At 47.5% G+C, this 162,049-nt stretch carries 130 protein-coding genes; 80 read left to right on the top strand and 50 right to left on the bottom strand.

The features are described from left to right. The first annotated feature begins 13 nt into the window (after positions 1–13). Together GK108_RS19165 and GK108_RS19170 are read left to right on the top strand one after the other, a co-directional pair. Positions 14–1,627, top strand: coding sequence for an McrB family protein (locus GK108_RS19165; protein ID WP_163952047.1), 1,614 nt, complete (start codon positions 14–16; stop codon positions 1,625–1,627). 85 nt (positions 1,628–1,712) lie between these two features. Further along, a complete protein-coding gene (locus tag GK108_RS19170; RefSeq protein WP_163952049.1) occupies positions 1,713–2,759 on the top strand; it encodes a galactitol-1-phosphate 5-dehydrogenase in 1,047 nt (348 codons plus the stop codon). Positions 2,760–2,833: 74 nt separating this feature from the next. Here GK108_RS19170 and GK108_RS19175 read toward each other — a convergent pair whose 3' ends face one another. Together GK108_RS19175 and GK108_RS19180 are read right to left on the bottom strand one after the other, a co-directional pair. Next, entirely contained in the window at positions 2,834–3,241 is a 408-nt protein-coding gene (locus GK108_RS19175; protein WP_163952052.1) for a hypothetical protein, read from the bottom strand. A 9-nt stretch (positions 3,242–3,250) separates the two neighbouring features. Beyond that, positions 3,251–3,670: a hypothetical protein gene (locus GK108_RS19180; protein ID WP_163952054.1), complete on the bottom strand. Its 420-nt coding sequence runs from the start codon at positions 3,668–3,670 to the stop codon at positions 3,251–3,253. 445 nt (positions 3,671–4,115) lie between these two features. Between GK108_RS19180 and GK108_RS19185 the strand changes: the two genes are divergently transcribed. Genes GK108_RS19185 through GK108_RS19195 form a run of 3 tightly spaced genes read left to right on the top strand, consistent with a single transcriptional unit; the run spans position 4,116 to position 5,829 of the window. Further along, entirely contained in the window at positions 4,116–4,331 is a 216-nt protein-coding gene (locus GK108_RS19185; RefSeq protein ID WP_163952056.1) for a hypothetical protein, read from the top strand. Positions 4,332–4,333: 2 nt separating this feature from the next. Beyond that, the gene (locus tag GK108_RS19190) at positions 4,334–4,741 is read left to right on the top strand and encodes a PIN domain-containing protein (protein ID WP_163952058.1); all 408 of its coding nucleotides are present in this window, start codon (positions 4,334–4,336) and stop codon (positions 4,739–4,741) included. Between the two features lie 11 nt (positions 4,742–4,752). Continuing rightward, on the top strand, positions 4,753–5,829 hold the full coding sequence (locus tag GK108_RS19195; protein WP_163952060.1) for a Gfo/Idh/MocA family protein: 1,077 nt from the start codon (positions 4,753–4,755) through the stop codon (positions 5,827–5,829). A 64-nt stretch (positions 5,830–5,893) separates the two neighbouring features. Here GK108_RS19195 and GK108_RS19200 read toward each other — a convergent pair whose 3' ends face one another. Together GK108_RS19200 and GK108_RS19205 are read right to left on the bottom strand one after the other, a co-directional pair. Further along, positions 5,894–7,198: a RagB/SusD family nutrient uptake outer membrane protein gene (locus tag GK108_RS19200; RefSeq protein WP_163952062.1), complete on the bottom strand. Its 1,305-nt coding sequence runs from the start codon at positions 7,196–7,198 to the stop codon at positions 5,894–5,896. A 73-nt stretch (positions 7,199–7,271) separates the two neighbouring features. Beyond that, on the bottom strand, positions 7,272–10,466 hold the full coding sequence (locus GK108_RS19205) for a SusC/RagA family TonB-linked outer membrane protein (RefSeq protein ID WP_246224997.1): 3,195 nt from the start codon (positions 10,464–10,466) through the stop codon (positions 7,272–7,274). A 255-nt stretch (positions 10,467–10,721) separates the two neighbouring features. Here GK108_RS19205 and GK108_RS19210 point away from each other — a divergent pair, with 255 nt between their 5' ends. The 14 genes from GK108_RS19210 to GK108_RS19275 all read left to right on the top strand — a co-directional run bounded on the left by GK108_RS19210 (position 10,722) and on the right by GK108_RS19275 (position 33,915). Then, a complete protein-coding gene (locus GK108_RS19210; RefSeq protein WP_163952064.1) occupies positions 10,722–12,947 on the top strand; it encodes a S9 family peptidase in 2,226 nt (741 codons plus the stop codon). Between the two features lie 218 nt (positions 12,948–13,165). Continuing rightward, positions 13,166–14,191 (top strand): lipid A deacylase LpxR family protein, encoded by a 1,026-nt coding sequence (locus GK108_RS19215; protein ID WP_163952066.1) that lies wholly within the window; start codon positions 13,166–13,168, stop codon positions 14,189–14,191. 381 nt (positions 14,192–14,572) lie between these two features. Then, entirely contained in the window at positions 14,573–17,767 is a 3,195-nt protein-coding gene (locus tag GK108_RS19220) for a SusC/RagA family TonB-linked outer membrane protein (protein ID WP_163952068.1), read from the top strand. Positions 17,768–17,785: 18 nt separating this feature from the next. Further along, the gene (locus GK108_RS19225) at positions 17,786–19,270 is read left to right on the top strand and encodes a RagB/SusD family nutrient uptake outer membrane protein (protein ID WP_163952070.1); all 1,485 of its coding nucleotides are present in this window, start codon (positions 17,786–17,788) and stop codon (positions 19,268–19,270) included. Positions 19,271–19,503: 233 nt separating this feature from the next. Further along, positions 19,504–19,881 carry a hypothetical protein gene (locus GK108_RS19230; protein ID WP_163952072.1) on the top strand — a complete coding sequence of 126 codons (378 nt, stop codon included), beginning with the start codon at positions 19,504–19,506 and terminating at the stop codon, positions 19,879–19,881. Between the two features lie 33 nt (positions 19,882–19,914). Then, a complete protein-coding gene (locus tag GK108_RS19235; protein ID WP_246224999.1) occupies positions 19,915–20,925 on the top strand; it encodes a tetratricopeptide repeat protein in 1,011 nt (336 codons plus the stop codon). A 154-nt stretch (positions 20,926–21,079) separates the two neighbouring features. Beyond that, positions 21,080–23,563 carry a zinc-dependent metalloprotease gene (locus GK108_RS19240; RefSeq protein WP_163952074.1) on the top strand — a complete coding sequence of 828 codons (2,484 nt, stop codon included), beginning with the start codon at positions 21,080–21,082 and terminating at the stop codon, positions 23,561–23,563. A gap of 370 nt (positions 23,564–23,933) precedes the next feature. Continuing rightward, complete coding sequence (locus GK108_RS19245; protein ID WP_163952076.1) at positions 23,934–25,154, top strand: PepSY-associated TM helix domain-containing protein; 1,221 nt, start codon at positions 23,934–23,936, stop codon at positions 25,152–25,154. Further along, positions 25,154–25,513, top strand: coding sequence for a hypothetical protein (locus GK108_RS19250; RefSeq protein WP_163952078.1), 360 nt, complete (start codon positions 25,154–25,156; stop codon positions 25,511–25,513). Before GK108_RS19245 ends, GK108_RS19250 begins: the two co-directional genes overlap by 1 nt. A gap of 255 nt (positions 25,514–25,768) precedes the next feature. Further along, on the top strand, positions 25,769–26,404 hold the full coding sequence (locus GK108_RS19255) for a TetR/AcrR family transcriptional regulator (RefSeq protein WP_163952080.1): 636 nt from the start codon (positions 25,769–25,771) through the stop codon (positions 26,402–26,404). 44 nt (positions 26,405–26,448) lie between these two features. Then, complete coding sequence (locus GK108_RS19260; protein ID WP_163952082.1) at positions 26,449–27,816, top strand: TolC family protein; 1,368 nt, start codon at positions 26,449–26,451, stop codon at positions 27,814–27,816. Positions 27,817–27,825: 9 nt separating this feature from the next. Beyond that, complete coding sequence (locus tag GK108_RS19265; RefSeq protein WP_163952084.1) at positions 27,826–28,932, top strand: efflux RND transporter periplasmic adaptor subunit; 1,107 nt, start codon at positions 27,826–27,828, stop codon at positions 28,930–28,932. Positions 28,933–29,068: 136 nt separating this feature from the next. Beyond that, on the top strand, positions 29,069–32,209 hold the full coding sequence (locus tag GK108_RS19270) for an efflux RND transporter permease subunit (RefSeq protein WP_163952086.1): 3,141 nt from the start codon (positions 29,069–29,071) through the stop codon (positions 32,207–32,209). A gap of 284 nt (positions 32,210–32,493) precedes the next feature. Continuing rightward, positions 32,494–33,915, top strand: a complete 1,422-nt coding sequence (locus GK108_RS19275; RefSeq protein ID WP_212592840.1) for a hypothetical protein — start codon at positions 32,494–32,496, stop codon at positions 33,913–33,915. A 57-nt stretch (positions 33,916–33,972) separates the two neighbouring features. Here GK108_RS19275 and GK108_RS19280 read toward each other — a convergent pair whose 3' ends face one another. Continuing rightward, entirely contained in the window at positions 33,973–34,416 is a 444-nt protein-coding gene (locus GK108_RS19280) for a DUF2846 domain-containing protein (RefSeq protein WP_163952088.1), read from the bottom strand. A gap of 166 nt (positions 34,417–34,582) precedes the next feature. Then, positions 34,583–35,524 carry a malate dehydrogenase gene (gene mdh, locus GK108_RS19285; protein ID WP_163952090.1) on the bottom strand — a complete coding sequence of 314 codons (942 nt, stop codon included), beginning with the start codon at positions 35,522–35,524 and terminating at the stop codon, positions 34,583–34,585. Positions 35,525–35,787: 263 nt separating this feature from the next. Between mdh and GK108_RS19290 the strand changes: the two genes are divergently transcribed. The 6 genes from GK108_RS19290 to GK108_RS19315 all read left to right on the top strand — a co-directional run bounded on the left by GK108_RS19290 (position 35,788) and on the right by GK108_RS19315 (position 41,493). After that, positions 35,788–36,246 carry a YkvA family protein gene (locus tag GK108_RS19290; RefSeq protein WP_163952092.1) on the top strand — a complete coding sequence of 153 codons (459 nt, stop codon included), beginning with the start codon at positions 35,788–35,790 and terminating at the stop codon, positions 36,244–36,246. Positions 36,247–36,403: 157 nt separating this feature from the next. Continuing rightward, positions 36,404–36,607, top strand: coding sequence for a Sec-independent protein translocase subunit TatA/TatB (locus GK108_RS19295; protein ID WP_163952094.1), 204 nt, complete (start codon positions 36,404–36,406; stop codon positions 36,605–36,607). 164 nt (positions 36,608–36,771) lie between these two features. Next, complete coding sequence (gene gatA / locus GK108_RS19300; RefSeq protein WP_163952096.1) at positions 36,772–38,211, top strand: Asp-tRNA(Asn)/Glu-tRNA(Gln) amidotransferase subunit GatA; 1,440 nt, start codon at positions 36,772–36,774, stop codon at positions 38,209–38,211. A 115-nt stretch (positions 38,212–38,326) separates the two neighbouring features. Beyond that, complete coding sequence (locus tag GK108_RS19305) at positions 38,327–39,922, top strand: lytic transglycosylase domain-containing protein (protein ID WP_163952098.1); 1,596 nt, start codon at positions 38,327–38,329, stop codon at positions 39,920–39,922. Positions 39,923–40,022: 100 nt separating this feature from the next. After that, positions 40,023–40,841 carry an alpha/beta hydrolase gene (locus GK108_RS19310; RefSeq protein ID WP_163952100.1) on the top strand — a complete coding sequence of 273 codons (819 nt, stop codon included), beginning with the start codon at positions 40,023–40,025 and terminating at the stop codon, positions 40,839–40,841. 259 nt (positions 40,842–41,100) lie between these two features. Beyond that, positions 41,101–41,493 (top strand): barstar family protein, encoded by a 393-nt coding sequence (locus GK108_RS19315; protein WP_163952102.1) that lies wholly within the window; start codon positions 41,101–41,103, stop codon positions 41,491–41,493. 120 nt (positions 41,494–41,613) lie between these two features. Here the strand turns inward: GK108_RS19315 and GK108_RS19320 are convergent, their stop codons facing one another. From GK108_RS19320 to GK108_RS19330, 3 genes are all read right to left on the bottom strand, one after another. Next, positions 41,614–43,395 carry an ABC transporter ATP-binding protein gene (locus GK108_RS19320; protein ID WP_163952104.1) on the bottom strand — a complete coding sequence of 594 codons (1,782 nt, stop codon included), beginning with the start codon at positions 43,393–43,395 and terminating at the stop codon, positions 41,614–41,616. Between the two features lie 136 nt (positions 43,396–43,531). Beyond that, positions 43,532–44,215, bottom strand: coding sequence for a hypothetical protein (locus GK108_RS19325; RefSeq protein ID WP_163952106.1), 684 nt, complete (start codon positions 44,213–44,215; stop codon positions 43,532–43,534). Positions 44,216–44,357: 142 nt separating this feature from the next. After that, positions 44,358–45,314 carry a hypothetical protein gene (locus tag GK108_RS19330; protein ID WP_163952108.1) on the bottom strand — a complete coding sequence of 319 codons (957 nt, stop codon included), beginning with the start codon at positions 45,312–45,314 and terminating at the stop codon, positions 44,358–44,360. A 349-nt stretch (positions 45,315–45,663) separates the two neighbouring features. Here GK108_RS19330 and nusB point away from each other — a divergent pair, with 349 nt between their 5' ends. From nusB to GK108_RS19365, 7 genes are all read left to right on the top strand, one after another. Next, entirely contained in the window at positions 45,664–46,800 is a 1,137-nt protein-coding gene (gene nusB, locus GK108_RS19335) for a transcription antitermination factor NusB (protein ID WP_163952110.1), read from the top strand. An 87-nt stretch (positions 46,801–46,887) separates the two neighbouring features. Further along, positions 46,888–47,190 carry a YtxH domain-containing protein gene (locus GK108_RS19340; protein WP_163952112.1) on the top strand — a complete coding sequence of 101 codons (303 nt, stop codon included), beginning with the start codon at positions 46,888–46,890 and terminating at the stop codon, positions 47,188–47,190. A 100-nt stretch (positions 47,191–47,290) separates the two neighbouring features. Further along, positions 47,291–47,743, top strand: coding sequence for a DUF1573 domain-containing protein (locus tag GK108_RS19345; protein ID WP_163952114.1), 453 nt, complete (start codon positions 47,291–47,293; stop codon positions 47,741–47,743). A 12-nt stretch (positions 47,744–47,755) separates the two neighbouring features. After that, positions 47,756–48,082, top strand: a complete 327-nt coding sequence (gene yajC, locus GK108_RS19350; protein WP_163952116.1) for a preprotein translocase subunit YajC — start codon at positions 47,756–47,758, stop codon at positions 48,080–48,082. Between the two features lie 45 nt (positions 48,083–48,127). Further along, on the top strand, positions 48,128–48,841 hold the full coding sequence (locus GK108_RS19355; RefSeq protein WP_163952118.1) for a YbbR-like domain-containing protein: 714 nt from the start codon (positions 48,128–48,130) through the stop codon (positions 48,839–48,841). Between the two features lie 9 nt (positions 48,842–48,850). Further along, complete coding sequence (gene coaE, locus GK108_RS19360; RefSeq protein WP_163952120.1) at positions 48,851–49,483, top strand: dephospho-CoA kinase; 633 nt, start codon at positions 48,851–48,853, stop codon at positions 49,481–49,483. Between the two features lie 401 nt (positions 49,484–49,884). Further along, on the top strand, positions 49,885–51,267 hold the full coding sequence (locus GK108_RS19365) for an OmpA family protein (protein ID WP_212592842.1): 1,383 nt from the start codon (positions 49,885–49,887) through the stop codon (positions 51,265–51,267). 92 nt (positions 51,268–51,359) lie between these two features. Here GK108_RS19365 and GK108_RS19370 read toward each other — a convergent pair whose 3' ends face one another. Further along, on the bottom strand, positions 51,360–52,256 hold the full coding sequence (locus tag GK108_RS19370) for a nucleotidyltransferase family protein (RefSeq protein ID WP_163952122.1): 897 nt from the start codon (positions 52,254–52,256) through the stop codon (positions 51,360–51,362). A gap of 266 nt (positions 52,257–52,522) precedes the next feature. On the opposite strand from GK108_RS19370, the gene GK108_RS19375 reads away from it, so the two are divergent. From GK108_RS19375 to GK108_RS19415, 9 genes are all read left to right on the top strand, one after another. Continuing rightward, positions 52,523–53,692 (top strand): homogentisate 1,2-dioxygenase, encoded by a 1,170-nt coding sequence (locus GK108_RS19375; RefSeq protein ID WP_163952124.1) that lies wholly within the window; start codon positions 52,523–52,525, stop codon positions 53,690–53,692. A gap of 39 nt (positions 53,693–53,731) precedes the next feature. Next, positions 53,732–54,868 carry a 4-hydroxyphenylpyruvate dioxygenase gene (hppD, locus tag GK108_RS19380; protein ID WP_163952126.1) on the top strand — a complete coding sequence of 379 codons (1,137 nt, stop codon included), beginning with the start codon at positions 53,732–53,734 and terminating at the stop codon, positions 54,866–54,868. Positions 54,869–54,982: 114 nt separating this feature from the next. Further along, on the top strand, positions 54,983–55,708 hold the full coding sequence (gene phhA, locus GK108_RS19385; protein ID WP_163952128.1) for a phenylalanine 4-monooxygenase: 726 nt from the start codon (positions 54,983–54,985) through the stop codon (positions 55,706–55,708). 102 nt (positions 55,709–55,810) lie between these two features. After that, on the top strand, positions 55,811–56,248 hold the full coding sequence (locus GK108_RS19390; protein WP_163952130.1) for a MarR family winged helix-turn-helix transcriptional regulator: 438 nt from the start codon (positions 55,811–55,813) through the stop codon (positions 56,246–56,248). Positions 56,249–56,266: 18 nt separating this feature from the next. Then, positions 56,267–57,475, top strand: coding sequence for a fumarylacetoacetase (gene fahA, locus GK108_RS19395; RefSeq protein ID WP_163952132.1), 1,209 nt, complete (start codon positions 56,267–56,269; stop codon positions 57,473–57,475). 30 nt (positions 57,476–57,505) lie between these two features. Next, complete coding sequence (locus tag GK108_RS19400; RefSeq protein WP_163952134.1) at positions 57,506–57,988, top strand: hypothetical protein; 483 nt, start codon at positions 57,506–57,508, stop codon at positions 57,986–57,988. Then, positions 57,985–58,644 (top strand): hypothetical protein, encoded by a 660-nt coding sequence (locus GK108_RS19405; protein WP_163952136.1) that lies wholly within the window; start codon positions 57,985–57,987, stop codon positions 58,642–58,644. The genes GK108_RS19400 and GK108_RS19405 overlap by 4 nt, the downstream gene beginning before the upstream one ends. Then, positions 58,637–59,548, top strand: a complete 912-nt coding sequence (locus GK108_RS19410) for a flavin reductase family protein (protein WP_163952137.1) — start codon at positions 58,637–58,639, stop codon at positions 59,546–59,548. The genes GK108_RS19405 and GK108_RS19410 overlap by 8 nt, the downstream gene beginning before the upstream one ends. 69 nt (positions 59,549–59,617) lie before the next feature. Next, positions 59,618–60,202, top strand: a complete 585-nt coding sequence (locus tag GK108_RS19415; protein WP_163952140.1) for a DUF4142 domain-containing protein — start codon at positions 59,618–59,620, stop codon at positions 60,200–60,202. A gap of 162 nt (positions 60,203–60,364) precedes the next feature. On the opposite strand, the gene ggt is transcribed toward GK108_RS19415, so the two are convergent. Then, positions 60,365–62,167: a gamma-glutamyltransferase gene (gene ggt / locus GK108_RS19420; protein WP_163952142.1), complete on the bottom strand. Its 1,803-nt coding sequence runs from the start codon at positions 62,165–62,167 to the stop codon at positions 60,365–60,367. A gap of 248 nt (positions 62,168–62,415) precedes the next feature. On the opposite strand from ggt, the gene GK108_RS19425 reads away from it, so the two are divergent. The 5 genes from GK108_RS19425 to GK108_RS19445 all read left to right on the top strand — a co-directional run bounded on the left by GK108_RS19425 (position 62,416) and on the right by GK108_RS19445 (position 69,939). Then, positions 62,416–63,657: an ABC transporter permease gene (locus tag GK108_RS19425; protein WP_163952144.1), complete on the top strand. Its 1,242-nt coding sequence runs from the start codon at positions 62,416–62,418 to the stop codon at positions 63,655–63,657. Positions 63,658–63,799: 142 nt separating this feature from the next. Continuing rightward, positions 63,800–64,279, top strand: a complete 480-nt coding sequence (locus GK108_RS19430) for a hypothetical protein (protein WP_163952146.1) — start codon at positions 63,800–63,802, stop codon at positions 64,277–64,279. Positions 64,280–64,436: 157 nt separating this feature from the next. Next, positions 64,437–67,421, top strand: coding sequence for a patatin-like phospholipase family protein (locus GK108_RS19435; RefSeq protein WP_163952148.1), 2,985 nt, complete (start codon positions 64,437–64,439; stop codon positions 67,419–67,421). Positions 67,422–67,555: 134 nt separating this feature from the next. Further along, on the top strand, positions 67,556–68,650 hold the full coding sequence (gene recA / locus GK108_RS19440) for a recombinase RecA (protein WP_163952150.1): 1,095 nt from the start codon (positions 67,556–67,558) through the stop codon (positions 68,648–68,650). 86 nt (positions 68,651–68,736) lie between these two features. Next, positions 68,737–69,939, top strand: a complete 1,203-nt coding sequence (locus tag GK108_RS19445) for a DUF3667 domain-containing protein (RefSeq protein WP_163952152.1) — start codon at positions 68,737–68,739, stop codon at positions 69,937–69,939. A 60-nt stretch (positions 69,940–69,999) separates the two neighbouring features. On the opposite strand, the gene GK108_RS19450 is transcribed toward GK108_RS19445, so the two are convergent. From GK108_RS19450 to uvrA, 4 genes are all read right to left on the bottom strand, one after another. Next, the gene (locus GK108_RS19450) at positions 70,000–71,280 is read right to left on the bottom strand and encodes a citrate synthase (RefSeq protein ID WP_163952154.1); all 1,281 of its coding nucleotides are present in this window, start codon (positions 71,278–71,280) and stop codon (positions 70,000–70,002) included. Between the two features lie 177 nt (positions 71,281–71,457). Next, positions 71,458–72,705 (bottom strand): metal-dependent hydrolase family protein, encoded by a 1,248-nt coding sequence (locus tag GK108_RS19455; RefSeq protein ID WP_163952156.1) that lies wholly within the window; start codon positions 72,703–72,705, stop codon positions 71,458–71,460. Positions 72,706–72,788: 83 nt separating this feature from the next. After that, positions 72,789–73,184, bottom strand: a complete 396-nt coding sequence (locus tag GK108_RS19460) for a hypothetical protein (RefSeq protein WP_163952158.1) — start codon at positions 73,182–73,184, stop codon at positions 72,789–72,791. Between the two features lie 46 nt (positions 73,185–73,230). Then, positions 73,231–76,110 (bottom strand): excinuclease ABC subunit UvrA, encoded by a 2,880-nt coding sequence (gene uvrA, locus GK108_RS19465; protein ID WP_394366283.1) that lies wholly within the window; start codon positions 76,108–76,110, stop codon positions 73,231–73,233. Between the two features lie 177 nt (positions 76,111–76,287). Between uvrA and GK108_RS31325 the strand changes: the two genes are divergently transcribed. Both GK108_RS31325 and GK108_RS31405 read left to right on the top strand, forming a co-directional pair. After that, positions 76,288–76,449 carry a very short patch repair endonuclease gene (locus GK108_RS31325; RefSeq protein WP_246225002.1) on the top strand — a complete coding sequence of 54 codons (162 nt, stop codon included), beginning with the start codon at positions 76,288–76,290 and terminating at the stop codon, positions 76,447–76,449. Next, positions 76,391–76,549, top strand: a complete 159-nt coding sequence (locus GK108_RS31405) for a hypothetical protein (protein WP_262887443.1) — start codon at positions 76,391–76,393, stop codon at positions 76,547–76,549. Before GK108_RS31325 ends, GK108_RS31405 begins: the two co-directional genes overlap by 59 nt. Positions 76,550–76,759: 210 nt before the next feature. Here the strand turns inward: GK108_RS31405 and GK108_RS19475 are convergent, their stop codons facing one another. Further along, positions 76,760–77,614 (bottom strand): CPBP family intramembrane glutamic endopeptidase, encoded by an 855-nt coding sequence (locus GK108_RS19475; protein WP_163952161.1) that lies wholly within the window; start codon positions 77,612–77,614, stop codon positions 76,760–76,762. A gap of 550 nt (positions 77,615–78,164) precedes the next feature. Here GK108_RS19475 and GK108_RS19480 point away from each other — a divergent pair. Both GK108_RS19480 and GK108_RS19485 read left to right on the top strand, forming a co-directional pair. Next, complete coding sequence (locus tag GK108_RS19480; RefSeq protein WP_163952304.1) at positions 78,165–78,746, top strand: Crp/Fnr family transcriptional regulator; 582 nt, start codon at positions 78,165–78,167, stop codon at positions 78,744–78,746. An 84-nt stretch (positions 78,747–78,830) separates the two neighbouring features. Further along, a complete protein-coding gene (locus GK108_RS19485) occupies positions 78,831–79,454 on the top strand; it encodes a hypothetical protein (protein ID WP_163952163.1) in 624 nt (207 codons plus the stop codon). 82 nt (positions 79,455–79,536) lie between these two features. Here the strand turns inward: GK108_RS19485 and GK108_RS19490 are convergent, their stop codons facing one another. The 5 genes from GK108_RS19490 to GK108_RS19510 all read right to left on the bottom strand — a co-directional run bounded on the left by GK108_RS19490 (position 79,537) and on the right by GK108_RS19510 (position 84,537). Further along, on the bottom strand, positions 79,537–79,875 hold the full coding sequence (locus GK108_RS19490; RefSeq protein ID WP_163952165.1) for a hypothetical protein: 339 nt from the start codon (positions 79,873–79,875) through the stop codon (positions 79,537–79,539). A gap of 74 nt (positions 79,876–79,949) precedes the next feature. Then, a complete protein-coding gene (locus GK108_RS19495; protein ID WP_163952167.1) occupies positions 79,950–80,237 on the bottom strand; it encodes a transposase in 288 nt (95 codons plus the stop codon). A gap of 487 nt (positions 80,238–80,724) precedes the next feature. Continuing rightward, positions 80,725–82,326, bottom strand: coding sequence for a S8 family peptidase (locus tag GK108_RS19500; protein ID WP_163952169.1), 1,602 nt, complete (start codon positions 82,324–82,326; stop codon positions 80,725–80,727). Positions 82,327–82,456: 130 nt separating this feature from the next. Further along, a complete protein-coding gene (locus tag GK108_RS19505; RefSeq protein ID WP_163952171.1) occupies positions 82,457–83,377 on the bottom strand; it encodes a sugar phosphate isomerase/epimerase family protein in 921 nt (306 codons plus the stop codon). Between the two features lie 38 nt (positions 83,378–83,415). Further along, complete coding sequence (locus GK108_RS19510; protein ID WP_246225004.1) at positions 83,416–84,537, bottom strand: DUF3500 domain-containing protein; 1,122 nt, start codon at positions 84,535–84,537, stop codon at positions 83,416–83,418. Positions 84,538–84,739: 202 nt separating this feature from the next. Between GK108_RS19510 and GK108_RS19515 the strand changes: the two genes are divergently transcribed. Continuing rightward, on the top strand, positions 84,740–85,849 hold the full coding sequence (locus tag GK108_RS19515; RefSeq protein WP_212592843.1) for an LBF_2804 family protein: 1,110 nt from the start codon (positions 84,740–84,742) through the stop codon (positions 85,847–85,849). Positions 85,850–85,851: 2 nt separating this feature from the next. Here GK108_RS19515 and gldE read toward each other — a convergent pair whose 3' ends face one another. From gldE to mutY, 3 genes are all read right to left on the bottom strand, one after another. Next, positions 85,852–87,210, bottom strand: coding sequence for a gliding motility-associated protein GldE (gene gldE, locus GK108_RS19520; protein WP_163952173.1), 1,359 nt, complete (start codon positions 87,208–87,210; stop codon positions 85,852–85,854). 38 nt (positions 87,211–87,248) lie between these two features. Continuing rightward, positions 87,249–87,791 carry a single-stranded DNA-binding protein gene (locus tag GK108_RS19525; protein ID WP_163952175.1) on the bottom strand — a complete coding sequence of 181 codons (543 nt, stop codon included), beginning with the start codon at positions 87,789–87,791 and terminating at the stop codon, positions 87,249–87,251. A 70-nt stretch (positions 87,792–87,861) separates the two neighbouring features. After that, entirely contained in the window at positions 87,862–88,950 is a 1,089-nt protein-coding gene (gene mutY / locus GK108_RS19530) for an A/G-specific adenine glycosylase (RefSeq protein WP_163952178.1), read from the bottom strand. A gap of 141 nt (positions 88,951–89,091) precedes the next feature. On the opposite strand from mutY, the gene GK108_RS19535 reads away from it, so the two are divergent. From GK108_RS19535 to GK108_RS19545, 3 genes are all read left to right on the top strand, one after another. After that, positions 89,092–89,394, top strand: coding sequence for an HU family DNA-binding protein (locus GK108_RS19535; protein ID WP_163952180.1), 303 nt, complete (start codon positions 89,092–89,094; stop codon positions 89,392–89,394). Positions 89,395–89,454: 60 nt separating this feature from the next. After that, a complete protein-coding gene (locus tag GK108_RS19540; RefSeq protein ID WP_163952310.1) occupies positions 89,455–90,312 on the top strand; it encodes a tetratricopeptide repeat protein in 858 nt (285 codons plus the stop codon). Between the two features lie 377 nt (positions 90,313–90,689). Next, on the top strand, positions 90,690–92,252 hold the full coding sequence (locus GK108_RS19545) for an Rne/Rng family ribonuclease (protein ID WP_317166549.1): 1,563 nt from the start codon (positions 90,690–90,692) through the stop codon (positions 92,250–92,252). An 87-nt stretch (positions 92,253–92,339) separates the two neighbouring features. On the opposite strand, the gene GK108_RS19550 is transcribed toward GK108_RS19545, so the two are convergent. Together GK108_RS19550 and GK108_RS31100 are read right to left on the bottom strand one after the other, a co-directional pair. Then, positions 92,340–93,455, bottom strand: coding sequence for a lysophospholipid acyltransferase family protein (locus tag GK108_RS19550; protein WP_163952182.1), 1,116 nt, complete (start codon positions 93,453–93,455; stop codon positions 92,340–92,342). Positions 93,456–93,466: 11 nt separating this feature from the next. Further along, positions 93,467–93,631 carry a hypothetical protein gene (locus GK108_RS31100; protein ID WP_170305409.1) on the bottom strand — a complete coding sequence of 55 codons (165 nt, stop codon included), beginning with the start codon at positions 93,629–93,631 and terminating at the stop codon, positions 93,467–93,469. 150 nt (positions 93,632–93,781) lie between these two features. Here GK108_RS31100 and GK108_RS19555 point away from each other — a divergent pair, with 150 nt between their 5' ends. Further along, the gene (locus GK108_RS19555) at positions 93,782–94,816 is read left to right on the top strand and encodes a LytTR family DNA-binding domain-containing protein (RefSeq protein ID WP_163952184.1); all 1,035 of its coding nucleotides are present in this window, start codon (positions 93,782–93,784) and stop codon (positions 94,814–94,816) included. A gap of 4 nt (positions 94,817–94,820) precedes the next feature. Here GK108_RS19555 and GK108_RS19560 read toward each other — a convergent pair whose 3' ends face one another. Further along, on the bottom strand, positions 94,821–95,516 hold the full coding sequence (locus GK108_RS19560) for a LuxR C-terminal-related transcriptional regulator (RefSeq protein ID WP_163952186.1): 696 nt from the start codon (positions 95,514–95,516) through the stop codon (positions 94,821–94,823). 51 nt (positions 95,517–95,567) lie between these two features. On the opposite strand from GK108_RS19560, the gene GK108_RS31410 reads away from it, so the two are divergent. Then, positions 95,568–95,693 carry a hypothetical protein gene (locus GK108_RS31410; protein ID WP_262887440.1) on the top strand — a complete coding sequence of 42 codons (126 nt, stop codon included), beginning with the start codon at positions 95,568–95,570 and terminating at the stop codon, positions 95,691–95,693. Positions 95,694–95,740: 47 nt separating this feature from the next. Further along, positions 95,741–96,124, top strand: a complete 384-nt coding sequence (locus GK108_RS19565) for a hypothetical protein (RefSeq protein ID WP_163952188.1) — start codon at positions 95,741–95,743, stop codon at positions 96,122–96,124. A gap of 169 nt (positions 96,125–96,293) precedes the next feature. Here GK108_RS19565 and dnaG read toward each other — a convergent pair whose 3' ends face one another. Beyond that, complete coding sequence (dnaG, locus tag GK108_RS19570) at positions 96,294–98,327, bottom strand: DNA primase (RefSeq protein ID WP_163952190.1); 2,034 nt, start codon at positions 98,325–98,327, stop codon at positions 96,294–96,296. Positions 98,328–98,498: 171 nt separating this feature from the next. Between dnaG and GK108_RS19575 the strand changes: the two genes are divergently transcribed. Beyond that, complete coding sequence (locus tag GK108_RS19575; RefSeq protein WP_163952192.1) at positions 98,499–99,905, top strand: vanadium-dependent haloperoxidase; 1,407 nt, start codon at positions 98,499–98,501, stop codon at positions 99,903–99,905. A 37-nt stretch (positions 99,906–99,942) separates the two neighbouring features. Here the strand turns inward: GK108_RS19575 and GK108_RS19580 are convergent, their stop codons facing one another. From GK108_RS19580 to GK108_RS19590, 3 genes are all read right to left on the bottom strand, one after another. Beyond that, positions 99,943–100,179, bottom strand: a complete 237-nt coding sequence (locus tag GK108_RS19580) for a hypothetical protein (RefSeq protein ID WP_163952194.1) — start codon at positions 100,177–100,179, stop codon at positions 99,943–99,945. A gap of 83 nt (positions 100,180–100,262) precedes the next feature. Further along, a complete protein-coding gene (locus tag GK108_RS19585; RefSeq protein ID WP_163952197.1) occupies positions 100,263–102,329 on the bottom strand; it encodes a carboxy terminal-processing peptidase in 2,067 nt (688 codons plus the stop codon). A gap of 93 nt (positions 102,330–102,422) precedes the next feature. Then, complete coding sequence (locus GK108_RS19590; protein ID WP_262887441.1) at positions 102,423–103,193, bottom strand: FKBP-type peptidyl-prolyl cis-trans isomerase; 771 nt, start codon at positions 103,191–103,193, stop codon at positions 102,423–102,425. A gap of 383 nt (positions 103,194–103,576) precedes the next feature. On the opposite strand from GK108_RS19590, the gene atpA reads away from it, so the two are divergent. The 5 genes from atpA (at position 103,577) to GK108_RS19615 (ending at position 108,026) form a co-directional block, all read left to right on the top strand. Beyond that, positions 103,577–105,151 (top strand): F0F1 ATP synthase subunit alpha, encoded by a 1,575-nt coding sequence (atpA, locus tag GK108_RS19595; protein WP_163952199.1) that lies wholly within the window; start codon positions 103,577–103,579, stop codon positions 105,149–105,151. A gap of 99 nt (positions 105,152–105,250) precedes the next feature. Beyond that, positions 105,251–106,135 (top strand): ATP synthase F1 subunit gamma, encoded by an 885-nt coding sequence (atpG, locus tag GK108_RS19600; RefSeq protein ID WP_163952201.1) that lies wholly within the window; start codon positions 105,251–105,253, stop codon positions 106,133–106,135. Positions 106,136–106,540: 405 nt separating this feature from the next. Next, a complete protein-coding gene (locus tag GK108_RS19605) occupies positions 106,541–107,110 on the top strand; it encodes a DUF4136 domain-containing protein (RefSeq protein ID WP_163952203.1) in 570 nt (189 codons plus the stop codon). 101 nt (positions 107,111–107,211) lie between these two features. Next, positions 107,212–107,496 (top strand): hypothetical protein, encoded by a 285-nt coding sequence (locus tag GK108_RS19610; RefSeq protein WP_163952205.1) that lies wholly within the window; start codon positions 107,212–107,214, stop codon positions 107,494–107,496. A gap of 185 nt (positions 107,497–107,681) precedes the next feature. After that, on the top strand, positions 107,682–108,026 hold the full coding sequence (locus tag GK108_RS19615; RefSeq protein ID WP_163952207.1) for a DUF6686 family protein: 345 nt from the start codon (positions 107,682–107,684) through the stop codon (positions 108,024–108,026). A gap of 283 nt (positions 108,027–108,309) precedes the next feature. Here GK108_RS19615 and GK108_RS19620 read toward each other — a convergent pair whose 3' ends face one another. The 3 genes from GK108_RS19620 to GK108_RS19630 all read right to left on the bottom strand — a co-directional run bounded on the left by GK108_RS19620 (position 108,310) and on the right by GK108_RS19630 (position 110,749). Further along, complete coding sequence (locus GK108_RS19620; RefSeq protein ID WP_163952209.1) at positions 108,310–108,843, bottom strand: ferritin; 534 nt, start codon at positions 108,841–108,843, stop codon at positions 108,310–108,312. Positions 108,844–108,971: 128 nt separating this feature from the next. Further along, positions 108,972–109,328, bottom strand: a complete 357-nt coding sequence (locus GK108_RS19625) for a hypothetical protein (protein WP_163952211.1) — start codon at positions 109,326–109,328, stop codon at positions 108,972–108,974. 74 nt (positions 109,329–109,402) lie between these two features. Next, positions 109,403–110,749 (bottom strand): peptidoglycan DD-metalloendopeptidase family protein, encoded by a 1,347-nt coding sequence (locus GK108_RS19630; protein WP_163952213.1) that lies wholly within the window; start codon positions 110,747–110,749, stop codon positions 109,403–109,405. A gap of 177 nt (positions 110,750–110,926) precedes the next feature. Between GK108_RS19630 and GK108_RS19635 the strand changes: the two genes are divergently transcribed. After that, positions 110,927–111,877, top strand: a complete 951-nt coding sequence (locus GK108_RS19635) for a homoserine kinase (RefSeq protein WP_163952215.1) — start codon at positions 110,927–110,929, stop codon at positions 111,875–111,877. Here the strand turns inward: GK108_RS19635 and GK108_RS19640 are convergent, their stop codons facing one another. Continuing rightward, positions 111,878–113,194: a lytic transglycosylase domain-containing protein gene (locus GK108_RS19640; RefSeq protein WP_163952217.1), complete on the bottom strand. Its 1,317-nt coding sequence runs from the start codon at positions 113,192–113,194 to the stop codon at positions 111,878–111,880. 795 nt (positions 113,195–113,989) lie between these two features. On the opposite strand from GK108_RS19640, the gene GK108_RS19645 reads away from it, so the two are divergent. From GK108_RS19645 to GK108_RS19665, 5 genes are all read left to right on the top strand, one after another. Further along, on the top strand, positions 113,990–114,391 hold the full coding sequence (locus GK108_RS19645) for a DUF1206 domain-containing protein (protein WP_163952219.1): 402 nt from the start codon (positions 113,990–113,992) through the stop codon (positions 114,389–114,391). Between the two features lie 111 nt (positions 114,392–114,502). Next, positions 114,503–116,851 (top strand): beta-N-acetylhexosaminidase, encoded by a 2,349-nt coding sequence (locus tag GK108_RS19650; RefSeq protein ID WP_163952221.1) that lies wholly within the window; start codon positions 114,503–114,505, stop codon positions 116,849–116,851. Positions 116,852–116,969: 118 nt separating this feature from the next. Next, positions 116,970–117,734, top strand: coding sequence for a LytR/AlgR family response regulator transcription factor (locus GK108_RS19655; RefSeq protein ID WP_163952223.1), 765 nt, complete (start codon positions 116,970–116,972; stop codon positions 117,732–117,734). 1 nt (position 117,735) lies between these two features. After that, entirely contained in the window at positions 117,736–118,794 is a 1,059-nt protein-coding gene (locus tag GK108_RS19660) for a sensor histidine kinase (protein ID WP_163952225.1), read from the top strand. A 148-nt stretch (positions 118,795–118,942) separates the two neighbouring features. Next, positions 118,943–120,418, top strand: a complete 1,476-nt coding sequence (locus tag GK108_RS19665; RefSeq protein WP_163952227.1) for an APC family permease — start codon at positions 118,943–118,945, stop codon at positions 120,416–120,418. Positions 120,419–120,500: 82 nt separating this feature from the next. Here the strand turns inward: GK108_RS19665 and GK108_RS19670 are convergent, their stop codons facing one another. From GK108_RS19670 to GK108_RS19685, 4 genes are all read right to left on the bottom strand, one after another. Continuing rightward, positions 120,501–122,036, bottom strand: coding sequence for a RagB/SusD family nutrient uptake outer membrane protein (locus GK108_RS19670; RefSeq protein WP_163952229.1), 1,536 nt, complete (start codon positions 122,034–122,036; stop codon positions 120,501–120,503). Positions 122,037–122,057: 21 nt separating this feature from the next. Next, on the bottom strand, positions 122,058–125,399 hold the full coding sequence (locus GK108_RS19675; protein WP_163952231.1) for a SusC/RagA family TonB-linked outer membrane protein: 3,342 nt from the start codon (positions 125,397–125,399) through the stop codon (positions 122,058–122,060). 46 nt (positions 125,400–125,445) lie between these two features. Continuing rightward, positions 125,446–126,315, bottom strand: coding sequence for a hypothetical protein (locus tag GK108_RS19680; RefSeq protein WP_163952233.1), 870 nt, complete (start codon positions 126,313–126,315; stop codon positions 125,446–125,448). Positions 126,316–126,572: 257 nt separating this feature from the next. Further along, positions 126,573–127,610, bottom strand: a complete 1,038-nt coding sequence (locus tag GK108_RS19685) for a LacI family DNA-binding transcriptional regulator (protein ID WP_163952235.1) — start codon at positions 127,608–127,610, stop codon at positions 126,573–126,575. 276 nt (positions 127,611–127,886) lie between these two features. On the opposite strand from GK108_RS19685, the gene GK108_RS19690 reads away from it, so the two are divergent. From GK108_RS19690 to GK108_RS19720, 7 genes are all read left to right on the top strand, one after another. Further along, the gene (locus tag GK108_RS19690) at positions 127,887–130,916 is read left to right on the top strand and encodes a SusC/RagA family TonB-linked outer membrane protein (RefSeq protein WP_163952238.1); all 3,030 of its coding nucleotides are present in this window, start codon (positions 127,887–127,889) and stop codon (positions 130,914–130,916) included. A 100-nt stretch (positions 130,917–131,016) separates the two neighbouring features. Next, a complete protein-coding gene (locus GK108_RS19695) occupies positions 131,017–132,492 on the top strand; it encodes a RagB/SusD family nutrient uptake outer membrane protein (RefSeq protein ID WP_163952240.1) in 1,476 nt (491 codons plus the stop codon). A 93-nt stretch (positions 132,493–132,585) separates the two neighbouring features. Continuing rightward, positions 132,586–133,707 carry a hypothetical protein gene (locus GK108_RS19700; RefSeq protein ID WP_212592845.1) on the top strand — a complete coding sequence of 374 codons (1,122 nt, stop codon included), beginning with the start codon at positions 132,586–132,588 and terminating at the stop codon, positions 133,705–133,707. Between the two features lie 125 nt (positions 133,708–133,832). Next, entirely contained in the window at positions 133,833–135,641 is a 1,809-nt protein-coding gene (locus tag GK108_RS19705) for an FAD-dependent oxidoreductase (RefSeq protein WP_163952242.1), read from the top strand. Positions 135,642–135,747: 106 nt separating this feature from the next. After that, positions 135,748–136,749, top strand: coding sequence for an FAD:protein FMN transferase (locus GK108_RS19710; protein WP_317166551.1), 1,002 nt, complete (start codon positions 135,748–135,750; stop codon positions 136,747–136,749). 40 nt (positions 136,750–136,789) lie between these two features. Further along, the gene (locus GK108_RS19715) at positions 136,790–139,312 is read left to right on the top strand and encodes a glycerophosphoryl diester phosphodiesterase (RefSeq protein ID WP_163952246.1); all 2,523 of its coding nucleotides are present in this window, start codon (positions 136,790–136,792) and stop codon (positions 139,310–139,312) included. A 42-nt stretch (positions 139,313–139,354) separates the two neighbouring features. Beyond that, positions 139,355–141,088: a sodium:solute symporter family protein gene (locus tag GK108_RS19720; RefSeq protein WP_163952248.1), complete on the top strand. Its 1,734-nt coding sequence runs from the start codon at positions 139,355–139,357 to the stop codon at positions 141,086–141,088. Here GK108_RS19720 and GK108_RS19725 read toward each other — a convergent pair. Both GK108_RS19725 and GK108_RS19730 read right to left on the bottom strand, forming a co-directional pair. Next, on the bottom strand, positions 141,044–141,451 hold the full coding sequence (locus GK108_RS19725) for a PIN domain-containing protein (protein ID WP_163952251.1): 408 nt from the start codon (positions 141,449–141,451) through the stop codon (positions 141,044–141,046). The two genes, GK108_RS19720 and GK108_RS19725, sit on opposite strands and share 45 nt — an antisense overlap. Positions 141,452–141,453: 2 nt before the next feature. Beyond that, positions 141,454–141,681: a hypothetical protein gene (locus GK108_RS19730; RefSeq protein ID WP_163952253.1), complete on the bottom strand. Its 228-nt coding sequence runs from the start codon at positions 141,679–141,681 to the stop codon at positions 141,454–141,456. Positions 141,682–141,728: 47 nt separating this feature from the next. Between GK108_RS19730 and GK108_RS19735 the strand changes: the two genes are divergently transcribed. From GK108_RS19735 to GK108_RS19745, 3 genes are all read left to right on the top strand, one after another. Next, positions 141,729–144,521, top strand: a complete 2,793-nt coding sequence (locus tag GK108_RS19735; protein WP_163952255.1) for a sugar-binding domain-containing protein — start codon at positions 141,729–141,731, stop codon at positions 144,519–144,521. Continuing rightward, positions 144,496–146,808 carry an FAD-dependent oxidoreductase gene (locus GK108_RS19740; RefSeq protein ID WP_163952257.1) on the top strand — a complete coding sequence of 771 codons (2,313 nt, stop codon included), beginning with the start codon at positions 144,496–144,498 and terminating at the stop codon, positions 146,806–146,808. The genes GK108_RS19735 and GK108_RS19740 overlap by 26 nt, the downstream gene beginning before the upstream one ends. Before the next feature lie 176 nt (positions 146,809–146,984). Then, positions 146,985–148,226, top strand: a complete 1,242-nt coding sequence (locus GK108_RS19745) for a hypothetical protein (protein ID WP_163952259.1) — start codon at positions 146,985–146,987, stop codon at positions 148,224–148,226. Positions 148,227–148,247: 21 nt separating this feature from the next. Here GK108_RS19745 and GK108_RS19750 read toward each other — a convergent pair whose 3' ends face one another. The 9 genes from GK108_RS19750 to GK108_RS19790 form a co-directional block, all read right to left on the bottom strand. Next, the gene (locus tag GK108_RS19750; RefSeq protein ID WP_163952261.1) at positions 148,248–149,051 is read right to left on the bottom strand and encodes an SDR family NAD(P)-dependent oxidoreductase; all 804 of its coding nucleotides are present in this window, start codon (positions 149,049–149,051) and stop codon (positions 148,248–148,250) included. Positions 149,052–149,158: 107 nt separating this feature from the next. Further along, positions 149,159–149,992, bottom strand: a complete 834-nt coding sequence (locus tag GK108_RS19755) for a ThuA domain-containing protein (protein WP_163952263.1) — start codon at positions 149,990–149,992, stop codon at positions 149,159–149,161. Positions 149,993–150,024: 32 nt separating this feature from the next. Continuing rightward, positions 150,025–151,185, bottom strand: coding sequence for a Gfo/Idh/MocA family protein (locus GK108_RS19760; protein ID WP_163952265.1), 1,161 nt, complete (start codon positions 151,183–151,185; stop codon positions 150,025–150,027). 90 nt (positions 151,186–151,275) lie between these two features. Beyond that, the gene (locus GK108_RS19765; protein ID WP_163952268.1) at positions 151,276–152,676 is read right to left on the bottom strand and encodes a putative oxidoreductase C-terminal domain-containing protein; all 1,401 of its coding nucleotides are present in this window, start codon (positions 152,674–152,676) and stop codon (positions 151,276–151,278) included. Between the two features lie 183 nt (positions 152,677–152,859). Further along, on the bottom strand, positions 152,860–154,278 hold the full coding sequence (locus GK108_RS19770; protein ID WP_163952270.1) for a Gfo/Idh/MocA family protein: 1,419 nt from the start codon (positions 154,276–154,278) through the stop codon (positions 152,860–152,862). 175 nt (positions 154,279–154,453) lie between these two features. Further along, positions 154,454–156,562 (bottom strand): alpha-glucuronidase family glycosyl hydrolase, encoded by a 2,109-nt coding sequence (locus GK108_RS19775; protein WP_163952272.1) that lies wholly within the window; start codon positions 156,560–156,562, stop codon positions 154,454–154,456. A 76-nt stretch (positions 156,563–156,638) separates the two neighbouring features. After that, the gene (gene uxuA / locus GK108_RS19780; RefSeq protein ID WP_163952273.1) at positions 156,639–157,856 is read right to left on the bottom strand and encodes a mannonate dehydratase; all 1,218 of its coding nucleotides are present in this window, start codon (positions 157,854–157,856) and stop codon (positions 156,639–156,641) included. Between the two features lie 172 nt (positions 157,857–158,028). Further along, positions 158,029–159,306 carry a mandelate racemase/muconate lactonizing enzyme family protein gene (locus GK108_RS19785; protein WP_163952276.1) on the bottom strand — a complete coding sequence of 426 codons (1,278 nt, stop codon included), beginning with the start codon at positions 159,304–159,306 and terminating at the stop codon, positions 158,029–158,031. Between the two features lie 25 nt (positions 159,307–159,331). After that, positions 159,332–160,276, bottom strand: coding sequence for an RraA family protein (locus GK108_RS19790; protein WP_163952278.1), 945 nt, complete (start codon positions 160,274–160,276; stop codon positions 159,332–159,334). 436 nt (positions 160,277–160,712) lie between these two features. Between GK108_RS19790 and GK108_RS19795 the strand changes: the two genes are divergently transcribed. Continuing rightward, positions 160,713–161,741, top strand: a complete 1,029-nt coding sequence (locus tag GK108_RS19795) for a LacI family DNA-binding transcriptional regulator (RefSeq protein WP_163952280.1) — start codon at positions 160,713–160,715, stop codon at positions 161,739–161,741. Positions 161,742–162,049: the final 308 nt, after the last annotated feature.

Below are 162,049 nucleotides of genomic sequence, written 5' to 3' on the forward strand. Positions count from 1 at the left end.
TCGTTGTACCATAGTGTTAACTGAAACGTATCAGCAACCCTTACTAGACAGTATCCGCGTTATCGACCATCCCGAAGCGGTTCGGCGTTTTTTCGGCCTGCTTAAAGAATTGATCGATATCGTTAATCTTCCCAACGGCGATGCCCGATTGGTCTTCTCGCCCAGTCGGCGGGAGAAGGGCGTTATCTCGGCTGATATAAATTTTTTTCAGGCGTTACGTATTCAAAGGCCTCCACACCGGCGCACCGGGCGGGGCGAGGTAGAATATCACCTCACCGTCAAGAAATCCTGTCAGGAACGGCTGGCCAGTATTGAAGAACTGGTTTTTGAGCCAATTACCGAGAAATCTGATTATGTAGCCGTTATTATTGGTCAATCGAATGCGCATCTGTTAACGCACATAACGCTACGTAGCTGCTGGGAAGACTGTCTTCTGGAATTGGTTGAAAGCAACAAACGTGGTCCGCATTCGGCCCGCCATAATTCGGATGTGTACCGAGCCGCCGAAGACGAAGCGCTGCTCAGTGATTTAATTCGCCTGGCCGACGACCCAACTCTGGCCGAGCGCGGCCAAAACGGAACAACCGTTGAAGAACCGGAAGCCGACTATGAAACCGAGTCAGCGTCGGCGCAACAGCCTCACAACCTGATCCTGTTTGGCCCGCCGGGTACTGGCAAAACATTTGCGCTGCAACCGTATCTACAGGACGGGAACGCCAGTCTGATTACCTTCCATCCATCGTATAGTTATGAAGAATTTGTGGAAGGTATTCGTCCCGAGGTATTGGGCAATCAGATTACGTACCGCATTCGGAAGGGCATTTTTCACAAAGCCTGTATGTCGGCCATACAACTGGCGGGCTACGGCACGTTGGCCGACTGCCTGAACGATACGCCCGAGAACCGCCATCGACGTCTTCGGAAAGCCCCCGCCCATTATTTGCTGATCGATGAGGTTAACCGCGCCAACGTAGCCAGCGTGTTCGGTGATTTAATAACCCTCCTTGAAGCCGACAAACGACTGGGTGCCGAAAACGAATTGTGGCTTACTCTCCCCTATTCGCAGGAGCGGTTTGGCGTCCCCATGAATCTCTTTGTGGTTGGCACCATGAACACAACCGACCGGTCGATTGCGCTGCTCGACATCGCGCTGCGTCGACGGTTCTCGTTCCGGGAGATGGTGCCAGATCCAGGCGTATTGCCCATCATCGATGGCATCGATTTACCACAATTGCTACGAACCATCAACGAACGTATCGAATATTTGCTCGATCGTGATCATCAGATTGGGCACGCTTACTTAACGAACGTAACGAATCAGGCCGATTTGTGCGATACATTCCGGGATCGTATCATCCCGCTTTTGCAGGAATATTTTTTCAACGACTGGTCGAAAATCCAGCTGGTTTTAGGCGATAATCCGTCCTGGGGAAAAGACCCAGAGCAACGACTGATCTGGGTCAGAAAAAAGTATACCGCATCCGCAACGACCCGACTCTTTGGCGAAATTCCGGAGTCGGTAGACGAGATCGTTACGTATGAAATCAATCCACATCTGCACCGTAGCGAATACGATCAGTTGCCGGTAGAAACGTTTATCAGAATTTATCAGAAACCAACTTTGTAGCCTGGACGTCCACGTCCGGGTGTAAATAAAAACAACTACGACCCTTAATACGCCCGGACGTGGATGGCCAGGCTACCCTAACAACATGAAAGCACTCGTTTTAACGGAATACAATCATTTTGATTTACAGGATCTACCCAAACCAACCATCCGCCCCAACGAAGTACTGGTTCGGGTGCAGGCAGTGGGCATTTGCGGCTCCGATGTTCACGGTATGGACGGCAGCAGCGGCCGACGCATTCCGCCCATTGTAATGGGCCACGAAGCGTCGGGCATTATCGCCGAAGTAGGCACTGACGTAAAAGACTGGTCGACCGGCGACCGTGTTACGTTCGACTCGACGGTGTACGCCCTCGATGACTGGTATAGCCGCCGGGGCATGTACAATCTCAGCGATGGTCGCGAAGTCGTTGGCGTTTCTACCCCAGATTTTAAACGGCAAGGCGCTTTTGCCGAATACGTCGCCGTTCCTCAGCATATTCTGTATGCCATTCCCGACAACGTATCGTTTACCCAGGCCGCGCTGGTCGAACCCGTAGCCGTAGCCCTGCACGCTGTAAGCCTGACGCCCATTCAGGTCAACAATTCGGCCGTCGTAGTCGGAGCCGGTATGATTGGACTGTTCGTTATCCAGGCTCTAAAACTGGCTGGCTGCACGACCATCATTGCTATCGATCTGGAAAACGATCGGCTGGCGTTGGCGCAGACGCTCGGAGCAACCCATATCATCAACGCCGGAACACCCGATCAGCAAGGCAGAGACGTAGCGAAACAGGTGCAGGACCTGACTCACGGACGTGGGGCCGACGTATCGTTCGAAGTAGTTGGTGCTGGCCCAACCGTGAAAACTGCGATTGAGTGCGTACGCAAGGGTGCGACCGTAACGCTGGTTGGTAACCTGGCTCCAACCGTAGAGATTCCATTGCAGGCTGTAGTTACCCGTCAGTTACGCTTGCAGGGTTCCTGCGCGATCAACGGCGAATATGAAGCTTCCCTGGACCTGATTTCATCCGGTCGTATCAACGTAGAAGCCATTTTAAGTGCCGAAGTCCCACTCGCAGAAGGCGCCGACTGGTTCAACCGGCTCTACAACAAAGAGAAAGGGCTGATCAAAGTGGTTTTAAAACCGTAAAGATTGTCTCAGACAGCATCTTGCTGTCTGTTGTGATATCCATAACTCAGACAGCAAGATGCTGTCTGAGACAATTAATTAGCCGGAGTATACTGCATTACCCGTTCTCCACTTTGCAGTTCTAACAGGTTATTCCGCAAAATCCTGATTGTGGCCTTTGAATTATCAACACAACTTACACTCGGACACGAGGGGTATTCGCCATACACAAGCATTAACCCATCCCGAATAAACCGGCTTCCCGAGCAACAGGGCGTCGGAGTTTCGACGCCGTTTCTACGATAAACGAGCGATCCATCTGCTTTATATTCCGTATCGTAATAAGCATCTGTGTCGTACGACACCCATGTAGATTCCTGAGCGTTGCGCACCCGATTCAAATTCCAGCGCTTATAGAGTTGTTCTTTGGGGCCAATAGAACCGTCGCCCTGACAGGCACTGACCATCACTAAACCCAGCAACATAGCGATCCAGCTTTTCATAAACGTACGTTAAGGTTCAGGAACAAATTCAAGTACGGTCTTATTACCCGATAAGACCAACGACGTATCAGTTAAGGTAGTAATATGCCAGTCAACACCTGCCTGCAGCTGCGATCCGGCACAGTCGATCAATGCGCAAACGGGATCTGATGTATCCCATATAAATCGGATGATCGTCCCATTCCCCTCAAAACGAACAGGTGCACAGCAACTTTTAGGGTCCTGCTCTTTAACGAATTTACCATCTCTCGGAAACGTCACCTTTTCGGGATACATATCCGTGGTCACCTGCCAGTCATACAGCTTTCGGGCAAGACGCCAGGTCCGATACAACTGGTCTGATTCCGGCAACGATATATCCTGACCAGGCTTATGGCAGGCAATGATCTGCGATAAAAACAAAGCAGACAGTAAAACGATACGTATCATTAGTAGCAAAAGTATCTGGTTTCTGATCGAACAGGGGGTACTTATATACGCCCACTAACCATATTTGAGCGGTTTTACTATTGATCCAGTTTTAGGCTACTCCGTTGGAATACATGGATTTTCAGCAGCAAAATGGTAACAGATAACGGTCAGGGCGCTACCTATCTGACCTAGAACGCCAACCAACCCGACACCATTACGGATGGGCGCGTTTATCAACGCTATCAGTTGCTGTACTCCCTAAAACCACCTATCCGAATTGGCGTAGGGTTGAAAACTAAACGTAGCGGAAGGCTTCGATGTACGGGTAGGGTTGACTGGTAAAAGGTTAATCAAACAACGATAAATCAAGAAATGTTTTAGTGCCCCCTACACGAATCATTCCTTCAAACGCTACGCGTCTTCTTTAATTTTTCCGTACCTTAGACACATAAACGCTTATTTTATGAGTGCTATCAACATACAGAATCAACCGGATCGCTACGTAATCAGCATTGATAAAAAAGCCGTGAGCAAGGAGTTTATGCTCGATTTGCTGGAACGGTTGCAGCTTGAACAACTGGCACAAAAACTGGATATCGATGAATCTATCCTAGCATTAGGCGAAGAAATCAATGCCAATTGGTGGCAGCAAAATAAGCATCGTTTCATTAAGGAATAGCTATGAATAATGTCGTTATTGATCACAACATTTTATTCTCAGCTATCTACACAAAGTCCTCTCACACGCGACAGCAATTACTGAATAGCCCCTTTAACTTCTATACGCCCAACTACCTGATTGTTGAATTATTTAAACATAGGCAACGAATCGTCGAGAAATCGAAAGCGACTGAACTAGAAGTGCTGAGTTATCTGAATCAGGTCATCCAAAAAGTTCATTTTTTCAACGAAGAACTAATAAGCCTTGAAAACTTTTTCACGGCTTACCATCTTTGCAAGGATATAGACGAAAATGATACGGCTTATATCGCTTTAACCCTTGAACTCAACGGAGAGTTGTGGACACGCGACGAGGTCTTGAAAACAGGACTACGTTCACGCGGCTTCGATCAATTCTTCGGTGAATAATCACTCGTATAATGCCTGACCCTATTCGTATTGCCGTTATCGGCCCCGGCAAAGTAGCTCACCTGCACGCGAAAGCCGTTCTCCAAACACCAGACACCGAGTTGGTCGCCGTTTATGGCCGGACCTACCAGAAAGCCGAAGACTTTGCCAATCAGTATGGCATCCAGGCGTATAGCGACATTTATGATATGGTTAACCGCGAAAACGTTGACCTCTGTCTGGTTTGTACAACACACCCAGCCCACCGGGAACCAACCATTGCGGCTCTGGATGCCGGTTCGCATGTGCTGGTCGAAAAGCCCCTGGCCTCGTCGCTCGAAGACTGCGACGCCATGATCGAAGCGGCTAAACGGAACGGTCGCTATTTGGGTACGATCAGTCAACGGCGATTTTACGAACCAAGCCAGCGAATTCGTCGGGCTATCGACGAGGGTAAAATTGGAAAGCCCGTTCTAGGTACCATCCAAATGCTGGGCTGGCGCGATGAAGCGTATTATAAAAGCGATGCCTGGCGCGGTACGTGGGATCAGGAAGGCGGTGGTGTACTGGTGAATCAGTCGCCCCACCAGCTGGACCTGCTGCTCTGGTATATGGGCGAGATTGACGAAGTATATGGCGTCTGGCGTAATTTGAACCACCCATACATTGACGTAGACGATACGGCACTGGCCATTATCAAATTCAAAAATGGCGCACTGGGCAATGTCATCGTGAGTAATTCGCAGAAGCCGGGCATTTTTGGTAAGGTTCATGTCCACGGTGAAAATGGTGCTTCGGTGGGCGTACAAACCGACGGTGGAGCCCTGTTCATTGCGGGTATGTCGAGTATTACGGACCCGCCAGTCAATGATCTCTGGACCGTACCGGGTGAGGAAAATCAGTTAGCAAAATTTGTAGAAGTAGACACTGAATTTTTTAAGACTATCGACGCTACGGTTTATTATTTCGGCTTACAAATTGCCGAGTTCCGCGATGCCATTCGGGAAAACCGCCCGCCTGTTGTTACGGGCGAAGATGGACGTAACGTAGTCGCCTTGTTCCAGGCCATCTACGAATCGACCCGAACCGGAATGCCGGTTAAACTATAAAAATCGAGAGCCCGATTGATTTCAATCGGGCTCTCGATTTTATTAATCAACTCTAAAATAAAAATTAGGCAGGATCGGTAGCGGGCGTACTCGTGTTATTCTCACGCTCAATACGCGGATACGGATAATAATTACGTGTCCGCTCCGAACCGGCCGCTCCTGGGCCAGGCCGCCCAAATCGGCGGCTATCTTCCAGACGGAGGCCGCTGTAAGCCAGCTCAATATTCCGATTCCGTAGTATTTCGACCAGAACAGCATCAGCCGTTTGCGCACCGCTATAGGCTGGCAACGCAGCGCCAACGCCAAACGCATCAGTTGTGGCTGTTTTGGTCAGCACTTTATTCAGTGCTGTGATAGCGCCTGGTATGTCGCCTTTACGAGCCGATGCTTCCGCCTGAATCAGCAGCATTTCGCCAGGTAAATAGACAGGGATCGGGGTGTTGTTCGCCGTATAAAAACCTGTACCCAGGTTGGCTCTTGGGTTGGCTGTCTGCGTGTAAAAAGCAATCCGCTTATCGTCAGCCGACGGAGCCAGTGCACCCGTTAAGCCAAGAGCCGTATTGGTTGGCGCTACGACGTTAACATTGCTGAACGCGTAGAAAAACATCGGATTCCGCGACGTATCATCAAAATTAAATACCGACTTTTTGGTCAGGTCAACCTTAGCAGCGGCAGCCAATGCTTTGTCGTTATCACCAGCCATGAGTGCATAACGAGCAATTAGCGCCTGCAACGTATTGGTAATATCGACACCGGGAACAATTTTACCCGTAAAGTTAGCCGAGACCGGATTGGCGGCTACCGCCGTAGCCGCCGACTCCAGCGACGTAATGGCTTCTTTCAGCAATTGAGCCCGCTCAATAAAAGGCGAGTTTGTGCCCGTTACAATTGGAGCCGACTGAAAAAATTGAGCCAGCGTTCCAAGGGCCAACGCTCTGAAAATTGAGCCATAGGCCACTATACCACTCTTCGTCCCCGCGTCGGTCGTTACGTTGTTTACACTAGCCAGCACCAAGTCGGCGTTGGAACGTAGCAGCTGAGCCTGTGTCCAGATGGTACGTACAACACCATTCGTATTCGATACGTTACCCTGGCCCTGCTGCAAGGCAAACTCTTCGCCATTGCCCTGATTAAGCACAATCATTTCGTTGGTCGTGAGGCCACTCGCCGAAACAGCAGCCCCCAACAGCGAACCGCCACCACCTACCGAATAACGGTACTGAAGGCTGTTACAAACCGTGATAAGTCCGTCGGCCGAGCTAACCACCTGCGGCTGGCTGGCTGTACCGGGGTTCAGATATTCCTGTGTACAGGCATTTTGCAAGACCAGCAAACCTGCCATAACAGACGTTATAATTAGTTTTTTCATGAATAGTTCCGTCTAAAATCGATCGTCGTCAGCCAAATCTTCAGATTGATTTGACTGCTACTACCGATTGTTTTTAGAATGTTGCCGAAAGTTTTACCTGATACGTGCGCGGAATTGGTACGTTACCGAAATCAAGGCCACGTAGCAGATCATTCGTACCACCCGCGTTGGTTTCCGGATCGAAGCCGGTGTATTTATCCCACGAATAGAGGTTCCGGCCAACCAGCGCTACGTTGATATTGCTGACATTTTTGATTAACTTAGGCAGCGTATAGCTCAATGCTACTTCGCGCAGTTTGGTATAAGAACCACTTTCTACCCGCCATTCTTCGGTGTTGTAGATCGCGAAAATATAGCCCCGTGGAATTTCACCTTTCAGTTCTTTCTCTACGTAGTCGCCCATACCTACCCCCTGCCGGGTCCGGCGGTCAGCGTTAAATACATCCACGCCCTGAACCATGTCGAGCAAGACGTGCAACGTAAGCGCTTTGTAATTCAGATTGGTCGTAAACGAGCCGGTCCATTTTGGGTTCGGATTAGCAATCACGATGTTCGCTGTTGGAAAACGAGTATCGGGCTGGCCTTCTGCCGTGCGTGCTGGCGTAAACTCCGTTGAACCCGTCGCCTGCGACGAAGCCCGTTCTGATTGTGGGAATCCTGCTGGCGTTAACAGCAACGTACCATCTGGATTACGGGCATAACCCGTGCCGTAATAAACGCTGGCTGGTTGTCCCTGAAGCAGATATGGCGCGCCAGCGGGTGATGAAATAGCGATGGCTGGACTGCCCAACGATAATACTTTGTTGCGGTTGCTATTGAAAATGGCCGTTACGTCCCAGGAGAAATTTTTGGTTTTTACCGGCACCAGATCAAGTACCATTTCAACCCCTTTGTTTTCCATCGTACCGACGTTGTTCACAATGCTCGTTCCACCCGACGATGGAGCCAGCGCCCGGTTTACTACCAGATCTTTAATCTGCTGGTTGTAGACCGTTACGCCCAGACCAATCCGGTTGTTAACAAACGACAGATCGACACCACCTTCAACCTCAGCCATACGCTCCGGACGTACCAGCGGGTTAGCCAGCTGAGCACCCGGCAGCAATGTATTCTTACCCAGATACGCCACCGGCGTGAACTGGTAAAAACGGCTATAAGACCCTACGCCCGACAGGTTACCCGCTTCGCCGTAGCTCAACCGAAGTTTCAGGCTGTTAAGCGCCTTACTGAACGACGCATCCTTCCAGAAACTCAGGTCAGACACCACAAACGAACCACTGACTTTTGGGTAAAACTGGTTGGTTACCGAAGGCGAGAATTTAGAGGACTGGTCGCGACGGACAGCTGCCGTTATGAACGCCAGATTATTATATCCAATCGTTGCCTGGGCAAAATAACCACTCAGGTTGAACCTATCCAGACTGTAGTTGGCCTGAACGGTTGTGCTGGCAGCACCACCCACGGTTTCGATAAATGGCGACAGGTTCTGCCCCTGCGCAATGGAATAATCGGACCGGAAAAACTGGTAACTATAACCGGCAATGGCATTCAGCTTGAATCGCTCCGACAACTGACGTTCGTAGCTCACGTTCAGGTCGGTATTGATTTGAAAAACCGTGTTATTACCCGTTGCCGAATAACCTTGTGGGTACAGGTTAGCACCCAATGATGCCTGAGCCGCATACGGATACGGGCGGATATAGTTTTGCCCAACCTGTCCGTACGTATCAACCCCAAGAATATAGTCTACGCTTAAGCCTTTCAACGGAGTCAGATTCAATTGAACATCGCTGACGGTACGGTTCACCGACTGCGTAAAACGCATATCTTCAATGGTCGATAGTGGGTTCACCCGCGGACCTTCTACTGCCTGCAAGTTACCCGACGCATCGCGCTTGGTGATGTCGTAGATGTTATTCAGGATCGTAACCGAGTTCATCGGGCTATAGAATACGTTTCCGTTGGCTTTCTCATTGGAGAAGCTGTTCGCGTAGGTCAATCCCGCCGACAGTTTAGCCCAGTTGGTCAGCCGCTGGTCGAGACGAGCGCGGAAGTTATAGCGCGTGAAATCGGTGCCTTTAATAATCCCTTCGTTTTTCAGATAACCAAACGATACGTAGTACTGCGTATTATCACGGCCTCCCGACACCGAAATCGAATTATCGGTGCCGTAACCCGTCCGAAAAATCTGATCAAAATAATTGTAGCGCGGTACGTTATCCACTACGTTCGAGAGCAGATAGTTCGTTGTACCATCGCGACGTATTTCCAGAAACGTAGTGGCCGGGTTCAGTGCAATGGCTGCCTGCTGAGCCGATCCCGGTGCAAAGGTCTGAATCGGAAAAAGACGCTGCTGCGCATTCCCGAACGTTTTGTTGTACATATTAACCGGTACACTTTTCCGAAGCTCGTTGATGTTGAACGACGTCGAGAACGAAATCTTCGGCGCTCCGGTGGCCCCGCGCTTGGTCGTAATAATAACCACACCATTAGCTGCCCGCGAACCATACTGCGCAGCCGCAGCGGCCCCATTCAGTACGCTTAACGTAGCAATGTCGTTCGGGCTGATGTCGGCCAGACGGTTCGTGCCGGGCTGAGCCGAAGCAATCTGGTCAGCTACGGCTAGCTGCGATACGTTGGCGCTCTGGTTACTGACAATAACGCCATCGATAACGTAGAGCGGGTCCGACGAACCCGACAGCGATTTAATACCCCGTAACCGAATCGAAATTGATCCCGACGGATCGCCCGAGTTCTGAACGATCTGCGCCCCCGGCACTTTCCCCTGCAACGAGTTAATCAGACCCGCCGAGCCACTTTGTTGTAAATCGGCCGCCTTGATGGTACTGATGGCATTTCCCAACGAACGACGTTCTGCCTGCTGGCCTGGACTGGTTACAACAACCTCATCCAGATTGGCGATATCCTCTTTCAGCATTACGTTGGTGGTGATCGTTTCCGCATTACCCAGCGTAATGGTTTCTTTAGCCGGACTATAGCCTACCGACGAAAAATTCAATACGTAAGAGCCAGGGCTAAGGCTGGTCGAGAAGGAGTAATTCCCGTTCGCATCCGTTGCGGTACCGGTTGTTGTTCCCACAACCTGGATGGTTACGCCCGGAATGCTCTGCCCATTTCCATCTTTCACGCTTCCCTTAAGCGTGAATTGCTTGCTTTGTGCCAGAGCTGTTGTACAAAGCAGGCATGTAAGCCATAGCATGCAGACTTGCCGAATGCCATGACCAACCATTGTGTACCTGTCAGTCATAGGTGAGTAGTCGTTTACGTGATAAAAAATCAGTTGTTGAAGGGTGAAATATAGTTATAAAATAGTCGACATAACTACCATTCATCCAAATTACAAAAAAAGCGGCTCAAGCGATCAAAAAGCGCGTTTTACGAATGTTGTACCGTTTACGAAGCCACCTGTTTGATCTTACTCAAATCCAATTCGCCTATGTTTTCAAAAGTCTTTTTTCAGTAGCTTTGACCGTTTCAGATAACTGATCTTGATAAACAACACATGATCACACATACTAGAATCAGCTGGCTCGTTGGCCTGGCCGTTATCCTGACCTGGCCGGCGCTGGGTCAGTCGCCGACCAAACAGCGTTATGCCAATCTTCAGCAGGCCTTACAGGCTGGCCGCCAACTTAATGGCGCTACCGGCCCACGTAGCGTAAACTGGATCGAAGGCGGTACTAAATTTTCGTTTATAGACGGCGACAATGTAATTAAAACGCTATCGCCCAAAGACCAAAAGGAAGCCGTTGTGTTCGATGGTAGCCAACTGACATTTCCGGGCACCAGCAAAGCGTTTACGTATGGCTCGTTTCAGTGGTCGAAAGATTCCCGAAACATTCTGTTCCAGAGCAATTTTCGCCCTGTTTACCGGCGCTCCGGCATATCGGACTACTACGTCTACAGCGTGGCCGATAAAAGTTTGAAACTGGTTGCTAAAGATGCACAAACGGCTGAACTCGCGCCGGATGGGCAAAAAGTAGGCTACGAGCGGGGTGGTAACCTGTTCGTATTTGACTTTGCTACGCAAAAAGAAACCCAACTGACCAACGATGCCGCTCCTGCCTTTTATAATGGCCGGTTTGGTTGGGCATACGAAGAAGAATTTGGGCTGGCACAGGCCTGGGAATGGTCGCCCGATAGCAAATTCATTGCCTTCTGGCAATCTGACGAACGTAACGTTCCTATGTATAAACTGACCGACTATAAAGGATTCGATGAGAAATACGATTCACTACCTTATCCGCGCGTTGGCGATCAAAACCCAACGGTACGTATTGGTGTCATCGAACTGACTACTACGTCGAAACAATGGATGAAAGTTGATCTGGCCGATGGCTACATTCCCCGGATTTACTGGACTACCCAGGAAGGGCAGCTGGCCGTTATGCATTTGAATAGGAAGCAAAATCAGATGCGGCTGTTTATGACGAATGCCCGTACTGGCGAAGCCCGGCAAATTCTGGAAGAAAAGAACAATACATGGATCGACATTTTTGATTTTTTCGCCGGTATCAATCATTTGCTTTATTTCCCGGCTGGTGTTCAGGAGTTTTACAGGGTTTCGGACCGGGATGGTTATTCGCATCTGTATCGGTACGACTATACCGGCAAACTACTCAACGCCGTCACGAACGGAAAATGGGAAGTAACCTACGTTCACCACATTGACCCGAAAGGAAAGAAGGTTTATTTCACCTCCACGGAAGTGTCACCCACGGAACGACACCTTTTTGTAGCCGACCTGGACGGCAAAAACAAACGCCGACTGACTACGGTAGCCGGACGGCACACGGTTAATTTCTCACCCAATGGCCTGTACTTCATTGACCGGTATTCGAATCTACAAACACCAACACAGGTTGAATTACGCGATACGAAAGGTCAGTTACTGAAAGCCCTGGAGACGAACAAAGCCGTTGCGGACTACGTAGCCAGTCATGCTTACGCGCCTAAAGAAATAACCGCGTTCACTACGTCGGATGGGCAGCGGATCGATATTTCGATCATCAAACCAGTTGATTTCGATCCTGCTAAAAAGTATCCGGTCGTACTGGATGTTTACGGTGGACCGGGTTCTCAGTCCGTTTATAACGAATTTGCCGTAACGAGCTGGCATCAATGGCTTGCCCAGACTGGCTACGTTGTGGTTGGTGTAAATAACCGAGGCAGCGGTGGCTACGGTCGCGATTTCGAGAAAGTTGTTTATGAAAAACTAGGGAAGTTTGAGAGTCTGGATTTTGCCGAAACAGCAACCTATCTGGCTAAACAGTCATGGGTTGATGGAAACCGCATAGCGATACGTGGGCATAGTTACGGTGGCTATATGAGCAGCTACACCATGCTGACACATCCGGGCGTGTTTAAGGTTTCGCTGGTGGGCGCTCCTGTAACCGACTGGCGTTTGTATGATTCTATCTACACCGAACGCTACATGGGATTGTTGCCAGAAAATGACGAGAAATATAAAGTCAGCGCGGTTTCACCCTACGCGAAAAACCTGGCCGGAAAGATGTTTATTGCTCACTCGACCATGGATGAGAATGTGCATGTACGGAATACGTTTCAGCTTGTGAACGCACTGGAGGATGCAGGCAAAGATGCTGACCTGCGAATCTATCCGCCTGGTGCGCACGGTGTTGCCTACAGCGCCGGAACACAGCTCTTACTTTATCAGCAATATACTACGTACCTGGAGACCCATTTGAAAGGAGCAAGCCTCGATTAAACCTCACCCCCTGCCCCCTCTCCTTTTGAAGGAGAGGGGAACGTCGCACTTGCATTAGCCCCTCTCCCGTTTTGGGAGAGGGGTTGGGGTGAGGGAAACATCACCGCCCGGAAGCCATCACACTTACTATACCAATTTAAAATAATAACAACAACAAAACAATTTAAATCTATATTTGGTAACTATAAACAAAGTTATCTAACTAAATCAATACGCTTGTGCCAACCCTTCCACGGAGAGTATGGTGGATGTTTATGGTCTTGCAGGCTACCAATGGGTTAGCTCAATCAGTAACTCCCACTGATAGTCTGCCCTCTGGCAGCTTTTTACAACTAGCGTGGGACAACGACGCTTTTCAGCTCCGGGCCAAAAATACGTCGGACCGATACTATACGAATGGTATTCATATAAAGCATATCAGCAATTATTGGCGACGATGGCCCACCCGCTACGCTCTCCTGAAAATAGCTCCCAAAGACGACCGGACTTACACATACCAGTATGATTTTGGTGTTGGTCAGGAAATTTACACGCCCCGTAACCTGACAGTTCGTAACCGCCCGCTTTATCCAAACGACCATCCTTATGCCGGGTATCTATACGTATCGTGGGGACTTGTCACGACTGATCCGATTGGCGGACGTAAGCTAACGTCGAGGCTGAGTTTGGGCGTTATAGGTCCTATGAGTGGAGCCGCTGAAGTCCAGCAAGCCTTTCACCTGGCCGAAAACTTTAAAGAACCGATGGGATGGGGTACGCAAATGCCCAACGATCCGGCTATCAGCTACTTTGTAGGTTACGAGACACGACTTTTTCCCAAGTTTTCTCCCATTGTCGATATTATTGGTCGTGTTGATGCCAATATCGGTATGCTGAGTAACTATGCTACAATGGGTACATTGATCCGATTTGGTCGGTTTAATGATTATTTCCTGAACGCAACGGGTTTATACACCGCTCCCGGCACTCATCGGTTCCAGTTTTATGCTACGTTAGGTACCTCGTTTCGCGCGCTGCTGGATAACTCCATTCTGCAGGGCGGCTGGTTCAATGGCGGTGAGAACTACTATGCTCTCCCAGCTGTGGAGCTAAAGCACTTCCTTGGTCTTATTGACTTTGGGGGGGTAATCGCGTACAAAAATGCCCAGTTGTCGTTTACTCAATCGCTACAAACCGTTCAGTTCAAAAGTGGTCTGGACCATCAGTGGGGACGTATCAGCTTCTTATTTCGCTGCGGTCGTTAATTCTATCCTACACAGATATACATTTTCCTAGAACACATAACAAGAGGCTACTCTATAAATGAACAGAGTAATTAGGTTGCCCCCGACAGTATCCTACTGTCGGGGGCAACCTAATTAGTTAATACACATAAGCGCTAAATAAATTGCTTTTGCCTGGATTTTCGGAATTATTATAACATACATAACCAACTACTTAGAATTTTTACCATATCAATAAAAAGCTATTATCTATACACAAAAAACCAATAATTGCATTATTATCCACACAAAATACTATGTAGTAATAATTTTTTAGAATAAAATATTGCCATGTAGGATAATATACTATTTTCGAGGCTTGTATTAAAACAGAATTAAAAACTTCTACTCGTATTACACTTCATGAGAAAACTTTTACTGGGCAGTTGGCTATTAACTGTCTTTTTCTGCCTGCCGGTGCTAGCACAGGATGTAACAGTAACCGGCCGTGTTACGTCGTCAGAAGACGGAACGCCTTTACCCGGAGTAAGTGTACAGCTTAAGGGAACAACCCGAGGATCTACCACTGATGCCGAGGGGAATTATCGGTTAAGTGCTCCGTCCACCGGCCGATTGGTATTCAGCTACATTGGATTTTCTTCGCAGGAAGTTGCCATTGGCAATCAGACAACGATTCAGGTAGCACTGGCACCGGATGCCGCCAATCTGGACGAAGTTATTGTTACTACGTTTGGTACGGCCAAACGAGCATCCTTCACGGGATCAGCGGGCACGCTTTCCAGCAATCAACTCTCAACCCGCGTTACGAGTAACATAGCCCAGGCGCTATCAGGCGCTATTTCGGGTGTGCAGACAAATGCTGGTCTGGGCCAACCGGGTTCTGCTCCGGAAATTCGTATTCGTGGCTTTGGGTCGATTTCTTCCGGAAATGATCCACTCTATGTTGTTGATGGTATCCCTTATTCAGGAAATATTGCCAACATTAGCCCGAACGATATTGAAAGCATATCCGTCCTCAAAGATGCTTCATCCACGGCCTTGTATGGCTCAAGAGCTGCTAATGGTGTGGTAGTAGTGACGACGAAAAGAGGTCAGAAAGACCGTAGCTCGATCAATGTCCGTTATACAAAAGGAGTTAGCACCCGGGGCGTACCAGAATACGACCGTGTAGGCGTCGATCAGTATTATCCGCTGATGTGGGAAATTTACCGGAACAGTGTTGCCTATCGCTCTACTAACCCGGTTGCGTTGGCAACAGCGAATCAGCAGGCAACGGACCAATTAATTAGCTTGGTGGGTTATAACGTATATAACGTACCGAACAATCAGGTCGTTGATGTAAACGGGCAAATGAATCCAAATGCACAGTTGATTTTTTCGCCTGATGACCTGAACTGGGAAAAACCGATTATGCGTCAGGGCAACCGCGACGAATTGAACGTAAGCTTCTCAGGTGGTCAGAACAAGAGCGACTACTTCCTATCGTTGTCGTATCTGAACGACAAAAGCTACCTGATTCGCTCTGATTTTGAACGCATTACGGGCCGTCTAAACATTAACTCGCAAATGAAATCCTGGCTTCGGACAGGCGCTAATATTTCAACAACGCTATCAAAATCGAATCAGGCCGATGCCGGTGGCACGGGAGGTAGTACGACATTCGTTAACCCATTCTTTTTCTCCCGGAATATTGGTCCGATTTATCCAGTATATGCATATGACCCGGCTAACCCAGGACAGTTTTTGACCTTACCGAATGGCGACAGACGGTGGGATTTTGGCAACTTAACCTCATTAGGTTTACCCGCTCGCCCTCAATACGGCGGCCGTCATTCTGTAGCTGAGACAGTACTCAATCAGAATTACTTACGTCGGAATGTGCTAAGCGCACGGGGGTATGCAGAATTGTCATTCCTGCAGGATTTCAAATTTACGGCCAACATTGGTACCGATATCACCAACATGAATCGGTATACGTTTGGAAACCCACAAGTTGGTGATGGCGCACCGGCTGGCCGTGCTACTCACGAATTCCAGAACATTTCCAGCTACAACCTTAACCAGTTATTAAACTACAACAAGTCGTTTGGTAAGCATAGTCTGGATGTTCTGCTAGGCCATGAAAACTACCAGATAAACGACAATAACCTGGAAGGTTCGCGGTCGCAGTTGATTCTGGAGGGGAATTACGAACTGGTCAATTTCACCACTACAACCAATCTATCGTCTGTCCTGAACACACGACGGGTTGAAGGCTATTTCTCCCGAGTTAATTACGACTACGATCAGAAGTATTTTCTATCGGCTTCTATCCGCCGGGATGGTTCGAGTAAATTCTACCGCGATACGCGCTGGGGTAATTTCTATTCGGTGAGTGGTGCATGGCGTATCGATCAGGAAGAATTCCTGAAGTCGATTCCTTCAATTAATGCCCTGAAACTACGGGCTTCGTATGGCCAGACAGGTAACGATGGTGGCGGTAATACGGGCCAGGATGCTCAGGATAATACGATCAGCTACTACGCCTGGCAACCACTTTATGGTTTGGGCTGGAACAATGCATCGGAAGCCGGTATTTTGCAGACGAGCCTGGGCAACCGCAATCTGGCCTGGGAATCGAGTAACGCTTTTGATGCAGCGCTTGAGTTTAGTTTGTTTCAAGGACGCGTATCCGGTACTGTCGAATATTTTGATCGTCGCTCATCAAATCTGATCTTCGCCGTACCCTTACCGCTATCAGCTGGGATTTCAACCGTTACACGGAATATCGGTACGATGTATAACCGGGGTTTTGAGGTTGAATTGGGCGTTGAGCCAGTTCGTACCAAAGATTTTGTATGGCACATTGATTTGAATGCAACCAAAATCAAGAACCGGATCACCAAAATGCCCGATGAAAACCCTGAAATCATCGACGGCACCAAGAAATTGTCGGTTGGGCACTCGATCTACGATAACTGGCTTCGTGAGTATAAAGGCATCAATCCAAATACAGGCGAAGTTGAGTACCGGGCCGCCAGCTACGTAGCGGCAAACTCACGCATAACAGAGTCGGGCGATACGTTAACGAACAGCATCAACAATGCCCGTTACCACTACAATGGCTCATCTATCCCTGCTCTGACGGGTGGCGTAACCAATCGATTTACGTGGAAAGGAATCACGTTATCAGCGCTATTCGTTTATCAGTTAGGCGGCAAAACCTACGATGGCGCTTATGCGGGTCTGATGAGTGCAGGTGGCTATGGTAGTGCGAAGCATATAGACATTCTGAGAAGATGGCAAAAGCCAGGCGACATTACCGATGTCCCTCGGATGGATGCTGGACGTACTACCGATTTTGATGCTCAATCGGACCGTTGGTTGATTGATGCCAGCTATCTGAACCTTCGTAACATCACACTTTCTTACCAACTGCCCAGTACGATTGCCCGTAAGGCATTCCTGGAAAATGCGCAGATCTACATCAGTGGCGAGAATATGCTGATCCTGTCGCGCCGGAAAGGCATGAACGTTCAGCAGCAATTCAATGGCGTAACCAGCAATGCATTCAGTCCAGCCAAGAGCCTGGTACTAGGCGTTTCCTTTACACTTTAAGCTTCAGACAGACGACTCATGAAAAAAAGATATTTGACGTTGGTAATGGCACTTGGCCTCCTTACTACGACGTCGTGTGAAAAAGAATTTTTAGAGACTTCCCCAACCGGCAGTATCGACGCCGGATCGGCCTACGCTACAACGGCTAATGCTACGGCTGCCATAAACGGTATTTACCGAGCTATGGTGGTGCGTTATTTGAGTTCACAGGGGCATTTTGGTCATCCAGCCATGATGATTATTCTGGATCTATTGGGCGAGGACGTAGTGATTTCCAATACGTCGAACACCTGGCACCTTCCAGAAATCCGCTGGCTAGCTCACCGCAACGATACGTCTGCTGGCGATCAATTAGCTTATGAGTTATACTATCGTCTAATTGGGAATGCGAATATTGCCATCGCCAGTATTGACAACGCAGCAGGACCTGAAGCTGACAAAAACCGACTCAAGGGCGAAGCATTAGGCCTGCGGGCTTTCTCGTACTTCAATCTGGTTCAGCTATATGGCAAACGTTACAATGGGGCTGCTAAACCAAATACTCAGCCAGGTGTGCCACTGGTATTAACACCAACTACCGACGGCTTGCCTCGGGCAACAGTTGAAGAGATATATACGCAGATCAACGCCGATCTGGCTCAGGCGGCTACGCTCCTGACCTCTACCCGTAGTTATAAATCACACATTAACCTGGAGGTAATCAAAGGCTTTCAGGCTCGGGTTGCCTTGACTCAACAAAACTGGGCCGATGCAGCCAAGTTAGCGGCTGAAGCCCGGAAAGGCTATTCGCCAATGAGCGCTACTCAATACCAGGACGGTTTCTCAGACATCAGCAATCCTGAGTGGATCTGGGGATTCGATCACCTGGAAGATCAGTCGGAGTTTTTCGGCGCTTTTCACTCCTATATGTCCAGTAACTTTAACTCGACGAATATTCGTGTTTCGCCAAAGGTCATTAACAGTGCCCTCTACGATAAAATCCCTACTACGGATGTGCGGTCGAAAATGTGGGTTAAAACGCCAACAGCAACCAACTCGATTGTACCAACCGGGGGTGTTCGGGCACCCTACCTGAATCAGAAATTCCGGTTACCCGGTACACCATCCACTAGTACAATGGGCGATATTCCGTATATGCGCGCAGCTGAAATGTACCTGATTGAAGCCGAAGCACAGGCTCGGCTTGGAAACAATGCAGAAGCCAGCACTGCCTTATTTAACCTGATTACCACCCGCGATCCGGCTTATGTTAAATCAACCAAAACAGGCACAGACCTGATCGATGAGATTTTATTCCACCGGCGTGTTGAGCTATGGGGCGAAGGTTTCCGATTTACCGATTTGAAACGTATGAATGCACCACTAAATCGGAATGGGTCTACTAATATCCAAAGTTCTGTAGTTGTACTTTTCGACATGCCGGCGGGTGATAAGCAGTGGGAGTTTTTGATTCCACGACGTGAATTAAACGCCAACAAAGCGATTGAACAAAATCCGCTTTAGTAGCGTATCCTGATTTCTCCACTTAAAAAAGGCTCGGGTCAATTATGCACTTTTCATAATTGACCCGAGCCTTTTTTAAGTTATACCCTGTAAAAAGAAACCTCTTTTTCAGGAACATAGCCTTCCCGACGACCATTACTTACCTTATAGTAAATATTGGAGACTAATTGCATTCTGATACGTCTACTAAGCTGTAGATATTGTATCTATGAATGTACTACCTGTCTTTTACTATGAAATACCTAGCTCTACCGTTAAAAGCCGCTCAAAAAAAGAACGATCAGTCACCAGAAGCACTACACTCCTACGACGTAGCAATAGCGAACTGGGAAAAGGCCATATCAGATTTTGCCAGTCTGAATACAAGAATAGATACGTTTCTGATTCAGAATACCTATTCCAGTGTTCAGTCGCTGGAACGCAAAACAGAATTGCTTTCCCTAAAGGATACTATGGCTAGACTCCTGCAACACTTATTCGAAGATTTGGGTAACAACCTTGACTGCGTAAGTATTGAGCAGTTTGATGAGCATACGACTCGCATATCCCAAAACAGTCAAGTCATATCAAGCCAGTTACTGCAAATGGGCTTGCAAATAATAACAGACTGATCATACTGAATACTGTTTACCGCTAGCGTCGGAATGCGGGAAAACGTCCCTCTCCATCCATTGTTGATCTGGTGGCCTATGCCGTTCCCTGATCTTTTAGCGAATAGCGCCAACCGTTCTGAACGTAGCTGGTTACCTTTGTACAGCGATTTAACGTGTTCGCGTCAGAAGAAGTCAATGGAAATAATCGTAACAGCGGCCATTATTGGGTATATTATTTACCTACGCTACTATGCCGATTTGCGCAGTAATTCAGAACAGGATGTTGAAAAACTACAGGCAGGTATAAAACTGTATCAACAGGAACAGTTTACGGATGCTCTGGCTTTTTTCAACCAATACCTTCTTAAAGAGCCTAAATCGAGTGTCGCCTATCTCTATCAGGCTCGCTGTTACCGGGCTCTGGGCAACGTAGCAGCGGCCCTTACAGCCCTAAAAACCGGTGAGAGCTACGACGACTCAGTGGCAGATTTGCACCTGGAAATGGGACAGATCCTGTACGAACAGCAAGATTATAAAGGTGCATTTCTTGAGTTCGATAAAGCCGTTTTTCATTCAAAGGGCACCGAAGCCGAACCTTATCGATGGCGGGCAATGACCCGACAACAGCTTCAGCAGCCTGCCGAAGCGCAACAGGACGAGGAACGAGCCAATACACTTCGGGAAACAGCCATAGCTACCAACTCCTCCCTACAGCCAGAACAGCGTTCGTTTCTGGATCGTCAGTTTTTAAGACACGTTCTGTTAATTTTAATCAACAGCGCGATTTTACTCCTTGTCATCAAAAAAGCGACCGTTATTCACCTACCTTATTTGCTGGCAGCCGTAGCAGCCGCTGTTATTGGCTTTCTTGAGCCCAGAAAAGGCTGGCTGCTGGCGATTATACAAACCGCAACCATTTGGATTGGCTACACATTTTTCACAGACGCCCCACAAACCAGCGGTGCCCGCGACCTGGAATTATTCGGACTGTATGGAGCCATTATTCTGACATTTATTGGCAGCTTTATTGGCGGGGTACTAAAACGACAGCTAATTCGCTAGAACGCTACGTTTATACCGTAGCGCAAATTCTCCTTATTTTATAGAGCTATTCCATAATTTATCAGACAATTATTGCGAGGTCTGACACTTTTTCAAGTTTTGGCTATAAGCGATTTGGGTGTAACTTGAGCGGTGAATTACAACCTCGCTTACAATGAACTACCGATTACTAGCACTTCTTTGCTTACTGACAACAACCGTTTCCCAGCTTTTCGCCCAAGGAGGACAAGGCTCCGGAGGGGCCATCCCCACCATTAGTACGTTCACGACCGGTATGGAAAAACATCCGGGTTATATGACTTTCTACTGGGATGCGAAAAAAGGAAAAATCTGGCTCGAAATTGACAAATTCGACACCGAATTGCTGTACTACCCAACACTCGCTCAGGGCGTTGGCTCTAACGACATTGGCCTGGACCGTGGCCGTTTAGGCCAGGAACATATTGTAAAATTCCAGCGTAGTGGCCCAAAAGTGCTCCTCATTGAACCCAACTATTCGTATCGCGCTATCAGCAACGATCCGCTCGAACGCCGGGCTGTTGAGGAGTCTTTTGCCAAATCGGTCCATGCAGGCTTCGATATCACTGCTGAAGAAGGAGGCAGAGTGTTGGTCGACCTGACCCCTTTCCTAATGCAGGATGCCGTAGGAGCGGTGCAGGCTATTACCCGGACTCGCCAGGGTACGTTCCGCTTTGACCCAAATCGCAGTGCCATGTATCTGCCAAGAACGAAAGCGTTCCCGCAAAACACCGAATTTGAAACCATCATTACGTTAACGGGAGATAACCCTGGCGCTTATCTGCGCGAAGTTGTTCCAACGCCTTCCATTGTAACGGTTCATCAACACCATTCCTTTGTTCAGCTTCCTGAGCCGGGTTATAAGCCACGCGCTTTTGATCCACGTATCGGCTACGGCGGCATCGAATACTTTGATTACGCTACGCCCGTTAGTCAGCCGATTATGAAACGGTATATTTCGCGGCATCGGCTGGAGAAAAAAGACCCTTCGGCCAAAGTTAGTGAAGCGGTTAAGCCTATTGTTTACTACGTTGATCCGGGTACGCCCGAACCCATCCGTTCAGCACTGGTAGAAGGTACTGCCTGGTGGAATCAGGCTTTCGAAGCGGCCGGTTTTAAAGATGCTTTCCAGGTAAAACTGCTTCCAGCCGATGCTGACCCGATGGATGTTCGTTACAATCTGGTGCAGTGGGTTCACCGGTCAACGCGGGGCTGGTCGTATGGGGGAAGTATTTCAGACCCACGTACTGGCGAAATTATCAAAGGAAAAGTAACCTTAGGTTCGCTACGTGTCCGTCAGGATTATCTCATCGCTCAGGGTTTGGTTGGTGATTATGCCGGTGCACTGGCCCCCAATGCCGATCCGATGATGCAAATGTCTATCGAGCGTCTACGGCAGCTGGCCGCCCACGAAGTAGGTCATACGCTGGGTTTACCGCACAACTATATTGCCAGCACCCACAACCGGGCATCGGTTATGGATTACCCAACCATGGTCGCCAAGATCAAAGGGGCAAGCATCGATATTTCGGATGCCTACGCTAAAGGAATCGGTGAATATGACAAATGGAGCATTCGTTACGGTTACGAACAGTTTGCGAAGGATGCTAATGAAAAACAGTCACTGGACAATATTGTCAATGATATGCACAAAGCCGGTTTGACCTTCCTGACCGACAAAGACGCCCGGCCCGAAGGCTCTGTTCATCCGGCTACCCACTTATGGGACAATGGCGCTAACGCCGTCGATGAATTAAAACGCGTGTCCGATGTTCGGAAGCTGGTTTTGTCTAATTTCTCGGAAAAGAAAATTCCAGTAGGCACACCAATGGCCACACTCGAAGAAGTACTCGTTCCGATGTATATGTTTCACCGCTACCAGGTGGAAGCAGCCGCTAAAGTCGTTGGTGGACAGGCGTATACCAACGCCCTCCGGGGCGACGGTCAGCCTGTTGTATCAACGGTTCCGGTTGCCGAACAAAAACGGGCTTTAGATGCCCTGGTCGCAACGATTGACCCGGCTTTTCTGGCTGTACCGAAATCAGTACTGGCGCTGATTCCTCCTCATCCTTTCCGCTACGATCCTAACCCTCGGGAAGTATTCAAACGCAGAACTGGTTTATCGTTCGACCCAATGGCGGCTCCCGAAGCAGCCGCCGGCATGACGTTGCAAATGCTGTTCAACCCCGAACGAACCAGCCGACTGGTAGCGCAATCGGCGATCGATCCGGGTCAGTTAAGTCTTGAAGCAATGCTCGATCAATTGCTTGCTGTTACGTGGTACAAGGCCGATCCGTCGGATAGCTATCAGGCCGAAATAAAGCGTCTGACTGATAAATTGCTGCTTCAGAAATTGATCGATTTGGCGAATAATCAGGAAGCTACTGCCCAGGTTCGGGCCATAGCGGGGCTAAAGTTAAGCCAGTTGAAAGGAAAACTGAATGCATCGAACGCAAACCCTAAAGTGGCTGCTCATCACTTTTTCGCTCTGGATCAACTACGCCGGGCCGAAGGCAACGTAGCGGATGTGAAACCAACCAATCCACAAACTCCTCCTGATGGCATGCCGATCGATACCGGTCAGGAATGGTTAGCTCCTGCCTGCGACTGGCACCCCTAAACAGCGTGTTGAGTGCGTTATAAAAAAGCGTATCGAGAGCCCTCGATACGCTTTTTGCATTCGGTCCGTTCTATTTGCTAAAATTTATAGGCATTACGTTATCACGCAGATTATGCTCAATTCCTGGAACAAAGCAACGGTAAAAAAATCAGGAATGAAAATTATTTTTAATTATTCTAAATATATTTAAAGTGGCCTATATATTTGCTTTTCTTTATATGATTGCCCTGTGATGGCAGCCTTATCAGCGTATGAAAAGCCATAATTCTGGCTGTGTGGACTTACTCACTATAAAGCCCCTGCTCTCGCTGTGGCCTTGCCATGAGCAGATGGCGTATTAGAGCCAAACGCACTATCGACCAGTCCAGTAATGATGAAAGCAGAATCTGTACGGAAAAAGAAAAACTGGGCCAGCCACCAGAAGACATGGTATGGCAAATGGCACGTCTGGCTGGGTTTACTGGCCGGAACCATCATTTTCATTGTCAGTCTGACAGGTACTATCCTGGTTTATCGCGATGAAATTGATCAGGCCCTTAATCCGGAACTATTCCATGCACCTGCCCAGGAGAAAAAACTCTCGTTTCAGCAAATTACGGAGCAGATCAAACGCGATCATCCCGGCTGGAAACTAGAGTTCTTGTTCCGGGCCGAAGGTGAAAACAGCGAAAACCTTCCCTATCGGGCTCACCTGGAAGTAAAAGCAGACGAAGACGAAAAAGAGGTATTCATCAATCCGTATACGGGTAAAGTTACCGGATCGCGTATTCACGAGTCAGCCTTCATCGACGTAGTGCTGGCCATTCATCGAACGCTCCTCATTCCGGCTGTCGGCCGATATATTGTTGGAACGGCGGCTCTTATTTTAGTCATTTTAACAATCAGCGGGTTAAGGCTCTGGATTCCCAGACAATGGAAATACGTCAAATCCCGACTAACCATCAAACGTAATGCCAGCTTATTGCGCCAGAATTACGATCTACATCAGGTTCTCGGGCTGTATTCATCGCCTATGATCCTGCTGATTGCGCTAACGGGAGTGGTTATTACGTTCCTCACCATTATTGCCCCCGTGATGTTTCTGGTGAGTTTTGAAAAGCCTAAATCACTGGCCCAAATCCTCAATAACAAGTCGGTTTACGTGAAAGGTGCTAAACCAATCAGTATTGATTCGGCTATTGCTATTGCCCAGCGAGCTTTTCCACCCAGGAGTGAAATTCGTGGACTCGTGTTTCCCGATGGTCAGAAAGGTGCTTATGCTGTGTATGGGCTTGGACCATACGTAACGAAAACGGGCGACAATAACTTCGTGTACATTGACCAGTATTCGGGAAAAGTTAATTTCAATACGTCGGTCGATTTGCCGAATACGGGAAAAATGTATCTGAACTGGGTAACCCCGATCCACTACGGTACGTTCGGTGGCAACGTAACGCGTGTCGTTGCCTTTATTACGTCGCTAGTCCCGTCCATCCTGTTCGTTACAGGTATCCTAATCTGGTGGCCCCGCTGGAAAGGCAGAGCCAGGGGAAAATCTCGTAAAGCCAATACTGTTTCTGGTGCTGAAGTGCCGATAAAAATCCATTCATAATGGCTCCTGAACTATTTTCTAGTCCACAACCGCTTTTGCCCTGGTTTGCTGTTCAGATAAAAGCGGGGATACGTTACGCCCTCTATTTTCTGGGAATCGGATTTATGATGGGCGCTATTTATGGGGCATTTGGCGGCCTTGTGTTTCAGCCTGCCCTCTTCGCCAGTAGCCTGATTGGTATTTTCTGCCTGATGAACTTTCCGATTTCAATACTAGCTATGCTGGTGAATCTCGTATTGGCCCTATTCAGGAAAAGTAGCCGCCCCGTTTACCGATATGCTGGCCTATCGCTAGGCTTTGCGCTGGTTTATCTCCTTTATTTCTACGCACTTCATCTGGCTCATATCAACATCTTCTAAGCTTCTGAGCAGCACTTTTGTGAGGGTTTCCCAACGCACTACTGGTTATTAATATCAACATGAAACTCGCCGTTTTTCAATAAAACCAAAAAAGTATTTTTTATAACTTTTTCAACAATGGCAACTATCTTCCTTATCAGTTAGTTGCCATTTATCCGTTAAAAATGACCGTTAGTAAAAAATATAAAGATTAGCAGGATTTAACAAAACAAATAAAATCTACCTTTGTTAGATAATTTGAAAGCTGTTAGATAAATGAGCGTAATTGATCGTCGGAGCCGGCAAAAAGCAGAGATACGCCAACGTATTCTGGACGCGGCCCGGCAGATAGCCCGCGACAAAGACTGGAATGCCGTAACGATACGTAGCATAGCGGAAGCGATTGACTACACACCACCGATTGTATACGAGCATTTTAAAAATAAAGAAGACGTATTGCTGACGATTGTTAAGGAAGGGCATGAAGAAAATCGGAAGGTATTCGACGAGATTCTGGCGATGGATTTAAACCCGGAAGAGAAAATTGTTCAGCTATCGATGCTCCAGTGGACATTTGCCCACGAACGGCCTGAAATATATCGGTTGATGCACAATCCTGAACGTGTTGAACAGCAACGGGAAATTGTTCGGGAAAGTATGGAAGAAGCCAAACAGAAAATTGAGAGCCTCTTTCGTGACATCTCTCCCAATGCAGACAACATAAGCGAACTGATTTTCAACTGGTTCTGCCTGATGCAGGGCTACATAAATCTCATTACCAGTATCCGGCCCGACCAGGGAGCCAGGCTGATCGAACGAGTTCATGATCCCAAAATGGTCGCTCTCTTTAAGCAACCTCAGGAATTGTTTGAACGAGCCATCCGTCGATTCGTACGCGGCTTAAAAACTTAGTACTCACTTCACTAGATTCCGATTTCTCAAGCAACATGAAACGCATGAAGCAGACTATACTGACGGCATTGATGCTCAGTCTGTTAGTCAACTGGTCTAAAGCTCAGACTCCTACTACGCCGGCGGGCGGGTATACCCTGGCTCAATGTGTAGAATACGCGCGGGTGAACAATCCTAACATCAAGATTGCCCGCGTTAACGAACAAATATCAGAGTCGCAAACGCAACAGGTGATTGGTCGAAATCTTCCACAAGTTTCGGTGTCAGGCTCCGTGCTGGACAACGTTAAAATTCCGGTTCAGTTGTTGCCAGGTGAACTAGCTGGACAGCCATCCGGTACGTTTATACCGATTCAATTCGGTACGCAGTATAACACGACCTTAACCGGGCGCGTTGATCAGAAACTCTTTGATCCTTCGTTCGGACTGGCGCTGAAAGCGGCCAAAATTCAAACGCAGGTACAGGCACAGGCTACCCTTCAGGCCGAACAGACGCAGGCTTATAACATTGCTACGGCTTATTATCAGACGCTGGTTATTGATCTGCAAAGACGGTTAACGATCCGCGATCTGACCTCGTCCGATACGTTATTGCAGCAGGAGAAAGTTCGACTGCAAAACGGTACAACCCGGGAAATTGACTTTGGCCGAATTCAACTCAATCGCAACAATTTACAATCGCAGCTGGAGCAAATAGCCCGTAATTACGAACAGGCCATCAATCGGCTGAAATTTCAGATGGGTATGCCGCTCAGCGAAACGCTCACCATTCAGCCGCTGGAAGTCGAAAAAGAATTGCACGTCAACGAATTACCTGACGTCACGAATCGTTTTTTTGAGAACCGGCCTGACTTTAAACAGTTGGTGCTCAACACTCAGCTACAGGACCTGAACCGTCAGTCGAATAACCGAGGCTACTATCCATCAATCGGATTTTATGGAACTTATGCCACGAATGCCCAGCGCCGACAGTTTAATTTCTTCGATGGCGGACTGCCCTGGTTTAAAAGCTCAACACTCGGCTTAACGCTCTCCTGGACACCGTTTGATGGCAATCAGCGTCGCTATCGGGATCGCGAAAACCGGCTGAACCTGGAAACGCTACGTCTCCAGCAGATTCTGGCTCGCGAGTCGGCCCAGCTGAACGTAAACAACGCGCAGGTAAGCTATCAGAATCTGGTAACCGACATTCAGCGGGAGCGCGACAATATTGATCTGGCCCGCAAGATTTTGACCGTTACCGAACTCGAATACAAAGAAGGAATTGCTACGTCGGTAACACTGATCGACTCGAAAGATGCGCTGACCACGGCACAAAACAACCTGGCCAACAAACTGATTAATTTATATCAGGCCCGATTAGATTACGAAAACGCACAAGGCACTATTCTTCAGTACGTTACTCAAAAATAAACAGTTACCATGAAACGAATTATAATTATTGGAGCGGTAGCTGCCCTGGTTGCGCTGATTGCCTTCCGATTAATGAATAACAAAGAAAAAATCGAAGCCGCCAAAACGTCGACGGCGCAGTTTCAGACCGTACCGGTTGTGGAAGTACAGCCCGTTACGTACGAACGTCTCGACCAGAAGCTTTCGGTTTTAGGAACCGTTGAAGCACAAAACGAAGGCAATATTATTGCCGAAACTCGCGGTAAGCTTCAGAACTTCAAACTGGTGCTGGGCACTTTCGTTAAGAAAGGCCAGCAGGTTGGCTACATTCAGGACGATGTGCAAGGCATTGTCGTTGAAAACAATCAGACGACTGTTGAAAATGCCAAGCGTGAAATGGAACGGTATGAGCGCCTGCTGAAAGGTGGAGCCGTTACGCAGGAAGCGTATCAGAAATACAAAGATCAATACAACACGGCCCTCTTAAACGCCAAACAACAGCAACGTGTTCTGGGCAATGGCGCTGTGGTTGCTCCCATTAGTGGTTATGTGTACGATAAAAAGGTTGAAAATGGCGAATACGTAGCGGTTGGAGCCGTCCTGGCGTCGGTGATTAACCTACAGGAATTAAAACTGGTGGTTAACGTACCCGAACAGGCCGTTTATCAGCTAAAAACTGGCGACAAAGCCAACATCACAGCCCAGGCGTTTCCGGGTGTTACGTTCACGGGTACGGTTCACTACATCAGTCCCAAAGGCGACGACCTGCACAATTATCCCGTTGAAATTTACCTGAACAACAACAGCAAAAACCAGCTGAAAGCCGGTACGCTGGCCAATGCAAGCTTTACCTTCCGCAACGGGATCGATGGATTGTTCATTCCTCGCCGGGCGCTGATTGGCGGTGCTGATAGTGCGAGTGTATACGTATTGGAAAACAATGATACGGTCCGTTTACGCCGGGTTCAGCTAGGCTATGACACCGGCGATTTGTATCAGGTACTTAGTGGCTTGAAGCAGGGCGAACCAATCGTCGTGAACGGGCAGCTCAACGTAAGCAATGGCGCAAAGGTTTCTGTTAGCGGCAGCAAGCAGACTCAGCCCAAAACAGACACATCAGTGGCCGTAAAACAATAGAAAGTTTACAGTTTATAGTTTTCGGTTTATGGTTTATAGTGGCTGACGCATCAGCAATTATTTTGTAGTAGGCACTATAAACCATAAACTGAAAACCATAAACTATAAACTATAAAACTGAAAACTTTATAGTAATATGTCAGTAACAGAGATTGCCATAAAACGCCCTACGCTGGTTGTCGTGGCCTTTACTGTCCTGGGTATTTTGGGCTTCATTTCGTATAAAAGCCTCAATTATACGCTGCTACCTAAGTTTGATGCGTCGGTGGTGACAATCATCACTACGTATCCGGGAGCGGCTGCCGGTGAGGTCGAAAACTCGGTCACTCGTAAGATCGAAGATGCGGTATCGTCCATCGAAAACCTGAAAAACATCAGCTCAACCAGTCAGGAAGGGGCTTCAACGATCCAGATCGAACTCAACGCCAATGCCGACCCGAACCAGGCGCTGGAAGATGCCCAGCGAAAGGTAAACGCCATTCTGTCGCAATTGCCCGACGAAGTAGAATCGCCCACGCTGCTCAAATTCTCAACCGACGACGTACCGGTGATTCGGATGGGTGTACGAGCCAATCTGGAACCCACCAAACTCTACGATCTGGTCGATGATCAGATCCGTACGCAACTTACGAAAGTGAACGGCGTCGGTCAGGTAACCCTAACGGGTGGCCGTGAGCGGGAAATACGTATCGGCATCGATCCGAACAAAATAAAGCTGTATAATCTATCGCTGGGCCAGATAACCCAGGCTGTTAATTCGGCTAACCTCGATTATCCAACCGGACGAATCGAAACCGATCAGGCACAGTATGCGATCCGGCTGGCGGGTAAGTTCACGAACATCAATCAAATTCGGAATACGGCGATCAAAACCTCGCCTAATGGCACCAAAATTTTACTAAGCGACGTAGCGAACGTAACGGATGGCGTAGCGGATGCCAAAACGATTAACCGGATCAATGGCCGTGAGTCGATTGGTATCACGATACAGAAACAGACGGATGCCAACGCGGTAGAAATCAGCCAGCAGGTACGCGGTATTCTGGGCGGTATTGAAAAACAATACGCTGATATTGGGCTAAAATTTGAAGTTACGAGCGATTCATCGACCTATACGCTGGCATCCGCTGAAGGAGTAATTTTCGACCTTGAGTTTGCGGTTGTGCTGGTAGCCCTGGTGATGCTTCTGTTCCTTCACAGCCTTCGGAACGCCTTTATTGTGATGGTGTCGGTGCCAGCGTCGATCATTTCGGTTTTTGTACCGATGTATCTGCTGGGCTTTACGCTCAACCTGATGACCCTGATGGCGCTATCGCTGGTTGTTGGTATTCTGGTCGATGACTCGATTGTGGTCCTCGAAAATATCTACCGTCACCTCGAAATGGGGAAAGACCGGCGTACGGCTTCGCTTGACGGACGTAACGAAATTGGCTTCACCGCCGTTGCCATCACGATGGTCGACGTTGTGGTGTTCCTGCCTCTGGTATTCGTTCAGGGCCTGATTGCCAACATTATCCGCGAGTTTGCGCTGGTGGTTGTGTTCTCGACACTGATGTCGCTTATTGTTTCGTTTACCATCACTCCGCTACTGGCATCTCGTTTTGCCAAAGAAACGGACCTGAATGGGCCTGGCCTGGGCAAACGGTTTCTGGCCTGGTTTGAAGGTCAGTTCGATTCACTGAAACATGGATACGCTAACTTACTGAGCTGGAGTCTACGCCATAAACGCTGGGTCTATATTACGGCTATCGTATTGTTTGTAGCGTCGATTGGATTGGTGACCGGTGGCTTTATCGGTACTACGTTCTTCCCGCAAAGTGACCAGGGCGAATTCGTGGTTCAGATCGAAGGTGAGCCGTTCAATAGTCTGGCCGAAACCAACCGGATTTGCCAGAAAATTGAGAAGCAGCTTATGCAGAACAAGCTGGTCACGAAAGTAAACAGCAACGTTGGCTACTCAAGCTCAGCCTCGGGTGGAGGACTTGGGTCAACGCCGTATCACAAGGCTGAAATTACGGTAACGATCATTCCTAAAAACGAACGTAGCATTACGGTCGATCAGTTTGCCGCACAGGCCAAAGCCGAAATCATGAAGACACCCGGCCTGAACGTCAAATCAGCACCCGTGGGCATTACGGGTGGGGCCAACGCTACACCGATTCAGATTCTGCTACAGGGTAATTCTCAACAGGATTTAGAACAGGCGGCAGCTATTGTGAAGCAGGTTATCAAATCCGTAAGCGGAACAGCCGACGTAGAGCTAGGAGTTGATGACCCCAAGCCAGAACTGAAAGTAAATCTCGACCGTCGAAAAATGGCTCAGTTTGGGGTTTCAGTTGCTAACGTTGGTGCTACGTTACAGACGGCATTTTCGGGTAATACCGACAGTAAATACCGAATTGGTAGCCGCGACTACGATATCCGTGTCGAACTGGACCGATTTAATCGGCAGAGTAAAAATGACGTAGGCGACCTGACAGTGCCGGATGCGCAGGGCAAACTGGTTGAAATTCGTCAGATCGCTGATTTGCAATTAAGCACGGGTGCTACGCAGTTAACTCGTTACAATCGCGTTGGCTCGTTGTTCGTTAACTCGAACGTTATTGGCCGCCCTACGGGTACGGTCGGCGCGGAGATCGACAACATTCTGAAAACCAAGCAACTTCCAGGTGGCGTTACGTATAAACTCAAAGGTGATCTGGAACGCCAATCGGATGCATTTGGTAGCCTGGGCATAGCTCTTGGTCTGGCAGTTATGTTCGTTTACCTGTTGATGGTAGCGTTGTATAACTCCTATTTCCGTCCTTTTGTGGTCTTGTTCTCGATCCCGATGGCCGTTATTGGTGCTTTCCTCGCACTGGCCCTGGCCGAGCAGTCGATTTCGTTCTTCGTTATGCTGGGTATGGTTATGCTGATCGGTCTGGTAGCGAAAAACGCTATTCTGCTGGTCGACTTTGCTAATGCTCAGAAAGAAGAAGGAAAAGGCACGGTCGATGCACTGGTTGAGGCCGGTCGTGAGCGGATTCGTCCTATTTTGATGACCACCATTGCTATGACGATCGGTTTGCTTCCGATGGCCCTGGCGACGGGCGACGGTTCAGAATCAAAAAACGGGCTGGCCTGGGTGCTCATCGGCGGGCTGATCAGTTCTCTTCTGCTAACACTGGTTCTGGTTCCGACGGTCTATCTGACCTTCGAAAATATTTTCAATGGCGTGAGCCGACTATGGAACCGAGTTACGGGCAAAAAAGACAAGTCCGTACCGGCGAAGGTTTAGTTCTTCTTTTTGACAGGATTAACAGGGTTTACAAGATTGGCTGGATGTAAAAATCCTGTTAAGCCTGTCAAAAAAGAATTTGTCTTTAACCAAAAGCCACTCATTACTGCAATGAGTGGCTTCTCTTTTCCTGGCCCTTCTCGTAAAGATAAAGTAGACTGACACGTAGCATAGGTAGTACAAACGAGCCGCTTTCTGTACATTTACTACCTTATACTTGTCTCTAAACGCTACGTTTGCTGGTAATCTTCTCCATCCCCTAAACCTGACTCTTTTTAAAGTAGATGACTATACTTGCTAAATCTGTATGGCTGAGCGCCCTGTTGATGATCGGTCATTTTGCGGTTGCTCAATCATCCATTAGGACCTCGTCCGATACGCTGGGCACTCCGCCAACGGCAGCTTCAGCAAAACCAGACGTAGACAAAAATGAACTTCGGTATAATCTGAATACATCAGGTTCGCACTTTTTTAAAGTCACTTTCTTAAATCAGACCTGGCTCCGTTTTAATCAGAGCAATCCCGGAACCACTGTCATTCAGGAGCCAAAAGATAATACGTTCGACATTGGCCTGCGTCGTACTCGAATGCAGTTGTTTGGCCAGATTAGCGACCGGGTATTTCTATACATTCAGTTTGGCTTAAATAACTTCAATTATCTAAACGGAGGCTTTAATCCAACTGCTTCGTCGAACCGCAAGATACAGGCCTTCTTCCACGATGCTGTTGGTGAGTATTTAGTTTTTAAGAACAAAAATTACCTGAATATTGGGGGTGGCCTAACCATCGTTAACGGGTTGTCTCGCTTCAGCGCACCCAGCGTAGCAACCATTATGAGCCTGGACGTGCCGGTATTTGCCCAGGCCACCGTCGACCAAACCGATGAGTTTTCGCGCAAGTTGAGCTTATATGCCCGTGGCCAGATTGGTCACCTCGATTATCGGGTTGCCTTAACCGACCCGTTCCCTATTCAGACAAGCGGTACGGCTTTACCTACCTATGGCCCCAACGCCATTTATGCACTCAAAGGGCATCATAAGCAGTTTCAGGGCTTCTTTATGTGGCAATTCTTCGACAAAGAAGCCCATCAAACGCCCGGCTATAATACCGGCACCTATTTAGGAGCGAAAAAGATTGTCAATTTCGAAGCCGGATTTATTACGCAGAAAAATGCCATGGTACGTGTCGATGCTCCCGGCGACACTACGTATCAGAACATGAACTTGTGGTCAGTTGCTTCCTTCCTGGATATGCCCATCAACCGGGAGAAAGGTACGGCGGTTAACGCTTATCTGGGTTATTTCCACACAGACTACGGCAAAAACTACCTGCGTTTCAATGGCATTATGAACCCAGCCAGCGGACTGGCGAGTGGTTACCCCGCCGGTACGCAAGGGAATGCTTTTCCGATGTTCGGAACAGGAAACGTAGTGTATGGGCAGTTTGGCTATTTACTGAAACGTGATTTATTCGGTCCGGGCAATGGTACGTTAATGCCGTATGTTCACGCCCAACTTGCCAATTACCAACGGCTGACAAAAACGCTTGGCATTTATACGGTTGGCCTTAATTATCTGATCAAAGGTCACAACGGTAAACTCACCCTTGATTATCAGAATCGACCTTATTACGAAACAATCGGCAACCAATACGCCCCTCAGGGCCGCCGGGGCCAGTTGACCCTGCAATATCAGGTGTTTATTTAGCCTGAAAAGCGAACGAAACCATTTTGATCATACTAAAACGGTTTCGTTCGACTTCAACTATTGTTTGTTGTTAATCGCATCCTGACAGTTATCGACTGTCATTTCCTTCATATCACGTTTAGACGTGTTTTCTGTTACTTCCGACAATTCCAGGCGGGTACGGGTGATACTCGATTTCACCTCCCCTTTTACGTAGTATTTCTTTCCGGCTTCGGTATCCAGTTCGAGTTCGGTTTCCCGCTTGAATACTTCTATACCTCCGCGTTGTGCAGTCAGCATCAATTTGCCGGGTTTTGCTTTGTACTCAATGTATTTATTGTTGCTGAGCTTGCAGATTTTCTGGCCATTGACGTAAATACTGTAGTTGATACTAGCCGCGAAGAATTGACCTCCCCGGTATATATAGATGGTGGCGAAATCATCAACTGGCTCAACACGTACTGAATCGCGTCGAAACGCCGATAGTAAAAAGCCTAGGCAGAGCAAAAGCAATAGAGGCATTTTTTTCATAACAAAAACTCTGTCAAGTGGTACGTAATAGGTTTATAACGCTCTAAATTAATACATGAAATACTATGCATTAATCAATCGAGTTAGGAAACGGCAAAAAAGAAAAGGTTCCGCCAGCGAAACCTTTTCCAACTATACCAGACAACGTATGGCTGACTTATACACCAATGTTCAGTGTGCTCAATACGCTGTTCATGCTCCGAACGGCATCAGCCGACTTATTGAAAGCCGCCTGTTCTTCGTCGTTCAGTTTATAGTCAATAATTTCTTCCCAACCGTTACGGCCTAATACGACCGGAACGCCCAGGCAAATGTCAGATTGTCCATATTCACCTTCCAGCAGTACGCAGGATGGAATAACGCGCTTCTGATCGCGCAAAATACTTTCAACCATATAGGCCCCCGCTGCGCCTGGAGCGTACCAAGCCGACGTACCAATCAGGCCGGTTAACGTAGCACCACCCACCATGGTATCGGCCGCTACTTTTTTCAGCGTTTCGTCGTCCAGGAAATTGCCTACCGGAACACCCGCTTTTGTAGCCAGACGCGTTAAAGGAATCATCGTTGTGTCGCCATGTCCGCCGATTACAGAAGCCTGTAGATCGTTAGGAGAGCAGTTCAACGCCAGCGATAAATATGTTTTAAAACGGGCCGAATCCAGCGCACCACCCAGACCGATTACTCGATTTTTTGGCAGACCCGACGTTTTTAACGCCAGGTACGTCATGGTATCCATTGGGTTCGAAATAATGATGAAAATCGCGTCTGGCGAGTGCTTAAGGATATTTTCGGTTACCCCCTTAACGATACCAGCATTGATACCAATCAGGTCTTCACGAGTCATTCCAGGCTTACGTGGCAAACCCGATGTAATCACCACCACATCCGAACCGGCTGTTTTTTCGTAATCATTAGTAGAGCCCGTTAGTTTAACATCGCAATCGAGCAATGTTGACGCCTGAAGCATATCAAGCGATTTACCTTCACTGATACCTTCCTTGATATCTAAAAGCACAACCTCGTGGGCGAGTTCACGGCGGGCAATGTTGTCGGCGCAGGTTGCCCCAACGGCACCGGCACCTACTACAGTAACTTTCATATAAAATTCGGAATTAAAGGGTTAACAAGCGACGCAAAAGTACGTACCCCAAACCTGACAAACCAACGGGTTGGGAATAAACTTCGGGGCCTGTCACTCAGTTTATGGACTATTTATAGTTTTTTTTTGTTGAATGATTTGACGCCAGATAGAATAAAAATGCACCGAACCAGTGATCAACTTTAAACCAAAGCACAAATCACCTATCCAATACTCAGTGTAGCCAAAACACTATCAACGTCTAACATCCACCTATTAAACGAATGGCAAACAAAAGTCTCATATCACGAATTTTAAGTTCCATTTTTTTCAAACGGGCCAATATTGGCGCTGTTCGCTACGCCCGTAACACCCGAAGTTTACTGGCGCTTATTCGGGAAGCGATGGATAAAAGTGGCGGATTGTCGGGGGCTAATATTGCGGTCTTTCGGGATCAACTGACCATTGTGACGAGATTGCTGAAAGCGTACGCATCGGGTGACTACCGTCAGATACCCTGGAAAACGCTGATTCGGATTATCGCCGTATTGATCTATTTTGTTTCACCGATCGATATACTACCTGATTTTCTGCCTATAGTGGGCATAACTGACGACATTGCGCTGATGTTATGGCTTTTTAGCGGCATTAAAGACGATATCGAGCAATTTCGCCAGTGGGAAGGTTCTTCCAGTCAACAGACAGAAGCAGCCCAGCAACCGAAAACAGTTAAAATTGGATAGCATTTTGCCGCCACTATAGATAACTATAGTTAAGGTAGAACGTTAGAGATTTAAGGTTCACGCCTTTTTAATCTGGTAGCGAACAAGTTTCGTTCATTTTTGCTAGCTAGTACGAGAGAGTTTTTTTAATTTTGCATACATTCAAATCCCAGGAATCATGATTTTGGCAAGTGTTTTGGCATTTATGGGTTTGGGCGGTCAGGAAATGGTGTTCATTTTCTTAGCACTGCTCCTGTTGTTCGGCGCTAAGAAAATCCCCGAACTCGCGCGCGGCCTTGGAAAAGGTATCAAGGAGTTCAAAGACGCCACGAAAGACGTTCGCGAGAATATCGAAGAAGGTCTGAAAGAGTCAGAGAAATAATTGATTTTATGTTATAGACAGACAATCAGGCGGCCCCTCCTCGGATCCGTCTGATTGTCTGTTTGTATTTGTAGAGATTGTAGATTCTGGATAGCCGGGAATCAGAACAAGGCATACGTACTACGTATCCCCTGCCCGCTTCCAACCTCCAAATCCTTTGTCGTTTGAGTTACTACCGCAACTTCGCTACAGTTCAAACCGATCTAAAAAACGGTACCACTACTTGCCGCCAACTGGTAGAGCAATATCTTACTCGTATTGAGCAGGAAAAACACCTCAATGTCTTCACCGAAGTATACGCTGATGAAGCGTTACAACAAGCCGACCGCGTTGACCAGAAGCTAGCCAATAATCAGGCAGGCCGATTGGCGGGCATGGTTATCGGTATAAAGGATGTTCTGAACTACCAGGGGCATGGTGTTCGGGCCGGAAGTCGCATTCTGGAAAACTTTACGGCTCAATTTACCGGCACAGCAATTCAGCGGTTGCTCAATGAAGATGCTATTATTATTGGTCGGCAAAACTGCGATGAGTTTGCTATGGGCTCCTCGAACGAAAATTCGGCATTCGGTCCGGTTCGAAATGCAGCCGACCCTAGCCGAGTTCCCGGCGGATCGAGTGGAGGCTCAGCCGTAGCAGTACAGGCGGGTCTTTGCCTGGCCAGCATTGGCTCCGATACGGGCGGATCAGTACGTCAGCCAGCTGCTTTTTGTGGCGTTGTGGGTCTGAAACCTACTTATGGACGTGTTAGCCGATGGGGACTCATTGCCTACGCATCGTCATTCGATTGTGTTGGTCCTATCGCCAATACGCCCGAAGATGCAGCCCTTCTGCTGGAAATTATGGCAGGCCCCGATGATTTCGACAGTACCGTATCGAGCCAGCCCGTTCAGGCCTATTCAGCGGGAAAACTACCAGACAGACCGCTACGTATCGCTTATCTGCGCGACGGCGTTGAAAGCACCGGGATCGACGCCAGTATCCGGGAGGCAACTCAGCGTAAAATTGACGAATTACGTAGCAAAGGCCATACCGTCGAGCCCGTCGATCTATCGCTACTGAAATACCTTTTACCTACGTATTATATCCTGACCACTGCCGAAGCCTCGTCTAATCTGTCGCGGTTCGATGGCGTACGATATGGTTATCGCGCCAAATCGGATGCGGATACATCAACAATGGACCTTTTGACGTTGTACAAAAAAAGTCGTACACAAGGCTTTGGTGACGAGGTTCGTCGTCGGATTTTGCTTGGTACATTTGCGTTAAGTGCCAGCTATTACGACGCCTATTATACAAAGGCTCAGCAGGTCCGCAGGCTTATTCGGGAAGAAACCGAACGAGTGTTTGCCCAATACGACTTTTTATTATCGCCCACCACACCCACAACCGCTTTCCAATTAGGGGAGAAAACCGACGATCCGCTACAGATGTATCTGGCCGATATTTTCACGGTCCAGGCCAACGTAGTAGGCTATCCAGCCATGTCAATACCCAATGGTACTGACGAAACTGGACTACCGATCGGTATACAATTGATGGCTCCCCCTTTTGCAGAAGGAGCGCTGGTTGCTTTAGCGAAAGAAATGAGTAAAGAGATATGATGTAGAATGTATGAAATAGGATGCACCTAGTCAAATACGCACTACATCCTATTTCATACAGCTTACCCCTCTTTCTGCTTTTGAATACGTAACGATTACCTAACCGATAGAATGCATGAACCACTTGAACCGTAGCCTGTTACGAATGGGGCTGTTGAGTGTGGCGCTAGGTCTGACAATAAGTACCTACGCCAAGACTACGATTCAATCCGGGCCAAGCACGGCCAATCAGTCGGATACTACCATTGTGAAGAGCGACACGGTGGCGTTTGTAGCCACTGTTCCTGACAGTTTGCTACGTGAGCGATTGGTGAAACTCCAGAAAACGATTCCGCTCAATTACCACAAGTCGGTCCAGGCCTATGTGGATTATTTCACGTTCCGTAAAGCCAGCTCAACCAAGCTGATGCTGGAACGTATGCCGCTTTTCTTTCCACTTTATGAACGGATGCTGGCGGACTTCGGCCTGCCTGACGAACTGAAGTATCTATCGATTGTCGAATCAGCCCTGAATCCACGCGCCATCTCACGGGCGGGCGCTGGAGGACTGTGGCAGATTATGCCGGGAACGGGCCGCGATTTGAAACTCTATCAGGACGATTATGTCGATGAGCGTATGGACCCTGTTAAGGCGACCGAGGCAGCCTGCAAATACCTGCGTGATCTCTACAACATTTTCGGCGATTGGGAGCTAGCAATGGCGGCTTACAACTGTGGACCTGGAGCCGTCAAACGCGCCATGCGTCGCTCGGGTGGTGATTCGTTTTATACGATCTATGATGCGCTGCCGAAAGAAACCAGAGGATACGTTCCGCAGTTTGTGGCCTTTATGTATCTGATGAACCATGCCAACGATCATGGAATAGTAGCTGAAAACTACGAGTATCCCATTCCGCACGATACAATACACGTATCGGGCTATTTCAACCTCGAAACCTTCGCCCGGCAAAGCATGATACAACTGTCGGATCTTCAGAAAATGAATCCGGCCGTTACAACGACCATATTACCTGAATTCACGAATCGTTATCCACTACGTATCCCTCGTCAGCAGTACGCTTATTTTTCAGCCAAACGCCGGGCTATTATGGACTCGTCCAGCCAGATTCCACCGGCTATGGCCCACGTTCTGCTGGCCAGTGGCGAATCTATTCGCTATGACGACGATAGCATGCGAGCCTGGGCCGGTACGGGTAGCAATCCACTTGCTAAACTAGCTCTTGACGAGCGTGAAAACAGTACGTCAAAAACAGCTACGTTACTAGCTTCAGCCGAATCAGCTGATGAACCCGAAGAAGATATAGAAACGGTTGTTCTTCGCAAGCCTAAAAAGCAAACCTACGTAGTAAAACGGGGTGACAATCTGGGCAACATAGCCGACAAATTCAATGTTGATCTGTATGATTTAAAACGCTGGAATCATCTTCGCTCTACCCGAATTCAGCGTGGCCAGAAACTGGTTATTCTGAAAGAAGTTGCCGAAACACGCTCCGAACGGCTAGCCGACCAGGGAACAGCCAAGGCACATAAAAAAGCCGAAGTAGTTGCCAAAACCAAACGCTATAAACCCAAATATCATCGGGTTCAGGATGGTGATACGCTTTGGAACATTGCCCAACGCTACGACGGCCTGACCATTGAGCGGTTGAAGAAGCTGAATCATATACGCACTAGTACGTTACGTCCAGGCCAAAAGCTGATCGTTGGCTAAACCAACTGTTATACAATGCCCGGTCTCACTGTTTAACATTTATTAATAATTACTTTAACTGCCAACTACTTAGCTTTGACTCCAGCGAACGGAAGGTACAATGGCCAAGAAAAGTAACTGGATCAAGTGGGTTTGGATTGGGCTGCCTATCGTTTTACTTTTCTATCTGGGCCTTTATCTGTTTCTCTACAGCATTAAAGATCAGCAGACTAATCGGTATCGGTCTACTCAATTACCCGATACGTATCGCTACAACTTTGCCCACCCCCTGGAAGAATTAACAATTCACACTCCGCAAGAGGGTTTGTTAAATGCCTTACTTTTCAAAGTCTCTCAACCCAAAGGAATAGTCTGTTTCTGGAAAGGGAATGGAGGAACTTTAGCTAATTGGGGAGCTATGGCCCCTACGTTTCTACAATGCGGTTACGATGTGTTGATCACTGACTATCGGCAACATGGTAAAAGTAGAGGAGCCATTAGTCTGGCTAATTTCTACAGTGATGCCCAAACTGTTTACGACTCGTTGAAGCGTCGATATTTGGAAAATAAGATTGTGATCTGTGGTTATTCCTTAGGTGGTCGGATAGCGGCTCATCTAGCTGCGACCAACCACCCCAAATTCACGTTCCTGATTGACCCAGCCTCGGCGGGTGGTGATTTTAGCGATCGCTTTACGGATCTCTTGTATTATCCCCTGCCCTCGGTGAATGGCTTCACTTTCGTCACGGACCAGGATGTCCAACATGCAATCAGTCCGGTTATAGTTGTCAGCACCGACAACCCGCATAGTACGGCTTATAAGCTCCATTCCGTTTTAACCTCTAACGATCAGTTTTTAGTGATTCCAGATGCGACACATGCCAGTATCCTGAGTCACTTGCAAACCATGCAACTGATCAGGAAAAAGCTCGCCGATTAAGAATCCTGACCAATCACTTACTTATTTCCTAATAACGTCCACCTAACATAAGACGGTCGTTTTCTATGATTTACTAGAATTGTTCTCGGAACCAAGAAGTCTTGTCTGCGCTGTTGCACCGAATGAAGTATAGCTTCCAACATAGTGAACTTACCTCCTGTTCTGTATACAGATATATTAAAGTTGGGCATTCGATTCGACATCAGGGCAATACTCAACCGCCAAACAAACCAGTTTGCACCGTCTCCAAAACTGAACTATGGTCAAACAGCTAACGATTGATGGAAGCTCAATCAACGACATTGCCTCCTTTTACGAGCAGATCAACCGAGTGTTTATGACAGGAGAAAGCTGGAAGCTTGGTCATAGCCTCGACGCATTTGATGATTTATTGTATGGTGGCTACGGAGCCTTACAAGGAGTCCAATCAGTCGAGCTTCTCTGGTATAATATGGAGCACAGCAGAAAGGCGTTAGGCTATCAAACTACCCGCATTTACTATCTGGATAAACTTAAAACGGGATCACCGTACAACAGAAAACTGTTTGAAGAAAAGCTGGCAGATCTGGAGGCCGGTACTGGCGAAACGTATTTTGACAGTATTATGGCAATCATTGCCGATCATCCGACTATTAAGGTAATTAATCAATGAAGTAAAGTTGTGTGATACACCTTACAATCGATTATAGCTAATCTCAGAGCTCAGTATTTATAAAAAAACCTCCTGAGCTATCGTTCGACAATTCAGGAGGTTTTCGTTTTTTGGCCAGCCTTATACCTCTTCGGCTTGTAGCTGCTTTTCGTATAACTCCCGGTAAGCACCGTTCTTCGCATAGAGTTCTTCGTGCGTACCTTCTTCAATGATTTCTCCTTCGTCGAACATAATAATGTAATCAGCCAACTTTGCTGAGGAAACCCGGTGAGAAATCACAACCGATGTCCGGTCAGCCATGATACGCTTGAGATTGTTCAGAATAATGTTCTCCGTATTCGTATCAACCGCCGACAAACAGTCGTCCAGAATCAGAATCTTAGGATCACGGGCAATGGCTCGGGCAATGCTCAGTCGTTGCTTTTGCCCACCCGACAACGTAACGCCCCGCTCGCCAACGCGTGTATCAAACTGTTCGGCGAAGTTGATCACGTTTTGGTATAAATCGGCATCACGAACCGCCTGCTCTACCCGCTCCTGCGATAAATCTGGCTTTCCGAACCGAACGTTATTACTGATCGTATCCGAAAACAGGAACACATCCTGCGGTACGTAGCCCATCTGCTCGCGCACCGACGTCAGGTTGTAGTCTTTAATCGGAACACCGTCAATACGAATTTCACCCGACGATACGTCATACATCCGTGTCAGCAGATTGGCCAGCGTTGTTTTACCCGAGCCCGTCGTTCCCAGAATAGCGACAGTTTCACCCGCCCGAACGTGCATAGAGAAATTTTTGATAGCTACTATTCCTGAGTCTGGATAAACGAACCGAACGTTTTTGAACTCTATTTCACCATCTATACTACGATGGATATTTTTCTGGGAAACAATGTCCGTTTTGATATTCAGAAACTCATTGATACGTTGCTGTGAAGCGGCCGCCCGTTGCGTCTGACTAGTTGTCCAGCCAAGCGCCATGACCGGCCACGTCAGCATGTTGACGTAGAGAATAAACTCTGTGATATTGCCCGGTGTCAGCCGACCGGCCAGAATCTCCTGACCGCCCACATACACAACCAATACGTTACTCAGTCCGACCAGAATAGCGACAATCGGGAAAAACAGCGAATCGACGCGAGTTAGCTCCAGCGATTTAGCCCGGTATTCGTCACTTTCGATCTCAAATCGGGTTGCCGAATTATTCTCCTGAACAAAGGCTTTTAAGACACGAATACCGGAAAAAGCTTCCTGCACATAGGTCGACAGTTTCGACAGACTGCGCTGAATTTCTTCGGATCGACGAATGATTATGTTATTGACCAGGTAGATCGCCACCGACAGAATGGGGAGCGGCAACAAGACGTAAAGGGATAAGCGTGCATTGATGCTGACCATATAGGAAATGACCAGCACAAACAGCACAATCAGGTTGACGCCATACATAATACTTGGCCCTACGTACATACGCACTTTGCTGACGTCTTCCGAAATCCGGGCCATCAGATCGCCCGTGCTATGCTGACGGTAGAAGCTAAGCGGCAAGGTCTGATAATGATCGTAAATCTCATTTTTAAGATCATACTCCACATGGCGCGACATAACGATAAGTGTCTGCCGAACCAGAAACAGAAAAAAACCCTTCAGCAAGGCCATCACCAGCGTCATTAAACCAAATAGCAACAGGCTAAATGCAAACACATCGTATAATGATGATTGCAATGGCGACTGATCGTAGAGATAGTAGATATCGAGCGTTTCCCGGACCAGATCGAGCGCATAACGGACTAGCTGCGCCGGGAAAATGCCAAATAGATTAGAGATGGTAGTGAATATCGTTCCCCAAATCAGATACCATTTATATTTGAGGAGATATTTATTCAGATAGGAAAGTGCTTTCACAGGACGGCCCAACAACTTTATTTTTGTAACCGTCTGAATTCGGGAAAAGTTGCACTGATAACTATACCCGAATCCGTACCTCTGTTTCGAGTATAGTTATCGCCTATTTATTTAGCGAACGTAACGGGCTTTGGCTCTATCGGTTTATTGTTTCTGATACCGACAAGGCAGCTAAGGCAATCAACGCCAACCCCAGGACGCCCGTTCCCAGCATGATAGCCGCCATGGCCCATCCTTTACCCCGATAGCGATCCTGGTTCCGTTTAATGGTTGTCATACTGGCTACTCCCAGTAACGTAGCAGTGAGTGGCACCGTTATGCCAAGTATCCACATCAATGTACCACCACTTACAATAAACATTGCCCCGGCTGATAATACTCCCAGCCCTAAAGCTACCCAGGCTAGCGGATAGGTTTTGCGGCTACGACTGTGCCGATCAATCAATTGAGTTTTTGGTGCTACGTGTCCAACGTTCGCGGAGCGGAGCCATCGGTTGATACGTTGATTTTGATAGCTGTCGGGATTGCGATGTCGGGAAAGCCTGACTATTGATGGAGTCGATTTGGTAGTCGCATTCGCTGTTGGCATCGGCTGGCTAATGGCAGGTATTGCTTTTAGCTCTGCATAATCTGTCGTTTTGGGCGATACTGTATCAGTTGCTACGTTGATCGCTACGGTTGAATTTACTACGTGCGGAATGCTATTTACCTGTGGCTGAAAATAGGCGTAACGCGTCGGGCCACAGCTAGCGAATAGCCATAAAACAGAGACAGCGATCACAACCAAGCGGCTGCTCAATCGCCCAAAGAGGAAGAACATGAAAGAAAAAGTAAAGGTTAAGTCATACGGTTTCAATTGGAAAAATACGAATAAAGAACTGTCAATACAATCCGCTAACGTACTTATTCTAAAGTTTTCCTTTTAAAGCTACAGATATAGTAGTCTATACAAATCATTGTGCTTAATGCGTTGCCATTTGTTCGTCGAGCATGCATCGCGCTGCCACCTGAACCTGCTCTGCCCGCAATTGATTTACGGTATCCTCTACATTATGACGTAGGTACGTATTCAGCCGATAACTTTTGATTATTTTCGTTGAAAGAGTTGTTAACTGAGCCTCGCTGATTTCATAATACACACATAAATTAGAGTCGATAGAGTAATCGCCAAAATCGATGTTAAGGCCGTATTCAGAATCGATGACTGGCTTAAGTTCCATCACCGTCTCATCGTTCATTAACAGCATGAGCGTCTTGTTACGTTCGACCTGTAGCTTATGAACTCCTGGCTTCATCGCATAGAGGATCAGATTGACGGTTTGTGCATCACGCCGAAATAGCAGCGATACTTCCATATCTTCAATACCTACCAGCGTTGATGCGCTCCGACCAAGGAATATATTGCCAACTTTCTTTCCGCGCAGGATCACCCTCGACACGGTCACCTGCTTTTTGGTGAACTTATCGTTCCATGTCCGACATTTCACTCCTTTCATATCGCTCAAGCTAGCTGGTGCCGATTGACGATTCTGGCTTGCATCTGCTTTTATAGACGATGAGGTCGATTTATCGGCAGGCTGTGTGGTAGGAGCAGCCATCATCACTTTCTGAATAGCCTCCGGTACTTTGCCAATTTTTAGCTGGATAAGCCCATTTGTTGTCAGATCGAACTGATTGCGAGATTCGTTGATTTTCTGCGTCATCAATTTGCGGGGCAGATTGGCCTCCCAAAGCTTAATAATGTCTGTGTTGGTAAGGACATCAGTCATTTTTGTGCCACGCATCATAGCCTCAATAACCGAACTGTTTACCTTAGCGCCCAATAACTGAAGCAACCCGGTGGTTGTCATATCAAACTGACAGGTCGAACCGCTTATTTTACTGACCATAATCCCGCTAGCCACTTTGTTTGCATGCATAGCCAAAATTGACTGGTTGGTTAAGATTTCCTGAGCCCAAGACTGGCTCGTACAAAAACTAAGAATAATACAAAAAGTAAGGTAGAAGCGAACTAACATGAATGATAGGGTGAATGATAAAAACCAACTTTGAATTGGTACAAAGAAACCTAAAATACGCCATTTAGTAATCTTTTACCAAATTTTAGTTTACTTTAATACGCAGATATATCTCATTATCAGCGCCAGGAAAATTGCCATCTAACCAATTATTGTTAAATTTGCAGGATCAAAGCAGTTCTTTTTTTTATCGGTAGATACACTAGTTTTATCCGGGATGCTCAATAGGCGACTACTCCGAATAAAGGTCATGCAAGCACTGTATGCGTTAAAGCAGACCGAATTCTCTAATCAACAACTAGTCCTCGATGGCATCGCGGACATTTTTCAGCCCGACCTGAACTCAATGCAGCCACAGGATAAGCGGCAACTCGAAGGCTACCGACAACTCGCCGGTCTTCTTTTTGAAGAAGCTATCAAAACCAATCAGCCCGCTCAGGACGAAGACGCGCCCCAAAAGGTGCTCAAAGCCGCTAATGATGGTTTCCTGTTCTATCAGGTCCGTGCCAAAAAAGATCGTCAGCATTTTGCCCAGATGATGCTGAAGCAGGTAAACGGTATCTACGAAGATTATTTACGGGTTCTTTTGCTACTGGTAGAACTTGGCCATGCTGCCCGTACTGACCGGGAGCGGCAATACCGCGATGTTGACGAAGCCCCCTTTCCATTCGAGTCAGATCTGAATAACAATACAGTGATTCAGGCGTTGGCTGCCCTTCAGCCATTACGTAATGAAGCACTACGTCATAACGTATCGTGGACCGACGATTTGAGTTTTGTTCGGAAAGCACTACGGGAAGTGTTCAAAACCGACGATACGTACCGCGCTTATTGCGAACAACGAACTCATACCGCCGACGAAGACCAGGCTTTGGTACAGTATGTGCTACGTACTCTTATCTTTAAACATGAGGTAATTCGGGACCATCTGGCCGAGATTGATCTGAGCTGGACCGAAAACAGCGAAGTGGTACGTGGACTTGCCATACGAACACTGAAATCGGCCCAATCGCCTACCGGCCTGCAACTCGAACCATTAACCGACGATTGGGAAGAAGACGAGTTATTTTTGAATACACTTTTCCAGAAATCGCTGGAAAATGAGAGCGACTATGAGCAATTAATCGTTGATCAACTAAAAAACTGGGATGTTGAGCGAGTAGCTATGCTCGATAAAATTATCCTGAAATTGGCTGTTTGTGAATTGCTTAACTTCCCAAACATTCCGGTTAAAGTATCGATTAATGAATATATCGAACTAGCAAAAGCTTATAGTACGCCCAAAAGCGGTAAATTTGTCAATGGAATCTTAGACAACCTTTCCGAAAAGCTTCAGGCATCGGGGCGTTTGCGTAAGAGTGGACGCGGGTTGCTGGATAACAAATAATTTGCAGCTAATGAGTCTGCAATTTTTAGGAGAAAACTCAGTTATTTAGTTCTCACTGAAAGTTGTACACTGAAAACTTTTCTACAAATGAACAAGGTAGCCCGTGATTTAACCTTTTTGCTGACCGGTATTGCTACAGGTGCTGTGATTGGCTTACTATACGCTCCCGACAAAGGGAAAGTTACCCGTGATCGCTTAACATTCCGGTTGTCGAAATATCGGGAACAGATCGAAAGCATGATTAATGATCTGGTTAATTCAACCGAATTACCCGAAAACCTGTCGAAAAACGAAGGTCAGCGCGTTGTCAACGATGCTCGTGAAAAAGCTGAACGCTTACTGGAAGATGTTGATCGCCTGATGGCTCAAATAAAGCAACAGAACGCATAACTACGTCAGTTTATAGTTTAGCGTGATTGAGTTTTTAGTTCACGATGCGATAGTCTTACTAAAAACTCAACCACGCTAAACTGAAAACGATTCACTATCGATGTACTCAAAAAAATGGCAGCTTATTATCGCTATGGCGCTGATAAGTTGTGGGCATCTTAGCTGCGATAACCGAAAACAGGGCGAAACAGCACAGGCTACGGCGTCAGGAAAGATGCCAAAAATTACGTTCGCCGAAAAAGGCATTTATGATTTTGGAACGTTAACGGAAGGCGACACCGTCGAACACGTTTTCAAGTTCACGAACACCGGCGAGTTTCCACTGATCATCAATAACATTACAGCCTCCTGCGGCTGTACAACGCCTGAGTGGCCCCGCGAACCCGTTGCACCTGGTGCTGCTGGTTCCATTCGTGTTCGGTTCAATAGCCGGGGAAAAAGTGGTGAGCAGAACAAGACCATTACGGTCATTGCCAATACTGATCCCGCTATGACGGATCTTCAATTCAAAGCTTTAGTGAATCCTAAAGCTGATTCAACAAAAAAATCATAATCCACTAAACTCATGTTTTCGATTTTACTACAGGCTCCGGCTGGCTCAAATGTATCCATGCTTTATAACGTACTGCTATGGGTAGGTATCATCGGTGTTTTCTACTTTTTCATGATACGTCCCCAACAGAAGAAGCAAAAAGACCAAAAGAGCTTCATCGATAACCTGAAGAAGGGAGATAACGTAGTAACAATTGGTGGATTACACGGTCGGGTTGCCTCAATAGAGGGCAGCACCGTTACGCTTGAAGTAGATCGTGGCGTTAAAATGACCTTCGAACGGTCGTCTATCTCACGCGAAGCATCGGTTAAACCAGCCGATTCGGACAAAAAAGAGTAGTGCTTAGGTCTCTATAAAACCTAAGTTTTCTTATAGCCACCTCTTGTGACCGCTCCGTCTAACAATCGTCCATTTCAGCCAACCAAGGCGTTATTATGCCTGATTGCGGCAACGCTATTCTGGTTTTTGAGTGCGCTCAATAGAACAGGCTATACACTGAACATTGAGTACCCAATTCATTTCATTTATAATGATTCGCTTTTTGTTCCCACAAAACCCCTGCCCCGCACCGTTCTGGTGAACGTATCGGGAGATGGCTGGGGGCTTCTGCGACATTCCTGGCTTCCGTTCCGCGTAGATCCAGTTGATTACAAAGTAGTGAATCCGCTGCAGGCATCGATCATCAATACGTCGTCGCTTACGGCTGCTCTGGAAGAGCACATTAAAAAACTCCACGTTAACTACGTAGTAGCCGATACAGTAGAGATGGGGTTCGACCGTCGCATGACGAAGACAATTCAACTAGTACCCGATAGTGTACATATTGATCTGGCCCCTCGATTTGTTGTATCCAGCGTAATAAACCTTACTCCCCGAACTATTCAGGTAGAAGGTCCTGCCCGGCTTGTTCGAGGTTTACCGGATACGGTATCGGTATCGATTCCAGGCAAACGTATTGCCGATAATTACGATAATGAAGCTCCGCTCAATCACTTTCGGCACCCGCTCCTGCGTCTAAGTACCGATCGGGTGGCCGTTAGTTTTGAGGTTGGTGAGCTGTTATCTCCTCCTCCATCCTCTACAACCGCCAGCAAATAGGTAGGTCGTATGGCAAACACGCTCCCGGAAAAATCACTCAAAACGCCCCTCCAGATTGGCGTAACCGGTGGTATTGGCTCCGGGAAAAGCGTCGTATGTCGTATTTTCCAGGCATTTGGCATTCCTGTTTATGAAGCCGACGAGCGTGCCAAATGGCTTACCGAACACGATCCAATTGTAAAAGCCGATATTGTACGAGTTCTGGGTCCCAACGCGTATGACGCCACAGGACGTTATAATCGGGGTTGGGTAGCGTCGCAGGTATTTTCTGATCCGGATTTATTAAAGCAGCTCAATAGCGTTATCCACCCTCGTGTCATGAGCGATACCGAAGCCTGGGTAAAAGAGCATACGAATAAACCGTATGTGATCAAAGAAGCAGCCATCATGAACGCGGCCGGCGATGCCAATTCGCTTGATAAGGTAATAGTCGTGCAAGCCCCAATAGCGCTACGTATCAATCGGATACAACACCGGGACCCGCAACGCTCTGAGCAGGAAATCCGGAATATTATCAGCCGACAGATCAGTGATGAAGAACGAGCCAAAATCGCTGATTATACGGTCATTAATGATGAAAAACAGCTACTAATTCCTCAACTAGTAGCTATTCATAACGATCTGCTTAAGGCCGTAACGTAGTACGTTTATTTTCCTTCACAACGGTATTATAGCCAATACAGGTAGTCGCCACAGACTAATCTATCGGTTACACTTATAATCGATGCTTTTTTCGGTACGGAGACTACTACGCTCAATACGTATCGCACCTTCACCAACCCGGCAAAGCGGTATCTACTACGTAGTAATCAACGCACTACGTAGCAGATACCACTTTCGTATGGCATTCCTCAACCATAAGAATAAAAACAGAAAGCTAAGTCACTATCTACGAACACCTTGTCAAGCTAATCCCCGCTATTTCAACGCTTTTTTTTCTTAAGAAAACAGCACGTTGATACCGTTCCGTAAGAAAGTGACTATCCTCCGTGATTTATTCACAAATCCCCGTCTAATAGTTCACACTTAACTAAAATCATTATATGGCTGTGAACCTACTAGATTTAGCCAAAGCTTACCTAAACGATACGTTCGTAAAGAAAGCCAGCAACCTGCTCGGAGAAAGTGAACAAAATACACAAGTAGCTTTGACTGGCACACTGCCTACCATGTTGGGAGGTATTATTCAGAAAGCGTCTGAGCCCGGTGGACCGGGTACGCTTCTGGACTTAATTGGCCAGCTAACAACACCTAATCGTGCTACTGGCGAACTAACTGCGTCAGAAAGCGGAATACTGGATCAGTTGACTAATTTACTCAGTAGCCAGCCTACTCAATTCAGCAGTCTACTTTCGATCGGTTCTGACATCAATAATAACGTATTCGGCGCAAAGGCAAACGACGTAGCTGATGTCATTGCCAGCTATAGTGGTGTAAAGGCGTCTTCAGCGTCATCGCTAATGAGTATAGCCAGTACCGTGTTATTAAGCCTGCTTGGCAAAAAAATGGCCGACGACGGTAGCGGTCCAGTAGGGTTGACAAGTTTCCTGAACAGTCAGACAGCCTACGCGCAGGCTGCCGTACCATCAAATCTAAGCTCCCTGATCAGCACCATTCCTGGTTTAGGTCTACTGGGAAGCCTAACTAGCAACGTATCACGTCCAGGCTCAGGAAGCTACGTACCACCTGTTCAGGCTACTACGCCCCCGCCAGCACCTGCCTATCAGCCTGACGAACGGGATAGTGGCAATCGGTGGCTACCCTGGCTAATGTTGTTGCTAGGAGCCGTAGCGCTGTTTTTTGTACTCCGTTCTTGCAACAACGATAAAGGCAGTGCCAACGGAACAACAACGGATAGTAGCAGCATCACTTCAGACGCTTCAGCCGGTGCCGATACGGTTGCCAATACGGTAGAAGCGGTTGTTGACTCGACGGCAGAAGAACTGAAAGACTTAACCGCGAAGCTGGGGGCCTTTTTCAAACGGAAACTACCATCTGGTATTGAGCTGAACATTCCAGAGTTTGGGATCGAGAACAACCTGGTCAAATTTATTGAAGACCCCAACAAGCCTGTCGATAAAACAACCTGGTTTAACTTCGACCGTTTGTTATTCGATACGGGCAAAGCAACGCTCAAACCAGCATCGCAGGAACAGTTGAAAAATATGGCTGAAATCCTGAAAGCATACCCCCAGGTTGAGCTTAAATTAGGTGGCTATACTGACAACACAGGTAGTGCCGCCGTCAATAAAAAACTATCGCAGGAGCGCGCAGATTCTGTAAAAGGAGAACTCGTTAAATTAGGGATTGCGGCTTCGCGCCTGGATGCCGAAGGATACGGTCAGGAACACCCGGTAGCGTCTAACGATACTGCCGAAGGTCGGGCCCAAAACCGACGTATCGCCGTACGCGTGACGAAGAAGTAAGTTGGTTCTTGGTTTCTGGTTCATTGTTTCTGGTTAGGCTCATAAGGAGCGATTTAACCAGAAACAATGAACCAGAAACTAGACACTCAACGCTACCACAATTTATCCGGGTATTTACCCTCATCGTGCAGTCGCTTTAACGCTTCCTGCACAACGGGTTTGTCTTCCGGATAGGTAACCCCAAACCATTCTGACTGGCTGCGAAATACTTTGCAATGCCCCAGATCTGTCTGAATCAGATTAGTCATTACGGTTGGAATATAAAACTCTGCTTTTGGCGAGTCGATGTTGGCAAAAGCATAGCTTTCGAACTGTTGCAATACCAAAGGGAAAACCGAGGGCTTAAATCCCCAGAAATTCATCGACACGGGCGTTTCGGGCGACAAAGGCGTTACGCCCTCTGCTTCTTCATAGACGATACGGCCTTCCTGTTCATAAATCTTGGTCCGCTCAATCACTGACGCCAGATTTCCGTTATCGTTTACTTCACAAACTCCCCGCGACACAGAACCGTTGTCCGACAATGTATTCTTGACTTCGTAGCCCACCATTGCGTGCAATTGGTCGTCCGTATCTGTTTTCAGGAATTCGGCAATTAATTGAAACGCTTCAAACCCGTAGAAGTCATCGGCATTGATAATAGCAAATGGCGTTTGGGTATGGTCTTTGGCGCAAAGCATGGCGTGACCAGTTCCCCAGGGCTTGGTCCGTCTTACGTCGCCCAGTTCTTCTGGTACGTAAGACGTTAGTGCCTGAATGGCGTAATCTACTTCTATTTTTCCAGCCAGCTTCCCGCTGAATACCTCTTCGAAATCACTACGTAGTTCTTCACGTATGATAAAAACGACCTTGCCAAAACCGGCACGAATAGCATCGAAAAGGGAATAGTCAATAATAGTCTCGCCGTTCGGCCCGAACTGATCGAGTTGTTTTACACCACCGTAGCGGCTGCCCATACCAGCTGCCAGGATTAAAAGGGTAGGTTGCATTCTCGTAATAGTCAATAATGAGTTATCGTCAGATCAGAATCAAAAGTAGGAAAAAGGTTTTCGGCTACCTATACAAATAGATTCTACTACTATTTTACCCGCTTAATCATCAATTAAGAAAAATATTTCTAAACAATATACAATTTAATTTAGTTAGTTTTATAACTTTACGCAAAGCAATAATTGCTTTAACAACAATTACACTTCATCAATAAGTCTGGATTCTCCCCGAGTAGGTCCCTATTTGGGGAGTTCCTAAAAATGCTATGCCATTCTATCATACACTCGGTAAGATCCCTCAAAAGCGCCATACGCAGTTCGAAAAAACGGATGGTTCAGGCGGGCTTTATTATGAGCAGTTGTTCGGAACAATTGGCTTCGATGGCATGTCTTCCCTACTCTACCACATACACCGGCCAACTATGGTACGAGATGTACTGGAGAGCGTCGACGTAACACCTAAGGTAGCCGTCGAGAAAAACATACTTTCCCGAAAACTGATTGGTTTCTCGGTTCAGCCAACCAACGACTATCTCGAGAGTCGAGTGCCATTATTAGTCAACAAAGACTTGATTTTTGGACTGGCGGCACCCCAACAATCGTTGACCGATTATTTTTACAAAAATGCAGATTCGGATGAGTTGCTGTTTATCCATCGGGGATCCGGAAAGCTACGTACCCTGTTCGGCACGATCCCTTTCCAGTATGGCGACTATCTGGTTATTCCGCGCGGCACGATTTACCAGATTAATTTCGACACGGCCGATAATCGCCTTCTGTATGTCGAATCACATTCGCCAATCTATACGCCTAAACGCTATCGAAATCAGTTCGGTCAATTACTTGAACATTCGCCCTATTGCGAACGAGACTTTGTTCGCCCAACCGATCTCGAAACCCACGACGAAACGGGCGACTTTCTGATCAAGATTAAAAAACAGGGTGCGCTTCATTCGCTGGTGTTCGCCAGTCATCCATTCGACGTGGTTGGCTGGGATGGTTATAACTATCCGTACGGATTTTCCATGTTTAACTTTGAACCGATCACGGGTCGGGTCCATCAACCACCACCAGTCCATCAGACGTTTCAGACGGATTCATTTGTCGTTTGTTCGTTCGTGCCCCGGCTGTTCGATTACCATCCAAAAGCGATTCCCGCTCCTTATAATCACTCCAATATCGACTCCGACGAAGTCATTTATTACGTCGATGGTGATTTTATGTCGCGTAACGACATCGCGCAGGGCCATATTACCCTCCATCCGGGCGGCATTCCGCATGGACCGGCACCTGGCGCTATGGAACGTAGCATCGGCAAGAAAGAAACCCAGGAGTATGCGGTTATGGTTGATACGTTCCGACCGCTGATGCTGACCGAGCAAGCGCTCCAAATCGACGACGGTACGTATTATAAATCCTGGCTGGACCCATCCTAAAAACACGATCGTTCACCTCTTCAGCATCAACAAATAATCATGGAAGCAATCGATATTCTCGACCCACAAACCTACTCCGTCGAAAACGCAGATTTTCTGCCATTGAACGGTACCGACTATATTGAACTCTACGTCAGTAACGCCCGCCAGGCCGCCCATTATTACCAGACGGCCTTTGGTTTTCAGCCACTGGCTCATGCGGGGCTGGAAACCGGACTAAAAGATCGGGAATCATACGTAGTGCAGCAGGGAAAAATCCGGCTTGTCCTTACCTCTCCCTTACATGGCGATACTGCCATCGGTCGTCACATCGACCAGCACGGCGATGGTGTTCGGGTGGTGGCCTTATGGGTCAATGATGCCGCCCGTTCCTTTACTGAAACAGTTAACCGGGGTGCGCAGGCTTACCTGAACCCAACGCGCGAACAGGATGACTATGGCTACGTGGTGCGTTCCGGCATTCATACCTATGGTGATACTGTGCACATCTTTGTCGAACGTAGCACGTACGAGGGCGTATTTCTTCCGGGTTATGTACCCTGGAACCCCGATTATCGACCAAAGGAAGCAGGACTACAATACGTCGATCACATGGTTGGCAATGTAGGCTGGCACGAAATGAACGTCTGGATGAGCTTTTATCATGACGTAATGGGCTTTCAGCAGCTCGTTTCGTTTGATGATAAAGATATCTCAACGGAATATACGGCTCTGATGAGTAAGGTTATGAGTAACGGCAACGGGCGCGTCAAATTCCCGATTAATGAGCCAGCCGAAGGCAAGAAAAAATCGCAGATTGAAGAATATCTGGACTTTTACGGCGGGCCTGGTATCCAGCACATTGCTGTAGCAACCGACAATATTATCGACACCGTTATGACGTTACGTAGCCGGGGTGTCGAATTCCTGACCGTGCCCGATACGTACTACGACGACCTGGCTGAACGCGTTGGTCCCATCGATGAGGAGATTTCCCGACTACGACCGCTTGGAATTTTAGTTGATCGCGACGACGAGGGTTACCTGCTCCAGATTTTCACGAAACCGGTTTGCCCCCGCCCTACACTCTTTTTCGAGATCATCCAGCGCAAAGGCGCTAAGTCGTTCGGCAAAGGCAACTTCAAAGCGCTCTTCGAAGCCATCGAACGAGAGCAGGAACTCAGAGGTACGTTATAATTAATGTTGAATGATAGAATGAGTGAATAGGTGAATAGGCTTACGCTTCACTTAGTTCTACATTCACTCATTCTATCACTCAACAGTCACTCATTAAACAGTCACCATTCAGCCATGACCCAGACATATGCTAACTATACGGCTGACGATCAGGCCGTATGGAAACTATTAGTTGAGCGACAAATGGCGCAGTTGCCCGGAAAAGCCAGTCAGGCCTATCTGGATGGCATTAAGGCCACGGGCTTTCGGGCCGACCGCATCCCGGATTTTGAGCTGGACCTGAATCCACGCCTAACCCAGTTAACTGGCTGGCGAGTATCGGCCGTTGACGGACTTATTCCGAACCGAACGTTTTTTGAGTTGATGGCGAATCGACATTTCCCGGCCACGACCTGGCTCCGCCGACGCGATCAGTTGGATTACTTACCCGAGCCCGACATGTTTCACGATACGTTCGGGCATGTTCCGATGCTCTCCAATCAGGCATTCTGTGACTTTCTGGCCGCACTCAGCCAGATCGCTCTCCGCTTTGTCGATCATGAAGAAGCGATTGATATGATTTCGCGATTATACTGGTACACGGTCGAATTTGGTCTTATTGAGGAGAATGATGGGCTTCGCATATACGGCGGTGGTATTCTATCGTCAGTGGGTGAAACAACATACAGTTTGTATAGCGACCAACCCCGACGCCTGCCCTATCAGGTCGATACGTTGTTGCGAACGCCCTATATCATCGATCATTATCAGGAACAGTATTTTGTAATTCAGTCATACGATCAGCTTTACCATTCAGTACCGGAAATTGAGGCCACTTTAGAAGGACTGTTAGTTAGTTGACTATTTTTGTCGTAAACAGATTCGTGCTGCTGACTGCGCTTAAGTCTATTATAGTGCAATCTAACGCATTGAATCGTACGACAATGTCTGACTTTTTGTATAATGACGCACCCCTCAGATACACGGGCCTATTTTTTTAAAATTGATACAACGATCAAGAAAATACGTAACGCGCTTCAGAAACAGTTTAATGATGCGGGCTTTGGCTTGACTGTCGATCAATGGGTTATCATCGATCACCTGTATCGAAATCCGGGTATAAGCCAGAATACGATCTCAGAACTAACCACTAAAGACGCGCCAACCGTTACGCGAATTATCGACCTGCTGTCGCAAAAAGGATTAACCGAACGGCGCATGGCTGATAATGACCGGCGAAAGTTTCTGGTTTATCTGACCGAAGCCGGAGAAGCCAAACATCAGGAAGTCTTACCCATTGTGTCGGCGATGCGACGCAAAGGCTGGGGTGAACTCAGCGAAGAAGATTACCAACATTTTGTACGGATCATGGATTCTATATACAATAACGTCAGCGATTAGCGTATACTTTCCCTGCTTATGTACGGCATTTTCAGCTATGGTATTGCCTCGCCCCGAGTGGGTCTAAAACACGGCCAATTTATTCTTGACCTCGAAATCGTTAGCCTGTTAGGTTATTTCAATGGTCTGGGCATCGATCCTGCCGTATTTGCTCAGCCCGTTCTGAACGATTTCATTGCGTTGGGCAAACCCGTTCATCAACGCATTCGGCAGCGATTACGGGAGCTGTTGAGTGCTGAAAGCAACTCGTTCGAAGGTATCCACGATCAGGTTTTTATCGAAGAATCACGCGCTCAGTTGCATTTACCCATTCGTATCGGCAACTACACCGACTTTTACGCAGGCATTCATCATGCCGAAAACGTTGGTCGTATGTTTCGTCCCAACGGCGATCCATTACTGCCCAACTACAAACATCTGCCCGTAGCCTATCATGGCCGGGCTTCGTCGATTATAGTGTCAGGAACACCAATTCGACGGCCGTATGGGCAATACCTGGATATAGATAACAAGCCCGTTTTTGGGCCGTCGCAGACCCTTGACTTTGAGCTGGAACTGGGCCTGGTTATCGGCAAAAGCAATTCACTGGGCGAACCCGTACGTATCGATGAGGCTGAGGAGTATATTTTTGGTATTACCCTGTTCAACGATTGGTCGGCACGGGATATCCAACGATGGGAATACCAGCCATTAGGCCCTTTTCTGGGCAAAAACTTCGCGTCGAGTCTGTCGGCCTGGGTATTACCCATTGAGGACCTGGAACCATTTCGCCTGGAAGGTCCAGAACAGGAACCTATTCCGCTACCGTATCTGCAACACGCCAGACCATCTTACTTCGACATACAGCTCGACGTCATGCTGACGATTCCTGGCCAGGAGCCGGTTGTGATTAGCCAGTCGAACGCCCGGTTTTTATATTGGAGTTTCGCCCAGATGATTACTCACCACACAGCGGGTGGCTGCAACCTGCAAGTAGGCGATGTACTGGCAACGGGGACTATTTCGGGGAATACGCCTGGTAGCTATGGCTCGTTGCTGGAACTTAGCTGGAATGGCACACGCCCGCTCCACCTTGAGAACGGAGATACGCGCACTTTCCTAAACGATGGCGACACCGTTACGTTACGTGGCCGGGCATTTTCTCGTGGCATCCGCGTTGATTTGGGAGAAGTTGCTGGAACGATTCAACCGGCTATCTACCCGCCTGTCAGTAGGATTCCGGATTAGCCTCTTTCTATCGACATAAACTGTTCCTAAATGAGGCTGTTAATCGTACTCGCCATTCTTTCTTTTTTATTGGCTGGCTGCGACGAGTGTGGTCCCGATGGAGAACCTGCTCTCGACCTGATCATTTACCAGGCCAACCCGTTTACGATTGATACGCTTTATACACTCGATAGTCAACAGCCGCTACCCAGCCAGCCTTATTCCGTAACAGGTTTAAATTCTGCCCAACAGCGGATTCTACCGATAAACCTGAATGCGGATAAAACCCGCTATGTATTCCAGATAAACGGTCGTAAGGATACATTAACCGTATTTTATACGCTCGATTTTGCTTATCGTAACAGGCGATGTGGCTACGTATTAACGGTAAAAGAACCGCCCGATAAATCGCCGGATCAACAAGTTCAGATAACCAGAGGTAAGATTCAGAACGTATGGTATATGCCCAATCAGGATGGGGCTTTCCTGAAGGAATCCCGGAAAAGTGGCATCTCCCTGTCTATTCGTTTATGAAGAACTGTTTACTCGTTGTCGGATTTGCTTTATATTCTATATCAAGCTTTGCCCAAACAGATCGACCTATTCTGATTGGCATTGATGTGCTAAAACCAGCCCTTTTACTGGTTACGCCCAATCGTACCCTTTTCCGTCTGGCTGAAGCAACCATAAAAATTCCCAACGCTTCGGGACGATACTTATCGCTCATGGCAGGCTATGGCGAGTGTCATTCTGGTGTAATCTACCGAAATGTCAAGCTTAATACGTATGGCTATTACGTAAAGATTGGCACTGAGCCTGGCAAGCAGGTTGGTTTTACCGCAAGCTGGAACAGCTTAATAGGGTTCGTTCATGAAGACGGTAACTATACATTCCAGGGCCCAACATTTGGCGATTATCTAGCGCCCATTCCGGCAAGGAATCGAGCTATTATTGGCTTTGAAGGTAGCTTAGCTCACCAATTTCGTTTATCAGAAAGCCTGCTGCTCCGTTTGTCGGGGCGGCTTACACCTGCCTTGTTAATTGGTCCCAAAGAAGACAAGGTAAATGCTTATTTTATTCCCGGAATAGGTCTGGTAGCTGGCGATCCATTAGTTTGTGGGGTAGGAATAGGCTTACATTTGTTCGTCAAACTACCCTTTCAGAAAAAGCTTACTTCTCAACATGACTAAAACCATTAATCCCGCCGACTTACAACCGAACGAATTCTATCGGTACATGATTGGTACCATAGGTCCACGCCCGATTGCTTTTGCCAGCACCATCGATACGGCGGGCCAGGTTAACCTCAGCCCATTCAGTTTTTTCAATATTGTTGGCTATAATCCGCCAACACTGATCGTTGCTCCAACCATAAACCGGCATGGCCATAAAAAGCATACCCTACTAAACCTGGAAGAAGTAGGCGAACTGGTCATAAACATCGTCAACTACGCCATGGTCGAGCAAATGTCGTTGGCCAGCGCTGAATTTGAGCGGGGAGTCAATGAATTCGAGAAAGCTGGATTTATGGCTATTCCGTCCACGCTGGTACGTCCACCCCGCGTTGGCGAATCACCAGCTTCGTTTGAATGCGTTGTCCGGCAAATTATTCCAACGTATCAACAGTCGGACAATAACTCTTCGTACCCACCCGGTGCCAGCCACCTCATCATTTGCGAAGTGGTTATGGCCCACATCAACGATTTTATTCTCGATGAGGCTGGCGCGATTGATCCTCAGCAACTTGATCTTGTTGGCCGTATGGGTGGCGATTGGTATGCCCGTGCTCACGGTGACGCTTTGTTTGAAGTGGCCCGCCCGAAGATAGGCATTGGTATCGATCAAATTCCGACCGCCATACGTAACAGTCCTATTTTGTCGGGTAACGATCTGGGTAAACTGGGCAGTTTTGCGGCCTTCCCGACTGATGATGAGATCCAGCAGTATAAAGAATCAGGCGTATTGACTGAGTTGTTCAATGAAGCACAATATGGCTGTCAATACTTACCGGATTTATTACACCTTCGGGCCAAACAGTTATTGAGCACTAACAACGTAAAAGAGGCCTGGTTAACGCTGCTACAAATTCGGTGATATCCAAACCAACACGATAAACAAGTAGTCGTAAAGCGCGGTTTACTATACAATTCAATTTGGGTAACCATGAAACATAGTACATTTTTTTCTGTATCGTTCTGCCTGCTGCTTACCGCAGGTTGCTCTAGTAACGATAGTACCGACAAAGCCGACAGAATCAACGACGAACGTATCGACAAACAGGCCATTGCGGTTAGCGACGACGCTAAAAAAGACGCCAAAGAGGTAAGTCGACTAATGGTACGATTGTCCGACTCCGGCCTCACAGAGTACGAATTAAGCAAGATCGCTCTGCAAAAAGCGACGAATCCGGAGGTACGAGCCTATTCGCAACGGGCCATTAATGACCACCAGCAGGACGACCGTACGCTACGTGCTTTGGCCAAGCAGATGAACGTAACACTTCCGGCTGAGCTTTCGGAAAAAAGTAAGAGTTACCAAGAAAAACTAACGAGTCAGAAAGCTGGTACCGAGTTTGATCTACAGTATCTGAGCAATATGGTTGACCTAAACGACAAAGCCATCGATGCGGCCGATGATCTAATCGATTTAGCGCCAAACGATGATGCTAAAACGTTTGCCAGAAAAATACTTGATGATGACAAAAAGCACAAGGATCAGGCTAAACAACTAAAAAACGCACTGGACTAACATATGCCTTTTCCCATCCGTTATTCACGGATCAGGAATCGGTTGTTTAGCAAAATTCAACTCCTTGCGAGTCCGTTTAAACGTATTGAACCACAAAGAACACCGAGAGCTTTGATTACCAGTCTCGGTGTTCTTTGTGGTTCAATATAGTAAGCTTGGTACCTAATACCCCCGCGCCGTATTATCGGCCCGTGGGTCAGAAGCTCCTTCATAAGAACCGTCGGGACGTACCAGAACACAGTCCATACGGCCGAGCGTATTGGTCAGTTTTTCGAGGATATACCCCCGGCTTTGCAACGCCTGAATAGTTGGTTCCGAAAAGGCTCCGTTCTCAAATATCGTTTTGTCCGGCAACCACTGATGGTGGAATTTCAGGGCATTAACCGCTTCCTGCATGCTCATGCCATGTTCTATTACGTTCAGTATAGTCTGATAAACCGACGTAATAATCGTTGAACCACCCGGCGTGCCAACCACCATAAACAACTTGCCATCTTTTTCCAGAATGGTTGGCGTCATAGACGATAGCATCCGTTTGTTGGGCGCAATGGCGTTGGCCTGATTACCAATCAAACCAAACATGTTTGGCACACCCGGTTTAATACTGAAATCGTCCATCTCGTTGTTCAGGAAAAAACCAGCGCCACCAACCACCACACGGCTACCATACCCTCCATTCAACGTTGTGGTAATACTGACGGCATTCCCTTCTTTATCGACGACCGAGAAGTGGGTTGTTTCCAGACTTTCATAGCCTGGAATTGTACCGCCTTTTACGGCCCGGCTATCCGTAGCTTTGGCAAATGAAAAATCGGTCCAGCGTGTACGCAGATAATTAGGATTGATCAGCGTATCGACGGGCACTTTCACAAAATCAGGATCGCCCAGAAACTTGGCCCGGTCGGCATAGACACGACGCTCGGCTTCAATCATAACCTGAACTGTAGAATCCCGATTCCACCCCCATTTACGTAACGGATATGGTTCCGTAAAGCGCATGAGCTGAATGAGCGCCACCCCTCCGCTGGAGGTTGGCGGCATAGTTATTACGTTATAGGATTTATAGTTCGCCTGAAGAGGCTGACGCCAGACAGAATGGTAATTTTTCAGGTCTTCTGCAGAGATTAACCCCTTACCACGCTTCATTTCTTCGGCCAGTAAACGAGCCGTTTCGCCTTCGTAGAACCCAGCCCGGCCCTGCGCCTGAATCCGTTGCAATGTTTTGGCTAAATCGGCCTGCACCAGCAAATCGCCTTTCTTCCATGTCGTGGTATCCGTTGGCGATGTACTTTTCAGGAAATAGGCTTTACCAGGATTGATGGTTGTTAAATCCGTCTTGATTCGGTTTAAACCCAACGCATCCCGTTCGGTAAGCGCAAAACCTTTGGCAGCCAGATCCACAGCTGGTTGCAGCACCTCGGCCCAGGCTAGCTTGCCAAATCGCTTATGCGCTTCTACCATACCATCCACTGAACCCGGAACTCCGCTGGCCAGATGTCCGCTGATGCTCAGCCCCTGCCGAACATTTCCCAGAGAGTCCAGATACATATTTTGAGTAGCCTGTCCGGGTGCTTTCTCCCGGTAATCGAGTGTATAGGCACTACCCGCCCGATCGCGATAGACCATAAAACCACCACCACCGATATTACCCGCCCCCGGATAAACCACCGCCAGGGCAAACTGAACAGCAACAGCAGCATCTACCGCATTACCGCCAGCTTTCAGAATAGTTAAACCAACCTGCGATGCTTCCGGATGGGCCGACGCTACCATTCCATTACGTCCAATAACACCCTTACGATCCGAGAAAAACGGCTGAACGGTCGGATCTTCATCGCGATATTGGTAAACGCCCTGGCTCTGCTCAATTTTCGACCCAGTAGTTGATGGTTTCTGCGTTTTACAGGCAGCCAGGGCTACCATAAAGGCAATTAATGTAGAATGGTAGATGATACTTTTTTTCATACAGCGTCCGGCCAGGTAATTATAAAACCCCTAATCTACGAAAATCACAGTAGCTGTGTAGCATCCATTTGTCAACAAATCGATTAGTACAACTACATAGCGCTATTTTCTCTGTTCTAACGCAACCATTTATCCCTCAGAAAGACACACTTATCCGAAACGGATAGGTATCAATCGCGTAAATTTCTTAATTTGTCCTACTTCATTGGCAACAGATAACAAACAGGCATAGTCAGCGTGCTTCATCCATGCAGTTTCTTCGTCAGGTTTTAGAAAGTTTTCGCTTTGCGTGGCAGGCGCTACGTTCCAATCTGCTACGCACAACCCTCTCATTATTAGGCGTAACGATTGGCATCTTTGCCATTATCGCGGTTTTTACGTTGGTCGACTCGCTCGAACGTAGCGTTAAAGATAGCCTGTCGTTTATAGGCGACAAAGTGCTGTACGTTCAAAAATGGCCCTGGACCTTTGGCGGTGATTACCAGTGGTGGAAATATTTTCAGCGCCCGGAACCGACCTACAAAGAGTATCGATTTTTGTCCGACAAACTGGAGAATGCCGCTGCCGTTGTCGCTATGGATTTCAAAGGCCGGGTTACGGTAAAACGTAACAACAACAGTATGGCCTCGCTGATTCAGGGCACTACGTTCGATTACAATAAAATCTCAGATGTTCCGACAGTAAATGGTCGTTACTTTACGCAACAGGAAATGAATCTGGCGCGTAACGTAACGGTTATTGGTGGCGAAGTAGCCGACAACTTATTTCCCGACGAAGACCCTGTCGGCAAAGTGATCAAGATAAATGGATCGAACTTTACCGTCATTGGCGTTCAGGAAAAAAAGGGACAGGGACTAATCAATTTTGGCGGCAATCCCGACATCAAATGCCTTATTCCCTACGGTTCGTTTGCCAAGATGTTTCATTCCATCAATCCCAGTATCGACATTGCCATCAAAGGCTACGAAAGTGACGAAGGACTGCTGGAACTGGAAAGTGAAATTCGGGGACTGATGCGTACCCGGCGTGGTGTTCGCCCAACCCAGGAAGACAATTTCGCGATTAATCGCCCCGACGCAGCCGCCGAAGCCATTGGTGGAATCTTTGGCGTTTTAACCGTTGCGGGTTGGGTTATCGGTGGGTTTTCTATCCTGATTGGTGGTTTTGGTATTGCCAACATCATGTTCGTCAGCGTGAAAGAACGTACCAATATCATTGGCATTCAGAAATCGCTAGGTGCCAAAAATTACTTCATACTCTTCCAGTTTTTATTTGAAGCCATTTTACTGAGTCTGGTTGGCGGGCTGGCGGGGATTAGCCTGGTATACCTGCTGTCATTTATTAAACTAGGTACTCTTACGCTACATTTAACGGCGGGTAATATTATGCTGGGGCTAGGCGTATCGAGCATCATCGGTATTATTTCTGGTATCATTCCCGCTTTTTCGGCTTCCCGGCTAGATCCTGTCGTGGCTATTCGGGCCAAATAGTTTATCAGCGCGTAAGCCCGCTATCAACGGCTTACCTGAAGCGTTTTACAAACAATTCTGAAGAGATGGTGTTCTGTTTTCTGAACATATTCAAAAAATTCGTCTATTTGCACGGTATACCGCAACTTAACTAACCAATTCCATGCGAGGGATTTTGTACTTCCTGCTATTTCTACTAGTTGTTTTTGGCGTCTTATTCGTCCTGACGGGCTGGAGCTACAGCGATGGCGAACGGGCCGGAACGGTTTCTAAGTTTAGCCGTCGGGGCTACCTTTTCAAGACGTATGAGGGTGTTTTAAACGTTGGTGGTTTTTCGGGCGAAACGGGCTCGTTAACCCCTCAATATTTTGATTTTTCAGTAAAAGATGATGCCGTAGCACAGCAGATTACTGACGCGGTAAAAACAGGACAGCGCGTAACGCTTCATTACGAAGAGAAAATTCTTAGACTGCCCTGGAACGGCGAAACCAAATACTACATCACAGCGGTAGAAGTTATTGGGCCTCCGCCATCTCCCTATGGCACGAATCCCGCTTATCCGGGTGGCCAGCAACCCCAACAAACGGTGCCGCAGCAATCAGCTCCGCAACAAACACCAGCTACCGCCGACACGACGATATAACATATTGTTTATCAGCTCAAAAGCGCAACACCTAACGATCGGGTGTTGCGCTTTTTTTATGGACTACCGTTCCCTAAAATCACATTGAGGTTTATCTACTGATTGTCAAACTTTATGCCTACTCTTTTCACTCCTCACCTTTCCATACTTATTAACCATGTCTACTTCCACCATTTCCCAGGATTTACCTGAGCCATCGAATAATTCCAGACCAATCAATGGCTTGGCAAAGCTTGCTCAACGATTAGCTCCTGTTCGAGTGTACCTGCTACTCGCATCGCTGGTCGTTTCAATGATACTGCTGTTTCTGGAAGCCCCTTTTGGCGACTATCACATCCATGCGTTAAGCCATTCATTAGCGTTGGGCGGCCAGTCTCCCCTACCCACGATCTATTCGTGGACGAACAATCAGTGGCAACTGGCTCAATTGGAGATGCTGATAGACAACTTTTTCGTCTTTGTCTACGGGAGCACTCTCATTACGTGGTGTTATTTTTTCGCTAACAATTCGCTTTTTGTGCTGGATGGAAGCCCTGAACCAGGGGCAACCTCAAAGCTGATGCGCCGATTGGGTGAATTGCTGGCCATGTTGGTGTTTGCCGGTATGGCCGCTGATCTGATTGAAAACGTAGTAATCAACAGTTGGTTTATTGAAAGCGTTACGTTTGTTCCCCCATCGTGGTTCTGGCGAATTATCGTTATCATCAAGTTTGTCCCTATTGTTGCTGCTATCTGGTATATTTCTCTCCATCCCCTCGGCATTCTTTATTCCTTTCTCGAGCTTTTACCCACATACAACCACGCTTTTCAGGCCAATAGCCTACGCCTGCGGACTTATGCTCAGCACGGTCAGCAAACCATGGAAACTATCCAGCAAAAAGCAGTTGACAAGGAAAATCAGGAGCCGATTCCCCCCCATGAACCGCAGCGTAAACGTTTCTGGTGGCTGCTTACCTTGTGGACCAGTTTATTAGGAATCCAATTTCTGGTATATCTGCTTTTGTTCATGCACATTGTTATCAATCTGGGACAGTTTGATGAGGTCTTTTTTCTGCTATTATCGTCTAGTGCTTCAGTTGTGCAGCTCTTCCCCTCAATTTTCTGGCTACTCGCCAGCCTGTTATGTTTGAGTGCCATGCTCTACGTAACCAGCAAAATCCTGCTGTATCTGAAACCAACCGTTGGCATCGACTCCGAAGATACCGAAGCCATTAGCGACGCTTTACGCGCCCGAAAATCGGAGTTTCAACTGATTCAAATTATCCCGTTACTGTTTGTAGCCCTACCTTTCCTGATTACGCTCATTGCCTTTCTTTCCAGCTATTTTGGCCTACCGGCTACCGAACGTAGTAATCCTCTCTACGTGTATCGGTTTATGGTACTGATCATTCTGCTATTATCCGTAGGTAGCCTAATCCAATACCTGTTCTACAAAGGCCACAGTCGCTCCCAGGACGAAACCAGCCTGGCACTATTTATCCCTAGTTCGCCAGCTAAAGATTATGCACTGCTGGTACGTCTTGCTCCCAAAAGTATTCTGTTCGGGCAGGGGCTACTAAGCCTTTTGCTGATTCTGTTTGTACCGACCCAGCTTGGCCTGTTTATAGCCCAGGCAATTGGCCTACACACCATTTTATTCTTATGGCTGTGTGCCGTTGCTTACTTGGGCACGTTGCTTATCCAATTCAACCGGTTACCGATTTATCCCCTTGCACTGGGACTGGTTATTTATGTAGTTGTAGCGTCTACGTTTAATGATAACAGCACGATTCGTCAAACATCGGAACGTGACAAATACGTAGCAAACCGCCCATCATTCGATACGTATTTTTCCCAATGGTACAACAACCCGTGGCGAAAAAGCCATGCCGATACAGCTGCAATGCCCGTCGTTATTATTGCCAGTGAAGGCGGTGGTATTCGTGCGGCCGGATGGACCACCGCCTGTTTGCACCAGCTCGATAGCATTATGCCTGGTTTCGGCCGCTACGTCTTTGGCATCAGTGGTGTATCGGGCGGAGGAGTTGGCGCTGCTACGTACGTTGCCCTCCGACGCGCTAAGGCTGGTCCAACGGAAGATTCGCTCGTCGGTCATCTGACCCGACAGGTTGTTTCCTCCGATTTAATTTCTCCGGTAATGGCGGCTATGCTTTTTCGGGGAGGATTTCACAACTTTTCTCCGGTTCCTCTTACTGCTTTAGATCGGAGCCGATGGCTCGAAGATGCCTGGGAAAATGCCCTATTTAAGCAGATTCCCAGCAATACGAGTAAAGCAAGCGACATTATCCAGGACCTTGTACGCACTGATTCTGTCCATCGCATTCTATCGACGTCTTTCTTGCAGTGCTTCGATTCAGAACGAGACAGCACTCGTTTTCCCCTCCTATTCCTAAATTCATCAGTGGCAGAAACCGGCCAAAAAGTGATTTTATCTCCGCTGACTCTGGACAATACGCCCACTTCCTTACAGAATCAGCAATCGCAGACAAATCCGTTTTACGATACGGTCGATCTATTCGGTGTCACTCAGCACGATATTCCTTTTAAAACGGCAGCTTTCCTGTGCGCCCGGTTTCCGTTTGTGACGAGTGGCGGACGAGCAGAAGGTCAATTGCCCAATATGAAACGGGATTGTAAGCCAGCCTTCCATTTGATTGATGGCGGCTATGTTGAGAATACGGGAATCATGACAGCCGTTCAGATTATCCGACGTCTACAACAGATTACCCGCAAAAATCCCAATGCCTACAAAGTACGATTCTATCTGCTTTTCTTACGTAATGGTCAGACCAGCGACCAGGCAGTTGCCAAGTCGACATTTCGCTTTCTGAGTGAGCCACTAACGGGTTTTCTTAATGCCGCAGATCGTCAGGGAATCAGCCTTGATCAACTGGTTGCTTACACTATTAAACGCAACAGCACCGACGTATCCAATGAGCTGGGTTTTTCCTATATCAATCTCGCCCTTGATCGATCGACCGGCCACCAATATCCGCTTGGCTGGTATCTGTCACCAACGGCAACCAATGAATTAAACGAGGCTGCCCGAAAAGGCGTAATCAGCCTCTTAAAGAACCAATTAACTCCTTTTCGAAATTATCTAACCAACGCAAAACCTACTCTTAACCAACCGTCAAACTAGCCATACAAGCCGCTTTAAACGCCGAAAAAAAAAGGAGCTATTTATCCGGCAAAACAGTCCAACTATTTCCCGAATCGGTTTGGTAATCCGGCCCTTTTTGGTTAATTTTATCTGTTTAAAAACAACCATCCAACATGGCGAAATCAGATACGGCGCAAGCCACAGCATCTGCTAATGACAGTAAGTTAAAGGCCCTTCAAACCACCATTGAAAAGTTAGATAAAGCGTTTGGGAAAGGCACCGTAATGCGCCTGAGCGAAAGCAAAGTCGTTGACGTTCCGGTAATTTCTACAGGCTCGTTAGGACTTGATTTAGCGCTCGGTACAGGCGGTGTACCACGCGGTCGTGTTGTTGAAATATATGGCCCGGAATCGTCAGGTAAAACCACCCTAACGATGCATTGTATCGCAGAAGCTCAGAAAAACGGTGGCTTAGCCGCTTTTATTGATGCTGAGCACGCCTTTGATCGGGTTTATGCCGAGAAGCTGGGAATAGATACCAAGAATCTGCTTATCTCGCAACCCGACAATGGCGAACAGGCGCTCGAAATTGCTGAGCATTTGATCAGCTCAGGCGCAATCGACATTATCGTCATCGACTCCGTTGCTGCCCTTGTTCCAAAAGCCGAGATTGAAGGCGAAATGGGTGAGAGCAAAATGGGCCTTCAGGCCCGCCTTATGTCGCAGGCATTACGGAAGCTGACTGGCGTTATCAACAAAACCGGTTGCTGCTGTATTTTCATCAACCAGCTACGGGAAAAAATTGGCGTTATGTTCGGTAACCCCGAAACCACAACCGGTGGTAACGCCTTGAAATTCTATGCATCGGTACGTATCGACATTCGCCGTATCGGTCAGATTAAGGAAGGTGCGGATAACGTAATCGGTAACCGCACCAAAGTGAAAGTCGTGAAAAACAAATTAGCGGCTCCCTTTAAAGTCGTTGAATTCGACATCATGTATGGTCAGGGTATTTCGAAAGTAGGCGAAGTGCTCGACCTGGCTGTTGAAATGGACATCGTTAAGAAGTCTGGTTCCTGGTTCTCATACGGCACCAGCCGTCTGGCACAGGGCCGCGATGCCGTGAAAGAATTACTACTCGACAATCCTGAATTGATGGCCGAACTGGAGCATAAGATTCGCGCCAAAATTGCTGAAGATCAGGACGCCCTTCTCGATCCCGTTCTGGAAGGCACTGAAGCTGACGATGAAGGTCTGCTCGACGATTAAGTTTTTGTAAATCTTGCCAGAAAGAGGTGGTTGAGTTTTCTCAGCCACCTCTTTTTCTATTTTTGTAGTTGCCAATCTCACAACAAATGTCGGATCATCACAACAAACTCACCGTTTGCCCCAACTGTGCTACGTCTCTGGGACCACACGACAATTTTTGCCCCAACTGTGGCCAGGAAAACCACGAAGTAAAACTCCCACTGGGACATATACTGTATGAGTTTGTTGAAAGCATAACCCATTTCGACAATAAGCTCTGGAATTCACTAAAAGCTATTTTTACCAGCCCCGGAAAAATGACAGCCGAATTCCTGGAAGGTAAACGCGTACGCTACGTTCCGCCCGCCCGGCTGTACGTATTTGTCAGCGTCATATTTTTCTTTCTAGTCGGTAAATTTGCCGATCATCGGATGGATGACAAAGCCTTTCTCGATCAAACGTTACGTATCGATTTTGACGGATTAATTGGTAATGATAGCCTACTTAAAAGCCGACAGCTCAAAGGCTTTGCCGATGAATTTGAATTTAAAACGGGAATTAGCGACGAAAGCATCACTCGTCTTTCACAGAAACTCAAAAGTCTCAACGCTAACCAACTTGATTCACTCTTAGATCAGGCCGAAATCAGGAAAACGGACTCAACTCGGTCCAGGCTCCGTGAGCTAATCACCCTCCTACCCGACCCCCCCCGCATTTCGGTCGATCCAGTGACGATAGGTAATCGAAAATTCAACGATAGAGAAAGCCGTGAGGCCTACGAAGAGCGACTAAGTCACATGTCGGCAACAGAACTTGACTCTATCATCCGGGCAGAAGGGGAAAGCCCCAACTGGCTGACCCGAAAACTTTACCAGCGACAAGGCAAATTTGCGAATCTGAATAAGGGTGAAAACCGACATCAGTTATTGCACGTAATGACTAAGAATGTGTCGGTTGTGATGTTTGTTCTGATGCCATTCGTAGCCGTTCTCCTGCTTTTGTTCTATTATCGACGTGGCCGCTTTTACTATGAGCACCTGATTTTTTCCGTCCACATTCACACAGTGCTCTTTCTGGTCTTTTCTATAGTAATTGCCGCTACTTATTTTGCCTCTTCCAAGACATCATCTACAGTTTTTAACTGGACATTCCTGGTTTGCTGGCTTTATTTTCTGTTCTCACTAAAACGGGTTTATCAGCAGCCCTGGCGAAAAACAACCCTGAAGTTTTTCCTGCTCAGCTTTATGTATGGCATAACGGCTGTCCTTTTCTTCATCGGAGCGCTGGGTATCGGGCTTTTGACTTTCTAACAATAAAAATCCCCAGCCGTACGACTGGGGATTTTTCTTATTCCGGAAAGCACAATTGGCTTAACGTTTTTCAATAGGGACAAACTCACGTAGCGTTGCACCTGTATAAATCTGCCGGGGACGGCCGATTGGCTCTTTTGTTTCGCGCATTTCTTTCCACTGAGCAATCCAGCCTGGCAAACGGCCAATGGCAAACATAACCGTAAACATATTGGTCGGAATACCCAAAGCCCGGTAGATGATACCGGAATAGAAATCTACGTTTGGATACAGTTTGCGCTGTACGAAGTAATCGTCGTTCAATGCCGCTTCTTCCAAACCTTTAGCAATTTCCAGAACGGGGTCGTTAACGCCCAGTTTGCTCAGAACATCGTCGGCCGCTTTTTTAATGATTTTGGCACGCGGATCGAAGTTTTTGTAAACACGGTGACCAAAGCCAAACAGACGGAAACCAGTCGTTTTAGCGTTTTTCGCCATGTCAACGTACTTACTCACGTCGCCACCATCGGCCTTGATTGCTTCCAGCATTTCAATCACTTCCTGGTTTGCTCCACCGTGTAGTGGACCCCACAAAGCACTGATACCCGCTGAGATCGAAGAATACAAATTAGCCTGCGAAGAACCGACAAGACGTACCGTCGATGTAGAACAGTTTTGTTCGTGGTCAGCGTGCAGAATAAGTAGTACGTTCAGAGCTTCCGCAACAACCGGATCAACTTTATACTCTTCGACTGGCAGCGCGAACATCATGTTCAGGAAGTTCGAGATGTAGTCGAGATTATTTTTGGGGTAGTTGGTTGGATGGCCTAATGAACGTTTGTAAGACCACGTAGCAATGGTTGGTAATTTAGCAATCAACCGAATGATGTGCCGATCTTCACTGCCTTTCTCATCCTGAGCATCTGGATAGAAAGCACTCATAGCACTTACTAATGAAGACAAAACGCTCATTGGGTGAGCACTAACCGGAAAACCATCGAAAATTTTCCGCATATCTTCGTTGACCAACGTGTGTCTACGGATAGCCGTTTCGAAGGTTGCGTATTGTTCCTGAGTCGGCAATTCACCGTAAATAAGCAGATAAGCTACTTCCAGAAAAGACGCTTTGGCAGCTAATTCTTCGATTGAGTATCCACGATATTGCAGAATACCCTGCTCACCATCTAAAAATGTAATGGCACTCTTGGTAGCGCCGGTGTTTTTATAGCCCCGGTCTAAAGTAACGTAGCCGGTTTGGTCACGGAGGTTAGAAATGTCGAAGGCTTTTTCGTGTTCCGTTCCTTCAAAAATTGGAAATTCGTACGATTTACCATCGACAGAAAGTTCAGCAGTGTTGGCCATACAAAAAATCAGGGTAGAGTATTCAGAAATAACGAATTAGCAGCTTTTCAAGCATCTGATACGTTCATGTCCGGCGAAATTAAGCCAAAAACCTAAACGGCGAATGAATTTATGTGAAAAAAGCCACATTACGTTTGTATTAAAATGTAACGGCAGGCATACACAATAAGTTTAATGCTACCGTTTATAGAAGGTTCCGCCCTTCATAACTACTCTAATCCGAGACAAATCAGCGATATTTTTTGTAGGATCGCCCTCTACCACGACCAGATCAGCTAACAACTCTGCTTTGATACGTCCCCGATCGACCAAATGAAAAACATCGGCATTGATCGACGTAGCCGAACGTAGCACGTCTATTGGCGTCATTCCGTAGTCAACCATCATTGTCAGTTCGCGGGCGTTATCGCCGTGACTAAAAACCCCCACGTCGCCCCCCGCGCAAATCGTCACACCTGCATTGAGCGCGTTTTTGAACGTAACGCGCTTTTCCCGAATCCGGGCCGGTTCAGGTTCCTGCCCTTTTTTCCAGCCACGATACTGACTGACGGCATCACCCGCTGCCAGGGTCGGGCAAAGGGCGGTTCCATTTTTTTTCATCAACGCAAAGATTTCGGGCGTTCCCGCGTCGCCGTGTTCAATCGTTTCGCAGCCCCCCAGAATAGCCCGTCGCATTCCCTCGGCCGTGCTGGCATGGGCCACAACTGATCGTCCACTACTTTTCGCTACATCGACAATGAGTTTGATTTCATCGATGGTGTAAGTTGGACGAGCTTCGGCCATTAAGCCCCACCGATAATCGGCGTAGATTTTTATCGCGTCGGCTCCCTTGCCGATCTGCCGCCGAACTGCTTTGATCAGCGCATCCTGCCCGTCAGCTTCTTCAGCTCCCTGCGGTACGTCGATGTCGGCGCTAAACCCTTTTGGGGCATAACTTCCGGTCGCAATAAGTGCCCGCGTTACGATCATCATCCGGGGTCCCGGAATTATCCCCTGATTAATCGCTTGTTTAAGCCCTACATCATCATAATCAGCTCCTTCGGTTCCCAGATCACGAACGGTGGTAAAACCCGCCAGAAGCGTTTTTTGGGCGTGAACGGTTGCCCGAGCCGTCCGAAGTGACCGTGCTTCTTTCAACACCTGATCGTCCCAGGGTGTTTCGTTGTATGGATGCAGGAATAAATGGGAATGGCCTTCAATTAAACCAGGCAGTAACGTAGTGCCTTTTAACTCGATGATCTCAGCACCAGCCGATGAGACCGAAGACGTAGCGCCAACCGCTTCAATCTTATCTCCCTTTACCCGAACGACCCAACCTTCGTGGCTGGTCTCTCCATCAAAAACGCGGTCGGGTTTAAGCAGGTACGTTGTTTGGGCGCAAAGCGACAAAGGAAGCAGGCATAAGAGGAAGTAGATAATTCTCATGGGTGAAGTGGTAATTGGCACAGATAAACTGAGGCTTGTCTGTGCCTTTAGTCGAAATCTTTGTAATCGTCAAAATGATAATATTACGATCGTAAACGCCGGAGCAAAGCCTCGCCAAATACCAGCACAAGCAGGCCGGGCAAAACAATGGCTCCCGCACGGAATCCGGCCCCTGTTAATTTATAAACTCCTGTATTGTACTGCGTAAAGCTTTGAAATAGATAGTAAGCCGAAGCCGCTAATAACGCCACCAGAACGCCGATGGCAACCGGCTGACTTAAACGGCTACCCGTCCAGGAAATGATTAGTGCGATGCCCACCACTAACGCTACGGTTCCGAGTGCTTTAGGGAACGTAGCAATGTAATCGTAATCAAAAAAGAACACCCCAGCCTGACCAATCAGATTGGGGTGTGCTAACAGCCAGCCATCCAGAACGACTAGCACAAGAAGCAGAACATAAAAAAAAGGGTTACGCATACAGGTTGTTTTCGCAGTTTTTACAAGCAACGAAAATACTATCTTTTTACGTCTGCGCGCCTTCCAGCTCCATTTTCAAAAATTTACCGGTATAACTGCCCTTCACCTCGGCTACCTTTTCGGGCGTTCCTTCGGCAATGATTGTTCCGCCTTTATTTCCGCCCTCTGGCCCCAGATCGATTAAGTAATCAGACACTTTTATTACGTCCAGATTATGTTCGATAATCAATACGGTATTGCCTTTGTCGGCCAGTTTGTTCAGTACGTCGAGCAGGTGAGCAATATCCTGAAAATGCAGGCCGGTGGTGGGCTCATCCAGAATGTAGAGCGTCTTTCCGGTATCTTTCTTGGATAACTCTTCCGCTAGTTTCACCCGCTGCGCTTCGCCCCCCGACAACGTAGTGGCATGCTGCCCGAGCGTAATGTAGCCCAGCCCTACGTCGTTCAAGGTCTGCACTTTACGAAGTATTTTAGGCTGACTGGCAAAGAAGTCCAGTGCCTGCTCAACCGTCATATCCAGTACGTCGGCAATGGATTTTCCTTTGAAACGAACTTCCAGAGTTTCCCGATTGAACCGTTTTCCTTTACAGGTTTCACACATAACGTGTACGTCGGGCAGAAATTCCATCTCGATTTTCTTCATGCCCGCACCTTCACAGTCTTCGCAACGGCCGCCTTTCACATTGAACGAGAACCGGCCCGGTTTATAGCCCCGGATTTTTGCTTCGGGTAGTTCGGCAAACAAAGTCCGAATTTCCGAGAACATGCCCGTATACGTAGCTGGATTGGAACGCGGAGTCCGACCAATAGGCGACTGGTCGACTTCAATCACTTTGTCCAGATGCTCAAGGCCTTCCACCGATTTGAAAGGCAGTGGTTCACGCTTCGATTTATAGAAATAGCGGTTCAGAATCGGGAATAACGTTTCGTGAATCAACGACGATTTGCCACTACCCGATACCCCCGTAATTGTCACCATCCGACCAAGCGGCACCTTTAGTGTTACGTTCTTGAGGTTATGGCCCGTTGCGTTCTTGATAATCAGAAACTTGCCACTGCCTTTACGTCGTTCTGCCGGTACATCAATAGCTCGCCGACCACTCAGATATTCGGCCGTTGTACTACCGTTACGTATGAATTCTTCGGGCGTGCCGATACCAACCACCTGACCGCCATGCCGACCAGCTCCCGGACCAATATCAAGGATAAAGTCCGATTCCAGCATCATGTCTTTGTCGTGTTCAACAACCAGGACCGTATTGCCCAGATCGCGCAGATTTTTCAGCGAATCGATCAGTTTTACGTTGTCGCGCTGGTGCAGGCCAATGCTGGGTTCGTCCATAATGTAAAGTACACCAACGAGTTGCGTACCAATCTGCGTAGCCAGCCGAATCCGTTGTGCTTCACCACCCGAAAGCGTACGTAACGGACGGTCCAACGTCAGATAATCAAGACCGATATCGAGCAGAAAACCAATACGTTTCCGAATTTCTTTGAGAATTTCTTTCGCTATTACGTTCTGCCGATCACTCAAACGACTCTCTACGTTATCAAACCAGGCTGTCAGCTCCGAAATATCCATTCGGGCAAGCTCAGAGATGTTCTTAGTGTCGATCCGAAAATAGAGCGACTCTTTTTTCAGCCGGGCTCCGTTGCATTCAGGACAGGTTTTAACAACCATAAAATCCTTTAGCCACTCCTGAATTTTGTCATTACTATTTTCCTGCTGACGTTTGAGAAAATTGACAATCCCCTCAAATTTGAAGCTATAGCGATCTTCTTTGCCGTCGCTGCCGCCAGCCGATTTCGCATTATCGTCTTCCGTTCCATACATAAGCGCATGAAGCAGATCGTCGGGGAATTTATTGACGGGCGAGGTTAAATTGAGTTTGTATTTCTTCAGAATCGCTTCAATCTCCTTGAAAATCCACAGTTCACGGTATTCGCCCAACGGCGCAATAGCGCCACGGCTAATGCTTATTGATTTATCAGGAATGACAGATTCTTCGGTAATTTCTTCAACGACGCCTAGGCCATTACAAACCGGACAGGCTCCGTATGGCGAGTTGAAAGAGAACGTGTTGGGCGATGGCTCATCATAACTGATTCCCGATTCAGGGTCCATCAGGTTTTGCGAGAAGTAAACCAGTTGCCCCTCGCCATCCAGCATCTGCATGGCTCCTTTTCCTTGTTTCAAGGCCGTCTGCACGGACTGGCTCAGTCGATACCGATCGTCGGGTTTGGGGACTAATCGATCGATAACAATTTCAACATCGTGAATTTTGTAGCGATCCAACTGCATCTTGGGCGCAATGTCCTGCACGACCCCATCGACCCGAACCTTCGTGTAGCCCATTTTGGCAATCTGCACGAACAGCTCGCGGTAATGCCCTTTACGTCCTTTAATGACGGGAGCCAGCAATGTCAGTTTCTGACCGGCATACTGATTCAGGATCGTATCGATAATCTGGTCCTGCGACTGACGCTCCATCTTGCGCCCTGTTACGTAGGAAAATGCTTCGCCAGCGCGGGCGTAGAGTAGACGCAAAAAGTCGTAGATTTCGGTAGTAGTGCCGACAGTCGACCGAGGGTTTTTGGACGTTGTCTTCTGCTCGATTGAAATCACCGGACTGAGGCCGTTAATTTTATCGACATCTGGCCGTTCCATGTCGCCGATAAACGAACGAGCATAGGCCGAAAAGCTTTCCATGTATCGCCGTTGTCCTTCGGCGTAGATTGTATCGAAAGCCAGCGACGATTTGCCGCTACCACTAATTCCAGTTACCACCACCAGCTTATTGCGTGGTATCGTAACATCAATATTTTTCAGGTTGTGTTCGCGGGCGCCCAGTACTTCAATTTGGTCGTAGCCCGTCAGGTCAATATCGGTAAGTGCCGAGCTCCGGTCCGATGTTTTTTCGTCAATCACGTTGGGGATGGCTTATTCTAAAGAACAACGTAAAACGGGTGGGTGTAGTTTCCTAAAAATGTAGAGACGCAACCGTTTCTACAAGGGTTGTTCATAATAGAGTGAAAAGCCATCTTTAAGACAAAGTTGTTGAAGATGTTGTTATAGCTTATACCAACTCAACGCCCTGTTTTCATGACTGACGTACTCACCCCTTCGCAACGTAGCTATAACATGAGCCGAGTACGTAACAAAGACACGAAACCCGAACTTATCGTCCGCAAATTTCTTCATGCGCATGGTCTGGAGCGCCAGTCCGATTCGGTATCGTCTCCACGACAAAAAGCTCCCTGGTGAGCCCGATATAGTTTTGTCTAAATACACGACAGTAATTTTCGTGCATGGCTGCCGGTCCGCCGGTTTGGGCTGGAGAAGTCGAGGGAAAGTTTGTTGTTAAAATCCCGCTCCTAACGGGAGTACGGGCTTAATCAGCTATACAAATTGACTTCTTTATTATGGACGTAGTGTTCTTGAAGACGAAAAACTAACGGCACGGCGGCTGGAAAAGCTTTTGCTGCGCTACGCCCCGGCCATTTGAGTACTAGCCATCCTGCCCTCACCCTTGTTGAAAAATAGTTATCAAGACTTAAAAAAGCTTCTTTCAAATTCATCTTTTAAATGGTTTTCTTTTTACAATTTTACCCTCTTTCTTGGCAAGATAATAAAGTGAAATTCCGATAAATAATAAAAAAGATAGAGTAAAAATTGAATTTTCAATCCCAAAAGCACCCCCTGTTAATAGTTCTGATCCCGTAAATTTTGATTGAATGATAGTTCCAAAATCATTTTGCCCTGTGAGATTTGAGCCATAAAAAGGCTGAGAAAAATTCCAACCTACATGGAAGAAATAAGGTAGCCATACTCTTTTAGTATATACGAACATCATACCCATGGTAAACCCCCAAATTAAATATAATAATAGATCAAATATTTTGAAATTGGGATTGGTAATGTGTTGTAATTCTACCAACATTGCAATGAAAATGGCTATGTTAGTACCTAACCAATTTTCCAATATCCTTAGGATTAATCCCCTATGAAATAAGTCTTCAACTATCGCAGCAAATAGTATTACAGTAAACATTCTTGCTGAGTAGTGAGTAGTTGTAATACTAAAAGCCTGATAATGGCCTAATAGGTATAAAATGAAAATAGATAATGAAATTGTAAAAAAACCAAAGAAAAACCCTCCAAACATTTCTTTGAGCAGATATTTTGTAGATAGCTCTGTTATTTTTCTTTTGTCATAAAAACGGAACAAATAGTAATAGTTAACTAATAATAGTACTGAAGAAATAAAAATAATAATTGGATCAGCAATACTTTTTTCTGATATAATGATATAAAAAAATGGTTTTAAAACAAAGTTTTGAATTACAACAAATAGAAAAAAAGGAACGACAATTCCGATGATAATTTTAATAATTGGAAAGTACAGTACTCTATTGATTGATGAATTCATAATTTATTTCAGAATGTAGTATTTAAAGGGTTGTGGGGAGTGCTTTATGAACTGTGTCAGTCTGGGATTTAGTCGAAGCAATGGGGTTTGATACGTTTCTCAAAGATAAGGTGCTGCAAAAGTAGATTAGGGAGATGCCTTAACTCGTTCACTTAAGTTAAATAACAAACCTTACCCTCTGTTTTTTCTCTGCAATTCTTGCTCTTGGAACGTATCCGGCTAAACAGGACCGACCCATCTATTCATCGAAGAAGTGAAGCTTCCATACATATCCCGGCAACCTACCCAGCCGATGGTGATAGGTTAGTAGGACAACAAGCTGGTGGAGAAAAGCAGTTAACTGGAGTTGGAAGCTAATAGGCCGTAAACATACGGATTCGGACGGTGCCGCGCGTCCATCTGTATCCGCCTGTACCTTTTTGCGACCGTCCGAACGTAGTGTCACTTACTTTTGCCACTATTGAACGCCCATCACGCATCCGAGTGGCTTCGCTACGTGGGAGTCGTTTAGTAGCAAGTACACCAGAGAGGGCAAAAAACTATGAAAACAATGCAGGACACACTATTTGACTTTATAGCGAAATACATTTCTCTGACAGATGATGAGAAGAACGCACTCGTTTCTTTGAACCTATTTCGCTTGGTAAAGAAAGGGACGACTCTACTCAAAGAAGGACAAAAATCAAAAGATAGCTACTTTGTTCTAAAGGGCTGTATCCGGGTCTATTACATCATAGACGGCGAAGAAAAAACAACTGCTTTCTACACAGAAATGGACGCCTTAACTCCTCCTTGCGTTACGAATAAAGCACCTTCTGAGTATTTCATCAGTTGTGTTGAAGATAGTATTCTTACCGTTTCAACTTCTGACATGGAAGTAGAAGTAAACAGTAAATTCCCAAAGTTTGACATAATGTGTCGGATATTGTCGGAAGAATTATTAGCCAAACAGCGAATCGACTTTGACGAGTTTAAGATGTCTTCACCCGAACAACGGTACCTGAACTTACTACAAAAAAGACCAGACCTTATCCAGCGTGTGCCACAACATCAATTAGCGAGTTATTTAGGTATCAAACCCCAGTCATTAAGCCGACTACGGGCCAGAATTATAGAGAAAGATAAAGGGTAAGGTGTGTTTCTTAACTTAAGTGAACGAGTTATGGCATTTCTCCGATCCACTTTTGCCGTATCGTTTCACGTAACAGGAAAAGAAATGCACCAGAAGATTTTCTTCATCGGTTTGGTCTTACTGATGACAGGTACGCTTCCGCTCAGAGCACAGTACGCTAAAACAGACAGTATGTACAGGCGGTGGTTCGTTGGGAGTTCATTACTGATGGTAGGGAATTGTATTCCTAATGACGCAAATCCACCTGAGTATGTACAGTTAAATGTTGGCTACAGGATAACACCGAAAGATGTTGTTTCTTTTAGGTTTAAACGTTCCATTTATTCCTGGCCATTAGGCATTCCTTTCGGGCCATCATTTGACGCGCCCGGACTAAACTATCCCGGTCATGCCCGCATACTGGCACCTACAGTAGGTTATCAGCGGTTTTGGTGGAAAGGAGCCTATACATCCGTTTATGCGTTAAATGCTTTTGAAAAATATATGGATGAGAATAAGAAAAAGATTGGAAATGGATACACCTTATATCTGGACTTCTATGTAGGTTATCAGTTTAAGTTTTTCAAGAATCGGTTCTTTTTTGAACCAGCTATTGGCTGTAGTTATTGGCCTGTAAGAACCAACGTTCCAGCATCATTTAAAGTAGTAGAAAATAAATGGCCTAACTACTTTATTCAACCTGGGCTTGATTTTGGGTTTAATTTTTAAAATTCCATCGAACGACCGATAACTCTACTAATGAAAGCCGTTGTTTATTGAATCTCGCTTAGCGAAATTCTTTGTCCATTTACTAATAGAACCCCCATTGGTGAAGCAGGGCCTGTAAGTTTTTATCAACTCGCTCAGGTAGTGGATAGAGTTGATAAAGCGCGGTCGAATTCTGGGTCTGTTGCCGTAGCGGCAGATAACGCCCCGTGGCCAGGGTGCGCAGAAAAGTCTTTCTAGTAATTGGGTTTAGCTGATTATCGACGGCCTGGAAATCTTCGTAGAGTCGAATGTAATTCTGTTTGTAATCCCAAAAGCTGTTCGCATCTTTCAGGATTTGGCTCGGCTCGGCGACAGGCTTTCTCGCTGTGCAGGCCTCCATCAGCAACGCTAGAACCAGCATGAAAAGAGATCTAGCAAGCATAGGCTGCGTATCGTTACCTATGGTTAGTCAAAAAGATGGTTGGACAGGGTTTATACTTGCAGTAGCTCTCATCATTAACAAACCGGCTGGTGCAACACTTTTGTTATTTTCATCCCAAAACGATTCTTTTGGAGTCTCCGCAGAAGCACTGGCGAGACACATCTGCTATCGGCATTGCCCGTCTGCTTTTGCAGTTGCTTTTTGTGGGCGTGTTTCCAGATATGTAGTAGTTGGTCACTGACATTGCGGCTTTTAGCGACCTGCGCCACTGATTGACCTTCATCAAGCATACGTAGGGCTTCCGCTTTGAAGGTTTTGTCGTACTTACGAGAGGACGGGGTGAGTTTGTTGGAATTTGCCATGATAACCGAAGTTACGCAAGATTACTATCCGATTCAGCACGACCATACCAAATTACGGTACGTTAACAAACCTTGTTTACTCTGACGAGAAACCTGTTGAGCCTAAAATAGGTGATGGTGCTACGTTACTCTGCTGGTCAGATCGGCACGCTTACACAATTGTTGACGAAAAAAAAGCTATGTCCTTGTAACTCGTGATATCACGGAACGTACCGATCAAAATTTCGAAAGAGGACCTCAAGAGTATACCTATCAAAATGATCCTGACGCTACGCCAGTTCGGGCGAACTTACGTAAAGATGGCAGATATTATATTGGCAATCAGGTCTTAGAAATTGGCTACCGCAACGAACATTACGACTATTCTTTCTGAACAGATACGCTTTATAAAAACAGAAAACCGATCAAGCTAACGCTTGATCGGTTTTCTGTTTTTATAATAATTCCTTGCCGAACACAGGCAAGGGATATTCTTGCAATTTTATCATTACTTCCCTTTCGACCCGCTTTCTTCCGCTAAGGCAAGCTTGACAGCATCGTAAAGGTTAACAATACCACCGGTTTTCGAGAGGGTGGCAAAATCAACCAAATCGGTCGATTCGGGCCGATGGACCTTGGTCTTATAGGGCGTAGCCGACTGCACGATAATTCGTTTAATGTCGGCATAAGTAAGCTTAGGGAAATACGATTTCAGTACGGCAGCAACGCCAGCTACTACGGGTGAGGCCATGCTCGTACCGCTATTATTCTCGTATTTACTGCCTGGAACGGTTGAATAAATGTCCTTACCTGGTGCAAAAACATCCACCGTTTGCTTGCCATAATTTGAGAAACTAGCTACCAGATCAGCATCGTTGGTCTCGGCGCTAGCACCCACTGTTATTACGTTCGGAATATCCTTACCATCCATAAACCGGGGTGCCGGATAATTGGCCGCTGTATCGATATCTTTTCCATCGTTCCCGGCCGCATGAACCATCAATACACCTTTCGAGAGAGCGTAGCGTTCCGCATCCTCTACCACCTTGCGTTGTGGCGAATAGTCTTTACCGAAACTCATGTTAATGATTTTGGCGCCATTATCAACGGCATACCGAATGGCGTTGGCAACATCTTTATCGCGCTCATCACCGTCTGGCACCGCCCGTACACCCATGATTTGAACAGCATCAGAGATACCCAGAATACCCAGATTATTGGTACGGTCGGCTCCAATGATACCGGCTACGTGTGTACCATGATCGGCCCGTGGACCGGCAATATCTGAATTACCGTAATCCCGCTGGGTGAAATCGTTTGGATTATCGCCGACAATAGCCCGACTGTCGAAATCAGGATTGTAGTTGTATTCAGCTCTGGATTTAAGCTGTTCATTGGCTTTTTCCAGCTCGTCCATTACCACATCTGTGTTGGGCGCGCCCTGCTGATTAAGTAATCGCAAAATACCTGTCACAGGCCGCTTCAACGTAGCGTCAGTAAGCGTATCAGACGCCTTACGTAGGGTGAGCGTATCTAATTTTGATACGTTCAAGGCTTTTTTCAGCACGTCTACTGCTGTTGAGAATTGCTGATAGAACTGATTGATACCCTGATATTGCGCTTTATACTGCGCCTGGTTTTTCTCAACTTCAGCTTTTGTCTTTACGTACAGATCGTATTCTTTCTGCTCATCGGGCTTCAGCGAAGCACGGCTTTTACCTTCGTATTTTGGCTTTAGCTGAACGTACAAACGAGTTACTTCGGCAGTTTCGTAGCTAACGTTACGTCCATCTTTGCCACCGATAAAATTCCAGCCGTGGACATCGTCAACGTAGCCGTTATTGTCGTCGTCTTTACCGTTACCAGCAATTTCTTTGGGATTGACCCACAACACCCGTTTCAGGTCTTCATGGGTCGTATCGATTCCACCGTCGATTACCGCTACAACTACTGGGGTTGGTTTCCGGTCTTTGAGTAACTCACGGTAGGTGCGTTCTACGTTGATTCCGGCAGTTTTGTCGGTTTTATCCTGCAGATACCACTGCGTTTCCTGCGCCAAGGCTGCTACAGAGAGCAAACACACCGACGCGCTGATAAGGAGTTTCTTCATGAATTGGTAACAAAAAATCTTCACAAATTACGAAGAAACCAGCAGTGTTTATCCTTAAAAGTTGTTAAACGGCAAGGTACGCTACGTCATAATGACCATTTTATGATCGATTTGTCAGCTAGCGTTGGACTTATTCTGGCTTCTTGCCCGAAAAGTAAAACTGATTAAAGGCGGTTGTGTACTGAGGGAAAACGACTTCTGGCTCTTCTATTTCCGGATGCCATGTTTTTTCCCATTCGAAGCTGTAGTACCCCTGATAACCGCTCTTTTTCAGGATAGCGATCCCATCAAAAATGGGGGAATCGCCCAACCCTAAAGCCGTGTACAAGTGTTTTCCATCAACTGTTTTGGCATCTTTGATATGAACGTGCCGAATATAAGGACGTAGCGTTTCATAGGCCCTGGCCGGTGGTTCGCCGGTTACAGCCCACATATTAAATACGTCCCATAGTAAGCCTACTTTGGGAGAACTTGCAGCCTTCATCACCCCCAAAAGATCAGCAGACTGAACCACATCGCCGTGCGTTTCGAGCAATACGGTTACCTGGCTTCCTTTGGCGTAATCGGCTAATTCGACCAGTCCTTTGGCGATTCGGTCCAGCGTAGCGCTACGTTCCTGATCTTTAGGAAATGCATCCGGAAACACGCGTACAAAGGGACATTGCAACTGATCGGCCAACGTAATGAATCGTTTCGCTTCGTCCAGGTGTTTTTGCCGCGCGGCTGGGTCGGCATGGTGTAATTGAGTAGATGCACCCAGATTGATAATTTTCAATCCTGTATCAGCTACCTTACGTCGGGTTGTGGCTATGTGATCCGACGTATCGAAGGCCGGACTCTTCGTTAAGTCCATGACTCCCTCCAAACCCCGAATTTCAAATCCCTGATAGCCATCTTTTACCGCTTCACTTAGAATTTTATCCAGCGACCATTTGGGACAGCCAAGCGTCGAAAACGATAACAAAGGTTTTTTGGCATAAGTCCAGCCTTGCCCAGCAGCACTTATAGCCGCTAATGCACTCAGTTGCAGAAACTCGCGTCGATTCAACATTTTATGTGACGGATTTTAAACGTAGCGCCTACTGTCTTTTATGGTTTACTGTGGTTTGCATTCTTATAATGTTCGCCCAACATATCCTCCCCGAAATCGTTGGTCAGATCACGTACGACCGTATGAATATGGTTGGCGTTTGTTTGGGTATTATCGTATTCAATCAAGATGGTTGGTCCATGAATCCGGTAATACCAGCCTTTCCCTTCGCCAAGTTCGGGCGTTACGTCGCCCGCCCACGCAAACCGTAGTCCTTCAAGCCCAGCTTTTCTTAGCTTATCCATTTGCTGATTCGCCAGCGTAATGCGGTAATTATCCAGATACACCTGCAGCAAACTCAGGAACAACTTGCGCTGGTCAGCATTCATATCGGAATACATCAATCCCTCCATTTTTTCCAGTGAAGCCCGACGTTTATTGCTGGTCACAATGTCGGGGTAAGCTACGTTAGCCAATATTGCCTTTTTCTGTTGTTCAGCGTCAAGTGTTTTTAACAGAGCAAAAGCCTGCTCTGTTTCCTGCTTTAAGATCTGCCGGCCTTTCTGTGGCAAATCTTTTACCCGAGGATCAGACATTCGTTTGTCAGCCATTTTGGTATCGTAATCAAGCACGCCCGGATTGCTGCCGAAAAAAGTAGGGGTTTGCGATACAATTTGTCCGGTTTGCGATATAAACTGCAACGACAAATGGTGGCCTTCAATTCGCCAGCTCCAGGGTTCTTTGGAGGTTGGGTCGCCAAAAACGGTAAACGAATAATTTTCCGGATCGCGATACGTATCATTTGGTGGCCGATTATCAATAACACGTAGTACGTTCTCCATGTCGATAATGGCGGTCGCTTTATCGTAGCCCTGCTGACTCAGACCTGTTTTAAGCATTGCCATAGCGGCCTGTCGCTGGGGTTGGGTCATCTGTTTTAGCGGTAGTCCTTTGCGCTGTCTGGGTACAAAATGCCAGTTGAATCGCTCCTCATCGTCGAAAGCAAATGTGGCGATTTTGCGTTGTTCAGCGGTTAAATTTTGTAAGAATGACTGCGTTGCTTCACGCATCTCATCACGCACTTGTTTGCCTGCCGACGTTGTTTTCGCTGGAGCTGCGCTCTGCCCCATTATTTGTCCCCATATCAGACAACCTAGAAGAACGCGGATTATAATTGGCATAAGAAGGTTTTTTAGGAAAAGCCGAGCTTGGTTTGAATTTACTGAACATTTCATTGGACATCATTAAGCTTTCCCGTTCACCTTACCAACCATCCGCAGGTTTATATACGGATTTAGCTTTTTCGATGAAATATATAGCTCTTTGCTAACAACAAGGGGCTTTCGCTAGTTGTAGAAATAAATCCACTGTTACTCTACGATCATGTCAACCCGGCCACCGAATAACAGCTTTGGTCCTTTAGACCATCTGGCTATGCGCTATCTCCGGCAGGCTCTCGACACCCCACATCCGAGTGATGAGCCGTATGTACTTAATCCAGTAGAAAGCCGTATTATCCGCCGTACCAAAATTCTGACCCTTAGTCTAGCCGCGCTGCTAGGTATTTTGGGCGTTTTATTATTGTATATTCCTCAGTATACATGGCCTGATTTATTTCAAAATACACCCATACGGTTTGGTAGTACTACGTATTATGTGCCTATCGTTACGTCGTTGTACGGCATCCTGCTGGTCTACATAGAAATTAATTTATTGGTCGGACTCAATCTGATCGGTGTAAAAGCAATCATGCAGATCTGTCAATTTCCCCGCGCCCATGACGCACAATATGATAGACACCTTCAGGCACTGGCTAACGCAGCTTTAGAGAAGAAAAACCGGGGAATTCTGCGCTTTGGGATCGACCCCTATCTGAATATGCCTCGCTGGGGACTAACCATATTCTTCCTGTTAAACATTACGAAAGCGGCCTTAAGTAGTCTGACGCTGAAATTCCTGCTCAGACGTTTTATGGGGCGGTATGCGCTGAGACAACTTACGGATTTAGCCGGTATGCCAATCTACGCTGCCTGGAATGCGTATGCTTCCTGGCAGGTACTCCATGAAGCTCAGGTACGGGTTATGGCTCCACTCACCATTCGGGAGTTTGTCAATGAACTACACGACGAATGGGGCGACAATGAACAGTTTCGTCCTCTTATTTTGGAAGCGCTTCAGTACGTAGCCATTCTCAAACGGCAATATAACTACGCGCACTTTCTGCTGACAGAAACCTTAGTCGATCGTTTTAACTTACGCACCAACGTTACGCTGACAGGCCATTTCGTCGAACAGGCTTTGCATGCTCCGATCGAAATACGTCGAAGCCTCGAACGGCTTATCGTATTTGGCGTTTTGGTAGACGGAAAATTGTCCTGGATTGAAAAACGGCGATTACGTCAACTGCGTAGCAAAAATTTCCTCACTTACTCAACGGAAGAAATTCAGCGCATTGGCGAAGAATATAATCAGGGGCGGGGTTTGTGGGTTTAAGGTTAGAGATTATTCTCCACTTCTTCTTCGACGGAATCGTTTTTAATAACCCGAACTTCATTAATCCGTTTGTCATCGGCCGATACCACCTGAAACGTAAAGCCAGCGTAGGTAGTCTCATCGCCTGATTTAGGCAAACGACTAAATAGTTCGAGCAATAACCCTCCCAACGACTCGCTATCTCCCTGAACGGACTCAAACGTAGTGGCTTCTACATTCAAGACCCGGCAGACGTCGGTAATTGGCATTTTACCCTCAAATACCACCGTACGTTCATCTTCGCGATGATACCCTACAGGGACTTCCTCATCGAACTCATCGTTGATATCCCCAAAGATTTCTTCAATAATGTCTTCAAGCGTTACCAGGCCGCGCGTTCCACCATATTCGTCGACAACAATAGCCATATGCACGCGTCGCTTCTGAAAATCCTGCAGCAGATCATCTACTTTCTTATTTTCAGGAATAAAAAAGGCAGGACGTACTAAGGATTGCCACTGGAACGTATCGTTCTCGTGAATATGCGGCAGCAAATCTTTGATGTATAAAATTCCATCAATCTGGTCCAGCGATTCTTTGAAAACAGGAACGCGTGAATACCCGGAAGCATTGATCTGATTCATCAGTTCCGAAAAAGTCAGGTCATTTTCTATGGCTGAAATATCGAGTCGGGCACGCATAACCTGACGGGCTGTCAGATTACTAAAATTCACAATACCTTTCAGGATTTCTTTTTCTTCTACGGTTGCTCCATCGCCCGTCAAATCTACAGCCTGACTTAGTTCTTCGACGGATAGTTTATACCCCCGGCGCTCAATGCGTTTATCGACCTGATTACTCAGATTGACCAGCAACATAGCAAGTGGGCGAAAAACAATCAGGCCAAGTTGAGCTAACGGAGCCGTTCGTCGGGCAACAGCCATATTGTTCTGGCTGGCATATACTTTCGGCACGATTTCGCCGAAGAGGACAATGGCCAATGTTATCAATAAAGTTACTCCTGCTAATATCCACCCTGAGCTTTGATACGTACGAGAAAGCTTCCAGGTCAAGTATGTAACGATTACAACAATGGCGATATTAAGAAGATTATTAAAGATGACTAGCGATGCTAGCAACCGCTTAGGACGGTCGAGCAGAGTAGCAATACGGGTATCGCCAGGTTGGCTACTATTTCGACAACGGGCACGGTCGTCGGGCGAGAGAGAGAAGAATGCAGCTTCTGACGCTGACACTAAGCCAGCTAACACCAGCAGCAATAAAATCAACGCTGCGTAAGGCGCATATAAATCAAAATAGGTGCTCCAGCCATGTTCGGCTGGGAGCACCTGTCTCGGAAGAGGATCACTACTTGGGTCCATGTATATCAAATCTCGTTCAACAATAGAGCCGCGACGTATTAGAATGGTAAATCGTCGTCACCAGCGCTCTCAAAAGGTACAGGATCTGGCTCCCGGCGACGGTCCGGCGTTCCGGCAGGTTGCTGGCGTGGTCGCTCGGCTGTTGCCGTTGTCTGCTGACGAACAGGCTGAGCTGGCTGCGGAGCCGCCTGCTGACGTGGGGGTGCCTGTTGGGCCGGTGCTTCATAGGAAGGAGCCTCCTGCCGATCGTTAGGACCACCTAAGAACTGGAACGTAGTGGCTCGAACAGTAAGCGAAAAGCGCTCTTTACCATCCCGATCGGTATATGTTTCTGTGCGCAGACGACCTTCTACATAAATCTGATGGCCCTTACGCAAGTACTTTTCAATTGTTTTTGCCTGTTCGTTCCAGACCTCAACCCGAAACCATTCTGTTGATTCAATTTGCTCACCAGTTCGTGTTGTGTATCGTTCATTCGTGGCAACGCTAAACTTTGCAACAACCGATCCTCCATCCAGATAACGGACTTCTGGATCATTGCCAACGTTTCCAATAATAATAACTTTATTAAGGCTTGCCATACTGTATTGTGTTATTTACTGATAAAAATTATAGGGATTAAGAATATTAAAGATACTGAAACAAACGCACTTATCCAAACGCCTTTTCCAAATAATTGGTAATTAATACTGGCTTTGGTAAGTCGGTAATTTCAGCCATTGAATACCATTTTAATCCTTCTGGCAACTGTTCGGTCAACCCATCCGGCAACTCAACAAAATGGAATATTGCCCGGATGCGTTGATGCGATAATAGCTGCATTGCTTCTACCGGAGTAGCAGCGAGAACACCCTGCCTCACCAATTCGTTCACAGAATCGGGAAGCAACAAATCGCGCCAGTTCGGTTTCGGTTCATCAGTTTCCAGTAGATAGAAATCGTATAATTGCTGCCATACATCACGCTCAGTACGTTCTCGCATAGCCATTTTATTATTATTACTAAAAACGAGGTAATGAAAATAACGATCGCGAACGGGGGCTTTCTTTGCTTTTACTGGTAACCGATGCTGTTGTCCCGTTAAATAAGCCACACAATGTTGCTGAACAGGGCATAACAAACAATCTGGCGCTACTGGAGTACACTGAATGGCCCCAAACTCCATAATAGCCTGGTTGTAGGTAGCGGGATTATCAGCTTTCTGAATTAATCGTGTTGCTAAAGCAGCAAACGTTTTTTTAGCCCCTGTAGTGGTTATGTCTTCATAAATACCAAATACCCGTGCTAATACCCTATATACATTCCCGTCGACGACAGCGACTCGTTCTCCGAAAGCAAATGAAGCAATAGCGGCAGCTGTGTAGACACCTATTCCTTTCATTTTCAGCAACTCATGATACGTTGCCGGAAATTTTCCAGCTAACTGATCCGTTACGTATCGTGCCGTCTGATGCAAATTTCGGGCACGGGAATAATACCCAAGTCCCTGCCAAAGACGTAGCAGTTCTTTTTCATCTGCTCTGGCAAGTTCCTCAATGGTCGGATACGTATCAACAAAGCGTTCGTAGTAGGGTTTTCCCTGCGCTACGCGAGTTTGTTGGAGAATAACCTCCGATAACCATATGTAATATGGATTACGTGTGTGCCGCCATGGCAAGTCTCTTTTGTGGTGTTCATACCAGCCCTCCAGGCTAGGTACAAATACCGCTTCAATAACGTTAAGGTCTGATTGCCAATCCAAAATAAAAAAATAAAAAGCGTCGTTGATGATGAAAAACTGGAGGACAAGGTTTTATAATTTCTTAGAAAGCTCTACCTTTGTGCTCCCATTTTTGACACCCGAATTTTCAACAACACAGTAAACGTTAAAGTTTAAGAAGTCGTGACGAAAGCAGACGTAATTGCAGAGATCGCCGATAAGACCGGAATCGATAAGGCAGAGGTAACGAACACCCTTGAGACCTTCTTCTCGGTGGTTAAAGACTCGTTGGCCGAGGGAGAGAATATTTATGTGAGAGGGTTCGGCAGTTTCATTAACAAGAAAAGAGCCAAAAAAGTAGCCCGGAACATATCGAAAAACACCGCTATGGTGATCGATGAGCATTTTATTCCGAGCTTCAAGCCTGCCAAAGTTTTTGTAGAACAAGTAAAAACAAGTGACAGAGCTAAAGTAGCGGCTGAGTAAGCCTAAGCAGTTCTTCTTGGCTGGGTTGCCCAGATAGTTGCAATGAGATGACTTCCTATGATGAATAAATCAGTATTCTTGGTTATCGTGCTTGCCACGGCTTTAACTGTGGGATTATATACGCTCCCTAAAGTCGTCGTTCGCAGTGACAACAAGCAATTGACTAATTCAGCAACAGGCGGTCGGACGACGCAGGCATCTACAGCTACTCAGCCAGGAGCCACTGCGGGTGAAGGGTCAACAGTACATGCCCAGCCTTTATCTGTTGCGCAGCAAAAACAGTTAGCTTCCCTGAAGAATGATTTTGCATCTGTAGCTCCTGCTCAAAAAGAAGCTGCCCTTACTAAACTGGTGGACTTTTTTAGAGCGGTAACGCAGTACGACAGTGCTGCCTATTATGCAGATCAGCTAGCCGTTCAACAACCGACTGAACGGAACCTTCTTCGGGCGGGCGATCAGTACTTCGAAGCTTACACGTTTGCCGTCGACGAAACAAAAACGGCAACACTGGGAAAAAAGACACGCGATTTCTACCAGAAAGCCCTTGCAACGAATCCAAATCTACTTGCGGCAAAAGCCAACATGGCCATGACGTACGTAAATACAGATACGCCAATGCAGGGAATTATGCTTTTGCGTGAAGTATTGCAGCAAGATCCAACAAATGAACTAGCTCTATTCAATTTAGGGTTATTGTCAATGCGATCCGGGCAATATGAGCGTGCTATAGAACGCTTTCGTCAAATTCTGGTTACAAATCCTGGCAGTCGGAAGGCTCAGTTCTATCTGGGTGTTAGTCTGGCAGAGGCTGGCCAAAAAGTAGAAGCGCGCAAAGTATTCGCCGAAGTAAAAAAGCAAGAAAAAGATCCTCAGATCCTGGCAGCAGTTCAGGAATACGAGGAACGTCTTTCACAGTAACCAGTGATCAGTGATTGGGAATTCATTTAATTACCCACATTACTGTTAACTGATATTTGGGCTGAACCGAGTGGTTGGCCGTCACATATTTTCAACCATTAAACGACATTTAACACTATGCCTTGCGGTAAAAAACGGAAACGGCACAAGATTGCTACTCACAAGCGGAAAAAACGGCTAAGAAAAAACCGGCATAAGAAAAAATAGTAAGCAGTAAGCAGTACGCAGTGGGCAGTCAATAGTGCTGATTGCCAGTCTCTTATCTGTCTACTGTACACTGCCAGCTGCCAACTTATTTTGAAGCCTCGTGCCGGTCTGAAAAGCCCGAGCGTGGCTTCTTTTTTTTATACAGCCATTTTTAACCGTTCATTCATCTTGTGAGTAATGAATTAGTTATCAGTTCAACTCAGAAAGGTGATCGTATTGCACTCTTGCAAAACAAGAGATTGCTGGAATATCACGAAGAAGAGTTAGACAACAGCTTTACCGTTGGCGATCTTTATTTAGGAACAGTCAAAAAACTATCATCAGGCCTCAATGCAGCATTTGTAGACGTTGGTCACGAAAAGGATGGTTTTTTGCACTATCAGGACCTTGGACCGAATATTAATTCGTTCAATAAGTTTGTTAAAGATGTAATTGCCAAGCGCGTCACCACAGGCCGGCTTAGTAACATGAAGCTAGAACCGGTTATCGAGAAAATTGGGAAAATCGATAAGGTGCTGACGAAAAACGCTCCCATTCTGGTTCAGGTGGTTAAAGAACCCATCTCAACCAAAGGTCCACGCCTTTCCTGCGACATTTCTATTGCAGGCCGTTACTTGGTCTTAGTACCATTTTCAGACGGCGTTAATTTATCAAAAAAGATTACAGACCGAGCTGAACGGTCGAGGCTTCTGCGGATTATGTCCTCACTGAAGCCTCAAAATTTTGGCGTTATCGTACGTACCGTTGCGCAAGATAAAGATGTAGAAGAACTTGATCGAGATCTACAGCACTCTCTTGCCAAATGGGAACAAGCCATTAAAACGTTAGCAGATGCCAAGCCTCGCGATCGAGTCTTAGGCGAAATGAACCGAGCTTCATCCATTCTGCGAGATATGCTTAACGAATCATTCGAGAGCATTACTGTAGATACGAAGGAGTCGTTCGAAGAAATTAAAGAATACATTCACACGATTGCTCCAGACAAAGAGAAGATCGTCAAGTTACACAACGGCAAGACAAAGATTTTCGAAGCCCTGGGATTGGAAAAACAGCTAAAATCGCTGTTTGGACGCTCAGTTAGCCTGCCTGGAGGAGGGTATCTGATTATTGAGCATACCGAAGCGCTACATGTAATTGATGTTAATAGCGGCAACAAGTCGAATTCTGAGGAAGATCAGGAGGCTACCGCAATCAGCGTAAACCGTGAAGCAGCCAAAGAGATTGCTCGGCAATTGCGATTGCGCGATATGGGTGGCATTATCGTCATCGATTTCATTGACATGAAAAAAGCAGAAAACAAGAAGCTTCTGCAGGATATCATGCGCGATGAAATGAAAACAGAACGTTCCAAGTTTACGATTCTGCCATTAACCAAATTTGGTCTAATGCAGATTACTCGCCAACGGGTACGTCCTGAAATGAATATCGTTACCCGTGAAGTTTGTCCTACTTGTGGTGGAACAGGTACAATTCAGGCCAGCGTGCTGGTAACCGACGTAATTGAAAATAACCTTGATTATATTTTGACAAAGCAGAATGAACGAGGAATTTCAATTTCGATGCATCCATTCCTATATGCTTACTACACAAAAGGCCTGTTCTCAAAACAAGTACAGTGGTATCTAAAATACCATACTTGGGTAAAATTGATTAAAGACAGCTCGCTAGGCATTGTTAATTTCAAATTCTTTCACAAATCTGGAGAGGAAATTGAAATCAGCGGAGGAGCCTAAACAGGTAAAGTGTTAGTAAAGCAAAAACAAGTTAATCCATTAATAATCAAGGCCCATAATAGACGTATCTATTATGGGCCTTGATTATTAATGGAGAATTTCTAATTCTATCAACTCATTATATACTTCTTTCCCGACAAGGCTTTCTACAGAATCAACTGTATGAAGGTTTAATAAAAGATCGCGCAGGTCTTCGGTAATTTCATAGGTCTGATATGACCTGCGATCAAATAAAACAGGAGCTTGCTCCAAATCGCAAAGCGAATAGCGACTTTCATTAAAAGTAAGATGCGACGGCCAGTTGCCTCCTACTTTATGGGTTTGTTCTTGCTGTTCTAAGAACGAATGAATAAATAACCACCCCTCCCATTGAGCTGAATAACGCTTTAAATAAGGCCAGAAAGCATTATACAGCTGGGTCATAGCCTCCCGGCAGTACATATCTCGATCACTATGACGAATAGGCTTAATAGGATCAAGGAAACGAAGAATATTGGTCAGGTCCTGCTGCCGATAACTAACAACAGGCACAATTGGTACACCCGTAGCATGCGATAAATAACCTACACCTTTTCGTGTCAGTACTCTTCGCTCACCCAAAGGAACTGAAATAAATTTATCTTGTTCTTTTGGCTCAGGTGCTGTTTCGGGACTACCGTCGACATAAACTATCAGCGAGCGTCCAGCTTTTAATTCACGTAGCACTGTTAGCCCTGAAGAAGCATGTCCGGCTTCTACAACACGAAATACATTTGTTAAGCCGTGCTGTTTGCGTAAAGCCTCAATATGCTCAGTCATATCGTCACCTTGAGACCGATTCATATTACTCCCGACCAGCAATACACAATCTATCCCTCGGCGAAATAAGATACTGGTTAACAGCCTATATGAACCAAGATGATAGGTACAATAAATCTTAGGGCCATCTTGTTTCCTAAGTAATTCCTGCGAACCACGTATTTTAACCAGGTCACCTGCAGTTAGGCACTGCTGGTCAAATGTTGTAAAAATTTGCTGTAACAACAACTCCTGAAACAGAGTTTCATGTTCACTACGAGGGATCGAAGGCATTATGTTTTCAACGTTCGCAGAGAAGGTTGTAAACTTCATTAAATACCCTCGTTCCCGTTGTAGATCAAGTTGTTGAAAATGCTCCCGACAACGACTGAGTTCCTGTTTATAAAGACGTAGCGCGGATGGCATAATTTAGTTTGTTAAAGCGAAAAAGCTGTTTTTGGAGCTGTACCCTGAAGTGCAGTAAACTGACAGCATTCAGCAGCAAGCATAAATTTCATTAAATTGTTTGTTTCTTTTTTAGCAGCAGATAAAACAATGTTTTTTGATGTTTGAGCGGCTTTGATGGCGAATTGCTTTTTCATGTTGACTTTTCTTTTGTGAAAGTTTTGTGTTTGACTGATGCAAAATTAGAGCCTGCATGAAGGGGCATCAATCACAGAAAAGTCATAATAACACTGTTGGATTAGTCAATAATTACCACTAACTTAGTCCAGATTTTTGCTAAGGGGAACATGGAGAAAATACACCTGACCAGAGACTTTCTGAAGAAGCCGCTGTATACTGTTGGCCTCCTGATGGGTGTAATTTTATTGATGGAAGGTTTAGGATGGGCCATTGCTTACAACTCCAAACTGAGCATTCTTATCAAGCATGGTGGCGCGTTACCATATATAAGTCTTCTTGTGAGGAGTCTTATTGTACCTGAAATCGTTACTGTTATCATCCTCAACACGCTACTTAATCAGCAGCATGTTTACTTAAGACTTAACTCCGTAGGCTTAACGCTACGTGATATAAGTCGATACGAACTCAGTTTCCTTCCTACCATTTTATTATCCTTTTTCGTCTTTAATCCAATTACAGAAACGTTACGTTTCTTTCTAGAATCCTATCCTGATTATACGCTCACTACGTATTGGGAGACATATCTAAGCGGCACATTTACTATATCAGTCTATTTACGTTACCTGGTCCCAATCTTTTTTATTGGCTATGTTACGTTAAACATATCTCTGGTTTCCGACTATCTAAAACAACGTCAAGCAGCTCAGGAAGCCGCAGAAAGTAAAGCGGCTAAGGCTGTTGAACAAGCGCAAGCCTTTATAGCAGCTCAATCGAATTCAGTAAACAATATCACTTCCCCTTATCTGACATCATTAAAGGGCAAAAATGCTCAAGGCGAACTCGACTTTCCAGTTGAAGATGTATACTTCTTTACAATAGAAGATCGATATTACTATGCCCAATTAGAAAAAGGGCAGTATTTAGTTACAAAGACATTGAACGATCTGGAAACAGAGCTAGATCCAACTCGCTTTTTCCGAATAAAACGCGACTATATTGTTAACCGACAATCCGTTTTAAACTATGCTTATTGGGAAAATGGAAAGTATATAGTCCGTTTAAACACTCCCGATCGTCATGAAATTGTCGTGCCACGTGCTCGAATGCAGGAATTTAGGGAGTGGCTTCAGGGCAATACACCCTCTAACAATCAGCAGCCTTACGCAGATACCTCCCCTGATCCATTTATTCTTGCTTCGTGATGTCCTATAAATAGTTTTTCACGGATATTCCATAACGCGGCAATTGCCGACAACTCGGCAAATCCAGTTTTTTGGCTATATGGGCTTTATGATTCACCGCTGTCCGGTAGCTAATCCCTAACTTTTCAGCAATCTCACTGGAAGTCAATCCATTAGCAATCATACGTAGCACTTCTCTCTCCCGCTCACTCAAGCGATTAAGCTCATCCCGGGTTCGATCAGACAGTACTTCTACGCCAAAATTTTTCAAAAGGCCCATAAACCCGTTACTGTAATAGCACCCTCCACTGCTAACAGTCTGAAAACACCTGTACAGCTCTTCTAAACCATCACTGGCGTACAAAAAGCCAAAGAATCCCATCTGCATGGCTTTGGCAATCATTCGCAGGTCGGGCTTACTCGTATAGAGAATGAATTTAGTCTGATAATTAGACTGTTGCATCTCCTGAACTATATCAAAACTTCGCTGTCCTGATATCTCCGACTCAAGAATAACGCATTGAGGACGTTTTACGCGAATCTGCTGGAGCGTATCTTCCATTTCTACGGCTCGGCCAACTACGTTGTACCCTTGTTCCTTTAATAGCTGGCTCAGAACCTCGCAATTGAATACTTCAGATTGCGCAACTAGAATCGAGAAATCCCGACGTCGTATGGCAAAGTTTTTAGCGGCCTCCTGACTGTTATCAGACTGGTTCATATCGATAAAGACGTAAAAGAGTGGATGAATCTAACACCCAGTTGATAGGTTGTGCAATATGCATATCCTGAAATCACCATTTTGCCGGACGAAATCACCGAAATGGACATCGGATTATGGGTGATTTCGTCCGGCAAAATGGTGATTTCACGCAAAACGGCTTGTATTGCCTTATAATACTATACTATTTTTGATCATCAGCCAACAGAAACGAGTTTGTTCCAATGATCCAGCAAGAACTATTATCGACGGCCTATGAGGCATCATCAGCCGAGATACAAAGCATAATTATGGAGTGGGTAGAAGCGACGGAACAGTTCCATCGCCGTTACGCTAAACTCACTGAGGTCATTAATTCTCTTCAGGCTACTGATCGTCGTCAATCGACTAGCATAACCCGTTCACGGTTAAGAAAACTTATTGCGCTACGTCATCACATGAGCGACGTATTAATGACTCTGATGCTAGACATGACCGGTACTAAACCAGGCCGTTCATCTCAATCATCCAAGCCAGGCCAACTCCACTCGCATGCTCGCTTACTTGCGGAGTTGAATCGGGAAATAGATGCCGAGTTGACAAATGTCAAAACGGTAGCACAAGCATAGTGTTCACCCCTCCCAATGATAAAGGTTAGCTCCCCAACAAGGGGAGCTTTTTTTATGGTACTTATAGTAAAAAATTACTATTGTAAAGGCCAAAACAGGTAATAAGCCGAAATGGCCTTCATTTTTATTAACTGAACCAGTTATTGGTAAATGTTCAGAGCTTTCTCAATTAACCAGATATGACGGTCCCAAGTAGACGGGATATCTCTACATCAACACGTTTATAGTGCATAAACTCCGTCAGAATCTGATCGGCCTCTTCCGGCGAAGCATTGCTGATGTCTCGAAGTTGCTGCTGCAAAGCCGTCATACGTTGCTCTGCCAGCATTTTTTTAATCCGTAAAATATTTCGATAGGCTGCATCAGCGAGAATACTAATCTCTTCTTCTGAAGGTACGTGTATTTCATGCCTTAGCCAGCCCTCACTTATCTCATACCTTGGCGTAGTAAGATTGATTGTTTGATGCTGAATATCGGTGTCATCAGTTTTCCTACGGTTCAAAAAATCATCCGCAGTCAGAATATCACCGTGTACGTAGGCTTCACGGAATAATGCAAGAATTAGATTGAAGGGTTTCGTCTGAAAATCTATTTCGTGAAGTTCACTTAATACGTACTGACAAAGCGTAATACCGGGCTCCAGTTCTCGAGTTCCGTAGTTAATTAATAACCGGACACATTCTTCTTCCTGGTACGCCAGCGGTGTTTTGGTCAGCTTCGCAGTTTCGCTGGCAGAACTTGATGAGGACTTGTTACTGAACGCTTCTGCACTATCGATACCAGCATCAGCGAATAAAGCGTCCAGCTCTTCAGGAGAAGGCTCACCAGGTACGCTATCTTTCTGACGACTCTGCCGGTCGCGCTGCCGATCGGCATCCTTTTTGGTTTGGTCCTGCTGTTTCCTCAACAGCCGATTTATTTCCGAAATGACCGATTGTTCGTTAACGTGAAAAACCTGCGCAACTCGCTGCGAAAGAGTCTGGCGTTTTAAAGGGTCGGGAATTTTGGTGATACTGGCACATACATCCGAAATTCCTTCTGCCCGTTTTAGTGGATTATCCCCTGCTTCTGCCAGCCACTGCCCTGCTTTAAAATCGATAAAGTCCTGGGAGTGTTGCTTCACATAAGTTTTAAACGCTTCGGCACCAACCTTGTGGACGTAGCTATCGGGATCTTCTCCATCAGGTAGCAAGAGCAGCTTTAAGTTAAGCCCTTCTTCAAGCACCATATCAAGACCGCGCAAAGCCGCTTTTATACCTGCGGCATCACCATCATACAAAATCGTGACATTAGGCGTAAAGCGGGCAATTAACCGTATCTGTTCTGTGGTAAGCGACGTACCAGATGAGGCTACTACGTTTTTTATACCTGCCTGGTGAAGCGAAATGACATCCGTATACCCTTCCGTCAAATAGCAGATATCCTCCTGCCGAATCGTTTGTTTAGCCTGATAGATTCCATACAATACCTGGCTTTTATGGTAAACAGTAGTTTCCGGAGAATTTAAGTATTTAGGCTGGTTTTTATCAGTTTTTAGAATGCGGGCTCCAAAGGCAATTACTCTCCCCGACACATTATGAATCGGAAACATTACCCGCCCCCGGAAGCGATCAAAAACTTTTCCGGCTTCTTTGCTGATGATAAGACCAGCTTTCTCCAGTAACTCCCGGCTATAGCCCTTACGAGTTCCCTCCTGCATTAAGGCGTCCCACTGATCGAAACTATAGCCTAGGTCAAACGCTTCAATCGTTGGATTCGAGAATCCACGTTCCCTAAAATAACTTAACCCTATACCTCTTCCTTCGTCCGACTTAAGCAGTGTTTCCTGAAAAAAGGTTTTAGCGAAATTCAGTACAATCAGCAAGCTCTCACGCTCATTCTGCCGTAATAACTCCTCGGGAGTCTGCTCCTGTTCTTCAATCTCAATGCTGTATTTCTTAGCTAGATAACGTAGTGCTTCGCCATAGCCTATATTCTCGATATCCATAACGAAACGAACAGCGTCGCCCGCCTTACCGCACCCGAAGCATTTGTAAATCTGCCGGGCAGGGTTAACATTAAACGATGGCGTTTTCTCATTATGAAACGGGCAACAGGCAATATAATTCGTGCCGCGTTTCTTCAAAGAAACAAAATCATTGATTACTTCCAGAATATCAGAGGCTTGTCGAATCCGATCGACAGTTTCTTCGGGAATGCGCATGGAACCTAGTAACAGAAATAACGTATTAAAGGTACGGTGAAAGAGAACCCGCTAATCAATTGTTCATTACAAAAACTGAAACAGATCGTGGCTTTGGCAATATTTTTGCACAATTTTCTAACTATCAATGTGTAGTACCTACTTCACCATTCCACAGTTAAGTGATTGCATATGAAAAGTATTCTACAGAAACTACGTTCTGGCAAAGCATTGCCTGAATACAAACGATACGGTACTCAAGCGGCTATCATTTTGTTTATCTTCCTGGAAGCGTGTCGTACTCAACCAGTTGATCCTACGGAGACGGGTATGCCGCTCGGTAAAACAGCCGATCTGTATAAGGCCGACGTAGCAACTTCCTGGGCAGGACTCCAGCTAAAACTTACCAAAACAACCCCTGGCTTTTCGCCCGTTGTTGCGGCACGTGCATACGGTTATGCAGGCTTGGCGATGTATGAAGCAGTTGTGCCGGGTATAAAAGACCGGCAGTCTTTAGTAGGTCAGCTGCAAGGCTTAACAACCCTGCCAAAGCCTGAACTCAATAAAGAATACAACTGGGCTCTCAGTGCTAATAAAGCTGAGGCAACCATGATACGTGCTTTATACCCTACTACGTCAACCACGAATAAGACTGCTATTGATTCGCTTGAGCAGGCACTTCTGAATGAACTCAAAGACACAAATGAAGATATTAACCAGCGTTCTATAGCGTTTGGTGAGCAAATTGCAAACGCTCTGTTAGAGTGGTCAAAGTCAGACGGCGGTCACGAAGGATACACCCGTAATTTCCCGGCAAGTTACACAGTCCCTACTGGCCCAGGCCTTTGGAAAACGACAGAAAATGGTCAGAAGATTCCAATGCAACCTTACTGGGGAACCAATAGAACCTTTATTAAGGCGAACAATGATCTTCCCATGCCAAAGCCTTTGCCGTATTCGACAGATGTTAAATCTACATTCTTTCAGCAATATCTGGACGTATACACAAAATCAAAAAATCTGACTGACACAGAAAAAGAAATCTCTGTTTGGTGGTCTGATAATCCAGGAGAGTCTTTTACGCCACCGGGTCATTCGTATAGTATTGCCAAAATTGCCGTCCAAACGGCTAAAAGTTCGTTAGATCGAGCGGTAGAAGCGTTCGCCAGAACAGGCATTGCCGTAAATGACGCTTTCATCCTATGCTGGCGCTGTAAGTATGCTTATAACAATTTACGGCCATATACATACGCCAGACTAGCTATCGACCCCAACTGGATACCTTTCTGGCCTGCTCCTCCGTTTCCTGGTTATCCTTCTGGCCATGCTACGCAATCATCAGCAGCAGCTACTGTTATGACTGGCCTTTACGGAGAGTCCTTCTCCTTTACGGATGTTTCGCACGTTGGTCGCCCTAACGATCCGCTACGTAACATTGCTTTCAAGGCACGTAGTTTCCAGTCTTTTGAGCAGGCAGCTCAGGAATCAGCCGACTCGCGCTTCTATGGTAACATTCATACGCATCAGGATAATGAGACGGGGTTGATAGAAGGCAAAAAAATTGGCGCTAATGTAAACTCGCTGAAATGGGCTAAATAACAACATTAGCAAGACCTGTACGTACGCGTGTGATTCACTACGTACCAAGCCTGATTTCTGATCTATCAGGGCGATTACTTGCTACGTCGTAATTAATTCCTTCGCGATCCAATAGATCTACAAACGTTGAGTAATCCGCTTTTTCGACGGAGAAGACGTACCAATTTTCGTAAGGTTCGTTAAAAATTTCTACCTCAGTCAGAGTCGCTTTTTTTTGAAGCAGCTGGTATTGGTTAATCTCAATGGAATTCTGCCGGATAAGGAAGTACCACATGATTTGTTTATGATTTTGGTACGTACTAAAAACCCCACGTAACAGATTTGCTACGTGGGGTTTTTAGTACGTATCAGGTTTGTTTATTTATTCACTGCCAGGATGTAATCAGCTAGCACCAACCCTGCTTCATTAAGATACAGGTCTTTTTTCTTCTTAGTGGTGGGTGTGCCGGTTTCATCAACGGGCGCGCTTATCTGCGACACTTTGCTGGCAGCAGCACGCTTACGTTCGGCTTCTTCCCGCTCTTTACGACGTTTAGACTCCTGCAGTGATACTACCGTATTCTCTTTTGCTTTCTTAAAGTCAGCCAGATCCTGCGCTAATTGTTTCAACTCAGGGTCTGATTTAAGACGCTGATCAAAACGGTCACGCAAGCGAGACAGGATTTTATCATCAATTCCGCTCGATTGCTCGTAACGGGTCGATTTGATCTGATCCCAGGGCAACGCACTTGGTTGCGAGCTTTCGCCATACTCCTCAGCCGAAAAAGCAGATGGTAATTCAATATCTGGCGTAACTCCCTTATGCTGCGTACTACTACCATTTACGCGATAGAACTTCTGAATGGTCATCTTCACCTGACCAACCTTTTCTGGCTCTTTAGGAAGCCATTGATTCAGATCGATTAGGGTCTGAACTGTTCCTTTCCCGAACGTCTGACCACCAACAATGATCCCCCGTTTGTAATCCTGGATAGCGGCCGCAAAAATCTCGGATGCCGATGCGCTAAACCGGTTAACCAGAACGGCCATTGGCCCATCATACGTAACACTTGGATCAGGATCGGTATAAACTTCCGTTTCGCCGGTCGATTCACGTACCTGAACAACTGGCCCTTTAGGAATGAACAAACCCGTCAGGTTAATAGCTTCCGTTAATGATCCACCTCCATTATCACGCAGGTCGATGACAATACCATCCACTTTTTCGGTCTTAAGTTCTTCAATGAATCTCTTGACATCGCTGGTTGTACTGCTAAACCCTTCTTCGCGCTTCCGGGCTCCTTCAAAATCGCGATAGAACATAGGAATATTGATAACACCGATTTTAAACGAACGTCCGTTATCACTTACTTCTATTGTTTCTTTTTTAGCGCGCTGTTCTTCCAGTTTAATCTTCTCCCGAACCAGGCGAATTTCTTTAGGTGGTGCGCCAGCAATAGCATTTGGCGAAATAACCTGTAAACGAACCACTGTACCTTTAGGCCCTTTGATTAGTTTGACTACGTCATCGACCTGCCAGTTCATTGTATTCACCATTGGGCCATTATCGCCCTGCGCTACACCCGCTATCTTATCTTCCTTATTAAGCAGTTTACTTTTAAAAGCTGGACCGCCCGGCAATACTTCGGTAATGCGGATGTAATCGCCATCTTCGCGTAGCATGGCTCCGATCCCTTCCAGCGACTGACTCATTTCCTGATTAAACCGATCGGCATTGGAAGGAGATAGATAATTGGTATGCGGGTCGAGTGCTTCAGCGAACGAGTTCATGTACATTTGGAATACGTCTGCACTTTTTACCCGGTTCACAGCCTTATCGAGGTTGCTATAGCGTTGCGTCATTAACGCGACAACCGCGCTATCCTTACGGTTACCCAGACGGAGTTCCAGCGCCTGATTTTTGAGAATCTTGCGCCAGAGTTCATTTTGCTCTTCTACGGTTTTGGGCCAGCTTGCTTTCTCCCGATCCGTATTGAATGTTTCGTCTTCCGTAAATGAAAGCGGTTTTTTAAGCTGCTCCTTTATAAAGTCGCTACGTTCCTGATAGCGTTTACGAAAGATATTGTAAAGGTCATAGGCAGCCGTAAGATCACCGTTAACTAACGCATCATCAATCTGGTAGCGGTATTTTTCAAGCGATGCTACGTCAGAGGCCAACAAATAGGTTTTACTATTATCGACCTCCTTCAAATAATTATCCCACACTACTGACGATAGAGAGTCGTTCAGCCGCACTTTCCGATAATGATACGTTGTTAACAACTTGGCTACCAACGATTCTACCTTCTCCTGAGAGATAGACGGTTTCAAATCGTCGGATGGAGACGATGTTGGCGCCAGATGTAAGGGCGCACCGCCCGAAGGCGAATCCGGCTGAAAGCTTAACATCAGCACGGGTAAAAGGGTCACCAGATACTTCTTCATCTACATTACCCAAGTTAATTGCGAACGAGTGAATGCGTGTAAGAACGAAAAAACTTATCCAATTTATTGTTCCTATACGCAATCACGATTCACTCATTGTTTAACAATATCAAGTAATTCAACATCAAAGACCAGGGTTGAACCCGGTTTAATGTCGGCACCTGCACCACGATCGCCATACGCCAGATCGGAAGGGATGTATAATTTCCACTTCGACCCAACTGGCATCAGTTGCAAAGCCTCCGTCCAGCCTTTGATTACTTCATTAACCCCAAACTCAGCGGGTTGACCACGTTCTACCGAACTATCGAACACTGTTCCGTTTAATAACCGGCCAGTATAATGTACTTTAACCCGATCCGTAGCAGTTGGTTTAGCGCCTGTGCCTTCTTTTTCAACTGTGTACTGTAAGCCGCTCGCTGTCGTTTTTACGCCTTCTTTGGTTTTATTTTCAGCTAAGAACGCTTCCCCAACTTTTTTATTCTCGGCAGATACTTTCGAATTTTCAGCCGTACGAACCGCCATTTGCTTCTGCATGAAGGTATTCATGACCTGGCTAGCCTGCTCCATCGAAATGCGAGTGTTTTGCCCTTTCAATGCATCGTCGATCCCATTAGCCAACAAAGCACTATTTAAATCGGCAATGCCCTGCTGTTTTAAATTTTGGGCCATAAACAGGCCAATGCTGTAGCTAATAGAGTCTTGGGTTGAGACTAGCGCACTACTGGGAGCTGGCTTGGCAGCTGTTGGCTTAGCGACTGAAGTAGGCTTTTTAACAGCTGGCTTTTTAACTTGTGCAGTCGCAGAACTGGCGACAAAAACGGCCGACGCAACACCGGCCAGCATCCATTGGTTGAACTTCATGTGAACTAAAAACGGGGTAATACGGAAAATTTGATTTATTGATAAAACGTGAACAGATAGCAGAAAAGTTTGGACACCTAGAGTTTCGATAAAATTTTGTCGAATAATTGTAGCGCAAAACCTCACTAACGAACAACAAAACATTATTCTATCCTGCCTATAAAAGTAACGAAACCCATCTGCTTTTGCTATTATAACCTTCTTAAAATACTCCAAATTTGGACAAACGGTTTTAGCATTCGTTTAGCGGCTTATGTTATATATAGCGCTCTATCGGAAAAGTCTAAGATTCAGGATCGAAATATAGAAAAGATCGCATTTTTATTAAATTTTAATCGTACCTTTGCGGCCGAAAAACAATCTCTAAATTTCATCCTACTTATATGGAATCCGTAAGACCCGACGAGATATCAGCCATTCTGCGTCAGCAGTTAGCCGGTACGCAAACCGAGGCTGAACTCGAAGAAGTCGGTACGGTGCTGCAAATCGGCGACGGCGTAGCGCGTATCTATGGCCTCTCGAAAGCGCAGGCCGGCGAATTGCTGTTGTTTAGTAACGGACTTCAGGCCATGGCCCTGAACCTTGAAGAAGATAACGTTGGTGCCGTATTACTTGGCGACTATTCAGACGTCAAAGAAGGCGATACAGTTAAACGTACCAACCAGATTGCCTATGTTAACGTTGGTGATGGTATCCTTGGCCGGGTAGTAAATACGCTTGGTCAGCCGATCGACGGTATGGGCCCAATTCAGGGAGAACTGTTTCCGATGCCGCTGGAGCGGAAAGCACCAGGTGTTATTTATCGCCAGCCGGTAAATGAACCGCTGCAAACAGGTATTAAGGCTATCGATGCTATGATACCCATCGGCCGGGGTCAGCGTGAATTAATTATTGGTGACCGGCAAACAGGCAAAACGGCTGTTGCTATCGACACCATTATCAACCAGAAAGAATTCTACGATAAAGGCGAGCCCGTATTCTGTATCTACGTCGCTTGTGGTCAGAAAGCCTCTACGGTAAAACAAGTCGAGCAAACGCTACGTAAAGCTGGTGCTATGGACTATACCGTTGTGGTATCAGCAAACGCATCTGACCCTTCTCCAATGCAATTCTTTGCTCCATTTACAGGGGCTGCTATTGGTGAATATTTCCGCGATACGGGCCGTCCTGCTCTGGTCGTTTATGATGATCTGTCGAAACAGGCGGTTGCCTACCGTGAGGTATCGCTGCTACTACGTCGCCCACCAGGACGTGAAGCGTATCCAGGAGACGTATTCTACCTGCACAGCCGTTTGCTGGAGCGGGCTGCTAAAATCAATAGCAACGACGACATCGCCCGAAACATGAACGATTTACCTCCTGTTCTGAAAGACAAGGTTAAAGGTGGTGGTTCATTAACAGCGCTTCCAATCATTGAAACGCAGGCTGGCGACGTATCGGCTTATATTCCAACGAACGTAATTTCGATCACTGATGGTCAGATCTTCCTGGAGTCGAACTTGTTCAACTCAGGTATTCGCCCAGCTATCAACGTAGGTATTTCGGTATCTCGCGTAGGTGGTAACGCTCAGATCAAATCAATGAAGAAAGTTGCTGGTACGTTGAAACTTGATCAGGCCCAGTTCCGCGAACTTGAAGCGTTCGCCAAATTCGGTTCTGATCTTGATGCCTCTACCAAGCTAACGATCGAACGTGGTCGCCGGAACCAGGAAATGCTGAAACAACCTCAGTATTCGCCAGTACCGGTTGAACAACAAGTCGCTATCATCTACGCTTCTACAAACGGATTGCTTGATAAAGTACCCGTAAACAAAGTGAAGGCGTTTGAAAGCGAGTTTGCCATGATCTTGAGCGCTCAATACCCTGCCGTGCTGAACGACCTTCGTGCCGGAAAACTCACGGACGAAGCAACTGCTACCCTTAAGAAAGTAGCCGCTGAGCTATCAGCACAATACTAAACTAGTTTTCAGTTTTCAGTCTTTAGTTTTCAGTTGATGATGCAAGACCGCTTCGCAACTGAAAACTAAAAACTGAAAACTGAAAACTTTAAGAAGACTATGGCATCTCTTAAAGAAGTACGCGCCCGTATATCCTCCATCAACTCGACGCAGCAAATTACGAAAGCCATGAAAATGGTGGCTGCTGCTAAGTTGCGCCGGGCTCAGGATAATATTACGCAACTACGTCCGTACGCTCAGAAACTCAGTCAAATGCTCGGAACCGTTTCAGCCGGAGCTGAGACGGCCTCAGATAGCCCCTACAAACAAGCTCGGGCTATAGACCGCGTTTTATTGATCGTTATTACATCTGATCGAGGTCTGTGTGGTGCATTCAATACAAACGCAATCAAGGGCGCACTAACGTTGATAGAGGAGAAATACGCAGCTCAATATCGGGCTGGTAATCTCGAAATTATGGCAATCGGTAAGAAAGGTGCAGAAGCCTTTCAACGCCGGGGCTTTAAAGTCAATACAACGCACAGTACTGTTTATAGCTCCTTGAGCTTTGCAACCGTTCGGGCAGCGGCCGAAGAAGCAATGAACGATTATGCTGCGGGTTTGTACGACGTAGTAGAAATCGTTTACAACGAGTTCCGGAATGCTGCCGTACAAATTGTACGTACCGAGCAAATGCTACCTATTGTTTCGGCTACCCCAGCTTCTGAAACTTCTTCGTCTATCAATTATATTTTTGAGCCCTCAGAAGAAGAGATTGTTACGGAGTTGATTCCTAAAACAATCAAAACCCAGCTGTATAAAGCCGTGCTCGACTCAAACGCAGCCTTCTATGGTGCGCAGATGACAGCTATGGATAAAGCAACAGAAAATGCTGGAGAGCTTTTGAAACAGCTTCGTTTGGTCTATAACCGGACTCGACAAGCTGCCATCACAACTGAGATTCTTGAAATCGTTGGTGGTGCAGAAGCACTGGCAAGCGCTTAACTATAGAATTGTATTTAGGCTATAAAAACAGATGGCCTCCTGATTCAGGAGGCCATCTGTTTTTATAGCCTAAATTTTTTAGCTACTTGCAACGGTTCGGGTAATTATGGCGTCATAGATCATAAACTATGGCAGCATCTGACAGCGATGATCTAACGCTATAAAGACGGGTTTCTGCCGTAGGAGCCTAGCACAAGATTCTATACCTGTAAATGGTCGTTAAAAAATCTTAAAAGAGAAATATACCACTGTAAATCAACAAATTAACTCACAAAAAATACCTAAGCTATGCAATAACAGCCGGAACGAATACCCTATATATTTAGTTATAAAAGTGTCATATACGAACGACGCTTTTCTTTACGTTAAGTAATCGGTTTGACACCCAAAATGATCTCAAAACTCATGAAAATCAAAAGCATAATTTGCAGCCTGTTTGTCGTCGGTACGCTGGCGTCCTGCGCCCCCTCTATTACGGTTAAGTACGATTACGATCCTAAAGTAAACGTTCGTCAATTTACTACGTATCGTATCGAAGCTGACCGTCAACGTAACGCCGACCCTATTGTGGGTAGTAATCTGAACCAGCGCCGGATTGCCGATGCGTTGGATCAATCGCTGAAAGCACGTGGCTATAAGCCCGTAACTCAGGGTGAAGCGGATCTGGTTGTTCGTTTCTTTACCGATTCCCGCGATCGTCAGCAAATCCAGTCCAATAATATGTACTCACCTTATTCCTGGTGGTACGGTGGTATGGGCAATAATGTTTATTCTCGCCAGTACGAAGAAAACCGTGTCGTTATCAACGTGATTGACGCTCGTACCAATGATATCGTTTGGCAAGGCTGGGCCACTGGCCAGCTTAACAATCGCAACAAAGAACGCGATCGGGATCAAACGTTCCGTGAAACTGTTACCAGTATCATGAAGAATTTCCCAGAGAGCGCCGGACAAGATTACGGTGCCGCCCGGTAATTTGTTGTCATCATTTTAAAAAGCCCATAGCTCAATTGAGTTATGGGCTTTTTTATGGATTAAGCTTTTTGTTTATTTGCGCCTTTCGCGTTTATCCAGTCATGCAAATTGCCAGCAAAGGAGTTATTTATTCTCTCCTGACCGCAGTAGTTGTACTACTAGTGGGCATTGCTGCATTGGTAAGTGTTGCCAATTACCGGCATCAACGTCTTGAAGACGCAACTCAGGACCTTCGCCGAAACCTTACTCAGCAGCAAGGACAGATTAAAAACTTACAGCAACAACTAGAAGATTGCGATACGATCAAAACAGTTCCTCCTGTTGATACGTCATGGGGATCACCGTCTGCGGTTGATTCAACCCAGGCCATTAGCCATAATTGGTGACAATACACTAACTGCCCTATCTTTTTTTATTAAAGCCCGCTAATCACAGAGCTAGCTAGCAACTGCTTATCAGCATATTAGCTAGATTACTTATTTTTATTTGTAATGAGTCTAAATAAATATAATTTTGTATAAATAAGAACCTTACGACAGCGAACCAAAATCGGCTATAACCTCAAATGCTTATGAAATGTGAATGTCATCTCCTTGCCACTACAACCAGTGGCCGGATTGTTTTATATGGCCACTCAGCACCCGACGATACTCACAATATTGCCTTGCAGTATAACAATATCACCCAGTGGCTATGTTATGAAGATTTTTTGGCTCTGGAATGGAATGTAAGAGGTATTGATAGCAAGGCTTATTCGCAGGCTCACCCGCACGAAGATCGAATCCATCTCAGCACACCATCACCCTATTTGTGTTTCAGTTTTCACCCTCACGAGCTGATCGAATTAAAACAGTTATTAAGCAAGGCTGTAGCCAAGCTCCACTGGATCGAAACACTGCGACACGCACAAAACTAACAACTACGTTTTATGGCTAACGTGCTTGTCTTTCGGACTAATATCAACAGCAGCCAGCGAGTTCACCAGGCCGCCTGTCGTTTATGCATGCTGCGTGGCATTTGTCGTTGGAGTGTTGATTTGGAGGATCACGACTGTGTATTACGCATTGAGGCAGAATCCCTGACCGAATCCGAAATAATCAGAATATTAACGCGGACTGGACTGGAGTGTAGCGTGCTCGACTAAACGCAGAAAAGGCTCCTCAAGTGAAGAGCCTTTTCTGCGATAAAACCAGGCAATCCTAGTTTTCAAAAACGTTATCCTGATACGTAACGCTGGAAACTTTTTTATCCAGGTAATAAAGCTGGTCGGCTGGAATTTGATCGAAAAGATCCAGACAACGACGAGCAATATATTCTTCTTCCATTTGCTCTTTCACATACCACTTCAGCAGTTCTTCCGTAGCAAAATCGTTTTCACGACGACAAACAGCAATAATCCGGTTGATTGAATCTGTTACAGCAATTTCCTGCTCAAGAGCACCTTCAAAAACTGACCGTAGCGAATCAAATTCCTGAGATACGGCCGGAACTTCAGGAGAATAAGCTGTTGCACCCTGATCGCACAGATAATGGAAAAGCTTCATGGCATGATGACGCTCTTCTTCCGACTGTTTGTAGAAGAATCCAGCACTATAATCCAGGCCGTTGCGATCACACCAGCCCGCCATCGCTAAGTATTTCGATGACGAAACCATTTCCATTTGTATCTGCTGGTTAAGCGCTAGTTCAACTGCTTCTTTGATTGGTGTACGAAGTCTTGCTAAGTCTTTCATAATATAGCTACCGTATCTGTTCGGTGAGATAATTCTTAATGATTCCTTCGACAAAAGAACAACAAAAAACCGACCGTTGTTATACAGTCGGTTGATTATCAGAAAATTTAGAAGCAGTCTATTTATTACTATTCAGCCAGTGAACAGCCACATTCACGAAGCATCGCATTTAGTTCAAACATTAACTTCGCCCCATTGAGCAGCTCACGTAAATGAACAACCTCACACAAGGTTAATACGTAACAACGTTCAGACCGTGGTGGAGCTACTATTTCAACATCGTGAGCAGCGTCGGTACTAAGAGCCATCTGTCGAATATCGATGGTTTCAACCATACGCCGAAATTGAGCGAAATCGCGGGCAGATAAGGTTGTATGAGTGTCCCAAAACTCAAGTATCAGCCGATTCGTCTTATCGCATTGATAAACAACTCCTTTGTCTGTCTTAAATACTTCCTGATACGTTACAGGTAGGTTACTCGTCATGATTGCCTAAAAGAATGCACAAATATACGAAGCAACACTCAATTTAGAGTATTTCTAAACAAGATTTTATGCATTTAGAGCGAGCCCACTTTAGTGATCCATCCTGCTTGCCCTTTATTGCTCCGAACAAACTGAAAATCAGCGAATGTCGATAGTATATCTAAGGATGCCCCCGCCGGAAGCGTAGTAATTACACCGGCCTGACTATCGGCAGCATCTAACAATGTAGCAGGGCCGGACAGCGCCAGCCGACGTAGCGGTCGTTTTATCGATTCGGTGGCCCCACTGGCAATGTAGCCGTATTGACCATCTGGCAATTCAACCCGTAGCCACGCTTCAGTTCCCCCAACAATTGTCAGGGCCGTTGATTTAGCTACTTCTCGTACTACGGCCCCATCACTGCCAGGAGCGATTCGGACAAACGACCGAGGTGAAGCAACACGTATTGAGTCACCCAGTCGATCACTAGCCAATAATCCCTGACGAGCCGGTCCACGACCTAGCCGAATAAACGGTAAAGGATCGACTGCTCCTTCGTTAAAGCCATAAATCCCAAAATGCAGGTGCGGTCCGGTAGTCCGTGCATTGCCCGTGTTGCCAACAAATCCAACCGTATCGCCTACCGAAATACGTTGCCCATTGTTTACGTTCCAACGGTCAAGATGGGCATAATAAAGACGAATATTACGCTCATTATCAGACACGAACACTACGTTACCACCTAAGCTATTCGTCCCAACGCTCGTCACAATACCATCAACCGAAGCAATGGCCGGTGTTCCTCGGGGAGCAAAAATATCCACTCCTTCATGACGTCGACGACCAGCATCGCGAGCGGCCCCAAAAAAGCTACTAATCTGCCGACTATCACGACCCTGTACCGGAAAGCTCAAAGCGGGTTCACGCGTAATGGCAATTGTATAGCTACCACTACGTAACAACTCCGGTTGAATACGAATCAAACAAGTCTGGGTTCGGCGTGGCTCCCAGGCCAGTACGTTGGTATCGGCTTTAGATGCAGCCAGGAGAGTAGGCCGGTTTCGGTCATCCAAAGCAAATACATCAATGAATACGCTGGCCTGTTGCTGACCTTGTGTTTCGACTTTTACCAAAAAGCGATCTCCTTGCTGAACGCTCAACCGATAGCCAACTGCAATGGGTTTGGTAGCCGAAAAGTAGCCGCTTTCGCGATAAGGGATGGCAATCGTTAACGAATCTCGTAAGGCGCGCTCGCCTACAGATGCCCAATCGGCTCCCAGCGCCGTTTTGTCGAGTTTAGCCTCTTTTAAGGATTGCGCATACTGATCGTGAGGGGACGATGGTCGAAATAAATTCGTGGCTGGGCCAACTCCCGTACAGGCTTCCAGAAACCCTACAATAGAACAAATCAGAATAACAGGAAATATGTGTTTAATTATCATAGCAAACCTATAGTCTTAAACGATCAATTAAGCTGTCATCGTATGGGTCACTACCGACAACATGATCGTTCATTAGGAAACGAGCTGTTTGGGTAAAAGGATTTTGCTCAGAAAGGCTTTACGTTGATTTTGAGGGCCAAAATCCATAAACTTGCGTCTACGTTTCTCCCTTCCATCGTGGATTCAATAACCGTATTTGCTCCCGCTACCGTAGCCAATGTGGCCTGCGGATTTGATATTTTTGGTTTTGCCGTCGACAACCCCGGCGATCAGATTACCCTGACAGCCAGTCCCGAACCCGGCGTTCGTATCATCGATATTATAGGCGACGAAGGTCGACTCCCTCGCGAAGCCAACCGGAATACCGCCAGCATTGCCATACAAACCTACCTTCAGCACATTAACCGGACAGACGTTGGTGTCGATGTAGTATTACGCAAAAAGATGCCCTTAGGTAGTGGCTTGGGATCGAGCGCAGCCAGTGCGGTTGCGGGGGTTTTTGCCATCAATGAATTACTCAATCGTCCACTGACTGTGCGCCAGTTGATTCCTTTCGCCATGGAAGGTGAGCGCATTGCCTGTGGTTCAGCTCACGCCGACAATGTGGGGCCATCGCTGCTAGGCGGATTTTGTGTGATACGTAGCTACCAACCGCTGGATGTTATTCGCGTCAATACGCCCGCTTCGCTCTATTGTACGCTTGTTCATCCTGATATTGAAGTCAACACAAAAGATGCCCGCTTTATTCTTAAAAATGAAGTATCGCTGAAAAATACCATCACCCAGATGGGCAACGTAGCGGGGCTGATCGCCGGGCTGATGACGCCCGACTATGACCTGATCAGTCGGTCGTTGGTGGATGTGATTATTGAGCCTGTTCGGTCAATTCTGATTCCTGAATTCAACGAGGTGAAACAAGCAGCGCTGGAAAACGGCGCTTTGGGATGTAGCATTTCTGGCTCAGGCCCATCTATGTTTGCCTTATGCCGTGATCCTCAAACCGCCGAACGAGTCGGGGCAGCTATGCAACAGGCGTTTTTGTCGGTTGGTATTTCCAGCGAGTCCTACGTCTCTGAAATCAATCAGCAAGGCCCGAAAGTGTTAACTACGGCAGAGGTAGCCAGCTAGCTAAAGCTGCTCCCAGGTTAGTTGCCAACCGTCCAGCGTAGATGGTATCGCTACGCCAGGTTGCCGAGGAACACTGGTAGCCACTAATTTTAACGGTATTGTTTCCTGGGTCTGAGCCTGCACCAGCCGGTCGGTACGTAGAAATACACGGCCCGAAGCCTTATCAATGATTTCGATATGAGCCTGAACGACATCGCCAACTGCCAGTTGGCGACCGTTTATGGTTATTGGCTGGACAACCTGAAATAGGCATAATTTTCCTTCTGCCAATGCACCTGCGCTTAAACTTCGGGTAGTTAACCGATCAACAGATACTGGTGATACGTCAGCAACTTTTGCCGATGCAGGCACTTTTTCGACATCGACCTCAGCAGAATCCGTTAACAATATAACCCCATTATTATCGGTTTCTGCTTCCGTCAGCAACACAACCGTAGTAGTTGAATCGGCAATGAAAGTTGGTTCTGCATCATCCGCAAACGGAGTAGCCGTAGCAGCAATAAAAGCGGCTTCATCCATATCGAACGAAGCCAGAATAGAAGCTCTCTCGCCAGAATCAACTAAATCAGTACTACTGAGTTCTTCCAGATTACGGCTGCTCAACTGATGGCGATACGCATGTGGGCGCGTCAGTAATTCTTTAACAGCCACTGCCTGAAACAAATAGGCTTTTGTTTCGGCAGATCGATAAGGCAATGCCATTGGATGCACATCAGGATGCTGACGACTTAGTTGCTGGATATAGTTAGGGCCAGCATTGTAGGCCGTAGCCACTAACATCCACGATCCCAACTGCTCGTATAATTCGTTCAGATATCGGCAGGCCGCGTGGGTGGCTTTTTGCAGATTGAATCGTTCATCATTACGTCGGGATACGCGTAAACCCAACGATTGGGCCGTTTGCGGCATCAATTGCCAAAACCCGGCGGCCCCTCTCCGCGAAACAGCCCGATTGGTTATAGCACTCTCCAGTAGCGGTAAGTATTTAAAATCGGCAGGAATTCGATATTGCTTCAGAACGGGTTCAATCAAAGGAAAAATAACTGACGCCCGTCGTTTCAATAAAGCAAGACTACTGGCTAAGGCGGCCTGGCGGCTCAGGGTTCGGCTCCATCGCTCGGCAATAGCCGGATGATTCGTTGGTAGATTTTCCCCGCAAAAATCAATTATACCATCATCTTTTATAACAGAGGAGAAACTAGTGAGGTATTTACCCGCGCTAATGGCTAAAAAACGATTGTTTTGCGCAGCAGTCGGTAGAGTCGATACAGTAAGGCAACCAAATACGGCCGCAACCATCAAGTACAGCTTTGTCATTGACAAAAGTGGATTACGATAGATACGTTTCTCGGCTATTCAACCTGAATAGCAATCGGTACTCAGCGGCATCTCGCTCCCTCTCCTGTCCCTTCGTACTGCATCAATCCAGCAGCCGCCCTATAAGTTGTTGTTGAGTTAGATAAGCCTGCTACTTGATGTAGAGGTTTTCCATCAGACCAGTGAACACGTACTAAAAGACCTGGCCGACGTACTAGTAAAAGCAAACGTACACGTGTTTGCTTCGTTGAGAGTGTGTAAAAGTACACTAAAATCGATAGGTTCCCAACTAACTCTACCCATTGCTTCTATTTTATACGTAATAAACACCCATTTCTTACCAATTTATCAGTACAATCAATAAACGTATTAGCATCACCACAGACTAACATTTATAACTAATTCAATAAAAAATAAGGCTTAAACTAAAACAAATACACCAAAACTGGCTTAGAGTACTACCAACCTGATAGACTGATGAAACAGCTATCCTATTGGGCGAATCGCCATAGATATTTGGCAATAGCCTCAATTATTTTATTGGAATTTTTGAAAGGGTGGATCGGCTTCCGAATTGGTAGCCGTTTTTGGCCTCCTTTGCCGGGTATAGCTATTGAATTAATCGTTACGGTGCTGGTAATCGCAGTTCTATGTATCGAAAGAAATTACAGAAATCGATTAGCAACGCTTGTTTTACCGAAAGCGGAACAGTACGTACTACGAACTCGTACAGCATTTTTTTTATTGACAGCCAGTTTACTGTTGTCCATGCTATTGGGGAATCGTTTCCAATACGTGGCTGACCCTCAAGATACGAGTTCATTAGCCTGGGCTAGTACTCGTCGATCTTCCGAAACCGGTGGAAGCGCAACCAGTCAGTCCGAAACAGCCCCGAATGATATCCAGAAAACAAGACCACTTACTCGTCAGGAACTGCGCCACGAACGTAAACTGGCTCACCAGAATCATAAACACCGTCCAGCCCACGAAAAAACAGTTCCTTATCTGCTGCTTTTCCTGGCTGGATTAGTCCTGGCCTGGCTGGGTTCGGCCCTGGTTTGCCGCTTAGTCTGTGCGAATCAGGGGGTAGCCGCCGTTCTGGTTGGTTTGGTAGCCTTAGGCGCATTAGGCGGAGGTATCTATTTTCTCGTAAAAGCCCTTCGGCGCAATGCACCCAGGCGTTCAGTTACCAATTAAAAGCATCTAAATACTGTTCAACGCTACGTAGTGAACATATTGGGTTGGATACGGTTTTACAGATTTATGCGTTGAAACGGCAGTAGTCTTGTGCCGTTGCCCCTATTTCCAATGCTGAATCGCTTTTTCTTACTAGTCGCTTTCTGCTTACAGCTGCCAGCTGCTTTCTGCCAATCTGTTGATCGCTATACTATCATACCTAAACCGACCCAACTAGATCCGCGAGCGGGTGAATTCATTATTAGCCAAGCTACCACGATTATGGCACCGATTGGGCAGGGCGATCTAAAAGCGGTAGTCGATACGTTCGTCCATCATATTAACCGTAGTACGGGTCTGACGATTGCGGTCAAAAATACCAACAAGGTTGCCCTCACCGGAAATCTCATTGAGTTTAGTCCCTTATCAGATTCAACGCTTGGGGCAGAAGGGTACCGAATCGACGTAACGGATAAAGTGGTGACCATTGAAGCGAACACACCCAACGGTTTTTTCTACGCGACTCAAACACTATATCAGTTATTGCCTCCCACCGTTCTGGCGCATCGTTTTATTGTTCCGGCTACGAACCTTACTACGTTGGCCATTCCGGCTTGCCATATCACCGACATACCTCGCTACGGGTACCGGGGTATGCATCTGGACGTAAGCCGACACTTTTTCCCGGTGTCTTACATCAAAAAATACCTTGATGTGATGGCGCTCCACAAGTTCAACACCTTTCACTGGCATTTGACCGACGATCAGGGGTGGCGTATCGAAATCAAGAAATACCCCAAACTGACTCAGGTTGGTTCAAAACGGCGGGAAACGATAGTTGGCCACTACGATGACTATGATCCGCAGGTATTTGACGGAAAACCATACGGTGGATTTTATACCCAGGACGACGTACGGGAAGTGATTCGGTATGCGGCCACAAAACACATCAACGTAGTACCGGAAATTGAACTACCTGGTCATGCGCTGGCGGCTCTGGCTGCCTATCCTGAATTAGCCTGCTCACCCGGCCCCTATCAGGTCGCCACCAAATGGGGTGTTTTTAACGACGTATTTTGCCCAACCGAAAAAACATTCTCGTTTCTACAGGATGTCCTCACCGAAATCATTGATCTGTTTCCCAGTAAATATATCCATATTGGTGGCGACGAATGTCCTAAAACCGTATGGCGGCAAAGCACATTTTGCCAGCAACTCATCAAGCGGGAAAAGTTGAAGAACGAGAGTAGCTTGCAAAGCTATTTCATCAAACGTATCGACAAATTCGTTACGTCGAAAGGCCGCCGGATAATCGGCTGGGACGAAATTCTGGAGGGGGGACTTTCGCCCAACGCCACTGTCATGAGCTGGCGAGGCATCAAAGGCGGTGTTCAGGCCGCCCGACAGCGCCACGATGTGATCATGACACCTGGTACGTTCTGCTATCTGGACCATTACCAGGGCGATCCAGCTCAGGAACCTACCGCTTTTGGCGGCTCGCTCCCATTAGATAAGGTCTACTCCTATAATCCAACACCCGTTGAGTTAAATGCAACGGAAGCAACGCATATTCTGGGCGTACAGGCTAATATCTGGACCGAGTACATTGATACGCACGACCAGCTCGAATATATGCTCTGGCCTCGTGCAGCGGCTCTGGCCGAAGTTGGCTGGACGTCTCTGTCGCTGAAAAACTATGATGATTTTACCCGACGGCTGTCTACTCATTTCGAACGTCTGAATGCGTTGAATGTCAACTATGCCCGAACGTTGTATGATGCTGCCTTTACCAGTCAGCCAACAACTGATGGCAAAATCCAGGTGAGTTTGTCGGCCAGCAAACAGGTGCCAATCATTCGTTATACAACCGATGGTGGCATTCCCTCCGGTGAGTCAGCCCAATACACTCAACCCATTGTTCTGGAGAAGTCGACCACGATCCGAACGGCTTCCTTCCTGAATAGTAAGCCCTTGAGTCAGCTCGGTAAGATCAGGAAAGAGTACCTGATTTCGAAGGCAACAGGCAAATCCTACACACTCCTCAATCCTCCTTCATCGGGACGGCCTGACAAAAATTACAGTCTCACCGATGGCGTCGTAGGCGGTATGGGCGGTTATGAAGTAGCGGGCGTCGTTGCTTTTGCCAATGATATAAACGCCGTTATTGACCTTGGCCAGCCGCAATCGGTAGAAACGGTTCGAATTGGTTTTCTGAAGTATACCGCTCGTAATATATGCCTTCCAAAACAGGTAGACATTTCTGTTTCGGACGATGGCAAGACGTTCAGGCCAGCCTTATCGGCTAAAACAAACGCGGCAGAAGGCGGCAAACGTGGATTCGTGCGCTTACCATTTAGTTTTGAGCCAACCACCGCCCGTTACGTGCGTATCATTGCCCGAAACGTAGGCCGTGTGCCCGCCGGACTACGTAATCCGGGCAAGGCAGCTCAACTTATGGTCGACGAAATCGAAATTCGGTAGAACGATCCAGTCGGCCAGAATCGCTGTTCACCAGTCTATACTACCGCTTGACGCACCATTGCCTTTTTTTCGGGCAAAATTGATCCATAATTCAACGTCATATATTTTGTGTGGAATTATGGACATCCTTATTGTTGAAGACGAATACCTGGCCGTTCAAAAGCTAACCAAGCTGCTCAATACCAGCCCAACACCAACTACCATTGTTGGAGTAACCGATGGTATTGAATCGACTGTAGAGTGGCTATCGGCGCATCCGTCGCCGGATTTGATTCTGATGGATATCGAACTGGCAGACGGTCAGAGCTTTGAGATCTTCAATCAGGTTTCTATCCGCTGCCCGGTCATTTTTACTACGTCATACGACGAATCGGCAATCAAGTCCTTCCGGGGAAGCAGTCTGGATTATTTGCTTAAACCCATCAAACGAGACGAATTAGAACAAGCGCTGAGTAAGTTTGACCAGGTCACGAAGGGTTCGGTAAGCGCTTCAGATATCGATGATTTACTGATGGATCTAAAAAAACAGACGCAGCAACGCGAGTTCAAACACCAGTTTCTAGTACGCTACGAGCAACAGTTGATTCCCGTTTATACGTCCGAAATTGCCTATTTCTTCACCACTGAAGACAATACGTTCATACGTACCACTCAGCAATCAAGCTACATTGTCGATTATTCGCTGAATGATGTGGAAAGGCTGGTAGACCCAACCCGTTTTTTTCGGATCAACAACCAGTTATTGATTGAAGCGAAAGCCGTTGTTCAAACCCATTATTCCTTGAATGGCCAGCTAAAAGTATCGTTGAGCCCTGATCCGGGCTACGATGTGCTGATCAATCGAGAGCGCACAAACGAGTTTAATCAATGGCTGATCAGATGATATGCAAACAGTCAACGATAAATGGATGCGTATTATCGGTGTTCCCTTGCTGGCACTGACTGGTCAATGGATGATGTACGGTTACGTCAACGTAGCGTATCCCGACGACTGGCGCATTCCTTTCTTTTTTATCGTGGGCGCTGTATTGGTCTGGGAAATCAATCGGCAAGGTATTATTCTGTCGAGACGCCGATTTCCTGACCTGGCCCAAACGCGCCAACGCATATTATATCAGCTTATCTGGTTCTTCATTTTTTGCAGCATCATTCGGGTTACGCAAACATTCATTTATCACCTGATCGGCCTATGGCCAAGCGAAGACTACCTGCTCTTTAAACCCTACTTTTTCAATACGTTTGTTTCGGTTGTAGGAACCATTCAACTGGCTGCCTATTACGAGGGAGTTTACTTGTATCAGCGCTGGAAAGTATCCTATACGGAAACGCAGGAGCTCAAAAAAGTCAATCTGCAAAGTCAACTCGACTCTCTGAAATCGCAGATTAATCCGCATTTCCTGTTCAATAATCTCAACTCACTATCGTCGCTTATTTCCAGCGATGCCGAACAGGCCGAACGTTTCCTTGACGAACTATCGGCCGTGTACCGCTATTTGCTCCAGCAAAATAACCGCGACCTCTGCCCACTTACGGACGAGATGACGTTCATTAAGGCGTATTTTCATCTGCTTAAAACGCGCTATGGCGACGGTATTTTTCTGGAAAGCGCCGTTGAACCTCAATACATGCGCTATCTGATTCCTCCCCTAACGCTACAACTCCTTTTCGAAAACGCGATCAAACATAATGTTATCGCTGTCAGACGACCGCTAACCATTAGGCTGTATACAAAAGATGGACGTCTGCATGTCGAAAATAACATCCAGAAAAAGAAGCTAACTGTTCAGTCTAATCAGATTGGCCTACGTAACATTATTATGAAATATCAGCTCCTTGATCATCCATCGGTAATTATTCATAACGACGATCAAAGGTTTCTGGTCAGTATGCCACTAATATCCCCCAAAGTGGACGTAGTATCGGCGTCAAACGAACAAAATTGATTTCTTCCCCCTGCGACTGCCAGCAAAATAAATTCTGACGATTGGCCATGTATCAGAATTTTTAGCAAGCTGCTGGTATGGTTTTAACCCCAAAGGTTTGTTTTTTTGCAGAACGACCTGCTTATTGTAGGCCTTATTCTTCTTCTTCATGTCAGAAAACCTAACCAATTCCACTTCATCTGTCGATCTGGCGACTGAGCCTACTGACTTTAAACGCTCTCTGAGCCTACTCGATTCAACACTTATTGTGTCAGGTTCGATGATTGGCTCCGGCGTATTCATCGTAACAGCCGATATGGCCCGAAACCTCGGTTCTTCGGGCTGGCTACTGATGCTCTGGGTACTTACGGGCGTGCTTACCGTAGCGGCAGCGCTCAGCTATGGCGAGCTGGCCGGTATGATGCCCAAAGCCGGTGGTCAGTACATCTACATCCAACGTGCTTACGGAAAACTGACCGGATTCGTTTACGGCTGGACTGTTTTCACGGTTATTCAAACCGGAACCATTGCTGCTGTCGCGGTAGCTTTTACGAAATACACGGCGGTGTTTGTCCCGGCCTTAAGTCCATCAAACGTGCTCTTCTCACTCGGCCCTATCGATATTTCGGCAGGGTCTTTGTTTGCCATTGCCAGCCTGATCCTGCTGACCTGGCTCAATAGCCGGGGCGTTCAAAGCGGCAAACTCATTCAGAATGTTTTCACATCGGCCAAACTCATTGCCTTGCTCGGCTTAATTGTCATCGGTATTACGGTAGGATTAAGCAGTGGACTGCTGTCGACCAACCTGACCAATGCCTGGGAAGCCACCAGTACCTCGGCAACCGGCGACATCGTTCCCCTGGCGGGTATGGCGCTGATACTGGCTTTCGGTACGTCGATGGTTGGGTCACTATTCTCCGCCGATGCCTGGAATAACGTTACGTTCATTGCGGGCGAAATCAAAAACCCCCGTCGGAATATTCCCTTAGCCTTGTTCTTTGGTACGCTGATCGTAACCACGATCTATTTTCTGGCCAACGTTTCCTACCTCTCATTACTACCCCTGAAAGGTTCTCCAACAGCTACCGACATCATCGGTCGTGGTATTCAGTTTGCCGATGCCGATCGGGTAGCCACGGCGGCTGTTGAAACGCTGTTCGGCAACGTAGCCGTGGCTATTATGGCCGCTCTGATTATGGTGTCGACGTTTGGCTGTAATAACGGATTGATTCTGGCTGGCGCCCGGCTTTATTACGCGATGGCCAAAGATGGCTTATTTCTGAAGCAGGCTTCTCACCTCAATGAGAATGCAGTTCCGGGTCGGGCTTTATGGCTGCAATGCATCTGGGCGTCGCTCCTTTGTTTGTCAGGAAAATACGGCGATTTGCTCGATTACTGCACGTTTGCGTCGCTGTTGTTTTATATCGTTACCATTGCTGGCCTTTTCCGTCTACGTCGTACGGAGCCAAATACCGAGCGTCCTTATCGCGCTTTCGGCTATCCGCTTGTACCTGCTCTGTACATCGTTGCGGGTTTAACCATTTGCGCGATTCTGCTCTACACCAAAACCTTCAACACCGGTATGGGCCTGCTGATTGCGGGTCTGGGCATTCCAGTCTACTACCTATCAACGCGGAAGAAGTAAGGTTTATAGTTTATAGTGGCTGACGCGTCAGTAGTTCTGTTGCGCCAGCCAACTATAAACTATAAACTGAAAAACTATAAACTTAATACCCCGGATTCTGATACATACCGGTTGGGTTCAATTTAAATTCATTGAACGGAATCGGGTAGTAGTAATCCTTTGGGCCGACATTGGAAAGCTGGGCGGAACCAAAATCTGCCTGGCTTTTTGTTTTAAAATACGCGACCAATTCGTCGGCGGTAAAGAAACGTAGCAAATCGAACCAACGCTGATTTTCGAATGCCAGCTCAGTACGTCGTTCGTGAAGAATGGCCAGCTTCAGCGTTGGGTATTTAGCGCTATAGACAGAATTGACTTTCGCTACGGTATAGAGCGGCAATTTGGCCCGCTCACGCACCTGATCCAGAAAACTAATGGCAGCAGCTTCGTCGCCAAGGTACATGTTTACCTCAGCCAGCATCAATATGACATCGGCGTAGCGAATCAGCAACCAATCGTTTCCGCCGTAGCCGTTCGTGCCAGCCGCTGAACTGGCATCCCGATACTTGGTAATGAAATAGTCTTTTACAACGGCCGCATTGGCGTACTTAATCGAGAAATCTTTCCGAACATCGCCTTCTTCGTAGTCTTTCACCAGGTCGGGCGTTACGTTACCGCCAACCCCGGTTGTGGCTCTCAGCGAGTTAATTGTTTCGCCCTGCGCCTGGTTATTAGCCGCAATACTCGAAGAGTAATTGATATCGCCCTGCCGATACACAATCTGGAAAATGGCTTCAGGGTTCGTCGTTTTCTTGGCTACATCAAACACATCGGTGTACGGGATTTCTTTGAGCGTACCGAACGGGCGTTTGTTGTAGGCATTCATCAAATACGTTTTTGCCTGATTCAGATTCGCAGCCCGATTCGCCTGATCCAACGTAGTGGCCATGGTCAGATACACCTGCCCCAGCAAGGCATTACCAGCTACTTTCGACACCCGACCCTTATCGGCAGCCACCCGACTATCGGGGAGCGAGCTATTGACTACGTCGGTCAAATCCGCTACGATCTGTGCATAGACCTTCTCCTTCTTTTCACGGAATGTATTGGTAGCCACCTCATCAGCAGAGGTCAGTGGCTTGATCACCAGCGGCACATCGCCCCACTTACGCACCAGATGGAAGTACGTTAAGGCGCGGATAAATTTAGCTTCGGCCTGGTATTGTGCTTTGGTAGCATCGTTCGTATACGTAACGCTTTCAGAACCGGCCAACACGCTATTCGCCCGCGTAATAATCTGGTAAAGAGCTGTCCAGTGCGTTTGCAGATACGAGTTGCTGGGCAGCAGCGAGAAATCGTTAAACTGAAACGGCTCGCCCGCATTCGACTGGTTGTCGTTACGTCCGGTATTATCCGACCGTTCTTCGGAATAGAGGCCGCTACCTTCTGCGATACCGCTGTTGTTACGTAGCGCATTATAAACGCCATTCAGCGCCAACAGTACGTCGTTTTCACTCTTATAATAGTCGACGGTGGCAACCGCGTTTGGATTGGTTTCGACCAGGAAATCCTGACTGCATGAGCCCAGCAACAGCAGGCCCAGCACCGGAATGAATCGAAGTGTTGATTTATAATTCATGAGTATACGATCTGCGTCTGATTAAAAAGTAATTTTTGCGCCAACGTTGTAGCCTCGTGCCAACGGATATTTACCATAATCGACACCGGGCGTCAGGTTCGCGCCGTTGTTGTAATCCACTTCGGGATTGTAGCCTTTATACTTGGTGATGGTAAAGGCATTGTTAACGTTCACGTACAGACGTAGTCCACTAACCCGCGCCTTGCTGACGAGGGCAGTTGGCAGGTTGTAACCCAGCGTAATATTGGCGCACCGGAGGTAAGAGCCATCCTGCAGATAGAATGTCGACAGACGGGTGCTGTTGCTTTGCGTACCACCGCGCGCTGCCCGATACACCTGACCATTGCCGGGCTGTTCTTCGGAACGGTACCGATCTTTCACGATAGAATATTGGTTGCCAGACCCTTCCATATTGAACAGGTAATAATCCTGTCCATCGAGCACCTGATTACCGTAGCTGCCATTGAAGCCAATATTGGCATCGAAATCTTTATACGTAGCGTTTACCGAGAAGCCATACGTCAGCTTCGGATAAGGCGATCCAATCACCTGCTTATCCGCATCGTTCACAACGCCATCGCCATTTACATCCTGAAAAATCAGATCACCCGGCCGGAGCGGGTTCGTCGAAGCCGTAGAGCGAGCCGGTCCTTTCAGGACGTAGCCAGCCGGAAACGATTGCGTAGCAGCATTGTAAACCGCATTGTCGGCCGCCAGATTATCAACATCTTTCTGACGAACCATACCGATCACCTTGAAACCGTAGAACGATCCAACAGGCTGTCCTTCCTGCGTTACGTGCGTAATGTAAGACCGCTCAGCTCCCGCCGACAGAATCATGTTTGCCCCACCCATGTCCAGCACTTTGTTTCGGTTTATGGATATATTTCCGCTCAGATTCAGCTTGAAATCCTGCGTCGAAATAGCACGTCCATCGATCTGTAATTCAACACCCTGGTTGCGAATTCGGGAGTTACGTAGGTTGGTCAGAATGCTTGTCGCACCCGAAATAGCCGAAATTGGCTGGTTGAAAAGCAGATTATACGAATCACTCAGGTAGCCATTGGCAATCAACAGCAATCGGTTATTGAACAGCCCAACGTCCAGGCCAAGGTTAAACTGCGAGGTCGATTCCCAGCCCAGTCGCTGATCTTTGATGGGACCAGGAAAGAAAGCCGTCTGGATGGTTCCAGCACCAAATACGGCTCCCGTTGGGCTAGCCATCGTTTGCAGATAGTTGTAGTTACCGACGTTATAGTTACCCGTAAGTCCCCAGCTGGCCCGCAGTTTAAGCGTCGACGCAGCACCCAGCCAGTTGTTATAGAAGGGTTCGTTGGAGATGGTCCAGCCCGCCGATAACGACGGAAAATTACCCCAGCGGTTGAGTGGCCCAAAGCGCGATGACCCATCTGTACGGAAGGCAGCCGTCAAATAATAGCGCTCATCGTAGTTGTATTCGGCCCGCGCCAGATACGACAACAGTGTTTCTTCCAGCTTGCCGGTCCCCGTGAAGCCCGCACTACTGGTGGCACTGCTCTGATAGAAATTGGTTGGATCGGCCCCTTTAGCCGTAATTTCCTGAACGGCGTCATTCTGGAATCCCTGAGCCGATACGCTGATCTGATCCAGATTCGTTTTCTGCGCCGTATAGCCGACCAACCCATTCACTCTATGCCGACCAAACTGCTTCGTATACATCGCCGTAAACTCGGCCAGTAGGTTTTGCGTCGTAACGCTCAACGCCGTAGCCGTAGCAGCCGCAATGGCCTGTGGTGAATAAGGCGGATTATTGCCACTGCTTAAGCTGGTAGGCAGGTAGTATTCATACTTTTCGTTGAACGTCTGCAAGCCCAGATTCGCTTTGGCAACCAGCCCTGGAATGATCTCGTAACTCGCCGTGCCGTTATACGTACCCCGCAATCCTTTCCGAGTAATGTTGGTTTCCATAGCCAGTGCTACCGGATTTTCGATGGTCTGGTAGCCATAGGCCGACTGCTGGGCAGCCATTTCGTTTTTCACCAGATTCCCATTGTCGTCACGCGCCCGGAACGTAGGCGCATAGATCAAGGCACCCAGAATTGGTCCCTGGTTGAAACGCCCTTCCTGCACCTCCCGGCTGTTGGTCGACGTAACGAACATGCTGGCCCCTACTTTGAATTTCTTACTGATATCGCCGTCGATGTTAGCGCGGAAGTTTAGCCGATCCTGCTTGGTCGACACAATAATTCCCTGCTGATTCTGATAGCCTCCGCTAATCAGGTAGCGAACACCATTATTGCCGCCCGAAAACGTAAGATTATGGCGACTAACCGGCGCATTCCGGTATAACTCATCCTGCCAGTCGGTATTGTATTTGGGCGTAATCAACCGCTGATTGGCAAAATCATAAAACTCTGTTGGAATACTAACGGCACTGGCATTACCAACCTTGGCGATCCGCGTAGCGTTATCATCAGAAAACATAGCATCGGTCCACGGCTTGCCACTGTTCTGGACCAGATCACGATACGTATTGTTACGTCCATCGATCATCAGCTGAGCAAACTCACTGGAATTAAGAAGCTTAACTTTCTTCGCCAGCTGATTAACGCCATACTGGTATTCGTACTCGAACTTGCCTTTACCATCCTTACCGCGTTTGGTCGTGATCAGCACAACGCCCCCCGATGCCCGTGAGCCATAGATAGCTGCCGAAGCCGCATCTTTCAGAATATCAATACTTTCAATATCGTTTGGGTTGATAAAAACATCATTCCCGGCAGGGAATCCATCGATCACATACAGCGGGTCCGAACTGGCATTGATCGAACCAATACCCCGCACCCGAATTTTAGTACTGACATAAGGCGCACCGCTCACCTGCGACACCTGTACCCCTGCCAGCTTGCCCACCAGCGCCTGTCCAACCGTTGGTGCCGTTACGTTCAGCTCGCGGGCTTTTACGTTAGCAATGGCACCAGTTACGTCGCTTTTGCGTAAGGTTTGATAACCAACCGCCACCACTTCGCTCAACTGATTCACATCTTCTTTCAACGTAATGATTAGCGTTGGCTGAGAACCAACCGTAACTTCCTGAGTCGTAAAACCAACCGACGAAAACACCAACGTAGCGCCAGGATTTACCTCTATCATAAACTTACCGGAGGCATCGGTAACAGTTCCCCGGCGGGTCTGTTTTTCAACAACGTTTACGCCCGGAATGGGCTGGTTTTGTTCGTCAACCACTGTCCCGCTAATCCGGGCAGCGCGGATGACCAGTCCGGCGGGCATAGTGCCAGCCCAGACGGTTTGATAAGCCGACAAGCTTATCAGCATAAGCAGGCAAAGCAATGACCTGCTCAAGTCAATTGAGTAACGATTCATATCAAGTTGTATATGGAGGTGTTTTATGGGTAAGCGACAGATAGCCTCACCAGTTGAGGTTCATAAAATGCACGTTATTGGTTCGTGACGATGTGACAGCCAGTCCCGACTTAAGATCATTCAGGATGGTAAAGCCTTCCAGTTCATCCGCTTTATCCAGATCGATTTCCCGGATAACTTCCTGCTTTCCAGAAGCAATGGATTTTTTCAGATCCACGAACGTAAAACGCCAGCGCCGTCCTTCGATCTGATTCTGAATCAGCACGAGTACATCCTTCGACGGAATCCAGTGGAGATTTTGCACCCAGGGCGAGCAGGTAAATTTTTTCACCACTACGCCTGGCTCGCTGGTTTTCTGGGCTTTCGCTAACAGAACGGGATCATACAGTCTGACTTCGTTGGCTTTATCGCCATAATCGGCCGTAGCAACGTACCACTTATTCTGGTACTGAACGTATTCGGGCCGGGTGCCCTGAATACAGGCATCATCGTCAATGGTGCTGAGCAGATTGCCATCAAGCGTGCCGGTTCGCAGTAAGCCCGCCCAGTTAACGAGATAAATAACCGCGCGCCATTTTGTGCCCTCCGGATTCATTCGGATACTATTTCCAATAAACGTAGGGCCGGTTTTGTTGTAGGCAATACCCGTGGGATGATTAATAACATCTTTCCCATCAACGGTCAGCCTGATTTCCTGTCCGGTATACTTCAGTACGTCCTTGTTGACGGTATAAGCACGGATCACACCGACTTCACGGTCACCATAGAGATAGGCTTTACCAGCCTGGTAACTCACTCCCTGACAGGCCCCCAGCGAATCAATAGTTGTGGATGCAGAGAGGGTAACGGTAACATCAAACCCAGAAAAGGGTAGAATGCCAAGAATACAAACAACAACGAAAAGTAGCGTCTTCATGAGCATCAGTTCATACCCAATCAAACACGCACCAACCACCACCAATCAATTGACTTTCAGAATAATACGTATTAAATTTCAAAATAGGCTTCATAGGTCATTTTCAAAACACAAAAGAAGCCCGCAAACATTACCAGAGTTTTATTCTACCGTTGTCTAGCTGTTATTAATCGGTTAATCTTTTTGAAGAAAAGTTAACACAACGTACTTGATTCGGTGGCTGGTCCAACGCCATTACGTAATAATACCATTTACGGTTAAACCCGATTATCGGGGTTACGAACGGTCGATCCTCTTACAATAAGCTGGGTGCCCAGCACAACCGTACGCGGTGGCTTATTTTCTTCTTTATCCAGTAATTGCTCCATTAATAAATTGGCGGCTTCCTGCCCGATTTCGCTGACAGGTTGCCCGATGGTAGTCAACCCTGGCTCGATATGCGCCGAAATAGGATCGTTACTAAAACCCACAATAGCAATATCGTCGGGAATACGTAGCCCTCTGGCTTTGATCACGTCGAGTGCTTCAATGGCGGTTGGATCATTGATCGCAAACAGCGCATCGGGCGGCTGGGGCAGATTAAGCAAATGATTGACGTAAATATTAGCCTTCTCCAGCGTCAGGTCGTACGAAATCACCAGCTCCGGTTCTTCAGGAATACCATACTGACGTAGCGCATCGCGATACCCATTGAGTCGACTGCGGCTGTTTGGCAAACTATCTGGACCCGCCAGGTGCGCAATACGTCGGCGGCCTGTCTGAATCAGATGTTCAACCGCTTTGAAGGCCCCGTCATAATCATCGACCGTCACTTTCGATACGTTCATATCCTCGCAGACACGGTTGAAAAACACGACCGGAACACCTTTCCGCTGAAAAACCCGGAAATGATCGAAGTTGCGCGTTTCCTTGGTGTGCGACACAATAAGCCCATCTACCCGACTGGCCAGCAACGCCTTCGCATTATTCACTTCCGTTTCGTACGACTCATTGGAATGACAGATCACGACGTTATAGCCCGCTTCGGCCAGTACTTCCTGCGCCCCGATAATCACTTTCGGAAAGAAAAAGCTGATAAACTCAGGGACCATAATACCAACCGTTCGGGTCTGGTTAGTCAGGAGTGAAATAGCCAGCTGATTCCGCTGATAATCCAGTTGTTCGGCCAGCTCCAGCACCCGCTGACGCGTTTTTTCATTTACGTTCGGATGCCCGGTCAACGCCCGCGACACCGTCGACTTTGAAATATCCAGCTGTTTGGCAATATCGATAATGGTTGTCAGATGTCGGCTCATAAAATTGTACTTTTCCTAAACAACTACGTAACACTCCGTTAATATTACAAATAAGGCGCTCCTTTTTGGGAACATTCCCAATTTAAATTGGGAATGTTCCCAAAAAAATAATCAAAGTTTTCCTTGACAAAAGGCACTTATAGCATCAACTTCAATAAAAAGTCGAAGATTTCATAGAAAAAAGTGGATTTACAGGCATTTCTACCGATAAATACACCTTCTGTGAAATTCATAGTACCTACCAACAAAAATATAATTATTCCTATATCTAACCTCATGAAAAAACGAATACGTTTATTTCTGTGTCTGGTATTGATCGCCCTTACAGCAACAGCGAGGGTTATGGCACAGGGTCGTACGGTGAGTGGGCGCGTCGTAGGCGCAGACGGCAATGCGCTTCCGGGCGTGAGTGTTATTCTAAAGAACACGCAACGTGGTACAACCACCAATGCAGAGGGTCGTTATTCACTCCCGAACCTACCAGCGGATGCTACGTTGACCTTCTCGTTTATCGGCTACGTATCGCAGGACGTAGCGATTGGTAACCGCACCACATTAGACGTAACGCTTCAATCGGACGATCGCTCGCTGAACGAAGTGGTTGTGGTTGGTTACGGTACGCAGCGCAAGGTGGAAACCACGGGTGCTATCGCTTCGGTTAAATCAACGGAACTCGTGCAAACACCCGTTGCCAACGTAGCACAGGGTCTACAGGCTCGGGTGTCGGGCGTACAGGTAAGCCAGAACACAGGAGCGCCCGGTGGTAACATCAGCGTCCGGATTCGGGGAACAAACTCCATCAACGGCAACTCCGAACCGCTCTACGTAGTGGATGGTATCCAGATTTCTAACAGCGGAGGTATCAATGATGTCAGCCCGTTATCGACCATCAACCCCAACGATATTGAATCGGTTGAAATCCTGAAAGATGCATCAGCTTCAGCTATTTACGGTTCTCGCGCGGCCAACGGCGTTGTGCTGATTACGACCAAGCGCGGTAAAACCGGGGCTACCCGCGTTACGTTAGACAGCTATTATGGTGTGCAGAACGTCAACAAAAAGCTGGATGTATTGAACGCAGCCGAGTTTGCGCAGGTCGAAAACGAAACGTTCAAAAACAACTACTACGCCAATCCATCATCGCTTGGTGAAGGCACTGACTGGCAGAGCATTATTTTCCGGCAAGCACCGATTCAGAGCCATCAGCTATCCATCAACGGCGGTTCGGAGAAAACGCAGATGGCCCTCTCAGCCAACTATTTCAATCAGGACGGGATTATTATCAACTCCAACTTCAAGCGCTATTCGTTCCGCCTGAATGTCGATCACCGCCTTAGCGACCGGGTGAAAGTAGGTACCAGTATCTTAGGGACTTATGCTATTAATTCGGGGGTCACAACGGGTAACCAGTCGATTGGCGACGCAGGCGTAGTAACTGGAACAGTACTGGGAGCGGCCATTGGTGCACCGCCTACCCTGAAACCTTACCGGGAAGATGGCACCATTTTTCCCTTCGGTGAACAGGCTAATGGCCAGTATCGCGAAGTGATCAACCCACTGAACTATACGGAGATTCTGAACCAAACCGCCATTCGCCGGACGCTGGCCAACGTTTATGCCGATTTCAACATCCTGAAAGGTCTAACGTACCGGGCATCGTTCAACATCGACATGCAAAGCGCACTCCGCGATACGTATTCACCCCGTTCTATCGTAAACAAATCGGATCTGAACGATAACTCGGGCAATGCGTCGAAAACCAATACCAATAACCTGGCGCTATTGCACGAAAGTATTCTGACCTACAGTACTACGTTTGCGAAAGATCATTCCCTGAAGTTTACGGGTGTATTTGCGACGCAATCGGAAAACTACAACCAGAACCAGATCAACGCGACGGGCTTCCCGAACGATGCGACGAAGAACGATGCACTCCAGTTAGCCTTGAACCGCACTGTTAGCTCCGACCGGAATAAACAACGACTCGATTCGTACCTGGGACGTATCAACTATGGTTTCAAGGACCGCTATTTTCTTGATCTGACCGCCCGTATCGATGGGTCGAGCCGCTTTGGGGCTAACCACAAATATGGCTTATTCCCTGCGGTATCGGCTGGCTGGCGGATCATCGAAGAACCGTTTATGAAATCGGTTAGCTGGGTTTCTGATCTGAAATTACGGGCCAGCTACGGGATCACCGGAAATGCGGCTGGTATTGCTCCTTATCAATCACTGGCTACAGTATCGGCCAATGGTAGTGATTACAACATCAACCATGTTTACGTAACGGGCATTAACCCATCGGGTATTGCCAACCCTGACCTTCGGTGGGAGCGTTCGGCTCAGACCAACATCGGTTTAGATCTGGGCATCTTAAACAACCGAATCAGCTTTATCGTCGATGTCTACAAAAAGACCACCCGAGATCTTCTCTACATAAAAACGCTGCCATTAAGCTCGGGCTACAGCACCATTACGGGTAACTTTGCCGCACTCGAAAACAAAGGGCTCGAACTGGCCGCCAACGCACGCATTCTGGACGGTGCGCTGAAATGGAACGTATCGGCCAACGCTACGTTCAACCGCAACAAAGTACTGGATCTGGATGGCGGCACTACGCAGGAGCGTTTTGTGACAACCTATTCGGTTTTACAGGTCGGCAGTCCGCTTGGCTTATTCAAAACCTATGTCTTCGACGGTGTTAACCAAACGGGCGAAACCGTTTTGCCGGGTTATGGCGGTACAGTCGGAAGCCAGAAAGTGAAAGACCTTAATGGCGATGGCACCATTACGGCTGCCGACCAGATCATTACGGGCAACCCTAACCCGAACTTCATTTATGGTTTCTCGACTAATCTGTCGTTCAAACGATTCGATTTCAATGCGTTTCTGTCGGGGTCGCAGGGCAACGACATTTACAACGCCAGCCGCCTGTCGTTTACGATGCCACTGGGACAGCGTAACATGCTCCAGGGCGTCGTCAATCGGTGGACGCCAACCAACCCAAACAACGAATACCCAGCTCCGGCGCAGGGCGGACGGATGCCTATCAGCAACTACGTAGTGGAAGACGGTTCGTACCTGCGTTGTAAGAACATTACGCTGGGTTATACGCTGCCACGTATCAAAGGTATCCAGAACATTCGGGTGTACGTAAGCGCCAATAACCTGTTCACGATTACGAACTACAGTGGTTTCGACCCCGAAGTAAACACCTATGCGGGTTCAAATACGCAGATTGGTATCGACAACCTGGTTTATCCACAAGCCAAATCATTCCTGGGCGGCTTGCAGATCACATTATAATGATTGAATGATAGAGTGATTGACTGATAGAATAGCTTACGCGCACCTTCGATTCTTCATTCAATCATTCTATCAGTCAATCACTCTATCATTGAGCAACATGAAAAAGATACTCATTCCTATACTCGCAGCCTTCTGTCTGGCAAGCTGCACACTGGACGAAACCATTTACTCGTCTATTTATACCGAAGCATTCTACAAAACGGCTGCTGATGCCGAAAAAGGGCTGATCGCGGCCTACGACCCACTCGCCGATATGTGTGGCGGTCCTGCCCTGACACTCGTGGGTGATTTCAGCGATGATCAAACCTATCCGCGTGGTGTGGTAGGCCGAAACACGCTAACCCTGTTTTCCTACGATGTCAACTACACCGTTCAGAAAAGCAACGGACGTACCAACGAATCGCCCCAGCAGATCTGGCAATCGGGCTACGACGGCATCGAGAAGGCTAACTGGATTATTGCCAAAGTTCCAGCCGCCAACATGGATGAAACACGCAAGAAACAAATCCTTGGCGAAGCGTATTTCCTCCGTGCCTTTTACCTCTTTACGCTGACCAAAAACTTCGGTGATGTCCCCATCAAAACAACGCCAAGCTATTCTGAAGCTGATGCAGTAGTTGGAAAAAGCCCCAAAGCCGACGTTTACAAGCAGATTTACGCTGACCTGGATCAGGCGTTTGCAGCGGGTTTACCATCCTACCCGTCGGTCGATAAAGGTCGCCCATCCAAAGAAGTAGTCAATGCACTCTACGCCAAAGCGGCTTTGTATAATGAAGACTGGGCCAAAGCGCTGGAAAAAGCACAATCCGTTCTTTCGTCGGGCAAGTATTCGCTGATGCCCGATGTACGTAACGTGTACAAATACGATCAGGAAGATGCAGCCCGGATCGAAAACATGTGGGCCTTCGAATCGGACCCCATCTCACCCGGTCGCGGTCACCAATTGGTCGGCTTATGCGGCCCTCCTGGTAGCGCTGGTGTTGATTATGCCCGTACGTCGTTTGGATCGATGTTCGCTTATATGTCGTTCTTCAACTCATTCAACCCGGCCGATAAACGTCGGCAGTTACTCGACACTACGTATGTTGACCGTAGTGGCAAAACCGTCGCTCAGCGCAATATTACGCCTATTACAACGGACGGTGTACTGATCAAAAAATACCAGGACCCCAATTCTACGCAGGGCAATATTGCCAACATCCCCATTCTGCGGCTGCCTGATACGTATCTGATTGCTGCCGAAGCCGAAGCACGCTTAAACGGAGCTACACCAGCGGCCTATGGCTACATCAACACGGTACGGAAACGGGCTGGTTTGCCTGACCTGCAAACGGGATTAGGCAAGGATGCTTTCATTGATGCCGTTATTCAGGAACGCGCCTGGGAATTCTTTGCGGAAGGCGATCGCTGGTACGACCTGACGCGTACTGGTAAATACCTGACCGTAATTCCAAAAGCCGTCAACAGCGTGTATCCATCGCGCCCGGTTACGGCCAAAAACAAGTATTTCCCAATTCCGCAGGATGAGCTGAACGCAAACCTGAAACTGCAACAGAATCCAGACTGGAAATAAGGAGCGTTTCAATAGCACGCAGATCCTTATGATTGATTAAGATCATAAAACATCATAAGAATCTGCGTGCTATTGGCAATAGACAGGTTAGACATGAAACGGAGTGAGTGGTTCTTGATTGGGTTGATGCTGGCTGTTTTTTTCGGTCGATCGTATGCCTCGGCAATTGATCCCGAAAAAATACGGGAGTTTCATATCCGCGAAAACGACACAGCTTCCTACACCCTCAAACTGGTGCTGGATGATGATGGGCATCCTGTTTATTTCTTCCGAAACGTCTTTACGCCCGTGTGTCTGACGGGCGAGTGCAAACCGGTTTATATCAATTTTTACTGGGATTTGCTGGGCAATTACACGCGATACGATCTGCCGCCGAACCAGATCCTGACTAAAATGGATCATGAAGCGTTCAAACCCGAGGACTACGATAAACTCCGCGACATTCTGGCCAACTCGAATTCATTGCTAAAAGACGTAGCGATGGATGATCTGGTTGGGAAAGGCACCGAAAACCTGGCCGATTCTGTTGATGCTAAAGCGGGTGCTACGTTGAAAACCGTTAAAAATGAAGTCATCGACGGAGCCGTCTACACCTGTTACACACTCTGGCATCTGGCGCACGGAAACGTAGTAAATGAGATCCGCCGAATTACGGAGACGTATCAGAACGACCAGTTACTCCATAGTTTTTTAACCAGCACCAATCACCATTATCAGTACTGGGCGATGGAACGTACCATGACACCAGATGGCGATGTCTACCCTGGTTTTACGTCCGACATTCAGAAAATCGTTCAGGGTAAAAACCTGTTCACGGCTCGCTTCGCGCTACAAAAACTGTCGAATCAGTTCTTTCAGACCGACGCCCGGCAAACATGGCTGTGGGATACGTATCAGCAAGCCAGCTACCCATTTCAGATCGCCATTTTAAAAAAGCTGACCACCATACCCGTTCGGCCGAAGCTAGCCGAAGCAATCGTGCAGCAACTGCCCAAAGCGAATCAGGAGCAATCGACGATGCTAACAAAGCTACTGGCTCAACAACCTCAATTACCCGAAAAAGCACAGATTCAGCTGGCTCGCCAGATCCATAGCCCAGGCTCAGAGCAGGCCACGGCCATTTATCAGTTACTCAAAAAGCTAAAACCGACAAATCAGGAAGTTCTGGCGCAGCTGAAGACCTTTGAGCGAACAATAAGCCCAATAGCAAAGTGAAGAAAAATCGCCAAAAATAGTTCATGTGATTTTGTCATCCCGACGGCAGGAGGGATCTTCTGTAATAGGCAACATTGAGATCCCTCCTGCCGTCGGGATGACAACATAGAAACACTAACTTACTTATGAAAACACTAGTTAACGTACTGGTTTGCCTGCTGCTGAGTCTGCCCCTGGCAGCGCAGGACCACGTTTTTGTCGAAACAGAATCCTTCGAAAACAAAGGCGGCTGGGTAATTGATCAACAATCGTTTGTGGTTCAGGGCTCATCCTACATCATGGCGCACGGCATGGGACGTCCCGTAAAAGATGCCACAACCACCGTTCGTTTTCCGAAAAAAGGGAAATACCAGCTTTGGGTACGTACTAAAGACTGGGCTCCGTTTCCGAAAGGACCGGGCAAGTTTCAGGTAAAGCTCGACAATCAGTCGCTACCGATGGTTTTTGGCGAGAGTGGCTCCGACGACTGGAAATGGTATAACGGGGGCGAAGTTAACGTAACGAATGAGAAGGCTATTCTCGCGCTTCACGATCTGACGGGCTTCAATGGCCGTTGCGACGCCATTCTATTCACGAACGCACCCAAATTTACGCCACCCAACAAGCTGGACGATCTGAATGCGTTTCGGAATAAACTGCTAAACCTGACGGGCAAAACCACCGACGCAGGCAACTTCGATTTAGTCGTTGTAGGCGGTGGCATTGCCGGTACGTGTGCTGCCCTGTCGGCCGCCCGTATGGGACTGAAAGTAGCCTTGATTCAGGATCGACCACTGCTGGGTGGCAATAACAGTTCGGAAATTCGGGTGCACCTGATGGGCGATACCGACAAAAACCACTATCCGAAACTTGGCCGTATTGTTCGCGAAATGGACAACGGCGACCCCGGCAACGGAAACCCTGACTCGAAAGAATACGGCGATGCTCGTAAGATTGCTATTGTTAAAGCTGAACGTAACATTACCCTGTTCCTGAACACCCATGTATACAAAGCCGAAAAGGCAAACGATAAAATCGTTGCGGTAATTGGCCGCGATATTGCCACCAATCAGGAAACGCGCTTTGCAGGAACCTACTTCTCCGACTGCACCGGCGACGGTACGTTAGCGCATCTGGTGGGCGCCGAATACCGATTCGGGCGCGAAAGCAAAGCCGAAACGGGGGAATCGCTGGCCGCTGAAAAAGCCGATCAGTTCACGCTGGGCACCTCAAATCTGTGGGCATCGCTGGAGCGCGATACGGTGTCGTCATTTCCCGAAACACCCTGGGCGCTGCCATTTACGGACGAATATCACATCGATCAGCCCAAAGCCGATTGGGAATGGGAAACAGGGTTTGGTAACTACAATACCATCACCGATGCCGAAAAAATCCGCGATCATAACCTGCGGGCCATTTTTGGCAACTGGTCGTATCTGAAAAACAACAAGAAAGAAAAATACGGCAAACGCGAACTGGCCTGGGTAGCTTACATCGGTGGCAAACGGGAATCGCGCCGGATCCTTGGCGATCATATTCTGAACCAGATGGACATTCAGGAAGGTAAGCAATACCCAGACGGCACCGTTACGGCCACCTGGACAATCGACTTGCACTTCCCTGATCCGAAAAACAGCAAATATTTTGAGGGGCAGGAGTTTTTTGCCGGCACTAAACACATCAAAGTAGCTCCCTACACCATTCCGTACCGTTGTCTGTATTCGAAGAATATTTCTAACCTGTTCATGGCCGGACGTAACATCAGTACCACCCACGTAGCGTTCGGTAGCACCCGCGTTATGCGCACATGCGGTATGATGGGCGAGGTAGTTGGCTTTGCATCGTATGTGGCAAAAAAATACAACACAACACCACGTAGCGTTTATCAGGATCACCTATCAGAATTTATGGCGATCATTAAAGATGAACCCGCTACCACAGCAAGCAAACCGTAGGGGGACCACCCCCAACCCCCTCCTAAAACAGGAGGGGGCTTTAAAAAGCCCTGGGTCTAGAGCCCCCTCCTATTTTAGGAGGGGCCGGGCCGACGTTCGGTTGGGGGTGGTAATCTTATGTTTCAGCCTAACTTTTCCTGAAACACCCTTAATCAGTCTGGAAGGGGAAACGCAGGGCACTACGTACCACATTAAATACCAGGATAACCGACAACGAAATGTTAAACAGAGCATTGATTCGCTGCTGACCGAGATCGATAAGTGCCTGTCGATTTACCGGGCCGACTCCGAATTATCGCAGTTTAACCGAGGAATGAACCATCGGTTTCAACGGCCTTATTTCTACCCGGTTCTAAAAAAATCGGATGAAGTTTTTCGGGCTACCGACGGCGCTTTCGACCCGACGGTTTTGCCACTGGTTGACGCCTATGGATTTGGCCCGAAAAAACCAGTAGCAACCGACGTAGTGAACGTAGACTCGCTATTACAGTTCGTTGGTTTACAAAACATTACGTTTGATTCAACAACAGTTCAAAAAAAGAAAAAGAACGTACAACTGGATTTTAACGGAATTGCGCAGGGCTACTCCGTAGATGTGCTGGCGAAATTTCTGGAAGCAAAAGGAATAACGAATTACATGGTGGAAATAGGTGGTGAAATCCGAACAAAAGGACAAAAAGGCAACGGCCAATTCTGGACGGTAGGCATTACCAACCCGCTTCACCCAGACCAGTTGTACGTAACGCTAAAGCTAGTAGATCAGGCCATGCCAGGCCGGGCCACGCCAGGCCGGGCCATGACTACCGCCGGAAATTATCGAAATCACTACGTATCGGACGGGCAGGTGTTTAGCCACATCATCAATTCGAAAACGGGTATGATGGAGCAAAGTGAGTTATTGAGCGTAACCGTGTTGGCCGCCGATGCGATAACCGCCGATGCCTACGATACAGCCTTTATGGTGATGGGTCTGGAAAAGACGAAACGCTTTTTAAAAAACCGGCCCGATCTGGATGCATTTCTGATGTATACCGATACGAACGGCCAATTGCAGACATACGCAACCGAAGGGCTTAAGCATTTACAACCAACTGGCTCCAGGCGCTAATTCCCCTGAGCAACTGTACCGATTCAATCACTTATAGATTATGAAGTACCCAAAAGGACTTTTTATTTTACTGACCATCCTTACGTTACCGGCCTGGGCCCAATCGCCCAAACAGCTATCGCTGACGAATGATCGGGTCAAAATTGACTGGCAATCTTCAGCAAAAGGATGGTCAATTCGGCAGGTGTCTGTACGCAAAGGCAATGCCTGGATTACGTTGCCAGCGCCATCGGGCGAAAACACCCTGATTTATGCCGCCGACAAACCTTCCGATAAGCCCGACACTACGTTCAAAGACATCACGGGCGCTATCTTTCCGAGCGAAAAATACCATTATCAGCAAGCCCAATGGGCGGAAAGCATCAACCCTGTTTCGCTCAACAAAGCTGGGCAGGCATTTTACTTTTTCCCAAACGTAGGCCAGCAGTCTGGGAAGAACAGTATTACGTTTGAACAGCAAACCGACGTAGCAACCGTACGTAGCGAGTGGTCATTCGACCCAGCATTCCCGTCTGATATTGTTGTTAAGCAGACCATTACGCCTAAAAAAGATGGCTTCTTTTCGCTGGCAACGCCCACTCTATCCAGTCTGACCGAACAGAATCTGGCCTGGGCTACCGTACCGGGTTATTTTCAGGGCAACAAATTCCAGAAAAATTTCGCCCTGGCTTATGCGTATGGGCATGGCATCCCGACACTGCCAGCCATCTATCGCGAACGGTGCGCCAGTACGCTTAGCCCCATGATGACTAGCAAAAGCGGTATTACGCTGGCCGTTATTCCTGAGCCTGGGCTAGCCCGCGATCCGTGGGCAAACGACAAAATCACGCAGGTTGACTGGCACATCGGGCTATCGCACATGAACCGCAAAGCGCAGCTTTCGCCAACGATCTATTATCCGGTACTGGGCGAAGCTAAATCGTCGCTAAAAGCAGGCGAAACCGTAAGCTATACATTCCGGTACAGCCTGACGGATGGCGACTGGTTTAAAGCCCTGAATCATGCGGTATATGACATCTATAAGTTCAAAGAAACGCTGGCACTACGTCAGAGCAAACAATCCCTGACCGACCGGATTCAGAAAATGCACCACTACCTCACCGATCCCAAAACGTCGATGTGGAACATTGAAGAGTTCGAGGGGAAGAAAATTGGGGCACAATCCTACCTGGGTGGCGTAGTAGGTTCTGACAAAGACGCGATGAAGAATGCGGATTATGGCGCCATGTGGATGTTGGCCAAAGCAACCAAAGACCCGCTCCTAACGCAGAACGTATTGCCTTATGCCTTGAACTTCAAGCTGGTTCAGCAGGAAACGAAAGACAACTTTTTCAAGGGAGCCGTTGAGGGTCAGTATTATCTGGCCAAATCCAAAAAGTTCGTGGAAGAGTGGGGTGAAGTGGTTGAGCCCATTGCGCTGACGTACTATACCATGCTCGACATTGGCAACATGCTCTTGTTCGATCCAGCCAACGCCGAATTGAAAGAACGCTTACGTTTCGGAGCCGACCGGCTGCTGAGCTGGCAGAAACCGAATGGTCAATGGGCCGTTGCTTACGATCGGCATACCGAGAAAGAGATCTTCAAGGATATTGAGGATGTTCGCCCAACCTTCTACGGAATGATCGTAGCGTATCGGCTCCTGAAAGACCCTAAATACCTGGCAGCCGCCCGGAAAGGGGCCGACTGGTTCCTCAAAAACGCCATCGAAACGGGGAGTTTCCTAGGCGTTTGTGGCGATGCCCGCTACGCTCCCGATTTTGCAACAGGCCAGTCGGCTCAGGCGCTACTTGATTTGTATGATCTGACGAACGATGCCCGCTACAAAGAGGCCGCTATCATAGCCGCCAAAATCTACACAACCTCAATCTATACGCATCCGATAGCCAATCACACCGTCAAAACGGTAAATGGTGTTCAACGGAAAGACTGGGAAATCAGCCAGACGGGATTGAGCTTTGAGCACGGCGGTATTTTCGGATCGGCCACGCGCCACGGCCCTATTCAGCTCTGCAGCCACGCCGGTATGTTCATCCGGTTATACGGCCTGACCAAAGAACCCATTTTTGCCGATATGGCACGGGCCGGAGCGATTGGGCGCGACGCTTTTGTCGATCCTAAAACGAGCGTAGCATCGTACTACTGGAATGCGATGAACCGGGGAGCTGGGCCTTATCCGCACCATGCCTGGTGGCAGGTTGGCTGGCTAACCGATTATTTACTGGCCGAAGCGGAGCTACGTTCCAACGGGCGCGTTACGTTCCCGCGCGGTTTCGTTACCCCTAAAGTTGGTCCGCACCAGACCTATGGTTTTGAACCGGGTACCGTTAATGGCGAAAAAGCCAATCTGGTTATTGACGAGAAGCTGGTTCAACTCAATAATCCTTCCATTGATCACATACTGGCCCGTTCAGTTCAGGGCGATAAGCTATTCGTGATTTTGCTGAATAACCGTGCCCAGCCAAGCGATTTCCAGCTGGCAATCAGAAATGGAAAAGCAACGTCAAAGCAATTGCCTGCTTTCGGTATGGAAGTCATTACAGTGGACGCGAAAGGATTGTAAGCGAAGCGAGACTAAACGCATTTAACCCAAAACGGAACAACCTTGAATACAACCATCGATACCGCCGTCATTGTCATCTTCTCCGCCTTTGTGCTGGGGATTGGGCTATTATTTGCCCGGACAGGACGCAATCTGAAGTCTTTCTTCGCGGGTGGCGAAGCTGTGCCCTGGTTTATTGGCGGCCTGTCGCTGTTTATGAGCTTTTTTTCGGCTGGTACGTTTGTGGCCTGGGGAAGCATCGCCTATAAATACGGCTGGGTCGCCATTACGATTCAGTGGACCATGTGTATTGGTGCCTTGGTAACGGGTCTGTATCTGGCCCCTCGCTGGAAAGCCACCGGTGCGCTCACCGCTGCTGAATTCATCCGCGAACGACTCGGATTAACCGTCCAGAAAGCCTATATCTTTATTTTTACGCTGGTCAGCGTTTTCATCAAAGGGTCGGTGTTGTATCCGGTAGCCAAACTGGTCAGTTCGTCGCTGAATTTACCGCTTATCCCGACGACTATTGGCCTGGGTATTTTTATGATTGCCTACACCGCCGTTGGTGGCTTGTGGGCCGTTATGGTCACTGATATACTCCAGTTTGTGGTCTTGTCGGCGGCAGTGTTCATTCTGCTTCCGCTTTCGCTGGATAAAGTCGGCGGTTTCGAGGGCTTTACAAAGGCCGTTCCCGACGATTTTTTCAATATGCTGAATGGCGAATACACGTTTGGCTTTGTCTTAGCTTTTGTGTTCTATCACATCGCCTACATCGGGGGCAACTGGACGTTTGTGCAGCGCTATACCAGTGTTGATAGTCCAAAATCAGCCCGAAAAGTGGCCTTTCTATTTGCCGGACTTTACCTAATCAGCCCGGTCATATGGATGATGCCACCGATGATTTACCGCGCCATCGACCCATCGCTAACGGGTTTGGATACCGAAAATGCCTACCTAAAAATATGCCAGTTAGTATTACCTCCCGGTCTGCTCGGCCTGATGTTGACGGGGATGTATTTCTCTACGTCGGCCAGTGCCAACACCGCCCTCAACGTAGTGTCGGCTGTATTTACAAACGACATTTACAAAGGGCTGATGAATCCCAAAGCATCAGACCGGCAATTGATTCGCGTGGCGCGGGGCTCGTCGTGGTTTTTTGGCCTTGGTATGATCATTATCGCGCTGCTGGTTCCCAAAGCGGGCGGCATTGTTGAAGTGGTATTAAGTATTTCATCGATAACGGGCGGACCACTGTTGGCCCCTCCGCTCTGGGCTTTATTTTCCAAACGCCTGACTAGCCGCGCTACGCTCTGGATAACGAGTATTGGCCTGGCGGTGAATCTGTTCTTTAAAGTGCTCTCTCCCATCCTGTTTGATTTTAAACTCTCACGAGGACCAGAAACCGTAATAGGCGTTGGACTCACGTTGGCGTTACTCCTGGCCTATGAACTCTACGCCCGTTCGAAAGGGCTGGTGGCCGACGAGCATTATCAGTATCAGAAAGCCCGACAACAAAAACGCGACAATGTAGCCGAAGCCACTTCCGACGAAGAGAAAGAAGCCATTGCGCAGCAAAATCAATTTGGTCTACGCGTGATTGCCGGTTCGCTGGTGTTTACCGCCGTTATGCTATTTGGCCTGGGCATACTGGCCGATATTGGCGGACGCATTACGTCGATTATCGGTATTGTGGTTCTGCTGGCAGCCCTGATTCCCTGGCGGGCGAGTCAACGTAGCAAACCGACACATTCAGCCTTGAATCAGGCGGAGAAATTCATCAATTCGGATAACTGATACTTGAGGAAAATCAATGGAGCGAAGAATGGAAAAATGGCGGTCTTCCGAGACTAAATGTAAGGCATTAGCTGCCAGAGCACAATCGACATATTTGTTATCGTCAGCATCACTCTCAATTAAACCCCACTCAAAATAAATCGATTGCAGTATGCAGTTTTCAAGGGATAACAAGAGCTTTATGACGTTGTCGGCAATAGATGGAGATGTTTTCTCCGCCAGTTTCTCATGGTATTCAAAGAGAATATCATTGCTGACAACAAGCTCGAAACGCCCAGCACGTAGCGCATCGAAAATAGGTCGATATGACGACGACACGGGTAAAGAAATCAGTAATACATTTATATCAAGAACAACACGCATAATCAGGCCTTTGATGAACGAAGGTGCTCCTGTTTCCAGCTCTCGATGGTTTGCTCATTCCAGCTTTTCTCCTGCCATAATTGATTCATTTCCCGGTCAATTTTTTGGGCAAAATAATCAGCCAGCAATTGCCGAATTTCCAAAATCTGATCGTCAGACACATTATATGCATAGAGCTTCAGTAACTCTTGCTGCAGATTGCTCAATGAAGAAAGACCTTGTGCTGCCATTCCGTAAATCGTTTTTTACAAATTTACTCAAAATTACTTGTCTTCTTTTGGGCATAGCCATTCCATCACTGGCCCAAAAAACTACCCTCGATGGTACGTGGTCTTTTCGAACCGACCCTACTAACGTAGGCGAGCAACAAGGCTGGTTCCGGCCCGAAACGAATACGGCAAGCTGGGATTCGCTACCAGTGCCGGGAAACTGGGACTTACGGAATGAATACGCGCACTACGTGGGTAAAGGTTGGTATCGGCGCACCTTCACGACGCCAACACGTAGCAACAATAACGTAGCCAGATTACTATTCGAAGCCGTTTACCACGATTGCGCGGTATGGCTCAACGGTCAGAAGCTAGGCGAAAACCATAGCGGCTTTCTGCCGTTTGAGTTCGACGTAACGAAGCGGCTCAATGCCAATGGCCTAAATACAGTAGTCGTTTGTGCCGATAACTCGCTCACGCGCGGAGCCATCTGGAACTGGGGCGGCATCCGCCGTCCGGTTTCGCTGGTGGTGTCAAACCCCGTTCGGATCGTTCGGCAGCACATTACGCCCTCGGTCGACTTAAGCAAAAAATCAGCGTCGGTATCGGTTCGGGTTTTCCTACAAAATCACGACAATCAAGCTGCCGAAACAGCAGGAACAGTAGAGCTCACAGCGTCTAATGGATTTAGGCGGTCGTTGCCGTTCAAGGTAAGTCTTCCCGCTAGCAGTATGGCTTCTGTCGTTGTGCAGACAACCGTAACGCCAAAAGAAACGCATCTATGGCATTTCGATGATCCATTTCTATATACATCGAACGTAACACTCGCCAACACGGGCGAAAAGCAGTCGAACCGCTTTGGTCTTCGTAAAATAGAGATTGACAACAAAGCCTATACGCTGAAACTTAACGGTGAAATCATTCGGCCGATGGGTTTCAATCTGGTACCAGATGACCGTACTACGGGGAATACGTTACCAACCTGGCGTATCAAAGAAGACATCGATCTTCTGAAAAACCTGGGCTGTACCATGACGCGCCTATCGCACCTCTGCCTGCCCGAAGAGGTAATGGACTACCTCGATGAGCGCGGCATACTGATCATTTCGGAAATTCCGCTCTGGGGTTTCGACCGATTTGCCGATCCGGCCAGTGCTACGTCGAAAGATTGGCTTACGCGGTTGATTACCAATCAGTATAACCACCCCAGTGTTATTGGCTGGAGTGTAGGGAATGAAATCGGGTATTTCCCCAAGGTGCTCCCCTACGTGGAAAAAGCCATTGCCTACGCCCGCACCCTCGATAGTACCCGATTTGTGTCATCCGTGAGCCATACCGGGCAATTTAATCCAGACATTGTTGATCTGGGCGATATTGGTTTAGTGAATCGCTACGGCCAGAACTTAGGGCCAACTACGCGCCAGCAACACGAAAAACATCCGAATCACACACTTTTCTATACGGAATACGGCATCACACAGTTAGACGAAAACCTGGATGGTAAACTAAACGCCCGGCTGCTGGTCGATTCGATACGTAACATTCCGTATTTGATTGGTGCATCCTTATGGACATTCAATGATTACCGGAGCCGATTCAACGGCACAAAAGAAGGCTCTGGCAATCGGCCCTGGGGCGTGGTCGATGTATATCGGCGCAAAAAGCAAGCGTATTTCGCAATACGTAACGAATACAACCCGCTACGTTCGCTGACGCTCAATGCCAGCGCTACATCGGCAAACGTAACGCTTACCCCTCGTGGCGTTCTTGATCTACCGGCCTATCCTTTACATGGCTACCGGCTCGTCTGGAAACGTACCGATGCCGCTGGAAAGATCGGGCAGGGCGGTTTGATCAGCCTTCCCGACATTCGGCCGGGCGACGCGCCTAAAACGTATGCCCTGAACTGGCAACCCGACAATGCGTTTGCAATGACGGTTGAACTTATTACCCCCACCGGTGATGTGCAGGCCGATACGACATTGTTTTTACAAAAGCCGCTGCCCCCTAAAATAACGTATACCAACGGTGGCCGTTCGTACTTCAACGGCACGAATGGGGGCGGTTTGATTCGTATTCACTTCCAGAAAGACCCGACGGCAACGGCCTACAAGGCTCGCTTTGGCGAAACGGGATTAACTCAGGAAACCCCGACAACCATTAACGATTTTATTGACATCCCGAAGCTACCATTTGGCAAAACGTACCAGGTCGCGCTGATTGGCATAAACGGTGCAGGCGAAACTCAGTCAGCGGCTATTCAGCGGATAAAAGTCGATTCGTTGCCCTATGCGCCACCGGTTATCCAGCACGTAGAACCAGCCGATGGTGGCTTTTTTATTGGCTACGCCAGTCCCGAAACGGATTACATCTATCGGGTTCAGGTAACCTCAACGTCTGGCGATTACACCAATGTGCGTACCGTAGAGACGACCAATCCCGGTGCGTTATTCGTATCCCAGCTAACCAACGGCCAGCCCTATTTCTTCCGATTCCAGCGCGTTACCGATAGCTGGACCGATTCGGACTGGTCGGAAGAACGTAGCGTTACACCCGATGGTGGACAAAAACCAGCTGCTCCGGTCTTGCAGGGAATCATCCGGGACGGCAACGAGGCTGTTATCTGCTTCGAATCGGTTCCAAAAGCAACAGGCTACGTACTGGACTATCAGCCTGAGGGATCGACTACGTGGCTACGGCAATCCATTTCAGCGGCTCAGACAGGTCGGTTTATTCTTACCGGACTAGACCCTAAAAAGACCTATCAGTACCGACTGGCTACCATTAATCCAACCGGGCAATCGACATACTCTACAAGCTTAACAGGAAAACCTAATGATAAAGTCCAACGCAAGCGATAAACGAACGTTAAAAACCATCCGATATGACGCCGATCTGATTGTAGTTGGCGGAGGCTTATCGGGTGTATGTAGTGCCATCACAGCGGCTCGCGCGGGTACTCGCGTCGTGCTGGTGCAGGATCGGCCCGTACTGGGTGGCAATGCATCGAGTGAAGTACGACTTTGGGTACTGGGCGCTACGTCGCACATGGGCAACAACAACCGATGGGCACGCGAAGGCGGGGTTATTGACGAATTACTGGTTGAAAACTGGTACCGAAACCCCGAGGGCAATCCCCTTATATTCGATACGATTCTGCTCGAAAAAGTGGTATCCGAATCCAATATCACCTTGTTGCTGAACACGGCGGTGTTTGAGGTACAAATGTCTCCCACCCCTAAATCCCCTTCAGGGGATTTAGGGGCTACTGGTCATATCCAATCGGTGCAAGCTTTCTGTAGTCAGAACAGCACGATGTATGAACTCGTAGCACCGATATTTTGCGATGCGTCGGGCGATGGGATTGTTGGTTTTCAGGCCGGGGCGGCTTTCCGGATGGGCGCCGAATCGAAAGAGGAGTTTGGCGAAAAATTTGCACCCTCCGCCGAATACGGTGAGCTGCTGGGCCACTCTATGTATTTCTACACAAAAGACACGGGTCGACCGGTACGTTTCGTTCCTCCCTCCTACGCGCTTGACGATATTACAACGATTCCACGCTACCGCCGTTTCAACGCCAAGGAATACGGCTGCCAGTTATGGTGGATCGAATATGGCGGGCGCCTGGATACCGTTCACGATACGGAACAGATCAAGTGGGAACTCTGGAAAGTGGTCTATGGCGTCTGGAATCACATCAAAAATTCAGGCCAGTTTCCCGAAGCCGAAACCATGACCCTCGAATGGGTTGGTACTATTCCCGGTAAGCGTGAAAGCCGCCGGTTTGAGGGCGATTACATGCTGACTCAGCAGGACGTAGTCGAACAGCGTGAACACGCCGATGCCGTTGCGTTTGGTGGCTGGAGTATTGATCTGCATCCGGCCGATGGCGTTTTCAGCGAAAAGCCGGGCTGTAATCAATGGCACAGCAAAGGCACGTACCATATTCCCTATCGTTGCCTGTATTCGCGCAACATCAGTAATTTATTTCTGGCCGGACGGATTATTTCGGCAACACACGTAGCGTTTGGCTCATCGCGCGTGATGGGCACAAGTGCACACGTGGGTCAGGCGGCAGGTATGGCTGCCGCTATCTGCGCCCGCGAAGGTCTGCTGCCGCGCGATTTGGCCGACGGGCAAGAGCTTGCGTCTTTACAAAGGGAACTGTTGAAAACTGGACACCATATTCCCGGACTGCAATTGCACGACCCCAGTAATCTGGTGCCAAACGCTACGTTGCTGCCATCGAGCGAGTTCGTTCTGACTCATTTACCGCCTAATGGCCCGTTGCAACCCCTGACCGACTCAGCCGCGCAGATGTTGCCCCTGCCGACAGGTCCTGTTCCACAGATGACGGTTTTCGTTACGTCGGATGCCGACACGACGCTGACGGTTGAGCTTCGCCGGAGCAGTAAGGTAAAGAATCACACGCCCGATGTTACGCTGCAAACCCTGACATTACCGATTCAAAAAGGGAAACAGGAAGTACGTCTGCCTTTCGACGTAGTGCTCGATGGGCCGCAATACGTGTTCGTCATGTTTATCAAGAACGAGCATATTCAGCTTCAATACAGCCAGTTGCGCGTTACGGGTGTACTGTCGGTTTTCAACAAAACCAATCCGGCCGTATCGAACTACGGCAAACAGGAGCCTACGGATGACATTGGCGTTGATACGTTCGAATTCTGGTGCCCCGAACGACGCCCGAAAGGACACAATATTGCCATGACCATTGATGGCGGTATTGCCCTGTTTGGAGCCAGCAATCTAACCAATGGTGTACAACGGCCCACCAGCCAGCCCAATGCGTGGGTGGCCGACGTAACCGATTCAAGTCCGACGCTCTCGCTACGTTGGTCGGAGCAACAACGGATCAGCCGTGTCGAATTGTTTTTCGATACTGATTTCGACCATCCGCTCGAAACGGTCATTATGCTGAATCCCGAAACGGCTTCGCCCTTTTGTGTGCAGGACTACGTCCTCTGCAACGACCGACAGGAACGCATTCACGAAACGATTGATAACCACCAGGCACGCAACATCATTTCGTTTGAAAAGCCGGTAGAAACCAGCCAACTCACCATTCATCTGAAACCCAAACCGGGTCAGGCTCCGGCGGCCTTGCTGGAGGTACGGTGCTATGCGTAAGCATTACGTTACTACGTAGCAATCGGGCGGCTATCTTTTGTGGATAGTCGCCCAGGTTGTTTTATAAGGCTTTCATTCACAAAATGTGACACCTCAACGTATTTACGCGCTGAAAATGCGGAGCGAATAGATAGCTTTATCGAGTAGAATTATGCGTCAAACCAACGTCACTACGTATGAGATCACTATCCACCCTCGTCTGTCTCCTTTTCTTGTCAATACCACTGCTGGCCCAGCCCACCAATGCAAAAGGGTGGTACGATTCGAAAGACATTGAAAACGTAGAGATGGGCTGGATGAGCGTTATGCAATTCAAGGAAGCCGCAAAGCCGTTTTCCAAAAATGGTTGGACATATCCAGTAACACAAATCGACTTTATCCGAACTATGGTAAGCTGGTGGCAGGAATCCTACCTACCCAAAGGGCTACTGGGCGAAATGAGACTGAGTGTGTTAGCTCCTGACCCAGCGCTGCCCATCTCGAACAGCTCATATGATTTTAATGAAGCCGAAAAAAGTAATCGGTTAGCGTTACCAAATACGTATGGGGCTTATGCCCGGCTCCATAAATGTGTTGTCAAAACTGCAACCCATAAATTCTGGCCTATGTACGGTAATTTATGCAACGACAACTGGAATATTATGGCCAACAACGTGGAGCTGATCAGCAGGCAGATGGTTTACCTGTCGTCGCCCGACGAATACTACTGCGTGCAGCCTCGCTATACGTTGGGCATGAAAGGGGCTTACGATAAAGAGTGGATTCCGAAGTATGCTAATTTCGGAAATTTCACTGATAGCCCCAATCTTAAAAAATACGATCATTATTATGTGCCGGGTAAACAGTTGGGGAATGACGGTGGCTTTTATGTGGTAATTATGACCAAAGATGGTAAGCCGCTCCCCTTCGAGCAGGTAACTATAGGCGAATTCTTAAACCGGCTTGAAAAGCGTTTGCCCATGATGTACGCGATTCAAAAAAACAGCGTGAAGCTCGAAAATCTGCTCGGGAAGGCACAAAATGGCTTACGGATTTTAAAAAACCAGTTTAAGAACCAGCTTGGCGACTATGTTTATCTGAAGGACATCAACAACAATATCGACTGCTTCACGCTTTCATCCATTGAGGAGAATAAACCGGTTTACTGGCTGAAAACCCAGGCCACAACGCAAACGTCGACGGGATGGACTGACACCAACTTCCCGCTACTCCGGCTCAAAAAAGGAGTGAAAGAAGCCTGCGCGACCACCGGACCACAGTGGATTATTTTCCGACTGGATGCCAGCCTGGAACATACCTATGGCGGAGAAGCGGACCTGATGGAAAACTTCGTCAGTCGGTTCAATTATGATTACGTTTACAATTATTTTTTCGGTAAAGACAACGTAGTAGCCCCTTACAAGGCCACCGAAAGATGACAAAACCGGTTACGGCCCCTGTTAAAACCCAATTGAATTTCCCCCATCAACCGGCAGCGATGCGCCTGTAATGTATTTGGCTCCTTCAGAAGCCAGGAAAACAGCGGCCCAGCCAATATCTTCCGGTTTGCCGAATGCCCCTATAGGAGTTCGGCGCATAGCCCGCGCAAATCGGTCGGGATCGCCACTCATGGCGGTTTTGCTCATGGCAGTTTCAATAAATCCGGGTGCGATGGCATTAACCCGAACACCATTGCCCGAAAACTCCGATGCCAGTACTTTCACCATCCCCTCAACAGCCGACTTAGAAGCAGCGTAGGCCACCACCCGATCGATCCCGTAATAAGCCGCCATCGACGAAATCATGATGATAGAGCCTTGCTTACGCGCCATCATCCGCTGCGCACAGGCACGGGTCAAACTGAAAACAGAGTTCAGATTCGTATGAACAATACGGTCGAAATCGTCGTCGGTAACTTCCAGAGCCGGTTTTTTCATATTGACTCCCGCATTATTGACCAGAATATCGATTGGCCCATAGGTAGTCTCGATGGTTTCGACCAGGCCATTCAACGATTGACGTTCTGTTACGTCGTTAACTACGTAGTACGCCTGTTCACCCGAACCACTATCGGCCAATATTCTGACAGCTTCCTGGAGCGGTTGTTCCCGGCGACCCGTGATGACGACGCGAGCCCCAGATTGCACCATGCAGCGGGCAATGTCGAAACCGATACCACTTCCACCGCCCGTGATGAGCGCCAGTTTCCCCTGTAGTGAAAAAATGGTTGGATAAGCTGGTAGTTGCGGCTGCACTTGTTCCATTGTTAATAGGTTTTGTGTTTATAGTTCATGGTTTATGGTTTATGGTTTATGGTTTATGGTTTATAGTTGGTAAGTTGAACTACAAACCATAAACTGTAAACCTTAACCTACCTGATCGGCGTATCGCGTGACTCGGCGTACGCTTTCGTAAAATCAATTTTCTTTACTTGCGTCACAACGTAGCGTAAGCCCTGAAAAACATGCTGAACAAACGTTGGATCAGCGTAGTCTTTCTTATCGTGTCCCAGAGTCGTACACCACGTATAGCCGCCATCGAACTGATAGTACCAGGCAGCCGGATATAGCTCCGTATAGGAGCCACGATTGGTTTTTATTTTTTCTTTTTCTTCCTCATTCTGCGGAGCCAACGACGTCAGATCATGCACCATCACCACGGTTGGGCCGGGCGACATATCTTTCGAGAAATAACATTCGTCCTGCTTCTCCCAAACGGGCGGAAGCCCCTGCATGGATGCGTGTTTGGTGTCGATAATAGTCAGTCGGAGTTTCTGAAAATGCGGATGCCAGGCAAACGTACCACCAAGCATTCGCTTAAACCAGGTCCAGTTCCGTTCGGTACCCATTACGGAATGAATACCCACGAAACCACCGCCAGCCTCAACGTACCGCCGAAAAGCCAGTCGTTGCGCGTCGGTATCGAATACGTCGTTGTTTGTACTGGTAAACACCAATGCCTGATACTGCTTCAGGTTTTCTTCCGTAAAAACAGTTGGCTGGTCCGATACGTCAACTGTAAAGCCATGCTGCTGGCCTAATTTCTGGAAGCACTCAACAGCATACGGAATGTTATCGTGGACGTAGCCTTTCCCGTTTTTGGTGTAGACTAGTACCCTGACTTTTTTCCAGTTTACGTTATCATCCGTCGCCTGACTGGTGCCAGCTACGAACAGTAGAAGAAAGAGGAGAGGGATTCGATTCATGATTTAAAAACAGCCGGAAGCCGTTTAAGACGTTAAACTTTCAGATGAAGCATTTGCGCCTGTTTCTGGGCCCTTAACGCCAGCTCGGTAGCCAGGAAGCAATGCTCCTGCGACATAGCGGTTTCCGTGCGATTCAGTACGTCGTTGACAAGCTGTTCGCCGTAAGGAAGCGGTTCTTTACTGCAATCGATGTAACGGGTTTCCTTACTGTCGGTCAGGAAAAGGTGGTTGCCGCCCTCACGTCCGCCGGGATCGATATTTTTACGTATTTCGATAAAGCCTTCGGTACCAAGAATAGTCAAACGACCATCGCCCCAGGATTTCAGCCCGTCGGGCGTAAACCAGTCGACCCGGATATAGCCGACCCCTTTATCGCCACGTAGCATGACATCGCCAAAATCTTCGAAATTTGGATACTGCGGATGGTTCGTATTGCCCACCTGCGCAGCCACTACGTCGGCTTTGGTAGAGCCCGTAAAAAACAGAAACTGATCGAACTGGTGCGAAGCAATATCGCAGATGATACCCCCGAATCGTTTCCGGTCGAAAAACCAGTCGGGCCGCGATTTGGGCGTCATGCGGTGTGGACCTAATCCAATGGTCTGAATCACTTTTCCGATAGCACCCGCCTTGACCAGTTCGCCCGCTTTTACGGTTGCTTTATTTTCCAGTCGTTCGCTGTACATGATGGAATAGATCCGCTTCGTTTCTTTCTGAACACGACGCACGTCGGCCAACTGTTCAAGCGTTGTAATTCCGGGCTTATCGGACATATAATCCTTACCGGCTTTCATTACGCGGATGCCTAGTGGTGCGCGCTCATCCGGAATAATCGAACTCAGCACAAGCTGAATGGATTTATCGCCCAGAATTTCCTGTTCGCTTTTGGCCTGCTTTGCCTGCGGATAGCGTTTGGCAAAAGCCGCCAACAGGTCAGGCTCTTTGGCGTAATAAGAGACCAGTTCGCCCCCACCCCGAATGGTAGCCTCAACCTGACCGTAAATGTGGCCGTGGTTCATACCAATAACGGCAAACTTAATCCGGGACGCTTTAGGCATCACCAGCGTCTTCGAATCTTCCTCAATGACCAGTCGTTTTGGCACACTCAGCGCTTCGGGAAACATAACTAATCCAGCGGCCGTAGCAACCGACTCTTTCAGAAATTTACGTCGATTATCCTGTGTATTGTTCATAAGGTTAGTAGCCAGGACGGGGTGGTCCAGACATGGGTTTAGTTTTGGGTCAGGCTTGGGCGTAAGGGCTGGTACGCCAGCCCGGCCAGGTTACTTCTTTTTCGCCAGTTCCAGTGCCTGGGTTGTTGTGTAATATTTGGCAATCATGTTCGGCACTTCCCAGGCAGGCAGTTTACCCTCTTTCAGGAACTGCAGGTATTTCTGCATCACCCGGCCGAAGTGCGCTTCATGGCCTTCTTTGTATTTTTCAGGAATAACGACTTCATAGCCTTTGGCAATTTTCTTCACCTCTACTCCCGGAAACTCTTTCTGAATAGCAGGCAAAACCGACTTCAACGACGCGTCGAGCGACGTATTGCCCGCAACAGGTTCGACGTAAAGTGTGGGTTTGTAGTTCTGTTCTGCCCCCTGACGAATAATCAGATTGGCTTTTGTGCCGCGCATAATCGAGTAATGCGTATCGCCCGCGCCTTCTGGTGCCTTGTAAGCCCAGGTAACGGATACTTTCGCATTGACACCCCGGATTTTGTAGTTAATCTCTCCATTGCTATATACCCGGAGAATACTATCCTTCACTACGTCTTTTTTGAGATAGTCCGGAAAGGTAGCCTGCTTGGTAATTGCCTTGAACTGGCTCAGGCTCATATCAGTCGTCCACCGGCGGGCTGAGTTGAGGCTAATATCTTTCTGGTAATCGATGGTTTGTTCGGGGAAACACTCCCACTGCACCAGATCGACCAGGTGCGTTGTTACGTCGACGATCCCTTCGCCCTGCTGCGCTACGTCCATAAACCAAGCCGGACGTGTCAGAATACTGCCCGATACGTTCTTGTAGAAATGGTGAACGCTTTCTTTGGTAACAGCCGGGTTTTCGGGAGTTCCTTTTTCCAACGTACCGAACACGTCGGCTTGCTGCGAAAAGGCCCGCTGCAGCATGGTCGAGATCTCATACCGTTCCGTCATAATATCGTAGAGCAGTACGTTGTTTTTCTCAGCAGCAGCGAAAGCCTCCTTCAACTCGTTGAACTTCTCCGAGGAGATAACCATTGGTTTATCGGCCAATACGTTAAATCCGGCCTCAACCGTCTTGTAGACGTAGTCCGTTTTCAGGCGATTGTTACCAGCCATCACCACTACGTTTCCAGCCTTTTCGCTAATCATTTTATCAAAAAAGTCAGCGCCTTTGTAGACCTCTTCTTTCCAATGCGTCGGATCGCCAGCCCGTGTGTTGTAGCCGTCAATTTTATCCAGATGCAGTTGAAGGTCGGACGGTCCGTCGCTACGGCCATCGGGGGCATACACATGCACAACCGAATCTACTCCCTCGTACATCGACTTTTGCACCAGAGCGGCATGAAAATGACCAGGGTCCAGCGTAATTAAACGAATCATACCATCTTCCGAATCTTGTCCGGCTTTTTTCTCCGACGACTGACAGCCCAAAATCAGGGCTGCCGACAACAGGCTGGCAACAACTGGAAATAACTTCATTCTACAGTAATAATTTTAGAGTTGTGTTGAGTGATTATGCTGTAAGCGTCAGCATCCTGCTGACGCTTACAGCATAATCACTCGGTTTATATAGTTTATAGTCTTTGGTTTTTATGGTTAGGAGCTTTTTTGGAAAGCTCCTTTACCCGCTAACTAGAAACAAAAAACTATAAACCCAAAACTCTACTTACCCCTGGCCGATGCCATCGTTTTGATGGCGTACTCAGACCGCTGTGGACGTGACAGCAGTTTATTAGCTTCCGGATCGTTTTTGAACTGCTCCTTTTTAGGGTCCCAGTAGAGCTTACGGTTCAATTTCATGGCGGCATGATGCAGCAGGCAGGCCGAACACGACCGATGCCCTATTTCGGCGGGAGCGATGGGTTGCTTCCGGCTAACGATGCTTTCGAGCCAGTTGCCGTGATGTTCCTTGCTAACCGTCAGGTGTACTTCTTTCGGCCCGATAACCGACGTCATGATTTTAGGATCGCTGGCATCCAGTTTTTTGGCGGCATTTTGCTTGGCGATAGGGTCGCTGGCCGTTACAGACGCATCGCCCCGCGACACGAAAATCCATCCGTCGGTACCTTCAAATCGGATACCGTTCGGAATTTCGTTGCTCACAATCATGTGAACACCATTCTCATACAAGGCTTCGGTTCTGAAAATACCATGAACATCCCACAGGCCAGATTTTGGGAAGTCGGCGTGCCCCCAGATTTCGATGGGCCCCGTATGTTCGGTATTCATGGCCCAATGCGCACAATCGATATGGTGCGAACCCCAGCCGGTGATCATCCCAGCCCCAAACTGTTCGCAACGTAACCAGCCCGGACGGTCGTAACCGACCTGTGGATGAACCCGCTTTTCGGTATAATATACGTCAGGCGTCGTACCCAGCCACATATCGTAGTTCAGGTTTTTGGGAACCGGCATCTTTGGCTCATCCTCGCCGGCCGGGTCGCCGGGCAGCCCCACATAAACTGTTTTCAATTGACCGATACGTCCGTTACGTACCAGCTCGGCCGCATATCGAAACTGCTCCGACGAGCGCTGCTGACTACCAACCTGCACAATCTGCTTAGACTGGTTGACGGCATCGGCCATCATCCGTCCTTCCGAAATGGTCAGTGAGGCTGGTTTCTGCATATACACGTCCTTTTTAGCCCGCACCGCATCGACCACAATCGGCGCATGCCAATGATCGGGTGTACTCACGATCACCGCATCTACATCTTTATTGGTAAGGAGTTCCCGGTAGTCCGTATATACCCGTACACCATCGTAATTCTTACCATTTTTTTTCGAATAATAGTCGTTGACAAGCTTTTTGGCGTCTTCGGCCCGATTACTATCCAGATCGCAAACGGCCATAATAAGTGCATTGTCGTATTGCCAGACACCTGGTATGTCATGTCCGCGCGAGATACGTCCCGTGCCGATAGCCGCTACGTTGATTCGATTGCTCGGCGCGTTCTTACCAAAGACCGAGGCTGGCACAATCGTCGGGAAGCCGCCAATAATCGTTGTCGACAGGACGCCTTTCGCCGTTGTTTTCAGAAAACTCCGTCTTGATTCATCCCGTGTTTTATCGCTCTTCATGGTCGTTAAGGATTTAGGACTAGTTAGTTAATAAAAAAGTGGCAATACATTCTATACTTCACCTCACCCCTGCCCCCTCTCCTTGAAATAAGGAGAGGGGATAGCCTACAGTCATTCAATCTCGATTATGGGAGACAACTCCCCTCTCCTTATTTCAAGGGGGTGAAGTCAACCTTTACCTCATCAAATACACATCGACGAGTTTTTTCACATCGTCCAACGTCCGGTCTGGCTTTTTATAGGAAGCAGGAATGGGCTGACGGGCGTACTCCTGCAGATAGAGCACCCACGCGTCGCGCCACCAGATAGCTTCTTTATGCTGTGTTTGCAATCGGGCCGCTACGTTGGTGTACGTTTCGGGATCGATCTCGTTTTTCACCTGATTCCATTGCTTCTGCATCCAGATAACCGAGTCGGCCCCTGTATAGAAGTGCGTACAGAGTTCGTCCCAGAGCGACCGGCCTGTCGACAGTTTTTTCGTCCAGGCAACGTGGTGAAACCAGAGCAGATAAGGCAATGGGCAGGTTTCAGGATTATTCCACTGCTGCTGAACAGCAGGCGCATACTGGCTTAAGGCATCGCTACCCTTCGCGGTCCGGTCAAACCCAATGCCAACCGAATCGGCCCGGTGGTAATAGACTGCTGTCCAGTCAGGGCGAGGGCTTCTGTTCTGCCAGGGTTCCGGCGCAAAATGTACACCTGTCCAGGGCCGCGAAAGGCCCATCGGCGTATTATAGTTCACATAAATATCCCGCGATTTAAGCATCATATCCGTGATGGGCTTCACCGCTTTAGGCTCGGTGGTCAGCGTCATGGTTACCCATTCGTTCGCTATGGCTTCGGACGACAGCGTATGATCCCAGGCTAACCGACCGAACGCATACCAGTTCGCCTGTGCCATAGGGTGTCCCGTCCAGTTACGATCCGAACCGGTGTTAGCCACACCCGCCATCGCTGTCAGTTCATAGCCAAAGGCGCTGCCATCCACCACTTTTGCTACGGTTGTACCTTTGCCTTTCGCATACGTATCAGACTCCAGGCATTCTTTGAAGAGCGGAGCCTCATAGACCATGTGCGTAGCAAAACCCAGGTACTCCTGCGTGATCTGGAACTCCACGGCCAGGGGTGTTTTTGGCATTTTCCCGAATAAAGGAGAAAAAGGCTCACGCGGTTGAAAATCAATCGGTCCGTTTTTGACCTGCACGATCACTTTCTTATCGAATTTGCCATCGAGATCGCCAAACTCTTCGAGTGCCGCCTTGAACCGATCGGCTTTTGGGTCAGCTTTATAGACAAAGGCCCGCCAGAGCACAATGCCATCGTACGGTTTCAGTGCCTCAGCCAGCATGTTAGCCCCATCGGCGTGATTCCGACCATAATCCTGCGGACCCGGCTCCCCCTCCGAATTGGCTTTGACCAGAAACCCACCAAAATCGGGAATGAGCGAATAAATTTCTTTGGTTTTGTCGGCCCACCATTTCCGAACCTCAGGATCGAGCGGATCGGCCGTTTTTAAGCCGCCAATGGTTTTGGGAGCCGGGAAATAAATGGACAGATACACCCGAATACCGTACTGCCGAAACACACCCGCCAAAGCCGCTACTTTATGGAGATATTCGGTAGTCAGAAAACGAGAACTGGCATTGACGTTATTAACTACCGTAGCGTTGATTCCCAGCGATGCGTTGGCGCGTGCGTAGTCGCGATAACGCGGATCGAGCCGTTCCGGCAGTTCGTACCATTTCCAGAGCGACTCACCGGCGTACCCCCGCTCAATGGTTGCATTCGGATTGTCCCAATGGTTAAGCATCCGGTAACGTACTTTCGGGCTACTGGTCAGCGCCAGGTTCGCCATGGGCTGTAAGGTTTGCAACTGACGTAGCAGAGCAAAGGCTCCATACAACACCGCCGATTCTGTTTTTCCGCTGATGACGATGTTGTTCGATTGACTTTTAATCTGGTAGCCTTCGGCGTTCAGCGTCGGGAGGCCGGTATTCGTTACGGCAAGAATAATCCCACCCGTCCGATTGCCTGCGTTCGCCAGGACCGGCACCGATTTTCCCAGTAATCCCTGAAGCCCATTCTTCAACTCGTCCGACGCGGCTTTCAGCACAGGACTGTTTCCACTAACCGCAATAAATTGAGCAGAACGGGCATAGGCTTCCCGCTTACCGGCATCCTTGATTAAGTCGTATTTCAGCCACAAACGGTACCCATCGTCAGCGTAACTGCATATAGTGGTGAATACCAAAAAACAGAAGGAGATAAGCTTTTTACAATTCATGCGTTGTTGGATGATTTTTTTTAGATACGCCATCTCTTAAAGACATGGCGTATCGGCATGGCGTTTCTACAAAAGACTAATGTGTTTCTTCCAGCGATCGAGTAATCCCCAACTCAAGCCCTCTTATTTCGGCCAGTCCCCGTAGGCGACCAATGGCCGAATAGCCAGGATACGTACCCTTATCGACCCGTAAATCGTCGAGCATCTGATGACCGTGATCGGGTCGCATCGGAATCGACGTAGCGCCCGTTCCCTGTTGCCTACGTCGCTGTTGTTCGAGCACAATAGCCTTTACCACGGCATACATATCCACATCGCCTTCCAGATGATCAGCCTCATGGAAGTTACGCGGGTTCTCCTCCCGCTTCGTGGTACGGAGGTGAATAAAATGAATGCGATTGCCGAACCGGCGAATCATAGCGGGCAAATCATTATCCGGACGAATACCCAACGAGCCCGTGCAGAACGTAATGCCATTCGCCACTACGTCGCTGGCGGCCATTAGCTGCGCCAGATCGGCTTCCGTACTGACCACACGCGGCAGACCCAGCAACGGCCGTGGCGGATCGTCGGGGTGAATACAAAGATTTACGCCCAGTTCATTCGCGACAGGAGCTACCTCCCGAATGAAAAAGTACAGATTGTCGCGTAAAGCCTGATCGCTGATCGTCGCATACTCATTCAGTAATCCCTGAAACGTATCGAGCGAAAACGCTTCGTTGGAGCCAGGCAATCCCAGCAATACTACGTTGACCAACGTAGCAACTTCGTCTGCCGTCATCCGGGCAAACCGCTGGCGAGCAGCCTGCGCTACGTCGGGTTCGTAGTCAGATTCGGCATCGGGCCGTTTTAGAATGCAGAGATCGAACAAAGCAAAATCTTCCCAGACAAACCGCAAGGCCAACGATCCGTCGGGCATTTCATACGACAGATTCGTCCTCGACCAGTCGAGCACCGGCATGAAATTGTAACACACCGTATTGATACCGCAGGCCGCCAGATTCCGAAGCGACTGCTTGTAGTTGTCGATATAGAGGGCCCGGTCTGGACGGCCTTTCTTGATATCTTCGTGAACAGGCAGACTTTCGACCACCGCCCAATGAAGGGGCGAATACCGATCATTGGCGGCTTCGATCAGTCGTTTCCGCTCCTCAATCGCTTCGACCGACCAGACCGCTCCGACCGGAATCTGATGCAAAGCCGTAACGATGCCCGTACAGCCTGCCTGCCGAATATCCATCAACGACACCGGATCGTTCGGCCCGAACCAGCGCATAGTTTGTAGCATTCCCATGGTATCAAATTGAGCCAGTAGGACTCAACTTATCAATTGTATACGTATTGACTATTCGGGGGTTATGTCCGCGTTATTCTTGACGAGTTATCCACACCCCAAACGAGTTATCCACAATTTAGATCGTTATTCGAGCAGTTATCCACAGCGATGCTGATGATCAGGCGAACGGTTATACGAAGAACGGTACGTCTTTAGGCGCGTATTTTTTCATACCTTCTTCGTTAATTTCTACTCCGATACCCGGCTTTTCGGAGAGCGGAATAAATCCTTTTTCGACCATGGGCCCGTCGAACGTAACGATCTCCTTAAACATCGGCTCTTCGTGGAAATAAAGCTGCCATTCCAGAATCAGGAAGTTCGGCACCGATGCGCAAACGTGGCTCGATGCCATAGCCCCCAGGTAAGAAGCTACCATATGGGGCGCAAACGGAACGTAGTAGAGATTGGCCAGATTGGCAATACGTTGCGCTTCCCCTAACCCACCGGCTTTCTGCAAATCCGGCATGATAATATCGACGGCCCCGATTTCGAGCAATCGACGGAAGCCATGCGCCAGGTAGTGATTCTCACCCGCACAGATGGGCGTGTTCGACGCTTCGCGAATCTGGCGGTAGGCTTCCGGGTTTTCGGCAGGAATGGGTTCTTCCAGAAAGAGCAGATTCAATGGCTCCATCATTTTGGCCACCCGCCGACCCGTTGTTACGTCGTAGCGCCCGTGCATATCCACACAAATGTCAATCTTGGGCCCAACGGCCTGCCGAACCCCTGCAATCTGGTTATACATCCGCTCCAGCTCGCCTGGGCTGGCGGTCCAGTTATAAGCATCGTATTTATTGGGATCGTTACGTTCGTCGATGTCATATTTCACGGCCGTAAAGCCCATATCGACCGCTTTTTTGGCACTTTTACCGAACGCATCAGGGCTGGTATCGTGATCCCGATAGGCACCCGTATCGCAATACACCCGGATTTTGTCCCGGAACTTTCCGCCCAGTAATTGATAAACCGGCATACCCAGCGCTTTGCCGACCAGATCCCAGAGGGCCGTTTCCACAGCCGACAACACCGAAATATAGATACCGGCCTGAGCACCCTCGAAGAAGCCCGCTTTGCGTACATCTTCAAAAATGCGGTTCACGTTCAGCGGGCTACGACCTTTGATCCGCGTTCCGATCAGTTTCACCAGATGATACGTACCGACCGATGCATCAACAGCTTCTCCGCACCCCCAGATGCCCTGGTTGGTATGCACTTTTACAAACAGGCTGTGGCCATTGCGGGTGTAGCCACATTTGATATCCGTGATTTTCAGGTCAGAAGGTGCCGACGACTGGGGAGCCCGATCAACGGCGGTTTCCAGACCTTCGCCATAACTGGACAAAGCACTGGCACTAAAGACACTGGCTAAAGCACTTTTGGTAAGGAACGAACGACGGGAAGTTTTCATGGTTAATGAGTTTAGGGAGGGAGAATTACCAGGTGCGGGTTTTGAGATAATCCTGGATTTGTTCTTTAGGGACAGGTAGTTCGTTTACGTGTGCGTTCAGCCACTGAGAGAAATCCTTTTCGATCTCGTCGGACCAGCGCGAGTCGATCTGGCCGGGCGTATATTTCTGCTCACGCAGTCGCTGGTGGCCGAACATATCACGCAGTCGAATGATCTCCGATGTTTTGACCACTTTCTCGGCCAGGTGTGGCGGGATGAAGCATACGGCGCCATCGCGTCCCAGCACAATGTCGCCCGGCATAACCATCACTTTACCAATGCGCGTTGGGCGGTTAATGCCCACCAGAGTCGTATTTAAATTTCCCTCCGGGTTGTGGTGCGAGGGATGATAGCTACGGAAGTACGACGTGAAACCACCGATTTCTTTCAGGCCCGCAATGTCCCGAACGGCACCTTCGTAGACGATTCCGTTGCCCGTTTTCGCATAGATGGAGTTGCCCAGATTATCGCCAATGGTTGGACCATCTTCGTGCATACCAAACTGGTCCACGACGTATACATCTCCTTTCACCAGCAGATCGATTGGCCACGCATTCTGCGATTTAACACGCCCATCTTTCGTATGTCCTTTTTCGTCCGTAACCCGATGAACATCCGGCCTGCCGGGCATGAACGTAGCGGTTACTGCCCGGCCAATCAATACGCTATCGGGATTAATGGTCTGCCAGTCGCCTGCAAACTGATAGCGGTATTTTTCTCCTTTCAATACAGCCCATGCTTCTTCGTGCGTAACCAGCTTCATGCGCTTCAGAATAGCGTCGGATACTTTCGGACGACCATCCGGGAAACGCTCTCCCTTCCAGTCGGGGGTTAGAAAGATCAGTTCTTCGCGGGAGATCTGCTGTGCCACGGACTTGGTTTGCAATCCTATAAGCGATACCACAGCCGCGATAAAGACTATCGGTTTCATAAATCAGGAATAAGAAGTAAGGGTTTAGCTCATTTGCTCAGCATAAGGATTTTACTGAACGCTTCTACCCTATGCAACCGATTGAAATTTTTATCCCAAACCGAACCGTTCTTCTGATTATACAGCAAAAAACAGTCCTCCCGCCAATGGCAGGAGGATGTTTGACCTACTTATCTATGATGAACAAAAAGACTTTTCTGGGCTAGAATTATGCCTAAAACTCTGTCAGTTGTCAGTCAAATGAAGACCTTACACGCATTGGACCATTATCTATTAGCCCAACTCCTTCCAGGATTATACCCTGAGGAATGGCTTCAATTGTCAAATTGACGCATAAATATCTTATTTTTTTTACTATTGCAATCGATTGCATGAATTTTACATATTACTTCATATACAGTACCTTGTAGCTCAGGATACCTGACATCCTGTTTTCATGGAAAAAGAAATTACGATTTACGACATTGCTAAGTTGCTGAACCTTTCTCCTGCCACGGTCAGCAGGGCATTAAATGATCATCCGGCAATCAATAGCAACACGAAAAGCGTAATTGCTGCCAAAGCCAAAGAAATGGGGTATCGGTCCAATACGTTTGCCAGCAATTTAAGACGGCAACGTACCGATACAATTGGCGTCATTGTGCCCCGGCTAAATAGCCACTTTATGTCGACCGTGCTGGCAGGCATGGAAAAAGTGGTCAATAAATCGTCCTACAATCTCATCATCAGTCAATCGCTTGAATCGGTAAAAAAAGAAATTGCCAATGCTAAAACGATGTTCAATAGTCGTGTGGATGGCTTATTGGTATCGGTAGCTTACGATACAGACAATACCGATCATTTTGACGCCTTTGTAAAGAGAGGGATTCCACTCCTCTTCTTCGACCGGGTACTGGAACATAAGCAAGGTACCAGCATCATCATTGACAATACGAAAGCAGGTTATGAGGCTGTTTCCCATCTCATTGAGCAGGGCTGCCGCCGAATTCTATACATTACGGGTAATTTGAAACGTAATGTGTACGCCGATCGGCTCAAAGGCTATCGGCTGGCACTTCTTGAGCATGGTCTTCCTTATCTGGACGAACTGGTGATGGTGACTGATCTCAGCCAGGAAGCCGGTATTGAGGCTGCCCGGCTGATTCAACGCATGGATAAGAAGCCCGATGGACTTTTTATTGCGAATGATTTATGCGCTGTCAGTTGTATGAGCGCGCTCAGAAAGAATGGTTTCTCGATTCCCGACGATATTGCGGTTGTTGGTTTTAATAATGATCCGGTTTCGGTTGTCATTGAACCGAACCTGACTACCATTGACTATCCGGGCGAAAAAATGGGCGAAATTGCCGCCCAGAGCCTCATCAATCATTTAAACGGCTCTCTGGATATTCAAAATACCAACACGATTATCTTACACTCGGAATTACTGATTCGCCAATCGTCGGTCAAAAAAGGGGCGAATTAGGCGGTGCCAGGTACTAGAGTTGGGTGAGGCCAAATTGGCTTCTATTTTTTCCCCGTGTGACAGAGTGTAGAGCTCAACAGAACGTATTTAAAATTTCTATTTTCAACATAGAGCTGACCTCAAGCCGACCTGTTTGGGTAGATTTGATCTCTCTTTCTGGGTTTCCTGCGATATAATAATCTCCTAGGTTGATTTTATCTTCACATTCCGCTTTTATTTATATTTTCAATGCACAGCAGGATTGATTTTGGAAATGAAAAAATTACAAGTATTCGTATCATCCACTTATAGTGATTTATTAGAAGAAC

The organism is Spirosoma terrae, from assembly GCF_010435915.1.
In the GTDB taxonomy this organism is placed as follows: Bacteria; Bacteroidota; Bacteroidia; order Cytophagales; family Spirosomataceae; genus Spirosoma; species Spirosoma terrae.

Coding starts and splice junctions, on each gene's coding strand:
- GK108_RS19170 (WP_163952049.1), top strand. CDS start 1,713: ATGAAAGCACTCGTTTTAACGGAATACAATCATTTTGATTTACAGGAT.
- GK108_RS19175 (WP_163952052.1), bottom strand. CDS start 3,241: ATGAAAAGCTGGATCGCTATGTTGCTGGGTTTAGTGATGGTCAGTGCC.
- GK108_RS19180 (WP_163952054.1), bottom strand. CDS start 3,670: ATGATACGTATCGTTTTACTGTCTGCTTTGTTTTTATCGCAGATCATT.
- GK108_RS19185 (WP_163952056.1), top strand. CDS start 4,116: ATGAGTGCTATCAACATACAGAATCAACCGGATCGCTACGTAATCAGC.
- GK108_RS19190 (WP_163952058.1), top strand. CDS start 4,334: ATGAATAATGTCGTTATTGATCACAACATTTTATTCTCAGCTATCTAC.
- GK108_RS19195 (WP_163952060.1), top strand. CDS start 4,753: ATGCCTGACCCTATTCGTATTGCCGTTATCGGCCCCGGCAAAGTAGCT.
- GK108_RS19200 (WP_163952062.1), bottom strand. CDS start 7,198: ATGAAAAAACTAATTATAACGTCTGTTATGGCAGGTTTGCTGGTCTTG.
- GK108_RS19205 (WP_246224997.1), bottom strand. CDS start 10,466: ATGACTGACAGGTACACAATGGTTGGTCATGGCATTCGGCAAGTCTGC.
- GK108_RS19210 (WP_163952064.1), top strand. CDS start 10,722: ATGATCACACATACTAGAATCAGCTGGCTCGTTGGCCTGGCCGTTATC.
- GK108_RS19220 (WP_163952068.1), top strand. CDS start 14,573: ATGAGAAAACTTTTACTGGGCAGTTGGCTATTAACTGTCTTTTTCTGC.
- GK108_RS19225 (WP_163952070.1), top strand. CDS start 17,786: ATGAAAAAAAGATATTTGACGTTGGTAATGGCACTTGGCCTCCTTACT.
- GK108_RS19230 (WP_163952072.1), top strand. CDS start 19,504: ATGAAATACCTAGCTCTACCGTTAAAAGCCGCTCAAAAAAAGAACGAT.
- GK108_RS19235 (WP_246224999.1), top strand. CDS start 19,915: ATGCGGGAAAACGTCCCTCTCCATCCATTGTTGATCTGGTGGCCTATG.
- GK108_RS19240 (WP_163952074.1), top strand. CDS start 21,080: ATGAACTACCGATTACTAGCACTTCTTTGCTTACTGACAACAACCGTT.
- GK108_RS19245 (WP_163952076.1), top strand. CDS start 23,934: ATGATGAAAGCAGAATCTGTACGGAAAAAGAAAAACTGGGCCAGCCAC.
- GK108_RS19250 (WP_163952078.1), top strand. CDS start 25,154: ATGGCTCCTGAACTATTTTCTAGTCCACAACCGCTTTTGCCCTGGTTT.
- GK108_RS19255 (WP_163952080.1), top strand. CDS start 25,769: ATGAGCGTAATTGATCGTCGGAGCCGGCAAAAAGCAGAGATACGCCAA.
- GK108_RS19260 (WP_163952082.1), top strand. CDS start 26,449: ATGAAGCAGACTATACTGACGGCATTGATGCTCAGTCTGTTAGTCAAC.
- GK108_RS19265 (WP_163952084.1), top strand. CDS start 27,826: ATGAAACGAATTATAATTATTGGAGCGGTAGCTGCCCTGGTTGCGCTG.
- GK108_RS19270 (WP_163952086.1), top strand. CDS start 29,069: ATGTCAGTAACAGAGATTGCCATAAAACGCCCTACGCTGGTTGTCGTG.
- GK108_RS19275 (WP_212592840.1), top strand. CDS start 32,494: ATGACTATACTTGCTAAATCTGTATGGCTGAGCGCCCTGTTGATGATC.
- GK108_RS19280 (WP_163952088.1), bottom strand. CDS start 34,416: ATGCCTCTATTGCTTTTGCTCTGCCTAGGCTTTTTACTATCGGCGTTT.
- mdh (WP_163952090.1), bottom strand. CDS start 35,524: ATGAAAGTTACTGTAGTAGGTGCCGGTGCCGTTGGGGCAACCTGCGCC.
- GK108_RS19290 (WP_163952092.1), top strand. CDS start 35,788: ATGGCAAACAAAAGTCTCATATCACGAATTTTAAGTTCCATTTTTTTC.
- GK108_RS19295 (WP_163952094.1), top strand. CDS start 36,404: ATGATTTTGGCAAGTGTTTTGGCATTTATGGGTTTGGGCGGTCAGGAA.
- GK108_RS19305 (WP_163952098.1), top strand. CDS start 38,327: ATGAACCACTTGAACCGTAGCCTGTTACGAATGGGGCTGTTGAGTGTG.
- GK108_RS19310 (WP_163952100.1), top strand. CDS start 40,023: ATGGCCAAGAAAAGTAACTGGATCAAGTGGGTTTGGATTGGGCTGCCT.
- GK108_RS19315 (WP_163952102.1), top strand. CDS start 41,101: ATGGTCAAACAGCTAACGATTGATGGAAGCTCAATCAACGACATTGCC.
- GK108_RS19325 (WP_163952106.1), bottom strand. CDS start 44,215: ATGTTCTTCCTCTTTGGGCGATTGAGCAGCCGCTTGGTTGTGATCGCT.
- GK108_RS19330 (WP_163952108.1), bottom strand. CDS start 45,314: ATGCATGCAAACAAAGTGGCTAGCGGGATTATGGTCAGTAAAATAAGC.
- nusB (WP_163952110.1), top strand. CDS start 45,664: ATGCAAGCACTGTATGCGTTAAAGCAGACCGAATTCTCTAATCAACAA.
- GK108_RS19340 (WP_163952112.1), top strand. CDS start 46,888: ATGAACAAGGTAGCCCGTGATTTAACCTTTTTGCTGACCGGTATTGCT.
- GK108_RS19345 (WP_163952114.1), top strand. CDS start 47,291: ATGTACTCAAAAAAATGGCAGCTTATTATCGCTATGGCGCTGATAAGT.
- yajC (WP_163952116.1), top strand. CDS start 47,756: ATGTTTTCGATTTTACTACAGGCTCCGGCTGGCTCAAATGTATCCATG.
- coaE (WP_163952120.1), top strand. CDS start 48,851: ATGGCAAACACGCTCCCGGAAAAATCACTCAAAACGCCCCTCCAGATT.
- GK108_RS19365 (WP_212592842.1), top strand. CDS start 49,885: ATGGCTGTGAACCTACTAGATTTAGCCAAAGCTTACCTAAACGATACG.
- GK108_RS19370 (WP_163952122.1), bottom strand. CDS start 52,256: ATGCAACCTACCCTTTTAATCCTGGCAGCTGGTATGGGCAGCCGCTAC.
- GK108_RS19375 (WP_163952124.1), top strand. CDS start 52,523: ATGCCATTCTATCATACACTCGGTAAGATCCCTCAAAAGCGCCATACG.
- hppD (WP_163952126.1), top strand. CDS start 53,732: ATGGAAGCAATCGATATTCTCGACCCACAAACCTACTCCGTCGAAAAC.
- phhA (WP_163952128.1), top strand. CDS start 54,983: ATGACCCAGACATATGCTAACTATACGGCTGACGATCAGGCCGTATGG.
- GK108_RS19390 (WP_163952130.1), top strand. CDS start 55,811: ATGACGCACCCCTCAGATACACGGGCCTATTTTTTTAAAATTGATACA.
- fahA (WP_163952132.1), top strand. CDS start 56,267: ATGTACGGCATTTTCAGCTATGGTATTGCCTCGCCCCGAGTGGGTCTA.
- GK108_RS19400 (WP_163952134.1), top strand. CDS start 57,506: ATGAGGCTGTTAATCGTACTCGCCATTCTTTCTTTTTTATTGGCTGGC.
- GK108_RS19405 (WP_163952136.1), top strand. CDS start 57,985: ATGAAGAACTGTTTACTCGTTGTCGGATTTGCTTTATATTCTATATCA.
- GK108_RS19410 (WP_163952137.1), top strand. CDS start 58,637: ATGACTAAAACCATTAATCCCGCCGACTTACAACCGAACGAATTCTAT.
- GK108_RS19415 (WP_163952140.1), top strand. CDS start 59,618: ATGAAACATAGTACATTTTTTTCTGTATCGTTCTGCCTGCTGCTTACC.
- ggt (WP_163952142.1), bottom strand. CDS start 62,167: ATGAAAAAAAGTATCATCTACCATTCTACATTAATTGCCTTTATGGTA.
- GK108_RS19425 (WP_163952144.1), top strand. CDS start 62,416: ATGCAGTTTCTTCGTCAGGTTTTAGAAAGTTTTCGCTTTGCGTGGCAG.
- GK108_RS19430 (WP_163952146.1), top strand. CDS start 63,800: ATGCGAGGGATTTTGTACTTCCTGCTATTTCTACTAGTTGTTTTTGGC.
- GK108_RS19435 (WP_163952148.1), top strand. CDS start 64,437: ATGTCTACTTCCACCATTTCCCAGGATTTACCTGAGCCATCGAATAAT.
- recA (WP_163952150.1), top strand. CDS start 67,556: ATGGCGAAATCAGATACGGCGCAAGCCACAGCATCTGCTAATGACAGT.
- GK108_RS19445 (WP_163952152.1), top strand. CDS start 68,737: ATGTCGGATCATCACAACAAACTCACCGTTTGCCCCAACTGTGCTACG.
- GK108_RS19450 (WP_163952154.1), bottom strand. CDS start 71,280: ATGGCCAACACTGCTGAACTTTCTGTCGATGGTAAATCGTACGAATTT.
- GK108_RS19455 (WP_163952156.1), bottom strand. CDS start 72,705: ATGAGAATTATCTACTTCCTCTTATGCCTGCTTCCTTTGTCGCTTTGC.
- GK108_RS19460 (WP_163952158.1), bottom strand. CDS start 73,184: ATGCGTAACCCTTTTTTTTATGTTCTGCTTCTTGTGCTAGTCGTTCTG.
- GK108_RS31325 (WP_246225002.1), top strand. CDS start 76,288: ATGACTGACGTACTCACCCCTTCGCAACGTAGCTATAACATGAGCCGA.
- GK108_RS31405 (WP_262887443.1), top strand. CDS start 76,391: ATGGTCTGGAGCGCCAGTCCGATTCGGTATCGTCTCCACGACAAAAAG.
- GK108_RS19475 (WP_163952161.1), bottom strand. CDS start 77,614: ATGAATTCATCAATCAATAGAGTACTGTACTTTCCAATTATTAAAATT.
- GK108_RS19480 (WP_163952304.1), top strand. CDS start 78,165: ATGCAGGACACACTATTTGACTTTATAGCGAAATACATTTCTCTGACA.
- GK108_RS19485 (WP_163952163.1), top strand. CDS start 78,831: ATGCACCAGAAGATTTTCTTCATCGGTTTGGTCTTACTGATGACAGGT.
- GK108_RS19490 (WP_163952165.1), bottom strand. CDS start 79,875: ATGCTTGCTAGATCTCTTTTCATGCTGGTTCTAGCGTTGCTGATGGAG.
- GK108_RS19495 (WP_163952167.1), bottom strand. CDS start 80,237: ATGGCAAATTCCAACAAACTCACCCCGTCCTCTCGTAAGTACGACAAA.
- GK108_RS19500 (WP_163952169.1), bottom strand. CDS start 82,326: ATGAAGAAACTCCTTATCAGCGCGTCGGTGTGTTTGCTCTCTGTAGCA.
- GK108_RS19505 (WP_163952171.1), bottom strand. CDS start 83,377: ATGTTGAATCGACGCGAGTTTCTGCAACTGAGTGCATTAGCGGCTATA.
- GK108_RS19510 (WP_246225004.1), bottom strand. CDS start 84,537: ATGCCAATTATAATCCGCGTTCTTCTAGGTTGTCTGATATGGGGACAA.
- GK108_RS19515 (WP_212592843.1), top strand. CDS start 84,740: ATGTCAACCCGGCCACCGAATAACAGCTTTGGTCCTTTAGACCATCTG.
- gldE (WP_163952173.1), bottom strand. CDS start 87,210: ATGGACCCAAGTAGTGATCCTCTTCCGAGACAGGTGCTCCCAGCCGAA.
- GK108_RS19525 (WP_163952175.1), bottom strand. CDS start 87,791: ATGGCAAGCCTTAATAAAGTTATTATTATTGGAAACGTTGGCAATGAT.
- GK108_RS19540 (WP_163952310.1), top strand. CDS start 89,455: ATGAATAAATCAGTATTCTTGGTTATCGTGCTTGCCACGGCTTTAACT.
- GK108_RS19550 (WP_163952182.1), bottom strand. CDS start 93,455: ATGCCATCCGCGCTACGTCTTTATAAACAGGAACTCAGTCGTTGTCGG.
- GK108_RS31100 (WP_170305409.1), bottom strand. CDS start 93,631: ATGAAAAAGCAATTCGCCATCAAAGCCGCTCAAACATCAAAAAACATT.
- GK108_RS19555 (WP_163952184.1), top strand. CDS start 93,782: ATGGAGAAAATACACCTGACCAGAGACTTTCTGAAGAAGCCGCTGTAT.
- GK108_RS19560 (WP_163952186.1), bottom strand. CDS start 95,516: ATGAACCAGTCTGATAACAGTCAGGAGGCCGCTAAAAACTTTGCCATA.
- GK108_RS19565 (WP_163952188.1), top strand. CDS start 95,741: ATGATCCAGCAAGAACTATTATCGACGGCCTATGAGGCATCATCAGCC.
- dnaG (WP_163952190.1), bottom strand. CDS start 98,327: ATGCGCATTCCCGAAGAAACTGTCGATCGGATTCGACAAGCCTCTGAT.
- GK108_RS19575 (WP_163952192.1), top strand. CDS start 98,499: ATGAAAAGTATTCTACAGAAACTACGTTCTGGCAAAGCATTGCCTGAA.
- GK108_RS19580 (WP_163952194.1), bottom strand. CDS start 100,179: ATGTGGTACTTCCTTATCCGGCAGAATTCCATTGAGATTAACCAATAC.
- GK108_RS19585 (WP_163952197.1), bottom strand. CDS start 102,329: ATGAAGAAGTATCTGGTGACCCTTTTACCCGTGCTGATGTTAAGCTTT.
- GK108_RS19590 (WP_262887441.1), bottom strand. CDS start 103,193: ATGAAGTTCAACCAATGGATGCTGGCCGGTGTTGCGTCGGCCGTTTTT.
- atpA (WP_163952199.1), top strand. CDS start 103,577: ATGGAATCCGTAAGACCCGACGAGATATCAGCCATTCTGCGTCAGCAG.
- atpG (WP_163952201.1), top strand. CDS start 105,251: ATGGCATCTCTTAAAGAAGTACGCGCCCGTATATCCTCCATCAACTCG.
- GK108_RS19605 (WP_163952203.1), top strand. CDS start 106,541: ATGAAAATCAAAAGCATAATTTGCAGCCTGTTTGTCGTCGGTACGCTG.
- GK108_RS19610 (WP_163952205.1), top strand. CDS start 107,212: ATGCAAATTGCCAGCAAAGGAGTTATTTATTCTCTCCTGACCGCAGTA.
- GK108_RS19615 (WP_163952207.1), top strand. CDS start 107,682: ATGAAATGTGAATGTCATCTCCTTGCCACTACAACCAGTGGCCGGATT.
- GK108_RS19620 (WP_163952209.1), bottom strand. CDS start 108,843: ATGAAAGACTTAGCAAGACTTCGTACACCAATCAAAGAAGCAGTTGAA.
- GK108_RS19625 (WP_163952211.1), bottom strand. CDS start 109,328: ATGACGAGTAACCTACCTGTAACGTATCAGGAAGTATTTAAGACAGAC.
- GK108_RS19630 (WP_163952213.1), bottom strand. CDS start 110,749: ATGATAATTAAACACATATTTCCTGTTATTCTGATTTGTTCTATTGTA.
- GK108_RS19640 (WP_163952217.1), bottom strand. CDS start 113,194: ATGACAAAGCTGTACTTGATGGTTGCGGCCGTATTTGGTTGCCTTACT.
- GK108_RS19650 (WP_163952221.1), top strand. CDS start 114,503: ATGCTGAATCGCTTTTTCTTACTAGTCGCTTTCTGCTTACAGCTGCCA.
- GK108_RS19655 (WP_163952223.1), top strand. CDS start 116,970: ATGGACATCCTTATTGTTGAAGACGAATACCTGGCCGTTCAAAAGCTA.
- GK108_RS19660 (WP_163952225.1), top strand. CDS start 117,736: ATGCAAACAGTCAACGATAAATGGATGCGTATTATCGGTGTTCCCTTG.
- GK108_RS19665 (WP_163952227.1), top strand. CDS start 118,943: ATGTCAGAAAACCTAACCAATTCCACTTCATCTGTCGATCTGGCGACT.
- GK108_RS19670 (WP_163952229.1), bottom strand. CDS start 122,036: ATGAATTATAAATCAACACTTCGATTCATTCCGGTGCTGGGCCTGCTG.
- GK108_RS19675 (WP_163952231.1), bottom strand. CDS start 125,399: ATGAATCGTTACTCAATTGACTTGAGCAGGTCATTGCTTTGCCTGCTT.
- GK108_RS19680 (WP_163952233.1), bottom strand. CDS start 126,315: ATGAAGACGCTACTTTTCGTTGTTGTTTGTATTCTTGGCATTCTACCC.
- GK108_RS19685 (WP_163952235.1), bottom strand. CDS start 127,610: ATGAGCCGACATCTGACAACCATTATCGATATTGCCAAACAGCTGGAT.
- GK108_RS19690 (WP_163952238.1), top strand. CDS start 127,887: ATGAAAAAACGAATACGTTTATTTCTGTGTCTGGTATTGATCGCCCTT.
- GK108_RS19695 (WP_163952240.1), top strand. CDS start 131,017: ATGAAAAAGATACTCATTCCTATACTCGCAGCCTTCTGTCTGGCAAGC.
- GK108_RS19700 (WP_212592845.1), top strand. CDS start 132,586: ATGAAACGGAGTGAGTGGTTCTTGATTGGGTTGATGCTGGCTGTTTTT.
- GK108_RS19705 (WP_163952242.1), top strand. CDS start 133,833: ATGAAAACACTAGTTAACGTACTGGTTTGCCTGCTGCTGAGTCTGCCC.
- GK108_RS19715 (WP_163952246.1), top strand. CDS start 136,790: ATGAAGTACCCAAAAGGACTTTTTATTTTACTGACCATCCTTACGTTA.
- GK108_RS19725 (WP_163952251.1), bottom strand. CDS start 141,451: ATGCGTGTTGTTCTTGATATAAATGTATTACTGATTTCTTTACCCGTG.
- GK108_RS19730 (WP_163952253.1), bottom strand. CDS start 141,681: ATGGCAGCACAAGGTCTTTCTTCATTGAGCAATCTGCAGCAAGAGTTA.
- GK108_RS19740 (WP_163952257.1), top strand. CDS start 144,496: ATGATAAAGTCCAACGCAAGCGATAAACGAACGTTAAAAACCATCCGA.
- GK108_RS19745 (WP_163952259.1), top strand. CDS start 146,985: ATGAGATCACTATCCACCCTCGTCTGTCTCCTTTTCTTGTCAATACCA.
- GK108_RS19750 (WP_163952261.1), bottom strand. CDS start 149,051: ATGGAACAAGTGCAGCCGCAACTACCAGCTTATCCAACCATTTTTTCA.
- GK108_RS19755 (WP_163952263.1), bottom strand. CDS start 149,992: ATGAATCGAATCCCTCTCCTCTTTCTTCTACTGTTCGTAGCTGGCACC.
- GK108_RS19760 (WP_163952265.1), bottom strand. CDS start 151,185: ATGAACAATACACAGGATAATCGACGTAAATTTCTGAAAGAGTCGGTT.
- GK108_RS19765 (WP_163952268.1), bottom strand. CDS start 152,676: ATGAAGTTATTTCCAGTTGTTGCCAGCCTGTTGTCGGCAGCCCTGATT.
- GK108_RS19770 (WP_163952270.1), bottom strand. CDS start 154,278: ATGAAGAGCGATAAAACACGGGATGAATCAAGACGGAGTTTTCTGAAA.
- GK108_RS19775 (WP_163952272.1), bottom strand. CDS start 156,562: ATGAATTGTAAAAAGCTTATCTCCTTCTGTTTTTTGGTATTCACCACT.
- uxuA (WP_163952273.1), bottom strand. CDS start 157,856: ATGGGAATGCTACAAACTATGCGCTGGTTCGGGCCGAACGATCCGGTG.
- GK108_RS19785 (WP_163952276.1), bottom strand. CDS start 159,306: ATGAAAACTTCCCGTCGTTCGTTCCTTACCAAAAGTGCTTTAGCCAGT.
- GK108_RS19790 (WP_163952278.1), bottom strand. CDS start 160,276: ATGAAACCGATAGTCTTTATCGCGGCTGTGGTATCGCTTATAGGATTG.
- GK108_RS19795 (WP_163952280.1), top strand. CDS start 160,713: ATGGAAAAAGAAATTACGATTTACGACATTGCTAAGTTGCTGAACCTT.